A 230,686-nucleotide genomic window follows, 5' to 3' on the forward strand; every position below is an offset into this window, starting at 1 on the left:
TCACGGAGGCTTCGACCATAACCACGTAGGAGTGGTCAAAGGTGAATTTCTTCCGAACTGCAACATCGCCGTCGGAGTACTCGAAGGAGAGGGAGACCGGGGCCTCCTGCGGGCCGGCCGCGCTGGCGACGTAGAGCGCCGAGCTGAGCTTCTCGCGTAGAGCGGCATCGTACGTCCACAGGGAGAGCGGGTAGCCGAACTTGGCGGCGGCAACGGAGTTGACCAGGTCGAGCGGCTTGCCACCGGGCTGGTCCAGATACCTTTTCAGGATCCAGGACTTCACCTGCGCACCGCGGTTGCTGAAGGTGATGCGGTAGAGATCGTTCTCGATGACGGTCTCGGATTCCGCGGGAGCTTGCCTGGCCTTAACGACGGCGGGCGCGGGCGCAGCGGCGGGCTGCGCTGAAGCGGTGGCGGGCGCCGCGGCCGGGGCGGGCTGCTGCTGTTGCTGTTGTTGCTCCGCCGGCTTGGCCTCCGGCTGGGGACCGTACTTCTTTAGTAGCGGCTGCATCAGCATGATGACCGCGAAGGTCAGTACGAACGCGATGAGCAGACGCTTCTGCGTCCCGGGGTCTTGTTGCGGATTTTGAAAATCTTGCAAATTATTTTCCGTGCGAATGGGTGCGTGTTGAAGAAGAAGTACTCAGTACTCGGTACCCAGTACTCAGAACAGGATCGTATCCACCCTTGGCGAAGGGATGGCACCGAAGAAGTCTCCAAATCGCCATGCCAGAACCACGAACCGTGCCGTGGCGCTCGATAGCTTCCATGGCGAACTCGGAACAGCTGGGGACGTAGCGGCACGACGGCGGCAGCGCGGGAGAGATCCAGCGCTTGTAGAAACGGAGCGCGAGTTGGAGAAGCGTCTTCATTCTGCAGCGTTCCCCGGCTGACGACCGGCGACGGACGGCGGACGGCTGATCTTTTCGAAGGCGCGTGCGACTTCGCGGTCGAGTTCGGCGAAATCCGCCGTAAGCACCGACTTCTTCGGGTTGATGACCACGTCCACCGGAGCGGCGAGCCCGGCGAGGTGTCGCCGCACCGCCTCGCGCAAGCGGCGCTTGATGCGGTTGCGGTCCACCGCGCCGCCGAGGACGCGGCCGACGGTGAATCCGACGCGGGGCCCACCGGAGCTACGCCGCAAGTAAAAGACGGTCATGTGCCCGGAAAAATGTCGCTTGCCGCTCTGGTACACGTGGTCAAAATCTGCGTGCTTGAGGAGCCGTACGGACCTGGGAAAACGGGCTCCAGCAGAAGGCATTGCAGACCAGGCGATTACTCGCGGAAGCCAGGCTTCACGGAGACGCGCTTGCGTCCCTTGGCACGGCGGCGCGAGAGCACAGCGCGGCCGCTCTTGGTCTTCATGCGGCTGCGAAATCCGTGCGTCTTCGAGCGACGACGGCGGTTGGGCTGGAATGTCCGCTTGGGCATTGAAAACAGTGCGCTCCTAAGATGAAATTTCGGGGGTGACCAAACGGTAAGTATAAATGAAGGGGAGGAGGGCGGCAAACGCGCAGCAGGAAGCAGCAGACAGGATGCGGGAGGTGTTGCGTCGGGGAAGACCGCTCGAAGAAGTTGCACCATGCGCGCGACATTAACTGACTAACTACTTGACACGAAATCGAAGTGCGCGTTTCCTGCCACATCACCTGAGAAGGCCGCGGGAAGAATTGCACACGCAAAAAAATATTCGTGCTAGTATGCGGTTCGGCCGTAACGCAAATCGTTTGTTGACTCTGCACCAGCTCCGTGGCATTCGTCACGGGCATAGCCTGATAAGAATTCCGGCCTGACCCGCGCGAGAAAGGATCGCGCCGGCGGGGAAGATATTTTTCGTCATGATCCCGGCCATCGGTACGATGGCGACTTTTTGAATAGATCAATGTCCCTCTCCTCGACCGCTACCGCAGCCGCGAATCCCTGGATGCGAATCCTTGGGGCCCTGGAAAAAAAGATCAATCGGCACTCTTACGACACCTGGCTGAAACCCACGCGATACAGCCACGCGCAGGGCAGCGTGCTGTTCATCCGCGTGCCCACGCCGGAGTTCCGGCACGTGGGAGAGAAATACGCGGACCTGATCCACGAAGCGATGGACGTGCTGAAGCTGGAGTTCGACGAGGTGAAGTTCGTCACCGCCGAGGAGGACCCCACGGCGACGCCGGTGCGGCATGACGGGGGGTTCGCCGCGGTCGGGACGCAGTCGGCGCCGGCGACGGCGGGCGCGCGGGGGGGACCCCAGGCGAAGTTCGACTGGGATTCGGCGGCGCAGCTCAACCCGCGGTACACCTTCGAGGGGTTCGTCATCGGCTCCAGCAACCAGTTCGCGCACGCGGCCGCGCTGGCGGTGGCGGAGCGTCCGGCCAAGGCCTACAACCCGCTCTTCCTGTACGGGGGCGTGGGCATGGGCAAAACGCACCTGATGCAGGCCATCGGGCACGAGGTCAAGAAACGCCAGCCCCAGTCGCAGGTCTTGTACCTGTCGGCGGAGAAGTTCACCAACGAGATGATCAACTCGTTGCGCTACGACAAGATGACCTCGTTCCGCGACAAGTACCGCAACAACATCGACGTGCTGCTGGTGGACGACATCCAGTTCCTGGCGCAGAAGGAGCGCACCCAGGAGGAGTTCTTCCACACCTTCAACACCCTGCACGAATCGCAGAAGCAGGTGGTGATCGCCAGCGACCGCCCGCCGAAGGAGCTGGCGGAGATCGAAGACCGGCTGCGCTCGCGCTTCGAGTGGGGGCTGATCGCCGACATCCAGCCACCCGACCTGGAAACGAAGGTCGCCATCCTGCAAAAGAAGTCCGAGTCGGAGCACGTGACGGTGCCGAGCGACGTGGCGCTGTTCATCGCCTCCAACATCCGCTCGAACGTGCGCGAGCTGGAAGGAGCGCTGATCCGGCTGATCGCGTACGCTTCGCTGACCGGCGCCGAGGTGAACCTGCTGAACGCGCAGCAGGTGCTGAAGAACTTCATCGACGCGCAGCAACGCAAGGTCACAATCGACCAGATCCAGAAGGTGGTGGCCGAGCAGTTCGGCTTGCGGGTGGCGGAGATCAAGGCGAAGAACAACTCGCGGGCCATCGTGTACCCGCGGCAGATCGCCATGTACCTGGCCAAGCACCTGACGGAAGCGTCGCTGCCGGAGATCGGAAGGCAGTTCGGCGGCAAGCACCACACGACCGTGATGCACTCCATCGACAAGATCGAGGAAGTACGCAAGTCGGACAAGGATTTGAACAGGCTGCTCAATAAATTGACCGAGACGTTGAGTGGTTAGGCGCGGTTTGGCGCTCGATTTCCACGGTGCGGCCACCTATTCCTACGAGCATGGTGTGGACAGGCTGTGGAAGCTGTGCAGGAAGAAGTCAGAATCCAGGTTCGGTCCCGGCAATACACTCCAGCCCACCGCCGGCAGGCTAGGAAAGCACCACGGAAATCGCTTCAGAGACGCACGTGTGGCGGTTTGGGCAGCGATTCCCACATTTCCTGAGCGCCTATGATTACTGCTGTTTTTAGTGATTTTGATTTGGTATAAGGAAGTTCGTAATAGTCCTAAAGGGAAGAGTCATATGGAGATCAGCGTCAACAAGTCCGATCTGCTCAAGGAACTGACGGCGACGCAGGGCGTGGTGGAGAGAAAGACCACGATCCCGATCCTGTCGAACTTCCTTTTCGAGGCGGCGGGGGACAGGCTCTCCATCACGGCGACGGACCTGGACCTGTCATTGCGAACGTCGTGCGCGGCGAAAGTGAAGAAGGACGGCGCGTGCACGATCCCAGCCCGCAAACTCTATGACTATGTGAAGCTGCTGCCGGACGGGGAGATCACCATCAAACTGTTGGAGAACCACTGGGTGCAGATCCGCTCGGGGCGATCCAATACGAAGATGGTGGGCATGGCGCGGGCGAATTTCCCGTCAATCGCGGCCTTTCCGGCGGCCGGGGTGATCAAGATCCCGGTGGATGTGCTGCGAACCATGATCGCGAAGACCATCTTCGCCATCTCGAACGAAGAGTCGCGGTACACGCTGAACGGGGCGCTGATGGTGCTGAAGCCGGAGTCGGTGACCATGGTGGCGACCGACGGGCACCGGCTGGCGCACATCGAGAACAGCCACGCCAAGATCGAAGGCGTGAGCGGCGGCGAGATGAAGATCCTCATCCCCAAGAAGGCGATGAGTGAGCTCAAGATGCTGCTGGATCAGGGCGAAGCGGAAATGGTGGAATTTGCGCGCGACGAGTCCACGCTGTTCTTCCGTGTGGGCGGGCGGGTGCTGACCTCGCGGCAACTGACCGGGCAGTTCCCCAACTATGAGGCGGTGCTGCCGCGGGACAACAACAAGATCGTGACCGTAAAGTGCGAGGACATCGCCTCGGCCATCCAGCGCGTGGCCCAGTTCGCAGACGAACGCTCGGGAGCCATCCGGCTACGGCTGGACAATAATGAGATCAAGATCTCGTCGTCGTCCACGGAGACAGGCGAGTCGGAAGACTCGATCGAGACCACCTACCAGGCCGAGGCGCTGACTATCGGGTTCAACTCGCAATACCTGCTCGACTTCCTGAAAGCCTCGACCACGGGCGAGGTGCGGCTGGAGTTCAAAGACCCGCAGTCGGCAGGGCAGATGCGTCCCAACGAGAACGGGGACGACTACAAGTACCGCTACATCATCATGCCGATGAGGATCTGAGAAGAGGACAGAGATTCGTGTGAAGGAAGGCCGGGCGGGGACGCCCGGCCTACTTGTTTTTGCGGACGGGTAGCGGTCCTTCGACTCGGCCGCAAAGCGGCCTCGCTCAGAATGACACCTCCCAGCTTAGTGTCGGCTGAGTGAGGCTGCTGTCCCACACCAGACAATAAAGCCCGCTCGGGGGCGAGCGGGCTAGAAATTCGTTAAGGAAAACTTACGGCTTCGGAGGGGGCGGAGGCGCCTGGCCGGGAGGTGGCGGAGGATAGCCTTCCATCCCGGAACCCATGCCGGACCCGGGGCCCTTACCGCGGCCCATGCCCATGCCTTTGCCATGGCCCGGGCCGTGGTGCTGCATGGCATCCATCATGTGGCTCATGTGGCCGAGGATCACTTCCCAAGCGTCAATATTGGCCTGCCAGCGGTCCCTCTCGGCCTGATTCTTCTCGCTGGCGATGCTGGCCTTCATCTTATCGAGGGAGGCTTTGAGCTTGTCGAGGTCGGCCTTCATGGCCTCCATGTGCTGCTGCCTCATGTGCTGCATGTGGTCGCGGCGCTGGGAGCGCATCATGGAGCGGCCGCCGGGAGCGCCCGTCTGGCCGCTGGCGCCGGGGCCGGGGGGCGGAGGCGGGGGCTGCTGGCCGGACGAACCGGCCTGGGCAAAGCCAAGCGACGAACAGGCAAACAAAACGGCGACGAGAGCAAATCGGAGCTTCATCACATTTCCTTTCTCACAATAAGGTGCCGCATAAGTATAGATGCTGGGGGCGTGGCCGCCAGCAGGCAACGGCCCTCTCCCTTAGCCGTAACCCCTGAAGGGGGCAGTTGTTGCGGGAACCGCCCGCATTTCCGAACAAAGAAAGCCGGCAGGGATGCCGGCTTTGGAACAGCGGAAAGCGCTGTTACTTCTTGGGAGCGATGGTGTCCTTCACGGCCTTGGCCACGCGGAACTTCACAACGGTCTTGGCCGGGATCTTGATGGGCTCGCCCGTCTGGGGGTTGCGGCCGATGCGGGCTTTGCGGTTCGACTTCACCAGGCGTCCGAGGCCGGGGATGACGAACACGCCGCTCTTCTTCGTCTCTTTGATGGCGGTATTGGCCAGCGCCTCGAGGAACGCGGCCGCGGTCTTGTTGTTCGTCTCGAGCTCGCCGGCCAGGTGGCGGACAAGCTGAGTCTTGGTCATGCCAGAAGCCATTTGGAACTCCTCCTTCAGAGTGTCAAACGAGTGCTACGGGGTAACTCGGGAACCCTTATACCACAGCGCCCGGAAAAAAAGCACGTTTCAGGCAGATTTTATGCGGGTTTTCAACAGGTGGGAGTTTGCACAGCGGATAGGGCAATCCGGCGGGATCGCGAAATACTCGGCGAAGCTGGTAGTCTGAGGGCAAAGGGGATGTCTCCCAAGCGAGGCAGGGGTCCTTCGACTCGCGCCGCGAGACGCGGCGCTCGCTCAGGATGACGTCACAAGATTCATGGAGTTGTGCCATTGAGTTGCGCGATCTGTGACACGAGGAAAGAGAAACGGTTCTGCCCGGCGGTGCACGGCAAGATCTGCCCGGTGTGCTGCGGGACGGAGCGCGAGGTGACGCTCGACTGCCCCAGCACGTGCCCCTACCTGCAAGAGGCGCGCAAGCACGAGAAGCCGCGGGAGCTGAGCGAGGCCGAGCGCGACGCGCTGTTCCCCAAGGTCGAAGTGAAGCAGGCGTTCGTGTACGAGCGCGAGCCGCTGGTGGTGGGGATGACGTACGCCATCGCCAAGACGGCGCGGGCAGAGCGTAGCCTCAACGACCGCGACGCCATCGCCGCCGTGACCGCTTTGGCGAAGAAGTACGAGACGCTGGTCGGATCGGGGCTGGTGTACGAGAACGCGACCGCCAACATCGTGCAGCAGCGCATGGCGGACGAGATGGAGACGATGGTCCGCGAATATCGGGAGATGGAGCAGAAACACCTGGGGTACAACTCGCTGCGCGACTCCGAGGTCCTGCGGGCGCTGGTGTTCGTGGTACGCATGGCGCATGGGAAAACGTCGGGGAGGCCGAAATCACGGGCGTTCCTGGAATTTGTTTTGGAGCGCTTCCCGGAGAAAGAACCCGGGGTGGCAGCGCCGCAGGGATCGAGCATCATCGTGCCTTAGGAAAAATCCACCACAGAGTCACGGAGAACACGGAGAAGAAGTGGTATAAAGAACTCATCCCCGCCTGAAGTCGTACCCTCCCACCAAGCAGTTGCCGGTTTTCCAGTTTCTTCTCCCCAACCTTGTGCCCTCCCAGGGTGCAGCCCGGCTGCAAGGCCGAGGAGTTCCGGCGTTCTCTGTCCAGCTGATCCCCGACAGCGGGAGACCGGATGAGGAGGAGCGATGAACTCGGAGCAAGTCAATACGCCAAGAGTGCAAGTCAACGTGAAGCGATTCGGGCCGGTGATCCTGTGGACGCTATTCGGGTTGCTGGTCGTGATGATCCTGGCGGCGATCGCCACGCCAAACCTGCTGCGGTCGCGGATGGCGGCCAACCAGGCGGCGCAGTTTGCGCGAGCGGGTGGGCCGGAAATGATGGCTGAGCAAGAGGCGGCGTACGCCTCGGGGGGCGCACTGGCGACGAAAGACGCGCGCTATGCGGTGGGCGGCGCGAAAACGATCCAAGATCTGCGAAAGATCGCCAAGACGGCGACCATGGACCTGGAGGTCGCGGACGTGGCGAAGGCGGTGTCGCAAGCGGTCGAGGTGGCGCGGAAGTTCGGCGGGTACGTGGAGCAGTCGCGCGTATCCGGCTCGACGGGCGCCACGCTGACCCTGCGGGTGCCGGCGGAGAACTTCGACGACGCCCGCGCCTCGCTAGCGGGCTCCGCCAAACGGGTGAACAGCGAACAGGTCAACGCGGCGGACGTCACGGCGCAGTACGTGGACATCGAGTCGCAGCTGCGCAATGCCCACGCGGAAGAAGCGCAATACCTTGACATCATGCGCCGGTCGGGGACGATCAAGGACACGGTCACGGTCGCCGAGCGGCTGGCCGAGGTGCGCGGGCGCATCGAGCGCATGCAGGGGCAGATCAACCTGCTGTCGCACCAGGTGGAGATGGCGACCATCTCGCTGTCGATCCGGACGGTGGCCACGCCGGTCGAGCGCGCGCTGCAATGGCATCCGGTGAAGCAGGCGAGAGAGTCGTTCCTGGACGGCGCGCAGGCGCTGGCCGACTACGCCAACACGATGATCGCTCTGGCGCTGTACCTGCCGGTGGTGCTGGCCTGGTGCGGGACCATCGTGTTCGGGTCCCTGATCGGATGGAAGGTGGTGCGCTGGATGTGGAAGCGGTGGTTCGTGACGGCGCCGGCGCAGGCGTAAGAGGTGGGCGGGTCGAAGACCCGCTCCTACCTGAAAGTTTCAGGCAGGGATGGCGTGGGCGCGGGCGGGCGGGCGCTTGCGGAAGATGACGCGCAGCTCCTCGCGCCAGTTCTCGTGGATGCCGAGCAGGCTGTAGTCGATCTGCGGTGACAGGTAGTGCAGGAGCGTGTCGGTCGCTGGGTGGACATGCAGTGCGGGCGCGACCAGGAAGAGCAGCGGCGCTGCTGAGCTGAGTTCCGCGCCCGCGAAATACCCGAACCGCTGGAACTCGCCGCGCTGGTGGTGCCAGAGGACGCGCGCCCAGTAGTCGAGGCCTTGCAGCGGGAGGTGGATGTCCTCGTCGGCCTTCAACTCGACCACGGCGAGGCGGCGGTCGCGGGTGGTGGCCAGCACGTCGATCATGGCGCGGTCGGAGGCGGAGAAGGCCGGCACCTGGGAATAGACGAAGAGCGGGTCGAGCTGCGGGTCGATGACGGTGATGTCGCGTAGCACCAGCGATTCGAGCCAACGCTCCGACTGCACGCGGAAGATGGGATTGTCGCGCGGGCCGCCGGGGCGGCGGGTCTCTTCGATGGTGTTGGCGAAGTTGCTGAAGTCCTGGAGGTTGGCGTCGGTGACCGCGGTCTCGCAGCCGGCGACGCCGAACACCAGTTGCTCGGCGGTGCGGAACGAGCCGGCCTCGGGGGCAAGGCGAGCGCGGGCGAATTCCAGGCCGCGCAGGCGGAAGCAGACTTCGCTGGCCGACAGTACGGCGACCTCGCAATCGGGTGAAAGGTTGCGGACACGCTGCACAGAGGCGTCGAAGCGGCGGAGCGTGGCGTCGTGGTCGGGGCAATGGCCTAGGCGGGTGGCGATGTTGCCGAGGTCGGCGGGATCGACCTCGCTGGCCGAGAGGTCGCGCTCGTCGAGCTCATAGAGCTGGAACTTGGCCGCGGCGTGGTCCAGGTGGGCAAGGCGGGCGCGGGTCACCGCGGTCGTGCCCGGCGGCAGAAAGAGCTTCACGCCCTCGACCAGGCCTCGGGCGGTGTTACGGCAGTCGTCGAGCCAGAGCAGGGCGAAGGTCAAGGCGGCGTCGATCGAGGGCTGGGTCTCTTGTGCATTGACGCCGAGGACGGCGAACATGGTGTTGCCGCGCGCGATCACGCCTCGCGTGTAGATGGGGCCGAAGCTGCGCTCGAGGTCGGCGGCGGAGGACATGCGCTCGATGGTCCAGCCGGGGAAGCTGCGCTCCAACACGCGGCGAAGCAAGCTCTGGTAAGCGTCGCGGGAGTGCTTGCGGGCGGAGGGCGTGCGCCGGTCGCGGTCGCGGCAGATCTCGAGCTTGGCGGGCTTGGTCTGGCCGAAGCGCTGGACAGAGAGATGGAGGACGTCGTGCTTTATCTCGGCGTCCAGCACGCGGCGCACGATGTTGCGCTCCTCGGACCAGAGATGGAGGACGCAGCGGCCGTGGTCGTCGGAGACGGAGAAGCGCGCGGAGGAGAGGTCGAAGAGGTGCTCGCCGGATTCGAGCACGACCGCGTCGCGAGCTTCCGCCAGGAAGCCCTGCAGGGTGCGCGTAAGCGCGTCGGGCGTCATGGCGGGAGGATTATAACGCTGTAAGAGCTGAGTTTGCGGAGACGAGTACCTCGGAAGGGTTAGGGGTCCTTCGACTCGGCCGCGGAGCGGCCTCGCTCAGGATGACACCTGCAAGTAATTGTTCCAGTTCAGCCGAGGGCGTCCGGGCCACATGATCTCTGGTCTGTGAAATAATCGAGCGATTGGTTGCGAAGGTGGGTCGAAACGGCGGCCTTCGCATCCAATCCTGAGGCCCATGACACAGACGCAATCCTTCTTTCAAAAGTACGGTGTGACGGAGCGCGACCTTGAGAAGTACCTGGGGGCGGCGCTTTCGGCCGGCGGAGATTACGCCGACATCTACTTCGAATACCTTTTCTCCACATCCATTTCGGTGGACGAGTCGCTGGTGAAATCGGCCAGCCAGGGGATCTCCGCGGGCGCAGGCGTGCGCGTCATCTCCGGGGAGCGCACGGGATACGCCTACACCGACGACCTGTCGCCGGAGCGGATCGTGCACGCGGCGCGCACCGCGGCGCTGATCGCCAGCGGGCCGGCCAAGGAGCCGGTGGTCGGCTTCAAGCGCGGCGAAGCTCGGAATCTGTACTCGGTGACGCCGACCGTGGATGCGGAGATGGCGCAGAAGCTGGAGCTGGTAATGCGCGCGGACCGCGCGGCGAGGGCCTACGATCCGCGCATCTTCCAGGTGCGGGCCGGCTACGCGGACGAGATCCGGCGCATCCTGGTCTGCGGCTCCGACGGCAGCTTCGCCGAGGACACGCAGCCACTGTCGCGCATGAGCGTGTTCTGCATCGCCAAGTCCGATGGGAATTCCGCCCGGGGCTCGTCGGGTGGCGGCGGGCGCGTCAATTTCGACTGCTTCCTGACGGAAAAGACGCCGGAGCACTTTGCGAAGGAAGCGGCCCGGCAGGCCATCATCCAGCTCGACGCGCGTCCGGCGCCGGCGGGCGAGATGGAAGTGGTGCTCGGCCCCGGTTGGCCGGGAATCCTGCTGCACGAGGCCATCGGACACGGCCTGGAAGCCGATTTCAACCGCAAGAAGACGTCGGCGTTCGCGGGGCTGATCGGGAAACGCGTGGCTAGCGAGAAGTGCACCGTGGTAGACAACGGCACCATGCCGTCGCGTCGCGGCTCGCTGAACGTGGACGACGAGGGCATGCCGACGCAAAACACGGTGCTGATCGAGAAAGGCATTCTGAAGGGCTACATGAGCGACAAGCTGTCGGCGCGGCTGATGGGCATCCACGACACGGGCAACGGGCGCCGCGAGAGCTACGAGCACATCCCCATGCCGCGCATGACCAACACCTACATGCTGGCGGGCCAGGACGATCCCCAGGACATCCTCCGCTCGGTGAAGAAGGGTGTATTCGCGGTGAACTTCGGCGGGGGCCAGGTGGACATCACCAACGGCAAGTTCGTGTTCTCGGCCTCCGAGGCCTACATGATCGAGGACGGCCAGGTCACCGCGCCGCTGAAGAATTGCACGCTGATCGGCAATGGGCCCGATGTGCTCACAAAGGTGTCCATGGTCGGGAACGATCTGCAGCTCGACGAAGGCATCGGGACGTGCGGCAAGGACGGACAATCGGTGCCGGTGGGCGTGGGCATCCCGACTATCAAGGTGGACCGGCTGACGGTGGGCGGGACGGGAGAAGAATAGATCCATCGCCGCGGATTCACGCGGATCGCTGGAACAGATAGAGGTCCTTCGACTCGGTGCGGCAAGGACAGCCGCACCTCGCTCAGGATGACACCAGCAAAGCGAATTCATGGGAACGACCGGACTAGAAACGAGAAACTCGAAACTCGAAACAGATCTGCGCGAGCTGGCGCAGGACGTGGTGCGGCGGGCGATGCAGGGCGGCGCGACCTCGGCCGAGTGCGTGGTGCGCGAAGGCTCGGAGTTCTCGACCGTCGTGCGGCTCGGGCAGGTGGAGACGCTGAAAGAGTCGGGCGCGAAGGCCATGGGCCTGCGCGTGTTTTTCGGACAGCGCGCGGCATCCACCCACACCAGCGATTTCACGCCGCAGGGCCTCGACACGCTCATCAAGGGCGCGCTGGAGCTGGCCAGGATCACCTCGGAAGATCCGCACGCCGGGTTGCCGGAGCGCGAGCAGTTGGGACAGATCGCAGGCGATCTCGACCTCTACTACGAAGACGTCTATTCGCTTCCGGGCGAAGAGCGGATCGCGTACGCGCGGCGGGCGGAAGAAGCGGCGATGAAGGCCGACGCGCGCATCAAGAATTCCGAGGGCGGCTCATTCGACGCGGCGACCGGACACAAGGTGCTGGCGAACTCGCTGGGGTTCGTGGGCGAGTACTCGCGGTCGTACTGCTCGGTGGCGGCGGTGCCGGTAGCGCAGGACGAGGACGGCGCGATGCAGCGCGACTACTGGTACTCGGTAGCGCGCAGCCTGGGGCGACTGGGATCGCCGGAAGAGGTCGGCCGCATCGCCGCCGAACGCACGGTGCGGCGGCTGGGCGCACGCAAGGTGAAGACGGCGAAAGTGCCCATCGTGCTCGATCAGCAGGTATCCCGGTCCATCCTGGAAAATATCTTCGAAGGCGTGAACGGCGACTCGATCTACCGGCAGGCTTCGTTCCTGGCGGGCAAGCTGGGCGAACAAGTGGCGGGCGAGAACGTCACCGTGGTCGACGACGGCACCATGCGCGGCGGCTTCGGCACCAGCCCCTTCGACGGAGAAGGTGTTCCCACCCAGCGCACCACCGTGATCGACCGCGGGGTGCTCAAGTCGTATCTGCTGAACACCTACACGGCGAAGAAGCTCGGGCTCAAGACCACCGGCAACGCATCGCGCGGCCTGGCAGGGAACCCGGGCATCGGCGTGGGGAATCTCTTTCTCCAGCCGGGGACGAAGACCGCCAAGCAGATCATCGGGGAGATCAAGGACGGGCTGTACGTGACCGAGTTTCTGGGATTCGGGGTGAACCTGGTGACCGGCGACTTCTCGCGCGGCGCAAGCGGGCTCTGGATCGTCAATGGCGAGCTGGCGTACCCAGTGGAGGAGATCACCGTCGCGGGGAACCTGAAAGACATGCTGAGGAACATCAGCGAGATCGGCAGCGACCTGGAATTCCGCGGCTCGGTAGCGGCGCCCACCCTCCGCCTGGACGGACTGACGGTCGCGGGCGAGTAACAGATCGGGTCCTCCGGCCATCGGGTCACCGGGCGAAGTCTCCGGAGATGCTGATGGCCGGGTTGCGTTTGGGCCAGGAGTAAAATCGTGGCCATGGCGGAGCTGGAACCGCTGCAAACGAAGCCGGAGCAAGAGAGCGAAACCGCGTGGGTGGCGATCGGCGTCGGGATTGCGATCATGGCCATCGTGGTGGGGGCGCTGGTGCTGTTGAGCCGCTCCAAGCCCGCGGGAACGGCAACCGTCGATCCCTACGCCGCCAAGCTCCAGGTCTCCGAGGTGAAGATGAGCGCGGCGGAGAACTTCGTCGGCGGGACCGTGAGCTATCTCGAGGGCAAGATCAGCAACACCGGCGACAAAGCGGTGGCAGATGCCGTCCTGGAAGTCACCTTCCGGAACTCGCTGGGCGAGGTGGTGCAGAAAGAGGCAATGCCGGTGCGCGCCTTGCAGCCCCACTCGGTCACGGGCACGGCGGAGATGTTCGATCTCCACATGGCGCCGCTCCAGCCGGGCAAGACCATCGATTTCCGGCTCACCTTCGAACACATCTCGAACGACTGGAACCACGAGTACCCGCAGCTAAAATGGGTGAGGGTGGCGACCAAGTAAGAAGTCAGATCGTGCCATCCGGCCAGCGGACCTGGCTCGATGGCCAGATTCCGATAGAATCCATTCCATGACAGACGTGAAAACGGTCCGCCTGACGGAAGCGGTGAAGGCGGCGGGTTGAGCGTCCAAGCTGAGTCCGGCGGTGCTGGACGCGGTGCTTGGGAAATTAGCCCGGCAACAGGACGAGCGGGTGCTGGTCGGCTTCGACAAAGCCGACGACGCCGGGGTGTATCAACTCGACGAAGACACGGCGCTGGTGCAGACGGTGGATTTCTTCACCCCCATCGTGGACGATCCGTACACCTTCGGGCAGATCGCCGCGGTGAATGCGCTGAGCGACGTTTACGCGATGGGAGGCCGGCCCATGAGCGCGTTGGCCATGGTGTGCTTCCCGGAGAAGGGCGACGTGGCGGTGCTGGAGCAGATCCTGGCAGGCGGCCTGTCGAAGATGGTCGAAGCCCAGTGCACGGTGATCGGCGGGCACAGCATCCGCGATGAGGAGATCAAGTTCGGTTACGCGGTGACGGGGACGATCCACCCGCAGCGCGTCCTGACCAACTCGGGTGCGGAGGCCGGCGACGAGCTGATCCTGACCAAGGCGCTAGGAACGGGCGTGATCTCGACCGCCATCAAGCGCGGGAAAGCGGAGCCGGGGTGGGTGGAAGCGGCCACCCGTTCCATGATCACGCTGAACCGGGTTGCGGCGGATGTGGTGCGCGAGAGCTACGCCGGGGTGCACGCCATGACCGACATCACTGGGTTCGGGCTGATCGGGCACGCGCGCGAGATGGCGCTGGGCAGCGGCGTCGGCTTGCGCATCCATTCCTCGGCGGTACCGCTGCTCACCGGGGCGCTGGAGTGCGTGCGCGCGGGGTTCGTGCCGGGCGGGCTGAAGGCCAACCGCGAGTTCGCGGAGTGTTTGGTGGGGTATGCCGGCGGGGTCAGCGACGAGCGCAGGACTATCCTCCACGATCCGCAGACGTCGGGCGGGCTGCTGATCTCGGTGGCGGCGGGCGACTGCAAGGGTTTGCTGGACAAACTACGCCACCAGGGCGTGGAAGCCGCGGAGATCGGAGAAGTGGTTGCGCAGGCGCAGCCGCTGATCAGCGTAGATTGAGGTACACCGGTTCGCCGGCCAAGCCCAGGACATCGAGCAGGCGCCGTAAAAGGGATCCAAGCCCGAGTTTGCGCGCGATCCAGAACGCCAGGAATAACAAGGATCTATACCTCAGAAAAAGCAAATCGCCCTTGCAGGCGAAAGCGCGATTTTAGCCTGCCGGACGACCTTACTGTCAAGAGGATAGAAGCCGCGACGGCCGATTCGGGAACCACCCGCCCGGCGAGATTCTGGTAACGATTCGGCTCAAAGTGCATCTTTACAGATAGGGCGTCACCCGCCGGATCGGCCGCCGACGTATTCCTAGCGGAGCCCCAGCAGGTACAATTAAGAGTTCATGTCCAGTCTTCCACTTCCCATAGCAGCGTTCATAGCCGGGCTGCTGTCGTTCCTTTCGCCGTGCGTGTTACCGCTGGTGCCGGGCTACGTGTCGCTGATCTCCGGGGTAGGGGTCGAGGAGCTCAAGGAGACCGATGCGAAAACCCTGCGGACCGTGATGCTGCACTCCGTGATGTTCATCCTGGGGTTTTCGCTGGTGTTTATCGTGCTGGGAGCGGCGGCGACGGGCCTCGGTCAGGTCATGCAGCAGTACAAGCGCTACCTGACCTACCTGGCCGGGATCATCATCATCATTTTCGGGCTGCACCTGACCGGCATTTTCAAGATCACGGCGCTGTATGCGGACAAGCGCATGCACGCGGTGAAGGGGGGAGGCACGCCGTGGGGCGCCTTTGCCGTCGGCTTCGCCTTCGCGTTCGGGTGGACGCCTTGCATCGGGCCGATCCTGACCGTGATCCTGACCTTTGCGGCGTCGGAGGAGAAGGTGATGCAGGGCGTGCTGCTGCTGGCCATCTACTCGGCGGGGCTGGCGGTGCCCTTCCTGCTGACCTCGCTGGGGGTCGACCGGTTCCTGGCATTCTACGGCCGCTTCCGGCGGCACTTGCACACGGTGGAGGTGGTCAGCGGCGTGCTGCTGATCGCCATCGGGGCGCTGATCCTGACGCGGCATTTCACCATGCTGTCGGGCTATCTCGCGTTCCTCAATCGATTCGCACTCTAAGGATGGGCTCAGATTGAAACGTAACATCTTCATTCTTCTGATCGTGATCTTCACGGTCACGCTGATGCTGGTGGTGGGGCGCCGCGCGGCGCAGAACCGTGGCGACTCCGGGCAACTGATGTCGGGCCGCAACCCGCGGGGTTCCATGGCCCCGGACTTCGAACTGAAGAGCACGGAGGGCAAGACGGTCCGGCTTTCGGATTACCGCGGCAAGGCGGTGCTGCTGAATTTCTGGGCAACCTGGTGCCCGCCGTGCAAGATCGAGATGCCGTGGTTCGTGGACCTGCAAAAACAGTACGGCACGCAGGGGTTGCAGGTGATCGGCGTGGCCATGGACGACGATGCCGACAAAGAGTCAGCCAAGATCGGCGAGTTCGCCCACCGCATGAACCTGAATTACATCGTGCTGCTGGGCAACGAGCGGGTCGGTGATTCCTACGGCGGCGTGGAGGGCTTGCCGACCACGTTCTATATCGGGCGCGACGGGAAGATCGTGGCCGCGGTGAGCGGCCTGGTGAGCCACTCCGAGATCGAAGACAACATCAAGAAGGCGCTGGCCGAGAGCCCGGCGGTGGCCAATGCCGGCAGCCAGGGGCGATGAAGCGAGCAGTCATCGGAGTGCTGGCGTGGTGCATGACGGCGCTGGCCGCAGCGGCCGCGCCGGACATCACGGGAGTGCCCGAGCATGTCGTTTTCCTCGGCCCGACCGCCCCGGTGAGGGTCTCGGCGGGACACTCGAGCAAAGTGGCGCTCGAGTTTCGTGTGAGCCCCACCTTCCACATCAATTCCAACACGCCCAAGTCCGAGCTGCTGATCCCCACCCAACTGCTGCTCTCGCCGCCCAGTGATACGGCCATCGGACAGATCCGGTATCCGCCCGGGGTCGATGCGAACTTTGCTTTCGCACCCACGGAGACGTTGAGTGTGTACGCGGGACGGTTCGTCATCACCGCCGTAGTCAGCGCCGCGCGGACCGCGGTCCCCGGCAAGTACCGCGTGCATGGGACCTTGAAATACCAGGCCTGCGACAACCGGGCCTGCTACCCGCCCAGACAGTTGCCGGTGGAGTTCGATGTGAATATCCAGAAGTCGTCGCTGTCGGCCCCTCGGCCGAGCAAACCAAAAGGCACTCATCCACAGTAGGAACCAGCGGCCGGCGCGTTCTCACTCCGTCTTGATCTGCATGGTCTCGTCGATGCTGATGCGCCTGGGGGCGCCGGTGTCGGGCGGCCCGTTGTAGGTGGCGACGATGCGGAAGCTCGTGCCGCCACTGACCTCGGCGCTGTAGGTGTACGGTGGGCGGCTGGTGCGCGACCTGCTGATGGAACCCTTCGAGACCAGTTCGTCCAGGGTGGCGTACTTGCCCTCCAGGGCCAACTGACCACGTTCGGCGTTGGCCAGCACCAGCAGGTCGCTCTTCACCCCGGCGATGTCGATCGTGGTTCTGGTGACACCGGCTCCCTGCTCCGGCCCGCCACCCTGATGGGTGTAGAGGTAGGCGCCGACCCCCAGGGCAATCAGGATCCCGATCATTCCCACCGCTCTCCCCATGCTTCCTCCTTACTTGCGCTTGGTGGATCTCTTCTTCGGCTTCGTCTTCGGCGGCTCCCAGAGCTCGATCCGGTTTCCCTCCGGGTCCATGATCCAGGCGAAGCGGCCGTAGGGGTACTCCCGGACCTTGGCCACGGGGATGCCCTCGGCGCGCAGGGTCTTCACCAGGGCGCGCAGGTCGGCGACGCGGTAATTGAGCATGAAGGGCGCGTGGCTGGGTTCGAAGTACTCCGTGTAGTTGGGGAAGAGGGACCACAGGGTCATGCCGACGTCACCGCTCTTCGCATCCCGCCAGCCGAAGACCACGGCGCCCTGCTTGCGGCGCCGCTTGAGTCCGAGATGGCGCTCGTACCAGGCGTAGAGCTTCTCCGGATCGCGCGCCTTGAAGAAAACACCGCCCAGACCAGTCACACGTTTCATGTGTTCTGTATCCTTGACATCCAATCCGGCGGGAGAGCAGGATGCGCCCGCCGTCCCTGGTGGCAACAATTATAGGCACCCCGGGGCGCTGAAGGAGACGGCAATGCCCGACCCGTGGCCGACTGATTACCTCCCTCATATGGCCAGTCCGGCCCAGCTGTTCAAACCAGGAGGACCGAAAATGATGAAAGAGTTCAAGGAATTCGCGCTGCGCGGCAACGTGCTCGATATGGCCATCGGGATCATCCTCGGGGTGGCCTTCGGGCGGATCGTGACCTCGTTCGTCGAGGACATCCTGATGCCGCCGCTGGGGCTACTGCTGGGGAAGGTGGATTTCTCCAACCTGTTCTTCAGCCTGACGGGGCGGCACTTCGACACGCTGGCAGCCGCCAAGGCCGCGGGCGCGCCCACGATCAACTACGGGATGTTCGTCAACCACGTGTTCAACTTCGTGATCGTGGCGTTCGCCATCTTCCTGCTGGTGCGGCAGGTGAACCGCCTGAAGCGGCAACCGGCGGCGGCGCCGACGACGCGCGAGTGCCCGTTATGCCTGTCGCAAATCCCCATTAAGGCGGTGAAGTGCGCACACTGCACCTCAGAGGTGAAGCCGGCGGCTGCGGGCGCTTAGGTCAACGCAATCGCCCGGCCGGCGGGCGACTCGCACTATATAATGCGCGCCACCATGCCGATCGCAGTGGGGACGAAGCTGGGGCCGTACGAAGTCCAGGGTATTGCAGGCAGCGGGGGGATGGGCGAGGTGTACCGCGCCCGGGATTCGCGGCTCGACCGCACCGTCGCGGTCAAAGTCCTGCCCGACGCGGTGGCGGCCGACGAAGACCGCCTGCGGCGCTTCGAGCAGGAAGCGCGCTCCATCGCCGCCCTGAATCATCCCAACATCCTTTCCATCCACGACACCGGCGCCCTCGACGGCACGCGCTACATCGTCACCGAGTTGTTGGAGGGGGACACGCTTCGGGAGCGCCTCGCCAGCGGCGCGTTGCCGGTCCGCAAGGCCGTGGACTACGCGTTGCAGATCTGCCGCGGCCTTTCCGCTGCTCACGAGAAGGGCATCACCCATCGCGATATCAAGCCGGAGAACATCTTCATCACCCGCGATGGGCGGGTGAAGATCCTCGATTTTGGGCTGGCCAAGCAGGAGGGAGCTGCAGCCGCAGCGGCGGCGACGGTGACGCACAGCCGCCCGGTGGACACCTCGCCCGGCACGGTGATGGGTACGGCCGGCTACATGTCGCCGGAGCAGGTGCGCGGCAAACCCGTGGACCAGCGCACGGATATCTTCGCGCTGGGCGCGGTGCTGTACGAGATGATCTCCGGCAAGCGCGCCTTCCACAGCGACACCGCCGCGGACACGATGAGCGCCATCCTCAAGGAAGACCCGCCGGACCTTACCGAGACCAACCGCAACCTGCCGCCGGGACTGGAGCGGATCGTCCGCCACTGCCTGGAGAAGAACCCCGAGGAGCGCTTCCAGTCGGCGCATGACATCGCGTTTGCGCTCGATGCGCTGACCGGAGTAGGCAGCTCCAGCGGCGCTGCGGCGAAGGTGGACCTGGGCCCGCGGGTAAAGGTGCGGATGGTAGCGGCGGTGATCGCCGTCGCGATCGCGCTGGCATTGGGGATCGCCATGGGAAAGGGGGCTATGCGCACGACTCCGCCCAGCTTCCATCCGGTGACCTTCCGCCTGGGCTGGATGGGGGATGCTCGCTTCACGCCCGACGGCGACATGGTCTACTCCGCCGCGTGGGATGGGAAGCAGCGGGAGCTGTATGTGGGCCGTCAGGGAAGCCCCGGGGAGCGCTCGCTTGGCATCCCTGACGCAGAGGTGCTCGCGGTCTCGAAGAACGGCGAGCTGGCGGTGCTGCTCCACCCCGTGCTCATCTCCGGCCAAGCCAACTTCGGCACTCTGGCGCGCGTTCCACTGAGCGGCGGTGCACCACGTGCGGTGCTGGAGAACGTTCAGTTTGCCGAGTTCTCGCCGGACGGCAGCCAACTGGCCATCGTCCGCTACATCCCGGCCACCGGCGCCTACCGTCTGGAGTACCCCGTGGGAACAACGCTGTATGAGACAAAAGGATGGCTCAGCCACCCGAAGATCTCGCCCAGCGGCGACCGGATCGCCTTCATGGACCACCCCGCCCCTCAAGGGGACGATCGCGGAGAAGTCGCGGTCACCGATCTCAAAGGCCACAAAACCACGCTCTCGAGCGAGTGGGCGAGCGTACAGGGACTGGTGTGGCACGGCGACGAGATATGGTTCGCTGCAAGCCGCGCCGGCATCAGCCGACAGCTGTACGCGGTGACGTTGTCAGGCAAGCAGCGCCTGTTGATCTCCGCTCCCGCCAACCTGCTGGTCGAGGACCTCAATAGCAAAGGCCAGCTCCTGGTGCGGTCGGAGAAGCCTCGCTTGGGTGTGCTCGGACTCGCGCCTGGCGAGACTCGCGAGCGGGAACTGGCGTGGTTCAACTTCAGCATCGTCCAGGACATAACCCCCGACGGCAAGACCATCCTTCTCGACGAGCAGGGAGATGCGGGAGGATCCAATTACCTGATCTACCTGCGCGCTACAGACGGCTCACCGGCCGTGCGGCTGAGCGAAGGAGAAGCCATCAAGGTCTCCCCGGATGGAAAGTGGGTGCTCAGCACCCTGCCTGGTAGCGGTCAGCCGTTGCGTTTGATCCCGGCGGGAGCGGGAGAGCCACGCGACATCACCCACGACAGGATGGATGATCATGGCGACCCCGTCTGGCTCCCCGACGGCAAGCGTGTGCTGTTCGTCGGAATCGAGGCCGGGCACGGTCCCAGGAATTACCTGCTGGATGTCGACACTGGACAGGCAAGAGCCGTCACTCCAGAGGGCACGCGCGGGACGGTGCTCTCTCCCGACGGAAAGGTCGCGGCAGTGCTGACGGCGGACGGTAATCAGGCGCTCTGGGCGCTCGAGGGCGGCGAGATGCGTCCCATCAAAGGCATCGACAGCAAGGAATGGGCCTTCGCCTGGACGTCAGACGGGAAGTCGCTGTATGTCACGCCCAGCTCCGGTCCGGACGCTCTCCCGCGCAAGGTATTCATCTTAGACCCGGTCAGCGGCCAGCGGCGGCTGTGGAAGGCCCTCGCACCGTCGGATCTGACGGGCATCAAGTCGGTGTACCCACCTGCCATCGCGCGCGATGGCGCTGCCTATGCCTACACCTACACCAAGTCGGTGGGAGACTTGTACATCATCGAAGGCGTGAAGTAGCTCAGCCGCGCTTCTCGATCTTCGCCCAGGTGTCTTTCAGCGTGATGGTGCGGTTAAAGACCAGCCGTCCGGGCGCGGAGTCCGGATCCACACAGAAGTAGCCCAGGCGCTCGAACTGGTAGCGTGCGCCGGGTTTCGCGCTGGCCAAGCTGGGCTCCAGCTTGCAGGCGGTGAGGATCTCCAGCGAATCCGGGTTCAGGTTCGCTGTGAACTCCTGTCCTGCTTCGACCTGGTTGGGATCGGGCTTGCTGAACAGCTTGTCGTAGAGCCGCGCCTCGGCGTCGATGGCGTGCTGGGCGGAGACCCAGTGGATTGTCGCTTTCACCTTGCGTCCGTCCGGGGGATTGTTGCCGCCGCGCGTCGCGGGATCGTAGGTGCAGTGAACCTCGACCACCTCGCCCGCCGCATCCTTCACCACGCTGGTGCAGGTGACGAAGTAGCCGTAGCGCAGACGCACCTCGCGTCCCGGAGACAGGCGGAAGTATCCCTTGGGCGGCTCTTCGCGGAAATCGTCTTGCTCGATGTACAGCACCTTCGAAAACTGGACTTTGCGCGTTCCGGCATTCGCATCCTCGGGATTGTTGACCGCCTCCATCTCCTCGACCTGGCCTTCGGGATAGTTGTCGATGACCAGCTTCAGCGGCCGCAGCACGGCCATGGTACGCGGCGCGCGCTTGTTCAGGTCCTCGCGCACGAAGTGCTCCAGCATGGCGATGTCGGTGGTGCCGTTGGTGCGCGAGACGCCGGCGGACGTAACGAAGTTGCGGATCGCCTCGGCGGTGTAGCCGCGGCGCCGGATGCCGCAAAGCGTGGGCATCCGCGGGTCGTCCCAGCCGTTGACCCGCTTCTCGTTGACCAGTTGCAGCAGCTTGCGCTTGCTGAGCAGCGTGTACGTCAGGTTGAGCCGGTCGAACTCGATCTGCTGTGAGGGGAAGATGCCGAGGTTCTCGATGTACCAGCGGTAGAGCGGCTGGTGGTCGGCGAACTCCAGCGTGCACATGGAATGCGTGACCCGCTCCAGCGAGTCCGATTGCCCGTGCGCGTAGTCGTACATCGGGTAGATGCACCACTTGTCGCCGGTGCGATGGTGCTCGGCTTGCAGGATGCGGTACATCACGGGGTCGCGCATGTTGATGTTGGGCGAGTTCATGTCGATCTTCGCCCGCAGCACCTTGGCGCCGTCGGGGAATTCGCCTTTGCGCATGCGTTCGAACAGGTCGAGGTTCTCGTCTACTGAGCGGTCGCGATAGGGGCTGTTCTTTCCCGGCTCGGTCAGCGTGCCACGATAGACGCGCGTCTCGTCTGCGGAGAGATCGTCCACGTACGCCTTGCCCGCCTTGACGAGCTGCACCGCCCATTCATAGAGCTGATCGAAGTAGTCGGAGGCGTAGTACAGGCCGTCCCACTCGAAGCCCAGCCACTTGACGTCCGCCATGATGGAATCGACGTACTCGGTCTCTTCCTTCTCCGGGTTGGTGTCGTCGAAGCGCAGGTTGGTGCGGCCGCCGAATTCGTCCGCCAGTCCGAAGTCGAGGCAGATGGCCTTGGCGTGCCCGATGTGCAGGTATCCGTTGGGCTCGGGAGGGAAGCGCGTCTGCACCACCGCGTCGCCGAACTTCTTGGCCTTGAGATCTTCGACGATGATGTCGCGGAGGAAATTGGACGGGCGCGGCTCGGGTGCGGTTGAGGCCCCGGGTTCAGCCGCAGGTTGTCGTGTGGCAGTCATTAGTCTGCTTATCCTATTGCATCCCCTGTAGCGCATGCTCGATCCGCGCCAGCGTCGTTTCCCGCCCCAGCACCATCAGCGTTTCGAACAACGGCGGCGCGGCCGTGCGCCCCGTCACCGCCACGCGGATCGGCGTGAACATCAGTCCCGCCTTGAGTCCCAGCTCTTTGGCGGCGCCGCGCAGCGCCTGGTCGAGGGCGTCGTGGTTGAACTCGGTCTTGGCCAGCACCTCGCGGGCGCGCTCCAGCACCTTGCGCGCCATGGCCGCGTCGCCCTTCTGCGGGATGAGTTGCGCGGTGTCGTAGGGCGGCAGGTCTTTCCGGAAGAAAAAATCGGCGACGGTCAGCACGTCGTTCAGCAGGCGGATGCGCTCCCGGATCAGGGGCGCGATCGCCTTCATCTTCTCCAGGTCCACCTCGTACCCGGCCCCGCGCACGATGGGCAGCAGCCGTCCGCCCAGCTCGTCCACCGGCATACTGTAGATGTACTGCGAGTTGAGCCAGATGGCCTTGGGATCAAACGTCTCCTCCGGGGTCGCGGCCGGCTCTTTGAAATTGACCACGGCGTTGGCGCGGTTGATGTTCTCCAGGGAGAACGCTGCGACGATCTCGTCCAGCGGCATGAACTCGCGGTCGTCCTTGGGCGACCACCCGAGCAGGCAGAGGAAATTGATGAAGGCCTGCGGCAGGAACCCGGCGTCGCGGTAGGTGGTCACGCTGACCACTGGGCCGTGCTTGCGCTTCGACAGCTTGGCGCCGTCGGGCGCGACCAGCAGCGGCAGGTGCGCGAATTGCGGCGGCTCCGCTCCTGCCGCGCGGAAGATCAGGACGTGCTTGAACGTATTGGGTAAGTGGTCCTGCCCGCGGATGATGTGCGAGATGCGCAGGTCCACGTCGTCGGCGCAAGACGCCATGTGGTACGTGGGCAGGCCATCGGAGCGCAGCAGGGCGAAGTCTTCGATGTCGGCGGTGGACTTGGCCTGCTCGCCGTACACGGCATCGGTGAACCGGATCTGCTCCTCAGTGTCGCGGGGCACGCGGAAGCGCAGCGCGAACGGCTCCCCGGTGGCAGCGCGGCGGTCGCTCTCCGCGCGCGACATCTCTCGCATCTCGAGACTGAAGAGCCACGGGCCCTCGGTGCGATCCCGTTCGCCGACGCTGGGTGGCGTGAAGTCGCGATAGGCCAGGCCTTTGTCGAAGATCGCCCGCGCCATCTGCTGATGCAGCGCCAGGCGCTCCGATTGCCGGTACTCCTCCTGCCAGTCCAGGCCGAGCCAGCGCAGGCCGTCGAAGATCGAAGTCTCGCTGGCATCGGTATTGCGCTCGACGTCGGTATCGTCCAGCCGCAGGATCATGGTGCCGCCGGTGTGGCGGGCAAACAGCCAGTTAAAGATGAACGTGCGCGCGCTGCCGACGTGCAGGAACCCGGTCGGAGAAGGCGCAAAACGGACGCGGATGTTGGCGGTATCAGCCATCAATATTCTTGGGCCCCTAAACCTGCGATGTTACCAGACGTCCGACCCGTGACGCAGCGCACCGACAGGCGTGCAGTGCGCGTGGCACCCTTTGGCAGGATGACGCAGTACGTGCGAAGCCGCTCCGATTTCGAAGCCGCATACGTTGGGCTGTGGCGGTCCGGGGAGCTGCGGAAACGCGCGGAGACAGCCCTCGCACAACTGGCCGAGTGCAGGCTCTGCCCGCGCCAGTGCGCCATCGACCGCCGTACCCAGCCGGGCACAGTGTGCCGGACGGCGCGCCACGCCGTCGTCAGCTCACACTTCGCGCACTCCGGCGAAGAGGACTGCCTGCGCGGCACCCGAGGTTCGGGCACCATCTTCTTCACCCACTGCAACCTGAGGTGCGTCTTCTGCCAGAACTACGAGACCAGCCACCTGGGCGACGGCCGCCCGGTCTTGGCCGAGGAACTGGCGAGCATGATGCTCGAACTCCAGGCCCAGGGCTGCCACAACATCAACCTGGTGACGCCCTCGCATGTCGTGGCGCAATTCCTGGAAGCGCTGGTGATCGCCGTCGAGTCCGGTCTGCGCCTCCCCATCGTCTTCAACACCAGCGGCTACGACCGGGTGGAGACGCTTCGACTGCTCGACGGTGTGGTGGACATTTACATGCCGGACTTCAAGTGGTGGAGCGATCAGGCGGCGGAGCGCTACGCCGACGCGCCGGACTATCCGGAGGTGGCGCGGGCGGCGATCCGCGAGATGCATCGCCAGGTCGGGCCGCTGGTGATGGACGACGAGGGCGTCGCCCTGCGCGGGCTGCTGCTGCGCCACCTGGTCATGCCGGAGGGCGTGGCGGGCAGCCCCGAGGTGCTGAAGTGGATCGCGCGCGAGCTGGGCCCCGACACCTTCGTCAACCTCATGGCGCAGTACTGTCCCGCGGGGCAGGTGACGCCGGAACGATTCGGCGAGATTGCTCGCTGCATCCGGGCGGGAGAGTTCGTCCAAGCGCAGGCGGAGGCCCGTGCCGCGGGGCTCTGGCGCCTGGACCAGCGGCGGCCAGCAAGAGGCCTGTTCTGAGCGGCCTGGAAGAATCCGCTCCCCCGTCCATGTGTCCCCCTGTGCCTTCAGAATCAATACTTTAGTCACATCCCAAAGGCGCCGAACCGGTTGAGTGACCCAGCCCCGTGCGGTATATTTAGACACCCGCGTACGGGCCGTAAGACGGGTGTGAATTCACCCGGTAGCAGGCTGTAAGACGGCTCTCTCCCTGTGCTGAGAACCAGCCGCTGAAAGAGGCGAATGGTGGACGGCGTTTTTGTCGGAATCATCCTCGTACCCAGCATCGCGGCGATCGTACTTTTCGCACTCTTCACCTACCTCTACCAGCAGACCCAGGAGACGTACTTCCGCGCTTGGCAACTGGGCTGGGCCGCCTATGTGCTGTACTTCGGGCTGGTCAGCTGGAACATCTTCGGGCAGATGACGATGCTGTCGCGCTGGGCGGCAAAGCTGTGCTTCGTCGTTACCGGGCTGGCCATCTTTGTGTCGGTGCGCCTGGTGAAGCTGCCGCTCCATTTTCACTGGTATGACGCCGCGCTGGCTCTGACCGGCGCTGTGTGGTCCTACCTGAACGTGCGCTCCGCCGCCACCCGCGCGCCGCTGCTCGTGATCGGACAGCTGGAGATCCCTTACCTGGAGATCGAGGTCGGGATTGCCGTTCTGCTGGCCTGCTGCGGCTACCGCTTCTTTCAGTTGGGACGGCAGCGCGACTCCATGGGATACCGCTTGCTGGGGATTTCGCTGGGGTTCTGGAGCGTGTTGCTGTTCTCGCACCAGTTCCACGACGTTTTCGAGAAGTTTGTCGGCCGCATGGGGCATGTCTTCGGACCGATCCCGCAGATGCTGCTGGGTATCTCCATGGTGATGGTGCTGTACGAGAACGAGCGGCGCAGCGTGCAGGAGAACCTGCTGGCCTTCTCCAGCCTGGACGTGGAGTCTACCAAGCTGATGTCGGCGCCCGAGCTCGCGCCCAGCCTGCACAAGATCCTCGACCGGCTGATGACGGCGCTGAAGGTGGAGCGCGCCGCCATCTGTATCCACAGTCATTGGCGAGAGATCCTGCCCTCCGTACAGCAGGGATTTTCTCCTGAGTTCCTCTCCAGGATGACGGACGGTGACCTCTCCGACTCCATCAGCACTTTCGTCTTCCGCCGCGGGGGCTGGACGGTGTTCCGGGACCTGAAGGAAGACCTGGCGCATCTCCCCCTTACCGGCGATGACCGCGTGCTGCGGCTGCGCGCCATCTTCGAGCGGGAGCGAGTGGAGGCCATGACCTGCATCAGCCTGCAGACCCGCGACCGCGCCTTCGGTGTCATCCTGCTGCCCCACAAGGTCGTCAAAAAGAACTTCGGGTCGTCGCACATCCGCCTGCTGCTGGGCCTGGCCATGCAGATCGGCATGACCCTGGAGAACTACGTGCTCATGCACAAGGCGCAGCGGCGCACCAAGGAGTACGAGCTGCTGACCCAGATCGGGCAGGTGGTCAGCTCGCGCCTGGATTCCGACGAGGTGCTGCGCACCGTGCACAAGGAGCTCGGCCTACTGTTCGACACCGATACCTTCTATGTCGCCTTCATGGATGGCGATGAGATCCGCTTTGAGTACGAGTTCGACGACGGGCAGCTCATGCCCAAGCGGACGCGCCGCGTGGCCAACGGCCTGACCGAGCACATCGTCAGCAGCGGCCAGCCCATCCTGTGCCGGTCGAACATGGAGGAATTGCGCCGACAGTTGGGCGTCAGGCCGATGGGCCGGCCGGCGAAGTCCTTCCTGGGTGTCCCCATCTACCGCTACAACCAGGCGATCGGCGTGATGGCGGCGATGAACTACGAGCGCGAAAACGTCTACGACCAGCGCGACCTCGAGGTCATGGAGACCTCGGCGGGCCAGGTGGCCGTGGCCATGGAGAACGCGCGGCTGTTCGCCGATGAGCAGCGCCGGGCGCGCTTCCTCGCCTTCCTCAATAACGTCTCCAAGACCGCCATCTCCAGCCAGGACGCGGACCAGATGCTGGCCGAGATCGTCAGCGAGATCCAGAAGAACTTCAGCTACGACCATTTCGGCATCGGCCTGCTGGATTACGCCACCAAGGACATCGAGATCAAGGCCGAGGCAGGCACCACGGCCAAGGCGCAGGGCAAGCGCGTGCCCCTGGGCGTAGGCATTCTGGGGCGCGTGGCCCGCACCAACGAGACCGCCCTGGTGCAGAACACCAGCGAGAGCGGGCACCTGATGGGGATCCTGCCGGACGCGCGCTCGGTGCTCTGCATCCCCCTCACCTACGCCGAAACCTTGATGGGCGTGCTGAACGTGGAGAGCAAGCACGAGAACGCCTTCGCCCAACAGGACGTGCTCATTCTGCGCACGCTTGCCGACCTCCTCGCCACCGCCCTGCACAACGCCTTCGTCTTCCAGAAGATGCAGCAGCAGTCCATCACCGACGGACTCACCGGCATCAAGACGCGGCGCTTCTTCCTGGAAGCGGTGCAGGCGGAAGGCAAACGCGCCTCCCGCTCCGGGCGTCCGTATTCGGTGGTCATGATCGACCTGGACAAGTTCAAGGAGGTCAACGACACCCTCGGCCACCTGGAGGGCGACCTGGTGCTGGCCCGGGTGGGACGTCTGCTGGAACAGAAATGCCGGCAATCGAACGTGGTCGCGCGCTACGGCGGTGACGAATTCGTCATCCTGATGCCGGAAACCGGCGTGGAGCAGGCGCAGATCCTTTCGGAACGCCTGCGGCTGTGGCTGGCGACCGACCCCATGCTCAACGAGCGGCGCATCACCGGCAGCTTCGGCGTGGCCAGCTTTCCGGTGCACGGTTCGACGGTCGAGGACATTGTGCGCGTGGCCGACGCCGGCATGTACGTCTCCAAGAAGGGCGGCGGCAATCGCGTCTCTACGGCGGAGGAGTTCGCCGAGGGTGAGACCTCACTGCAGCAGCGGCAGCTCATCGCCTCCTACGTGGAGGGGTTCCTGCAGCGCGAGCACACCGGGCCGGAGTCCGCGGACGAGCTGGTCACCACCCTGCGCAAGCTGGGCAGCTCGGTGAAGGATGGCAGTGCCGCTGAGGTGCTGATGGACGCGGTGCGCACGCTCAACCGCGCCGCCGAGGCGCGCGAGGTCGCCGCCGGCCACGGGGAGGCCGTGGCCCGCTACTCCGATATCATCGCCCATGAGCTGGCACTCTCGGACGAGGAGGCCAGCGACCTGGTCTTCGCCGCGCGCGTGCACGACGTCGGCAAGATCATCGTCCCCGAGCAGATCCTCAATAAGCCCTCCTCGCTGACGGAGGACGAATACCACCTGGTCAAGACGCACACTATCGTCGGCGCGCAGATCATCGCCACCATCCCCGGAAGCCAGCGCATGTGCCAGTTCGTGCGCCACCACCACGAGCGTTTCGACGGGGCAGGATATCCGGATGGACTGAAGGGCGAGCAGGTCCCGCTGGGCGCCAGGATCATCGCGGTGGCGGAATCCTACGTGGACATGATGACCGACCGTCCGTATGCCCCGGCACGCCCGCAGAACGAAGCCATCGCGGAACTGGAATCGCTGGCCGGACTGCAGTTTGACGGCATGGTGGTCCGCATCCTGGTGCGCCAGCTCCGCGGCGAGCGCATTGCCCGCGCCGGCACCAGCGACTAGCACCCATTCCGCAAATGTCGGCGAGCCGGTCTCCGGCAAGCGCATCCCGCTCTGACTGGAGGGCGCCGAGCACCGCTCTTTCCCCGGGCCTGGTGAGCAGCAGCGACCGTACCTCCGCGTCACGCTCCAGTCGTCTGTCGCGCACGCTCGAACGTGAGCCCCGTCACCGCATGCCGTCGCGCGCAGTGGTATTCAGCAAGAAGGCAAATTGTGTCTGAATGCCGCCGAGGAGGTTCAGGTGCCCATCATCACTATTTCCAGAGGGTCCTTTAGTGGGGGCAAAATGCTGGCCGAGGGCCTCGCCAAGAGGCTGGGCTACCGCTGCATCGATCGCGAGGAGATCATCCAGAAGGCCGCGATATGGGGCGTATCGCAGGATGACCTCAGGACCGCGATCGAAAAGCCGCCAAGCTTTCTGGGACAGTCCCAGCACACAAAATACATTTACCTCGCCTTCATCCAGGCGGCGCTGACCGAGGAAGTCAGGACCGGGAACACGATCTACCACGGCCTTGCGGGCCACCTGCTGCTGGGCACTGGGCCTCATCTCCTGCGCACCCGCATCATCGCTCCCATGGAGTTTCGCATCGGCAAGGTGCAGGACCGGCTGAAGTGCACTCGCAAGGAAGCCATTGCGTACATCGAAAAGATGGATGAGGACCGGCGCAAATGGACCCAGTTCCTCTACGGAGTCGATTGGAGAGATGCTTCCCTCTACGACCTTGTGCTCAACCTGGAGCAGATGGACCTGGCAGAAGCGTGCGACGTTATCTGTACCGTTTCGCGGCTGAAGTGCTTCGAGTTCACTCCCGAGAGTCAAAGAGCGATGGACGATCTCGCCCAGGCCAGCCGCGTCAAAGCGAACCTGGCGATGGATCGGGCTACCTCGGACCTTCAGTTCGAGGTGATCGCGCAAGGCGGATCGGTGTCCATCAAGGGGGAAATCGTGAGTCCCGATCAGGCTAAGAAGGTCGCCGGCATCGTCCGGGCGGTACCTGGCGTCACGGAGGTCCACCTGAACGAACTGGCGCTGGCGACTCGATTCTGAAGCACTACGACTGGTGCAGGCCGCTCCAGTCCTCCGCCACCACGATGGAGTCCCCCGGGTTTTGCGGATCGTACTTCACCGAGGTCGGGATCCCGAGCTTGCAGGAGTGCAGGTCCACGCGGTGGCGCAGGTAGGTGACGTCCTGGGAGCACTCGTACTGCACGCCCGCGACGTCGTACTGGTAGATGAGCAACTGCATGCCGGCATGGCCGTTGGAAGCGGCCTCGTTGACGTCCAGCACGGTGCCGTCGGTGATGCGCCCGAACGTGTTCAGGCGCGCGCGGCGTTCCTGCTCGATCTGTTGCGGCGTCCGGCGCTGGCGCAGCGCCCAGTACATGATTCCCGCGACGATGGCGGCCGCCCCGCCAAAAAGGTAGGAGTAGAGACGAAGTGAAGTCATGCCCACCCGATCACTCTGATGGAAAGAATGTACTACGAAGGGAAGAGCGAACGCATCCGCAGGCAACCCTGGAACAAAGGCAGATTGCAGAAGTCCGATCGAAGAAGTAACTTCTGCGATCCGACTTCCTACTTCTGACTTTTTTTGGGCAGCTTCTCCCAATCCTTCAGGAAGTTCGCCAGTCCGATGTCGGTCAGGGGGTGCTTGAACATCTGGTCGAGCACCTTGGCGGGCATGGTGGCGACGTGCGCGCCGGCCAGCGCGGCGTCGATCACGTGCAGCGGATGGCGCAGCGAAGCCGCCAGCACCTGCGTCTTGTAGTCGTAGTTCTTGTAGATGGTCAGCAGTTGCCGCACCAGGTCCATACCCACGTGGCCGATGTCATCCAGGCGCCCCAGGAAGGGGCTCACATAGGTGGCGCCCGCCTTGGCCACCAGCAAGCCCTGGTTGGCTGAGAAGCAGAGCGTCAGGTTGGTGCGGATGCCCTGCTCGGAGAGGCACTTGCACGCCTTCAGCCCCTCGCGCGTGGTGGGCAGCTTGACCACGATGTTCTTGTGCCAGGTGGCATAGTCCTGCGCTTCCTTGCACATGGTGCCGGCATCGGTCGCGATCACCTCGGCATTCACCGGCCCGTTCACGATCTTGCAGATGTCCAGGATCTGCTCTTTGAACGGCTTGCCTTCCTTGGCCACCAGCGACGGATTGGTGGTGACGCCGTCCAGGATGCCCAGCGCGGCGGCTTCGCGGATCTCGTTCAGATTGGCGGTATCCAAAAAGAATTTCATCGTAGACCAGCCCAGTCGTCGAGGATTGGTGATTTGTGAATTGTAATTTGTAAAGTGGCCTAAATATCCGGAAATTACAATTTACAAATTACAAATCACACATCCAACTTTTCATCCACCACCGGATTTGCAAGCGACCCGATCCCTTCCACCCTGACTTCGACCGTGTCCCCGGCCTGCAACTGTCCCACGCCGGCGGGAGTGCCGGTGGGAATAAGGTCTCCCGGGAACAGCGTCATGACCCGCGTGATGTAGCGCAGGATCTCTTCGATGGAGAAGATGAACTGTCGCGTGTTGGCGTCTTGCCGAAGCTGGTCGTTGACGCGCGTCTGCACCTGCACGCCCGCCCAGGGATCGATCTCGTCGGTGACGATGGGCCCCACCGGGCAGAAGGTGTCGAAGCCCTTGCCGCGGGTCCACTGGGTGTCTTTCTTCTGGATGTCGCGCGCGGTGACGTCGTTGGCGCAGGTGAAGCCCCGGATGTATGGGCGCACGTCGTCGTCGCGGCGCAGGTTGCGGCACGTCTTGCCGATCACGATGGCCAGCTCGCCCTCGTGGTCCACGCGTTGCGACATGCTGGGCCGCACGATGCGCTCTCCTGGCCCGATCACAGTTGAGGGCGGCTTCAGGAACGTGAGCAGCTCTTCCGGTACGGGATTGCCCAGCTCCTTGGCGTGCTCGCGGTAGTTGCGTCCCACACAGACGATCTTCGATGGGCGGACTGGCGGGAGAAGCCTGAGCTCCTGTAGGGATCGAGGTTCCGTGAGTGACAACGCCCAATGCTCTTCCGGAGGGCCATAGCCAAAGGGAAACACCGTCTCGTGGCCGGCCTTCGTTTCCACAAACCCGTAGTGAATGCCATTCGGTTCCAGAAATCGACAATAGCGCATGGGGCGATCAGTCTAACCCGGACGACTGAGTACTGGGTATTAAGTACTGGGTACTTCTATTGCGGCACGGTCTCGTGCGCCTCTTCCGACCGGCCGCTTTCGTTGCCCCGTAAGTCTACCGCTGAAACGGCGTAGTAGGAGGTGGTTCCGGCCGCGACGTCGGCATCGCGGAACGCGGGCGTCTTCACCAGTTCCGAGTTGGCTTTCCCTGGCGCTGCGCCTCCTACATGCCGATAGACGTTGTAGCCCGCCAGATCGGATTCCGTGTTCGGCGCCCACGTCAGGTCGATGAACCGCTGTTGCTCCAGCCCGGAGAACACGGCTTGCAGGCCGGTCGGAGCGGCCGGCGGGAACGAATCGTGGACCAAAACCTTTAGTGGCGGCGAGTCGTCGCCTTCTACCTCAGCGACGACCTCGCTTCCGTGGGTCACGGTGGTCACCACCGTGAGGCGATACAGGTACGTCTTCTCCCACTCGAAGTTCCGGTCGGGCATGGCAACCGCGGGCTGGTTGCGCAGCCTGACCTCGCCCAGGACCGCGTCCGTCTCCGTGCCCTCGAGGCGCCGGTACACGCGGAAGAAGTGGCCGAGATCGGGGCTCTCGTGCTCGTGGAGTTGCCCCGTCCACATCAGGACAGGCCCGTCGGGGGTGACCTGTGCGCGGAAATCGGCGGGCGGCGCGAGCGTCGGTGCGACCGTGACGCGCACCTGGTTCGAGAGGCCGGCGCTGCGGCCACGGTCGTTGACGGTTTCCACGGCATACGTGGCGAAGGCGGTCGGGTTTTCTCGCTGCAGCTGCCGGGCCAGCGCATCGCTATATGCGACCTTGGCCGATACCGGCGTTTGGGAAGCTTGGAGCACGCCAATGGGCTGCGGGCACTCGTTGATGACCGGCTCGCCGACGCTGCGGCAGACCCGCGTCGGGCCAAGACGCTTGAGATTGGCCTTGTCAGTGGTCTCGCGCGGGACGGTCCAGGTCAGAGACACCTGGTCGCCCTTGCGCGCCGCCTTCAGGTCGGAGACCGGCTGGGGGAGATACAGCGAAGGCGGCATGGGCGCGCCCGGCGAGCCGCAGGACACCAACCCCAGCAGCGCCATCGCGACAAGAAGGATTTGTGCCGATCTCATGAAACGCGCAACAGCGTATCAGCAACCCCTCGCTGGTCGCTAGTCGTTCCTCGCCGGACACCGATCTCGGCCTTGCACAAAGGTACTAACTGCCATGCACCATCGGCATCTACGAAGACGCCGGTCGTTGCGGTATGAGTAGTCTTTGCACTCTTACGTGCCAGGAGACCGGTCATGAGCCGCACGCTGATGAACATCATCGGACGCTGTTCGCACGAATTTTCCTGGCCACGCCGCTGGTCCGACGGCATGTATTACCAGGTGTGCCTGCTGTGCGGCGACGAGTGGAGCTACGATTGGAAGAAGATGCGGCGGACGGAACGCATCACCGCCAGCCGCTTCGCCGAGCGCGTGATGGAGGGCATCCGCAAAGGGCCCGCCCGGCAATCACATGCGAGCAAGAAACCCACGTGGTCGCCACGGGCCCGGCGGCTGAAGCTGGAGAACCGCGAGATGAAGTTCCGCGAGCGCGGCAGCAGCGAATGGCTCCCCGGCGAGGTCGAGAACATCAGCAACTCGGGCGTGTTCTTCCGCACCGACAACCCGGTGCGGGAGAATGCCGCCGTCGAATTGATCCTGGAAATGCCCAAGGAGATCACCGGGCAGGAGCACAGCACGGTCTTGTGTTCGTGCACCGTGGTCCGCACCGAGGCACCCGAAGAAGAAGGCAAGCCGAAGGCCTACGGAGCGGTGCTGTGGGATTATCGCTTCCTGCACGAACATCGCGACCGCAGGCACTCCGTCCTGGCCTGTGATGGCAATCACTGACATCCGTTCCTGATGGCGCGAAGCTACCTCCAGAGGTGAGGTATGCCCATCCTCGTCATGGGGATCGTCGCGTTCATCACGTTTGTGATCATCGTGGGTCTGTGCGTGGCGGCGGCGCTGGAAGAGCCCAGCGCGCCGGAGGCGACCAAGCCCGAGGAAGTGAAGGGGAAGCCCTTCAAGCGCGCAGCGTAGCGTGGCCAGGATTCAGAGGATGTAGCGCGACAGGTCCTGGTCCTTCACGATGTCGGCGACCATCTTGCGCACGTAATCGCCATCCACCTTCACATCCTTCTCTTTGAGGTCCGGTGCGCCGAAGCTGATCTCGTCGAGCACCCGTTCCATGATGGTGTGCAGGCGGCGGGCGCCGATGTTCTCCGTCCCCTCGTTCACCCGGAAGGCGAAGCGCGCGATCTCTTCCAGCGCCTCGCGCGAGAACTCCAGCTTCAGCCCCTCGGTCTCGAGCAGCGCGGTGTACTGCTTGACCAGCGACGACTTGGGCTCGGTGAGGATCTTGATGAAGTCCTCGATGGTCAGCGATTGCAGCTCGACGCGGATGGGGAAGCGCCCCTGCAACTCGGGGATCAGGTCGCTGGGCTTGGAGACGTGGAACGCCCCCGCGGCGATGAACAGGATGTGATCGGTGCGCACCATGCCGTAGCGCGAGTTCACCGTGGTTCCTTCGACGATGGGCAGGATGTCGCGCTGCACCCCTTCGCGCGAGACGTCGGGCCCGTGGCCGCTCTCACGCCCGGCGATCTTGTCGATCTCGTCCAGGAAGATGATGCCGGACTGCTCCACGCGCTCCACCGCTGTGCGCGTGACCTGGTCCATGTCGATGAGGCGGTGCTCCTCTTCCTGGATCAGGTAATCGAAGGCCTCGCTGACCTTCATCTTCCGCTTCTTGGTGCGCTGGCCGAAGATGTTGGGCAGCATGTCCTTGATGTTGACGTCCATCTCCTCCACGCCCTGGTTGGTGATGATCTCGAAGGCGGGGAAGGACTTCTCGCGGACGTCGAGCTCGACCACGCGGTCGTCGAGCTTGCCCTCGCGGAGCTGCTGGCGGAGCTTTTCGCGCGAACGCGTGTAGGACTCGCCGGTGCCGCTCTCCAGCACGAACCCGGCGCCGCCGGCATGGCTGGGGGCGGGGGCGGGCGGGGGGAGCAGCAGGTCCAGCAGGCGCTCCTCGGCGTTGAGCTCGGCTTTATCGGCGACGTCGTCGAGCTTCTCCTCGCGCACCATGTCGATGGCGATCTCCACCAGGTCGCGGATCATCGACTCCACGTCGCGGCCCACGTAGCCCACCTCGGTGAACTTGGACGCCTCGATCTTCAGGAAGGGCGAGCCGGCCAGCTTGGCCAGGCGGCGCGCGATCTCCGTCTTGCCCACACCCGTGGGGCCGATCATGATGATGTTCTTGGGCAGGATCTCTTCCGCGAGGTCCGGCGGGAGCTTCTGCCGGCGCATGCGGTTGCGCAGGGCGATGGCCACGGAGCGCTTGGCGTTCTTCTGGCCCACCACGTACTTGTCGAGCTCGGCGACGATCTCGCGCGGGGTCAGCTCGTCCAGCGAGAGGGTCTCTTCTTCAGCGGTTCCGGGTAAGTAGATGGCCATAAGAGAAGTACTCAGTACTTAGTACTCGGTACTCAGTTCACCCCGAGTAGTCCCCCACATTCATTAGACGCCCAAAAGCTCGTTTCGCTGCAGGACGTTCCGCCCTGCATCGCCGCCGACCGACGACTGACGACTAGAGTTCCTCGATCGTCACCTTGTCGTTGGTGAAGATGCAGATCTTGGCCGCGATCTTCATGGCCTCCTCGACGATCTTGCGCGCGGGAAGCTGGGTGTTTTCGAACAGGGCCCGCGCTGCGGCCAGGGCGTACGGTCCGCCGCTGCCGATGGCCGCGATGCCATCGTCGGGCTCGATCACGTCGCCGGCGCCGGAGATGAGGAAGGTCTGCGTGCCGTCGGCGACAAGCAGCAGGGCCTCCAGGTGCCGCAGGGCCTTGTCGGTGCGCCATTCCTTGGCCAGCTCCACCGCGGCCCGGCCCAGGTTGCCGTGATACTGCTCCAGCTTGGCTTCAAAGCGCGAGAACAGGGAAAAGGCGTCGGCGGTGGAGCCGGCGAACCCCGCGAGGATCTTGTCCTCGTAGAGGCGGCGGATCTTGCGGGCGGTGTGCTTGACCACACCTTCGCCCATGGTGACCTGTCCGTCGCCGGCCATGACAACTTTCCCGTCACGACGGACGGCCAGCACGGTCGTCGAACGCACTGGTGGTTTCTTTCTCATGAGGACAATCTCTGATTATAGCAGCGGGGCAACAGGAGGCAGGGAGCAGAAGGCAGCGGCAGCAGCAGGTCCGCGCCGGCATCCTGCCTCCTGCACGCTGGTCTAGTCTCCGCCCGGGGCGTCGTTGGACATGGCGATCTCGATGGAGTCGAGCTGCTGAGTGAGCTCGTCGATCTTGGACTGGAGCAGATTGCGGATAGAGAGGATGCCCAGCAGCACACCGTTCTCGTCCACGATCGGCAGATGGCGGTAGTGGGTATTGATCATGGCGGCGAAAGCCTCGCCGGGCGAAGTCTTGAGTGTGGCCATGTCGAGGTTGGAGGTCATGTAGTCGCGGACCATGACCTTCTTGGGGTCGAGGCCGCTGAGGGCCAGCTTGCGCAGGACGTCGCGCTCGGTGAAGATGCCGGCCGGCTTGCCGTCGCCGTCCACCACGCAGACCGCGCCCACGCGGCGGTCGACCATGGCCTGGATGGCTTCGGCGCAGGTTGCACCCAGAGGCACCTTGGCCACGGGCTGATCGCACAGGTTGAGGATGCTCATGATGTCCTTCCCCCAAAGACCACAGGGAGATTTGGGCATTATGCGTATGTAGACGCAAGAGTCAAGGGCTCTGGCTACAAATTAATCTGCTGTTATCCATCCATCTGGCGGAGGCCGGCCGACCGTGCCGAGCAAAAGCAAGTAAAAAGGCAGAAGTCAAATTGCAGATGCGAGGCACTCGCGAGCGCAGTGGTACTTCTGCAGTCTTCGTTCTCACTTCTGCGATGCCTTGGTCGTCGCCGCGAAAGCGCCTATCTCGCACCCGCCAATTCGTTCTTGAATACCTTCCCGTCCTTCATGACGAAGCGCACGTCCTTGAGCACGCTGACGTCGTGCAGCGGGTCACCTTGGACGGCGATGATGTCGGCGTAAGCGCCGGGGGCGATGACCCCGAGTTGTCCCTGCATGTCGAGCAGCTCGGCGGCGCGTGCGGTGGCCGACTGGATGGCCTGCATCGGGGTCATGCCGAACTTCACCATGTAGCCGAACTCCTGGGCCATGGACTCAGTCCACAAGAAGCCCCCGACATCGGTGCCAAACGCGATCTTCACGCCTGCCTTCAGCGCGCGGTTGAACGACGGCCCGTGGAGCTCGACGCGCAGGCGGTCGCGCTTGCCCTCGGGAGTGTTCTCGGGAGCGTTGTGATAGTAGTAGGCGCTCAAGGTGGGGACGAGCCAGGTCCCTTGTTTGACCATCTGTGCGATCGCGGGGTCGTCGAGATCGAGTCCGTGCTCGATGGAGTCGCAGCCGCCGTCGAGTGCGCGGTGCAGGCCGACGCCGCCGTAAGCGTGGCAGGCGACCTTGTGGCCGTTGGCGTGCGCCTCGTCGGTGATGGCCTTGATCTCGTCCAGGGTGAGCGTGGGCTGTACGCCGAGCTTGCCGTCGGGTGTGGCCCAGGAGCGGTGCGTCATGTACACCTTGATCCAGTCGGCGCCCAGCTCGAGCTGCTCGCGCACCGCCTTGCGCGCTTCGACGGGGCCGTCGATAAGCTGCGCGCCCTTGGGGATGGTGAACTCGATCTCCGGGGCGTAGCCCTCCAGCGGATAGCCGTAGGTGGTGGAGATGGCGCGGGTGGTGGCGAAGATGCGCGGGCCGGGAATGTATCCGCCGTCGACCGCCTGCTTGATGCCGACGTCGCCGGCGCCGGCGCCCTCGGTTTCGACGTCGCGGATGGTGGTGAAGCCCTGCTCCAGGCAGCGGCGCGCGGCGACTGTGGCGCGCGCGGCTCGGAAGGCCAGACCGTGCTTCAGGAGCTGCGCGTCGTAGCCGCCCTCGGATGGCTCCTCGCCTTGCAGGAAGATGTGCGTGTGCGTGTCGATGAGGCCGGGCAGGACGACGGCGTTGCCCAGGTCAATCACCTTTGCCCCGGCGGGCGCGGCGCCGCCCACGCTCACAATGCGGTTGTCCTTGATGACGATGACCTGGTTGTGCAGCGGCTGGGCGGACTTGCCGTCGATCAGAGTGCCGGCGCGGAGGACGGTGATGCCGTCAGTTTGGGCGTATGCGGCGAGTGAGAACAGAAGAACAGCGAATACGATCTTGCGCATCTCGGGGCTTCTCCTGGTTCAAGAGGGGTAAAGGAATACGCCGAGCCGCGACATTTATCAATAGAGTAGGGGTCCTTCGACTCGGCGCCGCCAGCTCCAGGCGGCGCCTCGCTCAGGATGACGCCATCAAGATCCCTTTCTAATCCGCAATATCGGCGTCGATCAGCGCCGATAAAGTTGGCCCGGAGCTAGGACGACACCACTGCGTCCACCTCGATCTCGACCAGCATGTCGGGATCGACCAGGCGGGTAACGGCGACCAGGGTGGCGGCGGGCCGGACGTCGCGGAAAATGGTGCCGTGCGCCTTGCCGACTTTCTCCCAGTCATTAATGTTGGTGACGAACATGCGCGTGCGCACCACGTCGTGCAGGCTGGAACCGGCCTTCTCCAGCGCCGTCTGGATGTTCTTGAAGATCTGCATGGCTTGGACATAGGCGTCGCGCTTGCCCACGATCTTGCCCTCCGGCCCGACGGCGGTAGTGCCGGCGACGAAGACCTGATTGCCGATCCGCACAGCACGAGAGTAACCAACCACCGGTTCCCATGGTGTGCCTGAGGAGATGTTCTGTCGTTGCATGCTGGTCATACCTCATTCAGGATGAGCGAGATTGTCGCATTTGACGCGGTTTCTTGGCAGCAGTCGGCAGGCGAGAGTGCGAAAACGACGGGGAAGGAAACCGGGATGATGCTTTCGGCTTCTAACCGAGCAAGAGTCCCCGCGGGGGAATAGCCGCCAGGGGTGCGGTGTCCGAAAGATACTTGCGTCTGCCGGGGAACTGCGTTAAGTAACGCGCAAAGCACCGCGAATCGGAGTGGGGAGGACAGGATCTGAACATGGTCCCGGAATCACATCCGCTGAACCAGTTGTTCCTGGAGCTGGTACGCCGCAACTTCGAGGAGTTTGTGGGCTTGCGCGACCCCGAAGTGGGCGCGTACATCGCGAACCTGCTGGGCGAGTTCTGCCAGACGGAGCAGCTGTACAGGATCCGCGATGCGGCGGGACGCCCGCTGCACGACGTGGGCGAGATGCTGTTGGAGTCCAACCCCATCTATGGGCCGGCGCCGTCGTTCGACCGTGAGCGCCAGGTGCGCAAGCACATCGGCGACTACTCCCTGTTCTTCACCGGGATGTTCCCGGAGAGCATCAACCGGTGGCGTCTGCGCCGGCAGCGCCTGGAGAACTTCATCGACTTCATGCGAGCGGGCAAAGAGAGCTACTTTATTGTCTCGAAGTTCGAATACTTCGAGTACGCGAAAGTCGCGCCGCTGTTCAAGAAGCTGTCGCACGAATTCGAGCGCTGCGTCGTGGGGCTGAACATGGTGAAAGCGGAGCTCGACGTGATGCAGCACCCCATCGCGAGGCAGGCAAGAGAAATCATCATGTGACGCCGCTTGGCGGGGCGTCTGAGCCCCGCCGGCGTCATCCTGAGCCGAAGGCGAAGGATCTCACGGCACGGCTGAGGTCGCCCGTCGCTACACAATCCTGTAGAAGCTGAGCACGGCGTCGCCCTGCTTGAGCGTGCGGGTGCGCTGGAGGGAACCGAAGCGGTCGCCGGGATCGAAATGTTTGTCGTGTTCCGCGATCACAAGCGACGAAGGCAAAAGCAGGCGCGAGGTGGAGAGGAAGCCGAGGGTGCGGGCGTAGGCCTGGTGCATGCGATAGGGCGGATCGAGGAAAAGAAAATCGCAGGCGACGGCCTGTGACTCGAGCAGACGGAGGGCGGGCTCGGCCCCACGTTCGATGACCTCGAATCCTTCAGCGACGCCAAGCGAGGCCAGGTTTTCGCGGATCAGAGCGGCGGCCGATCTCGCTGCCTCTACGAAGTAGACGTGGCGCGCGCCGCGGCTCAAGGCCTCGATGCCGACGGCGCCGGTACCCGCGAACACGTCGATCCATAGCGATCCCGCAAGGCTGGCCGCCACCACGTCGAACAGGGTCTCGCGCAGGCGGTCGGAGGTGGGACGCAAGTCCGTGCCCGGCAGGGACTTGAGACGGCGGCTGCGGAATCGGCCGGCGATGATGCGCATGGGAAAAATCTCACCACAGAGACACACAGCGCGCAGCGGATCCGTTTGGAACTGCCGTTTCTGGCGCGGCGTCTAATCAGTTATACAATCGAGAAGGGAGAGAAACGCAGCCAAGCATGAGAAGTTGGTCCATTCCGGCGGGACAGCTTTTCGGAGTCGAGATCCGCATCCACCTCACGTTCTTTTTCCTGCTTTTCTTCGTGTGGATGACGGAGTCGGTGACCAAGGGCGGGCCTGGGCCGATACGCGGCCTGGCGCTGGTGGGGATCATCTTCGGGTCGGTGATCGCGCACGAACTGGCACACGCGCTGGTGGCGATGCGCAGCGGGATACCGGTGCGTGCCATCACGCTGCTGCCCATCGGCGGGGTGACACAAATGGACGAATCGGCGGGGCCGCGCGGGCTCGATCCGGCGCGCGAGATACGCATCTCGCTGGCGGGGCCGCTGATGAACCTGCTGCTGGCGGCGGGAGCGGCGACCTTCGTCCTTGCCTTGTATCCGCAGGCCAAGCTTCTGGGATCCCCCCTGGTGCACTCCTCGAATCTGCTGCGCAGCCTGGTGTGGGGGAACGTGTTCCTGGCCGGGTTCAACCTGCTGCCGGCGTATCCCATGGACGGCGGGCACGTGCTGCGAGCGGTCCTGGCGCGCCACATGGATTACCTGCAGGCGACGCGGCGCTCGGTATTCATCGGCCAGGGATTCGCCATGGTCTTCATGTTCCTGGGATTCGTGTGGAACGTGTGGTTCACGCTGACCGGCTTCTTCCTGTTCGTGGCGGCGCAATTGGAAGAGCGCAGCATGGTCTTCCAGTCGATCCTGGAAAACGTGCGCATGGAAGACGTGATGCTGACCGACTTCGCCACGCTCTCGCCGGCGGACACGCTGGAGGACGCGCTGGCCAAGGCGGTGCACACCCTGCAGGACGACTTTCCCGTGATCCGCGGCAGCGACATGGTGGGCGTGGTCTCGAAACAGAAGATGCTGGAGGCCCTGCGGGGCAGTGGTAACGGCTACGTGCAGTCGGTGATGAACCGCGCCTTCGAGGTGGCCCAGCGGAACGAGACGCTGGCCTCGGCTTTCCGGAAGATCACGCAAAAGGGGATGACGCTGATCCCAGTGGTGGAGAACGACCACCTGGTCGGGATCGTGACGTTGCAGAACCTGATGCACAGCATGGGCTTGCTGGCGGAGACCAAGAAGCTCCGCTCAGCAGCCCAGCAGCGCGATTAGAAGATGTCGTTCACCATAGTGGCGATGTTCTTCGCCAGGTTAAGGGTCACGCGCAGGTTCTCGCCCAGGAAGTGCAGGTTTCCCGCGACGTCCTTCTCCAACAACGTGCTGCCGTTCTGGTCCTTTAGCTGCACGTGGACGTGGATAGAGCTGGCGCCAGACACGGTGGTCACCTGGCGCTGCCGCGCACTGCCTTCCTTGAACTGGTAGATGACAGGCTCCAGGATCACCAGGTCCGAAACGCTGTCGGCCCGCGTGTCGCCGTCGCGGTACACCTCCTTGAAGCGGCCGGTCTGCCGGATCTGCTCGATGGTGTTCTCGTACATGGCCATCTGGAACTGGGCCGGGACCTGGATGTCCTTGGGCTTGAAATCCTTGACCAGGATGGCCGACGCCCGGATCTTGATCTTGGTTTTGGCATTGGCGGGCGGCTTGGAGGACGACGAGCTCTTCGCATCGGCCGCGGTCTTGGGATCTGTCTTTTTTGCGGAATCCGCAGCCGGTTGCTGGGACTGCGCGGCGACGATCAGAGCGGCGAGCATCAGTGCGGCAAGGAAGAATGCGTGTTTCATTACTTGTCCTCCTTCTTGTCGGCGGCGGGCTCCATCTTCTGGTCGGACTTGTCCTTGGCTTCAGCGGGCTTGGGCTGTTCCAGGGGAGTGGTGCTCTTGGCGCCGGCTGCCAGCAGAGCCTTCTTCACCGGGGCAGCGTTGCCGGGCGCCATGCTGAAGATGGCTCCATGGAGGCCGCCGTTCTCGTCGCGGAAAGTGATCGTCAGGACGTCGAGCTTTTCACGGAAGAGGCTGAGGAAGCGGCCGCTGCCGTAAGGCGCCAGCATGGTCATGGTGCCAACCGGCCCGCCGAAGGTGCGCTTGCTGTCGGCGCCGATGGAGATGTCCTGGATCAAGCTGGCCTGGACCTCGGCGGTGGTGCCAGAAGACGAGGTGAACTGTAGCTTGCCGTCCTTTACGGACAGGGAGCCTTTGACATTGTGCTTGAGGTCTCCCATTCCAAGCACTTGGAGGACTTGCGTGGGTTTGGCTGCCTCCTGGGCGAACGCAACGCCGAGCCAGGCGCAAACGCAGAGTAGCAACGTCCATCGGAGTTGCCGATACATGTAGGTGCTCCTCATGTTGCTGGATTCAGGGGACGAAGTATGCCCGGTCAGAAGCGATTGGTCAAAGCAATTCGCGCGCTACAGCCGTATGGCCCTGGCCAGGGTGATGGCCTCGATCTTGCGCAGAGCGGCCAGCACGTTCTCCGGGACCCTGCTGTCCACATGGACCACGGACACCGCCTCGGGCGGGCGGCCGTGCTCGCGGCGGCCGAGCGAGAAGTTGGCGATGTTGATCTCGTGCTTGCCCAGGATGGTGCCGATCTTGCCGATGACGCCGGGCACGTCGCGGTTGCGCAGGTAGATGAGATTGCGCTCCAGCGGCGCCTCGATGTCGATGCCGTCGATGCCCAGCAGGCGCGGCGAGCGGCCGTGCAGCACGGCGCCGCTGGCCAGATGCTCCTCGTGCGTGCTGCGCAACAGGATGGAGAGCACGTTGCTCGCGCCCCCGTCGGGCACTTTTGCCTTCTTGACCTCGCCCCAGGCGATGCCGCGTTCGGTGGCGATGGAGGCAGCGTTCACCAGGTTCGCCGTCTCCGAGAGCATCTGGTTGAGGATGCCCTTTAGGCCCGCGTTGCGAATGAGATCGGTCTTCCACTCCGCGATGGGGCCGTTGTAGCGGATGGACACCTCCAGAAGATTGCCCTCGGTGGCCTGCGCCAGGAACGAGCCCAGACGCTCGGCGAGCACGATGTAGGGCTGCATCTGCGCGTACTCTTCCTCGGTGACCGAGGGCACGTTGACCGCGTTCTGGATGACTCCGTGCTTGAGGTACTCCTTCACCTGGACGGCGATCTGGTAGCCGACGGCGTCCTGGGCTTCGCGGGTCGAGCCGCCGATATGGGGCGTGGCGATCACGTTCTGGAGAGCGAGCAGGGGCGAATTCTTCGGAGGTTCCTCGGCGAAGACGTCGATGCCGAGGCCGGCGACGTGGCCGGACTTCAGCGCGTCGGCCAGCGCGGCCTCGTCCACCAGCTCGCCGCGGGCGCAGTTGACGATACGCACACCCTGCTTCATTTTCCTGATCGTCTTGGCGTCGATCATGTGGTTCGACTGCGGGGTGAGGGCGAGGTGGAGCGTGATGTAGTCCGCCGCCGCATAGAGTTCGTCGAGCGAGGCGAGGGTGGCGCCGGCGTCGTGCGCGATGGTGGTGGAGACGTAGGGGTCGTGGGCGAGGATTTTCATGTCGAAGGAGGCAGCGCGCTTCGCCACCTCGACACCGATCCGGCCCAGCCCGACGATGCCCAGGGTCTTGCCCCGGAGTTCGGTCCCTTGCAGCGATTTTTTCTCCCACTTCCCGGCGCGGGTCAGGGAGTCGGCGCGCGGCAGGTGGCGGGCGAGGGCCAGCATCATGCCCAGGGTGTGTTCGGCGACGGCCACGGCGTTGGCGCCGGGCGTGTTCATCACCGCGATGCCCTTCTTGGTGGCGGCCTCGAGGTCGATGTTGTCCACGCCCACCCCGGCGCGGCCGATCACGCGCAGTTGTTTGGCGTGGGAGAGCAGGGCGGCGTTGGCGTGCACAGCGGAGCGGACGATGAGGGCATCGGCGGTCTCCAGTTCCTGCGCCAGCCGTCCCTCGAGCTGGTCGTGCGTGACCACCGTCCAGCGCGACTCTTCCTTAAACAGGTCGACGGCCGCGGGAGCGATCTTCTCGGCGATGATGATCTTCATGGGAGGGGGAGATTGTAGCGCGAGTGCCGGGTCACCGAGCAGACGGACAATCACAGAGGCATGTGATGGCAGTTGCTCGACGGGCCAGTGCCGTGAGGGAGCCCGGCCGAGGGCGGCCGGGCTACAACTGCATTGGAATCGGCGCGACTTCTGCGGTTACCGGCTGGCGACCAGCGACTGCGGAGAGGCCGTGCGGATGTACACCTCCTGCGCAGCGCGCAGGCCGGCGCCCAATTCGAAGTGTTTCGGCGAGATGACCTTGGCCAGCACGTGTTCCAAGGCGCCAATGATGCCGATGGTGTCGAGGTAGTCGTAGAAGCCGAGGTGGGCGATGCGGAAGATCTTGCCCTTCATCTCCCCCTGCCCGTTGGCGACCACGGCGCCGAAGCGCTCCTTGAACTCCTTCACGATCGCGCCGGAATCGATATTGGCCGGGGGAACGATGGCGGTAAGGGCGTTGGAAGGAGCGTCGGCGGCGAACAGTTGCAGCTTCAGGGCGCGGGCGGCGGCGCGGGTCATCTCGGCGGCGACGTCGGCATTGTGGATGAGCGCGTCGCGTCCGGCGGCGAGGTCGCCGTTTCCGGCGGCGCGGATGTAGTCGAGGGCGGCGCCCAGCGCGGCCACCAGCGAAATGGCCGGCGTAAAGGCGGACTCGCCTTTTTCCCCGGCGGCGCGTTCCTTGCGCAGGTCAAAGTAGTAGCGCGGGTTCTTACTGGTCTCCATGGCCTTCCAGGCGCGGTCGCTGACGGCGCAGTAGGCCAGCCCGGGAGGGATCATGACCGCTTTCTGCGAGCCGCCGATGATGACGTCAATGCCCCAACCATCCACGTCGAACTCGGTGGTACCGAGGCCGGTGATGGCGTCCACCACGAGCAGGGCGCCGGCCTCGCGAACCAGGCGGGCGACCTGGGCTACGGGATGGCGCACGCCGGTGGAGCTTTCCGTGGCCTGCATGAAGACGACGCGGATGCCGGGTTCCAGCTTCGCGCGCACGGCTTCCAGAGAGATGGATTGCCCGTACTCGGCGGTGACGCGCTGCACGTCGCAGCCGTAAGCCTTGCCCAAGTCCCGCCAGCGTTCTCCGAACTTGCCCGCGGTCAGCACCAGCACCTTGTCCCCGGGCGAGGTCAGGTTGGCGACCGACGCCTCCATGGCGCCGGTGCCCGAGGAGGCCATGAGCACGACCGGATTGCGGGTCCCGATAAATATCTGGAGATCGGCGAGCACGCGCTGGTACAGAGTGCGGAAGTCCGCGGTGCGATGGTGCACGTCGGCTGCGGCCATGGCTTGGACGGCAGCCGGGAGCAAAGGCGTGGGGCCTGGAGTAAAAAGACGGGATTTACGAAGCATAAAGAGTCCTTCTAGTATCTGGCGCGAATCATATCTCTCCGATGGGTGGGAGGCAATCAAATCGGCCGCTGAGTACCGGCCGCTGCGTACCGGCATCTATAATCCCCGCCATGCCTATCCCCGAACAAGTGCAGAAAGACATGGTCGAGGCCATGAAGGGCAAGGAGGAGCTGAGGCTCTCTACCTTGCGCATGGTCAAGGCAGCGCTGAAGAACAGAGAGATCGATAAGCGCGCGCCGCTGAACGACCAGGAAGCCATGGCCGTGCTGAACACCCTCATCAAGCAGCGCAAGGACTCGATCGAACAGTTCACCAAGGGCGGGCGGCAGGAACTGGCCGACAAGGAGGCCGCCGAGATCAAGATCATCGAGGGCTACCTGCCCAAGGCCGTCGGCGAGGAAGAGATCGCCTCGACGGTGCGCGCGGTAATCGCCGAGATGGGTTCGCCCAGCCTGAAAGACACGGGCACGGTCATGAAGAACGTGATGGCGAAGTTCGCCCAGTCGGGCGCGCGGGTGGACGGCAAGACTGTCAGCGAAACGGTCAAGAAGGAACTTTCCAAGTAGCCGCGGCATGAAGAGTGTGACCATCACCACCGACGGGGCCTGCATCGGCAACCCGGGTCCCGGGGGCTGGGCCTGCGTGCTCCGGTCCGGCGGCGTGACCGGCGAGATGTACGGCTGTGAGCCGCACACCACCAACAACCGCATGGAGCTGACCGCCGTCATTCGCGCGCTGGAAACCCTGACCGAGCCCTGCGCGGTCACCCTCAATACCGATTCCGAATACGTCCAGAAAGGCATTACGCAGTGGCTGCGCGGCTGGAAAGCGCACGACTGGACCCGCAAAGAAGGTTCGCGGCGCGTCCCCATCGCCAATCGGGAGCTCTGGCAGGAGCTGGACAATCTGATCGGCACGCATGAGATCGCGTGGAAGTGGGTCCGCGGCCACGCGAGCCACGCCGACAATATCCGCTGCGACCGGTTGGCCAACAAGGCGGGGCGGGAGCAGATCTCCTCGGGCGGGATGCATCACCTGAAACCCAGGAAAAGCGCGAACTAGCGGCCGTCGGCCAGGCGGGTGGCGAGGCGGTCGGGAAGCTTGGCGGCGAGGATGCGCTGCTGTGCGCCCTCGATGTTGTAGGGCACGCGGTGGAATGTGAAAGAGAAGCTCTCGGTGTCGAAGACGGCGAAACCGGCGCGGCGGTCGCCGTCGCGGGGCTGTCCCACCGAACCCGGATTCACCAGATATTTCATGCCGCGCTCGAGCTTCACCTCGTAAGTGTCGCGGGCGTCCTTGGAGCGGTACATGGGGCGCATCATCTCGAGCTGGTTCTCCTTTACCGAGAAGATGCACTGGATATGAGTGTGACCAAAGAAGGTAAGCGGGACGGTCGTGCGCATGAGCGGCTCGATGGCGTCGCGCAACACGATGATGTACTCATCCTCTTCGATAGGAGAGCCGTGGACAAGCTGCACCGCGGCGATGCCGTCCAATGGGATCGGTCCCCGGGGCAGGTTCTTGAGGAACTCGAGGTTTTCGGGGGAGAGCGCCTGCTTGGTCCAGAGGGCGGCGAGACCGGCGATGGGGTTGAAGCTCTCCACACCCATCACGCCGGTGCAGGCCTTGTCGTGATTGCCGCGGACGAACAGCCCGCCGAGCTTGCGCGAGCGGTCGGTGACTTCGTTGGGGCTGGCGCCGTAGCCGACGATGTCCCCCAGGTTCACCACTTTGTCGCAACTGGGCGCCACCTCCAGGCACGCTTCCAGGCCCTCGAGGTTCGAATGTATGTCGCTCAGCAGGAGTACACGCATTGATTTAGGGGTCGGCCCTCAGCCTTCGGGGTTTCGCCGGGGGAGGCGAGAAACGGAATGATAGACGAACGCCCGGAATTTCGCGACTGACCTTTGTGCCTAGCGGGATCGGGCTTTCTTGAGAGCCGACGGCTGCTGACTGATGACCACCGGGCAGCGGGCGTAGTGGCTGGGACCGACCTCCACCAGTGGCGGAAGTGCGTGGGCGCATTGCCGCTCGGCGAACTCGCAGCGCGGCACGAAGGGGCAGCCGGGCGGGAGCGCGGCGGGAGAGGGCACCACCCCCTCGATGGTGCGCAAGGGGACGGAGCGGTCGGTGCGCAGGGTGGGGACCGCGCCCAGCATGCCTCGAGTGTAGGGATGAACGGCGTGACGGAAGATGTCGCGTACCGAGCCTCTTTCCACGATCGAGCCGGCGTACATCACCGCGACCCGGTTCACCAGCTGCGATACCAGGCCGAGATCGTGCGAGATGAAGAGCAGCGACAGGTTAAACCTCTGGCGCAGCGCATTGAGCAGCCCGACGATCTGGGCCTGGACGGTCACGTCCAGCGCGGTGGTGGGCTCGTCCGCGATGAGCAGCTGCGGGCGGTTCACGATGGCCATCGCGATCATCACGCGCTGGCGCTGACCGCCGGAGAGCTGGTGCGGGTAGGCGCGGGCGCGGAGCTGGGGATCGCGGAAGCCGACGTCGCGCAACGCCTCCAGAGCCCGATCCCAGGCCACGGCCTTCTCCAGCGAGCGCCGGCCGAAGGTGGATGAACCGTGAGTCAGAACGGCCTCGGCCACCTGCTCACCCACGCGCATCACCGGATTGAGCGCGGTCATGGGCTCCTGGAAGATCATGCTGATCCGCTCCCCGCGAAAGGTGCGCATCTCATGTTCGGGAAGAGATAAGAGCGCGGTGTGGTCGAAGAGGATCTCGCCCGAAGTGCGAGCCTGGCGGGGCAACAGGCGCATGATGGCCAGCGCCGTGACGGATTTCCCGGAGCCGGACTCACCCACCAGGGCCAGGGATTCGCCCCGGCCGATATCGAACGAGACGTCGCGCACCGCAGGCAGAGCACCATTCCGTGCGACGAAATCGACGCTCAGGTTCTTGAGCCGGAGAAGGTCGGGCACGGCATTATCCTAGCAGCCGTGAGTGGCGGTCCGTGAGCGCGAGACGAAGAGAAAAAGCCCGGCCGCAGAGCGGTCGGGCCGGTTGTACCGTCGGTGTCACGCGAGTCCGAGAACCTTGCGGACACCGTACCAGGGGCAATCCGGGCGGTGCTGCTCGAGATCGTGGGGATCGCTGGACTCGATGCGGGCATTGCAGAAGCGACAGAGACCCATCTCGAAGTCCACTGCTCTGCGGTCATCGGAAACCAGTTCCATGACCAGGTCCATGACTTTTTCATCTGCCAAAGTTGCCATTAGCTGACTCCCGAGATTGCAGCTAAGCTGCGGTAAAGAATTGGAATGGAATGCGGTGGATACCGCGTGCAACGGAGTCGATTGGCCGTGGGGTCTAGCGGATCAGCGCGCACTCAAGCTCGAACAGCGGAACACCCGAGGTGAGGGCGTGGGTCACCTCATGCCTGAGCGCGGCAAACACGATACCTGCCGGCGGGCTGGCCAACGCAAAAAGCGCAGCCACGGGCACCAGCAGTTCGATGAGCGGGAGGTCCTGGAGGTCCTGCAAGTCCCATGCGGTCCCGTTCACCGCCGCATAGATAGCGATGGTGGACGGCAACAGGAACACCGCAACCGTGGCAATAACCATCAGCCCTGAGAGGACGCGCACGAACTGCCCCCTGAACTCCAGAGGTAGGAGACCCTAACTCCGGGGGAAAGCAAAGTCAACGGCTGTTCTGCGGTTGCTTAGGCGCTGACCAGCTTTTCCTGATTGCCGGTGAGGCGCTCAATCATGGCCAGAGTCCGGGCGAAGTCCGAAATCGGCAAGTTGACGAATTCCAGCCCCATCCTTTTGCCGTGGGTGTGGCGAACCACGGCGCGCAGGCTCAAAAGATCGGTTTTCGAATTGCGCGAACGGAAGCGGAGTACCAACTCCGTTCCCGCGGGGTATGCGGTCTCGCCGACGATCCCGATGCCGCCGGCACTAACGTCCACCAACTCGCCGGTGATGAGTTCGTCGTTGGTTCCGTAGCGAAGGGCGAGGTTTACCGGAATGCGCGGATTGGAGCGGCGGTCGGAGAGTGGTGAATTATCGCTCATGGCAATTCGTTAACACTAGAACAGTCCGAGTCATCCCGCAAATGACGTAAGTAACTGCAGTGGGTGGACTTACGGCGACCCGCATGGGGAAAGCGGTGCCATGCTTGGGAGCCCACGTGGTGAAGAGGCTGGGCGTGGCGGAAGTGTCGGGGCCCACGCAACAAGGCAATCGCCGGAGCCGCGCAAAGTGCGGTTTTGAATGCGATTTGCACAATCGGAAAATGCGCCAAGCCGCGTCAGCAGCGGCTCCCCATCGCTGTTGAAAACTGCTGCTGCACCACGGCAGTTGCATACGGCTGTGAATGAGCTGCACTCGATTGAAAACAAAGCAGATACAGTCCTACGAAAATCGTTGACTTAAGAATACAGGAGCGTAAAAGGACACTCGTTCTTTGACATTTCTTAAGTTTCTCCGGTTGGTGGTGAGTCCGGGGCTGAAGCCACAGTCACCGTCCACGCTCTCGAGGCGGATGGGACGGAGGGCAGGCGACGGTCTATAGCGAGCTGCTGGTCGAGGGGAACGAGAAACACGTCGAAGGCAAGATAGAGTCCCGAGGCGTTACCCGGTTTTTCCGGTTGGTGGTAAGCCCGGAGCCCGAGCTGAGGCGCAAGCTTCTTAATGATCGCGCCAGCGCGACCCGCAAGGAAGTGCTGGAGGCAGGTCGGCAAGGGTCTACAAGCGAGCTGCTGGTCGAGAGGAACAGGGTAACAGCACCTCGGGACTCTTAATTTGTTGACCTCCTACCTACGCGTACGATTCCCGAAATAGGCCCATAGCCGGGCGCCCAGCCGGTCTATAATCTGCGCCACACTCGGGGGCGACTCAGTCCTACCGCACCACGGCAACCAAGGAAGAATGGCACTCACAGCGGGCGCACGTCTGGGACCGTACGAGATTCAGGGCTCTATTGGCGCGGGGGGCATGGGCGAGGTGTACCGCGCCCTGGACACGCGGTTGAGCCGCGCCGTCGCGATCAAGATCCTTCCCTCCGATTTCTCCGCCGACGCCAGCCGCCTACAACGCTTTGCGCAGGAAGCGCAGCTGCTGAGCACGCTGAACCACCCCAACATCATGGCCGTGTACGACGTCGGCGAGCAGGACGGCATCCCCTACCTCGTCTCGGAACTGCTCGAAGGCGAAACCCTCCGGGAACGGATGGAGCGAGCGCCGCTTCCCCTGCGCAAGGCGGCCGAGTACGCAGTCCAGATGGCGCACGGGTTGGCGGCTGCGCACGAGAAGGGGATCATCCATCGCGACCTGAAACCGGAGAATGTCTTCATCACCACGGACGGAAGGATCAAGGTCCTGGATTTCGGTTTGGCGAAGGGGACGCGGCATGGGGCCGCCGCGGCCGGAGATGCGACCCAGGCCACGGTCGCAAGCCAACCGGGCCTGGTCCTGGGTACCGTCGGGTACATGTCCCCGGAGCAGGTTCGGGGCAAGCCCGCCGACGCGCGGTCAGACCTCTTCAGCTTCGGCACGGTGTTGTACGAAATGATTTGCGGGCAGCGCGCCTTTCACGGCGATTCCTCGGTCGAGGTGATGAATTCGATCCTGAAAGAGGACCCGCCCGAACTGGCGACCGCGGAACGGAAGGTGCCTCCGGCGCTGGAACGGATCATCCGTCGCTGCCTGGAAAAAAACCCGGAGGAGCGCTTTCAGTCGGCGCGCGACGTGGCCTTCGCGTTGGAAGCGATCTCGGGCACGAGTGAATCGAGTTCGGCGCAGCCTGCGCTGACGGCCGTGGTCCCAGGCCGTTGGCGAAAATTTGCCATGGTGTCAGCCCTTTTGGCCATTGCGTGCGCGCTCTCCTACGTCGTGGGATCGCGGACGAGTTCCACACCAGTCGCGGAAAACGTCACCTTTCGGCTGTTGACCTTCCGGCCGCAGGCGATCTTCCGGGTCGCGTTCGCCCCCGACAAGAAAGCGATCATCTTCAGCTCGGCGACCATGGGGAATGTGCCGGAGATCTTCACCCTGAGTCCGGAGTACCCGGAACCGCACTCGCTGGGACTGCACGATGTTCAGCTCCTGTCGGTGTCGTCGAAGGGAGAGATCGCACTGCTCACCAAGGCGCGCTACGTCGGGCATCGTCTGTTCAGCGGGACGTTGGCCCGGATGCCGATCGGCGGCGGCGCGCCGCGGGAGATATTAGAGGGTGTGCGAGAGGCGGATTTTGCTCCAGACGGAAGCGACTTGGCCATCATCCGCGACGTAGGCGGAAAGGACCGCCTCGAGTATCCCATCAGCCACGTCCTGGTCGAATACGGGGGCTACTTGAGCGACCTGCGCTTTTCGCCAAAGGGAGACAAGATCGCGTACATGCTGCATCCGTTCCGGTATGACGATCGGGGCGGCGTGGCGGTCGTCGATCTGGCCGGCAACGCGAAAGTGCTCTCCGACGGCTACTGGGGCGTCGAGGGCCTTGCGTGGTCGCGTTCGGGCGACGAGGTACTTTTCTCGGGCGGACGATCGTACAGCTCGTTCGTGGTACGCGGGGTCACGCTCTCCGGCAAGACACGCGTTGTCCGGGACAGTGCCGGCGGCTTGACGATTCACGACATCTCTGATGACGGGCGCTGGCTGGTGACGCGCGACGACATCCACCGCGAAGTGTTCGGCAATGGGCCGGACGTGAAGGGCGAGATCTCGCTGGCATTCCTGGATTACACCCAGCCGATTGCTCTGACACCCGATGGCCGCACCCTATTAATGACAGAGGAGAGCGGGATCTTCGGCGACTTCTACAGCGTGTGCATCCGTCAAACGGATGGCTCGCCTGTGGTGCGGCTGGGCGAGGGCTGGGCGGCAGATTTGTCCCCCGACGGAAAATGGGCACTCGCTCTGATCGCTCGCTCCCCGGATGAATTGTTCCTATATCCCACCGGGGCAGGCCTGGCGAAGAAGCTGTCACTGGGGGCGGTGAAAGACGTCAGCACGGCGTACTGGTTCGCCGACGGCCAGCGCATTCTGCTCTGCGGCACAGAAGCTGGACACGGTTCGCGATGCTACGTCCATGACCTCACAGCAGGTCCGCCACGCGCCGTCACTCCCGAAACCACGACCGATGGGATCCCGTCGAAAGATGGCAAGCTGGTGTTGGCGCAGGATTCAGATGGACGGTGGATTGAGTTGCCCGTCGCTGGAGGTCAGCCGCATCCGGTGACCTCGCTAAAGGCCGGTGACGGGGTGCTCCGCTGGCCCGGCACGCAATGGGTGTTGGTACGCGGACCAAAGTCGGATCTTCCGGTGCGGGTCGAGCGCGTGGACCTCGAAACCGGGAACCGGACTTTGGTACGCCAATTCGCTCCGGCAGACCTCACGGGCACAATGTCGAGCCAGTCGGTCGCCATCACGGATGACGCCAAGTGGTATGCGTACTCGATTCTGAAGCAAAACTCGACGCTGTTCGTGATCGAGCCAACCAAGTAACCGAAGCTATAATTGCGCGCACAGCCGCTCGGGGGGAGCGGGGATGGCACTCACATCAGGCACCAAGCTCGGGCCATACGAGATCGTCGGCGCATTGGGCGCGGGCGGCATGGGTGAAGTGTATCGCGCTCGCGACACGCGGCTGGACCGCTCGGTCGCGATCAAGGTCCTGCCGTCCCACCTGTCCGGTGATCCCGAGCTGCGGCAGCGCTTCGACCGGGAAGCGCGCACGATCTCCAGCCTCTCCCATCCGAACATTTGCACGTTGCACGACGTCGGCCACCAGGGTGGCGTGGACTTCCTGGTCATGGAGTACCTGGAAGGCGAGACGCTGGAGAAACGGCTGGAGCGGGGCGCCTTGCCGCCGGAGCAGACACTGAAGATCGCCATCGAAGTGGCAGAGGCGCTGGACAAGGCGCACCGTCAGGGCGTCATCCATCGCGACCTGAAGCCGGGAAATGTCATGCTAACGAAGTCGGGGGCGAAGCTGATGGACTTCGGGCTGGCCAAGCTGCGCCGGGAGCCGGTACCGGCGGTGGCGGCGCTGACAGAGATGACGGCGGCGGGGAACAAGAACCTGACCACGGAAGGCATGATCGTGGGCACCTTCCAGTACATGGCGCCGGAGCAGCTGGAGGGGCAGGAAGCGGACGTGCGCAGCGACCTGTTCGCGCTCGGTGCGGTGATTTATGAGATGGCGACTGGACGTCCAGCGTTCAGCGGCAAGACGAAGGCGAGCCTGATCGCGGCCATCCTGTCGTCGCAGCCAAAGCCGATCAGTGAGTTGCAGACGATGACACCACCGGCGCTGGACCGGGTAGTGCGCACTTGCCTGGCGAAAGACCCGGACGAGCGCTGGCAGAGCGCGCATGACATCAAGCTGCAACTGGAAGGCATCCGCGACGGTGCAGAAGTTGCGGCAGGGAAGGCACGGGCGGCCGGGCCCCTGTGGCGCTGGGCATTGCTCGCTGCGCTGCTCGCGGGGCTGGTCGGATATGCGGGCGGACGGTGGGGACGAAGCGAGCCCGCCAAAGCCCCGGTCTACCGCACAGCGCTCACGCCGCCTACGGGGCATTCTTACGTCGCCTATGATTTCGCGATCTCTCCCGACAGCACTCGACTTGCATTCACGGCCACCAGCGCCGATGGAGTGACCACATTGTGGGTGAAATCGCTGGCCACCAGCTCCGACCAGGAGGTATCCGGGACGCAGGGCGCAGCGTTTCCCTTCTGGTCCCCCGATTCCCACCAGATCGGTTTCTTCGCGGAACGAAAGTTGAAGAAGGTCGACCTGGGGACAGCTGGCGTGCAGACGATCTGCGATGCAACCCTGGGTCGTGGCGGGACATGGAACCGCGAGGGCACAATCGTCTTCGCACCTTACATTGGGGCGGTCCTGCTTAGCGTGCCGGCCGATGGAGGGGTCCCCGTCCCAGCCACCAAACTCCACCAGAGCGTGGGCGAGAGCCACCGCTGGCCCACGTTCCTCCCGGACGGGCGCCATTTTCTCTACTTCGTTGACTGGTCGGTGGGCCGCGACGGCCTTTACATCGGAAACCTCGACGCGAATGAAGGAGTACTGCTGTCCGCCGACATCCGCGGCAACACTGCCTTTGCCGCCGGGCACCTGCTGTTCGTGCGCGACGGGACCCTGTTCGCACAGCCGTTCGACACCAGGAAACTGCGTTTCACCGGTAATCCAGTGGCGATCGTGAACCAGGAAATGGAGCAGGAACTCGGATTCAGTAGATCGGGGTTTTCGGTGGCCGAGTCGGGCGCACTCGTCTACCAGTCGCGGCACACCTACAGTTCCCGCCTGGTCTGGTTTGACCGCTCCGGCAAGGAATTGGGAACGGTCGGAGATGCAGCATCGTACGAGCCGAAGCTTTCGCCCGACGAGCACGAACTCGCCGTGACGTTGGATCAGGCGACCAATGGCCACGCACGGGTATTCGTGATCGATATGACACGTGGCACCTCCTATCCCCTCACGGCGGAGACCGACCGCAACCTAACGCCGGCTTGGTCGCCCGATTCGAGGATGCTGGCCTATACCTCACAGGGAACCACGATCCAGCGCAGGGCGGCGGACGGTTCGGGCGCGCCCGAGACGTTGGTCGAAGGAACGCGACTCATGCTCAATGACTGGTCGCGCGACGGCCGGTACCTCGCATACATGAATTTTCTGGAGGGCAGGCCGGAGGTCTGGGTCTACGATCTCGCGGAAAGAAAATCTTCGCGGTTCTGTGGATCGAGTTGCGCCGAGGCGCGGTTCTCACCGGACGGGCACTGGATCTCCCATACCAGCGGCGCCCGAGGCGGTACGCCGGCGGTCATCGTGGAAGCTTTCCCTGGCCCCGGGTCGCAGGTCCAGCTCTCCTCGGCATCGGGCGGGACCCAAGGCCAGTGGAGAGCTGATGGGAAAGAGCTGTTCTACGTAGACTCCGACAAGCGGCTGATGGCGGTGCCCATCAAACTGGGCCCGAATAAGATCGAAGCGGGCACGCCCCACGCGTTGTTTCAGACGCGCATGCACGGCGCGAAATTCGCCTTGTTCCAATATGCGGTTTCGCGGGATGGCCAGCGGTTCCTGATCAATTCTCTGCCGCGCGAAGATGCGGCTGCACCCATGATGCTGCTCACCGATTGGACGGCGGTGCTAAAGAAATGAGCATTGCGACTGGAACGAAACTCGGGCCATACGAGATCGTCGGCGCATTGGGCGCGGGCGGCATGGGCGAGGTGTATCGCGCGCGCGACAGCAAGCTGGACCGCCCGGTCGCCATCAAGGTCCTGAGCGCGCAGTTCTCCAGCGACCAGGAACGTCTGCAGCGCTTCGAGCAGGAAGCGCGCGCCGCCTCCGCGCTCAATCACCCCAATATCGTGACTATCCACGACGTCGGGCGGCAGAACGGCACGTCGTACCTGGCGATGGAATTCGTGGACGGCAAGAACCTGCGCGAAATGCTCGACGCCGGCGGCCTGACGATGAAGAAGACGCTGGCGATCGCGGCGCAGGTGGCGGACGGACTGGCCAAAGCGCATGCGGCCGGGATCGTCCACCGCGACCTCAAGCCGGAGAACATCATGATCACCGGCGACGGGCTGGTGAAGATCCTGGACTTCGGGCTGGCCAAGCTGGTCCCCGGGGTTGCGGTGGGGTCGGACGCGGCCGCGACCGCAGTCGTGCCGGCAACCCATCCCGGGATGGTGCTGGGCACGGTCGGCTACATGTCGCCCGAGCAGGCGCGTGGCGCGACGGTGGACTTCCGCAGCGACCAGTTTTCCCTGGGCACAGTGCTGTACGAAATGCTCACCGGCAAGCGGCCGTTCCAGCGCGAGAGCTCGGCGCAGACCATGGCCGCGATCATCGAGGACGAGCCACAGCCAGTGACCGAGCTGAACCCGAAGACGCCCCCGCCGGTGCGCTGGATCGTGGAGCGCTGCCTGGCCAAGGAACCGGATGAGCGCTACGCCTCCACCCGCGACCTGGCGCGCGACCTGCAACGGGTGCGCGACCACCTGTCGGAGGCGAGCAGCGGCTCGGTGCTGGGCTTGGCGGCCACGGCTGCGAGTCCCGCGCGGAAGCGCTGGGGCCCGATGGCGGCCGGCATGACCGTCGCGCTCGGGCTGGGATTGTTGCTGGGCGCCGTGGTGTTCCACACCCGTCCGGCGGAGCCGCCGGTAATGCAGAACCTGACTTTCTCCGGCGCCGACTGGGACCCGGCCGCCGCACCGGATGGACGTTCGGTCGTATTCGGTTCGGGGCGCGACGGCAAGGACCGCATCTGGTTGAAGCAGCTGGGCAGCGGGGGCGAAGTGCCCATTACCCAAGGTCCGGACGGTTCTGCGCGATTGTCGCCGGACGGCTCCATGATCGTATTCACTCACACGGAAGGTGGAAAGGCCTGGATCTGCCGCGCGGCTGTAGTGGGCGGAGAACTGCGCCGGCTGGCGGAAGGCCGGGCCCCGGACTGGTCCCCCGACGGAAAGCAGATCGCCTTCGTCCGCGGAAGCTCGATCTGGGCGGTTTCGCCCGACGGCAGTGGGGCGCACGAGCTCCACCACATGGAATCGCCGGATACGGCCGTGCGCGCGCTGCGCTGGTCGCCCAACGCCCAGTGGATCGCAGTCGAGTCCATCGCCGGAGGAATCACCTCGGAGAACGTTACCTTCTCGCTGTTGAGTCCGGATGGCAAGCAATTCGTCGACGTGAAACCCGCATTTCCCGGCGGGGATATCTCCTCGGTGACGTGGATCGCCAATGATGAAGTGATCTACGCGCGCAGTGTATCGGTGAGCAGCATCGGCCCGGTGAACACCGGCGCCAGCCGTCTGATCCGCCAGAAGGTGCCCACCGGCCCTGCGAGCGTGCTGCTGTGGCTGCCGGGAGGGACAAGCATCGTGGAACCGCTGGGCCCGGGGCGGTTGGTGCTGGACAACATTATGAGCCGCGAGAATGTGCGGGAAGTCTCGCTAGAGAAAGGGGCAAAGAAGACGGAGTCGGAGCGCTGGCTGACCCATGGCAGCAGCGTCGATCGCCAGCCCTTCTACTCGCCGGACAGCGCCTGGGTGGTGTTCACTTCCAACCGCAGCGGCAACCTGGACATCTGGGAGGTCTCCACGCACGATGGAACCGTGCGGCGACTGACCGATGATCCCGCCGACGATTGGGACCCGACGTTCACGCCCGACGGCAAATTGCTGTGGACCTCGCACCGCAGCGGCAATTTTGAGATCTGGATGGCGGAAGCCGACGGCAGCGGCGCACACCAGGTGAGCCACGACGGAGTGGATGCCGAAAATCCCACGGCGACCGTGGATGGATGGGTCATCTACAACTCCGGGAACCCCAAACAACGTGGATTGTGGAAGGCGCGTGCGGACGGCAGCCAGGCGAGACGGCTGGTCCCGGGAATCACGAACTGGCCGGAGGCCTCGCCCGACGGCCGCTATGTCCTTGCGACAACGGGCAATACATCGATCGGGGTGTATCGCGTCGCGGATGGATCGGAGGTCGCCAAGATCGCGATCAATAGCGTTGATCCAAGGCCGGTGGGTAACGGCCGTGCCAAGTGGATGCCCGACGGCAAGACCGTCCTTTTCGTGACTAGCGGCGCCAACGCGGCGACCGTTATCTACGCCCAGGACTTCATCCCGGGGCAGGACACCTCAAGCAGCCGCCGGCTGGTGCTGAGCGACCCCGACCGTGCTCCGGAGACCTTCGCCATCTCTCGCGACGGCAAGCGGCTGGTGTTCGGTGTGATCGACGTCCAATCGAACCTTCTCACCCTGAGCGGTGTAGCGGGAATCACGAAGTAGGTATCCATGGCACTGACTGCTGGAAATAAGCTCGGGCCCTACGAGATCCAGTCCGCGGTGGGCGCGGGCGGGATGGGCGAGGTGTACCGCGCCCGCGACACGCGGCTGGATCGCACGGTGGCCATCAAGATCCTGACCGCGGGACATGCGGCTGGCGCGGAGATGCGCGAACGATTCGAGCGCGAGGCGCGCACCATCTCCAACTTGTCCCACACAAATATCTGCACGCTCTATGACGTGGGGCGGCACGAGGGCACCGACTTCCTGGTGATGGAGTACCTGGAAGGCGAGACGCTGGAAAAGCGGCTGGAGCGCGGGCCGCTGCCCAGCGAGGCGGCGCTGAAGATTGCCATCGAGATCGCGGACGCGCTGGACAAGGCGCACCGACAGGGCGTCATTCATCGCGACCTAAAGCCGGGAAATATCATGCTCACGAAAGCAGGCGCGAAGCTCATGGACTTCGGGCTGGCCAAGCTACGCAACGATCCCGTGCCCGCAGTCTCTGCCCTCACCGAGATGGCCGCGACCATGGCGACCAAGAAACTGACCGCCGAGGGCATGATTGTGGGCACATTCCAGTACATGGCGCCGGAGCAGCTCGAAGGCAACGAGGCGGACGCGCGCAGTGACATCTTCGCCCTCGGCGAGGTGATCTACGAGATGGCGACGGGCCGGGCGGCGTTCACCGGCAAGACCAAGGCGAGCCTGATCGCCGCCATCCTTTCGTCGGAGCCAAAGCCGATCAGCGAGATGCAGCCCATGACCCCGCCGGCGCTGGACCGCGTCATAAGAACCTGCTTGGCAAAAGATCCCGAAGAGCGTTGGCAGACGGCCCACGATCTCAAGCTGCAGTTGCAGTGGATCGCGGAGGCGGGCTCGAAAGCCGGGGTGCCGGCGCCGCTCATCGCCAAGCGAAAGAACCGCGAGCGCCTGCTCGGCATCGTGGCAGCGCTCGCTGTGGTGATAGCGATCGTGCTTGCAGTAGCGTACTGGAAGGCGGCACGGACCCCGAGTGTGGTGCGCGCGGAACTCGTCGCACCGGAGGGCGGGCACTTCAACTTTGTGGGAGACAACAGCGGCCCTCCCGTGCTCTCGCCCGACGGAAGCCGCCTGGTGATGTCGGTGATGGCGGAGGGGAAAACCCGCCTCTATGTACGGGCGCTCAACAGCACTGGTGGACAGCCAATCGCCGGGAGCGAGAACGCGACCTTCCCCTTTTGGTCGCCGGACAGCCAATGGGTGGGATTCTTCGCGGAAGGAAGACTGAGGAAGGTGAGCATCAACGGCGGGGCGCCCATCACGCTGGCAGAGGCGCCGGATCCGCGGGGCGGATCGTGGGGGAAGGACGGCACGATCCTCTTCGCACCTCGCTTCCGGGGCGGGTTGAGCCGCGTCTCCGCCGACGGGGGCGCGATCGCGACTCTGACCAAAAGCGACGATGGGAAATACACGACCCACCGCTGGCCGCTGTTCCTTCCCGACGGCAAACACTTCCTCTACTTCGCGGGCGATCACAACAACCCCGCATCGGAAAATGCCGGAGTGTTCCTGGCCTCGCTGGACGGGAAGGAAAACCGGCGTGTCCTCCACACTCTCGCCAACGTGGTGTACGCGCAGGGTCAGCTTCTGTTTCTCTCCGAGAGCTCGCTCATGGCGCAAGCGTTCGATGCCTCGACCGGCGCGCTGAGCGGACAGCCGCGTGCGATCGCCGACGGCGTGGCCTATGACTCGGGCGTGTGGCACATCACGGCCACCGCTTCCGACACCGGAGCGCTGGTTTTCCAGACGGGGTCGAGCGACGCGGGCCGGCAACTCGTCTGGTATGACCGGAGCGGCAAGGCGTTGGGCACCGTCGGCGGCCGCGACCAGTATCTGGAAGTGGCGCTGTCGCCCGACGGCAAGAAGCTGGCCTCCATCATCGGCGATCCCCAGAGCGCGATCTGGATCTACGACTTGCAGCGCAATACCAAGACCCGCTTGACCTTCCTCTCCGGCGGGATCCGGGGCTTTGCCTGGTCCCCGGATGGCAAACGGATCGCGTTTTCCCTCTCCAGCGGGACCGGCCACTTCCAGATGTACGTGCAACCCTCCGATGGATCGGGGACGGCCCAGCCTCTGCTGGACGCGAACCAGGACCGGTTCGTCTGCCATTGGTCCCCGGATGGCCGCTATCTCCTCTATGTCGAGGGAGCGGCCGGCACCCAGAAACTCTGGGTGTTGCCCATGAACGGAGACGGAAAGCCGTTCCCTGCCATCCAGAATCCTGGCTTGGACTACGATGGCCAGTTTTCCCCGGACGGGCGCTGGCTGGCCTACGCTTCCTGGGTTGTCAGGAACGCGGAAGTGTTCGTGTCGCCGTTCCCCCCGACCGGAGCGAAATGGCAGATCTCGCAGAACTCCGGTTCCCGTCCGCGATGGAGAGGCGATGGGAAAGAACTCTTCTACACCCCTCCGGGAGACAACCAGTTCTACGCTGTTGAAGTGGACGGTTCGGGCAACAGCTTCCAGATCGGACGGACTGAGCCCTTGTTCCGCACCAACCTGATCGGCGCCGGGTCGCTCTTCGACGTGAGCGCGGACGGGAAGAAGTTCGTCGCCGAGGTCGCTGCCGAGCAGAGCGACCGCCCCCTCACGCTGGTCGTGAACTGGACCGAAGAGCTGAAAAAGAAATAGGACAGCCGTGGCGGCTGTCCTATCTTGCTCAGAACTTCTTGTACTCAGCGGCGCTCATCGGTTTGTGCCCGACGGCCTGCGGTATGCTGATGTTGCCCGTGGGGATCCCATCCTTCATCTCGAAGCTGTAGATCAATCCATCCGTGTTGGCCACCAGGTCGGCGACTTCCTTGGCTTTGTCGGGCGGCAGGTCGTGCACCTGGACGCGGCCGCTGGCGATCTCAATGGCGTGGTCGTGCCAGTTCTTGTTCCAGGTGGCGAGCGGGACCGCGGGCCGGGTCAGCTTCTTGGCCCAGATCCATTCCACCTGCGTCAGCATCGTGCCCGGCTTGGTGTCGTCAAAGATCAGGCAAACGATGGTCGGATCGCTGGAGTACACCTTGCAATAGTGATGGAAAGGTTCCATGACTTTGCCGTGGACCAGGTGCGGAGCGGAAACGTGGATGGTGAAATCGTCGGCCGGGGTCTTGTTCGCCGAGGCAGCCTGCGGAGCGGGCGCTCCGTGGCTCCCCACAACCGCCAGGGCGAACAAGGTACAGGCCATCGCAAAGATCCCCAAAGCGCCGAGTGTGCGCATCATGAGCTTCTCCTGACTTGAATTTGGATCCCCAGGGAGGAAAGTGCGGCGGAAGGGTAATGGAACGCCGCCTGGCAGTCAACAATCAAGAAATGGAGAAATTGTGTGGGCACGGGCGTCCTCGCCCGTGTCGGCCAGCACGCTGCGGTCGACACTGCAACAGGGCGGCGTTACCATCCGCATATGAACGGACTATATCGTTGGCTAATCTTCCTTTGTCTGGTAAGCGCCTTCCAGTACCCCGCTTCGGCACAGAACTGCGGCTCAGAGGCTATCGAGAAGGAGGCAGAAGCGCTTAGCGGCCAGAGCGTCGAGGCGATGAAACAGCGAGCGGAGAGCGGTGACACACATGCACAGGCCGTAATAGGCCATTACTTCATCGCCAAACGCGACTACGCGCAAGGTGTGAAGTGGTTGGATAAGGCAGCGGCACAGAATGATGCGGATGCGCAGTTCATGCTCGCGGGAGGCTACAAGATGGGTTGGTACGGCCTCACCGCGGACGACGCGAAAGCCATAGCACTGACCAAACGGGCCGCTGAACAGGGCCATTGCGTTGCGCAACTGAATCTGGGGTCCGCGTACCAACTTGGTATGGGCGGCATCGCGAAGGATTCAGTGAAAGCGGCGGAGTGGTTCCGCAAGTCTGCGGAGCAGGGCTTCCCGCCTGCAGAACTTATGCTCGGCATGGCTTACTACCGCGGCGATGGCATGCACAAAGATGAGGCGCTAGCGGAATTCTGGGTCCGCAAGGCTGCTAATCACGGGATTTCGCCAGCGCAGGTGATGCTCGCGCAGATGCAGCAACAAGGATCAGAACAGGTCCCCACCAATCCGGCAGAAGCCGAGACGCTCAACAAGCTTGCGGCGGAGCAGGGCTCTGCACCTGCGCAGTTCAAGCTGGGAGTGTTGTATCGCAAGGGACTTGCCGGTCCTCCAGATCCCGTAAGGGCGGCCCAGTGGTTCGAAAAGGCCCTCAACCAGGGCTTTACTCCCGCTGCCTATGAACTCGGGACGATGAGCGAAGTCGGGGAAGGCGTGCCACAAAGCGATGAGAAGGCGTTCCAACTCTACCTGGTGGCGGCGGAGCTCGGAGTCTCCAGGGCCCAGGTGAAAGCGGCCCAGATGTTGCATGTCGGCCGAGGTACTGCACTCGACTTGATCGCCTCTTACAAGTGGCTCGACATTGCGACCCGTTTGGACAACACGGAGGCTAAGAGTCTGCTAACGGTACTGGCGCGGGAGATGAAACAAGAACAGATTGCGAGAGCCAAGGCACTCGCCGAGGATTGGGCTGCTGATAACGCGGACGTGATAGAGACCAAGGGATACCAATTCCACGAAAAGTTCGAAGTACCACCGGCTAAGTCTGAATAGCGGCTAGCCGGCCCTACAGCGGGATGTTCCCGTGCTTCTTGGGCGGGTTTTTGTCGCGCTTGTTCTCCAGCATATCCAGGGCTTCGATCAGCTTCTTGCGCGTCTCGCGGGGCTGGATGACGGCGTCCACGTAGCCTCGCTCGGCGACGACATAGGGGTTGGCGAAGCGGTCACGGAACTGCTCGATCAACTGCTGCCGCTCCTCTTCTTTGTTCTTGGCCTTGGCCAGCTCGCGCTTGTACACGATGTCCACCGCGCCCTCCGGGCCCATCACCGCGACCTCGGCGGTGGGCCAGGCGTAGTTCACGTCGCAGCGGATGTGCTTGCTGGCCATAACGCAGTACGCGCCACCGTAAGCCTTGCGGGTGATGACGGTAATCTTGGGAACGGTGGCTTCGGCGAAGGCATAGAGCAGCTTGGCGCCATGCTTGATGATCCCGCCGTATTCCTGCTTGGTGCCGGGCAGGAAGCCGGGGACGTCCTCGAAGGTCACCAGCGGGATGTTGAAGGCGTCGCAGAAGCGCACGAAGCGCGCGCCTTTGACCGAGGCATCGATGTCGAGGCATCCGGCCAGGATCGCGGGCTGGTTGGCCACCACGCCCACGCTGCGCCCGTTCAACCGCGCGAATCCCACCACGATGTTCCTGGCGTAGTGCTCGTGCACCTCGAAGAAGTAGCCGTCGTCCACCACCGCGTTGATCACGTCCTTGATGTCGTAGGGCTTGTTCGATTCCGTCGGGACGATGGTGTCGAGCTTGGCGTCAGCGCGGTCGATGGGGTCGGTGCAGGGCTTACGCGGCGGGTCCTCGAGATTGTTCGACGGCATGAAGCTGAACAGCTCGCGGATCATGGAGAGGCACTCGGCGTCGTCGTGGGCGCGGAAGTGGGCCACGCCCGAGACCTCGTTGTGCGTCTCGGCGCCGCCCAGCTTCTCTTTCGTCACGTCTTCGTGAGTCACCGACTTGATGACGTCCGGCCCGGTGATGAACATGTACGCGGTCTTGTCCACCATCAGGATGAAGTCGGTGATGGCGGGCGAATAGACGGCGCCGCCGGCGCACGGGCCCAGGATGGCCGAGATCTGCGGGATGACGCCCGAGGCCAGCGTGTTGCGCAGGAAGATGTCGGCGTAGCCGGCCAGCGACATCACGCCTTCCTGGATGCGCGCGCCGCCGGAGTCGTTCAGCCCTATGACGGGCGCGCCCACGCGCATGGCCGTGTCCATGACCTTCACGATCTTCGAGGCGTTTGACTCCGATAGCGACCCGCCGAAGACGGTGAAGTCTTGAGCGAAGACGAACACCAGCCGGCCTTCGATCTTGCCGTAGCCGGTGACGAAGCCGTCGCCGTAGGTCTTCTGCTCCTGCATGCCGAAGTCGGTACAGCGGTGCGTGACCAGCTTGTCGGTCTCCTCGAAAGTGCCTTCGTCGAGCAGGAAGGCGATGCGCTCGCGGGCCGACATCTTGCCTTCCTTGTGCTGCTTCTGGCGGCGCTCCTCGCCTCCGCCGGCTTCGGCCAGGGCATCGCGCTTCTTCAGCTCTTCGAGTTTTTGTTCCAGCTTCATAGGCAGGGAATTATAGATGGGCGTACGTCAAATCGGCGTGTGATGGGCGTCACATTCATGAAAAGGGGTAGGAGGTGGGAAGCAGCGGCCCACCGCCTCCTGCTGCCGGCAAGCTATCGTTTATAGCCAATCTTGCGCAGGAATTCTTTTCGGGCAGCGACGTCGCTCGCGCCCTCCACGCCCTTGGGTGACGAGCCGTCGATCACGCCCATCACGCCGCGTCCCTGCGGGCTTTTGGCGACGATCACCTCCAGCGGATTCGCGGTGGCGCAGAAGATATGGCAGACCTCGGGCACATTGCGCAGCGCGGGCAGCAGGTTGATCGGGTACGCATGGCGCACCACCACGACGAAGATATGCCCGGCGGCAATGGCCTGGGCGCTGCGGATGGCGACCTGCTTGAGCTCGTCGTCGTTGCCGTCGGCTCGCACCAGGCACGGCCCCGACGCCTCGTTGAAGGCCACGCCGAACTTGCCTTGCGGCACCGTGCAGGTCACCGCCTCGTAGATGTCCTCCACCGTCTTGATGAAGTGCGTCTGGCCGATGACGATGTTGGCGTCGGCGGGGTACTCGATGCGGACCGATTCGAATTCGACCATGATGCCCTCCCCGAGCAAGGACACATGATAGGCCGCAGGCAGGGCGATCGGGTAATCGGGGAATCGCTGACGACGGACGAGGGGCGGCTGCTGAGTGACTATTGCCCCGGAGAGCCTTCCTGCCACTTCCACTTCTTGCCGTCCCAGTACAGGTTCGAGACCAGGCCTTCTCCCTCGACCAGACTGAGTGCGGGGATGATCACATTCTTCTTGCGCGCCACCTTGGTGAGGTTCAGGGAATCAAAAGGCGCGTTGACGATCACGAACTTGGCCTTGGGCTCGCTGGCGCGCCAGGCATCCTTGCCAGCGCCGTGAATGATGAGGAGCAGGTTCTGGTGGTTGGGGTCGGCAGCGTTGAACTGCGCGGTGACGCGTGGGTCACCGTAGCCGTAGTTCGAAAAATACGGGTCGACGACCCTGTACTGGTATCCGCCGGCGTCCGCCATGGGCGCCTTACAGCGGGCGACGATGACCGCGTCCTCGACGCCGTCGCCGTCCAGGTCGGCGGCCAGGAACGGCACCCACTTCGGCCCGGCTTCCGGATGGAGATATTTCACGCCGACGGTGGAACGCTCGAACGCCACTTCGAAACAATTCCCGAACTGCTGTTTGACCAGTTCGTCGAGCCCCGCTGGAATCGAAGCCGGCGCGGGATGCGCTGGCTTCGTCTCCTGCGCCAGCGCGCGCAGCACGCCCAGGATCGTCAGGGCATAGAGGAGGACGAGGAGACAGGCGGTGAGGCGGAGCAACCAGGGCGTGCCGCAGCGTCCGCTGCCGGCGAACTGAAAGTCGCGCATGGGGCTACTTTACTCCCATTCGGCCCGCATGCGACCGGCGGAACCGAGTTCAACACTAGCCGAGAGGTTCGGCCTCCCGCCTACAGGGCGGAAGCCTTGTCGGCGATCAGCATGCGGATGTGAGCCATGAAAGCCGTCGTCGGCATGTCCTCGGTCTTCTCTTTGCCGCGGGTGCGGACGTTGACGCGCGCGGACTCCGCCTCCTTGTCGCCGACCACAAGGATGAACGGCACTTTCTGCATCGCATGCTCGCGGATCTTGGCGTTCATCTTCTCGTTGCGGGCGTCCACTTCGACCCGCACGCCGGCCTTGGTAAGCAAGTCGCCGACCCCCTTGGCGTATTCGGCGTGCCGTTCGCTGATGGGCACGATGACGGTCTGCACCGGCGACAGCCAGACAGGGAACGCTCCAGCGTAGTGCTCGATGAGCACGCCGAAGAAGCGCTCGACCGACCCGTACAGCGCGCGGTGGACCATGAGCGGCTGGTGGCGCTGGCCGTCTTCGCCCACGTACTCCAACTGGAAGCGCTCGGGCAGCGTGAAATCGAACTGGATGGTCGAGAGCTGCCACAGGCGGCCGATGGCGTCCACCAGCTTGACGTCGATCTTCGGGCCGTAGAATGCGGCCTCGCCGGAGATCAGCTTGTATTCGATATCGCGGCGCTTCAGCGCGCGCTCCAGCGAGCGCTGTCCCAGCTCCCACTGCTCGTCGGTGCCCGCATAGGTCTTGCGGTCCTTCGGGTCCCAGGTCGAAAGCTCGACCTGGAACTGGTCGAAGCCGAAGGTCTTGAGCACGGCCAGGGCGAAGTCCATGCAGCCGACGATCTCGTCCTCGATCTGCTCCGGGGTGCAGAAAATGTGGGCGTCGTCCTGGGTGAAGCCGCGGACGCGCAACAGCCCGTGCATCACGCCCGAGCGCTCGTAGCGGTAAACGGTGCCGAGTTCGCCCAGGCGCACAGGGAGGTCGCGGTAGGAGCGCAGCGTGTCCTTGTAAATAAGGATGTGGAAGGGGCAATTCATGGGCTTGATGCGGTATTCCGCATCGTCGAGCTCCATGACGTCGAACATGTTCTGCGCGTAGTAGCCCTCATGGCCGGAGGTCTGCCAGAGCTGCCGCCGCGCCACGTGCGGGGTGTAGACCAGGGCGTAGCCTCGCTTCAGGTACTCGTCGCGCAGCCAGTCCTCCATGACCTTGCGCATGATGCCGCCCTTGGGATGCCAGAAGATCAGGCCCGGCCCCGCCAGCTCCTGGATGGAGAACAGGTCGAGCTGCTTGCCCAGCACCCGGTGGTCGCGCTTCTTGGCTTCCTCGATCTTGTGCAGGAAATCGTCGAGTTCCTTCTTCGAGTAAAACGAGGTCCCATAGATGCGCTGCAATTGCGGGTTCTTCTCGTCGCCCAGCCAGTAGGCCCCGGCGATGTTCAGGAGCTTGAACGCCTTGATCCTGCCGGTCGAGGGCACGTGTGGCCCGCGGCAGAAGTCCACGAATTTTCCCGTGCGGTAGAGCGAGATCTTTTCATCGGGCGCGGTGAATTGCTCGATGAAGTGACACTTCATGAAGTCGCCCTCGCCTTTGAACTTCTCCAGGCCCTCCTTGCGCGGCAGGAAGTCCTGCGCGTAGGGGATGTCCTGCTGTACCAGCTCCGCCATCTTCTTCTCGATCTTCTCCAGGTCCTCCGGAGTGAAGGGCTTCTCGCGGTAGAAGTCGTAGAAGAAGCCGCTGTCGGTGGCGGGGCCGTGGCCGAGCTTGGTCTCGGGGAACAGCTCCAGCACCGCGGCGGCCAGCAGGTGCGCCGAGGAATGACGGAACACCTCCAGCGATTCCGGGTCCTTCTCGGTGAGGATGCGGAGTTCCACGTCCTGCTCCAGCGGGCGGGTCAGGTCCACCAGGCGATCGCCGTTCGAGGAAGACAGCGGCTTGATCTTGGCGACGATCGCCGCCTGTGCCAGGCGCGGGCTGATGGATCTCGCGACCTCGAGCGCGGTGGTGCCCTTGGGACTCTCCTTCTCGCTGCCGTCGGGAAACTTGATCTTGATCATGTCTGCCATAAGAGGACCTGTGTGGGACAGCCGCCTCGGCTGTCGGTACGAAAAACATTGAGTGTAATGCTCTTAGAGAGAGGGAATCAAACCGGGCGTGTTCGCTCGTCTTCGTGCGCCAGGCCCTTGCGGAAGTATTCGAAAGCCATGGAGCCGACCCAGGCGCCGAATATGACGCCGCAGGGAGCCGCGACGTAGATCTGGGCGCGGTTCACGTGGCCGCCGAGCAGGATGAAGAAGAATCCGAGAAAGAACCACAGCGGCACAGCGAGAAAGGCCGCCGACACTACGCCGAAGACAACGGCGATCACCGCCGCCTTGGCCGAATTGGCCGCTGCGCTCATGTGCTTTAATTCTAACCGCAGATCGGCGATTGGGGTATCGCTCTTGCTTGTGACTCTTTGGTCTCGGCTTAGGCCGCGGTCGTCTCGGTGTCCCAGCCAACAGCTAAGGACCAAAAGCCCAGGGCGACCTCCGGTAGAATCGACTGCCGCATGTCAATCGAATTCCGCATCGAGGCGCGCGCCGGCGCCGCGCGCGCCGGCCGGCTGATCACCCCGCACGGAGAGGTGGAGACGCCTGTCTTCATGCCCGTGGGCACACTGGCCACGGTGAAGGCCGTGCCCCAGCACATGCTGGAAGAGCTCGGCGTGACGATCCTGCTCAGCAACACCTACCATCTCTTTCTGCGGCCGGGCACACCGCAGGTGCGCAAGCTGGGCGGGCTGCATCGCTTCATGTCCTGGGAGCGGGCGATCCTGACCGACTCGGGCGGCTTCCAGGTCTTCTCGCTCTCCGACCTGCGCAAGGTGACGGAAGAGGGCGTCTCTTTCCGCTCGCACCTGGACGGGTCGTCTCTGTTCCTCTCACCGGAGACGGCTACTCAGGCGCAAATCGATCTGGGCGCCGACATCATCATGGCCTTTGACGAGTGCACCGAGCACCCGGTGTCCAAAGAGCGTGCCCGGGATTCCATGGAGATGACGCTGCGCTGGGCCAAGCGGTCGAAGGACTACTTCGAAGCGCACAAGCACGAGGTGCCATGGAAAGAGTCGCCGGTCCCTTCGCCCCGCTCAGGGCAGGCTAAGAACAGTCGTCGGTCGTCGGCAAGAGCACACACACAGTCGCTGTTTGGAATCGTTCAGGGCAATATGTACGCCGACCTCCGGAAGGAATCGGCCAAGCGGACGGTCGAAGTCGGCTTCCCGGGATACGCCATCGGCGGACTGAGCGTCGGCGAGACCCGCGCCCGGACCGCGGAGATGGTCGAAACCACGGTCCCGCACCTGCCCGACGACAAGCCGCGCTACCTGATGGGCGTGGGCACGCCCGAGGAGATCGTGCAGTACGCCGCCATGGGCGTGGACATGATGGACTGCGTGCTGCCGACGCGGGCGGCACGCCACGGGCTGCTGTACAGCTCGGAGGGAAAGGTCAACATCAAGCAGGCGCGCTACGCCGACGACCAGGGGCCCCTCGATCCGGCCTGCGCGTGCCGCGTCTGCGCCCGATATTCCCGCGCCTATCTGCGGCATCTCTATGCCTCGAACGAGGTGCTGGCCGCGGTGCTGAACAGCGTGCACAATCTCGCCTTCTACCTTGACACTATGCGGGCGGTGCGGCATTCTATACAGCTTGGGGACTTAGCTGGATTTCTTTCTGGCGTCCGATCGCGCAGCCTGAACTCCCCGGATTAAACCCCAAGGGGACGCCGGCCAAGCAGATCAATTCCCGCAGCAGGTCACTTCGAAAGGATAGTTGCGTCAACGGACTTACCAGCGACGCAGCATTAGTTAGGCGGATGGATTTAGTCGGCTTCCTCATCCAGGGACAAAGCGGGCAAGGCGGCGGTTTTCTGGTATGGCTGCCGCTGGTTTTCATTTTTGCCATTTTCTATTTCCTCCTCATCATGCCGCAGCAGAAGCGCCAGAAGCGCTGGCAGGCGATGATCAACGAGCTGAAGGCGGGAGACTTCGTCACCACCAGCGGCGGCATCCAGGGCCGCATTTTCTCGGTGGGAGACGATTTCGTCCAGCTGCGCGTCCCCCCGGACAACCTGCGCATCCAGGTAGCGAAGTCGGCGGTGATGTCGGTCGGGCCGGAGGAACAGGCGACAAAGTAAGGAGCACGGCCGGCACGGTCGTGCCACACGAGTACTGGCAGGTTAAACGGGTTCCATGCAGAAGAATCTCGCGCTCAAAGCAGTCTTCATCATCGCCGTGATGCTGGTGTTCCTCTTCGGCATCCTTGGCGTTCCCAAGAGCTATTCCGGACCGGGCCTGGCGGCTGCGGTGCAGGACCGCATCCACCTGGGGCTGGACCTGAAGGGCGGCACGCACCTGATCCTGCAGGTGGTGGTCAATGACGCCGTCAATGCGGACTCCGACCACGCCATCGAGCGCCTGAAGGAAGAGATGCGGGCGCGCAACATCAGCTACAACGACGTCAGCAAGCCGGACGTGGCCAGCCAGCCCGACCGCATCCAGATCAAGGGCGTTCCCCCGGAGTCGAGCGCCGACCTGCGCAGCATCGTGCAGGACCGCCTGCCGGAGTACGACCTGGTCTCGGGCGTGGAGAACTCGTGGACGCTGAGCATGAAGCCCGGCCAGCTCACCGAGCTGAAGAAACGCGCCGTCAGCCAGGCCATTGAGACCATCCGCAATCGTATCGACCAGCTCGGTGTCTCCGAGCCGGTGATCCAGGAGCACGGGCTGGGCGAATACCAGATCCTGGTGCAGCTGCCCGGCGTGGACGACCCGGCGCGCGTGAAAGAGATCATGCAGTCCACGGCCATGCTGGAGATCCGGCAGTCGTTTGGCGGGCCGTATGCCAGCGAGCAGGAAGCGCTCCAGGCCAACAACGGCGTGCTGCCCCCGGACACGGTGCTGCTGAAGGGCCGGAGCATCGGTGCGCGGAGCGGCGAGACTGCTCCGACCGAGCAGTACTATCTGGTTTCCCGCAGCTCTGCAGTGACCGGGCGCGACCTGCGGACCGCCGAGCCCAGCCGCGATGAGAACGGGCGGCCCGACGTACGCTTTCTCCTGACCGGCGAAGGCGGCCGCCGCTTCGCCAACTTCACCGGCGCACACGTGGGCGACAACCTTGCCGTCGTGCTCGACAACAAAGTGCAGGAGGTGGCCCGCATCGAGAGCCAGATCCACGATGAGGGCCGCATCACCGGCGCCTTCACCGACCAGCAGGCCAAGGACCTGGGCATGATCCTGCGTTCGGGCGCGCTGCCGGCTTCCATCCGCTACCTCGAGGAGCGCACGGTTGGCCCGTCGCTCGGCCTGGATTCGATCCGCCACGGCATCATGGCCGCCATCATCGGCATGGGCGCGGTCATGGTCTTCATGCTGATCTACTACCGGGGCGCGGGCATCAACGCCGATCTGGCCCTGTTCATGAACCTGGTGATCCTGGTCGGGTTCCTGGGTTTCAGCGGCGCTACGCTCACGCTGCCGGGTATCGCGGGCGTGATCCTGACCATCGGCATGGGCGTGGACTCGAACGTGCTGATCTTCGAGCGCATCCGCGAGGAGTTGCGCAACGGCAAGACGCCGCCGTCGGCGGTGGACCAGGGCTTCGGGCGCGCCTGGCTCACGATCATCGACACGCACGTCACCACTATCGTTTCGGCGTTCATCCTGTTCATCTTCGGTACCGGCCCGGTGCGCGGGTTCGCGGTCACGCTGACCTTCGGTCTGCTGGCCAACCTGTTCACCGCCGTGTTCGTCTCGCGCGTGATCTTCGACTGGGTGGTGGGACGGCACCAGCGCGGGGAAGCGCTCAGCATCTAGGTTTGCAGAGGCTCTAAGTGGAATTCTTTCGCAACACGAACATCGATTTCCTGGGGAAGAAGTGGTATTTCCTCGGATTCTCGCTGATCTTCAGCATCGCCGGCATCCTGTCCATGGTGTTCTGGCATGGAATGCCGCTGGGCGTGGACTTCCGCGGCGGGACTCTGGTGTACGTGAAGTTCACCCAGAATCCGAACCCGGACGATATCCGCGCCACGCTCGACAAGTCGGGGCTGAAGAACGCCCGCATCCAGCGCTATGGCGTGCCCGCGAACAACGAAGTCCTGATCTCGCTGGAGCTCAAAGAGACCAGCGAGCAGGTGCTCGACAAGGGGAAGAACGACATCATCAAGGCCCTGGAGACGGAGACGCCGGCGGGCAAGCAGGACCTGAACAACACCGGTCTTAGCTCGCTCACCCAGTACCTGCTCTCCAAGGACCCGCTGCGCGCCGGCACCGACGCCGAAAAGCGCTACGCCACAGTGGCCCAGGCTATCGTGACTTATCGCGACAAGGACCGGGGCGGCGCCATTGCCTCCCTGGACGAGCTGCGCGGCAAGACGGACCCGGCGGTGCTGACGGCCCTCCAGCAGGATTTCTACGTCTCCAGCTTCGCCGTGCGCAACGTGGAGATCGTGGGACCCCAGGTCGGCAAGCAGCTGCAGAAGCAGGCGGTGCTGGCCACCCTCTACTCGCTGGCCGGAATGTTGGTGTACCTGTGGTTCCGCTTTGAATGGATCTATGGCGCTGGGGCGGTGGTCGCCTGCTTCCACGACACGCTCATCACCGTGGGCGCTTTCTCCTTGCTAAATAAGGAGATAACACTTACTGTTATCGCCGCGATTTTGACCCTGGTGGGCTATTCGATGAACGACACCATCGTCATCTACGATCGCATCCGGGAGAATGTGAAGCTGCTCCGGCGTGAGCGGCTGCCGGACATCGTCAACAAGAGCATCAACCAGACCCTCAGCCGGACCATTCTGACCTCCGGTCTGACGTTTTTGACGGTGCTCTCCTTGTACGTGTTCGGGGGAGAGGTCCTGCACGGATTCTCCTTTGCCCTGGTCGTCGGAATCTTGATCGGTACGTACTCTTCGATCGCGGTGGCTGCCCCGATGGTGGTGGCGTACCAGGAGTGGCGGTCGGCCCGGAGCGGTCGCGGTCCGGTGGTGGTTTCGAACGAGGGCAGCCGGCGCGAGAAGGTCCGAGTCAAGGCATAGGCCATCATTTTGCGTTCGGGGCCCCTGTTCCCCGTTAGGGTGGTCTCGAAATGAAACAGCCCTCTCCGGCCGCGGCCGGATGGGATAGCGCGGGAGCAAAATCGGCCCCTGCGGTGTCTAAATGATTGGGAATTAACCCCACGGGAGAAGGCTATGTTTGAAGACAGCCTTATAGAGTCTGGCGGCAGATTAAAGACCGGCCGCGGATGGACGACCGCCGTGTCGTTCGTGGTGCAGGTGATGCTGATCGGCGTGATGATCCTCATCCCGCTGATCTACACTGAGGCGCTGCCCAAGCAGCAGTTGATGACCTTCCTGGTGGCGCCGCCGCCGCCGCCCCCGCCGCCGCCGCCGGCGGCGATACCGATCAAGGCGGTGAAGGTGGTGCAGACCGACCTGGTGGACGGACAGCTCCGCACTCCCACCAAAATCCCCCAGAAAGTCGCCATGATCAAGGAAGAAGAGGCGCCTCCGGTGGTGAGCGGGATGGGTGGCGTGGTGGGTGGCGTCCCGGGCGGCGTGCCCGGCGGCCAGATGGGCGGCGTGATCGGCGGCATCATCAGCTCCACTCCGATAGCGGTTCCCAAGGTTGCGACCCCGCAGCGCGTGCGTGTCTCATCCGGCGTGCAGCAGGGCAACCTGATCAACAAGGTGACGCCGGTCTACCCGCCGATCGCCAAGAACGCCCGCATCTCGGGCACGGTGATGCTGCAGGCGGTCATCAGCAAGGCTGGAGTGGTGGAAAATCTGCGTGCCATCAGCGGCCATCCCATGCTGATCCCGGCTGCTGTCGAAGCGGTCAAGCAGTGGCGGTACAAGCCCTACTATCTGAACGGAGAGCCCGTCGAAGTGGAAACCACCGTGAGTGTGATCTTCAGCCTAGGTGGATGAACCGGAGGACAGGCGGCCGCCCCGCACGGAGCGACTGCCCAGCCCCGCTCGCAGCAACAACGGTCTGAAATCTCGAGGTTCTGATTCGCGCAAACAAGTTTCGGATGTTCTGAGGAGGAAAGGATCAACCCATGCTTTTGACTAGCCTATCAGCTGTAGCACTTGCCAACTTCCCCACCTTCGCGCTCTGGATGTTCCAGGAGGCGCAGGTGGGCTGGGACCCGGTCTCGCTTTGGAAGCAGATGGGATGGATGGCCAGGATCGTGGTCATCATCCTGTTCATCATGTCGGCCTGGTCCATCGGGGTGATGATCGACCGCTGGATCGCCTTTGGCGCGGCCCGCAAGCAGTCGCGTGCGTTCGCCCCGGCCGTGGCCGGCGCCCTGCGCGAGGGCAAGATCGACGAAGCCATCCGCGTGGCCGAGCGCAACAAGAAGAGCCACCTGGCCAAGGTCGTCACCGCGGGCTTGCAGGAGTTCAAGGCGCACTCCGAGTCCAATGAGATCCCGGGCGAGGACATCGAAGCCAGCCGTCGCGCCTTGGAACGCGCTGAGGCCATCGTGCACGCCGAACTCAGGCGTGGCCTGGGCGGCTTGGCCACCATCGGGTCCACGGCTCCGTTCGTGGGGCTGCTGGGTACCGTGGTCGGCATCATCAACGCCTTCCAGGGGATTCAGGCGCAGAAGGCGACCGGTCTGGGCGCCGTCGCCGGTGGCATCTCGGAAGCGCTGGTGACCACGGCCATCGGTCTGTTCGTCGCCATCCCGGCCGTGATGATGTTCAACTACTTCACCAATAAGGTGGAGGCGTTCGACGTCGAGATGGACAACAGCTCCAGCGAGCTGATCGATTACTTCCTGAAGCGCCGGAACGCGATCCGCCGGTAACACCGGCCCTTCGCGCGACACAGGCTTGAAGGCACGGGCGCGAGCCGCCCGTGCCGCATGGGTTGCGCGGCGGCTTCGCAGGAGTCAAGACTCTTATGGCATTGGCAAAACGAGACGAAGGCAGCAAGATCAATTCCAACATCAACGTCACCCCCATGGTGGACGTGATGCTGGTGCTACTGATCATCTTCATGGTGATCACGCCCATGTTGCAGAAGGGCGTCAGCGTGGACCTTGCGCGCACCAATAACCCGATCCAGATGCAGGATGCGGACAAGGAAGACGCACTGCTGGTCGCGATCCAGCGCGACGGCACGGTCTTCTTCGGTTCCGACAAGATCTCGCCCGACCAGCTCACCAACAAGATGAAGGAGCGGCTGGCGAACCGTACCGACAAACGCGTGTTCATTAAGGCGGACGCACGCGTCCGCTATGGCAACGTGGTGGAAGTGGTGGATAACGTCCGCTCCGCGGGCGTGGACCAACTCGGCCTGCTCACCGAACAGCGCAAGTCGGGCTCCTTCGCCCCGCCGCCCGGCGTTCCGGCCGCTGGCGGCACTTCGGGCGACGCCACGAAGAAATGACGAGGTTAATGCAATGGGAATGACAGCAGGAGGAGGGAAGGGCGGTCCCTCGGCGGACATCAACGTGACGCCGCTCATCGACGTGCTGCTGGTGCTGCTGATCATCTTCATGGTGATCACGCCGCTGACGCCCAAGGGCCTGGAGGCCCTGGTGCCGCAGCCGCCGCCGCCTAACGCCCCCAAGAGCGAACCAACGGATCGCACCGTCGTGGTGCAGGTGATCCATTTGCCCGGTGGGGAGCGTCCTGCGCTGAAGATCAACCAGGATGACGCCACCTGGGACAATCTCCAGACACGTCTCGAGGACATTTATAAGACCCGCGCCGAGAAGGTGATGTTCGTCAAGGGCGATACCGAACTGCAGTTCGCCGACGTGGCGCAGGTCATCGACATCGCCCACGCCGCCGGTGTGGACAAGGTCGGCCTGATCACGGCCAAGATCGAGCAGGGCCAATAGGGCTCGCGAGGTCTGGCGCACGCGCACGGGAGAGGCATAGGTCCCGTGCGCATCGTTGCGCATACGGGTTTCATACCGCCAGGAGGAGCTGAGGGCCGGCCGTTCGCAACGGACCGGCTGTCAGCCCGGATTTTCTGGCAAGGAGATGCAAGCACTCATGAACAGAAGCGAGAGAAAGCACCTGGCATGGTGGGCCGCAAAGCTGATCGCGGTGCTGGCCATGTCGGCAGCGCTGCTGGCCGTCACCGGTTGTAACAAGCTGAAGGCCCGCGACCAGCTCAACAAGGGCGTACAGGCGTACAAGAACGCCCGTTTCGAAGAGGCGATCGAGAGATTCAAGAACGCCGTCGCGCTCGATCCTAACCTGAACGTCGCCCGCCTGTACCTGGCGACCGCCTACGCCCAGCAGTACATCCCCGGTGCTGACACGCCCGAGAACAACCGCCTGGCAGAGCAGGCTATCGAGGAGTTCAAGAAGGTCCTGGAAAAGGACCGGAAGAGCGTCAACAGCGTCAAGGGCATCGCGGCCCTGTACTTCCAAATGAAGAAGTTCGACCAGGCCAAGGAGTACCACAACAAGGCCAAGCAGCTTGACCCCAACGATCCCGAGGCCTACTACGCCATCGGTGTCATCGATTGGACGCAGTCTTACGCGCCCCGCATGGAGGAGCGCGCCAAGATCGGCCTCAAGCCAGACGAGCAGCTCAAAGACAAGAAGGTCTGCGCCGCGCTGAAGGACAAGAACTGGAACGTCATCATGGACGGCATCGACAACCTGAAAAAGGCGCTCGAACTCCGCCCGGACTATGACGACGCCATGGCGTACATGAACCTGCTGTTCCGCGAGAAGGCGGACCTGGAGTGCGAAGATCTGGATCAGCGGCAGGCCGACCTGAAGACGGCCGACGACTGGGTCGCCAAAACCATGATCACCAAGAAACAGAAAGCGGAGAAGGCGGCCCAGCCCGGCGGCATCACGCTGGAGCAGCCGTCGAAGTAGTTCCGCTGTCACCGCCGTTCGCGGTGCAGGATCCTTCCCTCAGAGCGCGAGAGCCTTCCCCCCCGGGAGGCTCTCGCATTTGTTCACCTGACACGTGGGGATGTGCGCTGCGTCACACGCTGGGGGAGCGATTGCAGTACAATTTTCGTTTCGCCGGACGGGCCCCCATGTTCCAGAAGATCCTCATCGCGAACCGCGGCGAGATCGCCGTGCGCGTGATCCGCGCCTGCCGCGAGCTGGGCATCCAGTCGGTGGCCGTCTATTCCGACGTGGACCGCGCCGCGCTGCACGTGCGCAAGGCGGACGAGGCCTACCACATCGGGCCCGCACCCGCCGCCCAGTCCTACCTGAACATCGACAAGCTGCTCGCGGTCGCCAAGAACAGCGGCGCGCAGGCCATCCATCCCGGCTACGGTTTCCTCTCCGAGAATGCGGAATTCGCGCAGGCGTGCCGCGACGCCAAGCTGGTGTTCATCGGGCCCTCCCCCCAATCCATGCGCCTGATGGGCTCCAAGACCCGCGCGCGCGTAGCCATGGAGCAGGCTGGAGTGCCGTTCGTCCCGGGTTCGGCCAAGGGCCTGCCCACGTTCGGCGACGCGCTGCATGTGGCGCGCGAGGTCGGATATCCGGTCATGATCAAGGCCGCAGCCGGAGGCGGCGGCAAAGGCATGCGCCGCGTCTTCAGCGAGCCCGAGCTGCGCTCCGCCTACGACGCGGCCCGCAGCGAGGCCCTGCGCTCCTTCAAGGACGACGAGGTCTACATCGAGAAGCTCTTCGAGAACCCGCGCCACATCGAGATCCAGATCATCGGCGACGAGCACGGCAACCTGATCTATCTCGGCGAGCGCGAGTGCTCGGTACAGCGCCGCCATCAGAAGGTCGTGGAAGAGGCGCCGTCCTCGATCGTGGACGCTGACATGCGCCGCCGCATGGGCGAGACCGCGGTCAAGGTGGGCAAGGCCGCCGGCTACAGCAATGCCGGCACCGTCGAGTTCCTGGTAGACAGGGACAAGCGCTTCTACTTCCTGGAGATGAATACGCGTCTCCAGGTGGAGCACCCGGTCACGGAGTTCGTCACCGGACTCGACCTCGTCCACCTCCAGCTCCACATCGCCAGCGGCGAAAAGCTGGCGCTGAAGCAGGACGACATCACCATCCGCGGGCACGCCATCGAGTGCCGCGTGTACGCCGAGGACCCGGACAACAACTTCATGCCCTCACCGGGGAAAATCACGCGCCTGCTCCAGCCCTCGGGACCGGGAATCCGGCGCGACAGCGGCATGTACGAGGGCATCGTCGTCCCGGTGGACTACGACCCGCTGCTGGCCAAGGTGATCGCTTACGCCCCGACGCGGATGGAGTGCATCGGCCGGCTGCAGCGCGCGCTGCAGGAATACTTCGTGGGCGGCATCAAGACCAATCTGGGGCTGTTCCGCCGCATCCTGCAGGAGCCGGATTTTATCGCCGGCAACATCGACACCGGCTTCCTCGACCGGTTGCTGAATGGCGACAAGGAGGCGCGAGCGGTGCACACTGCGCGCGACGGCGACCCCGGGATCGCCGCCATTGCCGCCGCCTTGTTCACTTTCACCGACCCGGCGGCCGACGGCGCCGGCACGAATGGTTCAGCGTCCAACTCCAGCCGTACGCCGGAATGGAAGCGCGCCGCGCGCCAGGAAGCGCTGCGAGGGAGCTGATGACCTACGAAGTCATGGTCGACGGCAAGCCGCACAAGGTCGAGATCACGCGTGGGGACGGCCGCCTGGACTGCAAGCTGGACGGCAAGCCGGTTGACATCGACGCGCAGATGACCGCGCGTGACGTGCTCTCGCTCCTGATCGACGGCAGATCCTACGAGATCAAGCGCGCCATCGGGCCCAGCGATACCCACATGGTTGTTGGGCTGGCGCGCTACGAGACGGAGGTGCGCGACCCACGCTCCTTCCGCGCCCGCAAGGCGGCTGCCAGCGATGCCTCCGGCCCCCGCAAGCTGGTCTCCCCCATGCCCGGCAAGGTGGTCCGCGTGCTGGTGCAGGAGGGCGAGGAGGTCGAAGCCGGCCAGGGCGTGGTGGTGGTCGAGGCGATGAAGATGCAGAACGAGATCAAGTCGCCAAAGAAGGGCGTGGTGCAGCAGATACTGGCCGCCGAAGGCGCCGCCGTGAACGCCGGCGAAGCCCTGGTCATCGTGGAATAAGAGGGATACAGCACAGGGGGGCCTCTGTGCTCTTTGTGTCTCGGTGAAAAGTGAGATCCTTCCGCCTGCGGCCCCGGGATGGGCGCTGCGGGCTCGAACGCCCGCAATCGGCGATCACTTCCCGGCGCTCTTCAGGATTTCGTCCGCGTAGTAGTTCTCGATCTTGGCCTCATCGCGGACGCTCTCATAATACGCGGCCTTCAGGAGCTGCTCGCGGCGGCCGCGGAGCTGCTCGCGGATGGCCTGTTGCACCCGCGGGTCGCTGAGATCGCGCTGCCCCGCCGGCTCCTTGGCCACCAGCTTGATGACGCGGTAGCCCATCACCTTGCGCGACGAGTCATACACCGGCTGCACCCCGCTGATCTGCCCAGCCTTGAGCTTGCCGATGAACTCCTTGGCCTGCGAGTCGCGGTTGACGCTGGACTCGGGAATGAAGCCGACATCGCCTCCGTTCCCCGCAGTATTGGGGTCTTCCGAGTAGCGCATGGCGACCGATCCGAAGTCCTCGCCGCTCTCCAGGCGATTGAGGATCATCTGGATCTTCTTGCGCGCGTCGGCGTCGTTGGTGGCCTTGTTCTCGCCGGTTGCGTCCGGTGTCGGCTGGTTGAACACCGTGATCTGGGCCAGATGGTACTGCGGCTCGATCAGGTTGAACTCGGCTTTGTGCTCGTTGTAGTACTTGCTGACGTCGGCATCGGAGATGGAGATCTTCGACTTGATCTCCTTGTTCAGGACCTTGTCCACGGTCAGGCTGCGCCGCAACTCGCGCTTGAAGTCGTCCACCGTGATAGCGCGCTCCTTCAACCGGCGCTCGAACTCTTCCTGGGTGTAGGGCGCTTTGAGCTCGGCCAGCTTGCTGTCCACTTCCTCGTCGGTGGCCAGCAGGCCCAGCTTCTGCGCGCGCTGCAGCATGATCTCGTCCTCGATCAGGCTCTTCAGGATGTTGAGGTGAAGGATGGTGGCCTGCTCGCCGGTGAGCGGCTGGTTGGACCCGGCGGTCTGGTTCTTGTAGTACTTCTCGACTTCCTCGCGCGTGATCTTCTTGCCGTTGACCTTGGCCATGATGTCGGCGCCGGTCTCCTTGGAACGGCAGCCCCCGGCCAGCGCCAGAATGAGCGCCAGCGCCAGCCACACCAAAGCCTTCGGGCCGTACGATCTCAAACGATGAGTCCTCCGTTCGCGGGACAGGCGGCCGCCGCGCATCGCAGCGGGCGCGCCAATCGCGAACAAGTGATTGTAGCGAACCACGCGTGCGGAGCGCATCACTTATTCGTTGCGGCTCCCTCCGGCATGGCCGGAGGAATCGCCTGCGGAGCGGGTGTGATGTGCACCGAGGGAACCGGAGGGGCCGCGGGGGCGGGCTGCCCGGCATCGCGCAACGCCTCATTCAGTGTCGCACGCAGCTCCGAAGCGTCCAGCGCGCCTTCCAGGCGCCGCCCGTTGATGAACAACGTGGGAGTCGCGTAGACATCCAGCGCCTCGGCCTCCTTCACGGAGTCCCGCATGGTCTTGTCCGATTGCGCCTTGATGCAGGCCTGGAGCCAGCCGGAGTCCAGGCCGTGCCGTTTGCCCAGGTCGAAGGCCAGCAGGTCGAGAGCGGCCATCTGTTCCGGTAGGCCGCGCTTCTTCTCGCCCGTGCCCACGATCTGCTGCGGATTCAGGTGCACGGCGTCGGCGAAATCCCAGAACGCGTCGTTGTTCAGCTCCGCCAAGCAGTTGGCGTCGTTGGCGGCGCGACCGGCCCAGGGATGGATCTCGAACAGCGGGTAATCCTTGTAGATGACGTGCATGCGGTTCTGGTAGTCCTTGAACACTTCGCGGAACAGCGTCTGGTGCATACGCGAGCAGAAGGGGCACTGGTAATCGTCGAAGACGACCACCGCAACCTTCGAATCGCGCGCTCCGCGCAACGGCCGGCCCGCCGTCGTGAGCTTCTTCATCACTTCCTCGTACGGGTCAGAGGTCAGATCGAGCTTCGTCATGCGGACCAGCGTCTTGCTGTCCTGCGAGATCAGGAACTCGTTCGGCGTCTTGCGCGAGCCCTGGACATAGATCACCTCGAGCTTATCGTAGCCGGGAAACTCGCTGGGCTTGCGGCTCCCCACGGTGATGGCCACTTCGGAGGGGATGTTGTAATGCTCACGCACTTGGCGCGCAATTCGCTTGTCGAGGTCGGCGGGGGCGTTTTGGGCCGGCTGGGCCGAACATCCGAGACAGAACAGCAGAACCAGCGACAGGGGCCGCTTGCGCAGGATCACAGGGAAAACCGCCTTCCTTCGGCCAAAAGCCAATTATCGCATGCGCGCCATTTCTTGCGGATTACGGAGGTCAGGTCGAGCGGGGGTCACGGTTTGGAGTTGAGCGCGCGCAGCGGCAGTACAGCGTTCAGCGACCCCGAGCGGAAACCTTCCAGGTCGAGCGTGACGTATGTGTACCCCAGCATCTTGAAGATCCGGGTGAACGCCGCCGCCATTTCGGGCGTGAGCGCGCGCGCCATCTCCTCAGGTGCGATCTCCAGGCGCACGGTCTCCCCGTGGTGCCGCACGCGGAACTGGCGGAAACCGAGCGCGCGCAGTTCGTCCTCGCCCTGTTCCACCGTCGCCAGCACCTCGCGCGTGACCTCGCGGCCATACTCGACGCGAGACGACAGGCAGGCCGACGCCGGCTTGTCCCAGACGCGCAGCGTGGCCTGGCGGGCCAGCTCGCGGATCTCGGCCTTGGTCAACCCGGCCTCGAGCAGCGGCGCGGCCACGCGGTGTTGCTGCGCGGCCTGCTGCCCTGGCCGGAAGTCACCCTGGTCGTCCACGTTGACGCCGTACGCGATCGTGTCGAAGCCATGCGCCTCGCGGTACCGCTCCATCACCGTAAAGAGCTCGTCCTTGCAGAAATAGCAGCGGGCAGCGTCGTTGCGCGCATATTCCTGCCGGTCCACTTCCTGGGTGCTGACGACCTCGAGGAGGATTTCGTGTTCCCCGGCGAAAGCGATGGCGTCCTGCAGGTGCGTGCGGGCCAGCGACGGAGAGTCGGCGATGATGGCGCGCATGTCCTTGCCGATCGCCTGGTGCGCCGCCCATGCCAGGAAAGCCGAATCCACGCCTCCGGAGTAAGCGACGAGCACGCGCCCAAGGGAGCGCAATCGTCGGTCCAGCAGCGCGCGTTTGTCTTCCACAGTCATTCGTCCGATTGTAACGAAGAAATACTCGGTACTCAGTACCCGGTACTCAGAAAAACCGCAGTCGACTGAGTACTGGGTACCGAGTACTGCGTACTGATTCAGAAGATTCGTTCCTGTCGTTTCAGGTTCCCGAACGTCCCCACATTCGCCAGCGTGAAGGCGAAGCGGAACTGGTTCTCGTTGCGCACCGAACCCAGCGCGAAGCGGCGATACTCCATCGAGAGCCCGCAGCAATCCCAGTTGTAGCTGGTCTGGAAGGCTGAGTACTGGAGGAAGTTGAAATTGGCGTCGAAGCCTACGTTGCCCGCCGCGCTGAAGCCCCGCTTCGACGGGTTCCCGTAGCCGGTGATGATGCGGAACTGGTTGAACTTGTCGGGCGCCGGCAGCGGCGTCGGGATGGGCGATGAAAAGATCTCGCCGGGCGCGAGCAGATAAGCGTGACTGCCGCCGAGGAAGAAGTCTCCGATACGGTAGTTCACGAACGCGGTGCTGGCGTTCACGCGCCCCAGCACGGTGTCGTAATCGAGTTCCCACTGCACGTCGGTGTTGCTGGTAGTGCGAACCCGCAGCCGCGAGACCAGCGGCGAGAAGCGCCGCGGTTCGGTGAGGAAAGCGATCCCCGTGAAGCCGGCGGTGGTGGTGAACACGTTGCGCTTCCCGTCCACCACGGCTCCGCCGAAGGTGGGGTCGAAGAAATACTTCTGCGCCACCTCCCAGGTGACGATCTCGCGCGCGCCGGTGGCGCAACCGCCCTGTGGTTCGGCCACGGTGCGGCCCTTCGCGGACCGTTCCAGGCTCGCCTGCGACGGGGTCACTGTGCGCTGCGCGGAGGCCGCCGGAGCACAATCCTCGCCCGAAACCCGCTTCGCATACAGCCGCTGCAGGATGCCGTACTCAATCTCGTTGGTGTCGCTCAGGATGTCTCGCGAGTCGAAGCGGATGATGAAGGGGAAATTATCCACTCCCGTCGTGTAGCGATAGACGATCCGGGGCTCGATGGTGTGCTTCACCTGGCGTCCCCAGACGGGCTTGTCGAAGATCCGGCCCAGAGTGGGAGGTCGCAGCTCGAACGAGGTTTCCAGCGCCCGCCGGTTGATGTCGTTCGGGATGGGCACGCCGGGCCCGCCCGGCACCGGCTGGAGCTGCTCCGAGTAATAGGTATCGCGCAATGCGATCTCCGGACGCACCGTCCAGCCGCCGAGGAACAGGGGGAGCGAAGCGCGTGGGTGGATGTCGAGCCGGCCCACGAAATCGGCGGTCACGAAGCCCGGTTCCTTGCGCGAGAGGCCTTCCGCAGCGGCGTCGAAGCCCCAGTACAGCGGCGTCGAAGAAAGCTTGCGGTCCACCGTCCCCACGTCAAACGTGGGCACGTGCAGGATGCTGACGTAGTCGCCGTTCTCGGTGCTCTGGAAGTTCTGGTAGCGCGCGGTCAGCAGGTTGAATGAGTAGCCGTTGTAGGTCTTGGAGAGGAACGCTGCCGACTTCACCTCGGAGTTCACCGTCTCGCTGAAAGTCTCGGTAAATGCCAGGCGGAAGACGAACGAGCTCAGATACTCCACCGACGCCACTCCCCGGAATCCGCCCGGGAACTGGCCCTCGGCGTTCAAGTGGACGTCCTCGCCTCCCTGGTCCTGGACGGTCACGCCGTTGAAGAAGCCGCGGTCCAGCACGCCGAAGTAATGCAGGTTCACGAACGACGTATCGCTAGGCCGGGCGCGGAAATCGCCGCTCTGCGACCAACCCCGGCTGCTGTAGTACTCGGCGCCGATGGTGGCATCCGCGCTGCGGTTGATCGCCCAGTAGAACGAGTCGCCCAGGACCAGGCCCTTGCGCGACGAGGTGCCAAAGGTCGGGATCATGAACCCGGTCTGCCGTCCCAGCCGGTCCACCGGATGCTCGGCGAACGGAAGATACAAAATGGGCACTTTCTTCACCCGAAAATTGGCGTTGTAGAGCTTGGCCGTGCCACCCACGTCCACGATGACCTTCTCCGCGTTGAACGTCCACTTGGGATTCGGCAGTTCGCACGAGGTCACCGATCCGTGGTGCAGGATGTAACGGTCGGGCGAAACCTTCTCCACCATCCTGCCGGTGAAGGCGAACGGGTTCGACGAAGTCAGGGTGACGTTCTTACCGCGGAAGCGCGCCCCCGTGCTCCCCACCACGTCCCAGAACCGGCCCGTCTGCTTCCGCACGTTGTACTCGCCGCGGCTGGCCTCGATGTGATCGTCGTGGGGGCCGCCGTCCAGCACCAGGTGTCCGGTGGCGGTCAGTTCGCCGCTTTTGGAGTCGTAGGTGATCTCGTCGGCGTGGAAGACCAGCTCGCGGAATTCGATCTCCACGTCGCCGCGCAGCTTGAAGACGTCGCCCTCTTTCTCCTGCTCTCGTGCCTTGATGGTGACCGGCTCGCCGGGGCGATTGGAGGTGGACTCGGCCGCGGGCAGGGACTGCTGCGGCGCATCCGCCGCGTCGGGCGCGGGATTCGATGCCACCGGCGGCAACTGGCTAGTAACTACCGGTGTCGCCAGAAGCACATGACAAAAGATAAGTGCCGTGATACTTAACCAATTGCGGGAGAACATGGGGAGCGGTCGAAGTTAGCACGCCGCACCCTCTGTCGCAAAGAATGTTTGCGCTCCCGCTGCTCTGGCCGTCTCACAACCGAACGATGGCTTGTCCCCTGTGCGGAGAGAGCTGCACCTGCTCGTACGCTGACCGGGCCCCTGACGCTGCTGCGTCGTCGGCGGCCGGCAGTCATGTCGCTGTCCTCATCGATCCGGAGCATTTCCAGGATTCCGAACAGCAGTTCCTGGCCAGCCTCGATGCGCCGCCGGAATCAACGCGGCTCCCGGACTCACAAGCGGATTTCTATCGCAGCGATTCCGTGTGGCGCGAGGAAGTCGCCTCGCGCGTGGACGCCTACCGCACGCGTCGCGGGCGCCGCCGACCGGACCCCAGTGCGCTGCTGAGCTTCGATTTTGACAGGGCACAGCCGGACCTGTCCGCCGTCGTCGCCGCCGGCGCAACCTGGCAAGCGCCGAGCGCGGTGATCGAGCTACCGCCGCCGGCGATCGCCGAGCCCAAGGTCATCGAGTTCCCGCGCTCGGCCGAAGTGATCGCCGAAGAGCTGGCCGAGCCGGTCATCGAGACGCCGCGCATCCTCGAGGCGCCGCCCGAAGACATCGCGCCGCCCGAGTTCGGCGGCGTGTCGCTCGCTCCCATCACCCTGGAAGAGCACTCGATCGAGGTCGAGCGGGAGCCCGAGCAACTCCGCGTGGCCGCGCGCGGCCTGCGCATCTTCTCCGCCGTGGTGGATACGTGCGTGGTCCTGGCCGGCGCCGCCCTATTCGCGATGATCTTCGTGCAGATGACCGACGCCATGCCACGCACCCGCCTGTCGCTGGCGTTGGAGATCGCCATCCCCGCGTTCTTCTGGGCGGTGTACCACTACATTTTCCTGGTCCACGGGGCAACCACGCCGGGCATGCGCTTGGCCGACCTGCGCCTGAGCACCTTCGAGGGCGGACGCGTAGGTCCCGAGCAGCGCCGCTGGCGCGCGCTGGCCATGGTCGTCTCCTGCATCTCCGTCGGCTTCGGCTTCGCCTGGGCCCTGCTCGATCCCGACGGGCTCTGCTGGCACGACAAGATCACGCGCACCTACCTGACACAGCGCAGCTACTAGCCATAGGTCAATCGCCGGGTCCAGCCCTCTGCGGCGAAAGACTGACGATTAACGACTGCCGACTGGTTTCGTTTACACTTCCGTTCGCAATCCCACGGAGTTCTGCCATGAAAGCTCCTGTGCATTTTTCCTATGAAAACGCGATGAGCACGGCCGTCGGCGCCGACGGCCTGTCTTCCGGAGATCTTGACCGCTCTGCCGCCCTGGCGGCGCTCGGCGCCTTTCGCGCCCGCGTGGATTCGGGCGAGATCGGCTTCCCGAACCTGCCTGACGACCGCACCACCGCGCGTGCCATCTCGGAATTCGCCGATGACATGCGCGGCGAAGTCGATGACGTAGTGGTCGTCGGCATTGGCGGGTCGGCTCTCGGTTCCTACGCTCTCGACGTTGCGCTGCGCGGCCCGCATCCGGTGCAGACCCGCCTCGGCGGCCGATCCAACGGCAAGACGCGGGAGCCGCGTCCGCGGCTGGCGGTGCTGGACAACGTGGACCCGGGCTTCATCGCTGCGGCGCTGGAACGCGTGGATCCCAAGCGCGCGGTCGCGTGTGTGATCGCCAAGTCCGGCTCCACCGCCGAGACGCTCTCCACCTTCCTGATCGTTCGCGAGTGGATGGTCAACGCGCTGGGCAAGCGCGCTCGCTCCCGCATCGTGGCCGTGACCGACGCTCACAAAGGCGACCTGCTGGGCATCGCCAAGCAGGAGCAGTATCCGCTGTTCTTCGTTCCCGGCAACGTCGGCGGCCGCTTCAGCGTGTTCACTCCGGTCGGCCTGCTGCCCGCGGCGCTGATCGGCCTGGACATCGGCAAGATCATGCGCGGGGCCAGGGACGCGAACCAACTCGCTTGGTCGCGTGACCTGGAGCAGAACCACGCGCTGGCGTCTGCGCTCGTGCATCACGGACTCAATACGAAGAAAAGGAAAACGATCGAGGTCGTCTACGCTTACTCGTCGTTTCTGTGGGGCGCTGCCTTCTGGTACCGGCAGCTCTGGGCCGAAAGCCTGGGCAAGCGCGTGGACCGCAAGGGCGCGGTGGTGGAGACCGGACAGACGCCCGTGGCCGCACTGGGCGTCACCGACCAGCATTCCCAGTCGCAGCTCTATATGGAGGGCCCGCGCGACAAGATGATCACCTTCTGGGAGGTGGCGAAGCCGCGCGCCGACCTGCGCATTCCGCGTGATTTCAAAGAGTACGAGTCGTGCGGGTATCTGGGCGGCAAGAAGATGTCGCAGCTCTTCCACGCCGAGATGCGCGCCACTCAGGCCGCGCTCACCGAGGCTGGGCGGCCCAACTGCCGCTGGACCCTGCCCCAGGTCGATGAGTACACCATCGGAGCGTTTTTCCAGACGCTGGAGTTCCAGACCGCCTTCGCCGGCGAACTCTACGGCGTGGACGCCTTTGACCAGCCCGGGGTCGAGCTAAGCAAGAAGCTGACTTACGGCTTGCTGGGCCGCAAAGGGTACGAGGAGTTTGCGAAGAGAGTCAGATAGAAGTTGATTCCCGTCAGCTAATCCGATTCATGGGGCGGCGCGTCGCCGGTTCGACGCATCTGCTCCCGGAGCATGGCCAGCAGCTCCTCGCGACGCGGCCCGTCGATCTCCTGCTCGAGTTCACGCAGTGCAAGCGAGAGCACGTCGAAGTGATGCAGCCGGGCGAATTTGGGGTCGCGCGTGATCTCCAGCCATAGTTTGTGCAGGAGCTCGATGTCTTCCGGGCGCAAGCGCGGCGTGTGCGGCCCCAACAGGTAGGTCCTGAGCGCACCGCCGGGGGCCGCCACTTCAAGGGTGACGCGCGGCCTGGGCTCCGGCAGACGTTCCCAGGCGTCGCCGGTGTATTTGCCCTGCTCGTCGGCGGTCAGCTTGTTCGACTGCCCGCAGACGACGGTGGAGGATTCCAGCCTCTGGGCCGTGACCATGATGCTGTCGAAGACGCTGGTGCCGGGCACGACCAGCAGGGACACCGGCTTCCCCTCTTTTTCGGCGACCGATACCACCTTCGAAAACAGCTCCTGCTCGTACTCGTTGAAAACATCCTTGGCGTCGTACTCGCGGCTGCCGCTGAACGCGGGTCCGCGGTACAGCCGCGTGGTCATGACCACGACGTCGCGGCGTGCGGTATCGGTGCGATGCAGGGCGTCGCGCAGGTAGCTGAGGTTGTGCGGGTCGCGGACGGTGACCAGCACGTTGCCGGGCCGCACGCGCAGAGCCTCGGAGTTCAGCTCCGGCTCACCGGAGACGCGGAACTGCTCCATACCAGCGGCCCCGCCCTGGGCCAGGCGGCGGCGATGCGTGATGCGCTCCGAGATGGCAAACATGGCGAAGAACACCATGCTGAAGCCGACGCCGGCAATGGTCGCTTCCTTCTTGGTGAAAAGGTTGGCGACAGCCACGAGAAAGAGAACGACGGTGATGAGGCCCAGGCCGAACGGGATCTCCTGTCCGAAAAGATGGAGATTCCCGGGCACCTTCCATTCGCGGTTGGCGGGTTCAGTGAATCGCAGCACCAGCACGGCAAGGGCCTTGAAGGCGAAGCTCCACACCACGCCGAACGCGTAGAGCGCCGCCAGCAGGTGCACGTCGCCGCGGCTGAGGATGATGGCCGCCAGTTGCATCCCCACGATGAGGTTCAACAGGCGAAACGTAGTGCCATACCGCCGCTGGGGTTTCTGGAACCACGAGGTCAGAACGCCGTCTTCGGCGATGCGGTTCAGTACGCCGTTAGCGCCGACGATCGCCGTGTTGGCCGCTCCCGAAAGGATCAGCACACCCACCAGCACCACGAATCCGTGGAAGACTAGCCGCATCGTCTCCGGCCCGGAGAGATACATGGACAGCCCGCCGATGAGGTTTTCGGTGAAATGCGAGCGGGCGGTGTCCGGAATGATCATGACCGCGAAGAACGAGACCAAAGAGGTGAACACCATGCTGTAGATGAAGATCACCAGGCCGGTGCGTTCCAGGTTCTTGAGCTTGGGACTCTCGATCTCGCGATTCACCTGCGCCAGGGTCTCTTCGCCGCTCATCGCCAGTACGGAGTGGCCGAAGCCGACCAGCAGCATGACCAGCGTGAGTTGGCTCAGCCAGGTGCCATGCAGCCATCCGAGCGACGTCTCGTCGAGCTTCATGGCGGCGTGGCTGGGCAGCGGCGGCAGGTGCGCGCCCTTGACGGCCAGCGTGTACAGGCACCAGAGGATTAGGAGAACGACCATCACGGTCGTGATCTTCATGATCTTCATCGCCTTGTCGCTGGATTCGTGGATGCCCTGGATGTTCTTCCACCAGAAATAGGCGATCACGATCACCGCCACGACGGCGGCGAAATGATTGTCGTTGATTTCGAGCTTGTAGCCGAGATATCCGCCCACGTCGCGCACGAAGCCGGCCAGGTATTGCCCGGCCGACACGGCGCTGATGGGGCCGGTCAGCACGTAGTCGAAGAGCAGAGCGGCGACGGAGAACTTGGCCAGCGTGCCGCCCATGGCTTCCTTCACCACGCGGTACACGCCACCGCGCACGAACATGCTGCTGGATTCGATATACAGGGCGCGGACGGCGTAACTGAACAGCATCACCGACAGGATGAACCAGGGCGCGCTCTTCCCGATGACCTGCTCGGCTTCACCACCGGCGTAATACGCGGAGGACGCCAGGTCGGAGAGGACGATGGCAGCGGCCCGCCAGAAGGAGATGAAGGTCAGCATCACCGTGGTGGCGACGAAGACCGAAACGGCGGGCCGCTTCAGATTCGGAGTGGTGGTGGACATACCTGGGCCGCGGCCCAGTGACGGATTCTACGCCTGCACGTGCGCCTCAAGGAACCACAAGTCCTTGTCCAGTTCGCGGGAGATCTCGGTGAACACGTCGGCCGTTGACTTGTCACCCAGTTCGTCGGCGCGGTCGATGGCGGCGCGGACGTTCGCGCCCAATTTGGCCAGGCGCTGCACCAGGGCGCGCACGTGCTCCTCGCCTTTGGTGGCGTCGAGGTCGTACTCCGGGATGGCAGAGTTAGCGGCCGCCATGCGCGCCGTGCCCATCGCGACGCCGCCTAGCGCGGTCGCCCGCTCGGCGATGATGTCGGAATGAGCCTCCAAATGGGCCGCGATCTGGTCGAACAGCTCATGCAATTGGAAGAACTCGCGGCCTTTGACGTTCCAGTGGGCCTGCTTGGCCTGGGTCTTCAGGTCGAGGGTATCGGCCAGGCGCGCGTTCAGCAGCCGGACGATCTCCTGGCGCTTGTTTTCCGGAATATCGATGCTAGTGGGGAAAGTAGCGTCTCGAACAGCGATAGCCATATGCGTATCTCCTGATTTTCTTGGATAGGGCGCTCAAGGTGACGGATTCAGGATATTCATCCGGCTGGCATTCGGTAGGGCTCACGTCACCTCTGGAAGTGACAGGACCCACCCCGTAACCCAGAGTGCAGGGCAGTGGTTGAAGCTTTGGTGGCACGGGGACGTCCGCCGGACGTTGGCTCCGTCCCACTTCATTGACTACCAAAGGTAAGTTGCTGTAACTTCTGCCCCACAGGAACTTCCGCGCGTCCAGTGGGCGACGCGTTTCTCAAGACCCTCTCCCCCAACATAGGGCCCGGGAGCGTAGCGCAGGATATGGCCATTCCGTCACCAACGTCGCCGCAGAGCATTGGCCGGTACGAGATCCTGGGTGAGCTGGGCAAGGGCGCCATGGGGGTCGTGTACAAGGCACGCGACCCCAACATCGGACGCCTGGTGGCGCTCAAGACCATGCGCCTGGACGTCCACGGCATGGAAGCGGAAGAGATGCTGCTCCGCTTCAAGAACGAGGCTCGTGCCGCCGGCGTCCTCAATCACTCCAACATCGTCACCATTTACGACGCCGGTGAACACGAAGGCCTGTTCTACATCGCCATGGAGTTCATCGAGGGCGTCACCCTGCAAAAGGTTCTGAACGCGGAGTCGATGCTGCCCATCGAGCAAGTGCTCGATCTTTCGCGCCAGATCTGCGCCGGTCTGGACTATGCCCACTCCCATCGCATCATCCACCGCGACGTGAAGCCGGCCAACATCATGATCGAGCCCGACGGTCGGGTGAAGATCATGGATTTTGGTATCGCCAAGGCTGAGGGCGCCCATCTCACCTCTGCCGGCCAGGTATTGGGGACTCCCAACTACATGTCGCCAGAGCAGGTGAAAGGCCGCCCACTCGACGGCCGTTCCGACCTGTGGAGTTTCGGTGTGCTCCTCTACGAGATGGTCACCGGCGAGAAGCCCTTCACCGGGCAGAACGTGACCACGATCATCTACAAGATCGTGAACGAGAATCCGATTCCTCCGAAGGAACTGGATTCCAGCATCCATCCCGGCCTCAGCGCCGTCATCCAGCGGGCGCTAGCCAAGCACCCGGACCAGAGATATCAGAAGGGCGCCGACCTGGTTCACCACCTGGTCAACTACAAGAGCATCGGGGTGGAGACCGCTGCGCTGCCGGCCGACGCGGGCGCCGCACACGTTCCCAAGGCTGCGCCTGCCGCAGCGCCTGCGGTATCCGCGCCGGCCAAACCTGCTGCCGCACCTGCATCGGCGGCAGCGCCGGCAAAGCCGGCACCCGCCGTGGCGCCGCCGGCCGCGCCCAAGACGCCGCCCGCCACTGCCGCCCCCGCGCTGGCCAAGACCGTGCCCAAGCCACCCGCGCCGCAAGCAGCACCGCCGAAGCCCGTGCCCAAGCCACCCGCGCCGCAAGCCGCGCCGCCGAAGTCCGTGCCCAAGCCGCCCGCGCCGCAAGCCGCGCCGCCGAAGCCCGCGCCGGTTCCGGCAGCCAAAGCCGCGCCACCCAAACCGGCGGCGCCACCAGCGGCATCCGATGCCGAGGACACGCTGGTCGCCGGATCACAGGAAGCGCCCAAGATCGCGACTGCTGTCGCCAGCGCCAAAGCGGCGATACCCAAACTTTCGGCCAACCAGTGGCTGCTGGTGGCGGCGGGCGTGCTGGCAGTAGTGATGCTGGTTGTAGCCTTCGGCGTCTATAGCAGCGAAAAATCCAAGCCGTCCGCGCCGGCGACCACGGCCGAGCCGGGGACGCAGACTCCGCAAGGGACGCAAAGCCCCGCGCCCACCCCCTCGGCCGAGCCGGCGAGCGGATCACCGGCCGAGCAGCCTGGGGAGCCGGGCAGGCCCGCCGCCAAAACGAAATCGCAGACGCCCGCCAAATCGTTGACCGCGGCCGCAACTCCGGCCCCCGTGCCGGCACAGCCCGCGGCGGCGGCTCCCATCAATGGGACGCTGCGCCTGATCTCGAATCCTGCGGGCGCCAAAGTGGAGATCGACGGCTGGTCGGAGCCCACCTGGCTCACCCCCTTCAACTCGCCCAACCTGAGCACGGGGCAGCACAAAGTCGTGTTCACGAAGGCGGGGTACGCCACCGAGACGCGGATGGTGGAGGTCACCGGGGGGAACCAGTCGGTGGTGAACGCAGCGCTCCGGACCGCCGTAGCCCCATCGCGCATCGAGGTGATCAGCGATCCCGCGGGCGCGGCCATCGTCATCGACGGCAAGGAAACCGGCAAGCACACGCCTGCCACCCTGGACGTTTCCAAAGGCGAGCACGCGGTCGTACTGCGCAAGCTCGGCTACCGGGACGTGGCCGTGGCCGCCAAGGTGGGCGAAGGCGAAACCTTTCACGTCTCGCAAGTGCTGAAGAGCGGTACCGGCGGCGCCAGCCCGTTCGGGAAGATCTTCGGCGGCGGCATCCCCGAAGGCATGGGCGCGCTCCAGGTGAAGACCAAGCCGAAAGGCGCGACGGTGAAAGTGAACGGAGAAACCGCGCCTAAGACCACGCCCTTCAAGCTCCCCGTCGACCCCGGTGCCTACAAGGTCGTCGTCTCGATGGACGGCTACCAGGCATCCAGCCAGTCCGTGACCGTGGAGAAGGGAAAGACGGCGACGGTGGACGTCGAGCTGAAGAAATAGCTGTTAGCGATCGGCAATTAGCGCTTAGCCAGCCACCACTCTCGTGAAGTGCTAAACGCTATTTGCTACTCGCCAACCGCTTCTTAGGCGCGTTTCGTCTTCTCGTTGGAGGGCTTCTCTTCCCAGGGGCGCTTGGGGCGCTCGGTCTCGGGCAGGTCGCGGTCCTTCACGCGGTCGTAGACATACTTGTCGCTGACGGTGCCCAGCGATTCGTTGTAGAGGCTGACCCCGCCGACGGCCTCTTTCAGTTCCTCGGTGAAGTCATGGATCGCCTTCAGGTGGTCGGCGGTGGCGGGGGTCTCGGACTTGGTGGTCATGAGGAACTTCTGGTAGCCGCGGTCGATCAGCTTGGAGATCTCGCCGCCGATCAGATATCCCGGGCGGGCGAAGATCCTCACCCCGCCGTGCTCGTCCTTCTCGACGGCGGCGGAGACGTTGTGCTTCTTCAGAAAGACGCGGTTGTTGGTTCCAGGGGCTTCCAGGAGGTCAAAGCCGTGGTCGCGCAACCACGCGACCGCGTCCTCGTAGCTCCGTTGCTGTAGTGTATTAGCCATAGGTTGACGTTTCCGAACCGGTGCTGGACGCCGATTGCAGTCGCAGCAGTTCTCGGTCCTGCCGCCATACGATACATCGATTAGATGGCTCCGTTGCCCGTCGGGAACCGGCTTTTATAAACTAATTGCATCGAATCCGTCGAATTCCCTCTCTATAGAGCTTTGTTTCGAGCAAGTTAGAGTGGGGTGACGAACTTGGCTCTGCCGGCGCAATCGAAAGACCGCGGCCCTCGTCCGGTGGTAACCCGGGACGCTGAGGGTTTGTTGCGTCCGCCGGCGAATGTGCTGGAGATGGTCGGCAACACACCTCTGCTGCGGCTGGAACGTATCGGGCGCGACCTTCCCGGCGTAGAGATCCTGGCCAAGGCCGAGTGGTTCAATCCAGGCGGCTCGGTGAAAGACCGGGCAGCGTCGAACATCGTCCGCGAGGCCGAACGCGCGGGAAAGCTGGCCAAGGGGAAGATCCTGCTCGACTCCACCAGCGGCAATACCGGGATCGCCTACGCCATGATCGGCGCCGCCCGCGGGTTCGGGGTCACACTGTGCATGCCGTCGAATGCTTCACAGGAACGGAAACGGATCCTGAACGCGTATGGCGCGACCATCGTGTTCACCGACCCCGGCGAAGGCTCCGATGGCGCCATCCGCAAAGCGCGCGAGATGGTCGCCGCCCAGCAGGACAAGTATTTCTACGCCGACCAGTATTCGAACGACGCCAACTGGCGCGCCCACTACACCGGCACCGCGCCGGAGATCTGGGAGCAGACGCAAGGCCGCATCACCCATTTCGTCGCCACGCTGGGGACCAGCGGGACATTCATCGGCACATCGCGCCGGCTGAAAGAACTGAACCCGAAGATTCGGTGCATCTCGCTCCAGCCCGACTCGGCCTTCCACGGGCTCGAAGGCCTGAAGCACATGGCAACGGCCATCGTGCCTAAGATCTACGATCCAAACCTGGCCGACCGCGACCTGGGCGTGGGAACGGAAGAGAGCTACGCCATGGTCCGCCGCCTGGCGCGCGAAGAGGGCCTGCTGGCCGGCATCTCGTGCGGCGCAGCGCTGGTGGGCACGCTCCAGGTCGCGAAAGAACTTGCGGAGAAGGGCGAGCGCGCCGTCATCGTGACTGTGTTCCCCGATGCCGGCGACAAGTACCTGAGCGAAGACCGCGTGTGGAAGAAAGAATGAACGCAGACATCCAGAATCAACGAAGAACGCAGAACGAAGATTGCAGAAGTCGAGCCGGTTTACTTCTGCAATCTAACTTCTTCGTTCTGACTTTCTCCGTGTCTCCGTGTCTCCGTGGTGGATTTTGATTCTCATGTTAAAGATCGCCCATTCGTGTTATCACGCGCTGCGCCGCCACGGCGAGGAAACGTATCCGCACGAGTGCTGCGGGGTGCTGCTGGGCACGGTGGACGGCGACGAGCGCACCGTGCTGGAGGTCGTACGCGCGGGCAACACCCGCCTCGACTCGCTGCATAACCGCTACAATATCGACCCTCGGGAGCTGGTCCGCATCCAGCGCCAGGCGCGGGAGCGCGAACTGGACATCGTGGGGTTCTACCATTCGCATCCCGACCATCCCGCGCGCTGGTCGCCGACTGACTTCGCCGAGGCGCACTGGATCGGCTGCTCCTACCTGATCACGGCGGTGGAGAAGGGAGTCGCCTGCCAGACCAATTCCTTTGCGCTGCTCGGGGATTCCGAGGAGACCAAGCGCTTCGAGGACGAGAAGATCGAAGTGGAAGCCGAGGACCGTGCCGTCCGCGCCTATCAGCCCTCGGAGTGAATCCTTAGTACGCTCTTATGAATCTCTAGTGGGGAGAACAAGCGACATGAAGATCCTGATCCCAACACCGCTCCGCCAGTACGCCGACAAGCAGACGGCTGTCGAGATCGGCGGAAACACGGTCGGCGAGGCCCTGGGCAACCTGACCTCGCGCTACGGCGACCTGCGCAAGCACCTCTACACCGACGAGGGAAAGCTGCGCGCCTTCGTCAACGTGTACCTGAACGACGAGGACATCCGCTATCTCCAGAAGGAGCAGACGCCGTTGAAGCAGGGCGACACCATCTCGATCGTGCCCTCGATAGCGGGAGGGGCAAGTGAAATTTGCGATTTGTAATTCGTAAAGTAAAGGGACTCGAGCCGCTCGAAATTACAAATCACAAATTACCAATTACAAATTTATGGCTATCGCAGTTGAAAACACCGTTACGCTCTCGAACGAAGAGGTCCTGCGCTACTCGCGCCACCTGATCATGCCCGAGGTGGGCATGGAAGGGCAGCTCAAGCTCAAGACCGCGAAGGTGCTGACCGTGGGCGCAGGCGGGCTGGGCTCGCCGCTGGCGATGTACCTGGCCGCCGCCGGCGTGGGCACCATCGGCATCGTGGATTTCGACGTCGTGGACTTCACCAATCTCCAGCGCCAGATCATCCACGGCACCAGCGACGTGGGTCGCAAGAAGCTCGACTCCGCCGCCGAGACGCTCAAAGAGATCAATCCCTTCGTCGAAGTGCGCAAGTTTGAGACGCGCCTGTCCAGCGACAACGCGCTCGCCATCTTCCGCGAGTTCGACATCGTGGTGGACGGCACCGACAATTTCCCCACGCGCTACCTCATCAACGACGCCTGCGTGCTCACCGGCAAGCCCAACGTCTACGGCTCCATCTTCCGCTTCGAGGGACAGGCCAGCGTGCTGGCCACTCCCCAAGGCCCGTGCTACCGCTGCTGGTATCCCGAGCCTCCGCCGCCTGGGCTGGTCCCGTCTTGCGCCGAGGGTGGCGTGCTCGGCATCCTGCCGGGGCTGGTGGGAGTGATCCAGGCGACCGAGACCATCAAGCTCATCCTCGGCAAGGGGGACCCGCTGATCGGCCGCGTGCTGCTGGTGGATGCGCTGGGCATGCGCTTCCGCGAGCTCAAGCTGCGCAAGAACCCCGAGTGCCCCATCTGCGGCCCCAACCGCACCATCACTAAGCTGATCGACTACCAGCAGTTCTGCGGCATCCGCGGAGAGGACGCGCCGGTCTCCACCACCGTGCCCGAGATGACCGTCGAAGAATTGAAGCGCCGCCTGAACGCCAAGGAAGATCTCTTCGTGCTCGACGTGCGCGAGCCGCACGAATATCAGATCTGCAACATCCAGGGCCACCTGATCCCGCTGGGCGACCTGCCCAAGCGCGTGCACGAGCTGGATTCGAGCCGCGAGATCGTCGCCCATTGCCGCTCCGGCGTGCGCAGCGCTAAGGCCGTGGACTTCCTCCGCCAGGCCGGCTTCAAGAAAGTGAAGAACCTGCAAGGCGGGATCCTCGCCTGGGCCGACAAGATCGACCCCAAGATGCCCAAGTACTGAGACCTGAAAGCGTAGTAACGGATGAGCCGCGTTCATGCTGCGGCTCTTTACTTTTTCGTTTCGATGCCTCGGGCTCCTCCACAAGAGTTCCTCATGTGCAAGTCGCGAATCGAACCACTGATTTCCGTTGACTTGCGGCGCGGAGGGGCATAATTTCGGCACGTTCTCGCCCCCGTATTTACCATCCCTGGAGATTTCCATGCCGAAGAAGTCTTTTTCAGTCCTGCTCGTCATTCTGTTCGCTCTTGAAACGGCCGCATGGGGCGGATTAGGTAACAATAAGACGATGTATGTGGGCGGCACGATCAACGACATTAAAGAAAAAACCGAAGGTGTTTCCTCCACTGCGGACGAGAAAATCTTCGTCTTCGACTACAAAGGCGGCAAGCTCACCATCCCGTACTCGCAGATCGATAGCCTGGAGTACGGGCAAAAAGCAGGGCGACGGGTTGGCGCTGCGATTGCTATCAGCCCATTGTTTCTTCTTTCCAAGAAGCGGCGCCATTACCTGACGATCAGCTTCACCGATGGCAACAAGAAGCAGCAGGCCGCAGTACTGGAGATCGGGAAGGATGCGATCAAGCCTACTCTTGCTGCGCTGGAGACGAAAACCGGCAAGAAGATCGAGTATCAGGATGAAGAAGCGCGCAAGACCGCGACCGGCAAGTAGGGAGGAGCCATGAAGAAAGCTGTCGCACTATCGTTGGCATGCCTGTTTGTATTCGAGGCGCTCGCCTGGGCCGGTCTGGACAGCAAGAAGGCAATGTATGTAGGTGGCACCGTCAACAGCATCAAGGAAGGCACGGAAGGCGCGTCCTCCGCGAAAGATGAAAAGGTGTTTACCTTCACATACTCCGGAGGGAAGCTGGAGATTCCCTATGAGAAAGTCAACAGCCTGGAGTACGGGCAAAAAGCCGGACGCCGCGTCGGTGTTGCCATCGCCGTGACCTGGATCGCACTGTTCTCAAAGAAGCGGAAACACTACCTCACCATCGGCTACAAGGATGCCCAGGACAAGCAGCAGGCCGCCGTGTTCGAGCTCGGCAAGGACATAGTGCGCGTGACTCTCGCTTCCTTGGAGGCCCGGACCGGCCAGAAAGTCGAATATCAGGACGAAGAGGCCCGCAACAGCGGCAGGGGCAATTAGGAGGACGAGAAATGATCGCACCGTTATCCGTCGCGCTGGCCGCTCTCCTGTCCCTGCAGAACCCGGCCGCGCCGCAGGAGAAAAAAGCGGAGGGCCCGCCGGCAAGCGCAGGTGCGGCGGAAACTCCGGTCCGCCCACAAGTCGATGCTCCCATTGAGAAGGAACTCGCGCAGCGTTTGCTCAAGGTCCGGCGCATCTACGTCGACAGCTTCGGGGATGATCCCGTTGCCAGGCAAATGCAGGGCTTCGTTATCACCGCGCTTGCATCGAGCAAACGATTCATCGTGACCGAGAACAAGGACAAGGCGGACGCCATTCTCCGTGGCAGTGGTCTGGAGAAGACTTCGCAAGAGTTCCATGCCCACAGAGAAGGGACTGCGGTAGGAGGGGCTGCGGGCGGGCACTCAGGTTCGGTCGCTGGAAGCTGGTCCGGCGGAACAGGTTCCGTCTCCGGTAGCAGTTCGGGAGGGTTCGTCGCCCATTCAGCTGCCATCGACGACGCCAACGCATCCACGGAGACCATCAACGATGCGCGGCTGGCGTTGCGGCTTGTTGACCGCGACGGCGATGTTATTTGGACGGCATCGCAGGAGAGCAAGAACGCGAAATACAAGAGCTCCAGCGCGGACGTCGCCGAAAGGATCGTCAAGCAACTTTTGCGCGATCTCGACAAGCTGGAAAAACCCGAGACGACCCCGACCACAAAGTAGCGCGAAATTACGATGTGGCTGGGGTTAAGAGTTTCGCCCTCGCTTTGGCCGCCAAACCATCGGCGTGGACGAATCTCTCTAACCCCGTGCCACTCCGTATCTGCCCCACGGGAGAGTGGAGCGTCCCACACATGCCAAGTACGCCGGCGGCCCGGATTTTGTTCCCTGGAGGACCGCTACTTCCCTGGCACGTAGCTGATTGGACGATGCCAGCGGCCAAGAGTTAGCCGCGGCTTGATCGCGAAGCATACGGTGCGCCACGCGCTCAGGCGGGCACATCCACGGCGGCGGGTTCTCCCGCCAGTTCCGTGTGCGCATGCGACCCGTAGAAGGCCACCTCCGCCGCCCACGAAGCCAGCCGGAACATCCAGCGGAAGCACATCAGCACCTGCGCCACCACGAACCACACGAAGACGGTGCCTGCCGAAGACTGCGGGAAGTAGAGCGCGAACAGGCTGTAGACCACGACCGCCACCCCTCCGAGCGCGCCCAGGCCCAGGTAGATGGTGAGCGCTCTGCCGAAGTGCGAGAAGACGAATCCTGCGCCGTGGCCCAGGGCGGCCAGCGCCGACGCATGGTCGTCGCGCACCATGTCGGCCTTGGCGTACTCGATCACCATGCTGACCACAACTACCGAGAACACGAGCAGCGCCCAGCGCAACCAGTCGAGGTAGAAATGCGGCGCCTCGTGCACGCTGTCGCGGAACGCCCAGTCGAGCCCGCGCCCTCCCAGGTCCTGGAAGATCCAGAAGCACAGGAAGTAGTACACCGACGCGATCACCATCAGGCGGAAGAAGCGCAGGAAGTACTTGCCGACGCCCCGTCCGAAGGCGTGCAGCTTCGCGCCTTCGCCGCGGGTAAACACCTCGAATGCTCCCGCGGAAAGGACCGTATGCAGCAGCAGGAAGAGCACGCCCGCGTACACGATGGCGATGGAGAATCCCCGCAGGAAGCCCTGGTACGCGATCTGGAATTCGAGCAGCCACGCCGAGCTGAAGCCGTGCGCCAGTTCGTTCCCCACGGCGCTCTTGCCGATGTGCTCCACCAGCGCCGTGTACATGGGCGCAGCCACCGCCGCGGCGATCACCAGCTGGCACGCCAGGAAGATGACCACCAGCCACTTCGCCCGCCACGCCGCGCTCAGTCCTGTCGAGATCGCTTCCGCTGCACGCATTTCAAACCCTCTTACCGCAGAGATCGCCGAGAACGCAGAGAAGACGTATGCAAGGATCCTCTGCGATCTCCGCGTTCTCTGCGGTTGAATCTCTCACGAAAAGAACGAGAACCCCATGAGCACGTTCTGGATCCAGACCACCCAGCGCAGGTACCACTTCTCCGGCGCCAGTTTCTCCGGCTGCCGGCGCACGCTGTTGTCAGTGCGCATGACCTCCAGCTTCCACTGGTGGCCGGGATCGACCTCCGCCAGTGCGATCCGCGGCTTGTTGACGTACTTGAACTTCTGCCAGCGGTACTGGCCGTCCCAGTGCTCCAGCACTTCGGAGCCATCTTCGAACTTCACGCGCACGGTGACAGGGAAGACCATCTCGCCCAGCCGCCGCACCAGCACCTCCGACTCGAAGGGCCCTCGCTCCTCATCCTCTTGCTCTTTCTTGTCTTGCTTGAACAGGGTGAGCTTGCCGTTCTCTGCGAAGTAGCCGTCTTTCCTGGGCGCGGGGCCGGTGGTGAACGACACCGCGTAGTCGAGATGTCCGGTTCCGTACAGCGTCTGATCGAAGAACCATTTCATATCGCGCCCGGAGACCTCGTTGACCGTGTTCATGAAGTCCGTGGCGTCGGGGTGCTTGAAGCGGTAGCGCAGCTGATAGGTGCGGATCACCTTCGGCCAGGCGTCGCCCAGCAAACCTTCGAGCGTGCGCAGGGTCAGCTCTGGCTTGTCGTACGCCTGCACGCCATAGCTGGGGCGATGGAGGTCAAGCCACGCGTAGCGCTCCATGGCATCGGTCTCGGCCTGCTCCCAGTAGCGCTGCGTCGGCTGCCAGTGGTAGTTGGGGACGTATTCCAGATACTGTCCTATGGGGATGTTTCCAACCCCCTTCCACGGATACCGCGGGATGGGCAGCATCGCCCAGCGCACCGCTGGAACCGGCGCGCCGAACACCGGCTCGTAGAAGTAATTCGGGCCGTAAGCTTTCTCCAGGACCTTCCCCGTCGAGTAGGTGTTGAAGCCTTCGTCGAGCCAGGCCTCTTCGAACTCGTTGTTGCCCACCAGCCCGTACCAGAACTGGTGTCCGAACTCGTGCACGATGACCCCTTCCGGGCTGAGCTTGCGCGCGGCTGGCCAGTAGCTGGTCCCTGCGGTGAAGAAGGTCGGATACTCCATGCCGCCCGCGCCCAAGCCCCCGTAGGGCGGATCGACGAAGCTGAGCACGTCATACGGATACTTCCCGTACCAGATCCCGTACCACTTCAGCGCCGCGAATACCGCCTTGAAGTGCCGCTCGATCTGGGCGGAGTGTTCGCGCTGGATGAACAGCGTGACTTTGACGTCCTGGAGCCGCACTTCCTCCGCCGGCACGCCTTCCTTGCGCGACCACTCCGCGATCTCCGAGGGTGTCACCTGTTCGTCGGCCTTGAACATTCGGACCAGCTTCAGCACCTGCGATCTCGGTTGCGTGGTCCAGGCGAAGTCGTGGATGTCCTCCTGGTAGAACTCGTGGGTGGTGGAGCCGTCGCCGTTGTCCTTGGTGCTGCGCTCCTCGCCGCTGGCGGCGATCTCGAAATCCGCGGGCACGGTCAGGTTCACGTCGAAGGCGCCGTAGTCGGCGAAGAACTCGGTCGAGGTGTGGAACTGGTGGCAGTTCCAGCCGCCCGTGGCGCGGTGACGATCGCCGGCTCCTTCGTAGACGCCCGGCTTGGGGAACCACTGCGCCACCAGGAAGAAATTGTCGTGGAACCCAGTGCGGGCTAATACGTGCGGCAGCTTCGACGTCCACTCGATCTCGATCGTGACTCGCCCATTCGCCGGGATCGCCTTCGTCAGCGGCACGCGCATGACCGTCTGGTCTTCGGGATTGCCGTCGTCGGGCTGGATGTACTGCATCTTCGACGTCAGGTCCTCGCCGTCCACCTTGATAGAGTGGACCGTGACATAGCCCCACGCGTCCGCCTCGTCGCGGAACTTCACCCGGCGGCTGTCCGCGCCTCCTTCGCGGAAGAAAGTGCTGAGGTTGTTCTTGAAGGCGTTGAGATATAGGTGGAATTGCAGATCGGGAATGTTGTCCGTCGTGTGGTTGCGCCACTGGATGACTTCATGGCCCTTGATGGTCTTGGCCTTGGCGTCCAGACGCGCGTCGATCTTGTACTGCACGATGGGGTCGGGAATGAACTTCGCTTGCGCCGCGATCGCCGCGAATAGCAGCGTTAGCACCAACATCTTTCGCATTCCCGACCTCACAATCTAACCGCAGAGATCGCAGAGCAGACGAGAATGAATTCCTCTGCGATCCCTGCGTTCTCTGCGGTGAAATTCTTATGCCGTCAATACAACCTTTCCGTAATTCTTCCGCTCCAGCAGCAGGCGCACGCCGTCCGCGGCTTGCTCGAGCGGCAGCGTGTGGCCGACGACCGGCCGGATGCGCCCTTTCGACGCCCATCCGAAAAGGTCCTGCACGGCCATCTGCATCAGCTCCGGTTCCGACGCCAACGGCGTGAGCCACAGATTATGCACGCTGGCGTTTTTCGAGAACAGAGTCAGGAAATCGTAGATCGGCAGCTTTCCAGTCGCGCTGCCGTAGATCACGATGTGTCCAAGATGTGCCAGGCAACGCGCACTCTTCACGGTGTGCTCTCCGCCCAGCATCTCGAAGACGATGTTCACGCCCCTGCCGCCCGTCTGCTCAGCGATCGCCTGCTCGTAATCGCTGTTCTTGTAATTGATCGGGTGGTCGAGCCCGAGCTCCCGCACGCGCGCCAGCTTCTCGTCCGACGATGCGGTGCCCCACATCTCGACTTCAAAGACTTTGCCCAGTTGTACCGCCGCCGTGCCCACTCCGCCTGCGGCGGCGTGGATCAGGACGCGGTCGTCAGGTTTTGCGTCGGCCATCCAATACGCGAAGTACGCGGTGAAGAAGTTGACCGGGAACGCAGCGGCCTCGGCGGCGGACCAATTTGCGGGAATATCGAGCAACGAGTGTCCCGGGACCGCGATCCGTTCGGCGAACGCGCCGCCCGCGCCGGCAAAACCCATCACGCGGCGGCCTGTGCCCTCGACCGTACCCGCGAATTCCAGTCCCGGGACGAAGGGCGGCTGCGGCCCGCCGGGATAGAGGCCCATCGCCATCATGCTGTCGGCGAAGTTGACCCCGATCGCCTCGATCTTGACCAGCACCTCGCCCGCGCGGGGTTGCGGGTCGGGGACTTCCTGCATCTGCATGACCTCGGGACCGCCCGGCCGCGTTACCACGATCGCTTTCATGCGCGCTCCTCGAAACCGGAGATTCTATACCCTGGGCGGGGAAAAGAGACTTCATCGCGGAGAATGCAACGATCGCAAAGAAGGAAATTTCGATATCGAGAGGCGCAGCAACTGAGTACCAAAAGTACTGAAACAAAAAAACCGGCGCGTTCTCCCCCGAGAATTTTTGCGCCGGTCTTTCTGGTCCCCTGTCAGGCAAGAGACCAATGGCCGCTCATCTCCCCTTAACGGGTTCGGCCCAACTTCGCCGGCGCCGGATTGCCGCGCCAGGCTTGCAGGGGCGCTTGCGCGCTCCCTTGTCACAATGCGTCCTGGTGTTGCCCTGGTCAACAGCAAATCTCGGTCGTGTGTTGATATATCGGATAACCGGCAAACCCGTGCGCCGGCCCCCGGCTGGTATATACTTCCGGCTGTTCCTGGTTGATGAGTCCCTCAGGGACGGTTTTTCCCTGCCGGACTGCGGAGCATCCCCTGTCATCACCTCATACGCTCCGCGATAAAGGTTAGATAGCTGTGCGGGACCGTTCCGCCACCAGTGTCGGTGGTGGACTCAGGAGGCCCCATGGATCTGGTTTTCATACGCATTTTTTTTGTCGCGATAGTGGTTGTAGCGTGCGCGGTGCTCCAGCCGTTCGGACTGCACCGCCTTCTGGCCGCGATTGCCGGCGCCGCCATCGGCTTGGCGGTGGTACTGTTCGAGTTCCGGCTTCGCTCGGTCAGCCTCAAACGCCTGATCGGCGCCGCCATCGGCAGCATTCTCGGCATCTTCGGCGCCTACCTGTTCAGCCTGGTGATCGGCAGCAGCATCGAGCGCGGGCCCACCCAGGCCTTTCTCCAGCTCATGGTCATGCTCCTGATGGCTTACGTCGGGCTGGTCGTGGGCGCTTCGAAGGGTGAGCTGCTGAACCTGGCCGCGCTGGGCGGCATTTTCGGCGGCGAAAAGCAGACCAAGAAGCAGTTCAAGATCCTGGACACCTCGGTCATCATCGACGGCCGCATCGCCGACATCGCCGAAACCGGCTTCCTCGACGGCGTGTTGGTCATCCCCCAGTTCGTCCTCCGCGAGCTCCAACTGGTGGCCGATTCCGCCGACTCGCTGAAGCGCAACCGCGGGCGGCGCGGCCTCGACATCCTGGCGCGCATCCAGAAGATCGCCACCCTCGACGTCTCCATCGTGGAAGACGATTTTCCCGCCGTGCGCGAAGTGGACATGAAGCTGATCGAGCTGGCCAAGGTCTACGACGGCAAGATCGTCACCAACGACTTCAATCTGAACAAGGTGGCCCAGCTCCACGGCGTGCCCGTGCTCAACATCAACGAGCTGGCCAACTCCCTGAAGCCGATCGTGCTGCCCGGCGAGATCATGCGCGTCTTCATCCTCAAGGAAGGCAAGGAGTACAACCAGGGCGTCGCCTACCTGGACGACGGGACCATGGTGGTGGTGGATAATGCGCGCAAGATGATCGGCAAGAACGTGGACATCGCCGTCACCTCGGTCCTGCAGACCACCGCGGGCAAGATGATCTTCGGCAAGTTCGACGACCGCTCCATGGCCACGGCTACTTCCCGGGACGCCGCGCCGCCGCGCGCCGAAAGTGGGCCGTCGCGTCGGCCGCAGTCCATCGTCGCCGAGCCTCCACGCCCGCAGCCGGCTGCACCCGCTGCGGCAACGACTCCCACTCCCGGCTCCAGCCACGAGTGATCTTCGACCCGGGGCAGGCTCGGGCGCCTGCCCCCTAAGCTCCTGCCGCCTGCCTCCTGCTGTTATACTTTCCGCCCCCGTATGAAGGTCGTCGTCATCATTCCGGCCGCGGGCCTCGGTACCCGGATGACCAGCGCTGCCAAGGGCAAGCGGCTGGCGCCCTCCAAGCAGTTCACCGAGATCAACGGTGTGCCCATCCTGGTGCACACCGTACGAAAGTTCGTCGCGATTCCCCAGGTCACCGACATCTACGTCGCCCTGCGCCAGCCCGAGATGGCGCAAACGGAGGAGCGGCTGAAGAAAGAAGTGGCCGGCAAGCGCCTGCACGTGGTCGAAGGCGGCGAACACCGCCAGGAATCGGTGGCCAACGCTCTGCGCGCGGTGGCGGCCGCCCCCGACGACATCGTCCTCGTGCACGACGCGGTCCGCCCGTTCGTGGACGCCGACATCATCGGAAGCGTGATCGCCGCCGCCCAGAAGTACGGCGCCGCCATCGCCGGCCTGCCCGCCACCGACACGGTCAAGCAGGTGGAGCGCACCGCCGAGGGGGCCATTGTCACTTCCACCATCCCGCGCGAGCGCGTGGTTATGGCCCAGACCCCGCAGGGCTTTCGCTACGAGGTGCTCAAGAAGGTATTTGACGAGGCCCAGGCCGACGGCTTCACCGGTACCGACGAGGCCTCGCTGGCCGAACGCGCCGGCCGCGAAGTCGCCGTGGTCATGGGCTCGGCCCGCAATATCAAGATCACCACTCCGGCCGACATGGAACTCGCCGAACTCTTCATGTCCCAGGACTCACGGCGAAAGGCGCTCACAGGCTGAAGTACGATTTGTGATTTGTAATTTGTAAAGTACGTACGCAGCGCATCAGCCCTGCACAACTTTGCAAATTTCAAATTACAAATTACCAATCATGCGTATCGGTTACGGCTTCGACTCTCACGAATTCGAGAAGGACCTGCCGCTGAAGATCGGCGGTGTGCTGCTGCCGCACCACAGCGGCCTCGCCGGCCACTCCGACGGCGACGTGCTCCTCCACGCGCTGACCGACGCGCTGTTGGGCGCGATCTCTGCCGGCGACATCGGGGGCTATTTCCCGCCCAACGATCCCAAGTGGAAGGGCGCGGACTCGGTGGTGTTCGTCCAGGAAACGGTGAAACGTGTCGAGCGCGCCGGCTACATGATCTCCAACGTCGACTCCACGTTGATCCTCCAGGAGCCGAAGATCGGGCCCTACGTGCCGCGCCTGAAGATGCGCTTGTCCTCCCTGCTGAACACAGCTCCGGACAACATCAGCGTCAAAGCCAAGACCCCCGAGGGCCTGGGCACCCAGAACGCGGCCATCGCCCACGTGGTGGTGCTCTTGCAGCGGCGCGAGCAGCGTTCCGGACGCAAGCGGCTCAAGGCCGCCGCCCGCCGCCCCCGCTCCCGCGCCAAGCCCGTTAAGCGCTGAACGGGTGGCGCAGCCGCCCTGGGTTGCGTGCGATCGCCCAAGAACTAAGGGCGACCGTTCAGGTCGCCCTCTGATAACTGACAACTGGCAACTGCCAACTACGCCGGACTCGGCCTCTCGCCCGGCACGATGCCCGGCTGCCGAGTGCCTTCCGGCTTGAGCACCTGCTGCGTTGCTTCGTCACTCGGCGCCGGAGCGGTCGGCTTCGACGGCAGGTCCTTGCCCTCGATGATCAGCTTGATCTCGTGGGCATCCAGCACCTCGCGCTCCAACAGCGTCTCCGCGATCTTCTCGAGGGTCTGGCGGTGGCTGGAGATGATGTCGGTCGCTTGCCGGTAGCCCCCATCCACCAGGCGGCGGACCTCCTGGTCGATCTTGACCGCGGTGGCTTCGCTGAAGTCGCGGTGCTGCGCAATCTCCCGGCCGAGGAAGATCTGCTCTTCCTTCTTGCCGAAGGTCAACGGCCCCATGTCGCTCATGCCCCACTCGCAGACCATCCGCCGCGCCAGCTCGGTGGCTTTCTCGATGTCGTTGCCGGCGCCCGTGGTCATCTGGTGCAGGAATAGCTCCTCGGCCACGCGCCCGCCCATCAGGATGGCCAGCTCCGTCTCCAGGTAGTCCTTGGTGTAGGTGTGCTTGTCGTCCAGCGGCAGCTGCATGGTCACGCCCAGCGCCATGCCCCGCGGGATGATGGTCACCTTGTGCAGCGGGTCGGAATGCGGCATCATCGCCGCCACCAGCGCGTGTCCCGCTTCGTGGTACGCCGTGTTCTTCTTCTCTTCGTCGGACAGGATCATGGACTTGCGCTCGGCCCCCATGAGCACCTTGTCCTTGGCCAGCTCGAAGTCGTACATGGTCACGGTCTTGCGGTTCTGCCGGGCCGCGTTCAGAGCGGCTTCGTTGACCAGGTTGGCCAGGTCGGCGCCGGAGAAGCCCGGCGTCCCGCGGGCCAGGACGGAAAGATCGACGTCGTCGTTCAGCGGGATCTTGCGGGTGTGCACGCGCAGGATCTCTTCGCGCCCGCGTACGTCGGGCCGCGACACCACCACGCGCCGGTCGAAGCGGCCGGGACGCAGCAGCGCCGGATCGAGCACATCCGGACGGTTGGTCGCCGCGATCAGGATCACGCCTTCGTTGGACTCGAAACCGTCCATCTCCACCAGCAACTGATTCAGCGTCTGCTCGCGCTCGTCGTGACCGCCGCCCAGGCCGGCGCCGCGATGGCGCCCGACCGCGTCGATCTCGTCGATGAAGATGATGCAGGGAGCGTTCTTCTTGCCCTGCTCGAACAGGTCGCGCACCCGGCTTGCGCCCACGCCCACGAACATCTCCACGAAGTCCGAGCCGGAGATGGAGAAGAACGGCACGTTGGCCTCACCGGCCACGGCCCGGGCCAGCAGGGTCTTGCCCGTTCCCGGAGGCCCGACCAGCAGCACCCCCTTGGGGATGCGCCCGCCCAGCTTCTGGAACTTCTGCGCCTCGCGCAGGAACTCGATGATCTCGCGCAGCTCTTCCTTGGCCTCATCCACGCCCGCCACGTCCTTGAACGTGACCTTCTTCTGCTGCATGGAGAGCAGCCGCGCCCGGCTCTTGCCGAACGACAGCGCCTTCGATCCGCCCGTCTGCATCTGGCGGATCATGATGAACCACAGCGCGCCGAACAGGATCAGGGGAGAGAGGTTGAGCAGCCACGTCGGCCAGCTTCCCGCCGACACGTCCTTCACGGTGATGTTGACGCCCTTGTCGCGCAGCGCCTTGATCAGGTCCGGATCGTTCTGCGGGAGGGTGGTATGGAACGTGCCTTTGTCGTTGCGGTTCTTGCCCCGCACATCCACATTCTGGATCGTGACCTCGGCGACGTTCCCCTGGTCCACCCGGGACCGGAACTCCGAGTAGGTGATCTCCGATTCCTTGGCGCCGCCGCCGCCGCTCTTCACCACCTGCCACAGCAGCACGCACGACAGGACGATCACCAGCCAGAACACGATCGTCTTTACGGTTGAATTCACTGTCTCACCTCTGATTCCCTGCCCACCCCAAAGATCCCCTGGGCCCGTTTAGATGCCCTCATGCCGGGCGATTCTTCTTTATAAATTGTAAACCCTTTTCTTGCGGAAAGGTTCCGGCTGAAGGGGCCCGAAAGCGGCTACGATCGGGTCGAGGCGGCCAGCGAAGGCCGTTGCGCGGTCGACGCGATATAAGGCAGGTTCCGCCCCACCTGGGGCGCCCCCAGCCCGTAGCCCACCACGTACGATTCGTCGATCAGGAACCCGAAATAATCCGGCTGCAGCGACACCCTCCGCTCCGACTGCTTGTCCAGGAAGGTCACCAGCTTCACCGACGCCGCTCCCCGGCCCAGCAGGTTCCGCATCAGGAACTCGCTGGTCACCCCCGACTGCACCAGCGCCTCGATCAGGATCACGTGCTGCCCCTTCACGTCCAGTTCCGGCGTAAAGAAGATCGACACGGTGTTCCCCTGCTCGTTGTGCTCCGGCTTGATGAACAGGCACACCACCGGCAGGTCGATGGCGCGCACCAGGTCGGCGGTGAACATGAATCCGTTCTCCAGCACCGACACGGCGTGGATGGTCTTGCCCTTGTAGTCCTCGGTGATTTGCCGCGCCAGCTCCTTCACGCGCTTCTGGATCTGCTCCGTGGTGACCAGGATCTTCAGGCCACTCCGGATGTCCTCGGGTTCGCTGCCTTGGGGCGTCATGGTTTGTCCTGCCCGCCTGCAATCTCCTCGATGACCACCATCTTCCTGCAATCCGGCTCGGCCAAGCACTCACGGCCCGGCGGGAACCCCCGCACCCACACGATCCTCTCCCTGCTCACTGCGACCGGCCACCGGCTCCGCTCCGCTGTCGGCACACGTCTTTCCTGCAGCAGCTCTTTCAGCTTTTTTTCGGACTTCGAATGCGCCGGCCAGAATCGGTCTCCGGCACGCCAGTTCCGGACCACCAGTTCCGCTGCGAGTTTTTTCGGGTCCCAAGCTTTGGCTGGATTATACCCCGACCCCTTGGCCTCACTTGCCACGAAATACGCCTTGACCACCGTGCCTAATTCGGGAACCCTTACCTCGCCGGGCACGGGGAGCGAATGCTCGAATCGGCATGCTTTCGCTTCGCCGGCTCGCTCGAAGCGAAGTCCCTCTGGTCCATGACGGACACGCCAGGCCTCCCCGACTTCCAGCTCTTTCCCGGAGGGCCCGCTCGCCAGCTTCCTGACCCGCTCGACATCCGGAAACTCCAGCCGCGCGCCGGCCTCTTCGGCGACCGCGCGATAGACGCGACGCTGCATGGCCAGCGGCCAGGTCGCCAGGACATTCAGGACCTGGCGCGCCACCGCACCCTTGCCCAGATACCCGTGTTCCTTGGCCTCGGCCAGCCATTCGCTCACCAGCCAGTCCCAATATTCTTCCTCGCCGCGCGCGATCTCCGCGACGTCCGCGAGGACGTCGACCACGCCCGGATTGAAGTCACGTTCCAGCAGCGGTAGCAAGCTGTGACGGATCCGGTTGCGCAGATGCCGCTGGTCGCGATTGCTAGCATCCTCCCGCCAATCCTGTCCCAGCGTCTGTAAGTACGCTTCGACCTCCCGCCGCCGCACTCCGAGCATCGGCCGCACGATGGCGCGGGTTCCTTCGTGTTCCTTTGTGTCTGCCTTCGTGTTGAGTCCTTTCTCCGCCCACTGGATAGGATGGATCCCGGCCAGCCCTTTTGTCCCAGCTCCCCGGATCAGCCGCATCAGCACCGTCTCCGCCTGGTCGTCGGCCGTGTGCGCGGTCGCAACCTTGTCTGCCTCGCCCGACTCCAGCAGCGACCGGAAGTACCCGTACCGTAGCTCCCGTCCCGCCGCCTCCAGGCTCATGTTTTCCGACTCCGCGTACTGCGGGACGTCTCCCGACGAGCGCAGGAACTGGAGCCCGTACCTGTGCGCCAGCGCCCCCACGAAATCCTCGTCTCTCTGGGCTTCCGTGCCCCGGATCTTGTGGTTGAAGTGCGCCACCGAGAGCACGATTCCTAACTCATCCTTGAGCTCCAGCAGGACGCGCAGCAGGGCCACCGAGTCCGCGCCTCCCGACACCGCCACCACCACGCGGTCTCCCGCACGCATCAACTCATGCTCTCGGATGTATTGGATAACCTTATCCTTCACCTGAAGTGCTCCCAGCCTCCCGCCTCCAATTCGCGCTTCCGCCCGGCCGCATCCACCAGCGACATCTTTCTGCCCCCCACCACTTCGCCCACCAGCGTCACCTTGACTCCAGCGACCCGCTCCGGGACCGGCTTGGCCGAGGTGAATAGCAACTCGTAATCCTCCCCGCCGTGCAGCGCCAGGTCCAGCGTCGCCCCGCGTGCCACCGGCACCGCCTCGGCCTCGACCACCGCTCCCACACGGCTCTCCTCGCAGATGTGGCTCAGGTCGGTCGAAAGCCCGTCACTCACGTCAATGCACGCCGACGCGATTTCCCGCAGAGCCTGCCCCACCTTGATTCTGGGCTCCGGCAGAGAAGTCTTAAAGCCCCCTTGCGTCGGCCGAGCGCGCAGCCCGCGAATCTCCACCGCCGCCCCTCCCAACTCCCCCGTCACGTAGATTCCGTCTTCCGCCGTTGCCCCAGACCGCATCAGCGCCTCGCCCTTCGGCACCTGCCCAACCACCACGATGTCTGCCATGACTCCCTTTGGCGACTGCGCCACGTCTCCGCCCGCCAACGACACTCCATGCCGCCGCGCCAGTTTGAGCAGGCCATTGAAAAATTCATCGACCCATCGCTGCGGAATGTTCTTCGGCAGTGCCAACGACAGGAACGCCGCTAGCGGCTCCCCACCCATGGCCGCGACATCGCTCAACCCTCGCACCAGGCAGCGGTGTCCGATCACAGAAGCAGGTTGCCACTCCCGCCGAAAGTGAATCCCCTCCAGGCTGAAGTCCGTGGTGACCAGAATCTCGTGCCCCGGACGCACCCCCAGCACGGCGCAGTCGTCACCGATCCCGGCGACTACCCGGCACCCTGGCTTGCCTGGTTTTGGCGAGCCAGGGTGCCCGGCCATCTTGCGAATCTTCGCGATCAGTTCTCGTTCCTTCAGCGGCACGCGCAATACCCTACCAGTTTCGAGGGCAAAGGTCTGTGTTACCTGGTCCGAACGTCATTCCGAGCGAGCGCCGCGCCGCGGCTACCGTCAAGGGACCTGCATTTCGATCCCAGCGATCTCGGCGATTACCCTGGTCCCCGTCCGTACGTTGCCTTTGGTACAACCCAAAAGCCTAACCCCAGTTACCCTTCCGGCATCTACCCCGATTGCGGGACGTGCCACTACTCTGGTTGACATGGATGGCGGGGTTTGTTAGGGTTCCCCGTTCTCATCCTGGCTCTCTGGCCTTGGGCCCTACGGTGGAAGATCGCACCTCGGGCGGGAATGTCAGACCTCGCAACTGACCTTCCCGAGTCCGACAGAACGACGGGCCAAATCGCAGGCAAGTAACCTGGGCGTAGTTTCCCGGGTGACTGGAGATTACCTTTGCGAAAACGTTATTACATCATGCTGGTTGCCCGCGACGGAGAGGGACAACTACGCAAGATCCCCATCCCCCTCCATTATCTGTATGTTTTCCTCTCCGGCGCCGTCATTGGGATGCTGACCATCACCGGCATGGCGGGTTCCTACGCCCGCATGCTGTGGAAGGTCTCGCATTTCAACCAGCTCCGCTCCCAGACCGTCGCTCTGAAGACCCAGTACAACAATCTGGAGAAGGTGGCGCAGGAGAAAGAGATCCAGGTCGCCTCGCTGGGCTCGCTGGCCAATGAAGTTTCCGCCATGTATGGCCTGAAGTCAGACCCCACCTTGAGCATGGCCTCGGCCCATAGCGAATTCACCGGTGAGCAGGTGGCCAACTCCATCGGCCAGCTTCACGCGCTGAAGTCCTCCGCGATGAACGGCGTGGCCACCATTGGCATTGCCTTCGGCTCGCGCAACGCCAGCGTGGCGGACTGGGTACGCATGGCCAAGGCCCCGACCCTGTGGCCCGTCGAGGGCATGATCACGGGCGCGTTCGGCGAGCGCATCGATCCCTTCAACGGGGAAGGCGCCTTCCACAGCGGCGTGGACATCTCCAGCACCTACGGCCACCCCGTGATTGCTCCGGCCGACGGCGTCGTGACCTTCGCCGACATCATGGCCGGTTACGGGCGCATGGTCGTGGTCGAGCACGGCAACGGCATCTCCACCCGCTACGGCCACCTGTCGGGTTGCGCCGTCACGGTCGGACAGACCATTCAGCGCGGCGACACCATCGGCTACGTGGGCCTGAGTGGACGCAGCACCGGCCCCCACCTCCATTACGAAGTCCGCATCCACGACGCCCCCGTCAACCCCCACAAGTACCTGCGCACGACCTTCGCCTCCGTGCACACTTACGCCGGCGGCTCGTAACCTAACGTTCGACAACGTAGCCCGCGCGCCCTCGCGCGGGCTTTTTCGTGTCCGCGAAACTTTACATCCCGTCGGGACCCAGCGGTGTAGCCGCCGCGAATGTACCGGGGTCCCCAGCGCGCCCGGCAGCGCTCACGTGCCGGGTTGCACGATGGCGATGCGTGTCTCCTGTCCGGTGCTGCCGATGGCGATGACCTTGGACGCACCCGGGCGGTCCACCGCGAGGATCTGCTGGCCGTTGATCTCCGTCAACGTCGCATCAGGGTACCGTTCCCGGTAGTAGCGGACCACCGCTGAAACAGGATCGGTGGTGGTGTAAACCTCTCGGGTAACGGGAATGCCGATGTCAGGAATGTTGGCGTCCTCAACGTTGACCGGCTGCGACCCGGGATAGCGGTCGGAACCGGACGGGACTGCCGATGGCGCTGGCGTATTGCCCGGGCCACCGTGCTGCGTCATCTGCGCCAATGCTTTCTGCACTTGTTCCAGGTCGATGCCGCCCGCGGGCGCGTTGCTCGTTGGGTTGCCTGTGCTGGGAACGCTTGCCTGGGGCGGTGGCTGCGGTTGAGGACCGGAAGCCAGAGGGCTGGTTGGCTGGTCGGGCGGGTTCTGGGCCGCGGGTGGCTGCGCGGGGGCCGCTTGCGGCTGCCCTTGCGGGGCAGCGGCGGTCGCGCCACTCACTCGCGAGCTTTCCGAGGCTCTTCTTGCCGACAGCACACTGCTCAGCAGCACCCCCACGGCTATTGCCAGGACCAACCCGCCCAGCACCACCAGGAGGCGCATCTCCTTGTGCTGGCGACGCATTTTGGCGTCCATGGCCGCGGCCGCGTCGGGGGCGACGGGCGCGCCGCAGGCCGCGCAGAAGCGCATCCCATCCGTCACTTGCTTTCCGCAGTGGGCACAAAACGGCACTGCGGCCAAGTATACCCCCACGTTTATTGCCGAAGGCGCCTGGCCCGCACCTGGGCGGTCCCGGCATTGCTAGCGAGAAGGGGATTAACCGATCTACCCAAACTTCCCCACCAGGTCTGCAGAAGAGAAGAGCAAGGACGAAAGAACAGTCAAACGGCGTACCTGAGAACCTGGGTTGAGAAATGGTCTTCCACGACCGCGGGATTTACCAGGACAGGCACGCGCGGAACTCATCATGGCCCGGAGATCTTCTCCACAAAGAGGCCGGATACATTTGCGCAGACTGAATTTCTTCCTTCAACGTTCACTCTTGCACTCGCGCGGCGGACCATACATTCTCAACAGTTACAGGTGGCGCAGAACCGCCCTGCCATCGACACTGGTGCCCGTCGTCAGGGTTGATCGGTGCGCCGTCCAGCCGCCCGATCGAGCAGGTCCGCGACGAGCGAAAGCGCATTACGCTGCTGCTCGGTGAGTCCCTTCCGCTCTGCAGCGATCTTCCGGAGAAGGCCAGTGTCGCGGGATGCCAGCGCCGCCTCGATACTGCTCTGGCCTGGCTTGTCGGGGGAGTCAATCACGTCGCTGCATTGTAATCGAGGATGACAGGTGTGATAGCTGCGGCGGGGGTGGAGCGCGCCAAAGGGAAAGCGATTGCTGGAAAACACATGGATGGACTGGAATTAGGCCGCAAGCCGCAGGGCTGGTCGTGCTTCCAATCAAGACCCGCAGTTCGCGGTGCCACCGCACAAACGGGTTTCGTTATCTGTTCTCGAAACACCGTGCCTTTCGGCCTAATTTCAGCGTGGATGTCGTCGCAATTCGGTGGCCAATCCTGCACGGTGGAGGTAAGTTGCGGCAGTGCTGAATGTTGCGAGATCTTTTGCTTAACACGGCTTCTGGCACCCGCAGGCAAATTGTGCAAAGGATTGCATCCCTGGGCGTGGCAATTTCCCCCATGACCGGATAGTCGGTGAGAAGGGGATTTCTCGCCAGCTATCGAATTTGGTTGGTTCAACTCGGAACCCAAGCGACTATGCTCTTACCCATGACCAGATACACGACAAAACAAGTTGCGAAGGCGGTTGGAGTCGGCTACCAGACATTGCTTCGATGGCTATATGCGAAGAGAATTCCGGAACCGCAACGCATTATTTATGGCGGACAGAAGCTTCGGCTTTGGGCCAAGCAAGACATTGCCATAGCCCGAAAGTTCAAGGCGGCACACTACCAGGCCCATCGCAGCAGGAAGCACAAGCCGAAGCGGAAGACGCTCTAACATCGTCAATGCCAGAGCAGGGCATGGCCAAAGAACGGCTGTAAGGGCCTCGGAATCCATGACGCATTACACGGGCGAAACGTGAATCAACTTGAGACAACTGGCGAGAAGGGGATTTCACGACAACTAATGCTCTCCAATAACTCAGCCGGCCTCCGCTGATCGGAGCGTTGCGGACATTGGCGAGAAAAGGGTTTCTCACAACTCTCGGCCTGAAATCAGCGTATCGCGCCGCAGACTGATGCCATGCCGACTTATCAACACGCAGATTCGGTTGCCGCATCGCTTGTACGTGGCAGGCGACCTCTCGGCCTAAAGATTGAGAAAGAAAACGGGTGCAAGTGCTGCGAGCGCGGCACCGGCTTGCAGCGCAAGTATGTGCAGCGCCTGTCTTGGCGTCCGCGGTAGCCACTTGATCGCGAAGAACGCCACGATCGGCACCTGTGCAATCATGAGCAGCTGAAAGATATGGGCAGCAGTGCCCTCATCAGCCTCACGGACAGCCACGAACATAGCAACGTGACCAAGCACCGTGGCTAGGGCGGCGAACGACATTGCCACTGGAAGCCAGGCGCTGGGCTGTTTCAATGGTGTTGCAGTGTTCATTCGACAGCCTCCACAATGGCTTCGGGTCCCGCCTCACGAGTAGGCGCAGATATTTTTCGATTGCAAAGAACGTTGCCGTGTAGAGCATGTCAGAAACGCGGCCGCTTTGCTAGGGTCCTACGTTTTCTGGAAGGGGTGATGACTGGCGAGAACAGGCCTTCTCACCTGTTACGCCCCAACCCCGTATCGCTGGTAAGAAGGGGATTTTCCAATAGTTATCGCGGAGTGGCGTTGGCACACGGGCTATTCAGGGGATGACACTCCAGCTATAGATTTGCCGATCCCGGAAGATCGCCACGCTGAGCCCGTTCATAGCGCACGCTATTCTGACGTCCGGCGCTAACCACCGACTCGAACGATATCCAGCGTGCCGCCGGTCAGGTACCGCTGGTCACACAGCACGGCCCCGTCGAGGCCACCGCAAGTGGTGAGGTAGACGAGGGCGCCGCTGAACTCGTAATGCCCTGGTTTCTTCGGCGGGGCCGAAAGATCCCCGATCAGGCGCTGCAATACTATCGTTACGCCCAACTTCGTCATCCCCGGACAATTGAGATAAATATGCAACCGGCTCGCGGCATAGATCTGGGGTTTGGGATCCTTGGGAAACCCGACTCTGCATGGGTTTGAAAGGATCTCCACATCGGCCAAGGGGACGCCGCTGTCCTCGGTGGCGATGGCCGGAACGGTGAAGTGGAAACTCGCCGTTTTCATCACCTCGGGAATCTCTTTCCACACGACGGTGTACTGGTAACCCTTGGCGGGAGGCGCGGCCTGTGTCGGGGACGAGATGCACAGCAAGAGTAGAGCGGAAGTGATCCAAGCCATCTTGTGTTTCACGCAATCCTCCGGGGAACTCGCGCGTCGCTCCAGCATTCCACTGAACGAACTGCACGCCGTAATATAACGCGGAAAAACATAGGCCCGAACCGGCTTACTGTTGAGAACAGCCCTTCTCACCAGTTACGCGCGAATTCTCGACAACCCAGAGTGGGATCACAGCTCCCGCTCGTTCATGTAACGAAACGGGCTGTGCTGCAAACATCGCACTCTTTCATTGGCAGCTCGGGAGTATGAGGTCCGGATTAGTGTTGAGCAGAAACGAAGTGAGAATCCAATCTTGCTCGGCTCGGTAAACCAAGAACTTGGCAAAAACTGGGCCCTTCTCAAAGTTGATGTTTAAGTAAATAACCCGAGTGTTTGATGAAAGGTTTTTTGACCGGATCAACTGGAAGCCCTTGAATGGCCCGTAGAAATCTTGAATTTGCCGCAAGACGTTAGCCTGGCTGAGTACCTCCTTGCTTCCCTCAATGGGGCTGCCTTTAATCCAAGCCTTGACCGCTGCCTCCGGCCCTTCGGCTTTGTACGCTGCAATGCCAGAAAGAATGATTTTCGGAAGCTCGTCAGCGCCAGTCTCAGGGGAGGCCGCTCGTAGCAATGGGACGAACGTGACGAGCAACAATCCTATCGTTACAAGGTATTTGTCTCTTACTGGGTCCATCATGGTCAATCCTCCAGTCGAATGCGCGCAATTCGCATCTGAATCATATCCGTGCATCAAATGCAAAGCCAACACATGCTTTTCGTAGCGGGTCCGACGGACCGGCCTTTCGGGCACCGTCCCAAAGAGACGAGGTTAACTGTTGAGAACAACCCTTCTCACCAGTTACGCAATCTACTTCCGTCTCTTCTTCTTCGGCGCGGGTGGCGGTGCGGGTGCCGGGACCGGCGCGGTCATCTGCTCCGTCGGCGGCTCGGTCAACACCTTCTTGACGAAGCCGGGCGGCAACGTGGCGGTCAGGATGACGCGGTCGTCATGCTGCGCGACCTGGATGCTGTCAAAGAAGGCCTTGACGTCGGGGTCGCTCCCGCTCGGCTTCACGCTCGATTCGGCCCCGGTGAACATCGCCAGCAGGATCTGAAGATTGGCTGCGATGTTCTTCGCCTGCTGCTCGCTGGCGGCGAACGCTTCCATCTTTAGGCGGGCCGATCCCGTGTAGCGCACCGACGCCACCACCGTGGATCCGCCGACAAGGCCCCCGATCATGGGGATGTCGAGGCCCTTCGAGGGCAATTGCCCCAGGCCGCTGCTGCCCACGTTCCCGATGAACCATGCCAGGCTGCCGAAAAGCACGTCGTGGTAGTGCTCCCGTACCAGAGCCGGGCCGCCGCGCGGCACCGCCGACGACCGGTAGTGGTCGATGATCTCGTGGATCGCCGCCGGGTTTTCCAGATTCGAGACCGCCACCTGGTCCAGCCCCAGGATCGCCACCCGAACCGTGCGGCCCTCGTGCGGGATGGAGTAGATCGTGGTTTCGCGGTAATTCTCCACGCCCTGGGCCAGCTTCTTGAAGTACGCTTCGGCCCGGCTGCCATCGAACCGCCCCACCAGGATTTCGGAGTAGCGCGTCTGCCCGCCTGCGGCCCCCGGGCCGTGCACCGCGAATGCCGCCTGGTCCAGGTCGCGCTCGAACTCGAAGCCGGTCTCGCGCACGAACTGCTCGTACTCCGGCTCCCGCGGCGTGGTCGTCTTTTTCAGCACGCCCGCCATGCGCAGCGGCTTCAGATTGAGGTACAGGACGCCGTCTTCGACCTCGGGCAGCAGCCGCACCGCATCCGGCGGTGCGTGCTTGCGCAGCCAGATGGCCACCCCGATGGCCGCCCCGATCAGCAGCACGATGACCGCGATCAGCAACTTCCGTCGCCGTCTCAGCATGCGGTCCTCCGGCGGGTTCCATCCCTTGGGTGGGGCGAGCTTAGCTCAGCGGGTCGGTCGAGGGGCATGCAGATTCCAGCAAAAGAATGCTCCCGCCGGCAAGAAATCGGGTACAATTTCATTCTGGCAGCGGAATCATAGCATCCCGCCCGGGCTAGCTCGGGCGGACGCCATTCCGTAAGAATTACCACCGACCATCCGAAGGAATTCGTGTGCGGCAGCTTGCACGTTAGTTGCCGTTCGTGCTAACTTTTATACTTTGCTTCGGCTTAGCCGGAGCTTCCCGGGCGTGGGAGTGCGCGTTCGGGGCGGGAGCGGCGCGGGGTCTCCAGCGCGAGTATCTTTTCCGCGATGGGGTGCTGGCCAAAAGGTTTTGCTGGCGTAGCTCAGCTGGTAGAGCATCTGATTTGTAATCAGAGGGTCAGGGGTTCGAATCCCTTCGCCAGCTCCAACAGAACGGGCTCCGGAGCGGCGGTCCGGAGCAGCCACGGTAGCAGCGACAACTCGTCACGAGGTTTCACTCCACTCGATCTCCGATGGCTTTACCTGTGCGCGAGTGTGCGCGTGCGGTGGTTCGAGACTGTCGCTACTTTGTACCGCGGCCGATTGACAACTGGTAGGCACTGGGCGCGATCGAGTCGAGCAAGCTCGGTTCAATGTGGACAGGTGGCCGAGCGGTTAATGGCAGCAGACTGTAAATCTGCCGCTCCTTGGAGCTACGGAGGTTCGAATCCTCCCCTGTCCACCAGAGTTTTTCATGGGTACTCATAAGCTGTACGTCGCGCTGGTCGCGTTTGCTGTGCTTGGATTGCTGGCGTGGCAAACGCTGCCGGACGAGCGCATCCGCTGGGTGGCGTGGGCGGTCTTGGGGCTGTTCACGGTCCGCACCTTGGTCCACTGGCGGCGCGAACAGCAGGCAGTGCACAAGAGCGATTCGGAGTTTCAGTAGCCGATGTAGCTCAGTTGGTAGAGCACTCCCTTGGTAAGCGTCGCCGCAGCCGCGAAGCGGCGTTGCGGCGACACAGAAACAAAGACGTCACCAGTTCTGGTGACCGGGAGTGAGCAGGGTTGCGAAGCCGATGTAGCTCAGTTGGTAGAGCACTCCCTTGGTAAGGGAGAGGTCACCAGTTCAATCCTGGTCATCGGCTCCAGGGTTTTGGCGAGTAGCTCAGTTGGTAGAGCACTCCTTTGGTAAGCGTCGCCGCAGCCGCGAAGCGGCGTTGCGGCGACAAGGAAAAGAGCGGTCACCAGTTCATGTTTTTGTCCTGGTCATCGGCTCCAGAGATTTGGGCGGTGGAGAGAGGGCGGGAGTAACTCGAGGCGTCTAGCGGGCGTGAGCGAGGCGGAGCCGAGCGGGAGCCCGCTGCCGAGATCCTGAGGCCGAAGGCCGAAGGATCTCTAGCAGGGAAGAGCGGGAGTAACTCAGTGGTAGAGTCACAGCCTTCCAAGCTGTTGGTCGCGGGTTCGATTCCCGTCTCCCGCTCCAGAGATCGGAAATAGCGAAAGAAGTGGCGAAATAGGCGAAGGCGGCGCGGCGAAACAGGGCATGGCTCAGGCGACATTCCAGCAGGCCGGCATACCCATCGAAAAGGGAGCCGAGTTCGAGGAGCTGAAGTCCGGCATCCAGCGGGTTTTTTCGCCCGCGGTGGTCGAGCAGTTCTTCAGGAAACTGGAGAGCAAGGGCATCCGTATCCGGGAGTTCGAGAAGGTTCTCGACAAGAAGCTCCTGGAACAGTTCGATTCGCAGCTCAAGCAGAAGGGCGCGCGCAAGCTGTACGACGTGCTCAGCGTCGGGGACCAGGGCCAGATGCGCGAGCTGTACCTCCGCACGCTGGAGCAGGTAGACGACGGGCTCCGCACGAAGTTTTACAAGATCTACGTCATGTACTGAGGAACGGCACTTATGGCGAAAGAGAAATTTGACCGCAGCAAGCCGCACGTGAACGTAGGGACGATCGGGCACATCGATCACGGCAAGACGACGTTGACGGCGGCGATCACGAAGGTATTGGGCAAGGCGAACCCGAAGGTGAAGTTCCGCTCCTTCGATTCCATCGACAACGCGCCAGAGGAGAAGGCGCGGGGGATCACCATCGCCACGGCGCACGTGGAGTACGAGACGGCGAACCGGCACTACGCGCACGTGGACTGCCCCGGTCACGCCGACTACATCAAGAACATGATCACGGGGGCGGCGCAGATGGACGGAGCCATCCTGGTGGTGGCGGCGACCGACGGACCGATGCCGCAGACCCGGGAGCACGTGCTGCTGGCGCGCCAGGTGGGCGTGCCCTATGTGCTGGTGTTCCTGAACAAGTGCGACGCGGTGGACGACCCGGAACTGCTGGACCTGGTGGAGCTGGAGGTGCGCGACCTGCTGAAGGGCTACGGCTTCCCGGGCGACGACCTGCCGGTGATCCGGGGGTCGGCCTTGGGCGCGCTGAACGGGGAAGAGAAGTGGGAGAAGCAGATCGGCGCGCTGATGGAGGCGGTGGACAAGTACGTGCCGCTGCCGCTGCGCGAGGTGGACAAGCCCTTCCTGATGCCCATCGAGGACATCTTCTCGATCTCGGGGCGCGGCACGGTGGTCACCGGGCGCATCGAGCGGGGCAAGGTGAAGGTGGGCGAAGAAGTGGAGATCGTGGGCTTCCGCGAGACCCGCAAGACGGTGGTGACGGGCGTGGAGATGTTCAAGAAGCAGCTGGACGAGGGCATGGCGGGAGACAACGCCGGCCTGCTGCTCAGGGGCATCGGCAAGGACGAAGTGGAGCGCGGCATGGTGATCGCCAAGCCGGGCTCGATCACGCCGCACACCAAGTTCAAGGCCGAGGTCTACGTTCTGAGCAAGGAAGAGGGCGGGCGGCACACGCCGTTCTTCAAAGGCTACCGGCCGCAGTTCTACTTCCGGACCACGGACGTGACGGGAGTGGCGGAGCTGCCGAGTGGGACGGAGATGGTGATGCCGGGGGACAACGTGGCGCTGGTGGTGGAGCTGATCACGCCGGTGGCCATGGAGAAGGGATTGCGGTTCGCGATCCGCGAGGGCGGACGCACGGTCGGCGCCGGCACCATCGCCGAGATCATCCAGTAGAGGAAGCAGGGAGTCATGCGAGAGATCGTCACGTTGCAGTGCGCGGAGTGCAAGAACCGGAACTACTCGACGACCAAGAACAAGAAGACCACGCCGGACCGTCTCGAGTTCTCCAAGTTCTGCCGCAAGTGCCGCAAGCACACGCCGCACAAGGAAGTGAAGTGAGCAGGGGACAGGGGCGTAAGCTCAACGGTTAAACTGCCGGTCTCCAAAACCGGACTTGGGGGTTCGAATCCCTCCGCCCCTGCCAGGATCAGCGGTCAGGAGTCGGGAGTGAGGAGTCAGTGAAGGAATGGCGAAGTCAATAACGGCACAGATGACAGAGAACGGGATCGGCGCAAGCATCAAGTCGTGGCCGCAGCGGATCAAGGGCTTTTACACCGACGTTCGCATGGAGATGAAGAAGGTCACGACGCCCTCGTTGAAAGAGGTGCGCGCGACCAGCATCGTGGTGATCGTGGCGGTGTTCCTGTTCGGCCTGTACTTCTTCCTGATCGACAACGGGATCAGTTTCGTGATCAACCGGATCATCAGGTACGGGCAGACGCTGGTCCGCTAACGGAGCCGAGAAACGAGTTTATGGATACGGAAGAGAGAAAAGAAGCCGCGGCCCCCGAGAACGGGGCGCCTCCCGCCGGCGCCGAGGGCGCAGGCGAAGGCGCTGCAGCCGCACCGGGCGAAGGGGCGCAGGCCCCGCCCGTGAACCCGAACATGAAGTGGTACATCATCCACACCTATTCGGGGTTCGAGCGGAAGGTGCGGGAGTCGCTGGAGTCGCGCATCCAGGCGTTCGGCCTGCAGGAGAAGATCGGGCGGGTGCTCATCCCCACCGAGCCGGTGACCGAGGTGCGCGGAGGCAAGAAGTACACCACCGAACGGATGTTCTATCCCGGTTACGTGCTGGTAGAGATGGACCTGACGGGCTTCCGGAGCGGCGGCGAGGGCGACCAGGTGTGGCACGTGGTGAAATCGACGCCGCGCGTCACCGGCTTCGTGGGGACGGCGAACGACCCGACCCCGCTGAGCGACGAAGAAGTCAACCACATCGTCTACCGCGTCAACATCGGCAAGGACAAGCCCAAGCTCAAGGTCAAGTTCGAGAAGAACGAATCGGTACGGATCACCGAGGGCCCGTTCGCGACGTTCACCGGAGTGGTGGACGAGGTGAACGAGGACCGCGAGACGCTGAAGGTGATGGTGACGATCTTCGGGCGGAGCACCCCGGTGGAGCTGGAATTCGGGCAGGTGGAGAAGGTTGCTTAAGAGTAGTCAGTAGCCGGCAGCTAGTAGCTAGGCAAGAAAACAGTCCCGAAAAGCCGAGACCGAAAATCCTAGGCTCGGGATCGGGACGGGGAAAGCAGGTCCCTCACCGCTAAGGCGGTTCGGGATGACACAAAGGAAAAGGTAAACAGGAATGGCGAAGAAGGTAACAGGGCAGGTGAAGTTGCAGATCGCGGCGGGGAAGGCGACCCCGGCGCCGCCCGTGGGCCCAGCCCTGGGCCAGGCGCAGATCAATATCATGGAGTTCTGCAAGCAGTTCAACGCCCGGACCAACGCGCGCGAGCTGGATGGGCTGATCATCCCGGTGGTGGTGTCGGTCTATAGCGACCGGTCGTTCACCTTCATCACGAAGACGCCGCCGGCATCGATCCTGCTGAAGCGCGCGGCCGGCATCGCCAAGGGGTCGGGAGCGCCCAACAAAGAGAAGGTGGGCAAGGTCACCGAGAAGCAGGTCGAGGAGATCGCCAAGCAGAAGATGCCGGACCTGAATGCGGCGTCGTTAGATGCAGCCGTGAAGAGCGTGAAGGGAACGGCGCGGTCGATGGGCATCGAGGTGACGGCGTAAGGAAAGCAGGTCCCTCACGGCTGAAAGCCGTTCGGGATGACACTGCTGAAGGGTTTGGAAGCAAGTCGAGATGACCACGGCACGCGGAATAATGCGGGGCGGTGGGAGACGGAGAGCAAGAAATGAGAAAAGCGGGGAAGAACATCACGAAGGCGAGGCAGGCGGTGGAGAGGCGGCCGTACGTGCTCAGCGAAGCCGTGCCTCTGCTACAGAAGGTCAAGTTCGCGAAGTTCGACGAGACGGTGGAAGTGACGCTGCGTCTGGGTGTCGATCCGAAACACGCGGACCAGATGGTGCGGGGCACGGTGGTGCTGCCGCACGGGCTGGGCAAGTCGAAGAAAGTCCTGGTCATCTGCGGAGCCGACAAAGCGAAGGAAGCCGAGGCGGCGGGCGCCGACATCGTGGGCGGGGAAGATATGGTGGAGAAGATCCAGAAGGAGAACTGGACCGACTACGACGCCGTGGTGGCCACCCCCGACATGATGAAGTCGGTGGGCAAGCTGGGCAAAGTGCTGGGCCCGCGAGGCCTGATGCCCAACCCGAAGACGGGGACGGTGACCTTCGACGTGGCGCGCGCGGTGCAGGAAGTGAAGGCGGGCAAGGTCGAGTTCCGCACCGACAAGACGGCGCTGGTGCACGTGCCGGTGGGCAAGATGTCGTTCGCCGCGGAGAAGTTGATCGAGAACGCGATGACGGTGATCACGAGCATCATCAAGGCGAAGCCGGTAGCGGCCAAGGGCAAGTACATCAAGGGGGCGACACTCTCCTCGAGCATGGGTCCCGGGATCCAGATCGATGTGGCGCCGGTCGAGGCAGCGGCCAAGGCGTAAGAATCGCCGGGATCGGGTGATCGCCGGGAGCGCCGGGATCGCCGAAAGGAATTGAACGGCGGCGGGACGCCGCCGACACAAAGGAACTGACAATGGCGGTCACGAAAGCGAAGAAGATCGAGCAGGCAGAGGAGTTGGGCAAGGAGCTCAGCGGCGCCGAGACAGCAGTACTGGCGACGTTCTCGAAGCTGAAGGCGGCGCAGGCCGAGGAGCTGCGCAAGACCATCCGAGGCGCGGGTGCGAAGTACCGCGTGGTGAAGAACACGCTGGCCACGCGCGCGGCCAAAGGCACCAAGGTGGAGGAGGCGCTGAAGGGTCTGAAGGGCGTGACCTCGATCGCCTACACCTCGGGCGACCCGGTGGCGCTGGCCAAGGCGCTGCAGAAGTACGCCAAGGACAATCCGGAGGTCAGCTTCAAGGCGGTGGTGCTGGAAGGCAAGGTGATGCCGCCGAAGACGCTGGACAACTTGGCCACCATGCCGTCGCGCGAAGAAGTCTTCTCCAAGCTGCTCTTCCTGATCAACGCTCCGGCGCAGCGGCTGGTGACGGTGATGAACGCCGTTGGGCGCGACGTGGCCGTCGTGATCAACCAGGGAGTGAAGGAGAAAAAGTTCAAGGAGGCGGCGGAAGCCGCGTCCGCGTAGTACTCGGTACTCAGTACTCAGTCAGGTTCAGCCAGTTTGCGGGTGCGGTGAGCTGGCGAAGGGTTCGGTTATCGGTTGGCACGTGTTCCGCGGCCTATTGTCTGGTAGGCGGTGGACTGGAAACGGCGTCAGCAGATAACGATTCAGCACAATCGATAACGAAGGATTAGGAGAACAGACAATGGCGGATCTGCAGCAGTTGGAAGAACAGATTGTAGGGCTGAGCCTGTTGGACGCGGCGCAGCTCGTGAAGAAGCTCGAGGAGCGTCTCGGCGTCTCGGCAGCGGCGGCGGCCCCGGTGATGGTGGCGGGCGGCGGCGCGGCAGCGGCAGCGGCCCCGGCGGAAGAGAAGACCGAGTTCGCGGTCGTCCTGAAGGAAGTGGGCGCAAACAAGATCAACGTGATCAAGGCCGTCCGCGAAGTCACCAGCCTGGGCCTGAAGGAAGCCAAGGACCTGGTGGATGGCGCCCCCAAGACAGTGAAAGAGGGCGTCTCCAAGGATGAGGCCGAGACGATCAAGAAGAAGTTCACGGAAGCTGGAGCGACGGTCGAGGTGAAGTGACCGCGTTGGGCGGGCGTTTGAGCCCGCCGCGGTCATCCTGGGCGCCTTTGGCGCGAAGGATCGCACAGCAGGCGAACTCTGAATCCGTGGAGGTGGCGAGGACGTCTAATCCTTACCGCCTTCACACAAGATTTTTCGTGCCGGCCTCACCGCCGGCAAGGGCAGGCCAGCACACACGGCGCGGAAACACACAATTGAATCAAGGCTGAGCGCCTGGAACGGCGCCTACGGGGAGATATGTCTCCGCAGGCGCGAGTGCTTTTTCCTGTAGTTTCACCGGGCTGCGACGGCCGGTTCGTCCTGGCGAGAGACAGGACCTGGTCCCGCAAGGGGACACAACTTAGGAGTAAGGAATGCCGAACAAAAGCAACGTCTTCCGCAAGCGGCTCGATTTTTCCAAGATCCCGGCGACCATCCAGATCCCGAACCTGATCGAGGTGCAAAAGCGCTCCTACGATCACTTTCTGCAGATGGATCGGCTGCCCAGCGAGCGCGACGATGCGGGATTGCAGGCGGTCTTCCAGTCCGTTTTCCCCATCGAGGATTTCCGCAAGGTGTCGGAACTCCAGTTCGTGGACTATGCCATCGGGAACTGGGAGTGCAAGTGCGGCCACCTGAAGGGGCTGCACCACCTGCGCACCACCTGCCGGAACTGCGGCTCGACGGTGATCACCGACCCGTTCCACCCGGGCGAGGTGCTGTGCACCAAGTGCGGGACCTACAACGCCAACACACCGGACTTCTGCAACAAGTGCGGCGACCCGGTGGGCCTGCAACTGAAGTACGACGTGACCGAGTGCGAAGAGCGCGGCATGACCTACTCCGCGCCGCTGAAGGTCACCATCCGCCTGACCATCTTCGAAAAGGACCCGGAGACCGGCAACAAGTCGATCCGCGACATCAAGGAGCAGGAAGTCTTCTTCGGCGACATCCCGCTGATGACGCAGAACGGCACGTTCATCATCAACGGCACGGAGCGCGTGATCGTCAGCCAGTTGCACCGCTCGCCGGGAGTGTTCTTCGAGACCGCCAACAACCGGACTTACTTCCTGGGCAAGATCATCCCCTACCGCGGGAGCTGGGTGGAATTCGAGTACGACCAGAAGAACATCCTGTACGTTCGCATCGACCGCAAGCGGAAGTTCCTGGGCACCATCTTCCTGCGCGCGCTGGGGCTGCGCTCGGATGAGGACATCCTGCGCACGTTCTACACGGTGGACAAGATCGCGCTGAAGGAAAAGAAGCTCTATTGGACGCTGGAGCCGGGCGTGGAGCGGGCGACGAACCTGCTGGGGCTGAAGCTGGCGCACAGCATCAAGTCGAAGTCGGGCGAGGAGATCGCGCACTCTGGCCGCAAGATCACGCCCGCCATCCTGAAAGAGATCCAGAAGGCGAAGCTCACCGAGGTCGAGGTGGACGCGACCGACCTGGAAGGCGCGTACACCGCGGCCGACATCGTGGACACGAACACGGGCGAGGTCCTGCTGGAGTCGAATTCGGAGATCACGGCCGACAAGCTGGCCAAGCTGATGGACGCCGGCATCGCCGAGATCCACGTGTTCTTCCCCGAGCGCGACGACGTGGGCACGGTGCTGTCGGCGACCCTGCGCCGCGACAACGTCAAGACGCCGCAGGAAGCGCTGATCGAGATCTACCGCAAGCTGCGGCCGGGCGACCCGCCAACGCTGGACACCGCGACCTCGCTCTTCCACGGCATGTTCTTCGATCCGCGGAAGTACGACTTCTCTCGCGTGGGCCGGCTGAAGTTCAACATCAAGCTGTTCGAGAAGAACGACGCCACGAACCTGGACAACCGCACGCTGGAGCCCGAGGACTTTTACGGGACGATCCGCTACCTGCTGAAGCTGCGCAAGAGCATCGGCACCGTGGACGACATCGATCACCTGGGCAACCGCCGCGTGCGCGCGGTGGGCGAGCTGCTGGAGAACCAGTTCCGCATCGGCCTGGTGCGCATGGAACGCGCCATCAAGGAAAAGATGAGCGTGTACCAGGAGATGTCGACGGCCATGCCGCACGACCTGGTGAACGCCAAGCCGGTGATGGCGGCGATCCGCGAGTTCTTCGGGAGCTCGCAGCTCTCGCAGTTCATGGACCAGACCAACCCGCTGTCGGAGATCACGCACAAGCGGCGCCTCTCCGCGCTGGGTCCGGGCGGGTTGAGCCGCGAGCGCGCGGGATTCGAGGTGCGAGACGTGCACCCGACGCACTACGGGCGCATCTGCCCCATCGAGACGCCGGAAGGCCCGAACATCGGCCTGATCTCGTCGCTGTCGTGCTACGCGCGGATCAATGACTACGGGTTCATCGAGTCGCCGTACCGGCGGGTGAAGTCCGGACGCGTGCTCGACTTCGTGACCGTCGTGAACGCGGGCGACAGCGATCACCGCGTGGGCGACCACATCGAGAAGCACGACGTGCAGAAGTCCAACGCCGACCTGAAGGAACGGCGGCGCCGGCAGATCGATTTCGAGCCGTACTCCTTCTACCTTTCCGCGTGGGAGGAGGACCGGCACGTGATCGCGCAGGCGAACGTGGAGCTGGACGACAAGGGCAAGGTGGTCGCCGAGCTGGTGAACGCGCGCAAGGCAGGCAACTTCGTGCTGGTGCCGCGGGACGAGGTGGACTACATCGACGTCAGCCCGAAGCAACTGGTGAGCGTGGCGGCGTCGCTGGTGCCGTTCCTGGAGCATGACGACGCGAACCGCGCATTGATGGGCGCGAACATGCAGCGCCAGTCGGTGCCGCTGCTGCGGGCGGAAGCGCCGCTGGTGGGCACGGGCATGGAAGGCGTAACGGCGCGCGATTCGGGCGCGGTGGTGCTGGCGCGGCGCGCCGGCATCGTGGATTCGGTGGACTCCGAGCGCGTGATCGTGCGCGTCGAGGGCGAGCACCATCCGGGGCAGCTCTCCCGCGAGGTGGGCAGCGACATCTACACGCTGACCAAGTTCAAGCGCTCCAACCAGAACACCTGCATCAACCAGAAGCCGATCGTGAAGAAAGGTCAGCGCGTGGCCAAGGGACACGTGGTGGCCGACGGCCCGTGCACCGATCACGGAGAGCTGGCGCTGGGCCGCAACGTGCTGGTCGCCTTCATGCCGTGGCGCGGCTACAACTTCGAGGACGCGATCCTGGTCTCGGAAAAACTGGTGAAAGAGGACTACTACACTTCGATCCACATCGAAGAGTTCGAGATCGAGGCGCGCGACACGAAGCTGGGACCGGAAGAGATCACGCGCGACATCCCGAACGTGAGCGAGTCGGCGCTGCGCGACCTGGACGAGAGCGGCATCATCCGCATCGGCGCGACGGTGAAGGCGGGCGACATCCTGGTGGGCAAGGTCACGCCCAAGGGCGAGACCCAGCTCACGCCGGAAGAGAAGCTGCTGCGCGCCATCTTCGGCGAGAAGGCCGGGGACGTGCGCGACGCGTCGCTGACCTGCCCGCCGGGCATCGAGGGCACGATCGTGGACGTGAAGATCTTCTCCCGCAAGGGGCAGGAGAAGGACGAGCGCGCCAAGTCGATCGAGGCGATGCAGGTCGAGAAGCTGGAGAAGAACCTCTCGGACGAGATCCGGATCCTGACCGACGAGCGGTTGAAGCGCCTGGAAGCGATCCTGGGCAACAAGGAAGTGCAGGCCGACCTGCACGACGAGCGCACCAACAAGCGCCTGCTGACCAAGGGGACGGTGCTGGACCGGGAGACCATCGAGCGCATCTCGACGCGCAACCTGAAGCGCATCAAGTTCGCGGACAAAGACCCGCGGGTCAACGAGCAGATCGACGAGATCGAGGAGATGACCTCGCGGCAGATCGACGTGCTGCGCAAGATCGTCAACGAGAAGATCGCGAAGCTGCAAAAGGGCGATGAGTTGCCGCCGGGCGTCATCAAGCTGGTGAAGGTGTACATCGCCATGAAGCGCAAGCTGAGCGTGGGCGACAAGATGGCGGGCCGTCACGGGAACAAGGGCGTGATCGCGCGCATCCTGCCGGACGAGGACATGCCGTACCTGTCGGACGGCACGCCGGTGGAGATCGTGCTGAACCCGCTGGGCGTCCCCAGCCGCATGAACGTGGGACAGATCCTGGAAACGCATCTGGGTTGGGCGGGCCACGAGCTGGGCGCGCGCATCAGCCGTCTGATGAAGGAGAACTCGCGCGCGGAGATGATCCGGCGCGAACTGAAGAACATCTTCAAGGGCACGCCGTTCGTGGACGAACTCGCCGACTTGGACGACGACCAGGTGGAATCCATCGGCAAGGGCATGGAGAAGGGCGCCTACTTCGCATCGCCGGTGTTCGACGGCGCGAAAGAGCACGAGATCAAGGCGCTGCTGGAAGAGGCGGGGCTGCCGACGTCGGGCAAGACGGACCTCTACGACGGCATGACGGGCGAGAAGTTCGAACAGCCGGTCACCGTGGGCTACATCTACATGCTCAAGCTGTCGCACCTGGTGGACGACAAGATCCACGCCCGGTCCATCGGCCCGTACTCGCTGATCACGCAGCAGCCGCTGGGCGGCAAGGCGCAGTTCGGCGGACAGCGCTTCGGGGAAATGGAAGTCTGGGCGCTGGAAGCCTACGGCGCGGCGTACATCCTGCAAGAGCTGCTGACCGCCAAGTCCGACGACGTGTATGGCCGCACGAAGATCTACGAGGCCATCGTCAAGGGCGAGGCGGCGATCGAGCCGGGTGTGCCGGAGTCGTTCAACGTGCTCATCCGCGAGCTGCAGTCGCTGTGCCTGGACGTGGAGCTGATCATCACGCAGAAGAAACCGGCGGCGCCGGCAGCGGCGGATTAGCCGAGGGTCGCCCGTCGGCAGCGACGGACGACCCGGACAGAATTTTGAATTCGCAGCGCCCGTTGTTCTGGCTCCTCAACGACGGGCGGCAGGATCTGAGTGCTGAGTATTAAGCACTTCTTGATGGAGCCGCTGGCGGCGCGCGTAGGCGTCGCAAACGGAGGACACCTTGTACCGCACGAGCCCGTTCGATCTGGGGAATACCATCACGGACTTCGACTCGATCCGCATCAGCCTGGCGTCGCCGGAGAAGATCCGGAGCTGGTCCCACGGAGAAGTGACGAAGCCGGAAACGATCAACTACCGCACCTTCAAGCCGGAGCGGGACGGCCTGTTCTGCGCCCGCATCTTCGGTCCGGTCACGGACTGGGAGTGCCTGTGCGGAAAGTACAAGCGGATGAAGCACCGCGGGGTGATCTGCGACAAGTGCGGCGTCGAGGTCACGCTGTCGAAGGTGCGGCGCGAGCGGCTGGGACACATCGAGCTGGCCTCGCCGTGCTCGCACGTGTGGTTCTTCAAGGGCCTACCGAGCCGCATCGGGCACCTGCTCGACATCTCGCTGCGGGACCTGGAGTCGGTGCTGTACTTTGAGGCCTACGTAACGGTGGAGCCGGGCGATGCGCCGGTGAAAGACCGCGAGATCATCAAGGAAGAGGCGCGCTTCCGCGAGCTCGATCAGCAGTACCGGCCCACGGGCTTCAAGGCCATGATGGGCGCCGAGGCGATCAAAGAGCTGCTCAAGCGGGTCGAGGTCGAGACCCTCTCCGCCGAACTGCGGGAGAAGATGAAGCACGAGACCTCGGTGCAGAAGCGGTTGAAGTACGCCAAGCGCTTGAAGGTGGTCGAGGCCTTCCGCAAGAGCGGGAACAAGCCGCAGTGGATGATCCTGGACGTGATCCCGGTGATCCCGCCGGAGCTGCGTCCCCTGGTGCCTCTGGATGGCGGGCGGTTCGCCACCAGCGACCTGAACGACCTGTACCGGAGGGTGATCAACCGCAATAACCGGCTGAAGAAGCTGATGGACCTGCACGCGCCCGAAGTCATCGTGCGCAACGAGAAGCGCATGCTGCAAGAGGCGGTGGACGCGCTGTTCGATAACGGCCGGCGCGGCCGGGTGCTGCGCGGGGCCAACAACCGACCGCTCAAGTCGCTTTCCGACACGCTCAAGGGCAAGCAGGGCCGCTTCCGCCAGAACCTGCTGGGCAAGCGCGTGGATTACTCGGGCCGCTCGGTCATCGTGGTCGGCCCCGAGCTGAAGCTGCACCAGTGCGGCCTGCCCAAGAAGATGGCGCTGGAGCTGTTCAAGCCGTTCATCTACCACCGGCTGGAACAGACCGGCCAGTGCACCACCATCAAGCAGGCGAAGGAGATGGTGGAACAGCAGGTGCCGGTGGTCTGGGACATCCTGGAAGAGGTCATCAAGGACCACCCGGTGCTGCTGAACCGCGCTCCCACGCTGCACCGGCTGGGCATCCAGGCCTTCGAGCCGGTGCTGGTGGAAGGCAAGGCGATCAAGATCCACCCGCTGGTGTGCACGGCATTCAACGCCGACTTCGACGGCGACCAGATGGCGGTCCACATTCCGCTGTCGCCGGAGGCGCAGATCGAGGCCAGCGTGCTCATGCTGAGCTCGCACAACATCCTGTCGCCGGCGTCCGGGCAGCCCATCACGGTGCCCACGCAGGACATGGTGCTCGGCCTCTACTACCTGACCAAGTCCAAGCAGGGCGCCAAGGGTGAAGGCCGCGCCTTTGCCAACATCGACGAGGTGCTGCTGGCGCTGGAAGCGAAGGAGGTCGAGACGCTGACGCCGGTCCGTCTTCGTTACACGGGCGAGGTCATCGACCTCACGACCGCGTACGACGACCAGGACGTGCTGCACACCGAGCCGGTCAAATTCGAGCGCAACTTCATCAACACCACGGTCGGGCGCGTGATCCTGAACGATCACCTGCCGGAAGGCTTCCCGTACATCAACGGCCTGCTGAAGAAGAAGGGTATCGGAGCGCTGGTGAACTACTGCTACCTGCGCTTCGGGCTGGAGACCACGGTGAAGATGCTGGATGGCATCAAGGACCTGGGCTTCCAGTTCGCGACGCGGGCGGGCCTGTCGATCGGCATCGACGACATGCTCATCCCCAAGGACAAAGTGGACCTGGTGAAGAACGCCGAGAAGCAGGTGATCGCCGTGCAGCAGCAGTACCTGGACGGCGCCATCACCAACGGCGAGCGCTACAACAAAGTGATCGAGATCTGGTCGAACGTCACCGAGCTGGTGGCGGACGAGATGTTCAGCGTGATGCAAGACCAGGACAAGACGGGGCAGATCAACCCCATCTACGTCATGGCGGACTCGGGCGCCCGCGGATCGAAACAGCAGATTCGCCAGCTCTCGGGTATGCGCGGCCTGATGGCCAAGCCGTCGGGCGAGATCATCGAACACCCCATCACGGCAAACTTCCGCGAGGGGCTGACGGTGCTGGAGTACTTCATCTCGACCCACGGCGCGCGCAAGGGCCTGGCTGACACGGCGCTGAAGACGGCGGACTCGGGCTACTTGACCCGCCGCCTGGTGGACGTGGCCCAGGACGTGATCGTGAGCGAGGGCGACTGCGGCACGCTGGACGGCATCTACGTCGGCAGTATCGTCGAGTCCGGCGAGATCATCGAGCCGCTGCGCGACCGCATCGTAGGCCGCGTGTCGCTGGAGAAGATCAAGGACTACGAAGGCAACGTCATCGTGGACGTGAACCAGGAGGTCACCGAAGACCTGGCGGGAGCGATCCAGGATGCCGGCATCGAGCGGGTGAAGATCCGTTCGGTACTGACCTGCGAATCGAAACGCGGGGTGTGCGTGGCCTGCTACGGACGCAACCTGGCGTCCGGGCGCCTGGTCGAACTGGGCGAGGCTACCGGCGTCATTGCGGCGCAGTCCATCGGCGAACCGGGCACGCAGCTCACCATGCGCACCTTCCACATCGGTGGAACGGCGTCGCGGGTGAGCGAGCAGTCGCGCCTGGAGGCCAAGAACAATGGCACGGTGCGCTTCGTCAACATGCAGACGGTGCGCGCCAAGGAAGGCCACCTGGTGGTGATGAACCGCAACGGTTCCATCACCGTGCTGGACGACAAGTTGCGCGAGAAGGAGCGCTACTCGGTGGTGTACGGCGCCAAGGTCAAGGTCGAAGAAGGAGCGCAGGTCGCCATGGGCCAGGTGCTGGTTGAATGGGACCCGTACACGTTCTCGATCCTGACCGAGATCGGGGGCACGGCGACCTTCAAGGACCTGCAGGAAGGCATCACGCTGCACGAAGAAGTGGACGAGGTCACGGGCCTGTCGCGGCACGTGGTCGCGGAATCACCGGATGAGAAGCGCCAGCCGGCCATCGTGGTGAAGGGCAAGACCAACAAGCGGTACCTGATGCCGTCACGCGCCCACCTCATGGTGCAGGACGGCGACACGGTGTATCCGGGCGACGTGCTGGCCAAGATCCCGCGCGAAACCACCAAGACCAAGGACATCACGGGCGGCCTGCCGCGCGTGGTGGAGCTGTTCGAGGCGCGCAAGCCGCGCGAAACCGCGGTCATCAGCGAGATCGACGGCGCGGTCAAGTTCGGCGAGATCACCAAAGGCTACCGCAAGATCCACGTGGTGGCTGACAACGGCACGGAGAAGGAGTACCAGGTGCCGCGTGGCGTGCACGTGAACGTGCAGGAAGGCGAGCGCGTGCGCGCGGGCGAGCCGCTGATGGACGGGCCGCTCAACCCGCACGACATCCTGGCGGTGCTGGGCGAGAAGGAACTCCAGTCCTACCTGGTGAACGAGATCCAGGAGGTCTACCGGCTGCAGGGCGTGAACATCTCGGACAAGCATATCGAGGTGATCGTGCGCCAGATGATGCGCTGGGTGAAGGTGGAGGACGTGGGCGACACCCAGTTCCTGCTGGAGCAACAGGTGGACAAATTCCGCTTCCGCGAGGAGAACGAACGGGTGATCGCACAGGGCAGCAAGCCGGCCACGGGCCGTCCGCTGCTGCTGGGCATCACCAAGGCGTCGCTTTCGACGGATTCGTTCATCTCCGCGGCCTCGTTCCAGGAGACGACGCGCGTGCTGACCGAGGCGTCGATCCAGGGCGCGGTGGACCACCTGCGCGGCCTGAAGGAAAACGTGATCGTCGGACGCCTGATCCCGGCGGGCACGGGCATGGAGTACTACCGCAACGTGCGCCTGTCGCCCGAGCTCGAGGAGCAGGCGGCCAAGGTGCAGGAGCAGGTCTCGCGCGAATACGAGGAAGCCGAGCGCGCGCTGGAGCTGCTGCGGCACGAAGGCGAAACGGAAGAAATGGCGGCCGAATAGTCGTCGGCCGGCAGTTCCTTCGCTTCGCTCAGGACAAGCTAGAAACAGTCGTCAGCGCGGGGGCGAAAGCCCCCGCGTCGCGTTGTGAGGCTCGAAGACGGTAACTGACAAAGGGGCAAGGGTTCCGATACCCTAGTTCGGCCTATGGTGCGAATCCTACGGCCACTGCGAATGGCGCTATGGAAGTCGCTGCAGCACGACGTGTTTGCCATCGCCAAGGCAGCGGCGTACTCGTCGATCCTGACGCTGTTCCCGGCGCTGCTGGTGGTGGCCTCCATTGCGGCGGCGACGGAAGGGACGGGCGAGTACGTCCTCCAGGTGTCGTACGCCATCGGCCAGATCCTGCCCTCCGGCGGGGGCACGGCGATGCGCTACTTCGAGACTGCGCAGCACCGCCCGCTGGGCACGCTGATCCCCACCTCGCTGATCACACTGTGGACGGCCTCCGGCATCTTCATCTCGTGGATGGAGGGATTCCGCAAGGCTTTCGGGTTGCCCAAGACGTGGGGGCTGGTGAAAGAGAGGTTGGTCGCATTCTTCCTCGTCTTCTTGACATTCGTTCCCATGCTGTTCGCGACCGTGCTGGTGGTCTTCGGGAACCAGATCGAGACCTGGATGGTGTTCCACGGCGGCCATGAGTTTGGCTTCTACATCCTGGCGCTGTGGACGTTCGGACGATGGCTGATCGCGGTAGCGACCAGCGTGGCGGTGCTGCAGCTCATTTATCACTGGGCGATCCCGCGGACCGACCCGTGGCATAACGCGTTGCCGGGCGCAGGACTGGCGACGGCGCTGTGGTTCCCGGCGACCTACCTGTTCGGCTGGTACCTGCGGCACTTCTCGACTTACAGCATCATCTACGGGTCGCTGGCGACCAGCATCGCGCTGCTGGTGTGGATGTACATCATCGCGGTGATCGTCCTGCTGGGGGCGGAGTTCAACGCGCAAGTGTTCCCCAAGACAGTGCTGTCCAACGGGGATCCTCCGGTACAAGAGCAGGAACTTCAGGTACGCTAGTCAGACACTGATGAGACTGAATGGAACCCAGGAACAGGCCAGAGGTGCGGGGGCGGGGAACACGCAGCCGCGCTCCTGGCGCAAGGCAAAGATCGTTTGCACCATCGGGCCGTCGAGCAGCTCGGAGGCGATGCTGCGCGAGCTGATGCGGTTGGGCATGGACGTGGCGCGCCTGAACTTCTCGCACGGGACGCACGAGGAGCACGCGCGGGTGATCGAGCGAGTACGGAAGGCGGCGGAAAAAGAAGGCCGGCCGATCTGCATCCTGCAAGACCTGCAAGGGCCGAAGATCCGCACCGGACGGCTGAAGCAACGCACGCCAGTGGCGCTGAAGGCGGGGTCGCACGTCACCATCACGCCGCGCGACATCGCGGGCACGGCGACGCTGCTCGCGACCACGTATCCGAACCTGGCACGGGATGTGGAGCCGGGGTCGCGGATCCTGCTGGCGGACGGACTCATCGAACTGCGGGTGAGAGCGGTGCGCGGCGCCGACGTCGCCTGCGAGGTGGTGAACGGCGGGATGCTGGGCGAGCACAAGGGCATCAACCTGCCGGGCACCGCGATGAGCGTACCCTCGCTCTCGGAAAAGGACATGGTGGACCTGGCCTTCGGGCTGAAGCACGATGTGGACGCGGTGGCGGTGTCCTTCATCCGCACGGCGGACGACGTGCTGGCGGCCAAGAAGTACATCGCCGCGAAGGGCGGAAGCGTCCCGGTGATCGCGAAGCTGGAAAAGCCCCAGGCCATCGAGCACCTGGAAGAGATCTTTGACGCCGCCGATGGGGTGATGGTGGCGCGCGGCGACCTGGGTGTGGAGGTGCCGGCGGAGAAGGTGCCGGTGATGCAAAAGCACATCATCCGCCGGGCGTCGGAGTGGCGGAAGCCGGTGATCACGGCGACGCAGATGCTGGAGTCCATGGTGGAGAATCCGCGGCCGACACGCGCCGAAGCCAGCGATGTGGCGAACGCGATCTTCGACGGGTCGGATGCGGTGATGCTGTCGGCGGAGTCCGCCAGCGGGAAATATCCCCGCGAGGCCGTGGCCATGATGGCGAGGATCATCGCCGAGTCGGAAAGCCACATCCTGGAGCAGATCCCGCACCGCAGGCTGAGCAACGTGCGGCGGCTCTCCATCCAGGAGACGATCTGCGAATCGGTGGCGCATGCGGCGCAGGACCTGGAGATGCGGGCCATCGCCGTGTTCACGGAGACAGGCACGACAGCGCGGCTAATCTCGAAATTCCGGCCCAAAGCGCACATCTTCGCTTTCACCGCGAACCAGGCAGTGTGCAACCGGATGACCATGTTGTGGGGCGTGCAACCGACGTTGTGCGAGCACGCACCTTCGGCCGAAGACATGTTGCGGGTGGCCGAAAACGAGCTGTTGGGGATCGGCGCGGTGCATCCCGGGGACGTGATGGGGATCGTAGCCGGCACGCAGCGATCGTCCGGCTCGACGAATTTCATGCGGCTGCACGTGGTGGGCGCAGCGGACACCGGGCCGCCGGACCGGCGCCGCGTTCCGCGGCTGCGACCGCTGCCCGAGCGGAAAAAGCACTAACGGAGAGAACAAATGGATATCCTGGCCATGGCCATTTTTGTGGCCCATGAAGGGAAGGAAGACGAGCTCCTCGCGACCGTGCGAGAGTTCTATTCCATGCTACGGCGAAAGAATTACAGCCGCGACCTGCTGTACCGAGACCGAAAGAATCCGCGTCGCTTTATCCACCTGCGGTACTGGAAGTCGGAGCAGACACGGAGCGAAGCGCACGAGGATCCCGATGTCCATCGCTGCTGGCAGCGGATGGGGCTGCTCTGCGATATGGAATCGGTGACCGAGCGGATGGACGAACTCCAGTGGGACGCCACGCCTGCGCCCTAGCGAAATGATAGCAAGGGCCCGCTTGCGGCAGACTGCGTTTCAGAGCAAAATGCGCGCTACATGAGCACGGAAACCGTACCCAAAGCGAAGAAGGTGCTGATCGCCGAGGACGACGTCACGCTGGCGACGGCGCTGGCCAAGCTGGTAGACCAGGCCGGGTTCCAGGCGGCCACGGCGTTCAACGGCCGGGAAGCGCTGGATGAACTGGAACGCCGGCACTACGACCTGCTGATTCTCGACATCCGCATGCCCATCATGGACGGCTTCGAGGTGATGGAGAGGCTGCAGAAGACGTCGCACAAGCCGAAGGTCATCGTGATCACCGCGGACACGGCGCAGGAGACGGTGCTGCAAGCGATGCGGGAGCAGGTGTACCAGTTCGTGCCCAAGCCGTTCTCGCTGCGGGCGCTGGTACAGATGGTGGGGAACGCGCTGAACGAGAACGTCCCTCCGATCGAGGTGATCTCAGCCAAGCCGCACTGGGTGGAACTCCTGGTGCCCTGCCACCGCCCGACGGCGGAGCGCATCACGACGTTCATGAGCCAGGTAAGGGGCGACCTGCCGGAGGAAGTGCGCGACTCGGTCGGCCAGGCGTTCCGCGAGATGCTGCTCAACGCCGTGGAGTGGGGTGGGCGGTTCGACCCCACACGCAAGGTGCGGATCGCCTACCTGCGCGCGAACAAAATGCTGATGTACCGCATCGCAGATCCGGGTGCAGGGTTCACGTTCAAGCACCTGGAGCACGCCGCTGTGGCCCATCCCGGCGACCCCACGGCGCATATGAAGGTGCGCGAAGAGAAAGGGCTGCGTCCGGGTGGGTTCGGCATCCTGCTGGCCAGCAGCATCGTGGATGAGCTGATCTACAACGAGAGGCACAACGAAGTGGTTCTGATCAAATACCTGTAGAGTTCCTTCGCAGCTAAAGCCGCTCAGGATGATTGCGGGCTCCCGCTCGCCAAGCGCAATCAATTGACCCATGGCCCGCGGTGCTCGCCGTCGCCCTTGTCGGAGTCCTTGTCGTTCCCCGGACCGATGTAATTGCCGTACTCGTCGAAGTAAACGGTGCGGTCGTGCTTGCGCATGTAGACCTCGAACTTGCGGGTGGCGCGGCGGCGCTTCCAGCGGTAATACCAGTTGCGCAGGCCGAAATACTTCTCCGACGCGGAGCCCACAGGAGCGCGCCGGGGGAACAGCTTTACGAATCCGTAGCCGAAGAAGATGCCGCCCAGGTGCGCGACATAGGCGATGTCGCCGCCGCCGCTCAGCGACCCAAGCAGCGCGATCAGGATCCAGATAGCGGCCATGTACTTGGCCTTGATGTGGAAGGGAAGCGGGAACATCCAGAATTCCATCTCGCCCATGAGGACGGCGACGCCGATCAGCAGGGCATAGATGGCGCCGGATGCGCCGACGGTCGCAGTGTCGGGCCGGAGGCGCAGAAACCCTATATAAGCGAGCGCGATGGTGGTGAGCGCTGCGCCAATCACGCCCACGAAGTAGAGCTGGAGGAACCAGCGCGTTCCACGGTCCGACTCGAGCAGCGCGCCGATGAACCACAGCGTCAGCATGTTGAAGAAGATGTGCCCAAGACCGCTGTGAAGAAACGAGTAGGTCAGAAGCTGGTAAACATGACCGTGGACGACGGCCGCCGGAACTAGCTCGCCATAATCCAAATAGGCGGCTACCCCCGGCATCACAGCCCGAAGAAACTTGGCAAGAACGAAAATGGCGGTGTTGATGAGGATGAGCCATTTGACCGCCTTGGTGAACGGGGGAAAGCTCAGCGGCATGCTGCCGCCACTGCGAAAACGGGTTGGACGTATGGGCATTCTCTTCCTAAAGGGCGAATCCCAGCGGCTAAAGCCGCATTCTCGTTACGATCGTTACAGCACGGCTAAAGCCGTGCCCTGACACAGCGTCCCTGGTTCACCGCTCCGGCTCTGGGACCACGGGCAAGCTGCGGTGACCCTGCTTATCGGCCGACCGGACGGCGAAAAAGACGTTGTCCTTGGAGCGGGGCAGCGCGGCATGGGTCACGTTGCCGACCGGTTCCACGTTCTCCCACTCCGGTGCGGTGGTCGGCCGCCACAGGACCTCGTAGCCAGTCGCGGCCGGCGACGCCTCCCACTCGATGGTGGAATCGTTTTCCAGATTCCTGGTCAGAAGCCGGACCTTGCCCGGCGCTGCGGGCGCCGAAGCCAGGGAAGCCAGCACAGCCGCGTTCAGCCGGGCCACATTGGCCACATAGTCGAAGTCCACGAACTTCGGCAGGTCTCCATATTCGATGCCGTTTTCGGTGCGAAGGTTCTGATGTTGATGATTGTGATCTTCGCGGTATTCCGTAAAGCGGACGGCGGCATAGCCGGCCTCGTTAAATGAGATGTGATCCCCGCCTCGGAGGTAGCGGTCGCGCCGCAAGACCATTTTGGGGCCAAAACGGCCAGGGAGATACTTCCTGGCGGTCTCGCGGACGTAGCGAGCCAGCTGGCGCGAGGGGGAATCGTTCTCGCCGCCCAAGGCACGGATGAGGCGGAGATCCTTCTCGTTCGCGGCGGTGGGAACGCCCTCGGAAAACACGCGCACGATGTTCGGGTCCTGGCCCTTGTTCCTGTCGCCGCCCACGATGTCGTTGTTGAGGACGGCGTCGATCTTCCAGCCTTTGGACATGGCCGTTTGGGCGAAGTGACGGCTACCGTACAGGCCCTGCTCCTCTCCGGCGACGGTGAGAAAGATGATGGTCGCAGGGAATTTGCGCTTGCTGAGCACGCGGGCACATTCGATCGATACGGCTGTACCACTGCCGTCGTCGTTGGCGCCGGGGGCGGGGGCGTGGATGTCGAGGGTGTCGCTGTTGCGCGAGTCGTAGTGACCGGAGACGACGTAGATGCGGTCCGGATCGGAGGTACCCCGCAGCACCGCATAGACGTTCGAGATCTCGGTGGGCTTGGGGATGCGGTCGGCAGGGTCGTTCACAAAAGTGTCCAACTGGACATCCAGGCACCCGCCGCATTCCTTCGAATAACGCTCGAATTCGGCGCGGATCCAGTCGCGCGCGGCAACCACGCCCTTTCCCTTCTGAGCGAGGGCGGGGTCGTTCGAGGAGAGCGTGTTGCGGTTGCCGAAGCTGACGAGTTTCTCGATGTTGGCGCGGATGTGGGCAGCGGAAACGTCTTTCAAGGCCGCGGTGATCTGCGCGTCCAAGTCGGCCTTCGGTGTGGGACGCCCCGCACGCTGAGCAACCGAAGCGGCGCAGCATCCCATCACAAGCGCAGCCACGACGACAATCGATCGAATCCTCATGCGATCCCTTATCCGGGGTATTGACGCTGGCAGGAAGAGATTCTAAATATAGTTTGACGATTTTGCCGGAAATCCACCGGCTTTGCCGAGCGAACCTATCAGGAGGATACGGAGGCGGTCATGGTCCTTTGTCCCGAATGCGAGAGTAACCTGGACATCGAAGCAGACGAGGTCGATGAAGGCGAAATCGTCGCCTGCCCGGAGTGTGGCACCGAGTTCGAGGTCATCACAACGGATCCGCTGGAACTGACCCGCGTCCAGGAGGAAGAGGAAGAAGAAGAGGAAGTCGAAGAGGAGGAGGAAGAGTGACGCGGCGCGGTTCCGCCTGGACTGCGATCGCCCTGCTCGGCGCTCTGCTGGCTGCCGGGGCAGCCTTGGCACAGAGACCGGCGGCCAAAGAAACGCCCTACGCGCTGATCTTCGGGACGGCCTACGGACCAGACGACCGGCCCGTGTATGGCGCCCGCGTGCACGTGCGCCGCATCGACGGCAAGAAGGTGAGAGGGGGCGAGGACCTGGTTTCGGATCACCAGGGTGAATTCGCCTTGCGGGTTCCCGCCGAGAAGGCCGAATACACTGTCCGGGCCGAGCTGAAGTACGGCAAACGCAAGCTGGCCGCGGAGACCAAGGTCCACGTCAATTTCGACGAGCGTGTGGACATTGGGCTGCATCTAAACGAATAGAAACCCAACCGTTGCGGTCTAGGCCGCGGAGGTCATGCGTGAGGAAGACTGTTTATCTCGTGTTGGCTGGGCTGCTGGCTGCGTCAGCAATGGCAGCACAGACCGGCGTCTCCGGCCATGGCCGCGAGCCGCAGGTGAAGACGGTGAAGGGGCAGGTGCTGGACGGCGCCGGCCAACCGTTGCCCAACGCCATCGTGTATCTGAAGAATATGAAGACCCTGGCGGTGAAGACCTTCATTGCGCAGAGCGACGGAAGCTACCAGTTCTACGGGCTCTCGCCGAACGTGGACTACGACCTGTATGCCGAGCACAAAGGGCAGCGCAGCGACAACAAAACCATCAGCCAGTTCGACAGCCGGTCGAACCTCACCGTCCACCTCAAGGTTCCCGTCAATCGCAAGTAGCACTAGCCGCGAAGCAGGATGCCGTGTACCGGTGCTGTGGATGATCGCAGCCGCGAGGCGGTGAGGTAGGGGTCCTTCGACTCGGTGCCTTCGGCACCTCGCTCAGGATGACACCTTCAAAAGTAATGTGTGGAACAAGAAGGCCGCCCTTTCGAGCGGCCTTTGTTTTTCCTGCGGACTGAAGGCGGACGGCTACTTACTGGTCGTTGCCGGCGCGCTTCCAGTTCATGATCTCGCCCAGGGTCGCGCTGCCCGGTGACGAAGACGAAGACGATGACGAAGCCGGGTGCTTGTAGGACTCAACTTCCTGTCGGCTGGCTTCCTCGCCCACGGCGCGGATGGAGAGGCCGACCTTCTTCTCATCGGGATTCATCTTGATGATCTTGAAGTCGAACTCCTGTCCGGGTTCGAGGTGGATGGCAGTGCCGCTGGCGTCCACCGCCTCGGAGTTGTGGCACAGGCCCTCGACGCCGTCGGCGATCTCGACGAAGGCGCCGAACGTGGCCACGCGCAGGACCTTGCCCTTGAGCACGTCCCCGATGCGGTGTTGCGCGAAGAAGGTCTCCCAGACGTCGGGCTGGAGCTGCTTGATGCCCAGCGAGAGGCGGCGCTGCTCGGGCTCGATGCCCAGCACGATCGCCTTCACTTTGTCGCCTTTCTTGATGACCTCGGAGGGGTGCTTCACGCGCTTGGTCCAGCTCAGGTTGCTGACGTGGACCAGGCCGTCAATGCCGTCCTCGATCTCGATGAAGGCGCCAAAGTCGGTGAGGTTGCGCACGCGGCCCTCGACCGTGGAACCTATGGGATACTTCTCGTGCAGCGTCTCCCATGGGTTGGTCTCGAGCTGCTTCATGCCCAGAGAGATGCGGCGGTCGGCGGGGTTCACGTTCAGGACCACGCACTCGACCTCGCGGCCGACGCTGACGATCTTCGAGGGGTGTTTCATGCGCTTGGACCAGGTCATTTCGCTGACGTGGACCAGGCCCTCGATGCCCTGCTCGAGCTCGACGAAGGCGCCGTAGTCGGTCACGCTGATGACCCGGCCCTTGACGTGGGCGCTCACCGGATAGCGCTGCGCGGCGTCGGTCCACGGGTCGGGGGTGAGCTGCTTGAATCCCAGCGAGACGCGCTGCTTCTCCTTGTCGTATTTCAGGACCTTGACGTGGATCTCGTCCCCGACCTGCACCAGGTCGCGCGGGTGCGTCAGGCGGCCCCAGGACATGTCGGTGATGTGCAGCAGGCCGTCGATGCCGCCCAGATCCACGAAGGCGCCGTAGTCGGTCAGGTTCTTGACGATGCCGGTCAGGACCGCGTCCTCGTGCAGGTGCTCGAGGGTCTTGGAGCGCTTCTCGGCGGTCTCCTCTTCGAGGATGGCCTTGCGCGAGACCACGATGTTGCCGCGCTTCTTGTTCAGCTTGATGACGCGGACTTCGATCTCGGTGCCCTTCATGCCGTCGAGGTTGCGGACCGACTTCAGGTCCACCTGCGAGCCGGGAAGGAAGGCGCGCGCTCCGATGTCGACCGAGAGGCCTCCCTTGACGCGCTCGACCACGCGTCCCTTGATGGGGGTCTTGCCGTTATAAGCCTTCTCAATATCGTCCCAGACCTTAAGGCGCTTGGCGCGTTCGTGCGAGAGGACGATGTAGCCCTCCTCGCGCTCGCCGTGCTGGATCATGACGTCGATCTCGTCGCCCGGCTTTACGGTGACGTTGCCCTCGTGGTCCTTGACCTCGTCGATGCGGACGATGCCTTCGGTCTTGGAGCCGATGTCCACCATAAGGTGGTTCGGCGTGATGGAGATAACAGTGCCTTTATGAATGCGGTTGTCGTGCTCGAGAGCTTCGGTCTCGGCTTCAAAGGTTTCCAGTGCGGTTGCGAAGTCTTCCATGGTCTCTTTTTCTTTCCGAGTAGGACCCTCGGTGGGCCGCTCGGAGGTTTGGATTTTGGGCGTGCTCGGAGATTGCTGCTGGGTCTGCGTTTCGGACGGCTCGGTGGTAGCGGTCGGGGGGTTATTGTTGATGTCTTCGTTCACGGTTGCCATTGCTGTTCAGTCCACCCGCACCTGATCCGTGCGGGAACTTGACTCCCTGGGCGGACTGATGGCGGCGCAGATCTTCTGGAGTGAAAGTCCGTTACAGCGGGCTTGATACACCAGAGGCCGGATCTTGACGCGAGTCCGCGCCAAAGACTCTTCGACTATAACAACCGCCTCCGAAGAGTGTCAAACGCGAAGAAGGGTTTTTTCTGAACGGGGCGGCTCGTCCCGGCAACCCGCGCTGGATCTGGAGCACCGGGGTGGCGCCCTCCAGCCCAAGCCGATGGAATTCAGGGGGAAATCTGGTAGGCTGCGCGGCATGGACTACCTCTGGACGCCGTGGCGGTACGCCTACGTCACCACGATCGATAAGACGCCGGGCTGCATCTTCTGCGTGCAGCAGAAGAAGAACGACCGCGAGGCCTGGATCGTGCATCGCGCGCCCCACAATTTCATCATTGTCAACGCGTTCCCCTATACCTCCGGGCACGTGATGATCGTTCCCTACGAGCACGTGGACGAGCTGCAGAAACTGCCGCCGGAAACCGCAGCGGAGATGATGGAACTCTGCCGGCGGATGGAGGGTGTTCTGCGGGAAGTTTATCGCCCGGAGGGCATCAACCTGGGGATGAACATCGGGAAGGCGGCGGGAGCGGGGGTGGCGGGCCACGTCCACATGCACATGCTGCCCCGCTGGACCGCCGACTCCAACTTCATGGGTACGGTGGGCGAGGCCCGCGTCCTGCCGGAAGCCCTGGCGACGACGTACGAGAGGTTGAAGGCGAAGTTCTGAGGGCGGAAAGCCCTGCCCCGAAGGCCGAAGCACGAGTCGGCACTCGCGACGCGCAATTCTCCCAGGTGGTCACTGTCCGCTGGTAACGCGCCTCGTACATCGTCCTTCGTTACTTTCCGCACAAGTCATTCGGAGATAGCCTGTTGTGCACGAACGAGGTGCCACCGTGCACTCCCCGCAAGGATTTGTCGACAACCGGATAGCCGCGGCGCGCGCTTTTGCGCGCAGCCTGAACATTCTGCTGAAGTGTGTCCGCCTCTATGGCGCGGACCACAAGCTCACCGCTGGCCAGTTCACCACCGCGTGGAACGAGCTGCGGGCCGCCCTGCCCACGGACCCGGAAGCCGGGTTTCTTCTGGGCGTGTCCGGCCACAAGCTGCTGGTCGATGGCGTACCGCTGGAATGCGGGCCGGCGGAGCGCGGATTCGCGCAATTGCTCTCCGCCGCGGGCGTGGCCAGCCTGTACTTCAGCGGCAAGATGAAGGAAGGCGAGTTCCTGGCCGTAGTGGACGCCTTTGCCAAGGGCGGCAGCAAGCCGTCGGCCGTCGCGGAACAGCTCAAGAGGACGCTTTCGGACCCCAGGGGCGGCATCCGCGTGAACGAGATCCGCTACGTCGCCCAGGACGCGAACAATGAGACGCTGGCAACGGCGCTCACCGCACGGGTGCTCGGGGCGGACGCCGACAAAGTGAAAGATTGGCTGAACGATCCTCAGAAGCTGCTGCAGCTCATCGCGGCGGCGCAGGGTTCGAAGCAAGGGACAGGCGGCGATGGGACCGGGACAGCCGGCCCAGGCGCAGGCCCTGGAATGGGACCCGGAGCAGGAGGAGCGGGTTATGGTGGGGGATCTGGCTCCGGCACCGGCGCGCCGCTGCAGGAATCGGACTACGAGAAGGTGGTGCGCCTGCTGGCGCAGATCGGGGACAGGAAGTCCGCGAGAGGAGCGGTTCCCTCCGCTGCTGTGCGGGAGGGGATGAAGTCCGTCTCCGGCTCGGCGCAGGCAGCGCTGCAACAGGTGCTGGCGGATCTTTCCGCCTCGCGGGATGCCGCGGACACGGATTCCACGCTGCTCGTCAAGGCGGCTGAGCACCTGGCGATCCGGTTCGCGCTGGACCAGTACGCGCGCGGCGATGTGAAGGTGAACGCGGTGCGCGAGATGCTGGACCGCATGGGCAAGGAGATCGAGTCGCTGCGCAAGGTCATCGGCTCGCACGAAGAGAAGCTGGGCAAGGCCGGGATCATGGTCGAATCGCACGCCGACATCCTCGACCGGGCGTTTTGGGCCCAGGTGCCGGAGCATGGCAAACGCACCGTGCTGCTGTCGGAAGACGCATGGTGCATCCCGCCCCGCAATCTCCGGTCGTACCTGGAAGACCTGCTCGTCCAGCGGAACGACGTAGCGCTGATCACTTCGATCCTGCGCAATTACTCGCGCGGGATAAAGAACGCGGACGCGGAAGCGCGCCGCAAGACCGCCATGGGCGTGAGCGACCTGGCGGACATGTACGGGCGGATCGGGCAGGACTTGCTGGCAGAGGCCGTGCGGTTGTGCGGAGAGCAGTTGCAGGTGGAGTCCACGCTGGATCTGCAGACGCTACTGGGTGCGGCGCTGGTGCGTCTGGCGCAGGAAGCGGGCACGCGGCCGGACTTCCCGGCACTGCGGCAGGCCATGGCGTGTGTGGAGAAGATCGAGTCCGGGCGTCCCTCGATAGCGCGCGACATCCGCCGGCGCATCGCCGTGGAGAGCCGGCTGCGCAAGTTCATCGTGGACGCGGCGCATGCTCCCAGCGTGTCCCCCGAGCTCTTGGAATTGCTGCAACAGAACCGCCGGGCCGCCGCCGAGGAGATGGCGGTGCTCTACTCCCGGAGCTCGCGGCGCAACGAAAGCGAGCGGCTGGTGGAAATGGCCCGGCATCTGGGACCGGAAGCGATCGGCCGCCTGCGCGAGCTGCTGCGGGCACGCCCCGCGCACGAAGCCATCGCCACCCTGGGACTGCTGGCGCATCTGGACGCGACCGCGCTCCTGGAGTGGCTGCCCCGGCGCCTGCCGGAGTGGTCCCGCTCGCAGCACGACGCGGTGGTGCGGCAGATCGCGGCCAGCGGCGTCGCCGACCGCGCGCGCGTGCTGGTGACGCTCCTTGACCAGCTCGACCCGGCCGTCGTTCCCGAGGTCATTGACGAGATCGGCATGAGTGGCGATCTGTCCGCCGGCGCTCCTTTGCAGAAGATAGCGCAGGGCGACCTGCCGTCGAGCGCCTCGCCGTATTTGCAGGTGAAGGCCATCGAAGCACTGGCCCGCCTGCGCGACATGGACTCGCTGCCGCTGTTGCGCATCCTGCTGCAGTCGCGCAGCCTGTTCGGATGGAAGCAGCCGCGGGAGATCCGCGCGGTCGCGGCCCAGGCTCTGGCCAAGCTCGATCCGGAATTCCTGAAGGGCTACCTGCCGCAGAGCGGCCTGTCTCCCGCCGAACTCGATGTCGCGCCGCTCGACCCGCAGCCGGAGACGGCCTGGGTACGGCAGCGGCGCTACCCGCGCATCGTGCCGGGGATCAACCTGAACGCCACCGCCCTGACGCAGCGCGGGCGCTACCCCCTGCAGATCAAGACCCTGAGCCTGGGTGGAGGCATGGGAACGCGCGACGGGCGCAGCTCGCTGGGGATGGAGGCGGTGCTTGACCTGCAATTGGGCCTGCGCCACCTCAGGTCCCAGGTGTGGATGCGCGAAGTGGATGCGCTGAACGTCGGCTTCGAGATCGTCAATATCGACCTCGACGACCGCGCCAAGCTGCGCAAACTGCTCGCGGAGCAGATGCAGCGAGTGCCGAGCGGCGTGCTGATGCGGGCCCAGGCACCGGCCGCAGCGAATTCTGCAATTCGCGTCTCATAAGAGCAACCGCGGATCTCCATGGACGACACGGATGAAATGAATCCGTGTAGATCCGTGAGAATCCGCGGTTTGCTCTTACAATCTGGACGTGGATACTCCCGCGCCCGTTGCGGCGCCTCCCGACGAGGAAGACGCACCCCGGTTCACGCTGCGCCAGCGCCTGTCGCTGTGGCTGGTGACGTGGGCGGGGTACCTGGCCATCCAGCTGATCGGGCCGACGCTGCGTGTCACGGTTTCGATCGAGGACGGCGGCCCGCCCGAGTTCTTCATCCGGCCCGCGGTCTATGCCTTCTGGCATCGCTGCGTGTTCATGGCCACCTGGTGGTACCGCAAGCGCGAGGTCGCGGTCATGACCAGCCGCAGCTTCGACGGCGAGTACATCGCGCGCATCATCTCGAAGTTCGGATACCGCCCGGTGCGCGGGTCGAGCTCGCGCGGGGCCGTGGCGGCGCTGATCGGCATGCGCAAGGAGCTCGACGAGGGACGCACCGCGGCCTTCACCATCGATGGACCGCGCGGACCGAAGTACGTCGCCAAGCCCGGGCCGGTGCTGCTGGCCCAAAAATCAGGCTTGCCCATCGCCACCGTCCACTTCGCGCCGGAGCGCGCCTGGGTCCTGCAAAGCTGGGACGAATTCATAATCCCCAAGCCGTTCTCGCGCGTGCTGCTGCGCGTGGGCAATCTGATCCGCGTTCCGCCCGATGCCGATGAAGCAGCCCAGCAGCGCTATCACGCCGAGATGCAGGCGACGCTCGACCGCATCCGCATCTATGCCGAAGAGCACGTCTCAGCCCTGCGCAGCTGATCAACCATCAACCATCGACAATGAACGATTGACAGGCGACACATGAGGCCGTAGATTCGCTCTTCGGATTCGCTCTTTATCAACCTGGGTTCGCGCGTCCGCGGCGCACGTCGCGGACTGGGAAGCGGGTGAAAATCCCGCGCTGCCGCGCAACTGTAAGGCGAGAGTAGATGGCGCCGGTCACTGCCCCACGGGTGGGAAGGCCGCACGCAACAGATCGCCAAGCCAGGAGACCGGCGTGAACCTCACACAACACCCCTTTCGCGTGCAAAGGAGGAGTGCCCGTGCAGTTCCGTCGTATCCTTCTCGTCCTGCTCTTGGCTGCGAATTGCGCAGCCGCCGATCTCAACGTCCAGGTTACGGATCCGCGCTCCGCGGCGGTCGCCGGCGCGCGCGTCGAGCTCTATCCCGCCAGCAGCGCGGCGGCGGCGGCCATCCGGAACACTTCGGCCGAGGGCACGGTGCGTTTCTCGGACCTGCCGGCCGGCGAGTATCGCGTCGAGGTGCGCGCGCCGGGATTCGCGCCGGCCTCGGCGACCGCCCGCGTCCCTGCCGAAGGTTCGCTCAAGATGCAGCTCTCGGTGGCGGGGCCCTCGCAGACCGTCGTGGTCAGCGCGACCCGCATGCCAGTACCCGTCGAGGAGAGCGGCGCGCGCGTCGAACTGCTGGACCAGCGCGAGCTCCAGAACATGCAGCCGATCGCGGCCAGCGACGCGTTGCGCTACGTCTCGGGCGCTGTCGTCAACCAGGCGGGCCAGCGCGGCGGGCAGGCATCGCTGTTCGTGCGTGGCGGCGAGTCGCGCTACAACAAGGTCATCATCGACGGCGTGCCGGTGAACGAACCCGGCGGCACGTTCGATTTCGGCGTGGTCCCACTCGCGCAAATCGAACGCATGGAGTTCGTCCGCGGCGCGGAAAGCGTGCTCTACGGCTCGGACGCGATGACGAGCGTCGTCCAACTCTGGTCGGCGGCCGGCCGCACCGCGGTCCCGGAAGCTCGCTTCGGCGCCGATGGCGGGACGTTCGGCACGGCGCGCGGCTACGCCTCCCTCGCCGGTGCGCGCGGCCGTCTCGATTACAACCTCTTCGCCCAGCAGGACGCGACCGACGGGCAGGGCCTCAACGATCAGTACTCGAATGCGCTCCAGGGCGGCAACATCGGCGTGATGCTTTCGCCCAAGGCGTTCCTACGCATCCGCGCGCGCCACGCTAACTCACGCAGCGGCGTGCAGGGTCAGTGGGTATTCGAGGGCCAGCCGCTGCTCCTGCCGGACATCGACCAGTACGCGCGGCAAAACAACTATCTGGGCAGCGCGGAGCTGACCGTGACCGGGCCGAATCATTGGCAGCACCGACTCACCGGCTACGAGTACAACCACAAGGGCACCAACGCCGACAGCGTGCCCAATGGCCCGTCCGACCGCGGCTGCAACGTAGTGGTGTTCAATTTCTTCGACTGCTTCTTCTCGTCGCCTTTCAAGGTCAATCGCGCCGGCTTCAATTACCAGGCCGACTATTCACCAAGGAGTTGGGCGCGTACTACGTTCGGATACGAGTTCGACGACGAGAACGGCGTCTTCGACTCCAGCTTCGCCACGCTGCCGATCGACCCCATTACTCACAAGCCTTCGATCGGTATCTCAGATAGCCACGGGCTGCGGCGGAACCACGCCCTGTTTGCCCAGGAGGCGATCACGCGCGGACGCATCACCGCCCGCGCCGGCTTCCGCTACGTCCACAACGAAAATTTCGGCAACAAGGTCGTGCCGCAGGCCGCGCTATCCCTCGTGGCGCGCCGCGGCGGCCAGTCCGTTGGCGCGACCCGTTTCACCGTCTCCTATGCCGAGGGCATCAAAGAGCCGCGCTTCGAGGAGACGTTCGGCATCACCGGCACATTCCCGTCGAATCCGAGCCCCGATCTGTTGCCAGAGCAAAACCGCGCGCTCGAGGCAGGCGTGACCCAGAGCTTTGCAGGCGGCAAGCACACGCTTTCGGCTACATACTTCAACAACCTTTTCCGCGACCAGATCCAGTTCGACTTCGTGAGCAACCAGTACTTCAACGTGGCCAAGAGCATAGCGCACGGCGCCGAGCTGGAGTGGCACAGCCGCTTGACCTCCAACCTGGCGCTGAATGCGAGCTACGTCTACACGTCCACACAGATTTTGTCGAACCCCGGAGGCGTGCCGCCATTCGCGACGGGCGATCCCCTCCTGCGGCGTCCCCGGCACCTGGGCTCGCTGCTGCTCAACCATTCCGGGAAGCGCTGGGGCGGCGACGTCGGCGGCAGCTTCGTCGGCCGGCGGCCTGACTCGGATTTTCTCTTCGGCGTCGTGCCCGCGCAGGATCACACGCCCGGCTACGCGCGCGTGGACCTGGGCGCCTGGTATGCCGTCAATTCGCACCTTACGGCATACGCAAACGTGGAGAACGTGCTTGACAAGCGCTACGAGGAAGTCGCGGGATATCCGGCGCTCAAAGCCAACTTCCGCGCAGGGATGCGGTTTCGCTTTGGAGGAGAATAAGAAAGTCTCACCGCCCGCAACACCGCGTTCTCTGCGGTCAAATCTCTTCGTGGACTTCGATCGTGTCGATGACGCCGACGATCGACATATCAATGGGCGAGTTGGGGCGATTGACCGCGGCCATGGCGGCGTAGCCCTCCTGCACCACCAGGACGCGGTCGCCGACGCCGGCGTCCACGCCGTCGAGCGCCAGGATGACCTCGCCGCGGTCGCTGCCGTCCGGATGGATGGGCTGCACCATGAGGATCTTCCGCCGCTCGTGAGAGGGGTGCTTGCGGGTGGCGACGACTTCGCCCTGGACGCGCCCGAGGATCATCTCCGGCCTCGCTTGCTGCTTTTGGGGGTTTCCTGCGCGGCCGGCTTCTGATGGGCAGTGATCGAATCCACGATGCCGACCACCGAGGCATCGGTGGGAACCTCGGCGCCGTCGAAGGCGAGCGACGCTTCCTTGCCCCGGCACCAGTACACAGTCTCGCGGTAACCAGCGCCGACGGCATCCACGGCCACCAGCGGCCGGCCGCGGTCCTGCCCATCGCGCCCGATGGGCTGGATGAGCAGCAGCGTGCGGCCCTCCAGCGCGGCGTGCTTCGCGGTCGCGACTACGTTGCCGATCACACGCGCCAGCATCATCTACTTCTTCCCCTTGGCGGCGACTGCGTGCTCTTCCTCCGCGTCGGTGCGGACCGTGTCCACGATGCCGATGATGGCACTGTCCAGCGGCGTTTCCTTCCCGGCAGCCATGCGCGCCGACGAACCGGTGACCAGCAGGACGGTCTCATGGAAGCCCGCGCCGACGGTATCGACCGCCACCACGTGGCTGCCTTCGAATTCTCCGTACGGGGTTACCGGGCGGCAAAGAAGGAGCTTGCGGCCTTCCAGCCGCTCGTCCTTGCGCGTAGCCACCACCGTGCCCACAACTCGGGCCAGGATCATAAACACCTCTCGATCTGGCCATCGAGCCATCCGGCCAAATTCAGCCGATGACCCGATCGCCCGATGACCCGATCCGCTTACGCGTTCGCCTTCGCGGCCTTGCCGATAGGCAGCACGTCTTCCAGGCTGGCGTGCGGGCGCGGGATGACGTGAACGGCAATCAGCTCGCCCACGCGGCGCGCGGCAGCGGCGCCGGCGTCGGTGGCGGCCTTCACCGCGGCCACGTCGCCGCGCACGATGGCGGTCACGTAGCCGGAGCCGATCTTCTCCCAGCCCACCAGCGTCACCTTCGCCGCTTTGACCATCGCGTCGGAGGCCTCGATCATGGCCACCAGGCCGCGCGTCTCGATCATTCCAAGAGCTTCACCCATGTTTCCTCCAAGAAACCAGTCGTGGCTCGCGGGTCGTGGGTCGTGGGCCCACACACGCGGACGTCACGCTCAGTCCAACAGCAGATCTCTCGCTACCACCTTCTCTTCGTATGCCTCATTGCGTCTTCCACGATTGACGCCAATTCCTCGCGCGTGACCAGGAGGCGGTCGCCGCTCGCGACCGGCACTGCAGAAGTCTTGGCGCACGCGGCCGGCGGTTCACTGCCCGTGATCGGACATCCGGGCGCGCGCGGCGCGGCCGAGGTCACCCCTTCGTACTTTTCCCGCGCCACCATCAGCTTGCTCACGTCCGCATCGCTCAGGAGCTGCGGCCGGCCGAGCAGGTGCGATACCAGCGCGATCTTGGCGAAATGCTCGACCGTCTCCATCTTCATGTAGGCGCGGGTCAGGTCTTCGCCGTAAGTCACCACGCCATGGTTGGCCATCAGGATGGCATCGTACTGCGGGATGAGCGGCTCGAGCGCAGTCGTCAGCTCCGGAGTCCCCGGCGTGCCGTATTTTGCGACCGGGATGCAGCCGAGAGCGAGCACGATCTCCGAGACCAGCGCTTGGTTCAGGGGCAGTCCGCAGGCGGCGTAGCCGGTCGCGGTCGGCGGATGCGCGTGCACGATGCCCTTCACGTCCGGTCGCAGCCAGTAGATCTGAAGGTGCATGGCAATCTCGCTGGAGACGTTGCGGCGCCCCATGACCTTCTTGCCCTGCATGTCGACCACGACCAGGTCCTCCGGCTCCATCATGCCCTTGCTCATGCCGGTGGGAGTGGAAAGGACGGTGTCGTGGTCCAGGCGGACGGAGAGATTGCCGTCGGTAGCCGCCACGAAGCCCTTGCCGTGGATCATGCGGCCGAAGCGGACGATGTCTTCGCGGTGCTGGCGCTCGCTCTTCATTTACTACACACGTAGTAATACCGGGACCTTTGGAATCCGCGTATGGTACTGCAGCGCAAGCGGATAGGCAATGAAGTCAGAGACTAGAATCGGTACGTGCTGGTCTCGGACTTCGATTACCACCTGCCGGAAGAAAGGATCGCCCAGGAGCCACTGGAGGACCGAGCGGCCTCGCGCATGCTCCACCTGACCCGCGCGACGGGAGAGATGTTCGACACGGCTTTTCGCGAGTTCCCGGAGCTGCTTCGGTCCGACGACCTGGTGGTGCTGAACAACACGCGAGTGTTTGCGGCCCGGCTCTTCGGGCGTCGCAGCGGCAAGCGGGCGCAGCCGGTGAGTCCGCGCAATCCCGCCTCGCGCGAGTTCCTGCACGGCAAGGTCGAGGTCTTACTTACCAAGCAAGTTGGACCGAACGAATGGGAAGCCCTGGTCCGTCCGGGGCGGAAGATCGGCGTTGGGGAGCGCCTCTTCTTCGGAGAGCACGACGAGCTCCAGGCCGAAGTCGTCGGGCGCGGCGAGTTCGGCGAGCGCACCTTGCGGTTCTCGCCGCTCGAGGACTTCTTCGGGATCGTCGAGCGGATCGGGCACGTGCCGCTGCCGCCCTATATCGCGCGGGATGACCGTCCCGGCGACCGCGAGCGCTACCAGACGGTTTACGCGCGGCAACCCGGGTCGGTGGCGGCGCCGACCGCCGGCCTGCACTTCACCCCCGCGATCCTGGCGCGCCTGCACGAGCGCGGTGTCGAAACCGCCGAGATCACTCTGCATGTCGGCCTCGGCACATTTCAGCCGGTGCACGTCGAAGTCGTCGAGGAGCACAAGCTCCATCGCGAATGGTTCCGAGTTCCGGAAGACGCGGCCAGCAAGATCAACAACGCCCTGAACGACCATCGGCGCGTGATCGCGGTCGGTACCACCAGCGTCCGATCGTTGGAATACTGCGCGCTGGGCAATGGACGCGTCCGTGCCGGGGAGGGCGAGGCCGACTTGTTCATCTATCCGGGGTTTCAGTTCCGGGTGGTGGGGGCTCTACTCACGAACTTTCATCTGCCGAAGTCCACGCTGCTGATGCTGGTCGCCGCGTTCGCCGGACGGGAAAAGGTGCTGGACGCCTATCGCCACGCAGTCGAGCAGACATACCGGTTCTACTCCTACGGTGACTGCATGTTCATTGAATGATGGGCGGGCGGGGATGCGCGGCCAAGGGGGCCGCGCTACGCAGTCTACTTCTCGCCGCCCTCAGGACCATAGAAGAGGACCCAGACGAAGAAGTCGTCGCTGAAATCCTCGAAGCGGTGCTCGACCCCGGCGGGCGCGAAGAGAAAATCTCCGGGTTCGAAGGGATGGCGCTCGCCGGCGTAGAAGTAGGTCCCTCGACCCTGAGCCACAAGATAAACCTCGTCGCGCGTGTGCGGAGTCTGCGGATCTGTTTTCCGGGGTGCGTACATTTTCACTTCCAGAGAGCCATGGCGGAAGACTGACACCGACTGTTTGGCCTCGGGGGTGAACAGAGACGTGATAGCTTCAGTGAAAGCGACCTTGCAGATAGCCATGGCACTCGATGATGCCCGAGGCACTCGCAGATTGCAATCGGCGCCGGTCGGCAGCCCCATTGTTCCAACGCCTTGTTAAACTGAACTGTTGTCCCCCAAGCCGCCCAACTCGCAGAAGCCCGCTGTCTACCTGATTGACGCCATGGCGTTCATCTTCCGCGCTTATCACGCCATGGCGCGGCAGCGGCCCATGTCGACCAAGTCGGGCGTTCCCACCGCCGCGACCTACGTTTTCGTGAACATGCTCCGCAAACTGCGCGACGACTTTTCGCCTGAGTACCTGGCGGCGGTCTTCGACGTCGCGGCGCCGACATTTCGCGACCAGCAAGCCGCACAGATGACCACCGTCCGCAAGTTCGACATCAAGACGCAGACGTTCCAGGAGGTGGAGTACAAAGGCTACAAGGCGAACCGGGCGGAGATGCCCGGCGACCTGGCGCAGCAGTTGCCCTACATCCGGCGCGCGCTGGAGGCGTACCGCATTCCCATCCTCGAGATGCCGGGCTACGAGGCCGACGACGTGATCGGCACGCTGGCGCGCAAGCTAGCCGAGCGATCGCATCCGGTATTCGTTGTCTCCAGCGACAAGGACATGCTGCAGCTGGTCAACGACAAGATTCGCGTGCTGAACCCTCCCAAGGACAACCTGATCTGCGATGCCGCCAAGGTAGAGGAGATCCTGGGCGTGCCTCCGGAGCAGGTGGTGGAGGTGATGGCGCTGCGCGGCGACGCGATCGACAACATTCCGGGCGCGCCGGGGATCGGAGACAAGGGATCGGTCGAGATCATCAAGCAGTTCGGCTCTGTGGAGGCGGCCCTGGAGCGCGCCGCCGAGGTGCAGAAGAAGACTTACCGTGAGTCGCTGCAGAACAACCGCGAGGCCATCATAATCTCGAAGGAGCTGGCGACCATCGACACCAACGTGACCATCGACCTCGACCTCGAGGCCATGAGGGCACAGGAGCCCGACGCCGATGCCGCACGCGCGCTCTTCACGGAACTGGAGTTCACCACGCTGGCCAAGGATTACGCGCCAACGGTCAAGCTGGAGGAGACGGAGTACGCCGAGGCAAAGTCGGCGGCAGACATCGAGAAGGCGGTCAAGTCGTTGAAGAAGGGCGCCGCGCTGGCCGTAGCGCTCGCGCTGCCGGAGGCCGCAGCTCCGGCAGAGCAAGAAGACGAAGAGGACGACGCCAAGCCGGCGCTGCCACTCGGACTGGCAGCGCCCGATCTCCACACTCCCCTGGCGGCAGCGATCTCGGCTGCGCCGGCCAAGGCCCTGGCGGTCACGCTCGACCACAACAAAGCGGCCGAGGCGCTGAGAAAAGTCCTTTCCGACCTGAAGGTCCCGAAGGCGATCCACGATTACAAGTCGGCGATCCACGCCCTGGAGCCGCGCGGCGTGCACATCGAGGGCGTGCGCGACGAGCCCATGCTGCTCTCGTATCTGCTGGATCCGACCTATTCGGCGCACGGGCTGGCTGATGTTGCGCTGCGCCGCTTCAACCTGAGGCTTTCGGGTTCCGTGACGGAGGCGGCCGACGTTGCTGGCCGGCTGGCGCCCATCCTGCGCCAGGAAGTGGAAGAAGCCGGATTGCTCAAGGTGTACGACGACATCGACCTGCCGCTCGTCCCGGTGTTGGCGCGCATGGAAGCCGCGGGCGTGAACATCGACTGCGACGTGCTGGCGAAGATGTCGAAGCGGCTGGACAGGGACGTCGCCGCCAAGGCGCGGGAGATCTACGAGCTTTCCGGTTCGGAATTCAATATCAATTCGCCCAAGCAACTCGGCGACGTGCTCTACAACCGGCTGAACCTGCCCAAGCCGGTCAAGTATGGAAAGGGCAAAACGCTCTCGACCGCACAGGATATCCTCGACGAGCTGGCGCTGACCCACGACGTGCCACGCCTGGTGCTCGAGTACCGCCAGCTCTCCAAGCTCAAATCCACCTACGTGGACGCGCTGCCGCAGCTTTGCCGCGCTGAGACCGGCCGCCTGCATACCACCTTCGGCCAGACCAACACGGCGACGGGGCGGCTATCGTCCATCAACCCGAACCTGCAGAACATCCCCATCCGCACCGAGCTCGGGCGCGAGATCCGCGCCGCGTTCACCGCCACTAAAGGTTGCGTGCTGCTCTCGGCGGACTACTCGCAGATCGAGCTGCGCCTGCTGGCACATTTCAGCGAAGACCCGCTGCTGATCGAGGCCTACCAGCGCGGGGACGACATCCACACCCTCACCGCGTCCAAGGTCTTCGGCGTGCCGCCGCTGATGATCGACGCCGAGCACCGCCGCCGCGCCAAGGCGGTGAACTTCGGCATCGTCTACGGCCTCTCGCCCTTCGGGCTCTCGCAGCAGATCGGCATCGAGCAGGGCGAGGCCAAGAGGTTCATCGCCAACTATTTCGAAACGTACAAGGGCGTGCGCAGGTTCATCGACCGTACCCTCAACGAATGCCGCCGCGAGAAAAAGGTCCGGACGCTGTTCGGGCGGGTGCGGCCCATCGGCGACATCGACAGCAAGAACCCGAACATGCGAGGCTTCGCCGAGCGCACCGCGGTGAACACGCCGCTGCAGGGCACCGCCGCCGACCTCATCAAGGTCGCCATGATCCGCATCGACGAGGAGATGCGCAGCCGCCAGCTCAAGTCACGCATGACCCTCCAGGTGCACGACGAGCTCGTCTTCGAGGTTCCCAAGGACGAAGTCGAGACCATGCGCAAGCTGGTGAAGGAGGGGATGGAGAATGCCCACAAGCTCAAGGTACCGCTGGTGGCAGACGTGGGGGTTGGGCCCAACTGGCGCGACCTGGAATAGGTTCCTGATTCGGGACGGGTTGCATTTTGGGAGCCGATGTCCTTGACGAGCGTCCCAAGACAGGAATAAAAGGCGAGTTATAAGGACTCATACGAGCCCTGCTCGCCTCATGACGCGTGGCGCGCCGGGGACGAGGTACAAAGATGCGCCGCAGCCGCCTTGGTGCTGCGGCGCATCGCTATTCCTCGTCGTACTTCTCCTGGTCCGCCTTGCGTTCCGCCGCCTCCCGCATGAGCCGGTTCATCTGTATCTGGCGGATGTGGCGCACCCGATAGAGGCGGCGGAAGACCAGGTGCCACAGAAACCAGAGCAGCGTGGCTATCACTCCAAGGAGGAGTAGAGTGTCGCCGATCTGTGCCAGTGACCGCAGCACGATTCAGGCCCCAAAGAGTTTCGGCAGCAATTCGCCCGAAGGACCCAGGAAGACTTCGTCGAAAAACGGGCTGTTCGCCGGCTCTTCCGCGCCGATGTAGTAGGAGCGCGCCCCTCGTGACTTGGCCGCCTGCGCGAAGGCGGCTGCCGGATAAACGACCCCCGACGTGCCGACGGCCATGAAGAGGGTCGCGCGGTCGAGCTGGGCGAAGATGTGGTCCATCTCGAAGGGCGTCTCGCCGAACCAGCAGATGTGCGGGCGGATCCTGCCGCCGCAATCGCAGCGCGGGATGTCGGCGCCAGGCTCGAGGGTCCAGTCGTCGTCGAACGGAGGCCGGCCGCAGTCGTCCTCGCAGCGGCTCTGGAAGATCTTGCCGTGCATGTGCGCCACGCGGCGTGAGCCCGCCATTTCGTGCAGGTGGTCCACGTTCTGCGTGCACAGGAAGAAGCGCTCGCCCAGCCGCTGCTCCAGCTCCGCCAGCGCGCGATGTCCGGGATTGGGCTGCACCTCGCGGTGCTTGCGCCGCCGCTCGGAATAGAACTCCCAGACGAGCTTGGGATCGCGCGCCCAGGCGATGGGCGAGGCGACATCTTCGACGCGGTACTTGCGCCACACGCCGTTCATCCCGCGAAAGGTCGGAAGGCCACTTTCCGCACTGATGCCCGCGCCGGTGAGGATAAAAAGGTAGTCGGTGGGAGAGATGGGGATCAAAGCTACACCCCGAGTGCCTTCTGGATCGCAGCCGCGATGGCGTCGGCGTGCTTGTGCATGAGGTCAGCGCTTTCGGCTTCGATCATGACCCGCGCCAGGGCCTCCGTACCGGAGTAGCGAACCACCACGCGGCCGTTGCCGTCGAGTTCCTGCTCTGCCGCGCGGATCGCGTCGGCGACCGCGGCAATCCCCACCAGAGGCTTCTTCTCGCGCACGCGAACATTCTTGATGGTTTGCGGGAACACCTTGAGGTCGGCGACCAGCTCATGGAGCGGTTTGCCGCTGCGGCCGACGATCTCCAGCACGCGCAGCGCGGTAAGCAGTCCATCGCCGGTGGTGGCCTCGCCATCGCGGAAGATGATGTGCCCGGACTGCTCGCCGCCGAGGGCCGCGCCGGTTCTCTGCATCTCCTCCAGCACGTACTTGTCGCCGACGGCCGCGCGCAGCATGTGGATGCCGGATCGTTTGAGCGCCGCCTCCAGTCCCATGTTCGACATGGTCGTGGCCACGACGGTGTCGCCGGTGAGCGCGCCGCGGGCCGTCATTTCGCGCGCCGCCAGTAGCAGCACCGCATCGCCGTTCACGATCTTGCCCCTGGAGCAGGAGAACAGGGCACGGTCGGCGTCGCCGTCGAAGGTGATGCCGACATCGGCCCGCGCGGCCAGAGTCGCGTTGGCGACGACTTCCGGATGCAGCGCGCCGCAGTTCTCGTTGATGTTCTGCCCGTCGGGCGAGTCCTCGATGAAGTGCGCCTCAACACCGGCGGCGGCAAAGACGTCGTGCGCCAGCTCACTGGCGGCGCCATTGGCGCAATCCACTTCCACGCTCAGGCCGCGCAGCTTCGCGGTATCCACGTTCGAGACCACCCACTGCGCGTAGGCGCGGCGCAGCGCCGCTTCGCCCGGCAGCATGGACCGCACCGGTTCGGTCGGCTCTACGTCGCTGCTGCGGTCGGTCTCCGAGAGCAGCTTGAATATCTCGTGCTCGACCGCCAGCTCCACCGCATCGCCGAGCTTGTAGCCGTCGCCCCCGAAGACCTTGATGCCGTTGTCCGTCCAAGGATTGTGCGAGGCGGAAATGACGATCCCGGCGGAGAGCCTTTGCGAGCGCGCCAGGTAGGCGATCCCCGGCGTGGTGATGACACCCGCGCTGCGCACTTGCGCGCCGGCAGACAGAAGGCCGGCCGCCACCTCGTTGGCGATCCAGTGGCTCGATTCGCGCGTGTCCTGGCCGATGATGACGCGGGCGTCCTGCCCCAGGTGGTGGCCGAGCGCGCGTCCGATGGCGAACACTGTCTCCTCATCGAGCGGAAATGCGCCGGCGACGCCGCGGATCCCGTCGGTGCCGAAAAGCTTCCGTTCCTTGCCGGGCTGCATCTGGGTTCCTGTGCTCATTGTGCCTTGGAGGTCTTCCCCGTGACGACGGTGACGCGGAGGGGCGTGGGCCGCAGTTCGCGCACCAGCGGGTCCGCGACGTACGCATTGGCGGTGAAGGTGGCGCGGCCAACCACGCCAGTAGCGTCGATGGGATCGGTCAGGGCGGCCTCGACGGCAGCTACGCGGCGCTCAGGTCCAACGATGGCGATCTCCGCCGGGTCTGCCGTGATGCCGGTGATGCCGAATCCGGTGGCGAACGTCCCGGTTACGCGCGGGTGCACCGGCACCACCTTGTTGCCCCGGCGGTCGAAGGTCAGGCGGATATGCGCGGGGATGACCTGCATCACCTCGACGTCGTAAGGAACCTTCACCTGCGTCGCGGTCAGGTCGAAAGTGCGCTCGCCGGGCCGGATGTTGCCCAGGTCCACGATCGTGTGGACGTCAGCGGCGCTCAGCTCCCGCACGCGGCGCGAGGGCCCGCGCAGGCGGACTTGCGCCTGCGGCACGACCTCGGTGGTGATCTCCAGGTCTTCCGGGACCTGGTGGAACTCTATGGGCACGTTGAAGCCGATCTCGATCACCGGTTCGCGCGACACCGCCGACCACAGCAGCACCGCGCTGATCAGAGCAATGAGCTTGAGGGAGAGGTTGTGGAGCACCCAGCGCTGGAACCAGGCGATCATCGCTCGCCCTCCGGGTGCGCGGGGTGGGGACGCGCGGCGCCGTTGGCAGCCTCCAGCTCGCTGGCGCTGACGATGGGCGTGGGCAAGGTGGCTGCGGGCACGTAGGCTTGCAGCAGTTCGCTCAGGCGCTCGCGCAGGTACTCGACGGTGATATCGCGCTCGATCTGCCCGGAGACCGCCAGGCTGACGGAGCCCGTCTCTTCGGAGACGATCACAGCCACCGCGTCCGTCTCTTCGGTGATGCCGATCCCGGCGCGATGCCGCGTCCCCAGCTGGGTCGAGAGCACCGGATTCATGGAGAGCGGGAGGAAACAGGCTGCGGCCGCTACGCGGTCTTTCTGGATGATGACCGCGCCGTCGTGCAGAGGCGCGCTGGGGCGGAACAGCGTCGCCAGCAGATCGTAGCTGAGGCGCGCCTCCAGCGGCACGCCGCTCTCGATGTAGGTGCGTAGCCCGATATCGCGCTCGATGACCACCAGGGCGCCGGTCTGGTTCTGCGCGAACAAGTTGGCGGCGAGGACAATATCTTCGTATGAGCTTCCCGACGCCCGCCCGCCTGCGCGAGCAAATGTGAGCTTCCGGCCGACCTTGGCCAGAGCCTGGCGGATCTCAGCCTGGAAGACGACGATCAGCGCGAAGATGGCGTAGGGAAGTGAGGTCGAGATCAGCCAGTTGAGGGTCCGGAGTTCACCGAACCGCGCCAGGTAAAAAGCGATGATCAGCACGCCCACCCCGACCAGCATCTGGAACGCGCGAGTCCCCTTGATCAGTACCAGGAACTCGTAAATCAGCAGGGCGACGATGACGATGTCGAGGATCGACATCGCCGACACCTGTATCGTCCGCCCCCAGATGTGCGTGGTCAAAAAATGGTCCTTTCGGTCAGAACTGCTGCGAACCGGCCGCCCAGGCCAATATTGTAAAGCACCTGCGAGCGCCGCAGGAGTGGCGCTGACTGCCCCTCTTATCTCTTCTGGGACCGCTTCACGGTCGCGGAGATCACGCCGCGGGCCACTCGGGCGCTGATCTCATCCCCGGGTTTGACCCGGGCAGCGTCCTTTACCAGGTTTCCCGAGGCATCGAAGACCAGCGCGTAGCCGCGCTCAAGGATCTTGACCGGCGAGAGTTCGTCCAGACGCGCTGTGACCTGCCCCAGCCGGACGCGATGCTGGAGGAAGTATCGCTGCGCAGCCGCGCCCAGGGTCCCGACCCGCGCTACGACGTCGCGGCGCATGGAGGCCAACTGGCGGCGCAGGTCGAAGTGGCGCACGCGCGCCGCAGCCACATCGAGCCGCGAGCGGTATCGTTGCAACAGCCCCCGCTGCACCTCCGCCATGCGGAACACGAGTTCGTCCACCCGCTGCTGGCGCCGTGCGATCAGCTCGTGCATGCGCGCCATGGCGCCGTGCTGCGCAAGCTCGGTGAGCGCCTGGCGCGCGACCAGAAGCCGGTACCGCGCCGCGTGCTCCAGGCGCCGGTGGAGAGAGCCGAGCGTCTCATCAAGATCGTGCTTGGATTGGATCACCAGCTCGGCGGCCGCGGACGGGGTGGGCGCGCGCAGGTCGGCGACGAAGTCCGCGATGGTGAAATCCGTCTCGTGCCCGACGGCCGATATCACAGGCACTTTCGAGCCGGCTATGATTCGCGCCAGAGCCTCGTCGTTGAATGCCGCCAGGTCTTCCACCGATCCCCCGCCGCGGGCTGCGATGATGACGTCCACGTTCTGCGCCTGGCTGAAGTACTCGATTCCGGCGGCGACCTCAGCGGGCGCGGCTTCGCCCTGCACCTGTGCCGGGAAGATGAGGATGTTCACCGTCTCGTGGCGGCGGCGCAGGATGTTGAGGATGTCCTGGATGGCGGCGCCGCGCGGCGAAGTCACGACGCCGATGCACCGCGGCAGTCTGGGGATGGGCCGCTTGCGCGCCGGATCGAATAGCCCTTCCGCCTGCAGCTTGGCCTTGAGCTGCTCGAACGCGACCTGGAGCGCGCCTGCGCCCTTGGGCTCCAGGTACTCGGCCATCAGTTGCAGTTCGCCGCGCTGCTCGTATACGGTGACGCGCCCGCGCGCGATCACCTGCATGCCGTTGTCGGGGCGGAAGCGCAGCAGCCGCGCCGACGACTTGAACATCACGATGCGGAGCTGGGCGTCACCGTCCTTCAGCGTGAAGTAGAGGTGGCCGGAGTCGGCCGGCCGGTAGTTCGAGATCTCCCCCTCGACCCAGACGTCGGTGTACTCGCGCTCCAGCGCGGTACGCACGGCGCTGATGAGGTCGCGCACCGCCCAAACGCGGCGCGCCTGGGCGATCTCGAAACCCAGCCCGAGCTGCTCTCGGTCGTCCACGAGCGCAGTGTAACAGGGAACATTACGGCGTAGAGACGCCCATCAGGGCATCACTACCGGAGAAGGATGGAGACCGCTTCGCCGGCGGCCAGGCGGTCGCGGTCCGGCGGGACGACGAGGTAGCAGTTGGCGCGCGCATTAGCGGCGACGTCGCCCGAACCCTGCCAGCGCACCGGCTCGACCTCCGCGCGCTCGAACTCGCCCTCCAGCCGCGCCGGCAGGAAGCGCGTCAGCCCGGTCTTGGTCCGGAACTCCGCCTTAAGCCTGGCCTGCACGTACACCAGCGGCGCGACCGGTGCGCCCGAAAGGGCGTCGAGCATCGGGCGGACGAACAGGTCGAAGGTGACCATCGTCGAGATGGGATTTCCCGGAAGCCCAAAGAAGTACTTGTCCCGCGCCTTGCCGAACACGACCGGCCTCCCCGGCTGGATCTGCGCGCCCGTGAAAAAGAATTCCGCGCGCAATTCGCCCAGCACCTGCTCGACGAGGTCGTACTTGCCCATGGAGACGCCGCCGGTGAGCAGCAACAGGTCCGACTGGAGCCCTTCCTCGATGATTTCGCGCAGGCGCCGGGGTTCGTCAGGGGCGATGGGCAGCCGCACCGGTTCGGCGACCGCGGCCAGGAGCTGCGCCGACAGCGAATACGCGTTGGAATTGCGGATCTGGCTGGCCTCGGGCGCGCGGCCGATCTCCACCACCTCATCTCCCGTCGTGAGCACGGCGACGTGCGCCCGCCGATAGACGTTGACCCACGACTTGCCTGCCGCGGCTGCCACTGCGACTTGAGGGAACGCGATGCGCGTCCCGGCCGCGACGAGCTCCTCCCCGGCACGCGCCTCGCTGCCTGAGGCGACGATGTTTTCGCCCGCCGCCACGCTGCGCTGGATCTCAACGCTATCGCCGGAGCGCGCCGTGTACTCCACCATGACGACCGCATCGGCGCCAGACGGCGCGGGCGCTCCGGTCATAATCTCGGCGCATTCGCCGGGGCCAATGGCGCGTTCAGCAATGGCGCCTGCCTTGAGCTCGGCAACGACTTTCAGACGTGCCGGGACTTTCGCCACGTCGGCCGCGTGCACGGCGAACCCGTCGCGCGTGGCGCGCGCGAAGGGCGGGAAGTCCCGGTCGGCCACTATCGGTTCTGCCAGCACACGCCCTGTCGCTTCGATCAACGGCAGCGCTTCAGTCCCGCCGGGCCTTAGCGCACGCGCATGCTCCTCGACCGCATGGCGGGCGTCCGCGAAGGAGACCACGCGGCCGGGTTGGGCGGGCGACGACATCGCGGGGAAGGATAACAGCCGGCACTCGGCGGTCGCCAGTCGCCGGAGCAAAGCGAAACGGGCGGCCAAAGCCGCCCGCGTTACACGTTCGATCCGGCTATTTCTTTTTTTCGCTTCTCTTCTTGTAAGTGGTCTCGACCTTGGACCCAAGCGCCGTCAAGTTCTGCTTGGCGATCTCTGCGTAACGCCCCGTGGGCGCTGTCGCGAGGTAATTCTGGAAGGCCTCGGCCGTGCCCTCGGGGAAGATCATTGCGCCGTCCTTGCCAAGAGTGACCTGATTCAGCAGGTTGGTGCCGAGTTGGTAGTATGCCTCGCCGTCGTTGTACTTCGGGTCCGCGGCGATGGACTTGCGAAACATCTCGTTCGCTTCTCCCAGCTTCTTGCGCTGTTCGTCGGTTCCGGGCGCGGCCTTCATGGCTTCATTCGTCAGAATGGCACCGGCATTGAAGCAGTAGCGGGCCGCGCCAATCGGATCGGCCTTAGCCGCCTGCGTGAACTCCTTCAGCGCGTCTTCGGACTTCCCGGCACGCGCGTATGCCTGGCCAAGATTGTTGTGATAGCCCGCCTCGGTGGGCTTGATGCTGATGGCCTTCTGGAAGGCTTCCATGGACTTCGTCGCCAGCTGGGTTGCCTGCGTTTTGTCAGATGTCTTGTTCAACTTGCCAAGATACGCCCCTCCGAGGTTTGCCCAGAGCAGGTCTCTCGTCGGATCGATCTTGACCGCGTCCTCGAAGATGCCGATGGCGCCGTCGTAATCGCCGGTGGTCTCCATCTGCGTGGCCTGGGCTAGCATGACATTAAGATTCTTGATCTTGGCGTGCTCGGCCTCCTGCTTCTTTCGCTGGGCCTCCGCCTCCTCGTCCATCTTCTTTATCTGCTCGGCGCTCATCTTCGAGACGGCAACGGCGGCCGCCATGTCTATGGTCAATGGGTTATCCTGGTCGGCGGTGACCACGAATCCCTGAACCGACCACCGGAGAGTGCGTCCGATCAACATTTCGACCTTGTATTGCCCGGCCGGGACGCCGGTCTTCACGAATTCGCCTTGCTTGTCCGTCTTGCCCTCTGTCTTCTTCCCGTCGGCACTGGTAAGGCGGACGGTCGCGCCGACGATCAGATTGCCCTTCTCGTCCAGCGCCTTGCCTTTGACGGTACCGGTGTTCCCTTGCGCGAACGCTGGTGCCGCAGCCAGGGCCACGAGCGTTGCCAGCAGCACAATAAGTATGCGTTTTGTCATGTATGTCATCCCTCCCGGGCTATGAATGTTTCGTAGTATTGCGGCCGCTGGCGTACGCGACGGGATCCGGATGGCCGGCGGCCTCAAAGGCCCGCAGGCGCAGGATGCAACTGTCGCAGACTCCGCAGGCGACGTCCTCGCGGCTGTAACAACTCCATGTTAAATCGAAGGGCGCGCCCAGTTCCAGACCGAGGCGCACGATCTGCGCCTTGCGCATGCCGATCAGCGGCGCCACGATATAGATCTTGCCCTCCTTGGTCCCGGCCCGCACCACATCGTTGTAGGCGCGATAGTACTCGGGACGGCAATCCGGATAGCCCGAGCTGTCCTGCTCCACGGCGCCGATGAATACCTTCTCGGCGCCCAGCACCTCGGCCCAGCTCACCGCGACCGCAAGGAAGTGCGCGTTGCGAAAGGGCACGTAGGTGACCGGGATCTGATGCCCGATCGGCGCTCCGGTTTCGGGGACCGCAATCCGATGGTCGGTCAGGGCCGAGCCCCCGATGGCGCGCAACGCTTCGTTCCGCACCACCAGCCGCTCGCGGATGCGGAGCCTGTCGCAGATTCCCTCGAACGCGCAACGCTCGCGCTCCTCCGTCCTCTGGCCGTAGCTCACGTGCACTGCCGCCACGTCGTAGTCGCGAGCCGCCAGCGCGGCGCAGACGCATGAGTCCATGCCTCCGCTCATCAGGACCACCGCACGGCGGCGTCCGCCTGCCTTCTGCGTCATTTCCTGTGCTTACCTATTAAGATGTCGAAGCAAGCTGAACTGCTGCCCCAGAAAAATCAGTTCATTCACTCATCGGACCAATCGTCACTGAATCAACCCGGCAATCGCCAATCGCTACACTCCCCTGGTCTCGGGCTGCCAGATGAACTTGTGGATCTGGATCCCGAGCCGGACGTCGAGCTGGTCCGCCAGGATCCACTGCGCCAGCTCCTGCGGGTCCAGCAGGCAGTGCGAGGCGTCGCGCGCGTCCGAGGCTTCTTTCTTAAAGGCCGGCGAGAAGATCACGTTCGCCACGCGCCCGGTGAGGCCGTGCTGGCGCGTGAAGTCGCGCGCAAACTCGTAGTCGCGCCGGTCGGCAACCACGAACTTCACCTCATCGCGCGGCATCAGCGCATCCAGGTTTTCAATGCGGAACGAGGCGCCCTCGCCCGAGCCCGGGCATTTCACGTCCATGATCTTCAGCACACCTGCAGGCACGCCGGCCAGGGGACGCTCGCCGTTGGTCTCCAGCAGCACCCGGTACCCGAGGTCGAGCAATCGCTGCATGAAGGGGACCACTTCCTTCTCCTGCAGCATGGGCTCGCCGCCGGTGATCTCGACTAGGCCGCCGTCGGGCGCGAGCCGCCGCACCTCCGACTCGGCCTCCTCTGCGGTCATCTTCTTTCCGCCGGTGAAGGTAAATTCCGAATCGCACCAGGTGCAGCGCAGGTTGCACGCGGTCAGGCGCACAAAGACGCACGGCAGCCCCGCGCAGCTCGATTCGCCCTGGATCGACTTGTAGATTTCGGTGATCTGCACGGTCAAATCGCCGCGATGTCGGCGATCATTCGAAGTATGTTGCCGTGGTCGTATCCGTCTCGTACACCTTGACGTCCTTCACGTGCACGCGCCCGTTCGTGGTCTTCTTCAGTTTCGCGTTGGTCTCTTGGTAAAAGTATTTTGCGATGTTTTCTGCCGACGGATTCAACTTGGTAAAGGGCTCGATGTCGTTGATCATCTGGTGGTCGAGGCGGTCGATGACGTGCTTCATCACGTCCTTCAAGTCCTTGAAGTCGACCAGCAGGCCGGCTTTGTCGAGGTCCTGCCCTTCGAGTGTGACCCGGACCTTGTAGTTGTGGCCGTGCGGGTTCTCGCACTTGCCCTTGTAATTGCGCAAGTAGTGTCCTGCGGCGAATGTGTCTTCGACGGTGACTTGGAACATAACTTTCAGCCGTCAGCCATCAGCCGCCAGGGCCTACAGCGAGGACGGTGGGCAGGACGGGAAACACCCATTGTAGCGCGAGGGGCAGGAAAAACGCGGCTCCGCAGCTACCGAATGCCGAAGAAGGCTTCTACATCCGCGATGTCGGTGGCTTGCCGGTACGGCGGGAGGCTTTCCAGGAACACCCGCCCGTATTGCTTCTTCAGGATGCGATTGTCGAGCAGACACAGCAGGCCGCGGTCTTGCAGCGAGCGGATCAGCCGCCCGAAGCCCTGCTTCAGTGTGATGACCGCCGAGGGCACCTGGTACTGAAAGAAAGCGTTGCCACCTTCCTCGTCGATGGCTTTGACGCGCGCCGCAACCACAGGGTCGGTCGGCACCGCGAAGGGCAGGCGGTCGATAATGACGCAACTGAGCTGCTCGCCCTGCACGTCCACCCCCTGCCAGAACGACGCCGTCGCGAACAGCACCGCATTGGGCGTCAGGCGAAACTCCTCCAGAAGCGCGTTCTTCGGCGCCGAGCCCTGCAGCAGCATGGGGTATTCCAGCTCGCCCTCCAGACGGTTGAAGATCTCGTGCATCTGGTTGTAGCTGGTGAACAGGCAGAAGGCCCGGCCGCGCGTGATCTCCAGCAGCCGGCGGATGGTCTCTGCCGCGCGGCGAGTGAACTCAGGCGTGCGCGGGTCGGGCAGGCTGGGCGGCACGTAGAGGATGGCCTGGTTCGCATAATCGAAGTGCGAAGGTACGAGCAGCTCGCGCGCGTGCTCCACCCCCAGCCGCTGGCGGATGTACTCGTAACCGCCGGAGACGGCCAGCGTCGCCGAGGTCAGCACCGCAGTCTCGACGCCGTCGAACAGCGCTTGCTTCAGGATCGCCGAGACGTCGATGGGAGTGGCTTGCAGGAACACGTGCTGCGACGAGCGCCCGCGCCGCTTCTCCCCGCGCCGTTCGATCCAGAACACCGTGTTGCGGTTCTCGGCCTCCATCACGAAGCCGAGTTGCACCTTCAGCTCTTCGCAGCGGCGGATGAAGGTGTGGACCTCTTCCGGTTTTTCCCGGATCGCCTGCAGTTCGCTGGCGAGCCTCCCGATGGCGTTCATCAGGCCCATATACTCGTCGCCGTTCTCTTCCAGGAACTCGCGGCGGTTCTCGAAGGCGAAGCGTCCCTCGCCCGGCGGGATAAGGGCGAAGAAGAACTGCGCCCGCTCGCGCAGACTGCCCGCGGCGCCTTGTACGCTTGCGTTGAGCACGCCTTTTGGGCGTAGGGTGCGTTCCAGATCGCGCACCAGCTCGTCGAAGCGCAGGTCCGAGACCGAGACGCCGAAGTAGATCGAGGCCACGTCCTCGAGTTCATGTGCCTCGTCGAAGATGACCGCCGCGAACTCCGGCAGCACACCCGCATCCGGCGCGCCATCCGACGCCTGCTTGATGGCCAGGTCGGCAAAGAACAGGTGGTGGTTGACGATGACGATGTCCGACTCCTGCGCCCGCCGCCGCATCTCGGTGATGAAGCAACGGTCCCATTGCTGACATTTCTGCCCGGTGCAGGCGTCGGCGCGCGCGTCCAGCTTGTGCCAGAGCTGGCTCGACTCGGGGATCGACACCAGCTCGGCGCGGTCGCCGTTCTCAGTCGACTTCTCCCACTCCTCGATGATGCGGAAGTGCTCGACCTCGTCCAGCCCGTTCAAAATCGGCGCGGTCTTCAGGTCGTACACCTTCTGCCGGCAGAGATAGTTGTTGCGGCCCTTCATGTAACAGACCCTTAGCTTGCTTTCGCCGTTGGGATACAGGGCACGCTCCAGAAAGGGAACGTCTTTGTAGAAGAGCTGCTCTTGCAGCGTTTTGGTACCCGTGGAGATGATGACCCGCTTGCCCGAGCGCAGCACCGGCAGCAGGTAGGCCAGAGTTTTGCCGGTTCCGGTACCCGCTTCGACGATCAGGTGACGCTTGTCGGCGAGCGCCTGGTCGACCGCTTCCGCCATCTGGAGCTGTCCGCGGCGGAACTCGTACGCCGGATGCGTCCGCGACAGCACCCCGCCCGGCCCGAAGAAGGCATAGAGTGAGCTGTGTGTCGAAGTCGCGGGCTGAGAGGTAGGGGTCACTGCGTTCCTTATAATAGCTACGATTCTTCGGAATCACACGTCTTGGGCACAACAGTACTGAAAACGGGGCAGGCGACCATCGCCATCGTCGGACGGCCGAACGTGGGCAAGTCCACGCTCTTCAACCGCCTGATCGGGCGGCGGCGCGCCATTGTGGGCGACGAGCCCGGTATCACCCGCGACCGCCTCTACGGGCAGCTCGAGTGGGGCGGGCGGCACGTGCGCGTCGTCGACACCGGCGGCATCATCCCAGAGGACAAGGAGCACATCCCGGTTGAGATCTTTCGCCAGGCGCGCGTGGCGCTGGAGGAGGCCGATGCGATCGTCATGGTGGTGGATGCGCGCACCGAACTGGCCGCGCCCGACTTCGAGCTCTCGCGCCTCCTCATGCGTATGGGCAAGCCGCTCTTCCTGGCCGTGAACAAGGTGGATTCCGACAAGCAGGAGGCCGAGGCCGAGAACTTCCGCCAGATCGGGATCGAGAACGTCTTCCCCCTTGCGGCCGAAAGCGGGCGCGGCATCCCGGAGCTGCTGGATGCCGTGTTCGAGGTGCTGCCGAAAGAAGACTTGACCGCAGAGAGCGCAGAGGAAGAAGAAACCGAGACAGCGAAACCTCACGAGATCAAGGTCGCCATCATCGGGCGGCCGAATGTGGGCAAGAGCACGCTACTGAACCAGCTCACCGGGACCTCGCGCGCCATCGTCTCGCCCATCCCGGGCACCACGCGCGACGCGGTGGACGAGCTCGTTGAGCGTGACGGCAAGACTTACCGCTTCATCGACACTGCTGGTATCCGGCGCAAAGGCAAGACAAAACTCATGGCGGAGAAGCTCTCGGTCGTCATGGCGCGCAAGCACCTCGAGGCGGCCGACGTCGCCATCATGCTTATCGATGCGACCGAGGGAGTCACCGCGATCGACGCCACCATCGCCGGCTACGCCCACGAGAGCGGCCGCTCCGTGATCATCGTCATCAACAAGTGGGATTTGGTCACCGGGTATCACGCCGACGGCAAGAAGCCCGCGGACCGTGCGGTTTTCGAGCAGAACGCCCGCGACCAATTGAAGTTCCTCAGCTATGCGCCGATGGTGTTCATCTCCGCGGTGAAGGGTAAGAACGTGGACAAGCTCTTCGAGATCGTGGAAGAGGTCGCGAAAGAGCGCCGCAAGCGCATCCCCACCGGCGAGATGAACCGCTTCCTGAAGACGGTGGACTTCGAGCGCGCCTCCGTGCCCGCTTCGAAACGGGTCAGGATCTACTACCTGACGCAAGCCGCGGTCGCCCCGCCCACCTTCATCCTCTTCACCGACCGCCCGGTGAAGCTGCACTTCTCCTACGAGCGCTTCCTGGAGAACCAGATCCGCCGCGCCTTCGGCTTCGTCGGCACGCCCATCTGGATCAAGAACCGGGCGCGATAGTCGTCAGCCGTCGGTCGGCAGCCGTCAGCCAGCTTTCGAGTTTCAGCAGCGCTTCGTCGCACACCATCTTGTGCCGAAGCTTCTTGTCTCGCACACGGCGTCGGGTTTCCTCGTCGACTGCAGGCAGCAGGTCGAAGGTGATGTTGGCGGGTTGGAAATCCTTCGCATCCGCGTGCGTGATGTAGTGCGTCAGCGAGCCCAGTGCCGTCTCTCGCGGGACGGCGACGGGCTCACTCCCTGCTACGATTGCCGCCGCGTATGCCCCAGCCAGCATCCCGGTCGCGATCGACTCCACGTAACCCTCAACTCCCGAGATTTGTCCCGCGAACAGGACGCGCGGGTGCTGCTTCATCTGTAGCGTCTCGGTGAGCAGCGTGGGCGCGTTGATGTAGGTGTTGCGGTGGATCTGGCCGAAGCGCAGGACCTTCGCGTTCTCCAGCCCGGGAATGAGCCGCAGCACGCGCGCCTGGTCGCCCCATTTCATGTGGTTCTGGAAGCCAACGATGTTGTACGAGTCGTTGCGCAGGTTCTCCTGTCGCAGCTGCACCACCGCATACGGCCGTTTGCCCGTGCGCGGGTCCTTCAGCCCGACCGGCTTCATGGGTCCGAAGCGCAGTGTGTCGCGTCCGCGCCGCGCGATCTCCTCGATGGGCAGGCAGCCCTCGAAGTAATTCAGCTTCTCCCACTCCTTGGCCTCGACCGACTCGGCCGCCACCAGCGCATCGTAAAAACGGTCGTACTCTTCCCGGGTGAACGGGCAATTGATGTAGTCGGCGGTGCCCTTGTCGTAGCGCGCCGCCATGTAAACCTTGGAGCGGTCGATGGAGTCGGCCTCGACGATCGGGCTGATCGAATCGAAGAAGAAAAGCTGTCCGGTGCCGGAGAGACGTGCGACCTCCGCCGTCAGCGCGTCCGACGTTAGCGGCCCAGTCGCGAGAATGGTCAGATCGTTCTGCTCGTCCACGTGAGTGACTTCCTCTCGCCGCACGGTGATCAGCGGCTCCCGCGAGATGGCTTCGGTGACCAGGCGCGCGAATTCCGCCCGGTCCACCGCCAGCGCATGGCCTGCCGGAACGGCGGATTGGCCCGCTATCTCCATCAGCAGCGATCCGACCCGCCGCATCTCTTCCTTCAGCAGCCAGGGAGCTGTGTTCTCGCTGTCGGACTTGAGGGAATTGGAGCAGACCAGCTCGGCGAAATCGGCGGTCTGGTGCGCGGGCGTCGTCCGCAGCGGCCGCATCTCGTAGAGTTGGACCGCGACACCGCGCCGCGCCAGTTGCCACGCAGCTTCCGTCCCCGCCAATCCCGCCCCGATGATTTTGACTTTTGTCGCCATCGAACAAAGTACTCAGCCGTCACCCGCGTGGATTCGCGGCCGCAGAAGTCTTTGCCAGCCGCTCCAGCGCCTCGCCCTCGATCCGCATGGTGATCCACTCCGTCAGCTTCTTAGCCCCGAGCGCCTCGTAGAAATCGAAGGCCGGCTGGTTCCAATCGAGCACCTGCCAGACGAAGCGCCCGCAATTCTCCCGCACCGCGATCTGCGCCAGGTGCACCAGCAACGACTTGCCGATGCCCTTGCCGCGGAACTCCGGCCGCACGAACAGGTCCTCGAGGTACAGCCCCGGACGCCCCTGCCATGTCGAGTAGTTGTAGAAGAAGAGCGCGAACCCGGCGGGTCTGTTGTCCCACTCTGCGATCACGACGCGGAACTTGGGCTCCGGCCCCCATCCGTCGCGTCGCAAATCTTCCGGACGTGCGACCGCCTGTTCCGGGGCGCGCTCGTACGTGGCCAGGTCGCGGATGAACTCGAGGATCAGCGGGATGTCGGCTTGCCCAGCAGGTCGTATGCGCAGCATGGAATCCGTGTATTATACGGGGCCGCAGAGGAGGTGAGATGGCTCGCGTCGGCTACATCGAACCGCAGAATGCGTCCCCGGACGTCAGGAAGATCTACGACGAGAAGCTCAAGGGGAAACCAGGCAACATCCAGAAGGCGCTGGCGCATCAGCCCAAGCTGCTCGATGCCTTCCTCAATTTCTACGGCAGCGTGGGACGCTCGCTCGAACGCCGGCTGTTCGAGATGGTGTACATCCGCGTCTCGATCATCAATGGCTGCCAGTATTGACTCCAGCACCATCTCGCTTCGTCGAAGCGAGCCGGGCTGACCCCAGAAGACTGGCAGCTGCTCAAGAAAGGCGACTACTCGAAGTTTTCCGCCGAGCAACAGGCGGCGCTGCGTTATGCGGAAAAGATGACCAAGGGTCCCACCAACAGCGCGTCGGCCGAAGCCGATGCGCTCAAGAAAGTTTTCTCGGACGTGGAGATCGTGGATCTGGTTGCCGAGGTCGCGCTCGCCAACCTCACCAATCGCATCACCGACGGACTTGGGCTGGAATTCGAGACGGCTCCGGAAAAGATCTAAGAACCAACGAAGAATGCAGAACGAAGATTGCAGAAGTGCTCACACTTCTGCGATCTTACTTCTTCGATCTGACTTGTCTTTCGTGAGACTCTGCCTAGAGGATGATCCTCTCGTCTCCTACTCTCCGCGTCACCCGCTCGCGGTCCAGCCACTCCAGCAGCGGCACGGCGTACTTGCGCGTCAGGCCGATCATCTCTTTGAATTGCCCGACATCGATCTTCGGCGACTTAGCCTTGTACTGCGCCACGTCGCGCTTCAACTGCTCCAGCGCCGTGTGATGGAAGACCAGGTCTTCCGAGATCTTTACCAGCACCTTGTCGCGCAACAGCAGGGTGACGATCTTCTGCGCGCGCGCCTTGTCCACCTTGACCCCTGCGAGCACATCCTTCAGCAGCGGTACCTTCAGCCCGGCCGACGCGAAGGCCTGCTCGATGATCTGCTTGGCCTCGGCCTCTTCGTCCTTCATGACCACGGACCGGCCCGCCAAGCGTAGTTGTTCGCCCGCTACCTCGATCTCCTTTTCGTGCACGAGAGCATCCAGAACGCCCTCGAAGAGTTCGGGGCCGATGTCGAGCCTCTCCCGCAACTCCTGCTTGCTCAGGCCGGCGACGAGCGGATTCGCTTCGTGGAATGCCTTCATGAGGCGGACGATGATCTTGGCTACCGAATCGAACGCGGTTTCTGCGACGAACAAGCCTCCCAACCGGATGACGCGAAGCGCTTCGAGCCCCGTGGCAACTCCTTCTCTCGCCTTGGAGGCGGCATCGCGGCGGGAATGTTCAGGGGTAACCAGGCGGCTGGCGACAATTTCTTCGATTTGGCCGCGGGTCCAGCCGGTTTCCGCGATCGCATCACCCATCGGAAGCCCCCGCGTGTCCCGCCTCGCGATCCGCATGATCAGTTGCTCCTCAGGGCTGCGTGTCAGCGCTTGTATGCGCCCGACAATGGAATGGGCATCCCGCTTCTTCTCTTCCTTCGATGGGGGAAGTGGCGCCGGGTCCACGACGACTCCTCCGCCGATTGTTACCACCGGGGAGAACTGCCGTAGGATGAAGCGATCGCCGGGAAGCAGCAGCAGCGGCTCGTCGGTCCGCAGTTGCGCGAAGCTCTCCTTGCCAGGCGCAATCTGCTTTTCTCCGTACAAGACAACCTCGGCGATGGTTTCGGCCGTGTACGAGTGGAAATGTACGCGCGCGCGGTCTTTGAGCGCCTTAGCCGACGGCAGGATCGAAAGCGACACGTCCACACGCTTCGTGGTGCGAAAGACGCCCGGCGCAGCCAGCATCATCCCTCGCGCCAGCTCCTCCGTCGAAACTCCGGCCAGGTTCAGCGCGGTCCTCTGACCGGCGATGGCTTTTTCTTCGCTATGTCCGTGCACCTGCACTCCGCGCACCCGCACCCGCCGCGACGCGGGAAAGACCTCAACGTCTTCTTCTTTCTTGACCGACCCCGATATCAGGGTGCCCGTCACCACCGTGCCAAAGCCCTTCATCGTGAATACGCGGTCGATGGGAAGGCGAAAGAGTGCGGTCGAGTCCTTGGCCGGCACCTCGGCGGCGATCTTCGCCAACTCGTGTTTCAGCTCATCCAGCCCCGCGCCCGTGATCGAACTGACCGGCACGATGGGCGCACCGTCGAGGAACGATCCGCGCAGAAACTCCTCCACCTCCAGTCGCACCACGTCCAGGGTGTCGCTCGGTACGAGGTCGGACTTGGTCAGGACCGTCAGGCCGCGCCGCACCTGGAGCAGGCGGCAGATGTCGAAGTGTTCGCGTGTCTGCGGCTTGATGCCCTCATCGGCGGAGATGACCAGCATCACCACGTCGATCCCGCCTACCCCGGCCAGCATGTTGCGCACGAAGCGCTCGTGCCCGGGCACATCCACGAAGCCGATCTTCAGCGTGACGCCGCCCGGCGCCGGCAGTTCCAGGTGCGCGAAGCCGATATCGATGGTGATGCCTCGCCGCTTTTCCTCCTCGAGGCGGTCGGCGTCGATGCCGGTCAGCGCTTTGACCAGCGCGGTTTTCCCGTGATCGATGTGCCCCGCGGTGCCGACGATGACGGATTTCATCGCCCACAGTGTAAAGGAGTCAGGAGGCACGATGCAGGACGCAGCAAGAACCCGCCGCCTACCTCCTTGACTTCCGCCGCGCCGCCCTCTATCAATGCCACGTGGCACAGCACCTGGTCACCATCGCCACCTACCGCGAGCTCTCCGACGCCCTGCTCGCCAAGGGCAAGCTCGACGCTGCCGGGATCCACTGCGTCCTCAGCACCCCGGCGCAAGGGGAGGGAGCGCGCCCGCCCGCCGTCCTCAACGGATCCCCCGGCTTGGACAGCCTCCGCGCCAAGGCATTCGACGACGTGCACCTCCAGGTCAGCGAAGACGACGCCGAGACCGCCACCGAGATCCTGACCGGCGCCGCGGAAGACGAGGACCTCGACGACCTCCTCGATCAGCCCCTCTGTCCGACCTGCGGCTCCATGGACCTGCACTACCACGATGGGAAGCACTGGAGGCCCTGGGTCGGCGTGTTCGTCGCCGGTGAGGCTACCGTGGCCTCCCACAAGCGCGAATGGCGCTGCGACGAATGCGGCGCGACCTGGGTGGAAGAGCAGCCCGGCGCCGAAACCGTGAACTGAGGGCGGGGCTTCGCCACACGTCTCCCAGCGTTGCATCGCCACCCGCAAAATCCGCGCCTTGTGTGCGAAAATGGAAATTCCCCCATGTCAGATAAGACCGCTATCACTCCCGACGTCGTCCGAGAGCACGGCATCACCTCGGATGAGTACAAGAAGATCCTGAAGTGGCTGGGGCGCGAGCCCTCCATGACCGAGCTCGGGATCTTCAGCGTGATGTGGAGCGAGCACTGCTCCTACAAGTCGTCGCGCGTGCACCTCAAGCGCCTGCCGACGCGCTCCCGCCGCGTGGTGCAGGGGCCTGGCGAGAATGCCGGCATCATCGACATCGGTGACGGCTGGGCCTGCGCCTTCAAGATCGAGAGCCACAACCATCCTTCGTTCATCGAGCCCTTCCAGGGGGCAGCGACCGGCGTGGGCGGCATCCTGCGCGACATCTTCACCATGGGCGCGCGGCCCATCGCGGTCATGGACTCGCTGCGCTTCGGGCCGATTACTCAGAGGAACGGAGAACCAGACCAGCAGACCATCCACCGCAACCATTCCATTCTTGAGGGCGTGGTCAGCGGCATCGCCAGCTACGGCAACTGTTTCGGCGTGCCCAACCTGGGCGGCGAGACCAAGTTCGAGCCCTGCTACTCGCAGAACCCCCTGGTGAACGCCTTCGCTCTGGGCATCGTGCGCCGCGACCAAATCTTCTACGCGCGCGCCGCCGGCGAGGGCAACCCGGTCATCTACGTCGGCGCCAAGACCGGGCGCGATGGAATCCACGGCGCCACCATGGCCAGCGAGGAGTTCAGCGAGGAGTCGGAGGCCAAGCGCCCCAACGTGCAGGTCGGTGACCCATTCCTGGAAAAGCTCCTGCTCGAAGCCTGCCTCGAAGCCATGCAGACCGGCGCGGTCGTCGGCATCCAGGACATGGGCGCTGCCGGCCTGACGTGCTCCACCTGCGAGATGGGTGGCCGCGGCGGCGTGGGCCTGGAGATCGAGCTCGACAACGTCCCCCAGCGCGAGACCGCCATGACCCCCTACGAGATCATGCTCAGCGAGTCGCAGGAGCGCATGCTGCTGGTCGCGGAAAAAGGCCGCGAAGAAGAGGTCCTGCGCGTTTTCGCCAAGTGGGGCTTGGATGCGGTGGTCATCGGCCGCGTCATCCACGAGAGCAAGATGCGCGTCCTCCAGCACGGCAAGGTCGTCGCCGAGATTCCCAACGAAGCACTCACCGACGACGCGCCTCTGTACAAGCGCCCCATGGAGCGCTTCGAGCCCAGCATCGCGCGCGAAAAGCCTGACCACATCCAGCTGGGAGTTAAGAACGACCTGACTGAAGACTTCAAACGTCTGCTCGGCTCGGCCAACATCTGCTCCAAGCGCTGGGTGCACGAGCAGTACGACTCCATGGTCCAGACCAACACCGTCGAAGGCCCCGGACGCGAAGCCGGTGTGGTACGCGTGAAGGGCACGAACCGCGGCCTGGCTATGGCGCTCGACGGCAACGGACGCTGGTGCTGGCTTGATCCCAAGCTGGGGGCCGAGCACGCCGTCGCCGAGGCCGCGCGCAACGTCGCCTGTACCGGCGCCACGCCCGTCGCAGCCACCAACTGCCTGAACTTCGGCAATCCCGAGAAGCCCGCCATCATGTGGCAGTTCTCCCAGGTCATCGACGGCTTGACCCGCGCCTGCGAGGAGCTGGAGACGCCCATCACCGGTGGCAACGTCAGCTTCTATAACGAGACCCTGGGCGAGGGCATCTACCCCACCCCGACCGTGGGCGTGGTGGGCATCATCGAAAACCTCGATAAGGCCGCCAGCTACGAGTTTCGCGGACCCGGTCGCGCGCTGCTCCTTCTGCACGGCTCTGAGCCCGGCGACGCCACCGATGCCGAGGTCGAGCTGGGGTCCTCCGAATACGCCAAGGAAGTGCTGGGCGCGGTCTGGGGCTTCCCGCCGTCGCTGGAGTTGGAGAAGGAAGCCGCGGTGCAGAAGTGCATCATCGAATTGATCGGTCTGGAGCTGGTCGAATCGGCCCACGACTGCTCCGAGGGCGGTCTGGCGGTGGCTCTGGCCGAGTCCGGCTTCCCCAACGGCATCGGCGTCAGGGTGGAGCTTAAGGACGACAATTTGCCCCCCGAATGCACCATTTTTGGTGAAGACGCCAGCCGCATTCTCACATCTTGCGACGCAATTAGCTTGGGGCGAATCCAACAAGTAGCGCTAAAATACGGCGTAGCAGTGGATTCCATCGGGCAAACCGTACCAGAAAAGTTTGAAATGTTCGTCAACGGCCGGCCAGTCGTGTCGGCGGCCGTGTCGGAACTGAAGGGCGTTTGGGAGCACGCGCTGGAGCGTGCCCTGCACGTAGAGACCGTGGATGAACTGGTGCCGTCGGGGCTCGACCGGAGCTAGGGGTGAAGGTTCGTGATGTCATCCGCAACCTGGAAGACAATGGGTGGTATCACGAGAGGACGAGCGGCAGCCACCGGCAGTTTCGGCATTCTACGAAAAGCGGGACGGTCACTGTAGCGGGTCATCCTGGTGATGAGGTGCCGAAAGGAACATTGAACAGCATCCTTAAGCAAGCCGGATTGAAAAAATGAACTACACGGTCATCTTCGAAAAAGGAAAGACCGGCTTCGGGGCTTATGTCCCGGACCTTCCCGGCTGCGTTGCCGTTGGAAAGACGATGAGGCAAGTGAAGAAATTGATCCGCGAGGCGATCGAGCTCCATATCGAAAGCCTGAAAGCGCATGGTGAACCGGTTCCAGAGCCGACAACCTTGGCCGAGCAGGTGAGTGTATCGGCATAACGCGAGGGCGATGATCGTGCCATTCGACAAGCTGCGTGAAGAGTGCGGGGTCGTGGCCGTGTATGCGAACCCCGAAGCGTCCACGCTCGCCTACCTCGGACTGCACGCGCTGCAGCACCGCGGCCAGGAGTCGGCGGGCATCGTGTCGTCGGACGGCGTTACCATGCACCAGCACAAGGCCATGGGCCTGGTGGCCGACATCTTCACCGAGCCCGTGCTGGAGAAGCTCAAGGGTTCCAGCGCCATCGGCCACACCCGCTATTCCACCACCGGCGATTCGGCGTTGCAGAACGCGCAGCCCATCATGGTGGACTGCAACAAGGGACTCATCGCCCTGGCCCACAACGGCAATTTGGTCAACGCCCACGAGGTTCGCTCCAAACTGGAAAAGCAGGGCTCCATCTTCCAGACCACCAGCGATACCGAGGTCATCGTCCACCTGATCGCGCAGTCCAAGGAAGAGACTCTGCCGGAAGCGATCGCCGACTCGCTGCGCCGCATCGAGGGCGCATTCTCACTGGTCATCATGACCCGCGACCGCGTCTTCGCGGTGCGCGATCCCCGAGGCTTCCGCCCGCTCTCCATGGGACGCATCCGCAACCCCGGCGGCCAGCGCGACGACACTATCGTGTTCGCCTCCGAGACCAACGCCTTCGACCTGATCGGCGCCACCTTTGAGCGCGACGTCAAGCCGGGCGAGATGGTCGTGGTCGGCCCCGAGGGCATGTACTCGCGCTTCTACTCGCCCCAGATGCCGCAGTCGTCGTGCATCTTCGAGCACGTCTACTTCTCCCGCCCGGATTCGGTCGTCTTCGAGCGCCCGGTACAGGAGAGCCGCGAAGCGCTGGGCCGGCAACTCGCGCGCGAGGCGCCGGCGGATGCCGACATCGTCGTGCCCGTGCCTGACTCCGGCGTCACCGCCGCCATGGGCTACTCCGCGGAGAGCGGCATCCCCTTCCGCTTCGGCCTGATCCGCAACCACTACGTCGGCCGCACCTTCATCGAGCCGGAACAGCGTGTGCGCGACTTCGGGGTGCGCCTCAAGCTGAACCCGGTGAAGGCCATCCTGAACGGCAAGCGCGTGGTGCTGATCGACGATTCCATCGTGCGCGGCACCACCAGCCGCAAGCTGGTGCGCATGCTACGCAATGCCGGCGCCACCGAAGTGCACATGCGCATCTCCTGCCCCCCGACCATCTCGCCGTGCTTCTACGGCGTGGACACCCCCAGCAAGAAGCAGCTCATCGCCGCCAACAAGAGCATCGAGGAGATCCGCGACTACATCGGCGCCGACTCGCTCGCGTACCTGTCGCTCGATGGCATGAAGCAGGCCTGCGGCGACGGCGAGAAGACTACCTACTGCACCGCCTGCTACACCGGCAAGTACCCGACCAACTGGGTGGACGTCGACGAGATCCAGCCACTCAAGACCGAGATGTAGACGGGGGCGATCTCCACAGCACTGGGAGCCACTTGGCTCCCGATTGCATTTGTCCCTCCTGGAACATAACTCCGGGTTACCACAAAGAGTATGTTGCTGATAATACGGCACTTACTCGTTGAGGTACGTCCCACCCACGATTGAGTCGCGGTGCATTGAGGTACCAGGCGAGGCGCGCCATAGTGCGGGCGAGGTGACGATATGCCCGCACGAAATCTGTACTTCGAGTACAGCGACCTGGGCGGCGCGGCGGCGGCACAGCTCAGCGACTCCGATCGCAAGGAGCTGGGCTTCAAGACCGCCGACCGGATGCATGAGGCTATCACGGCGCGCGTCGAGAAGCGGGCCCTCGTGTGGATGGCCGCGCACATGCCCGCCCGCATCAACTCTGACCATCTGACCGCGCTGGGCTTCGTGGCCCAGTTTCTGGCGGGCGCGACGTATGCGCTGGCGCGCTTCAGCCCGCGCTGGCTGATCGCGACCAATTTTTTCATCGCCCTGAACTGGCTCGGCGACAGCCTGGACGGCACTCTGGCTCGCGTGCGCAACCAGCAGCGTCCGCGCTACGGCTTCTACGTGGACCACGTGATCGACACCTTCGGCGCCGCTTTCCTGATGGGCGGTCTGGCCCTCTCCGGCTACCTTCACTGGGCGGTCGCGCTGGCCATGCTGGTCGCGTTCCTGATGCTCTCGGTCGAGGTCTACCTAACGACCTACACGTTGGGGCAGTTCAAGCTCTCGTATGGGAAGTTCGGGCCGACCGAGATCCGCATCGCCCTCTGCGTCGGCAATATCGCGCTGATGTACCGGCCATGGGCGCACCTGTTCGGATTCGAGGTCCGGCTGTTCGATGTGGGCGGCGCAATAGCCACAGCGGCGATGCTGGGGATCATGGTTGTCTCAACCATCCAGCACGCCAAGCGGCTCTACCGGGAAGAGAGGCTGGGGTGAGCGGGGTCACGACCGTAAGGCGGGCGTGCAGGTTCTACCTGGTCGGGGCGCTGGGCATCGCGGTGCAGCTCGCGAGCCTGGCGGCGCTCACCCATGCGGGGGTGAACTATGTGGTCGCGACGGCACTCGCGGTGGAGGCTGCGGTCGTGCACAACTTCCTCTGGCACGAGCGCTACACCTGGAGCGATCGGCGCAGCCACAGCCCCTGGGCCGAAGTCATGCGCCTGTTGAAGTTCAACGCCACGACGGGGATCGTGTCCATCGCGGGCAACGTCATTTTGATGTGGTTGTTGGTAGGGGAAGCGGAGTTTCGTCCCGTGGTGGCAAACGTCGTCTCCATCGCTTCGTGTTCGTTATTGAATTTTGTGGTCAGCGATCGCGCCGTGTTTCGACCGTTGCCGTTATTGGGCTTCAACGGCAGCAACTAACAGAAGCGCAGAGAGGAGGTCAGGCCGCAGACGGATTCGGCGGGACGCGAGTCCCGCCGATTTGTCTCTCGTCCCGGATGGAAGCGCCGGGTGCCAGCCAGCTCAACGGGCGCGAACATGGCGTCTGCCGCGGCGCAGTGACCGAAGCAATTGCAGCCCTTCGGGCCACGGGCCGTACCCGGCATCACTGTTGATGTGCCCGGCATCACCGATGCACACATACCGGCTCCCCCACGCGTCCGCGAACTGCTTCGCCCTCTCGATGGAGACGTACGGGTCATTCGAACTTGCCACCACGAGGGTGGGGAAGGCGATCGCATCGAGCGGCATGGGGGCGAATCCGTGCGTCACGGGCGGGTACGACGGCGATTCGGTATCGCTTGGCGCAACCAGCAGCGCTCCTCCTACCCTACGTTTGTACGTGCGCGCCCATAACGCGATCGTGCAGCACGCCAGGCTGTGACCCGCGAGCAATACGTCCGGCCCGCTGGCCACCACCGCCCGGTCGAGCTCCGCGATCCAGTCCTCCGCTCTTGGCGTCTCCCAGTCCTTCTGGTGCACGCGACGGAAGCGCGCATCCTGCCGCTCCCAGTGGCTCTGCCAGTGCTCCGGCCCGGAGTTGTAAAGCCCGGGAACGGTGAGGACCTCTAGGTTTGGCACTGCGGTTTGCCTCCTGATGATCTCAGAACTCAGATTGCAGAGTTCAGATCGAAGATTCTGCACTCGCTGCCGTGATATCTGCAATCAGCGATCTGAAGTCCTCAATCTGAGATCGCCTTTCTTCCCGCCGCCACCCGCGGAATCCCTTGCAGGTCCGCTGTGACACGGACTTCGGCCCATCGCGCGAGCAGTTCCCGTATTTGCTCCTCCTGCGAGAACCCGATCTCCATCACCAACCAGCCGCCGGGCTTCAAAGCTTCCTTCGCCTGCGGGATCAGTCGGCGGTAGATGTCGAGTCCGTGCGGGCCGCCAAAGACCGCCGCTGTAGGCTCGAATTTCCGCACTTCGCGCTGCACCTTGTCGCGCTCCTCTTCGGACACGTACGGCGGATTGGAGACGACATAATCGAAAGTCCCAGGTGGAACTCCCTCAAGCAAGTCGGCCTGGCGAAAAGTCAGGCGAGACTCGAGTTGCAGTCGCGCCGCGTTGGCCCGCGCCACTTCGAGCGCTTCGGCCGAGATGTCGGTCGCGGTGATCTCCGCCTTCGGCAATTCCCTGGCCAGCGCCAGTGCGATGCAGCCTGAGCCGGTACCGACGTCCAAAATATTCTTTGCAGGAAACGTGCGCGCGAGTTCCACGACGGTCTCGATGACGTGCTCGGTCTCGGGGCGGGGAATCAGAACCGCGGGCGTCACGATGAGGTCCAATCCCCAGAACTCCTGGTGCCCGGTGATGTACTGCGCGGGCTTTCCGGTAGCGCGCTCACGCAGCGCTTCGTCATAGCGCGCCTGTTCTTCCGCGCTGAGTTCACGCTCCGGATGGGCATAGAGGTAGGCTCGGTCCACGCCCAGCACGAACATCAGCAGCACCTCGGCGTTCATGCGCGGAGAGCCGATACGCCGCTCGTCGAGATACTCGAACGCGGCGCGCAGTGCTTCCCCTAAGCGCATCACTGGCTGGCCGGGAGCTGGGGCCCTAGCCGCGCCACGGCTCCGCGAGCTTCCTCGGCCCACCGCTCGGGACCGGCGAGTTTCTCCGCCGCCTTGTAGTGTTCCATCGCCTGCGCGAGCTTGTTCAATTTTTCGAAGACACGCCCCAACCGGACATGGATGGCGGGATCTCCGGGTTTTTGCTCCACCGCGTCCTCGTAGCGGAGCAACGCGCCGCGGTAGTTCTTTTCTTCGAAGGAAAAATCGCCGACTTCGACGTTGTGGGCGGCATCCAGCGCCATCTCCATCGCTTCATCGCATTTGTCCACTGGAGGCTTGCTCGAGGTGACTTTACCGGCGCCGGGCGTTTCCGCACGTGGAGCGGGCTGCGGAACGGTTGGGGGCGTTCTTGCGGCTTCGCGGCACCACCCCCAGATGCAAATGGTCTGCGGGAGCGGGTTCTTATTGCGGGAGCTCTTCTTGGATTTCTGCTTGTTCAGTTCGGCGATAATCTCGTCGACCGGACGATCGGCGGGACACGGGGGAGACTGCCCAGCCATGCCCGCACTCAGAACCAGGACGGCGATCATGCACCGGACGAGCACGGGAGCATTGTAGCGCGCTCGCGCAGCGCTTCGTCGTAGCGCGCTTGTTCTTCCCCGGTGAGTTCCCGCTCCGGATGTGCATAGAGGTAGGCCCCGTCCACGCCCAGCACTAACATCGTCAGCACCTCGGCGTTCATGCGCGGCGAGGGGGACCTGGTCATCGGTGAGGGATTGGATCGCGAATTAGAGGGCGTCGCCGAGTCGCACTTTTGATCTTCGATCGGTGATTTCGCGAATAGGCCTTCGCCAATCACAAATCACGAATCACAAATCGTCAATCGCGGATTACGCCACTCCGATCGTGTCGTCCTTGAGCTTCTCCGCGTTGTAGTGCGTGACCAACGCGTCAATGAACGGCTGGAGCTTGCCGTCCATGATGTCGCTCAATTGATGGATGGTCAGCCCGATGCGATGGTCGGTGACGCGGTTCTGCGGGAAGTTGTAGGTGCGGATCTTCTCGCTGCGGTCCCCCGAGCCCACCTGCGACTTCCGTTCTCTGGCTAACGCTGCCTGCTGCTTCTCCAGTTCCATCTCGTACAGCCGGGTCCGCAGCACGCGCATCGCCTTCTCGCGGTTCTTGATCTGCGATTTCTCGTCCTGGCAGGAGACCACCGTGTTGGTCGGCAGATGCGTGATGCGGACGGCGGAATAAGTCGTATTCACCGACTGTCCGCCGGGGCCCGACGAGCAGAACGTATCGATGCGGATGTCCTTGGCCTCGATCTTGATGTCTACATCCTCGGCTTCAGGAAGCACCGCTACGGTCACCGCGGAGGTATGGACGCGTCCCTGCTGCTCGGTCTTAGGCACACGCTGCACCCGGTGGACGCCCGACTCGTACTTCAGCCGTGAATAGACGCGGTCGCCTTCGATGGAGGCGATGATCTCTTTCAGCCCGCCCACGCCCGACTCCGAGGTGTTCAGCACGTCCACTTTCCAGCGCTGGGTCTCGGCGTAGCGCGAGTACATGCGGAACATCTCCGCCGCGAACAGCGTGGCTTCGTCGCCGCCTGTCCCGGCGCGGATCTCCAGGATGACGTTTTTCTCGTCGTTCGGGTCCTTGGGGATCAGCAGCGTCTTCAGCTCTTGCTCGACAGCGGCAAAGCGCTCCTCCAGCCGCTCCAATTCCTCCGCCGCGTAGGCGCGCATTTCCGCGTCGCTCTCATCGGCGACGAGCTGCTTGCTCTCGGCGATGCCTTTCCTCAGGTCCTTGAACTCGCGGTACTTCTCGACCACGGGCGCGATCTCGCTGTGCGCCTTGGCGGTCTTCTGGTATTTCGACGAGTCGGTCACCACCTGCGGCGAGGCCAGTGCCTGCGTCAGCTCCTCGTATTTGGCTTCGATTTGGTCGAGTTTCTCGAACACGGTGTCGGTTGCCAGTTGTCAGTTGCCAGACTGGCGCTGGGCAGGCTTTTCTCTGATTGTAGCTGGTAGAGAGGGAAAGGCAGGGTTCGCGGGGAGCCCCGCTAGGCAATCACCAGTTCGCCGCCGCGTTGCTTCTCCAGTTCCATGGCCTGGTTCAGCGCGTGGATGGCGCACTCGACCTGGTCGTTCGACGGCGGCTGGGTCGTGATGCGCTGCATCCACAACCCCGGCAGCGTCATCAGCGCGAACAGCGACGAGCGTCGCTTGGCGGCGAAGCGGATGATCTCGTAGGACACTGCCGCGATCACCGGCAGCAGCGCGATGCGCGCCCCGAACCGCGCCCAGAACGTCGTGTACGGCACCAGGGCATAGATCCCGATCGAGATCAGCATCACCGTCATCAGGAAGCTGGTCCCGCAACGCGGGTGGAAGGTCGAGTATTTCTGCACGGAGTCCATGCCCAGCGCGTCTTTGGCCTCGAAGGCGAAGACCGTCTTGTGCTCGGCGCCGTGGTACTGGTACACCCGCCGGATGTCCTTCCACAGCGAGATCCCCCAGATGAACAGCAGGAACAGCAGCATGCGGATGACGCCGTCCGCCAGGTTGAAGAGGATGTTGTTGTTCAGCGCCGCGATCCGGGTCTTCAGCTCCGTGGCCGCCACCAGCGGCACGAACTTGTAGAAGAAGATGAAGAATCCCACCGAGATCACGATATTGACCGCCGCCAGCCACCCGCTGAACTCGATCTTCTTCTGATGTTCTTCGCGCGGGACCTCGTCCAGCGCCACATTGGCCGAGAAGCGCAGGGCGCGGAAGCCCAGCGACATGGCCTGTCCCAGCGTCGCCAGCCCGCGGAGGAACGGCCAACCCAGCCACGGACGCTTCTCCGACGGCCGGTCGATCGCCTCCGAATGCGACGCGATCTCCCCCGACGGCTTGCGCACGGCAATGCCCCAGGCATGCGGCGAGCGCATCATCACGCCCTCCAGCACCGCCTGCCCGCCGACCAGCGTCTCCTCACCGCTTTCCAGCGCGGGGAGCAGTTGCGACGCGGCCAGCAGCCGCCCGAATTGGCGCAGAAAATCCATGGTGACTATTTGATGATACCTCAGGACAAATTGATTCTCGCGGGGGATACAAGCAGCCTACCGTGCCCTGTCTACCGTGTCAAACAGGTGACTACCGTAACTCAGGAAGGCAGCCTTGCTGTGGTATGGTGCGGCTGTGGACACGCTGATCCCAAAAGTGCAGCGGGTCGCCAAGGAACTTGACGAGATCCGCGACGAGCTTCACCACAAGGGGGGTCCCTCCGGCACCGCCTTGCCGGTGGACATCGAGCTTCTGAACTCCTTCAAGACCTCGGTGGACCACATGCGCCACGTCCTTTGGGCCTACATCGAGGCCATGAGCAAGAGCGACGACGTCGACCGCACCCTCCAGCAGTACCGGCTCCAGCGGGCGACCGAGATGCTCCGCCAGCTCCGCGAGCACGGCCCGCTTCACCCGGAGAATCCCCAAGCCAACTCCTTCTTGCGCGAGATCCAGGCCATCGCCGATGGCGCCCTGGATCGTTACGCCCACCCCAAAGACAAGGATTGACGCCCGGCCGGAAATTGCCTCGCTCCTGACTACGTCATACAATCGTTCTTCACGGGATTCCCGCGTCGCCGAGGACGATTGGACCACCGCATCGCCATCTACCCGGGCTCGTTCGACCCGCTGACCAACGGGCACCTGGACCTCATCGAGCGCGGCAGCTCCATCTTCGAGCACCTCATCGTCGCCGTCCTGCGCAATGCCGAGAAAGACCCTCTGTTCACTCTCTCCGAGCGCTGCCACATGCTGGAAGCGATGACCGCGCGCTACAAGAACGTGACCGTCGAAGCTTTCGGCGGCCTGTTGGTGGAGTATGCGCGGGAGAAGAAGGCCCGGGTCATCCTGCGCGGCATTCGCGCTATCAGCGACTACGAATACGAGCTCCAGATGGCCCTCATGAACCGCAAGCTCGACCCGAAGCTCGAGACGGTCTTCATGATGCCCGCCGAGAAGTACTCCTACCTCAGCTCGCGCCTTATCAAGGAAATCTTCCGGCTGGGCGGGTCGGTACGCGGCCTGGTGCCCGACATCGTCGAGCAGCACCTGCACGAGAAAGTCAACGGTGGGCGCCCGCACATCGCAGCGCTCAACTCGAAAGTGAAGAGGAAAAAATAATGGCCACCCCGGCGGCAGTGAAACCCACGCTTCTCACCGAGCGTATCAACCGCATCGAGATCTCGGCCACCCTCGCCGTCGTCAACGAGGCCGAAAAGCTCCGCGCCCAGGGCGTGGACCTGGTGGACTTCGGCGCCGGCGAGCCCCACTTCGCCACCCCCTCGCACATCAAGGACGCGGCCATCGCCGCCATCCACGCCAATTTCACCAAGTACACGGCGGTGGGCGGCACCGCCGAGCTGCGCGACGCCATCGTCCACCGCCACACCGTGGACTTCGATTCCGACTACCGCCGTGAGGAGTGCATCGCTTCGGTCGGCGGCAAGCACGCCCTGTTCAACACGATACAAGTCATGGTGGACCACGGCGACGAAGTCATCATCCCCGTGCCCTACTGGGTGTCGTTCAAGGACATCGTGCGCTATGCCGGCGGCGTGCCCGTCTACGTCGAGACCGACGAACAGCAGGACTTCCGCCTGACCCCGCAGATGATCGAGCGCGCCATCACCCCGCGCACCAAGGTCATCATCCTGAACTCGCCCTCGAACCCTTCCGGCGCGGTGATGAGCCCCGAGGACATGACCGCCATCGTTCGCCTGGCGCATGACCGCGGCATCTGGGTCATCTCCGATGAGTGCTATGTCTATCTGAATTTCACCGGCCGGCGCTTCTCGGTGGGTTCGCTGCGCGAGTATCGCGACCGCACCGTCATCATCGGTTCGCTCTCCAAGACCTACGCCATGACCGGATGGCGCCTGGGGTACGCTCTCGCGCCCGCCCCCCTCGTCTCCGCCATGATGAAATTGCAGAGCCAGTCCACCTCCAACCCGACCTCGATCGTGCAGAAGGCGGGCGTGGCCGCGCTCAACAGCGATCAGAAGTGCGTGGACGACATGCTCGCCGAGTGGATCCGCCTGCGCGACCACGTGGTCGCCGGCCTCAAGAGGATTCCCGGCGTCACCTGCGCCCGGCCCGAGGGTGCGTTCTACGTCTACCCCAACCTCTCGAAGTTGTTCGGCAAGAGCGTGAACTCCGCCTCCGACATGGCTGGGAAGCTTCTGCGCGAGGCGCACGTGGTGGTTGTCCCCGGCGAGGGCTTCGGCACCCGCGAGCACATCCGCATCTCCTACGCCACCTCGCAGAAGGAGATGGATCGCGGCCTGGAGCGCATGGCCAAGCTATTCGCCGCCCTCTAAGGTGGAAGCCCCCGCCTTCAGGCGGGGGTTCATTGGCCTCTTAGAGGCATCGGCTTTAGCCGCGGTGGAACCGGCAACGTCCCCGAAAAAGCTCTAAACTACTTGAGCCGTTGTCCGTCCCCTGGCGAATGTCAGACCTTTACCCATTTCTGCTCGAGCCCGAATTCAAGGAGCGCCCCTGGGGCGCGCGCGATCTCTCGCCCATCTACGACAGGAAGGCCGAGGCCAGCCCCATCGGCGAAGTCTGGCTCACCGCCGACACCTGCAAGGTCGCGAACGGTCCGCTGAAAGGCCGCACCCTCCAGGATCTTTGCCGCGAGTACGGCAAGGCTTTTCTCGGCGAGAACTGCCCCGACACCTCCCGCTTTCCCCTGCTGATCAAGTTCCTTTTCCCGCACGAGAAGCTGAGCGTCCAGGTCCACCCCGACGACGAGGGCGCGCGCCGCATCGGACAGCCCTGCGGCAAGACCGAGTGCTGGTACGTGCTCGACGCCAAGCCCGGCGCCCAGGTCGGCCTCGGACTCAAGCCCAGCATCACCAAGCAGCAGCTCGCCGAGGCCATCGAGAAAAAGCGCGCCGAGTTCCTGCTGAACTGGGTCCCTATCCACAAGGGCGAGCTGATTTACGTTCCTGCGGGCACGGTCCACACCATCGGCCCGGGCTCCATTCTGGTCGAGACCCAGCAAAACTCCGACACCACCTACCGCCTCTATGACTACGGCCGCCCCCGCGAGCTGCACATCGAGCAGGGCCTGGCGGCAACGAAAGAAAAGACGCATGCCGGCAAGGTGAAGCCAGAGCGCGCGGGCGAGAACGAGGTGTTAGTGTTTTCGCGGTGTTTCGCCATAAGCAAACATCAGCTCGGAAGCACCTCATTCTTCGCAGGCCTTAACACCACACCGAACGGTGGGACATTCAGCATTCTTGTGTGTATCGGCGGCGGTGGCGTGGTGCAAGCCGACGACTGTCCCCCGCTGACATTCAGTCGCGGCGAAGTTGTGGTGGTCCCTGCCTCCTGCAGACACTTTAAGGTCACGGGACAGTGGGATGTCGAGTTCCTCGATGTCGTGCTCCCGCCTGCGGGTACGCTTGAAGAACCCGAAACCTCGCTCTCCGGCTTCGAGGCCACCGCCGCCGAACCATGACTCCTTCGTGCGCCTTCGTGTACCTTTGTGTCCTTGGTGTCGAGGTTTCTTGAATTTGGACAAGAACCACTTCTATCCCGTGATCCTGGCCGGCGGCCGCGGCACGCGTTTCTGGCCGCGCAGCCGCCGCCGCTCCGCCAAGCAGGTGCTGGCCCTCGACGGGAACCGGACCATGATCCAGCAGACGGTCCAGCGCTTGCTTCCAATTGCCCCCGCGAAGAATTTCTGGATCATTAGCAACGGCGACTTGCGCGACGTCATCGCCCGCCAGCTTTCCAAAATCAAGAAAGACCGGATCCTCGCCGAGCCCGTGGGCCGCAACACCGCGCCCGCCATCGGGTTGACCGCCTTCATTCTCGAGCGGCTTGCCCCCGACGCCGTCATCGGCATGTTTCCCGCCGACCACGTCATCGGCGACGAGCGGCTCTTCCGCAAGTCCGTGGAGCAGGCGGCGGAGATCGCCGCCGCGGGCGACAACATCGTGGTCATGGGCATCCGGCCCACACGCCCCGAGACCGGCTACGGCTACATCGAAGCCGGCGAACAGCGGGACGGCGTCCTTCGCGTCCGCCGCTTCACCGAGAAGCCCAACCTCGAGAAGGCCGAAGAGTTCCTCGCCGCCGGCAATTATTTCTGGAACAGCGGCATGTTCATCTGGCGGGCGCGCACCCTCGCCGACGCTTTGCGCGAGCACCTCTCCGAGACCGCGCCTTACCTGGAAGAGATCGCCGACGCCTACGGTACCCGCGCGTTCGCCGCCAGGTTCAAGAAGCTGTATCCCCGGTGCGAGAACATTAGCGTGGACTACGCCGTGCTTGAGCCTCGTTCCGCCAAGGGCGAGCACGCGTCGAACCTGTACTGCATCCCGGCCGACTTCGGCTGGAGCGACCTTGGTTCATGGGCCGCGCTTTACGAGCATCACGCGCATATCCGTGGAAAGGCCGACGAGGATGCCAACGTGATTGAGGGGCTGGATGCCGTCGCTCTCGACGCCAAGGGCAATTACATCTACGCGCCGAAGAAGTTTGTCGCCGCCGTCGGAGTCGAGGATCTCGTGGTCGTCGAGACCGACGACGCCCTGCTCATCACCACCCGTGACCGCGCCCAGGACGTGGGCAAAGTCGTGAAGCACCTGGACACCAAGAAACTGACGAAGCTGTTGTGATGGAGAGGATTTAACCGCCGAAAACGCAGAGCGCGCAAAGGACTTGAGAGATCCCTTCACTGCGTTCTCTGCGGTTAACAAGGTTTCGATGGTAGCGGAGATAAAGTTCGGCACCGACGGATGGCGGGGCGTCATCGCCGACGATTTCACCTTCGACAACGTGCGCCGCGTCGCTGCCGCCATCGCAGCCTACGTCAAGAGGAACGAAGACGCGAAGAGAGGCCTGGTCATCGGCTACGACACTCGCTTCGCCTCCCGGCAGACCGCCCGCGCTGCCGCCGAAGTCATCGCCGCCGCCGGCTTGCCCGTCCGTCTCTCCAACGATTACATCCCCACGCCTGCGCTCTCCTATGCCGTGAAGCATCTTCATGCCGCCGGAGGCGTGGTCGTCACCTCCAGTCACAATCCTTGGGATTGGAACGGAGTGAAGTACAAGGCGGGCTACGGCGGCTCGGCGACTCCCGCCATCATGCAGAAGATTGAGGCCGAGTTGAAGCCCGAGCCACCCACCGTTCGGTCCGGCGGCGCGCTCACTGAGACCGACTTCAAGACGCCCTACATCGAAGCCATCACCCGCTTCGCCGACCTCGACCGCATCGCCCGCGCCGGCTTTCGACTGGCCGTGGATGCGATGTACGGCTCCGGCCGCGGGGTGCTCAGCGGCATCTTCTCCGCCCGCGGCATCGATCACGTGGCCATCCGCCAGGAACTCGACCCGCTCTTTCCCGGCATCAATCCCGAGCCCATCGAGCCGCACATCCAGGCGCTGCGCGACGCGGTCCTGCGCGAAAAATGCCACGCGGGATTTGCCACCGACGGCGACGCCGACCGCATCGGCGCCATCGCCGAGGACGGCAGCTTCGTGGACGCGCACAAATGTTTCGCCGTCATTCTGCAATGGCTGCTGGAGCGCCGTCCGCAGTGGGCCGGCGACGTAGTGCGCGCCTTCAACACCACCAGCATGCTCGATCGCATCGCCGCCCGCTATGGTCGCAGGCTGCACGAGTGCGGTATCGGCTTCAAGTACATCTGCGACCTGATGCTCGCCGGCGACATCCTGGTCGGCGGCGAGGAATCCGGCGGCATCGGCATCACCCGGCACCTGCCCGAGCGCGACGGCATCCTCAACTCACTCCTGCTCGCCAACATCATGGCCGAGGAAGGCAAAACGCTCGCCCAGCTCGTCGCGCGCCTGCAGAAGGATTACGGGCCGCACTATTTCGGACGCCGCGACCTGCACATCCCCGACGACCTCAAGCAGAGCGCCATCCAGCGCGCTTCTTCGGACTCGACTTTGCCCCGCGTCGGCGGCTATCGCGTTGTCCGCCGCCAGGATCTCGACGGCATCAAGGTGTTCCTCGACGCGCCGCGCAACGGCAACGGAGCCGAGGCCTGGGTCCTGCTGCGCGCTTCCGGCACCGAGCCCCTGTTACGCTTGTACTCCGAGGCCTCCTCGCCCGCCCTCGTGGACGAGATCCTCGCCGCCGCCGAGGATTTCGTTCGCGATAAAGCTACAGCGGCGTAAGCGTGTGTGCACTGCCGCCCGGCTGTGCGCGCAAACCCAGGTATCTGCGCAGCCAATTGCCGATTTCAAATTACAAATTACCAATTGACAGTGGTTACAATCATTCCTACAAGGGGGCTTCATCTCTCTCCCAGTCGCAAGTAACCCGCCATCCCAGGACACGCCGGACACGCGTCGCTACAATCGCATCCGCCGCCTCCTCGGCATTTCCGACGCCCTTCTCGGCTTCGTCCTGCTGGTCGTCCTTCTCTCCACCGGCTGGACCGCCAAGCTCCGCGACTGGTCGTACACAGGCGCCCGCCAGCACTACGCCCTCGCCGTCTTCTTTTATGTCGGCATGCTCTCGGTGCTGGGTAAGCTCCTCGGCCTCGGCTTCGACGTCTTCGGCTTCCGTCTCGAGCACCAGTACCGCCTTTCCAACCAGAAGCTCCGTTCGTGGGCCTGGGACGAGGTGAAGGGCTGGCTGGTCGGCCTGGTGATCGCAACCATCCTGGTCGAGCTGGTGTACTTCACCATCCGCATGTCGCCCCAGCACTGGTGGCTGATCGCCTGGGCCGTCTTCGTCGCGCTCTTCGTCTTCTTTGCCCAGATCGCGCCCGTGGTGCTGTTCCCGCTCTTCTACAAGTTCAAGCCGCTGGAGAACGAGGACCTGAAACAGCGCCTGCTGCGGCTGAGCGAGCGCGCGGGCACGCGCGTCCGCGGCGTCTATGAGTGGAAGCTATCGGAGAAGAGCAAGAAGGCCAATGCGGCGCTCACCGGCCTGGGCCGGACCCGGCGCATCATCCTCGCCGACACCCTGCTCGAGAACTACACCCCCGACGAGATCGAAGCCATCCTCGCCCACGAGCTTGGCCACCACGTGCACCGCCACATCCTGAAGTCCATTGTGGTGCAGGCCGGGATCACCTTCGCCGGATTCTGGATCGCCAGCGCCGTCCTGCGCTACTCCGTCGAGCACATCGCCATGTTCGACGGTCGGCTCGACGACTTCGCCAATTTTCCCCTGCTGGCTCTGGTCTCGACCGTGCTTTCATTCCTGCTCATGCCCGCGCTGAACGCCTACTCGCGCTTCAATGAGCGTCAGGCCGACCAGTACGCCTGGAAGTCGATCCCCGACGTCGCCCCATTCGTCACTTCCATGAACAAGCTCGCCGACCAGAACCTCGCCGAGCGTGATCCCTCGCGCTTCGTCGAGTGGTTTTTCCACTCCCACCCGGCGATCTCCAAGCGCATCGCCGCCGCCCAATCCTGGACCGCAAAGCAGACCTAGAAGCGCACTACCGCGGAAAACTGCATGACCCTCGGATCGAGCGCGCCCGTCGGCGTGCCAAAGGCTGCGGCGCCTGTGATCTGTGGCGCAAGGCAGGGAATAGCGGCGGGGGCGCAGGTAGCGGGCGTGGTCGATCTCGCCAGCAACGTGGTTCGCACGCTGTTGAAATTGGCGCGGTTGAACAGGTTGAACGCGTCCCAATTCACCTGCAATGTCACACGCTCGTTGAGGCGTTGTGTTCGGGTCACGCGTGAATCCAAGGTGATGACACTGGGCAGAACGAAGGTGTTTCGCGCCAATCCCGGCGGCCGGTCGGTTGCTGCGTTGCCATCGTTATTGAGGTCGAAGTTCACCAGGCCGGAGTAGGGCTCGCCCGATGCGGCCAGGAAGATGCCGCTGAGCTGCCATCCTCCCAGCAGCACCCTCGCGGCGCGAGGAAGGCCGCTGCCGTACTTCAGCTCCCAAAGTCCGTACAGCACCAGCCGGTGCCGCTGGTCGGCGTCGGAGAGTCCCCGATCCAGCGAGGTATCGCCCGAGTCCGACAATAATCCGCCGTCTCCCGGCCCCGGGTTGAGGGCGCCGATCGTAGGGTTGTCGTCGATCGTCTCGGAATACGTGTAAGCCGCCTGGAACTGGAAGTGCCGCGAGAAGCGCTTGCTCGCTTGCACGGCCAGTGCGTGGTAAACCGAGTTCCCGTTGGTCTGGAGCAGTAACACCCGGTCGAACCCGACAATCGGTCGCGGCTGGGTATAGGCGCGGTAGCTAAGCAACGTGCTGGTCCCCGCCAGGCCGATGGTGGCCAGGGTTGCCGCCGGCAGATTGGCATCCTGCCAGTGCTGCAGGTGGACGCCCTTCGTCCCTAGGTACGTGACCGACACGGCAAAATCGCCGGCCACCTGGTACTCGATGCTGACGTTGTCCTGTTGCACCACGCTCTGCCGGTAGCCGGCGGGGAAAGCCATCAGGATGTCGGGGGCGGTGGCCGGGGCGGGGCAATTGGGCGCGTTTCCGGACGGAGGCCCGCACACATTGTTGGGATAGGCCGGGATCAGCGCCGCTGTCGGCGTCCCCCCTGCGAACGTGCGCGTCTGCGTCGTGATGCCATTCTGGAAGTAGGCGCGCGCGGCGGTCGCGCCCACCAGCCTCGGGAAATAGAGCCCGTATCCCGCGCGCATCACCAGCCGGTTGCTGCGCAGCGGGCTCCACGCGATCCCCACCCGCGGAGCGAGATTGTTCCTGTCCGTGGGAATGTAGCCGGTGTCGATGCCCGCCTGCGCCAGCGCCGCGGCCGGATTGTGCAACGCCACTTCCGTCATGACCTGCACGTCGTAGCGGAGCCCGGCAGTCAATGTCAGGCTCGGCCGGATCCGCCATTCGTCCTGCGCGAATGCAGCCACCTCCACGTAGTTCGGATTCACGCTGATTGGCGGCTGGCCTATGCCGGAGAAGGCCTGCACGTACCTGTCCCCCGCCTGCGGCACGGGCGTTCCCGACAGGCTTCGCCCGAAACTGGCCAGCGTATTGAACCGGTAGCTCGCAAAAAAATTCAGCGCGCTGAAGAAGCGTCCCCGGTCGAGCAGGATGTTGACCCCGAACTTCGGCGCATGCCGCCCCCGGCTCAGCGACAAGGTCTCCGACCACTCGGCGCGTTTTACGTCGTTGCTGACGGGAAGGCGCGCCGCACCGCCCACCAGCAGAACCTGCTGCCCGCCTTCCAGGACGGTCGCTTCCGGGTTCGTGCTGTTGGAAGGTTGCGGCTCCGCGCTGCTCACGTAACTGAAGCTGGCGACGTTCACCGCGTTGGGCGAGATGGTGGAGTTCAGCCACACGGCGGCACTATCCACGATCTGCTCCGTCGCCCCCGTATGTTCCAGCGATTGCTGCGGCCCCACATTGGCGAGATTGTCCGCGAGAAGCCGGTGGCGGTCCCATCGTGCGCTGAACGTGTTAGCCGGGTTGACGATCCAGTCCAGCCGGGCCAGTCCTACGTTCTGATTGAAAGTGCGGACGTAGGGGCTGGCCCGGGCCTCCAGGTAATCGAGCGCCACTTGCTGGAAGTGCGCCGTTGCTGGGTTTGGCGACAGGCTGAATCCGGAAGGAAGGTTCAACATGGTCAGGTTCTGCTCGCTCCGCCGTTGCCCGTCATAGCTGCCGTAGAAAAAGAGCCGGTCCTTCCGTACCGGACCGCCCAAGGCCCCGCCGAACTGGTGGGCATGGAAGGGTCCCTTCGGATCTCCGTTCATTTTGTTGATCGGGCTGTTGGCGTTCAGTCCTCGGTCTCGGAAGTACCAGAAGAGGGCCCCATGGAAGTCGTTTGTGCCCGACTTGGTGATCACGTTCACCACCGCGGTCCCCGCCCGCCCGAACTCCGCCGAGTACGAATTGGTGTTGACCTGGAATTCCTGGATCGATTCCTGGCTGAACAGGTACCGGTTGGGCGTGGCGGTCCCGACCGGGGCCGCCTGGAACCCGTTCTGGTCCGCCCCGTCCACCACCAGCGAGCTGAACTGGAGTTGTCCAGCGAAGTTGTAGCCGGCTTGGCTGCCCGGCGCATCCGAAACCCCCGGCGTCAGTGCCACGAAATTCAGGAAGTTCCGGCCATTCAGCGGAAGGTTGGCCACGGAACGCGCGTTCACCGTGGTACTGAACTGGCTGCGCGTGGTCTCCACCAGGGGCGCTTCGCTGTTCACCACCACCGAGTCGGCGTGCGCTCCGATGGCGAGCCGCACGGGTAGGTCCACTTTGGCTCCCACTCCGATTTCGATGTTGTGCTGGATGAACCGGCGGAATCCCGGAGATTCCACGCTGACCTCATAGGAACCGGGCGCCAGAACGGGGAACCGGAATAACCCGTGGGCGTCACTGCTCGTGGTGTGGACCGACGACGTGCCCATGCGGGTCGCTCGCACCACCGCGCCCGGAACCGCCGCGCTGGTAGGGTCCGTCACCGTCCCTTCCAGTGAGCCTTCGCTGCCGCTCTGCGCTGCCGCAGCCACGCACAGCAGGAGCCACACCGGCGCCAGCTTCCAGCTCATCATGGGACCCTTGCTTCCGTTGCTTTCGCGGTATCGGCGGATGCGCTGTTTTGAGGAAATCGTGCCCAGGGATTGCCGGTGCGATGGATCAGTTCCTGGAACCGCGGATCGGCCTTGATCTCGTCCGACAACATCGGGCTCAGCCACTGGCGCGGCAGTTGCGGGTCGTGCGACTCGTAGGCTTGGGTCAGAATGCCTAACGCGCGCTCGCGGTCTCCCAGCGCATCGTAGATGTGTGCCGCCGCGATAGACGCGCCTTCGGCGCGTTTGGTCTCGATCCTGCGGGCGATCTCCAGCGCCTCGGCGCGCCGCCCTCCGGCGGCATAGACCCACCCGCAGCTGTCCACCACCGCGGCCTCTGGCTGTTTCTGTTGCAGCCTGGCTAGGGCGGTCTCGCACTCTTCGATCGCCTCGGAAAACATCCGCTTTTTCGTGTAGGCCCACGCCATTTCGTAGTGGGCGTGATGAATCGCAGGATCCAGCCGCTCGGTCCTCTGGAGCTGGGCGATGGCTTCGTCGTAATGTCCGGCCATGAAATACGTCCACCCGGCCGACAATTGCACGCTGTAATTCAGAGGATCGCGTGCCGCCGTCTTGCGCGCTACCAGCACCGATTGCTCTTTTTGTCCCGTTGCCGACAGGAACATCTCCGGCCCCGGCCAGTTCGGATCTATCTCCGATGCCCGCTGAAACTCGCGCGCCGCGCCCTCCCAGTCCCACGCCGCCAGTTTCAATCGCCCGAGCGCCTGGTGTGGTTCTCGGAGCATCGGGTCGAGGGCCACTGCCTTCTCCAAGGCCTCCTTGGCCTGCGCAACAGTGTCCTCGTGTGCCTGTGCCGCCAGCCGCTCATAACATTGGCCCAGCGCAGCCCAGGCGGGCGCGTAGCTGGGATCTGCATCGAGCGCTTCGTGAAAATACCCGATCGCCTTCCACATCTGCTCCTTCGTCGTCTTGCTCGCGTAATAGTGGCCCTTGAAATAAGCCTTCGACACCGCTGGATCCACGCCCTTGGCGTTGTCCAGCAGGAGCCGCTCTTGCTCGGTCAATTCGATGTGCAGTTTCCTGGCCAGCGTCCAGGCGATCAGGCCGGGCAGCCGGGAAGCTTCCCGCGGATCGCTGTCGTAGCTCTGGGCCCACAGATGGCGATCGTCCTTTGCCGAGATGAGCTGTACCGTCATCCGGATGCGGTCGCCGCCCACTCGGACTGTGCCTTCCAGGATCCCGTCGACTCCCAATTCACGCGCGACCTCCGGCAGCGGCTTTTTCTGTTGCTTGTAACGCAGCACGGAAGTGCGCGAAATCACTTTCAGTGCGCTGATCTGGGCCAATTCCGTGATCAGTTCATCGTGCAGCCCGTCCACGAAGTATTCCTGCTCGGGGTCCCCGGTCAGGTTCTGTAGCGGGAGCACCGCCAGCGAGGTGATCTCCGGCGTCCGATTCCTGGTCAACCACGCGCTTCCCCACACCAGGGCTAAGCCGACGACGACGACGGCCGCCAGCACTCCCAGGCGATACCGCTGCATCCAAGCGACGGCGGTCGCGCTTCCGACTGGCTCGATCGGATATATGAAGCGGTAGCCGCGGCGGGGAAGCGTCTCGATGAACCGCGGGCTGTCGGCCGAGTCTCCCAGGGCCTGACGCAGCCTCTTGACCGCGGCGTTGATGCTGACTTCGAAATCGACGAACGTGTCGGCCGGCCAGAGCCTCTGCTTGACTTCTTCGCGCGTGATCAATTCCCCGGGCCGGTCCAGCAGCAGTGCCAGTACCTGCATGGGCTGGCCCTCGAGTCGGATCTTCAGCCCCTTCTTGCGCAGTTCTCCGGTTTGGAGGTTCACTTCGAAGGCCCCGAAGCGGACCGTGGATTTCGGCGGGATAGGCGAGTCGGACAAGGGCCCCCTCGTGATCAGGCCCCTCCGCCGAAACCGATTCTACGACATCAGCCCCTCGGCCCCAATCAAAATGAGTATCACAGAGGCGTGCAAGTCTTTGACTGGCTGGGGCTTACCGTGTCCTCCATATTTCCCTTGCAGGTCCCACTCCTGCCATTGCAGTTCGCCCCGCAAGCGCGCAACAAATGAGCCTCCGCGGCGGACCCAGTCCGCTTTCGCACATGCATGGAGGGAATATGCTTCGCAGACGATTTTTCTTCTGGATGCTACTGGCCCTGGCGGCCTCACCCGCCGGTGCGCAACATTTCTCGGATTGGTCCGCTCCGGTCCACCTTGCCGATCCCAATTCAGTCGGTACTGAGACCGAGCCCTACGTCTCCAAGGACGGGCGCAGCCTTTATTTCGCCTGTAGCGACTGCCCGGGCGGTCTAGGCGGCAACGACCTGTACGTCTCCCGGCGCGCCAGTGTCGCTGAGCCGTGGGGTCCTCCGGAAAACCTCGGACCGACGGTGAACAGCGCCTACGCCGAAGGCAATCCCACGCTCTCCATCGACGGACATTCCCTGTACTTCACCAGCAACCGCCCCGACGGTTACGGCGGCAACGACATCTACGTTTCCCGTCGTCACAACAAGCGCGACGATTTCGGCTGGCGCCTGCCCGAAAATCTCGGTCCCGGCATCAATACGTCGGCCAATGAGGCGGAGGTATCGCTGTTCGAGGATGATGAAGACAGCGGCACAACCGTTCTCTACTTTGCGTCCAATCGTCCCGGCGGCCTCGGCGGCGACGATATCTATGTCAGTACGCTTCAGCCCGACGAGACCTTCGGCCCCGCCGTGCTGGTTCCCGAATTGAGCAGCCCCAAAGACGATCGCGGCCCCAACCTCCGCCGCGATGGCCGGGAGATCTTCTTCACCTCCAACCGCGCCGGATCTCTCCTCAATCTGCAGGGTCTGCCCAGCTACGACATCTGGACCGCCACCCGTCCCTCGACCGCGGATCCCTGGTCCACGCCAGTCAGTGTCGATCCACTGGGCTCGATCGGCATCAATACCGGCAAGCACGACGGCGGTCCCGCGCTTTCATTTGACGCGAAGACCATGTATTTCCAGGCCGCGCAGCGTCCCGGCAATCTCGGGGTCGGCTGCCCCAACGCAGCCACCTGCTTCTTCGATATCTGGGTGAGCACCCGGACGAAACTCCACCCAAGGCCGGAGAAAGATGGCGACGACGGCGAGATGCAGCACGCTCACCATCACGCCGATCGCGGCTCCGCCCCTGGGGACGCTGAATGATCTGGTGGGATCGGCTGGCAGATGGCCCACCCAAGCCCGCAATGGGCTTGGGTGGGGAATGCTTAGTGTCTTCTCAGGATCTCTTCTACCCGCCGCCGGTCCTCTTCCGTATCCACCCCGATGGTGTCGTAGGGCGTCTCCGCTACCCGGATGGCGATCCCATTCTCCAGGAACCGCAACTGCTCCAACCGCTCGCTGCGCTCCAGCGACGACTCGGGAAGAGAGCAGAATCTGTCGAGTGCGGTCTTCTTGTACGCGTAGAAGCCCAAATGTTTGAAGTAACGAGGCCCACTCCCGTCGCGATCGAAGGGGATCGTGGCCCGTGAAAAATAGAGAGCATTCCCGGCTAGGTCGGTCACCACCTTCACCGCGTTCGGATTGTTCACGTCCTCGGGCTTGGCCGGCGTCTTCACCGTCGAGACCTGCACCGACGCATCCTGGAAGCACGCAAGCAGCGCCTCGATGTGCTCCGCCCGCGCCATCGGCTCGTCCCCTTGCACGTTGATATAAACGTCCGCCGCCACCGCGAGGGCGATCTCGTGTACTCGGTCCGTCCCGCTGCGATGCTCGCTGGAGGTCAGCCGGGCGTTGAAGCCCTTGTCGAAGCAGAAGTCGAGGATTTCCGCCGAATCGGTCGCTACGATGACGTCGTCTAGTAATGAAGAGGACCGCGTGGCCTCGTACACCCACGCCAGCATGGGGCGCCCCGCGATCTCGCGCAACGGCTTGCGCGGCAGCCGGGTCGAAGCCAGTCGCGCCGGGATGACCGCTATCGCTCGCATCCGCGCCATTGTACTTCGGAGCCGGTTTGACACTCTTCCGAAGCGCCTCTTAGAATCGATTGAGGTCGCTCTCCTGTAACTCTCCCATTCATTGGCGGCGTAGCTCAGGTGGCTAGAGCGAGGGTCTCATAATCCCTAGGTCGTTGGTTCGAGTCCAACCGCCGCCACCAATGTTCTTGACTGGTTCGGACAGAAGCGCCTCTCCCTCTTCCCCGCGTGGTTGCGCCGGGGTTGCATTGCGTTGCGGACCTCGTCCAGCGTCCAGGCGGTCAATGCAAGCCAGGTTCGCGCCGGGGATGAGATGTCCGCAGATGTCGACGGTTACCTGAAACGAGCTGTGGCCCATCTGCTCTATCACGTAGGGTAACGGGGCGCCGGCCTGGATCAGCAAGTACTCAAACGTGTGGCGCAGGTGGTGGAAGCGGATACGTCGCGGGCCCGCCTTCTCGAGAACGGGTAGGAAATACCGGTCGTACAGGTTGTCGGGGTCGAGGACGCCGCCCGCGGATCCGGGGAGAACCAAGTCCTCAATGATGAAGGACGTAGCGGTTCCGATCGTCCTCCGAGTCCTCGAACTGAATGTCGCCCCGCGGAAGCTGGTCTCCGCCGTTGGCCGGCACTCACACGTGGATGTGACCGTGGTCACTGAAGGGTGTGCGGCGCTACGCGGAGAATGCGACCGTGCCGGCGATCTCCCGCTGCCTCGGACGATGGTCCGTCCTTCGCCGGCTGCGATGGGGGTCGCATGAGCGGCAATGCAACCGAGCGGCGATGGCTGTGGGCGACGCTGACGCTCTCCTGCATCACCATGGTGGCGGTGGTGTTTGCGGTCTGGGAACTGGTCGAGTACCGCTACTTCCGCGACGCCGATTACCTCACCTTGCATTACCTCTACATCACCCGCGGCATGGGATCGTCGCTGCTGCTGGCATTTTGGGCAGCCTGGTATGTCCTCCGACAACGCAAAGCCAGCGAGGAGGCGCTGAGACGATCGCAAGAATGGTACCGGGGCATGTTGGAAGTCTCGCCGGGTGCGGTGGCCCTGTACGATGCCGGGCTGTGCGTGGCCGAATGGAACGCCGCAGCGGAGCGGCTGTATGGGTTCTCCAAGAAGGAAGCGGTCGGCGCCGTTCTGCCGACCGTGCCGCCGGAAAACATGGCGGAGCTGCAAGACTTCATATCCAGCGTGCAGCAACAGCGTACTGTGCTGGACGCGGAAACCCGCCGTAGCGGGAAGGACGGCAAGAGCTTCGAGGTCCAGCTTAGTCTGATCCCGTTTCGAGGCCTTTCGGGAGAGCCGTGTTTCCTGGAGATCACCTACGACATCCGCGAACGGGTACGGCTGCGGCAAACGTTACTGGAGCTGGAGAAGCTGACCACCATGGGCCAGATGGCGGCGGGGACGGCGCACCACCTGAACACGCCCTTGGCAGCAATGCTTCTTCGCGTACAGATGATGCGGGAGCGATCTGCCGGCAATGGGTTGAGCGGGGAACTGGAGGAGATGGAGGCCAGCATCGGTTTTTGCCATCAGTTCGTACAACGCCTTCTTACCTTCAGCCGCCGTCCCCAACCGAGCAAACAGGTGGAGCAAGTCAAGCCTCTGATCGAGTCCGTGGCCAGCTTCTTATCGCCGCAATTGCTGGCCAAGCACGCGCGTCTGGAGCTGCAAATGCAAGAAGGCACTGCGGACACCGTATTCGGGGATCGCAACGAACTGGAGGCCCTATTCCTGATCCTGGTGAGTAACTCTCTCGACGCAATCAACGGCGCCGGCACCATCCGCATCCGCTGCCGCAACACGGAGGCGAGCCGTTTGCGGATCGAGATCGCCGACAACGGCTGTGGCATGGAGCGCGAGACCCTGGCGCACATCTTCGAGCCATTCTTTACGACCAAGGCCCCCGGATGTGGCACCGGGCTGGGGCTGGCAATCGCCGCCAACATCTTGCGCGACCACGGGGGATCGATCGGGTTCGAAAGCACCCCCAAACAAGGCACGACGGCAATCGTCGAACTGCCGGTGTGCGAGTACGCGGCGGTAGAAGAGCGGGGCCAGCGATGAACGAGGGAATCAGAAATTACGCGATCCTGGTCGTCGATGACGACGTGATCCTGGCCCACGTGTTACGCGACTACCTGGAGCGGCTGGGCTACAGCGTGGAGGTGGCGCATTCGGCCGCCGAAGCGCTCGAAGTGCAGCATACCAACGGGAGGATCTCGCTGGCGCTTCTCGACCTGATGATGCCAGGAACGGACGGGCTTACTGTCATGGCGCAGCTCCGCGAGCACAACCCGGAACTTGCCGTCGTGATCATGACCGGCTTCGGAACGATCGAGAACGCGGTGGAATCGATGAGGCGCGGCGCCGAGGACTACATCACAAAGCCATTCGATCGCGAAGCGGTGCGCAAGAAGATCGGGAGACTCATGGAAGTGTTCGAGCTCCGCGCACGGGTGGCGCGACTTGAGGCGAACCTGCAGAACAGCGGTGCGGCATTCGAATCGCTGGTGTACGTCTCACCCCAGATGCATCGAGTGATCGAGCACGCACGGGCTGCCGGGGCGACCGACGCGTCCGTACTGCTGGTCGGCGAAACCGGGACCGGCAAAGAGATGCTGGCGAGAGCCATCCACGGCGCCGGGCGACGCGCCCTGTCGCCGTTCCTGCCGGTGAACTGCGGAGCCCTGCCGCGGGAACTGGTGGAAAGCGAACTGTTCGGCCACCGCAAGGGATCGTTCACCGGCGCGGTCGCCGACATGCCGGGGGTGTTCCCCAGCGCGAACGGCGGGACCGTTTTTCTGGACGAGATTACGGAGATGCCGAAAGACGTCCAAGTGAAGCTGTTGCGCGTACTGCAGGACAAGGAGGTGCGCCCGGTCGGAAGCGCGAAGGCGATCGGATTGGATGTGCGCATCATCGCGGCGACCAATCGGCCACTCGCGGCAGTCCGCACCGAGTTCCTGCGCGACGACCTGTATTTCAGGCTCGCTACCGTCGTACTGGAGATCCCGCCGCTGCGAGCCCGCCCCGAAGACGTTCTGGTACTGGCTCAGCACTTCTCGGAACGTGTATCGGAGCGCTACGACCGTCAAGTGGGGCTCAGCCGGTCGGCCATCGAACTGCTGCTCCGCTATAGCTTTCCCGGAAACGTGCGCGAACTGGAGAACATCATCGAGAGTGCCGCGGCGTTGTCGCGGGCGGATCCGCAGGTCATCGCCGAAAAAGAGATCCAGCCGCTGCTCAGCCGGAGTGCGCCGGTCGCTACCCCGTCCCAAGAGCCGCTGGCGATGGATGACTTGGAGAGAATAGCGATCGAGCGGGCGTTGCGGCGGGCCGATGGAAATCGCACCCGGGCCGCGGCGCTCCTGGGCATTTCCCGCGACACCCTCTACCGCAAGCTGCGCGAGGCGAAAGCAGAAGCCATGCGGGACAAATGAAGCTGTCCCCGTGCGGGGCTGAGGCCGTCCGCAGCCAGCCCGCAGCTGCTCCAGTTGTTCCATCCGACGTGTCCCACGGTGCGTACGCCGGTCCCACTGGGCTGATGTCCTGACTGTCTGTCCGATTCTCGTACACATTTTGACTTTTTCTGACGGCTGGCGGCGAACCGCCGCTCCGCCGGGAGAGGCGTGTCCGTAGATTTCGCGTTGCAATCCACTGAGTGGAAGCAAGTTGCGGCTACGGAGACCGGTCCGCACCGGGTTTGGCGAGTGACGTGCGCTGGTAGGTCTACAAAGGCATTCTTCCGCGAGGTGACGATGAAACTGAAGCAGATCCTGCTGGGGCTTGCGATGGTGGGCAGCTTGCCCTTGTTCGCGCAGGCACAGTACATCGGCAGCGGCCGCTGCCGGCCGTGTCACCTGCAGGAGGCAAAAAGCTGGCAGCAAACCAAGATGGCATCCGGCTTCGACCTGCTGAAAGCCGGGGTTGCAGCCGAAGTGAAGAAATCGAAGAAGCTGGATCCGAACAAGGACTACACCCACGATGCCGAGTGTCTCGTATGTCACACGACCGGCTACGGCAAGCCGGGTGGGTTCGAGAGCATCGAGAAGACCCCTGCGCTCGCCGGCGTGCAATGTGAAGCGTGTCACGGGGCCGGCGGCAATTATGCGAAGCCCAACGTCATGAGCTTCCAGAACAAGGAGTTCAAGCGCGCGGAAGTGGTTGCCGCAGGGCTTGTCCTCCCGGACGCGAAAGCATGCCAGGGCTGTCACAACTCGAAGAGTGAGTTCTATAAGCCGTTCGATTTCGAGTCGCGGCAGGCAAAAGGCGTCCATCAGCGTTTCCCACTGAAATACCAGCATTGAGTGAGGGAGCCGCCATGGCCTCTCGACGACAACTCGCGTTCTGGATCGTAGCGGCGGTGAGCGCATTGACACTGCTGATCGCGATGGTGGTCTGGCTCCAGGCACATGCCCCGCGGCGGGTGGCCACCACTTTCCTGATGGGCGACCCCAAGCTAGGCGCGACACTGTTCGAGCGCAAAGGCTGCGGCCGATGTCACGCGGTGAACGGCTGGGGTGGCCACATCGCCCCCGATCTTGGCGCGACGCCTACCGGCAGCGCCGACCTGAACCAACTCGTTCCTGCCATGTGGAACCACGCGCCCGAAATGTGGAAGCGCATGGAAATGGAGAAAGTTGCGCCTGCGCCGATCAGCGAAAGCGACATGGCGGACCTATTCGCCTACCTGTACGTCGCCCGATACCTCGATGAACCCGGCGATCTGGGACGGGGCGAACGGATGTTCCGCACGAAAGGATGTATCCGCTGTCACTCGGTGGACGGCGCGGGTGGCACCGCCGGGCCCAACCTGGCGAAGATCTCCGGCGTAGATACGCCCATCGAGTGGACGCAAACCATGTGGAACCACGCCCCGGTGATGGAAGAAGGGATGCAGGCGGCAGGGCTTTCGTGGCCAAACTTTTCCGGCAAAGAAATGAACGACCTGCTGGCATACATCCGCGGGAAATCCGGAGCACAACGCACGGAGCACAAGTTGTTGCCGGCCAGTCCGAATGAAGGCTGGAAAGTGTTCCAACAGAAGGGCTGCATCGTCTGCCATTCGGTCAAGGGCGAGGGCGGCACCATCGGACCGGAGCTGGGGACACGCCAGTATCTGCCGTCCAGCATGGTCGAGTTTGCGGGCGTGATGTGGAACCACTCTCCCGGAATGTTTCGGACCATGAAGGAGCGCAACCTCGAAAGGCCGAAGTTCGAGGGCCAGGAAATGGCGGACCTGATGGCCTTCCTTGCGGGTCTCAGGTACTTCGAGCCGAGTGGCGCGGCAAAAGGAGGCGCCAGCTTGTTTGTCCAGCGCGGTTGCGCCAATTGCCATGGACCGAACGGCGAAGGCACGAGCAAAGGCCCCAGGCTTCGCGGCAAGGGCCGCGGCTTTGGGACCATCTCTCTGGCGACCGCGCTCTGGAGCCATGGTCCCGAGATGTACCAACGCACGAAAGCCGTCGGACTGCCGTGGCCCAAGCTCGGCGAGGATGACCTGGGAGACCTGATCGCATTCCTCAACTCTCCGGCCGAGGGAAAACGATGATGCGGCCCTTCGGTGGGTTCCTCTCGCGCATTGCCAACAGCACACGTTCCAGAGTGCTTCTGGCCTTCGTGGTCTGCTTCCTCCTGACGGACCTGCTGGCCATCGTAGTCGGGGCGGGCAGGACAGTGCGGCAGCCGATCGCTTTCAACCACTCGAAGCACGTTGAAAGCGGCGCTGCCTGCCCCGACTGTCATACTGGGGTGCAGACGAAGGCACATGCCACGTTGCCCGATCTAGCCGTCTGCATGGGTTGTCATGAGACGCCGCTGTCGCAGAGCCCGGAAGAAGCAAAGATCCGGACCATCGCGGCAGCGGGCCAGAAAGTGGCCTGGACTCAACTGACGCGGGTACCCGCACACGTGTACTTCTCGCATCGGCGCCACGTGCAAATCGCGCAACTAGATTGTACCGAGTGTCACGGGCCGGTCGCCAAATCGACCACGCCGCCGACTGCCGAATTCCGCCCTGCCACGATGGACAACTGCCTCGCTTGCCACGCCAAGCGCGGTGTGCAGACCGACTGCAATGACTGCCACCGATAACCGCCTGCGACCGCCATTGCGGCAGTGCCGCGCCATCCTGCTGCTGTGTGCGGCGGTGGTGATCTCGATCGCTCCCGGCGTGCGCGCGCAAACGAGCGCCGGCGGCTACTTCATTCCGGGCGATCCCAAAGCCGGCATGAAGAGCTTCTTCGAGAAGGGCTGCGGGCGCTGCCACTCAGTCCTGGGTGAGGGCGGACGCACCGCGCCGGACTTGGCACGGGCTCCGGCCGGATACCTGAGTTCGGCGGAAATGCTGGCGGCGATGTGGAATCACGCCCCCGCCATGTGGGAAAAGATGCGCGTGGAACACGTTCCCCCTCCGCACTTCAGCGAAGCGGAGATGGCGAACCTGTTCGCCTTTCTCTCCTCCGTCCGCTCTCTGGACGAGCCGGGGGACCCGCAACGAGGGAAACAATTACTGTCGGAGAAGAAATGCCTGGAGTGTCATTCGGTCGCGGGCCGCGGCGGGCATGTTGGTCCGGACCTAAGAAATTGGGCGAGCTATCGCAATCCCGTGAGTTGGATCCAGGCGATGTGGAACCACGCACCCGCCATGCAGGGGGCGCTGGCGGCCCGGGGCTACGCCTGGCCGCGGTTCGAAGGCAACGATGTCGCCGACCTGATCGCGTACATCCGCACCCTGGCACCGAACTCCAGGAAGAAGATCTATGTCCGTGCAGCGGACGCCGAGGCCGGGGCGAGGATCTTCCAACAGAAGGGATGCCTGAATTGCCACGCTGTGGGCGGCAAAGGCGGCGGCCGCGCCCCCGACCTGGGCACCCGCACGTTCCCTCGCACGTTGGGCCAGTTTGCCGGGTTGATGTGGAACCATGCGCCGCGGATGCGCGCCAGCATGCAGGCGCAGCAAGTCTCCCGTCCCGAGTTTTCGAACAAGGAAATGGCGGACCTGATCTCCTACCTGTTCGTACAGCGTTATTTCGAAGTGTCAGGGAATGCGGCGCGGGGACGCCGCGTGTACTTGGAAAAGGGCTGCGGTGCGTGCCACACGCTGGGGTCGGGAACCGGCAAGGGGCCCGACTTGACGCGCAGCGGAACCGGCGCTGCGCCCATCTCCATCGCCACAGCTCTGTGGAACCACGGCCCCATGATGCTGGAGACCATGCACCAGGAGCAAGTGGCCTGGCCGCGCTTTCAACCGGGCGAAATCGTCGATCTTCTTGAATTTCTGAACCGCGCACGCAGCGCGCCATTGCAGGCAGGAGTGAGACGGTGACCCAGGACTTCGACCGCCGCAACTTCCTCAAGGTGGCCACGGCCGGCGCCGTGGGCGTCGCCACATCCGGGCTGACGCTGCGCGCGCTCAGCCAGGTCAATTCCGTGCTCGCCAGTGAAGAGGTCCCGGTGCCGTCCGGGCCAGAAAGCCTTGTTCCGAGCATCTGCTCCCTGTGCCCGGCGGGCTGCGGGCTGCGGGTGCGCAAGGTGGGTGAACGCGCCGTACACGTGCAAGGCAATCCTCTCCATCCGGTCAACCACGGAGGTATCTGCCCGAAAGGGGCTGCTGCTCTGCAGGAGCTGTATCACCCGGACCGTTTGCGCAAGCCGCTGCGCAACACCGGAACCCGGCAGAGGCCGCAGTGGAATGAGATTTCCTGGGAGAGCGCGATCGAGGAGCTCGCTGCCCGCTTGAGAACGCTGCGGGATGCCGGACATGCGCCATCGGTCGTCTTCGTTGACCGGGGGCAAAGGAACCTCTCGGCCCAATTGATCCGCACGTTTCTCCGGGCCTATGGTTCGCCGCATTACGTGCCGCAACCGTCCGGCCTGGATGCGCTGCAGGCGGCGGTCTACCTGCAGCAGGGAATCACCGATCCTGTCGCCTACGACTTCGAGAACACGCGGTACCTGCTGAGCTTTGGAGTCAACCTCCTCGAAGGATGGGGGTCGCCCGCTACGATGATGCGGGCGTTCGGGATGTGGCGCGACTCCGCCTCCGGCCGGCGGACGAAGTTCGTGCAGGTCGAATCCCGGCTTTCGGTGACCGCCGCGCGTGCTGATGAATGGGTCCCGCTGCGGCCGGGGACCGAAGCGACGTTGGCTCTCGGCATCGCTTACGTCCTCATCACCGAGGGCCTGTACGACGCTACCTTCGTGCGCGACCGTTGCTTCGGGTTTGACGATTGGCGGGACGCCGATGGCCGGCAGCATATGGGCTTCCGCTCCCTGGTGCTGCGGGATTACCGGTTGAACGACGCTGCGGCTTTCACCGCGGTTCCGCCCGAGACCATCCTGCGTATCGCCCGCGAATTAGGACACAATCGTCCGGCCATCGTGCTCGGCGACCACCAGACCAGCACCCTACCCGGCAATCCGTATGCCGCCATGGCCGCACACAGCCTGAACGCGCTGCTGGGCAGCCTGGAGGTGCCCGGCGGCGTCCTTGCCCAGCAACCGACGCCGGCGGCAGAGGGCGAGCAAGCGGCGTCGGAGCCGGTCACGCCGGCGAGCGCTTCAGCAACGCGCGCTCTCTCGGATAACACCCTCTACCGGCTGCCGGACGCGATCCTCTCGCGCAAGCCGCAGCCGGTGGAGTTGCTCATCCTGAACCAGGTCGATCCCGTGTTCGAACAACCCGACGGCGACTCCTTCCGCCGGGCGTTTGAGGCAGTGCCATTCATCGTCAGCTTAACCGCATTCGTGAATGAAAGCTCCGCGCTCGCGGACATGGTGCTTCCGGTGCCGGTCGGGTTGGAGCGATGGCAGGAGAGCGGGACTCCCCCGACCGTCCCCTATGCCATGCACTCGATCTCGGCGCCGGTCGTGAAGTCGCGCTTCGATGCGCGCGACTGCGGCGACATTATGCTGGCGGTGGCGCGCAAACTCGGTGGGCCGGTTGCAGCCAAGCTCCCTCTCGACAGTTTCGAGCAATATCTTCGCGCCCACTCCGATCGCCTGTTTGCCCGGCAAACCGGCGCAGTGTTCGCTTCCAGCCTGGAAGAGAGATGGGACCGTCTGTTGGAACGCTCTGGCTGGTGGGCGCCGAACTACGCCACGGCCGATGAACTGTGGTCGCAAATCCAGGAACGGGGCGGTTGGTGGGAGCCAGCCTACTACTTCGGCGAGTGGGACCGGGTGTTGCAGACGCCATCGGGACGGTTTGAGTTCTATTCGCAGCTTCTGAAGCGACGGGCGGACGAGGACCCCGGATTCGTCCGCGCGAACGGGCTCGAAGCGGGGGACGATCGGCTGTGCCTGCCCCACCAGCCGCGCCTCGCCGAACTTGCGCACGAGTTTCCGCTGCAGCTCGTCCCGCATGAGGTCTTGCCGCTAGCCGGTGGCAGCGGCGCTCACTTGCCGTACCTGCAACAGATCGCTGGGCTGCATCTCTTCGAGCACTGGGAGAGTTGGGTCGAGATCCATCCGGAAACCGCTCGCCAGCACGGAATCGCGGACGGGGACATGGTGTGGGTCGAGTCCAAGCGGGGCCGGGTACAGGCGCGCGCGAGGCTGTATGCCGGTGTCCGCCCCAACGTCATCCATATGCCTCTGGGCTATGGCAGACGGGAGGGCGGCGATTGGGCGTGCCGCGGCGCCAATCCGTTTTCCATCGTAGAGACAGAGTACGAGCCCGTCGCCGGTCTGCCGCAGACCGACAGAACACAGGTCAAGCTGTACCGGAGCTGATTGCGTATGCCGCGTTGGGGAATGGTCATCGATCTGGCCAAGTGCACCGCATGCCAGGCCTGTACCGTCGCCTGTCAGAGCGAGAACAACGTTACCTGTGTGCCGCCTGCCGAGGCGGCACGCGGACGGATCCTTTCCTGGATCAGTGTGCTGCCCGAGGTCGAAGGCGAGTACCCACGCATCGGCATGCGCCTGATGCCGGTTCCGTGTGTCCACTGCGACAGTCCGCCGTGTATCCGCGTCTGCCCAGTCGGCGCCACGAACATCAACCCGGAAGGCACCGTGCGACAGATCTTCGCCCGCTGCATCGGCTGCCGGTACTGCACCAATGCCTGCCCGTATACGCGGCGCATGTTCAATTGGTACAAGCCCGAGTTCCCGGGCGAACTGGGCGAAGCGCTGAATCCCGATGTGTCCGTGCGGCCCAAAGGAGTGGTGGAGAAGTGCACGCTGTGCCACCACCGCCTTCAAAAAGCGCGCGAGGAAGCCAAGGCCGCTCACCGGCCGTTGGCCGAAGGCGACTACGTGCCCGCCTGCGTGGAGGTCTGTCCCTCCGGCGCGATGTATTTCGGCGACTTAGAGGATGGCAACAGCAGCGTCGCCCAGTTGGCCCACAGCCCGCGCGCATTTCGTCTGCTCGAAGAGTTGGGGACCAAACCCAAGGTCATCTATCTCGCGGAAGGGGAGTGGAGTGGCGGAAACGGCAATGCAAGCAAAACATGAGTTGCTCGATCGCGTCCTGTTGCAGCCCATTGTCGCGACGCGCAGTTCGTTTTACCGCCTGGCAGTGGTGCTGCTCGGCTTCACGACGGTGGCGTTCTTCGCCTGGCTGCGGCAGTTAAGCCGGGGACTGGGAGTCACCGGCCTGAACGTGCCCGTGTACTGGGGCTTCTACATCACCAATTTTGTCTTCTTCATCGGCATCAGCCATGCGGGGACGCTGATCTCGGCGATCCTGCGGCTCTGCCACGCGGAGTGGCGGCGCTCCATCACCCGCGCTGCCGAGGTGATCACGGTCCTGGTCCTGTTTTTTGGGGTCGGCAGCGTGATCATGGATCTGGGGCGGCCCGACCGGATGCTGAACGTCTTGCGCCATCCCAACTTCCGCTCTCCGCTGTTATGGGACGTATGCAGCATCAGCGTGTACCTGACCGCCAGCTCGATCTACCTCTTCTTGCCGCTCATCCCCGACCTCGCCATCCTGCGCGACCATGGCGGCAAGTACATCGGGTTCTACCGCCTGCTGGCGCTGGGCTGGCGGGGCACCGAGCGCCAGAAGCGCATCCTGAATCGTGCCATCGCGGTGATGGCCGTTCTCGTCATACCCATCGCCGTATCGGTGCACACGGTCGTGTCCTGGGTGTTCGCGATGACCGTGCAGCCCATGTGGCACTCGGCCATTTTCGGACCGTATTTCGTCGTGGGCGCGATCTTTTCCGGCATCGCCTCGCTGATGATCGCCATGGCGTTGATCCGCCGGATCTACTTCCTCCAGGACTATCTCAAGCCGGTGCATTTCAACAATCTCGGCCTGCTGCTGCTGGTGATGGCACTGCTTTGGTTCTACTTCACCTTTGCCGAGTACATAACGACCTTCTACGGAAATGACCCCGTCCATCTGGTCGTCTTCTATTCCAAACTGACCGGCCGCTACGCGCTGCCGTTCTGGGTGATGTTCGTGACCTGCTTTGTCATACCGGTCGGCATCTTGGCACGACGGCAGACCAGGACGGTCACCGGCACAGTGATCGCGTCCGTTTCCGTGAACATCGGCATGTGGCTGGAACGGTTCACGATCGTGGTGCCGACTTTGTCGCAACCGCGCCTGCCATGGGGGAAAAGCAGCTACTCACCCACCTGGGTGGAGGTCGCGATCACGCTGGGTTTCGGCGCGACTTTCATATTCCTCTACATGGTGTTCACCAAGTTCTTTCCCATTGTCTCCATCTGGGAGGTACAGGAGGGGCGTGAGTGCGCACTGTCGGAGACCGCCGAGCGGATCCAGTCGTACCTGCCGGGCGAGGTCGTGGTCGCGCAAGAGGTGGGCGACTGATGCCGCATCGCGAGGGTACCCAGCGATGCGAAGGCAGCAGGGAATTAAAGAAGCAAACAAGTAAGGGAACCCTGCAGTTCATAAATCAGGAGGTCTTAAGACCATACGGTGACGGCGGTCATCAGCCCGTCGAACCCGGGGTTCCACACGGCGGCCTGCCTCTCCTGCCATGACGGCAACCAGACGCAGGTCGTGGGCATGACCGGCGCCGGCGTGGAGTCGGTGGACGGTGTGCACACGGCGCCGTCTCGCTTCTTCGTCCGCAGCTGGTACGATTCGGCCAAGCCGGCGGGCAACTCGGCGGCGCAGTTCTGCCGTTCTTGCCACTACAGCAAGTCCAACGAGTACGTTGGGCAAACCGTTCCAACCACCTAAACGGCTCTGGTCCAGGGGGAGGATCGGGATCTTCCCCCCAGGCGTTCTCGTCTGCAGGTGCGTCCAGGTTGGCCGGCCCGCTTGCCTCGCTCCACGCGGCAGATGGTAGTAGGAGACCCCCGTGGACCAAGTGAACTCTCCCTGCCGCTTCATGCAGCCACCGAAATCGAACGTGGTGTCGGCTTGCCCAAGGCCAGGGGTCTTGAAGTCGGAGACTTCGCCCAGGAATTCCAGGCGCCCCGTTGCCTGGCGCCCGCCCGGGGCCGAGCCCGCGCAATCGCTGGAGCATCGTGGAACGACAGGGTGGGCCGGGCCGGCGGACATGGCCCCGGCAGAACGAGGCAAAAGCAGCGCCAGCAGCGGGTCTCAGCCCGCCCGCGCGGGACGTCTTCCCATCGCGGGAAGTGTGACGCGCATCACAGAATAACGTGCGTGGCATCACTACGCCGTGTGCATACCGGGAGTAGAATCCCGAAGAGCTTCGGGGGAAGGTTGGTCGCCTCATTCCCGCAGCGGTCGGCCAACAGCGGGCTAATAGCTTGAGAGATTCGAGGAGGCGCGCATGCGCGTGACAGTTAGGAAGCAGTCACTGATGACCCTGGGAATCTTCGTTCTCATCATCTCCGCAGCATTCTTGTTGCCGGAGAAAGGGCAGGCGATCCCCGCCTTCGCCCGCCAGTACCAGACCTCCTGCACCACCTGCCACACCGACTTCCCGAAGCTGAACGACTTCGGCAAGGCGTTCAAGGATGCAGGATTCAAATTCCCCAGCGACGATGAGACTTTCATCAAGGTCCCGCAGACCATGCTGGGCGCCGAATCGCAGAAACAATTGTGGCCCAAGGTGGTTTGGCCGGGGAGCATCCCCGGGCTGCCGCCCATCGGGTTGCGTATGAACACTTTTTTCCAAGTATTGGGCAAGAGACGCGGGGCCTTCGATGTATTGACGACCCCTCCGGGTGCGGTACCAGGATCCTACGTGCCACGCACCGATTTCCAGACCGGGCTATTCAGCATCTTCACTGGTGGGAATTTCGGCAGCGATATCGCATTCTGGGTGGATGAAGATTTCAGCGTGCTGGGCGACAACACAGCCGGTGGCCTGGGCGACGGCTATCTGAAGTTCGTCAACATCGGGCGCTTCCTGCACCTGCCCAAGGACGCGCTCAGCCTGCGGGTGGGCCAGTTCGAGCTCGATCTGCCGTTCTCGCCGGCGCGCAGCTACAACGTCAGCGGCTGGGACATCTACGACCAGGCCAACTTCGGCTCGGTGCACGCGCTGTTTCCGCAGCAGTTCGTGAACAACTCGTTCGCCTTCGCTGGCGCAGGACAGGGCATCGAGATCAGCGGCGGCCACCAGTACGGGGGCTACCACTACTCGCTCGCGATCATCAACCAGAACACGGGCGGGACCCCCGATGCGGGCACCTTCGTTCCTTCCGCCACCGGCGTGGGCTTCATGTCCGACTCCAATTTCAAGGACATATACGCGCGCCTCTCCTACCGCTTCAATCTGGAGCGCGACAGCGAGAGCCGCAAAGCGGTGCAGGCGGCGGGCGCAACCGGTCCGCGCGACCACACCTATCTCACCCTGGGCACTTACTACTTCTACGGCCGCTCGGTGCAAAGGATCTCGGGTGTCGACGCCGGGGGGATCAACCCCGTTGTGCTGACGGCGCGCGAGCCGTTCTATCGCGTGGGCGGCGACTTCAATTTCAACTACCGCAACTTCAACATCTACGGGCTCTACATGTTCGGGCACGACATGAACCTGTTCCCGGTGGATGCGCTTGGCAATCCGGTGCTACCGCCGATGGTCTTGGTGCCTCCACCGAACGGCACTGCGGTGCAGTTCGCGCGCGGGCTTCCGGCGACTTTCAGCGGTGGGTTCATCCAGGCAGATTATCTGGTCTATCCCTGGATGATGCTGATCATGCGGTACGACGGCGTGAATTCGAACGCGGACCGCTTGAATGGAGAGTCACTGTCACCGGCCGCGTTCCCCAACCCATTTGCCGCCACCCGGAACCGTGTTACCCCGGGTGTGCAGTTCCTGATCCATTCCAACATCAAGGCTTCGTTCGAATACCAGATCCGTCCGCAGCAGACGGTGACCTACGATCCGGTCACGCAGTTGCCGACGAATCCATTCCGGACGAATGCCGCAACCGTCGCCCTCGAGTGGGTGTACTGACAATGTGGGGAGCTTCGACTCACCCTATCTCTGGAGGCTTAATGATGAATCGCACTTGGACATTGGTAGTGATAGCAGTATTAGCGGCCAGCACGCTGGTTTCGGCGGGCTCGATCAACGGCAAGGTCAGCGGGGTCACCGGCCCCTCGGTCGTGTACGTGGATACCATCGCCGGCAAGACGTTCCCAGCGCCGGAGAAGCATTTCCTGATGGACCAGAAGGGACTGCTCTTCCAGCCGCACATTCTGGTCGTACCGCTGGGCGCGACCGTGGATTTCCTGAACAGCGACAACGTGGCGCACAACGTCTTCTGGCCGTCGGTGGGCGGGGACAAGAAGGCGGGCCACAACCTGGGCACCTGGCCAAAGGGCGAGAAAAAGTCGTGGAAGTTCGACCATCCGGGGGCCGCGTCGCTATTCTGCAACGTTCACCCCGAGATGTCGGGTGCGGTCGTGGTATCCCCCACGCCGTACTACGCGGAGACCGACAAGTCCGGCAACTACAAGATCGAGAACGTTCCCGATGGCCAGTACAACGTCGTGGCCTGGCATGAAGGGGCAAAACAGCAAACCAAACCAGTCACGGTGAAGGGCGACACCAAGGCCGACTTCACTCTGTCGAAGTAACCACGTAGGGAGCGGCCTTTCCTCCTGAGGCCGCTCCCGATCATTTGGACCGGTGGGGACCAGATGCTGAAGAGATTCGTCAACAAGCGGGTCGATCCCGATTGGCTGAACACAAATTTCCCCTGCATGATGGCGTGCCCGGCGCACACCAACGCGGGGCGCTACGTGGCGCTCATCGCCGAAGGCCGATTCGAGGAGGCCTACCGCATTGCGCGCGCTCCCAATCCCCTGGCCAGCATCTGCGGGCGAGTGTGTGCGCATCCCTGCGAGACGGCGTGCCGCCGGGGCGAGATCGACAAGCCGATCGCCATCCGCGCACTCAAGAGGTTTCTCACCGAGCGGTACGGACCGGAGGCGAAGGGCGGCGGCCTGCCCCGTCCGCAACCGTCGGAGAAGCTTCCTTACAAGGTCGCGATCGTCGGCGCAGGGCCAGTTGGACTCTCGGCCGCGCACGACCTGGCGCTGATGGGTTACTCGGTCACGCTGTTCGAGGCCGCGCCGGTGGCGGGCGGCATGCTCTACCTCGGCATCCCCGAGTACCGGCTGCCGCGCGACGTGGTGGAGGCGCAAGTGCGCGAGATCCTGGAAACCGGCGACATCACCCTTAAGCTGAACCACTCCGCCGGCCGCGACTTCACCGTCGCCGAGCTGCGGCGCGACTTCAACGCGGTGCTCATCGCAGTGGGCGCGCACAAGAGCCGCGACCTCTCCATTCCCGGTGTGGACCTCGACGGCGTACACAAAGGAATCGATTTCCTGCTCAACGTGAACCTCGGCTACAAGTTCACCATCGGCAAGAAGGTAGTGGTGATCGGCGGCGGCAACGTCGCCATGGACGTGGCCCGGTCGGCGGCGCGCGAGGTGCTCAAGCAGCACGAGCCGGAGATCGAGCCGGATGCGGAGAATGTCGCCGCGGTGGCAATGAAAGAGATGGTGGACGTCTCGCTCTCGGCGCTGCGCATGGGCGCGCGCGAGGTGAACATCGTCTGCCTGGAGCGGCGCTTCGAGATGCCCGCCGCGCTGGAGGAGATCGAGGAGGCCGAGACCGAAGGCATCATCATGCATCCCGGCTTCGGGCCCAAGCGCATTGTCGGAGAAAACGGCAGAGTCACCGCGCTGGAGACGCTCGACACCAAGTGGGTCTTTGACGAGAACAAGCGCTTCAACCCCGCTTTTTACGAGGGCAGCGAGAAGCTGATCGAGTGCGACACCGTCATCATGGCCATCGGGCAGGCGCCGAAGCTCGATTTCATCCGTCCTGACGACGGCGTGCAGATCTCTCCGCGTGGCCTGATCACGGTGAACCGCGAGAACCTGATGACCACGGCGCCGGGTATCTTCGCCGGCGGCGACTGCGTGTTCGGGCCACGGCTGATCATCGACAGCGTGGGCGACGGCAAGCGCGCCGCGGTGGGCATCGACGAATACCTGCGCGGCCGCAAGCACGCCGATCCGAGCATCGAGGTCGAAGTGCTCCCGCGCCATGGCATGTTCCTGAACTACATGGATTTCGAACGGCCGCCGATCCCCATGCTACCGCTGGAACGGCGCACCGGCATGACCGAGGTGGAGATCGGATATAGCGAAAACGAGGCGATGGCGGAAGCGCGCCGCTGCCTGCGCTGTTATATCAACACCGTATTCGAAGGCAACGAGGCCGATGGCAGCGAATGCGTGCTGTGCGGAGGCTGTGTGGACGTCTGCCCCGAGCAGTGTCTGACGCTGGTGTCGCTGGACCGCATGGACCTGTCCGCGATGGCGGAGGCCGCGCGCGCCAACCCGGACCAGTTCGGTGTCGAGTTGACCGACGTCGCGCCCGGCGAACTGGGCGCCGTCAGCGGCTCCGCCATGATCAAGGACGAGACCCGCTGCATCCGCTGCGGACTTTGCGCCATGCGCTGCCCGGTGAACACCATCACCATGGAAGCATTCCACCTGATCTCCGCCGAACCCACCGGGCTCATCCCCTTGCAGTCGATGGACCTGGTGCAGATCGCCCCGGCGAAATGAGGCCGTATGTCTGACGAAGAGAACAAACACCGGCAGGAACTCGATGACGCGACCCGGCGCAACTTCCTGGTGAAGTTGGGGCTGGGATCGGTGGCGGTGGCCGGGCTGGGCACGACCGTCTTCGCCTACCAGTACCTGTCGCCCAACGTACTGTACGAGCCGTCGCCGACCGTGAATGCGGGCAAGCCGGACCAGTATCCGCTGGACTCCGTGACGCTCGATCCGCAGACCGGCATCTTCGTGGTGCACGCGGCGGAGGGTTTCTACGCGCTGAGTGCGACCTGCACGCACCTGGGCTGCCTGACGGCGTACAAGCCGGAGCTGGGCATCATCGCCTGCCCCTGCCACGGCAGCAAGTTCCACAAGGACGGCACCAAGATCGAGGGCCCGGCGCCCAAGCCGCTGCCCTGGCTGCGCATGTGGCTCAGTGAAGACGGCGAGCTGATGGTGGACCGCTCCACGCAGATCGCCTCGCGCCAGATGGTGAGGGTCTAGTATGCGGATCTTCCCCGAAACCTACGTCCGGCAAGTGGCCGAGAGCCGGGTGTGGAAGTCGGTGTTCCGCAGCGGCACCGGCTTCAGCAACCTGAAGCGCGCGCGCTTCGTGCAGCAGAACGTTTTCCTGCACCTGTTCTCGGTGAAAGCGCGGCAGCGCGTCCTGGACTTCAGCGTGACCTGGTACCTGGGGGCGCTGAGCTTCGCCACCTTCGGCATCCTAGTCATCACCGGCATCCTCCTCATGCTGTACTACCACCCGTCGGTGCCGCAGGCGTACGCGGACATGAAGGACCTGGAGTTCGTGGTGTCGTCGGGGGTGTTCCTGCGCAACCTGCACCGCTGGTCGGCGCACGCCATGGTGTTTCTGGTGTTCGCGCACATGTTCAAGGTGTTCTACCGGGGGGCGTACAAGCCTCCGCGCGAGTTCAACTGGGTGATCGGCGTGGTGCTGCTGCTGCTGACGCTGTTCCTTAGCTACACCGGCTACCTGCTGCCCTGGGACCAGCTGGCGTTCTGGGCGATCACGGTGGGCAGCAACATCGCCTCGGCGGTGCCGGTGCTGGGCGGCAAGATCCGCTTCCTGATGCTGGGCGGCAACCAGGTGAACGCCAACGCGCTGCTGCGCTTCTACGTGCTGCACTGCATGATCCTGCCGTTGGTCGCGATCTTCTTCATCGCGGTCCACTTCTGGCGGATCCGCAAGGACGGCGGCCTGTACACGGGCGTTCCCACGACCGAGGGAGAAGAGAAGCGATGAGCGACGGAAAAGATTTCATCGCGGAAGCCAATTCCAACGCGCGGCAGGCGCCCGTGCGGGTGGCGTTCGTTACGCGGCGGACGTCACCCGCGGTGAAAACCCGCGACGAAGACCTGGTGATGACCTATCCCGAAGTCTTCTTCCGTGCGGCGGTGGCCGTGATGAGCGTGGCCATCGCGCTGGTGTGGATCTCGCTGCTGTTCAACGCGCCGCTGGAGGGCCTGGCGGACCCGATGCACACCCCCAATCCGGCCAAGGCGCCGTGGTACTTCCTGGGGTTGCAGGAGCTGCTGCACTACTTCCCGCCGGTCTTCGCGGGCGTGCTCATCCCGGGAATGGTGGTGATGGCGCTCATCGTCGTTCCGTACTTCAACATCAACATCCAGGCCGAAGGGCTGTGGCTGCGCGACCGGAAGCGGCGGCTGCGGATCTTCGGTGCGGTGGTGGCGGTATTGGTCGTATTCCTCGCCGTCTTCGAGGTGTGGGTGGCGCTGGCGCCGACGGTGGTGATCGCCGCCTTGATGCTGTGGGCGGCTTACTCTGCGGCGCACCCGGAGACGAAGCGGCGCATCCCGGCCAAGCCGCTCTCGTTCTGGATCATGACCTGGTTCCTGGCGGAGGCGGCCGTGCTCACCGCGGTGGGCACGTTCTTCCGCGGGCCCGGGTGGTCGTGGGTCTGGCCCTGGAGGCAATAGGTGGCACTGGGAGACAGAATCAAGTCGGTCTGGCGCGCGCTGTTCGGCGACAGCATGCGCGCCTTCGGCAGCATGGCATTCATCCTGCTGGTTTCGCTGGCCATCGCTCCGGCGAAGGATTATTTCAGCGAGTGGCGCCACTACCAGAAGCAGTACCTGGACACCATCCGGCACCGCTCGGACGCAGTCACGCTGGAGCGCCACTTCGAGCGCGGCCTGCACCAGACCTGGATCCCCGAGATGGGCGTGGTGGACCGCTGCACCACCTGTCATAGCGGACTCAAAGAAGCCAGCCTGAAGGACGTCGCCACGCAGCCGTTCCGGCCGCATCCGCCGATCCCCCATACGCTGACGCAGTTCGGGTGCGTCACTTGCCACCGCGGGCAGGGCGCCGCGACCACGGTCGAGGAAGCGCACCACAGCACGCTGGCGTGGGAGCAGCCGATCCTGCTGGCGAAGTATCAGGAGTCAGGCTGCGGGCAATGCCATCTGAAGGCGCTCGCGGGCACGCCCACGCTGAACCAGGGCCGCACCCTGCTGGCGCGCGAAGGATGTGTACGCTGCCATTCCGTCAAGCTCGGTGACGGCACCGCGCTGACCGCGACCGACGACCCCCCCGATCTCAGACACATCGCGGACAAGTCCACGCGGGAGTGGATCTTCGCCTGGATCAAGAATCCGCAAGGGTACTCGGCAGTGGCCACGATGCCGAACTTCCAGTTCAGCGACAACGACGCGCGCGACGTCTCGGCATTCCTGATGGCGCAGAGCACGCCGCTGGCGCAAGTTTCTGCTGCGCCGCCGGCCGCGACGGACGCCGGCACAGCGGGGGCCAGCCTGTATGGCGAGTCGTTCTGCGCCAGTTGCCACTCCATGCAAAACGCGGCCGGGAACCTGGTCGGCGGAGACGTGGGGCCGGAGCTCACAAAGGTAGGAAACAAGGTGAGGCCGCAGTGGCTCGCTGCATGGCTGCGGGACCCGAATCACTACGATCCCGACACCAAAATGCCGCGCTACCGCTTCGACGAGAAGCAGGTCGCGCTGCTCACCGGCTTTCTGCAAAGCAAGACGGATAGCGACCTGCTGGCGAACGTCCACCTGAGCGATGCGACGCCGGAGCAGATCCAACACGGCAAGCAGTTGGTCACCGAGTACGGATGCGCGGCGTGCCACGCGATCAACGGCATCAAGAATGCGGAAAACTTCGCGCCCGACCTGACGCGCGTGGGCAGCCGATCGCTCTCGCAGCTGGCGTTCGCGGAGGGCGTGGCGCACACGCTGCCTGACTACATCACGGCCAAGGTGCGCAACCCGCGGGCGTTCGGGCCGGGGCTGAAGATGCCGCAATTCTCGCTTACGGCGCAGCAGGTGGATGCCCTGACCACCGCGCTGCTGGCGCAGACCGAGCGCTCGCAGACGCAGCCGCCGTCGCTGCGCATCGCCTCCGTGCATGAGTCGAATTACCAGCCGGCAGGGAAAGCGGCGAAGCTGATCGAAGACCTGCGCTGCTTCAGTTGCCACGCCATCAATGGCCGCGGCGGGGACATGGCGCCCGACCTGAGCTGGGAAGGCAGTTCGGTGCAGCGCAAGTGGCTCGAAGATTTCCTCAAGAACCCGAACACGCTGCGGCCAGCCCTCATCCGGCGCATGCCGAAGTTCAACCTGACGCAAGGGGAGATCGCCACGCTGACCGACTTCATCATGACCGTCTACCAGAGCCCGGCCATCGACCGCGATGCAACCATGAACTTCACGCCGGCCGAGGTCGAGCAGGGGCGGCAGATTTTCTATTCGAAGTACAACTGCCAGTCGTGCCACATCGCCGACTACCAGAAAGACAAGGGCTACATCGGTCCGGCGCTGACGCAGGTGGGGACGCGGCTGACCGCGCCCTGGATCTTTGCCTGGATGAAGAACCCGCAGGCGCTGCGTCCGGGCGCCATCGAGCCCAACCAGCACATTAGCGACGGAGATGCCCGGGCCTTGACCGCTTTCCTCATGAGCTTGAAATCCAGCGGAAAGCAGGTGGCGAAGAAATGAGACAGACAGCCATCTTGATGATGCTCACGCTCGGACTGGCGGGCTGCTCGCAGCAGCCGGCAAAGAACGCCGGTCCGCAAGCGAAAGCCTTCGGCACGGCCATCGTGGTCTCGAGCGGCGACAAGCAGGTCGCGGCCAGCGGCATGGCGCTCGACCAGGCCGTGGTCGTGCAAGTGAACGACGCGCAGGGAAGCGCCGTTGCGGGTGCAGCGGTCACATTGGCCGGCCCGTCGGGCGCGAGCTTTCAGCCAGCGTCGGGACTCACCGACGCCAGCGGGCAGTTCACTGCGGCGATCTCTCTGGGAAGTTCCGGGCGCTACCAATTGACTGCCAGCACACCGGACAAGAGCGGCAAAGCGGTGTCAGTCAACATAACGGCAGTTTCGCTGGGCTACGAGCAGACGCTGGGGCGGCAGCTCAGCACGCAGTACTGCACCCGCTGCCACGATCCCGAGTCCACGCCCGAGCGGGTGTCGAATTTCGACAACCTCGACCCCAAGCCGCACGCCTTCACCGAGGGCGAGACGCTCAACAAGCTCGCGGACACCGACCTGACGGCGATCATCGGTCACGGCGGCCCGGCGCTGAGCAAGTCGCCCAGCATGCCGCCATACGGATACACGCTTTCCAGCGCCGAGATCCGCGCGCTGGTGGCGTACATACGCGCGGTCCAGGACCCTCCCTATCGCACACCCGGGGTGGTGTATGCGCAGAAGTAGTGCCATGGCCGGCCTGGCAGTCGTCCTGCTTGCGGCGATCGCAGCCGGCCAGGTGACCTCCCCCATGGACATCAACGAGCCGGGCCCGCAAGTCCTCCAGTCGAAGTACATGGCGCAGCTGCAGAAGCTCGCCACCAGCGTGCGCCTGCAAAAGTACCCGTACGCCTTCTATTTCAGCCGCAAGCTGGACATCGACGAAGCGCAGCAGAAGACGCTGGCGCAATCCGGGATCCGCTTCGAGAGGTTCGACGACAAGATGGTGCTGGCGGTGACGGGCAATTACTACGCCTCGTATTCCGCGGAACTGGTGGACCGTTCGCACCGCGTCCGGCAGACCTTCAACGACGTGATCCTGCCCATCCTGCGCGCGGCGGTCGGCGCGTTCGGGAGCGACGAGCCGTTCCGCACCTACGGCTTCGAGATCTCGCATCACGTGCGCACGAAGGTGCTGGGGGTGAGCACGGAAGCGGCGGAAAACGTAGTCATCCTGCTGCCGCGGGAGGTGGCGCACAAGCTGGTTGCGGCCACCACGCCGGAGCAGCAGCAAGCCGCGGTGCTCGATGCCGAGGTGTACCTGGGCAGCAAGCCGATGGTGCTGTGGCTGACCGGCGACGAGCCGCAGGTGGCGCCCAAAGGCATGGAGCGCAGCGCCCGCAAGCAAAAATCGGCGGGCACCGGGGCGACGACGCAGTCACCCGTTGGCTTCGACCTGACCACGTCCGACACGCCGCTGGTCTCGCAACGGCTGGTCAGCGCGCCGGCAGCGCCGGTGCGGCTCGTCACGCCGGACACCCTGCGCAGCCTCTACCTCGCGAACCAGGACACCATCGCGCGCATGGTGCGCGAACTGGACCCCCAGGCGCACTTCGTTCCCTACGTCCTGCCCAGCTTCATCGCCTTCCGCCAAGGCGCGTACCTCCAGGTGCCCATGACGACCGAGCTTCCCGCTGGCACGGAGGGATCGCAGTACCGCCTGGCGGCCATGGCCTTCGACCAGCACATCGCCCACCTGGTGCGTCCGGCGCTGACCTACTTCGCCGACAGTTCTACGTTCGACGGCATCGACTTCAGCACCACGGTAAAGGTCCCGGGCAGCAAAACGGTGCAGTCGGTGGAGTACATCCTCGGCTTCCAGGCCATGCAGTGCTTCGCGAAGTATGACTGCACGGGACAGCAGATGCTGAACGCCGGCGCGGTGCTCATCAATGGCGAGCGCGCGGCCGTCGACCTGCAAAAAGCGCAGTAGGGCGGGATCCCGCGTTTTTTCTTCGGGACATCCGGAATTCATTTGGCGAATCCGCGCCAGACGTGTATGATAGGGGTGCGTTTGAAGTGAAGCGGTTGTGAGCAAGTTTCTCTCGCGAGTTTCCTGCCCTGCAGTACCTTCCGATTCAGTGTCAACGTAAATCAAAAAGAGAAAAGAGTTACAAACAAATGGAACAAGGAACAGTGAAGTGGTTTAACGACGCCAAGGGCTTCGGCTTTATCAGCCGCGAGACCGGCGAAGACGTGTTCGTGCATTTCTCGGCCATCCAGGCAAGCGGTTTCCGCAGCCTGCGTGAAGGCCAGGCGGTGCAGTTCACCGTGACCAAGGGACCGAAAGGGCTCCAGGCAGAGAACGTCCAGCCGCTGTAAATAGCAGCGCGGAAAGTTCAAGAAGGCGGCTTAGCAGCCGCCTTTTGCATTTGGGGGCACGACCTAGTAACAGTCTGTCGAGCGATTTGCGGGGGAACCTCCGCAAACAGCGTATACTCAAGACACCACTTGACCCCGAAGACACATCGCTATCCCACCTTGCGCCTTCGCGATTGAGAAGATCCGTCCCGCAGAAGAAGCCCATTCCTCCTGCGCGGCGCCACACAGGTCCAGGCCGTCACCATTCGGGAAACGAGGATCTCATGATGAAGATGCAAGAAGCACTCGCCGAGCCCCTGCCAGTGGCAGACCCCGTTCACGTCGACAACAACCGCGTGCTGCTCGTAGACACCGACCCGGGGAAGCGCAAGCTGCGCCTGGCGAGCCTGACGCGGATGGGGATCAATGTGTGTTGCGCGACGGACGCCGCCCAGGCGCGGCTGCTGCTGCGAGAGTCGCCCTACGACCTGGTGCTGATCAATCTGCCTCGCGATCGTCAGGCAGCGCTGAAGCTTCACGCGGACATGAAAGAAGAAAGGCCGGAGCAGTCCATCCGCTTCTTCGTGGGCAAGCCATCGTACCTGGCCTCGAAGCCGCTCCCGGAACATGAGTCGGGGAACGACGGGGCGGCCGATCCTGCGAAAAAACTCCACGCGCTGATCGAGAGGACCTGCGACGGACTTCCCGGGCGGGGACGATTGCTGGAAGCCGCCTGGCGGATGACATTCCTGCGCCGCGGGCGCGGCGTGCCCCCGCCGATTCCCACCAACGGCGGATCCGCGCAGCATTCCTTTGGCGAGGCAGTGCGCCAGGCGGAAAAAGACAGCCCGCGTGAGTAAGCAGCTCGCGCCCACCATCCTGCTGGTGGACGACAATGAGAACACGCGAACGCTTCGTGCCCTCATGCTGGCCACGCAGGGCTACGCCGTCGATACGATCAGCACTCTGGCGGGCCTGCAATACCCGTGGGAAAACGCCAGGTATCGCCTGGTGCTGCTCAGCATGGGTTCGGGGATGAGAGGTGAGATGGGGTCCTGGAAACGCATTCAGCGGGACCATCCCACCCAGGAATTCATGTTCCTATTGAACTCCTCCGAGCGGCTGTGCCCGCTATTCCTTGATGACGACCAGATCCGGGACGAGGAATTATCGGACTCGTTCTTGCAGCGGGTCGAGTCGGCGCTGGCGTCCTCTAGGTAGAGGCCCAGTTGCGGCGCTCGATGATGGTGGGCGGTTCGTAAGTCACTCCCGCCGCCAGTCTCTTCTCCTCGCGCTTGTGGGCCCAGAGCAGGATGGGGCCGATCACGGCCGCCAGGAAGCGCGTGCGCAGCACTCCAAACTCCTTCGACAGGTCGCGGCGCAGGGAATGGATCTGCTCGCTGACGGAGCGATTGCTCTTCTTCAAGCGCTTCTCCATCGCCCATAGCAGCCACGCGTAGGTCGCCTTCAGGTCCCTGACCTCCCACTCGAATCGCCGGCGGACGCGCGCGTCGGGATGGTCCTTGTAGCGCTTCCAGCCCTCGAGCATGGTCTTGCATACGCGAAAGAGGCTGGGACCGTTGCGCTCGAAGTCGCGCAGGAACGCCCAGTCGAGGAAGCGCTTGGAATCATCGCGCGAGATGGAGGCGTGCCGGAAGTTGAATTTGAATTGGCCGTGGATATCGGCCGGGTCCATGTCCTCGAGCAGCCGGCCTTCTTCCTTCATCTGCTGGTGGAGAGGCGTACCCGGGATGGGCGTGTAGAGCATGAACTGGTGGAAGTCGGTGTCGTGGGAGACGGCGTACTCGATCTCGTCGCGGATGTTCTCCGGCGTGTGGTGCTCCATGCCGACGATGGTCGAGCCGAGAACTTTTATGCCGTGCGCGTGCAGTTCACGGGCCAGCGCCATGGTGTCAGTGCCGTTCAGCTTGGAGTAGCCGGAGCGCGGCGATTCCAGCCCCAGCCAGATCCAGGAGACCCCCAACTCGACCAGTTCCTGCATGGAGTACTTGCGGATGGCGTTGGCGGAGGAGAAGACATAGAAGACCCACGCTTTGCCGTGCTCCTTCATCCGGCGCAGCAACTCGAGCGCGCGTGTCCGGTTGAGCAGGAAGTTCTCGTCCATGACGAAGAACGACTGCACGTGGAGCGCCGATTCGATCTCGCACAACACGTGAAAGAGCTCGTCGCCGGTCTCGTAGAAATCCACGGACTTGCCCTTGCCGCCGAAGAATGCCGACGTGGTGCAGAAATTGCAGCCCATGGGGCAGCCGACCGAGGGGATGAAAGTGGCGGCGGTCCGCCCCGGCCGCGGGCGATCGGGCAGGCCCATCACGCGCACCCCGAAGGCGGAGACGATGTGCGGATGGCGGATGGGGGCACGCGGGTCCTCGCCGAGGTATTCGCGCATCCAGGCGATGCCTTCGCCTTTCACGATGTGGTCGGCGTCGATCATGCGCTCCAGGCCGGGGATGGCGGCCACGTGGCCGCCGACCAGGATGGTGGTGCCCGGCGAGAGTTCGCGCACCATGCGGCACATCTCCCGCACCTTCCACACGTTCATGATGATGGAGCTGATGCCGACAACGTCGTACTGCTCGCGCTTCAGCTCCTCGGCGAACCGCTCGCGCGTGGGGAAATCCAGAACCGTGCAGGGGGCGGAGATGTTCTCCTGGATCATCATGATCCCCCAGGAGCGGTGGAACATGCGCAGGGAGAAGGCGCCTTGGGCGCGCGTCACCTGGTTCTGGAAGAGCTCCATCGGGTTGATGGTGCGGCTGCCGAATTCGTCGTCGCGGGCATAAGGCCCGAACACGCCGGAAAGAAGAATGCGGGCTTTCGTGCCCTTGGGATGAGGTTCCATAGTCTCTCGGAGGTGCTGCGAGGAGAGGAGCAGCGCACCGTGCCTGCAATGCTAAGTGGCACTCGACACACCTGGCTGTGACGAGTGACCAGGATTACAAAAAGATTACAAATGCGGAACATGGTGGATAGGACGTTTCGGACTTAGCGCGGAGTCACTCGTACCGCAGGCACACGATGGGGTCGAGGTTGGCGGCGCGGTTCGCCGGATAGGAGCCGAAGAAGAGCCCGACTCCCACCGACATCGCCACTCCGGCGACCACCCAGAACAGGGAGACGGTGGCGGGCACGGAAGCGAAGGCGTTACGCACGACGGTGGCGACCAGGATCCCGAGTACGATCCCCAGCGCCCCGCCGGTGCCGGTCAGCAGCACGGATTCCAGCAGGAATTGCACGCGGATGTCGGACTTGCGCGCGCCGATGGCGCGGCGCACGCCGATCTCCCGGGTGCGCTCGGTCACCGAGATCAGCATGATGTTCATCACGCCAATGCCGCCGACCAGCAGCCCCACCGAGCTGATGATGCCGGTCAGGATCACCAGCGCGCCCGTGAGCTGGTTCCAGAGCTGGGTGAGGAAGTCGGAGGAAATCACCTCGAAGTCATTCTCCTGGCCGTGATGCAGGCGGCGCAGGCGGCGCATGGCTTCTGTCACCTCGTCCGCGGCATGCTGCGGGTCGCCGCCCTTGCGGACGGTGAATGCGATGAGCAACTCTTTCGACTCGGGATAGTTCTTGCGGAAATTGGAGAGCGGGATCACCGCGAACATGTCCACGCCCGGGCCTCCGAACAGGCCGGGGTCCTTTTCAAAGACCCCGATGACGTCGTACTGGCGGCCGTTGAGGTGAACGGTTTTGCCCACGGGGTCGGTGTGGGGGAAGAGAGAATCTGCCATGCCGGCCCCCAGGACCACGACATCGCGCGAGTGCTCTTCGTCAAAGCGGGAGAGGAACCGGCCCTCGTTGACGGCGAACAGTGGGATGGCGTCCACGTATTCGGGCTCGGCGCCGCGCAAGATGACACGCTCCACGCGGTTATTGCCCACGTGCAGTTCGTTCACCACGGGCTGCCCGAAGAAGAACGCGCGCGTGGTGAAGGGAGTCGCGATCTCGATCGACGGGCACGACTCGCGCAGGTACGGCGCGTATTCGTATTCGAGATACTTGCGGGAACGCAAACGCTCTGGTAGCCGGTTGAAGGGCTGGCCGAAGGGGAAACGCGAGATGAAGTACGTGCGAGAGCCGAACGATTCGACTCGCTGCTGGATGTAGAGATTCAGTCCCTGGATGATGGCGGCCACCGAGATCACCGAGGTCACGCCGATGACGATGCCCAGCACGGTCAGGCCGGAGCGCACCTTGTGCCCGCGCAGCGTGGCCAGTGCGTTCAGCAGGTTCTCCTTGAGTTCCGCGCGCGTCATCGCTATTCAGCCCTCAAGGCTTCGACGGGGTCGAGCCGTGCGGCGCGGGTCGCCGGGTAGATGCCGAAAAACAGCCCGATCGCCGAGCTGAGGAACAGCCCCAGCAGCGCCACCCAAGTCTGCACCGAGGCCGGGAAGGAGGTGAAATTGCGCAGCGCGACGGCGCACACGAAGCCGCCCACGATGCCGGCCGCGCCGCCGATCATGCATTGCAGCACGCTCTCCAGCAGGAACTGCCGGCGGATGTCGCGCTGGGTAGCGCCCATGGCGCGGCGCACGCCGATCTCCTTGGTGCGCTCGGTCACGCTCACCAGCATGACGTTCATGATTACGATGCCGCCGACCACCGCCGAGATCGAGCTCACCATCACGAACACGGCGAAAAAGGCGCCGCTGATGGACTTCCACAGAGAGATGTAGCTCTCCTTGGTGCCGATGAAGAAGTCTTCCGGCTGCTCGGGCTGGAGGTGGCGGCGTCCGCGCAGCACCAGCCGCGCCTCGTCCATGGCCTGGTCGAACGCCGCCCCGGAGCCGGCGGTCTTCACGTTGATGGTGAGGCTGGAACGCGTTCCCAGCTGCCGCAGATAGGTGCGCAGCGGCACGATGAGGAAGTTGTCCTGTTCCTGGCCCAGCACCGAGCCGATCCGCTCCATGGTCCCGATGACGCGGAATTCCTCGTTGCCCACGCGCAGCGTCTGCCCGATCGGGTTCATCCCGGGGAAGAACTCGTCCACCAGCGACTGGCCGATGATGCACACGCTGGTCATTTGCCGGTCCTCCGAGTCGCTGAAATAGCGCCCCAGCTCCAGCGTGCGCGTGTCGATGGAGGCCATATTGGCGGTGTGGCCGATCATGTTGATGTCCTGCAGTTCTTTGCCCCTGTAGCGAACATGGAGCGAGGTGCTGGCGGAGGCGCCGACCAGGAGACAGGTATGGCAGCGCTCGCTGACGGCGCGCAGGTCGTCCACCTCCATGCGCTTGTAGCGCAGCGCCTTGATCACCTGCTCGAAGTCGGTGACCACGAAGGGGGTGCGCGCCATCTGGAAGACGTCGGTGCCGAGGTTGGCAATCTTGCTCTCGACGTACACGTTGGCGCCCTGGACGATGGTCATGACCGTGATCAGCGTGGCCACGCCCATCATCAGGCCGAGGATGGTCAGTGAGGCGCGCAGTTTGTGCGCCCGCAACGCTTCCACGCTCTGCCCCAGGATGTCCTCAAGCCGGGACACGGGCGGACCTCGCGCTCGGCTTGGACTTTTTCAGGGCCATGTCCCCAAAGGGATACTTCCCTCATCTTAGCCGGGCCGGTTCAACCGTGCACGAGAGCGTGGTCTGAGGGCCGAACCGCCCCACGGCGCCGAAGTCCCCCGAAAAAATGAATGCAACGCATCGGCCCCCCGGGGCGTCTATAAGAACACGTCCGGAGCGACCGGGCAGCGGGTTATAATCGTGGTACCAGGGGACCACCCTCGAAAGATCATTTCCCGATGTCAAGAAGCCTGAAGATCACAATCCTAAGCGTTTCGGTAGCCGTCGTGTTGTTCGCCATCTGGGGAGGGCTGGGTGCGAAGGCCTCGACCAACGATGGCGCATACCGCCAGCTCGGCGTATACAGCGAAGTGCTTTCCCGCGTCCGCACCGAGTACGTCGAGGACCCCGACATCCCCAAGGTCACCGACGGCGCCCTGCACGGGCTGCTGGAGTCGCTGGACGCCAACTCCAGCTACCTGAACCCCGCCCAGTACAAGGATTACAAAGAGCACAGAGCGGACGGGAAGGGGACCATCGGCGCGGCCGTCTCCAAGCGCTACGGCTACGCGGCGGTGATCTCGACCATCCCCGGCGGGCCGGCCGACAAGGCGGGGGTCGAGAAAGCCGACATCATCGAGGCCATCGAGGGCCGCAGCACGCGCGAGATGTCCCTGGCGGAGATCCATACGCTGCTCACCGGCCAGCCGGGCTCCAACGTGAACCTTTCCATCGTGCGCACGCGCAAAGTGGAGCCGCAGAAGATCACCATCACGCGCAGTATCGTGACCGTCCCGCCCGCCACCGACAAGATGCTCGAGGACGGTATCGGTTACATCAAAGTGAACGCCCTGAACAAGGGCAAGGCGCAGGAGATCGCCTCCAGGATCAAAGAACTGGAGAAGGGTGGCGCGAAGAGGCTCATCCTCGACCTGCGCAACGTGGCCATGGGCGAGGAGGACGAGGGCATCGCCACCGCCAACCTGTTCCTGAACCACGGGGTCATCACCTACATCCAGGGGCAGAAGTATCCGCGGAAGACCTTCGACGCGGATCCGGCCAAGGCCATCACCAACCTGCCGACCTTGCCGCTGGCGGTGCTGGTGAACCGCGGGACCGCCGGCCCGGCGGAGATCGTGGCTGCCGCGGTTCTGGAGAACGCTCGCGGCGACGTGGTCGGCGACAAGACCTTTGGCGTCGGCTCGGTGCAGAACCTGATCAACCTGCCCGACGGCTCGGCGCTTATCCTATCGATCGCCAAGTACTACAGCCCCAACGGCAAGGCCATCCAGGACACCGCGGTGACACCCAACGTCCTGGTCGCCGACCAGGACGACGACGCTGTCCTGCCCGACGACACGGAGACGGAGCCGAATCCGTCCGAAGAACGCAAGACGAACAAGGAAGACGAACAGCTCCACCGTGCCATCGAACTGCTGAAGACCAAGCAGGTGAAAGCCTAAAGAAGTACTCAGTACTCGGTACTCAGTACCAAGTGAGGCCGCGGGTGACTGCGGCCTTCTCTATTGTGT

General features: G+C 63.7%; 209 protein-coding genes, 6 tRNA genes and 1 riboswitch (1 of these 216 running past the window's edge). Of the genes, 124 read left to right on the plus strand and 91 right to left on the minus strand.

The features are described from left to right. The 4 genes in view from yidC to rpmH are tightly spaced (at most 14 nt apart) and all read right to left on the minus strand, a layout consistent with a single transcriptional unit that may run on beyond the window. A protein-coding gene (gene yidC, locus LAN37_12180; GenBank protein ID MBZ5647968.1) for a membrane protein insertase YidC crosses the window boundary here: on the minus strand, positions 1-601 show its start. The gene continues 1,193 nt to the left of window position 1, outside the view; the window shows 601 of its 1,794 coding nt (coding positions 1-601); the start codon lies at positions 599-601; its stop codon lies off the left edge, out of view. A 1-nt stretch (position 602) separates the two neighbouring features. Then, complete coding sequence (yidD, locus tag LAN37_12185; protein ID MBZ5647969.1) at positions 603-872, minus strand: membrane protein insertion efficiency factor YidD; 270 nt, start codon at positions 870-872, stop codon at positions 603-605. Continuing rightward, positions 869-1,261 carry a ribonuclease P protein component gene (rnpA, locus tag LAN37_12190; protein MBZ5647970.1) on the minus strand — a complete coding sequence of 131 codons (393 nt, stop codon included), beginning with the start codon at positions 1,259-1,261 and terminating at the stop codon, positions 869-871. Before rnpA ends, yidD begins: the two co-directional genes overlap by 4 nt. A gap of 14 nt (positions 1,262-1,275) precedes the next feature. Next, positions 1,276-1,431 (minus strand): 50S ribosomal protein L34, encoded by a 156-nt coding sequence (rpmH, locus tag LAN37_12195; protein ID MBZ5647971.1) that lies wholly within the window; start codon positions 1,429-1,431, stop codon positions 1,276-1,278. A gap of 451 nt (positions 1,432-1,882) precedes the next feature. On the opposite strand from rpmH, the gene dnaA reads away from it, so the two are divergent. After that, on the plus strand, positions 1,883-3,286 hold the full coding sequence (dnaA, locus tag LAN37_12200) for a chromosomal replication initiator protein DnaA (protein ID MBZ5647972.1): 1,404 nt from the start codon (positions 1,883-1,885) through the stop codon (positions 3,284-3,286). Between the two features lie 292 nt (positions 3,287-3,578). Further along, the gene (gene dnaN, locus LAN37_12205; GenBank protein MBZ5647973.1) at positions 3,579-4,700 is read left to right on the plus strand and encodes a DNA polymerase III subunit beta; all 1,122 of its coding nucleotides are present in this window, start codon (positions 3,579-3,581) and stop codon (positions 4,698-4,700) included. 214 nt (positions 4,701-4,914) lie between these two features. On the opposite strand, the gene LAN37_12210 is transcribed toward dnaN, so the two are convergent. Both LAN37_12210 and LAN37_12215 read right to left on the minus strand, forming a co-directional pair. Next, a complete protein-coding gene (locus tag LAN37_12210; protein ID MBZ5647974.1) occupies positions 4,915-5,415 on the minus strand; it encodes a hypothetical protein in 501 nt (166 codons plus the stop codon). A 184-nt stretch (positions 5,416-5,599) separates the two neighbouring features. Continuing rightward, the gene (locus LAN37_12215) at positions 5,600-5,893 is read right to left on the minus strand and encodes an HU family DNA-binding protein (protein MBZ5647975.1); all 294 of its coding nucleotides are present in this window, start codon (positions 5,891-5,893) and stop codon (positions 5,600-5,602) included. 291 nt (positions 5,894-6,184) lie between these two features. Between LAN37_12215 and LAN37_12220 the strand changes: the two genes are divergently transcribed. Both LAN37_12220 and LAN37_12225 read left to right on the plus strand, forming a co-directional pair. Next, complete coding sequence (locus LAN37_12220) at positions 6,185-6,835, plus strand: hypothetical protein (protein MBZ5647976.1); 651 nt, start codon at positions 6,185-6,187, stop codon at positions 6,833-6,835. Positions 6,836-7,057: 222 nt separating this feature from the next. Beyond that, positions 7,058-8,041, plus strand: coding sequence for a DUF4349 domain-containing protein (locus LAN37_12225; GenBank protein MBZ5647977.1), 984 nt, complete (start codon positions 7,058-7,060; stop codon positions 8,039-8,041). 39 nt (positions 8,042-8,080) lie between these two features. On the opposite strand, the gene LAN37_12230 is transcribed toward LAN37_12225, so the two are convergent. After that, positions 8,081-9,616, minus strand: a complete 1,536-nt coding sequence (locus LAN37_12230) for a hypothetical protein (protein ID MBZ5647978.1) — start codon at positions 9,614-9,616, stop codon at positions 8,081-8,083. A 235-nt stretch (positions 9,617-9,851) separates the two neighbouring features. On the opposite strand from LAN37_12230, the gene tldD reads away from it, so the two are divergent. From tldD to LAN37_12265, 7 genes are all read left to right on the plus strand, one after another. After that, complete coding sequence (tldD, locus tag LAN37_12235) at positions 9,852-11,279, plus strand: metalloprotease TldD (GenBank protein ID MBZ5647979.1); 1,428 nt, start codon at positions 9,852-9,854, stop codon at positions 11,277-11,279. A 109-nt stretch (positions 11,280-11,388) separates the two neighbouring features. Then, entirely contained in the window at positions 11,389-12,777 is a 1,389-nt protein-coding gene (locus LAN37_12240; protein MBZ5647980.1) for a TldD/PmbA family protein, read from the plus strand. Between the two features lie 93 nt (positions 12,778-12,870). Further along, complete coding sequence (locus LAN37_12245) at positions 12,871-13,383, plus strand: DUF2393 domain-containing protein (protein ID MBZ5647981.1); 513 nt, start codon at positions 12,871-12,873, stop codon at positions 13,381-13,383. A gap of 67 nt (positions 13,384-13,450) precedes the next feature. After that, a complete protein-coding gene (selD, locus tag LAN37_12250) occupies positions 13,451-14,500 on the plus strand; it encodes a selenide, water dikinase SelD (GenBank protein MBZ5647982.1) in 1,050 nt (349 codons plus the stop codon). Between the two features lie 337 nt (positions 14,501-14,837). Continuing rightward, positions 14,838-15,560: a cytochrome c biogenesis protein CcdA gene (locus LAN37_12255; protein ID MBZ5647983.1), complete on the plus strand. Its 723-nt coding sequence runs from the start codon at positions 14,838-14,840 to the stop codon at positions 15,558-15,560. Positions 15,561-15,573: 13 nt separating this feature from the next. After that, positions 15,574-16,161, plus strand: a complete 588-nt coding sequence (locus LAN37_12260; GenBank protein MBZ5647984.1) for a TlpA family protein disulfide reductase — start codon at positions 15,574-15,576, stop codon at positions 16,159-16,161. Further along, positions 16,158-16,703, plus strand: a complete 546-nt coding sequence (locus LAN37_12265) for a disulfide bond formation protein DsbC (protein MBZ5647985.1) — start codon at positions 16,158-16,160, stop codon at positions 16,701-16,703. Before LAN37_12260 ends, LAN37_12265 begins: the two co-directional genes overlap by 4 nt. A gap of 21 nt (positions 16,704-16,724) precedes the next feature. On the opposite strand, the gene LAN37_12270 is transcribed toward LAN37_12265, so the two are convergent. Further along, positions 16,725-17,111, minus strand: coding sequence for a hypothetical protein (locus LAN37_12270; GenBank protein ID MBZ5647986.1), 387 nt, complete (start codon positions 17,109-17,111; stop codon positions 16,725-16,727). A 9-nt stretch (positions 17,112-17,120) separates the two neighbouring features. Next, the gene (locus LAN37_12275) at positions 17,121-17,531 is read right to left on the minus strand and encodes a VOC family protein (protein MBZ5647987.1); all 411 of its coding nucleotides are present in this window, start codon (positions 17,529-17,531) and stop codon (positions 17,121-17,123) included. A 181-nt stretch (positions 17,532-17,712) separates the two neighbouring features. Here LAN37_12275 and mscL point away from each other — a divergent pair, with 181 nt between their 5' ends. Beyond that, positions 17,713-18,159: a large-conductance mechanosensitive channel protein MscL gene (mscL, locus tag LAN37_12280; GenBank protein ID MBZ5647988.1), complete on the plus strand. Its 447-nt coding sequence runs from the start codon at positions 17,713-17,715 to the stop codon at positions 18,157-18,159. A 54-nt stretch (positions 18,160-18,213) separates the two neighbouring features. Then, a complete protein-coding gene (locus LAN37_12285) occupies positions 18,214-20,790 on the plus strand; it encodes a protein kinase (protein ID MBZ5647989.1) in 2,577 nt (858 codons plus the stop codon). A gap of 1 nt (position 20,791) precedes the next feature. Here LAN37_12285 and LAN37_12290 read toward each other — a convergent pair whose 3' ends face one another. Beyond that, positions 20,792-22,516, minus strand: a complete 1,725-nt coding sequence (locus LAN37_12290) for a glutamine--tRNA ligase/YqeY domain fusion protein (GenBank protein ID MBZ5647990.1) — start codon at positions 22,514-22,516, stop codon at positions 20,792-20,794. 13 nt (positions 22,517-22,529) lie between these two features. Continuing rightward, complete coding sequence (gene gltX / locus LAN37_12295) at positions 22,530-23,990, minus strand: glutamate--tRNA ligase (protein MBZ5647991.1); 1,461 nt, start codon at positions 23,988-23,990, stop codon at positions 22,530-22,532. A gap of 99 nt (positions 23,991-24,089) precedes the next feature. Between gltX and LAN37_12300 the strand changes: the two genes are divergently transcribed. From LAN37_12300 to LAN37_12310, 3 genes are all read left to right on the plus strand, one after another. Continuing rightward, entirely contained in the window at positions 24,090-25,052 is a 963-nt protein-coding gene (locus LAN37_12300) for a radical SAM protein (GenBank protein ID MBZ5647992.1), read from the plus strand. Between the two features lie 222 nt (positions 25,053-25,274). Next, on the plus strand, positions 25,275-28,685 hold the full coding sequence (locus tag LAN37_12305) for a diguanylate cyclase (GenBank protein MBZ5647993.1): 3,411 nt from the start codon (positions 25,275-25,277) through the stop codon (positions 28,683-28,685). Between the two features lie 283 nt (positions 28,686-28,968). Further along, positions 28,969-29,733, plus strand: coding sequence for a cytidylate kinase family protein (locus tag LAN37_12310; GenBank protein MBZ5647994.1), 765 nt, complete (start codon positions 28,969-28,971; stop codon positions 29,731-29,733). Between the two features lie 4 nt (positions 29,734-29,737). Here the strand turns inward: LAN37_12310 and LAN37_12315 are convergent, their stop codons facing one another. From LAN37_12315 to LAN37_12330, 4 genes are all read right to left on the minus strand, one after another. Next, complete coding sequence (locus tag LAN37_12315) at positions 29,738-30,133, minus strand: hypothetical protein (protein ID MBZ5647995.1); 396 nt, start codon at positions 30,131-30,133, stop codon at positions 29,738-29,740. A 128-nt stretch (positions 30,134-30,261) separates the two neighbouring features. Further along, a complete protein-coding gene (gene fsa / locus LAN37_12320) occupies positions 30,262-30,918 on the minus strand; it encodes a fructose-6-phosphate aldolase (GenBank protein ID MBZ5647996.1) in 657 nt (218 codons plus the stop codon). Positions 30,919-31,013: 95 nt separating this feature from the next. Beyond that, on the minus strand, positions 31,014-31,808 hold the full coding sequence (locus tag LAN37_12325; protein ID MBZ5647997.1) for a fumarylacetoacetate hydrolase family protein: 795 nt from the start codon (positions 31,806-31,808) through the stop codon (positions 31,014-31,016). 56 nt (positions 31,809-31,864) lie between these two features. Then, positions 31,865-32,935, minus strand: a complete 1,071-nt coding sequence (locus LAN37_12330) for a hypothetical protein (protein ID MBZ5647998.1) — start codon at positions 32,933-32,935, stop codon at positions 31,865-31,867. 174 nt (positions 32,936-33,109) lie between these two features. On the opposite strand from LAN37_12330, the gene LAN37_12335 reads away from it, so the two are divergent. Next, complete coding sequence (locus LAN37_12335; GenBank protein ID MBZ5647999.1) at positions 33,110-33,703, plus strand: PilZ domain-containing protein; 594 nt, start codon at positions 33,110-33,112, stop codon at positions 33,701-33,703. A gap of 42 nt (positions 33,704-33,745) precedes the next feature. After that, positions 33,746-33,895, plus strand: a complete 150-nt coding sequence (locus LAN37_12340) for a hypothetical protein (protein ID MBZ5648000.1) — start codon at positions 33,746-33,748, stop codon at positions 33,893-33,895. A 12-nt stretch (positions 33,896-33,907) separates the two neighbouring features. Here LAN37_12340 and hslU read toward each other — a convergent pair whose 3' ends face one another. The 5 genes from hslU to LAN37_12365 all read right to left on the minus strand — a co-directional run bounded on the left by hslU (position 33,908) and on the right by LAN37_12365 (position 38,658). Next, on the minus strand, positions 33,908-35,314 hold the full coding sequence (gene hslU / locus LAN37_12345; protein ID MBZ5648001.1) for an ATP-dependent protease ATPase subunit HslU: 1,407 nt from the start codon (positions 35,312-35,314) through the stop codon (positions 33,908-33,910). Between the two features lie 133 nt (positions 35,315-35,447). Then, positions 35,448-35,990, minus strand: a complete 543-nt coding sequence (gene hslV / locus LAN37_12350; GenBank protein MBZ5648002.1) for an ATP-dependent protease subunit HslV — start codon at positions 35,988-35,990, stop codon at positions 35,448-35,450. Between the two features lie 102 nt (positions 35,991-36,092). Continuing rightward, positions 36,093-36,533 (minus strand): CBS domain-containing protein, encoded by a 441-nt coding sequence (locus LAN37_12355; protein ID MBZ5648003.1) that lies wholly within the window; start codon positions 36,531-36,533, stop codon positions 36,093-36,095. Between the two features lie 251 nt (positions 36,534-36,784). Beyond that, entirely contained in the window at positions 36,785-38,080 is a 1,296-nt protein-coding gene (locus LAN37_12360; GenBank protein MBZ5648004.1) for an amidohydrolase family protein, read from the minus strand. A 188-nt stretch (positions 38,081-38,268) separates the two neighbouring features. Continuing rightward, positions 38,269-38,658, minus strand: a complete 390-nt coding sequence (locus LAN37_12365) for a RidA family protein (GenBank protein ID MBZ5648005.1) — start codon at positions 38,656-38,658, stop codon at positions 38,269-38,271. A gap of 257 nt (positions 38,659-38,915) precedes the next feature. Here LAN37_12365 and LAN37_12370 point away from each other — a divergent pair, with 257 nt between their 5' ends. Further along, a complete protein-coding gene (locus tag LAN37_12370; GenBank protein MBZ5648006.1) occupies positions 38,916-39,467 on the plus strand; it encodes a hypothetical protein in 552 nt (183 codons plus the stop codon). Between the two features lie 87 nt (positions 39,468-39,554). Here the strand turns inward: LAN37_12370 and rsmD are convergent, their stop codons facing one another. After that, the gene (gene rsmD, locus LAN37_12375; GenBank protein ID MBZ5648007.1) at positions 39,555-40,109 is read right to left on the minus strand and encodes a 16S rRNA (guanine(966)-N(2))-methyltransferase RsmD; all 555 of its coding nucleotides are present in this window, start codon (positions 40,107-40,109) and stop codon (positions 39,555-39,557) included. A gap of 116 nt (positions 40,110-40,225) precedes the next feature. On the opposite strand from rsmD, the gene LAN37_12380 reads away from it, so the two are divergent. Next, on the plus strand, positions 40,226-41,341 hold the full coding sequence (locus tag LAN37_12380; protein ID MBZ5648008.1) for a site-2 protease family protein: 1,116 nt from the start codon (positions 40,226-40,228) through the stop codon (positions 41,339-41,341). Here LAN37_12380 and LAN37_12385 read toward each other — a convergent pair. From LAN37_12385 to LAN37_12400, 4 genes are all read right to left on the minus strand, one after another. Further along, the gene (locus LAN37_12385; GenBank protein ID MBZ5648009.1) at positions 41,338-41,913 is read right to left on the minus strand and encodes a hypothetical protein; all 576 of its coding nucleotides are present in this window, start codon (positions 41,911-41,913) and stop codon (positions 41,338-41,340) included. The two genes, LAN37_12380 and LAN37_12385, sit on opposite strands and share 4 nt — an antisense overlap. After that, positions 41,913-42,458 carry a hypothetical protein gene (locus LAN37_12390; GenBank protein MBZ5648010.1) on the minus strand — a complete coding sequence of 182 codons (546 nt, stop codon included), beginning with the start codon at positions 42,456-42,458 and terminating at the stop codon, positions 41,913-41,915. The genes LAN37_12385 and LAN37_12390 overlap by 1 nt, the downstream gene beginning before the upstream one ends. A gap of 78 nt (positions 42,459-42,536) precedes the next feature. Beyond that, positions 42,537-44,126 carry a phosphoglycerate dehydrogenase gene (gene serA, locus LAN37_12395; protein ID MBZ5648011.1) on the minus strand — a complete coding sequence of 530 codons (1,590 nt, stop codon included), beginning with the start codon at positions 44,124-44,126 and terminating at the stop codon, positions 42,537-42,539. A gap of 156 nt (positions 44,127-44,282) precedes the next feature. Then, positions 44,283-45,476 carry an alanine--glyoxylate aminotransferase family protein gene (locus LAN37_12400; GenBank protein ID MBZ5648012.1) on the minus strand — a complete coding sequence of 398 codons (1,194 nt, stop codon included), beginning with the start codon at positions 45,474-45,476 and terminating at the stop codon, positions 44,283-44,285. A 110-nt stretch (positions 45,477-45,586) separates the two neighbouring features. On the opposite strand from LAN37_12400, the gene LAN37_12405 reads away from it, so the two are divergent. Together LAN37_12405 and rnhA are read left to right on the plus strand one after the other, a co-directional pair. Continuing rightward, positions 45,587-46,042 (plus strand): GatB/YqeY domain-containing protein, encoded by a 456-nt coding sequence (locus LAN37_12405; GenBank protein MBZ5648013.1) that lies wholly within the window; start codon positions 45,587-45,589, stop codon positions 46,040-46,042. Positions 46,043-46,049: 7 nt separating this feature from the next. Beyond that, the gene (rnhA, locus tag LAN37_12410) at positions 46,050-46,538 is read left to right on the plus strand and encodes a ribonuclease HI (GenBank protein ID MBZ5648014.1); all 489 of its coding nucleotides are present in this window, start codon (positions 46,050-46,052) and stop codon (positions 46,536-46,538) included. Here rnhA and LAN37_12415 read toward each other — a convergent pair. The 5 genes from LAN37_12415 to LAN37_12435 form a co-directional block, all read right to left on the minus strand. Beyond that, positions 46,535-47,290, minus strand: a complete 756-nt coding sequence (locus tag LAN37_12415) for a metallophosphatase family protein (protein MBZ5648015.1) — start codon at positions 47,288-47,290, stop codon at positions 46,535-46,537. The genes rnhA and LAN37_12415 overlap by 4 nt on opposite strands. A gap of 99 nt (positions 47,291-47,389) precedes the next feature. Then, positions 47,390-48,412, minus strand: a complete 1,023-nt coding sequence (locus LAN37_12420) for an ABC transporter ATP-binding protein (protein ID MBZ5648016.1) — start codon at positions 48,410-48,412, stop codon at positions 47,390-47,392. A 96-nt stretch (positions 48,413-48,508) separates the two neighbouring features. Beyond that, positions 48,509-48,706 carry a hypothetical protein gene (locus LAN37_12425; protein MBZ5648017.1) on the minus strand — a complete coding sequence of 66 codons (198 nt, stop codon included), beginning with the start codon at positions 48,704-48,706 and terminating at the stop codon, positions 48,509-48,511. A gap of 94 nt (positions 48,707-48,800) precedes the next feature. After that, entirely contained in the window at positions 48,801-49,076 is a 276-nt protein-coding gene (locus tag LAN37_12430) for a hypothetical protein (GenBank protein ID MBZ5648018.1), read from the minus strand. A 77-nt stretch (positions 49,077-49,153) separates the two neighbouring features. Beyond that, complete coding sequence (locus LAN37_12435; protein ID MBZ5648019.1) at positions 49,154-49,507, minus strand: PilZ domain-containing protein; 354 nt, start codon at positions 49,505-49,507, stop codon at positions 49,154-49,156. A gap of 856 nt (positions 49,508-50,363) precedes the next feature. Between LAN37_12435 and LAN37_12440 the strand changes: the two genes are divergently transcribed. Genes LAN37_12440 through LAN37_12455 form a run of 4 tightly spaced genes read left to right on the plus strand, consistent with a single transcriptional unit; the run spans position 50,364 to position 60,935 of the window. Next, positions 50,364-52,940, plus strand: a complete 2,577-nt coding sequence (locus LAN37_12440) for a protein kinase (GenBank protein ID MBZ5648020.1) — start codon at positions 50,364-50,366, stop codon at positions 52,938-52,940. 43 nt (positions 52,941-52,983) lie between these two features. Continuing rightward, a complete protein-coding gene (locus LAN37_12445) occupies positions 52,984-55,611 on the plus strand; it encodes a serine/threonine-protein kinase (protein MBZ5648021.1) in 2,628 nt (875 codons plus the stop codon). Further along, the gene (locus LAN37_12450) at positions 55,608-58,262 is read left to right on the plus strand and encodes a protein kinase (protein ID MBZ5648022.1); all 2,655 of its coding nucleotides are present in this window, start codon (positions 55,608-55,610) and stop codon (positions 58,260-58,262) included. Before LAN37_12445 ends, LAN37_12450 begins: the two co-directional genes overlap by 4 nt. Positions 58,263-58,268: 6 nt before the next feature. Continuing rightward, complete coding sequence (locus LAN37_12455; protein MBZ5648023.1) at positions 58,269-60,935, plus strand: serine/threonine-protein kinase; 2,667 nt, start codon at positions 58,269-58,271, stop codon at positions 60,933-60,935. 28 nt (positions 60,936-60,963) lie between these two features. Here the strand turns inward: LAN37_12455 and LAN37_12460 are convergent, their stop codons facing one another. Continuing rightward, positions 60,964-61,515 (minus strand): DUF1264 domain-containing protein, encoded by a 552-nt coding sequence (locus tag LAN37_12460; protein ID MBZ5648024.1) that lies wholly within the window; start codon positions 61,513-61,515, stop codon positions 60,964-60,966. Positions 61,516-61,617: 102 nt separating this feature from the next. Here LAN37_12460 and LAN37_12465 point away from each other — a divergent pair, with 102 nt between their 5' ends. Next, positions 61,618-62,889, plus strand: coding sequence for a sel1 repeat family protein (locus tag LAN37_12465; protein MBZ5648025.1), 1,272 nt, complete (start codon positions 61,618-61,620; stop codon positions 62,887-62,889). Positions 62,890-62,902: 13 nt separating this feature from the next. Here the strand turns inward: LAN37_12465 and LAN37_12470 are convergent, their stop codons facing one another. The 5 genes from LAN37_12470 to LAN37_12490 all read right to left on the minus strand — a co-directional run bounded on the left by LAN37_12470 (position 62,903) and on the right by LAN37_12490 (position 68,232). Then, the gene (locus tag LAN37_12470) at positions 62,903-64,453 is read right to left on the minus strand and encodes an acyl-CoA carboxylase subunit beta (protein MBZ5648026.1); all 1,551 of its coding nucleotides are present in this window, start codon (positions 64,451-64,453) and stop codon (positions 62,903-62,905) included. Between the two features lie 113 nt (positions 64,454-64,566). Then, a complete protein-coding gene (locus tag LAN37_12475) occupies positions 64,567-65,052 on the minus strand; it encodes an adenosine-specific kinase (GenBank protein MBZ5648027.1) in 486 nt (161 codons plus the stop codon). A gap of 98 nt (positions 65,053-65,150) precedes the next feature. Then, positions 65,151-65,849 (minus strand): hypothetical protein, encoded by a 699-nt coding sequence (locus LAN37_12480; GenBank protein ID MBZ5648028.1) that lies wholly within the window; start codon positions 65,847-65,849, stop codon positions 65,151-65,153. A gap of 80 nt (positions 65,850-65,929) precedes the next feature. Continuing rightward, positions 65,930-67,897 (minus strand): threonine--tRNA ligase, encoded by a 1,968-nt coding sequence (gene thrS, locus LAN37_12485; GenBank protein MBZ5648029.1) that lies wholly within the window; start codon positions 67,895-67,897, stop codon positions 65,930-65,932. A gap of 77 nt (positions 67,898-67,974) precedes the next feature. Then, on the minus strand, positions 67,975-68,232 hold the full coding sequence (locus tag LAN37_12490) for a hypothetical protein (protein MBZ5648030.1): 258 nt from the start codon (positions 68,230-68,232) through the stop codon (positions 67,975-67,977). A 150-nt stretch (positions 68,233-68,382) separates the two neighbouring features. On the opposite strand from LAN37_12490, the gene LAN37_12495 reads away from it, so the two are divergent. The 11 genes from LAN37_12495 to LAN37_12545 all read left to right on the plus strand — a co-directional run bounded on the left by LAN37_12495 (position 68,383) and on the right by LAN37_12545 (position 78,924). Then, positions 68,383-69,585 carry a tRNA guanosine(34) transglycosylase Tgt gene (locus LAN37_12495; GenBank protein MBZ5648031.1) on the plus strand — a complete coding sequence of 401 codons (1,203 nt, stop codon included), beginning with the start codon at positions 68,383-68,385 and terminating at the stop codon, positions 69,583-69,585. 104 nt (positions 69,586-69,689) lie between these two features. Further along, entirely contained in the window at positions 69,690-70,010 is a 321-nt protein-coding gene (gene yajC / locus LAN37_12500) for a preprotein translocase subunit YajC (protein ID MBZ5648032.1), read from the plus strand. A 55-nt stretch (positions 70,011-70,065) separates the two neighbouring features. Then, the gene (gene secD, locus LAN37_12505; protein MBZ5648033.1) at positions 70,066-71,688 is read left to right on the plus strand and encodes a protein translocase subunit SecD; all 1,623 of its coding nucleotides are present in this window, start codon (positions 70,066-70,068) and stop codon (positions 71,686-71,688) included. Positions 71,689-71,705: 17 nt separating this feature from the next. Continuing rightward, positions 71,706-72,911, plus strand: coding sequence for a protein translocase subunit SecF (secF, locus tag LAN37_12510; protein MBZ5648034.1), 1,206 nt, complete (start codon positions 71,706-71,708; stop codon positions 72,909-72,911). Between the two features lie 153 nt (positions 72,912-73,064). Further along, positions 73,065-73,802: an energy transducer TonB gene (locus LAN37_12515; GenBank protein ID MBZ5648035.1), complete on the plus strand. Its 738-nt coding sequence runs from the start codon at positions 73,065-73,067 to the stop codon at positions 73,800-73,802. Between the two features lie 131 nt (positions 73,803-73,933). Further along, entirely contained in the window at positions 73,934-74,689 is a 756-nt protein-coding gene (locus LAN37_12520; protein ID MBZ5648036.1) for a MotA/TolQ/ExbB proton channel family protein, read from the plus strand. Between the two features lie 95 nt (positions 74,690-74,784). Next, complete coding sequence (locus tag LAN37_12525; protein MBZ5648037.1) at positions 74,785-75,273, plus strand: biopolymer transporter ExbD; 489 nt, start codon at positions 74,785-74,787, stop codon at positions 75,271-75,273. A gap of 13 nt (positions 75,274-75,286) precedes the next feature. Further along, positions 75,287-75,730 carry a biopolymer transporter ExbD gene (locus LAN37_12530; GenBank protein ID MBZ5648038.1) on the plus strand — a complete coding sequence of 148 codons (444 nt, stop codon included), beginning with the start codon at positions 75,287-75,289 and terminating at the stop codon, positions 75,728-75,730. A 157-nt stretch (positions 75,731-75,887) separates the two neighbouring features. After that, positions 75,888-76,730, plus strand: a complete 843-nt coding sequence (locus LAN37_12535) for a tetratricopeptide repeat protein (GenBank protein ID MBZ5648039.1) — start codon at positions 75,888-75,890, stop codon at positions 76,728-76,730. Between the two features lie 167 nt (positions 76,731-76,897). Further along, the gene (gene accC / locus LAN37_12540) at positions 76,898-78,427 is read left to right on the plus strand and encodes an acetyl-CoA carboxylase biotin carboxylase subunit (GenBank protein MBZ5648040.1); all 1,530 of its coding nucleotides are present in this window, start codon (positions 76,898-76,900) and stop codon (positions 78,425-78,427) included. Then, entirely contained in the window at positions 78,385-78,924 is a 540-nt protein-coding gene (locus LAN37_12545; GenBank protein ID MBZ5648041.1) for an acetyl-CoA carboxylase biotin carboxyl carrier protein subunit, read from the plus strand. Before accC ends, LAN37_12545 begins: the two co-directional genes overlap by 43 nt. A gap of 114 nt (positions 78,925-79,038) precedes the next feature. Here LAN37_12545 and LAN37_12550 read toward each other — a convergent pair whose 3' ends face one another. From LAN37_12550 to lptD, 4 genes are all read right to left on the minus strand, one after another. Next, positions 79,039-80,127: a SurA N-terminal domain-containing protein gene (locus LAN37_12550; GenBank protein ID MBZ5648042.1), complete on the minus strand. Its 1,089-nt coding sequence runs from the start codon at positions 80,125-80,127 to the stop codon at positions 79,039-79,041. 59 nt (positions 80,128-80,186) lie between these two features. Continuing rightward, a complete protein-coding gene (locus tag LAN37_12555) occupies positions 80,187-81,182 on the minus strand; it encodes a DsbA family protein (GenBank protein ID MBZ5648043.1) in 996 nt (331 codons plus the stop codon). Between the two features lie 86 nt (positions 81,183-81,268). Then, on the minus strand, positions 81,269-82,099 hold the full coding sequence (gene larE / locus LAN37_12560) for an ATP-dependent sacrificial sulfur transferase LarE (GenBank protein MBZ5648044.1): 831 nt from the start codon (positions 82,097-82,099) through the stop codon (positions 81,269-81,271). Positions 82,100-82,197: 98 nt separating this feature from the next. Then, complete coding sequence (gene lptD, locus LAN37_12565; protein MBZ5648045.1) at positions 82,198-84,591, minus strand: LPS assembly protein LptD; 2,394 nt, start codon at positions 84,589-84,591, stop codon at positions 82,198-82,200. Positions 84,592-84,767: 176 nt separating this feature from the next. Between lptD and LAN37_12570 the strand changes: the two genes are divergently transcribed. Together LAN37_12570 and LAN37_12575 are read left to right on the plus strand one after the other, a co-directional pair. Then, the gene (locus LAN37_12570; GenBank protein MBZ5648046.1) at positions 84,768-85,781 is read left to right on the plus strand and encodes an RDD family protein; all 1,014 of its coding nucleotides are present in this window, start codon (positions 84,768-84,770) and stop codon (positions 85,779-85,781) included. Between the two features lie 143 nt (positions 85,782-85,924). Beyond that, positions 85,925-87,271 (plus strand): glucose-6-phosphate isomerase, encoded by a 1,347-nt coding sequence (locus LAN37_12575; GenBank protein ID MBZ5648047.1) that lies wholly within the window; start codon positions 85,925-85,927, stop codon positions 87,269-87,271. Between the two features lie 17 nt (positions 87,272-87,288). On the opposite strand, the gene LAN37_12580 is transcribed toward LAN37_12575, so the two are convergent. Together LAN37_12580 and dps are read right to left on the minus strand one after the other, a co-directional pair. After that, the gene (locus LAN37_12580; protein MBZ5648048.1) at positions 87,289-89,544 is read right to left on the minus strand and encodes an APC family permease; all 2,256 of its coding nucleotides are present in this window, start codon (positions 89,542-89,544) and stop codon (positions 87,289-87,291) included. A gap of 27 nt (positions 89,545-89,571) precedes the next feature. Further along, the gene (gene dps / locus LAN37_12585) at positions 89,572-90,072 is read right to left on the minus strand and encodes a DNA starvation/stationary phase protection protein Dps (protein MBZ5648049.1); all 501 of its coding nucleotides are present in this window, start codon (positions 90,070-90,072) and stop codon (positions 89,572-89,574) included. A 315-nt stretch (positions 90,073-90,387) separates the two neighbouring features. Here dps and LAN37_12590 point away from each other — a divergent pair, with 315 nt between their 5' ends. After that, positions 90,388-92,724 carry a protein kinase gene (locus LAN37_12590; GenBank protein ID MBZ5648050.1) on the plus strand — a complete coding sequence of 779 codons (2,337 nt, stop codon included), beginning with the start codon at positions 90,388-90,390 and terminating at the stop codon, positions 92,722-92,724. Positions 92,725-92,807: 83 nt separating this feature from the next. Here the strand turns inward: LAN37_12590 and LAN37_12595 are convergent, their stop codons facing one another. Then, a complete protein-coding gene (locus LAN37_12595; GenBank protein MBZ5648051.1) occupies positions 92,808-93,278 on the minus strand; it encodes a hypothetical protein in 471 nt (156 codons plus the stop codon). Positions 93,279-93,569: 291 nt separating this feature from the next. Between LAN37_12595 and LAN37_12600 the strand changes: the two genes are divergently transcribed. The 7 genes from LAN37_12600 to LAN37_12630 all read left to right on the plus strand — a co-directional run bounded on the left by LAN37_12600 (position 93,570) and on the right by LAN37_12630 (position 98,492). Further along, the gene (locus tag LAN37_12600) at positions 93,570-94,466 is read left to right on the plus strand and encodes a cysteine synthase family protein (protein ID MBZ5648052.1); all 897 of its coding nucleotides are present in this window, start codon (positions 93,570-93,572) and stop codon (positions 94,464-94,466) included. Positions 94,467-94,599: 133 nt separating this feature from the next. Further along, positions 94,600-95,070: a M67 family metallopeptidase gene (locus LAN37_12605; protein MBZ5648053.1), complete on the plus strand. Its 471-nt coding sequence runs from the start codon at positions 94,600-94,602 to the stop codon at positions 95,068-95,070. Positions 95,071-95,116: 46 nt separating this feature from the next. Continuing rightward, on the plus strand, positions 95,117-95,407 hold the full coding sequence (locus LAN37_12610; GenBank protein MBZ5648054.1) for a MoaD/ThiS family protein: 291 nt from the start codon (positions 95,117-95,119) through the stop codon (positions 95,405-95,407). Positions 95,408-95,471: 64 nt separating this feature from the next. Next, a complete protein-coding gene (gene moeB, locus LAN37_12615) occupies positions 95,472-96,635 on the plus strand; it encodes a molybdopterin-synthase adenylyltransferase MoeB (GenBank protein MBZ5648055.1) in 1,164 nt (387 codons plus the stop codon). Positions 96,636-96,834: 199 nt separating this feature from the next. Next, positions 96,835-97,305, plus strand: coding sequence for a hypothetical protein (locus tag LAN37_12620; protein MBZ5648056.1), 471 nt, complete (start codon positions 96,835-96,837; stop codon positions 97,303-97,305). A 9-nt stretch (positions 97,306-97,314) separates the two neighbouring features. Continuing rightward, positions 97,315-97,782 carry a hypothetical protein gene (locus LAN37_12625; protein ID MBZ5648057.1) on the plus strand — a complete coding sequence of 156 codons (468 nt, stop codon included), beginning with the start codon at positions 97,315-97,317 and terminating at the stop codon, positions 97,780-97,782. Positions 97,783-97,793: 11 nt separating this feature from the next. After that, entirely contained in the window at positions 97,794-98,492 is a 699-nt protein-coding gene (locus LAN37_12630; protein MBZ5648058.1) for a hypothetical protein, read from the plus strand. Between the two features lie 265 nt (positions 98,493-98,757). Here LAN37_12630 and LAN37_12635 read toward each other — a convergent pair whose 3' ends face one another. The 3 genes from LAN37_12635 to LAN37_12645 form a co-directional block, all read right to left on the minus strand. Then, the gene (locus tag LAN37_12635) at positions 98,758-99,666 is read right to left on the minus strand and encodes a hypothetical protein (GenBank protein ID MBZ5648059.1); all 909 of its coding nucleotides are present in this window, start codon (positions 99,664-99,666) and stop codon (positions 98,758-98,760) included. A 93-nt stretch (positions 99,667-99,759) separates the two neighbouring features. Further along, entirely contained in the window at positions 99,760-101,895 is a 2,136-nt protein-coding gene (locus LAN37_12640) for a M1 family metallopeptidase (protein ID MBZ5648060.1), read from the minus strand. Between the two features lie 87 nt (positions 101,896-101,982). Then, on the minus strand, positions 101,983-102,927 hold the full coding sequence (locus LAN37_12645) for an NADPH:quinone oxidoreductase family protein (protein ID MBZ5648061.1): 945 nt from the start codon (positions 102,925-102,927) through the stop codon (positions 101,983-101,985). Between the two features lie 562 nt (positions 102,928-103,489). On the opposite strand from LAN37_12645, the gene LAN37_12650 reads away from it, so the two are divergent. The 3 genes from LAN37_12650 to ispF all read left to right on the plus strand — a co-directional run bounded on the left by LAN37_12650 (position 103,490) and on the right by ispF (position 106,082). Continuing rightward, positions 103,490-104,629: a TRAM domain-containing protein gene (locus tag LAN37_12650; protein ID MBZ5648062.1), complete on the plus strand. Its 1,140-nt coding sequence runs from the start codon at positions 103,490-103,492 to the stop codon at positions 104,627-104,629. Between the two features lie 81 nt (positions 104,630-104,710). Continuing rightward, positions 104,711-105,451 carry a 2-C-methyl-D-erythritol 4-phosphate cytidylyltransferase gene (ispD, locus tag LAN37_12655; protein MBZ5648063.1) on the plus strand — a complete coding sequence of 247 codons (741 nt, stop codon included), beginning with the start codon at positions 104,711-104,713 and terminating at the stop codon, positions 105,449-105,451. Between the two features lie 88 nt (positions 105,452-105,539). Then, positions 105,540-106,082 (plus strand): 2-C-methyl-D-erythritol 2,4-cyclodiphosphate synthase, encoded by a 543-nt coding sequence (gene ispF, locus LAN37_12660; protein MBZ5648064.1) that lies wholly within the window; start codon positions 105,540-105,542, stop codon positions 106,080-106,082. Between the two features lie 98 nt (positions 106,083-106,180). Here ispF and ftsH read toward each other — a convergent pair whose 3' ends face one another. The 4 genes from ftsH to thiL all read right to left on the minus strand — a co-directional run bounded on the left by ftsH (position 106,181) and on the right by thiL (position 111,178). Continuing rightward, positions 106,181-108,091: an ATP-dependent zinc metalloprotease FtsH gene (ftsH, locus tag LAN37_12665; protein ID MBZ5648065.1), complete on the minus strand. Its 1,911-nt coding sequence runs from the start codon at positions 108,089-108,091 to the stop codon at positions 106,181-106,183. A 137-nt stretch (positions 108,092-108,228) separates the two neighbouring features. Further along, positions 108,229-108,798, minus strand: a complete 570-nt coding sequence (locus tag LAN37_12670) for a hypoxanthine phosphoribosyltransferase (GenBank protein MBZ5648066.1) — start codon at positions 108,796-108,798, stop codon at positions 108,229-108,231. Further along, positions 108,795-110,240, minus strand: a complete 1,446-nt coding sequence (gene tilS, locus LAN37_12675) for a tRNA lysidine(34) synthetase TilS (protein MBZ5648067.1) — start codon at positions 110,238-110,240, stop codon at positions 108,795-108,797. Before tilS ends, LAN37_12670 begins: the two co-directional genes overlap by 4 nt. Then, entirely contained in the window at positions 110,237-111,178 is a 942-nt protein-coding gene (thiL, locus tag LAN37_12680; GenBank protein MBZ5648068.1) for a thiamine-phosphate kinase, read from the minus strand. The genes tilS and thiL overlap by 4 nt, the downstream gene beginning before the upstream one ends. A gap of 426 nt (positions 111,179-111,604) precedes the next feature. Between thiL and LAN37_12685 the strand changes: the two genes are divergently transcribed. Beyond that, positions 111,605-112,516, plus strand: a complete 912-nt coding sequence (locus LAN37_12685; GenBank protein MBZ5648069.1) for a M23 family metallopeptidase — start codon at positions 111,605-111,607, stop codon at positions 112,514-112,516. Positions 112,517-112,648: 132 nt separating this feature from the next. Here LAN37_12685 and LAN37_12690 read toward each other — a convergent pair whose 3' ends face one another. From LAN37_12690 to LAN37_12710, 5 genes are all read right to left on the minus strand, one after another. Further along, positions 112,649-113,398 carry a hypothetical protein gene (locus tag LAN37_12690; protein ID MBZ5648070.1) on the minus strand — a complete coding sequence of 250 codons (750 nt, stop codon included), beginning with the start codon at positions 113,396-113,398 and terminating at the stop codon, positions 112,649-112,651. Between the two features lie 1,618 nt (positions 113,399-115,016). After that, positions 115,017-115,310: a hypothetical protein gene (locus tag LAN37_12695; GenBank protein ID MBZ5648071.1), complete on the minus strand. Its 294-nt coding sequence runs from the start codon at positions 115,308-115,310 to the stop codon at positions 115,017-115,019. A 339-nt stretch (positions 115,311-115,649) separates the two neighbouring features. Beyond that, the gene (locus tag LAN37_12700; protein ID MBZ5648072.1) at positions 115,650-116,147 is read right to left on the minus strand and encodes a hypothetical protein; all 498 of its coding nucleotides are present in this window, start codon (positions 116,145-116,147) and stop codon (positions 115,650-115,652) included. 214 nt (positions 116,148-116,361) lie between these two features. Beyond that, positions 116,362-116,811 (minus strand): hypothetical protein, encoded by a 450-nt coding sequence (locus LAN37_12705; GenBank protein MBZ5648073.1) that lies wholly within the window; start codon positions 116,809-116,811, stop codon positions 116,362-116,364. A 171-nt stretch (positions 116,812-116,982) separates the two neighbouring features. Next, positions 116,983-118,023 (minus strand): DUF3352 domain-containing protein, encoded by a 1,041-nt coding sequence (locus LAN37_12710; GenBank protein MBZ5648074.1) that lies wholly within the window; start codon positions 118,021-118,023, stop codon positions 116,983-116,985. 375 nt (positions 118,024-118,398) lie between these two features. On the opposite strand from LAN37_12710, the gene LAN37_12715 reads away from it, so the two are divergent. From LAN37_12715 to LAN37_12815, 21 genes are all read left to right on the plus strand, one after another. Continuing rightward, positions 118,399-118,474, plus strand: a tRNA-Thr gene (locus LAN37_12715). A gap of 209 nt (positions 118,475-118,683) precedes the next feature. Beyond that, a tRNA-Tyr gene (locus LAN37_12720) sits at positions 118,684-118,771 on the plus strand. A gap of 9 nt (positions 118,772-118,780) precedes the next feature. After that, complete coding sequence (locus tag LAN37_12725) at positions 118,781-118,972, plus strand: hypothetical protein (protein ID MBZ5648075.1); 192 nt, start codon at positions 118,781-118,783, stop codon at positions 118,970-118,972. A 126-nt stretch (positions 118,973-119,098) separates the two neighbouring features. Then, positions 119,099-119,174, plus strand: a tRNA-Thr gene (locus tag LAN37_12730). 260 nt (positions 119,175-119,434) lie between these two features. After that, positions 119,435-119,509 (plus strand) — tRNA-Gly (locus tag LAN37_12735). 60 nt (positions 119,510-119,569) lie between these two features. Then, a complete protein-coding gene (locus tag LAN37_12740) occupies positions 119,570-119,914 on the plus strand; it encodes a hypothetical protein (GenBank protein ID MBZ5648076.1) in 345 nt (114 codons plus the stop codon). A 12-nt stretch (positions 119,915-119,926) separates the two neighbouring features. After that, positions 119,927-121,114 carry an elongation factor Tu gene (gene tuf / locus LAN37_12745; GenBank protein ID MBZ5648077.1) on the plus strand — a complete coding sequence of 396 codons (1,188 nt, stop codon included), beginning with the start codon at positions 119,927-119,929 and terminating at the stop codon, positions 121,112-121,114. A gap of 15 nt (positions 121,115-121,129) precedes the next feature. Then, on the plus strand, positions 121,130-121,279 hold the full coding sequence (gene rpmG / locus LAN37_12750; protein MBZ5648078.1) for a 50S ribosomal protein L33: 150 nt from the start codon (positions 121,130-121,132) through the stop codon (positions 121,277-121,279). A gap of 9 nt (positions 121,280-121,288) precedes the next feature. Then, positions 121,289-121,364 (plus strand) — tRNA-Trp (locus LAN37_12755). A gap of 42 nt (positions 121,365-121,406) precedes the next feature. Then, positions 121,407-121,673, plus strand: a complete 267-nt coding sequence (gene secE, locus LAN37_12760; protein ID MBZ5648079.1) for a preprotein translocase subunit SecE — start codon at positions 121,407-121,409, stop codon at positions 121,671-121,673. Positions 121,674-121,693: 20 nt separating this feature from the next. Then, a complete protein-coding gene (gene nusG, locus LAN37_12765) occupies positions 121,694-122,377 on the plus strand; it encodes a transcription termination/antitermination protein NusG (GenBank protein ID MBZ5648080.1) in 684 nt (227 codons plus the stop codon). Between the two features lie 151 nt (positions 122,378-122,528). Further along, a complete protein-coding gene (gene rplK, locus LAN37_12770; protein MBZ5648081.1) occupies positions 122,529-122,960 on the plus strand; it encodes a 50S ribosomal protein L11 in 432 nt (143 codons plus the stop codon). A gap of 122 nt (positions 122,961-123,082) precedes the next feature. Continuing rightward, on the plus strand, positions 123,083-123,790 hold the full coding sequence (rplA, locus tag LAN37_12775; GenBank protein MBZ5648082.1) for a 50S ribosomal protein L1: 708 nt from the start codon (positions 123,083-123,085) through the stop codon (positions 123,788-123,790). A gap of 92 nt (positions 123,791-123,882) precedes the next feature. Next, positions 123,883-124,434: a 50S ribosomal protein L10 gene (gene rplJ / locus LAN37_12780; protein ID MBZ5648083.1), complete on the plus strand. Its 552-nt coding sequence runs from the start codon at positions 123,883-123,885 to the stop codon at positions 124,432-124,434. 181 nt (positions 124,435-124,615) lie between these two features. Continuing rightward, positions 124,616-124,996 carry a 50S ribosomal protein L7/L12 gene (gene rplL, locus LAN37_12785; GenBank protein ID MBZ5648084.1) on the plus strand — a complete coding sequence of 127 codons (381 nt, stop codon included), beginning with the start codon at positions 124,616-124,618 and terminating at the stop codon, positions 124,994-124,996. A gap of 353 nt (positions 124,997-125,349) precedes the next feature. After that, positions 125,350-129,816, plus strand: coding sequence for a DNA-directed RNA polymerase subunit beta (gene rpoB / locus LAN37_12790; GenBank protein ID MBZ5648085.1), 4,467 nt, complete (start codon positions 125,350-125,352; stop codon positions 129,814-129,816). Positions 129,817-129,985: 169 nt separating this feature from the next. After that, positions 129,986-134,173 carry a DNA-directed RNA polymerase subunit beta' gene (gene rpoC / locus LAN37_12795; GenBank protein MBZ5648086.1) on the plus strand — a complete coding sequence of 1,396 codons (4,188 nt, stop codon included), beginning with the start codon at positions 129,986-129,988 and terminating at the stop codon, positions 134,171-134,173. A gap of 144 nt (positions 134,174-134,317) precedes the next feature. Then, a complete protein-coding gene (locus LAN37_12800; GenBank protein ID MBZ5648087.1) occupies positions 134,318-135,190 on the plus strand; it encodes a YihY/virulence factor BrkB family protein in 873 nt (290 codons plus the stop codon). A 10-nt stretch (positions 135,191-135,200) separates the two neighbouring features. Further along, the gene (gene pyk / locus LAN37_12805) at positions 135,201-136,754 is read left to right on the plus strand and encodes a pyruvate kinase (GenBank protein MBZ5648088.1); all 1,554 of its coding nucleotides are present in this window, start codon (positions 135,201-135,203) and stop codon (positions 136,752-136,754) included. 12 nt (positions 136,755-136,766) lie between these two features. After that, entirely contained in the window at positions 136,767-137,075 is a 309-nt protein-coding gene (locus LAN37_12810) for an antibiotic biosynthesis monooxygenase (protein MBZ5648089.1), read from the plus strand. A gap of 60 nt (positions 137,076-137,135) precedes the next feature. Then, a complete protein-coding gene (locus tag LAN37_12815; protein ID MBZ5648090.1) occupies positions 137,136-137,981 on the plus strand; it encodes a response regulator in 846 nt (281 codons plus the stop codon). A 59-nt stretch (positions 137,982-138,040) separates the two neighbouring features. On the opposite strand, the gene LAN37_12820 is transcribed toward LAN37_12815, so the two are convergent. After that, positions 138,041-138,904: a rhomboid family intramembrane serine protease gene (locus tag LAN37_12820; protein ID MBZ5648091.1), complete on the minus strand. Its 864-nt coding sequence runs from the start codon at positions 138,902-138,904 to the stop codon at positions 138,041-138,043. Positions 138,905-139,001: 97 nt separating this feature from the next. Beyond that, positions 139,002-140,375, minus strand: a complete 1,374-nt coding sequence (locus LAN37_12825; protein ID MBZ5648092.1) for a M20/M25/M40 family metallo-hydrolase — start codon at positions 140,373-140,375, stop codon at positions 139,002-139,004. Positions 140,376-140,495: 120 nt separating this feature from the next. Here LAN37_12825 and LAN37_12830 point away from each other — a divergent pair, with 120 nt between their 5' ends. From LAN37_12830 to LAN37_12840, 3 genes are read left to right on the plus strand one after another with little or no spacing between them, the layout of a single operon-like run. Continuing rightward, the gene (locus LAN37_12830; GenBank protein MBZ5648093.1) at positions 140,496-140,684 is read left to right on the plus strand and encodes a hypothetical protein; all 189 of its coding nucleotides are present in this window, start codon (positions 140,496-140,498) and stop codon (positions 140,682-140,684) included. Continuing rightward, positions 140,681-141,058, plus strand: a complete 378-nt coding sequence (locus LAN37_12835) for a carboxypeptidase-like regulatory domain-containing protein (GenBank protein ID MBZ5648094.1) — start codon at positions 140,681-140,683, stop codon at positions 141,056-141,058. The genes LAN37_12830 and LAN37_12835 overlap by 4 nt, the downstream gene beginning before the upstream one ends. Before the next feature lie 38 nt (positions 141,059-141,096). Next, on the plus strand, positions 141,097-141,462 hold the full coding sequence (locus tag LAN37_12840; protein MBZ5648095.1) for a carboxypeptidase-like regulatory domain-containing protein: 366 nt from the start codon (positions 141,097-141,099) through the stop codon (positions 141,460-141,462). 196 nt (positions 141,463-141,658) lie between these two features. Here the strand turns inward: LAN37_12840 and LAN37_12845 are convergent, their stop codons facing one another. After that, positions 141,659-143,503 (minus strand): 30S ribosomal protein S1, encoded by a 1,845-nt coding sequence (locus LAN37_12845; protein ID MBZ5648096.1) that lies wholly within the window; start codon positions 143,501-143,503, stop codon positions 141,659-141,661. Positions 143,504-143,816: 313 nt separating this feature from the next. Between LAN37_12845 and LAN37_12850 the strand changes: the two genes are divergently transcribed. The 4 genes from LAN37_12850 (at position 143,817) to LAN37_12865 (ending at position 150,507) form a co-directional block, all read left to right on the plus strand. Then, a complete protein-coding gene (locus LAN37_12850; protein MBZ5648097.1) occupies positions 143,817-144,290 on the plus strand; it encodes an HIT domain-containing protein in 474 nt (157 codons plus the stop codon). A 166-nt stretch (positions 144,291-144,456) separates the two neighbouring features. Next, positions 144,457-147,177 carry a hypothetical protein gene (locus tag LAN37_12855; GenBank protein ID MBZ5648098.1) on the plus strand — a complete coding sequence of 907 codons (2,721 nt, stop codon included), beginning with the start codon at positions 144,457-144,459 and terminating at the stop codon, positions 147,175-147,177. Positions 147,178-147,265: 88 nt separating this feature from the next. After that, positions 147,266-147,982: a lysophospholipid acyltransferase family protein gene (locus LAN37_12860; GenBank protein ID MBZ5648099.1), complete on the plus strand. Its 717-nt coding sequence runs from the start codon at positions 147,266-147,268 to the stop codon at positions 147,980-147,982. Between the two features lie 75 nt (positions 147,983-148,057). Then, positions 148,058-148,239, plus strand: a riboswitch (cobalamin riboswitch). Between the two features lie 27 nt (positions 148,240-148,266). Then, on the plus strand, positions 148,267-150,507 hold the full coding sequence (locus LAN37_12865; GenBank protein ID MBZ5648100.1) for a TonB-dependent receptor: 2,241 nt from the start codon (positions 148,267-148,269) through the stop codon (positions 150,505-150,507). Between the two features lie 37 nt (positions 150,508-150,544). Here the strand turns inward: LAN37_12865 and LAN37_12870 are convergent, their stop codons facing one another. The 5 genes from LAN37_12870 to LAN37_12890 all read right to left on the minus strand — a co-directional run bounded on the left by LAN37_12870 (position 150,545) and on the right by LAN37_12890 (position 152,719). After that, positions 150,545-150,823, minus strand: coding sequence for a EutN/CcmL family microcompartment protein (locus tag LAN37_12870; protein ID MBZ5648101.1), 279 nt, complete (start codon positions 150,821-150,823; stop codon positions 150,545-150,547). Beyond that, complete coding sequence (locus LAN37_12875) at positions 150,820-151,137, minus strand: EutN/CcmL family microcompartment protein (protein MBZ5648102.1); 318 nt, start codon at positions 151,135-151,137, stop codon at positions 150,820-150,822. Before LAN37_12875 ends, LAN37_12870 begins: the two co-directional genes overlap by 4 nt. Then, positions 151,138-151,440 carry a EutN/CcmL family microcompartment protein gene (locus LAN37_12880; GenBank protein MBZ5648103.1) on the minus strand — a complete coding sequence of 101 codons (303 nt, stop codon included), beginning with the start codon at positions 151,438-151,440 and terminating at the stop codon, positions 151,138-151,140. It abuts the gene before it with no gap. 77 nt (positions 151,441-151,517) lie between these two features. Further along, a complete protein-coding gene (gene eutM / locus LAN37_12885; GenBank protein ID MBZ5648104.1) occupies positions 151,518-151,811 on the minus strand; it encodes an ethanolamine utilization microcompartment protein EutM in 294 nt (97 codons plus the stop codon). Positions 151,812-151,903: 92 nt separating this feature from the next. Beyond that, positions 151,904-152,719, minus strand: coding sequence for a class II aldolase/adducin family protein (locus LAN37_12890; protein MBZ5648105.1), 816 nt, complete (start codon positions 152,717-152,719; stop codon positions 151,904-151,906). A 96-nt stretch (positions 152,720-152,815) separates the two neighbouring features. On the opposite strand from LAN37_12890, the gene queA reads away from it, so the two are divergent. Then, on the plus strand, positions 152,816-153,898 hold the full coding sequence (queA, locus tag LAN37_12895) for a tRNA preQ1(34) S-adenosylmethionine ribosyltransferase-isomerase QueA (GenBank protein ID MBZ5648106.1): 1,083 nt from the start codon (positions 152,816-152,818) through the stop codon (positions 153,896-153,898). Positions 153,899-153,942: 44 nt separating this feature from the next. On the opposite strand, the gene LAN37_12900 is transcribed toward queA, so the two are convergent. Then, entirely contained in the window at positions 153,943-154,272 is a 330-nt protein-coding gene (locus LAN37_12900) for a cupin domain-containing protein (GenBank protein ID MBZ5648107.1), read from the minus strand. 142 nt (positions 154,273-154,414) lie between these two features. Between LAN37_12900 and polA the strand changes: the two genes are divergently transcribed. Further along, positions 154,415-157,093 (plus strand): DNA polymerase I, encoded by a 2,679-nt coding sequence (gene polA, locus LAN37_12905; protein MBZ5648108.1) that lies wholly within the window; start codon positions 154,415-154,417, stop codon positions 157,091-157,093. Between the two features lie 178 nt (positions 157,094-157,271). On the opposite strand, the gene LAN37_12910 is transcribed toward polA, so the two are convergent. The 12 genes from LAN37_12910 to LAN37_12965 all read right to left on the minus strand — a co-directional run bounded on the left by LAN37_12910 (position 157,272) and on the right by LAN37_12965 (position 169,007). Beyond that, entirely contained in the window at positions 157,272-157,466 is a 195-nt protein-coding gene (locus LAN37_12910; GenBank protein ID MBZ5648109.1) for a hypothetical protein, read from the minus strand. Between the two features lie 3 nt (positions 157,467-157,469). After that, positions 157,470-158,174, minus strand: a complete 705-nt coding sequence (locus LAN37_12915) for an NAD-dependent deacylase (GenBank protein MBZ5648110.1) — start codon at positions 158,172-158,174, stop codon at positions 157,470-157,472. Positions 158,175-158,179: 5 nt separating this feature from the next. Continuing rightward, positions 158,180-159,571 carry a phosphoglucosamine mutase gene (gene glmM / locus LAN37_12920; protein ID MBZ5648111.1) on the minus strand — a complete coding sequence of 464 codons (1,392 nt, stop codon included), beginning with the start codon at positions 159,569-159,571 and terminating at the stop codon, positions 158,180-158,182. Beyond that, positions 159,568-160,236 (minus strand): hypothetical protein, encoded by a 669-nt coding sequence (locus LAN37_12925; protein MBZ5648112.1) that lies wholly within the window; start codon positions 160,234-160,236, stop codon positions 159,568-159,570. The genes glmM and LAN37_12925 overlap by 4 nt, the downstream gene beginning before the upstream one ends. Beyond that, positions 160,233-161,060 carry a diadenylate cyclase CdaA gene (gene cdaA, locus LAN37_12930; GenBank protein MBZ5648113.1) on the minus strand — a complete coding sequence of 276 codons (828 nt, stop codon included), beginning with the start codon at positions 161,058-161,060 and terminating at the stop codon, positions 160,233-160,235. Before cdaA ends, LAN37_12925 begins: the two co-directional genes overlap by 4 nt. A gap of 140 nt (positions 161,061-161,200) precedes the next feature. Then, positions 161,201-162,577 (minus strand): exodeoxyribonuclease VII large subunit, encoded by a 1,377-nt coding sequence (gene xseA, locus LAN37_12935; protein MBZ5648114.1) that lies wholly within the window; start codon positions 162,575-162,577, stop codon positions 161,201-161,203. Between the two features lie 53 nt (positions 162,578-162,630). Further along, complete coding sequence (locus LAN37_12940) at positions 162,631-163,857, minus strand: molybdopterin molybdotransferase MoeA (GenBank protein ID MBZ5648115.1); 1,227 nt, start codon at positions 163,855-163,857, stop codon at positions 162,631-162,633. A gap of 97 nt (positions 163,858-163,954) precedes the next feature. Then, entirely contained in the window at positions 163,955-165,094 is a 1,140-nt protein-coding gene (locus tag LAN37_12945) for a tetratricopeptide repeat protein (protein MBZ5648116.1), read from the minus strand. A 19-nt stretch (positions 165,095-165,113) separates the two neighbouring features. Beyond that, a complete protein-coding gene (gene queC, locus LAN37_12950) occupies positions 165,114-165,824 on the minus strand; it encodes a 7-cyano-7-deazaguanine synthase QueC (protein ID MBZ5648117.1) in 711 nt (236 codons plus the stop codon). Positions 165,825-165,938: 114 nt separating this feature from the next. Continuing rightward, positions 165,939-166,622 carry a radical SAM protein gene (locus tag LAN37_12955; GenBank protein MBZ5648118.1) on the minus strand — a complete coding sequence of 228 codons (684 nt, stop codon included), beginning with the start codon at positions 166,620-166,622 and terminating at the stop codon, positions 165,939-165,941. A gap of 25 nt (positions 166,623-166,647) precedes the next feature. Next, positions 166,648-167,025, minus strand: coding sequence for a 6-carboxytetrahydropterin synthase QueD (gene queD, locus LAN37_12960; protein MBZ5648119.1), 378 nt, complete (start codon positions 167,023-167,025; stop codon positions 166,648-166,650). A gap of 107 nt (positions 167,026-167,132) precedes the next feature. After that, positions 167,133-169,007 (minus strand): ATP-dependent DNA helicase, encoded by a 1,875-nt coding sequence (locus LAN37_12965; protein ID MBZ5648120.1) that lies wholly within the window; start codon positions 169,005-169,007, stop codon positions 167,133-167,135. Positions 169,008-169,091: 84 nt separating this feature from the next. Between LAN37_12965 and der the strand changes: the two genes are divergently transcribed. After that, a complete protein-coding gene (der, locus tag LAN37_12970; GenBank protein MBZ5648121.1) occupies positions 169,092-170,546 on the plus strand; it encodes a ribosome biogenesis GTPase Der in 1,455 nt (484 codons plus the stop codon). Here der and trmFO read toward each other — a convergent pair. Next, a complete protein-coding gene (gene trmFO / locus LAN37_12975; GenBank protein ID MBZ5648122.1) occupies positions 170,527-171,882 on the minus strand; it encodes a methylenetetrahydrofolate--tRNA-(uracil(54)-C(5))-methyltransferase (FADH(2)-oxidizing) TrmFO in 1,356 nt (451 codons plus the stop codon). The genes der and trmFO overlap by 20 nt on opposite strands. Before the next feature lie 19 nt (positions 171,883-171,901). Then, on the minus strand, positions 171,902-172,402 hold the full coding sequence (locus LAN37_12980) for a GNAT family N-acetyltransferase (GenBank protein MBZ5648123.1): 501 nt from the start codon (positions 172,400-172,402) through the stop codon (positions 171,902-171,904). Positions 172,403-172,440: 38 nt separating this feature from the next. On the opposite strand from LAN37_12980, the gene LAN37_12985 reads away from it, so the two are divergent. Together LAN37_12985 and LAN37_12990 are read left to right on the plus strand one after the other, a co-directional pair. Further along, complete coding sequence (locus LAN37_12985; protein ID MBZ5648124.1) at positions 172,441-172,671, plus strand: carboxymuconolactone decarboxylase family protein; 231 nt, start codon at positions 172,441-172,443, stop codon at positions 172,669-172,671. Positions 172,672-172,797: 126 nt separating this feature from the next. Next, positions 172,798-172,968, plus strand: a complete 171-nt coding sequence (locus LAN37_12990; protein MBZ5648125.1) for a hypothetical protein — start codon at positions 172,798-172,800, stop codon at positions 172,966-172,968. A gap of 94 nt (positions 172,969-173,062) precedes the next feature. Here the strand turns inward: LAN37_12990 and selB are convergent, their stop codons facing one another. Next, a complete protein-coding gene (selB, locus tag LAN37_12995) occupies positions 173,063-175,039 on the minus strand; it encodes a selenocysteine-specific translation elongation factor (GenBank protein MBZ5648126.1) in 1,977 nt (658 codons plus the stop codon). Positions 175,040-175,140: 101 nt separating this feature from the next. Here selB and LAN37_13000 point away from each other — a divergent pair, with 101 nt between their 5' ends. The 7 genes from LAN37_13000 (at position 175,141) to LAN37_13030 (ending at position 181,234) form a co-directional block, all read left to right on the plus strand. Then, positions 175,141-175,611 (plus strand): hypothetical protein, encoded by a 471-nt coding sequence (locus tag LAN37_13000; protein ID MBZ5648127.1) that lies wholly within the window; start codon positions 175,141-175,143, stop codon positions 175,609-175,611. Between the two features lie 84 nt (positions 175,612-175,695). Next, positions 175,696-178,014 (plus strand): phosphoribosylformylglycinamidine synthase subunit PurL, encoded by a 2,319-nt coding sequence (gene purL, locus LAN37_13005; protein ID MBZ5648128.1) that lies wholly within the window; start codon positions 175,696-175,698, stop codon positions 178,012-178,014. 2 nt (positions 178,015-178,016) lie between these two features. Next, positions 178,017-178,205 (plus strand): type II toxin-antitoxin system HicA family toxin, encoded by a 189-nt coding sequence (locus LAN37_13010; protein MBZ5648129.1) that lies wholly within the window; start codon positions 178,017-178,019, stop codon positions 178,203-178,205. After that, positions 178,202-178,414 carry a type II toxin-antitoxin system HicB family antitoxin gene (locus LAN37_13015; GenBank protein MBZ5648130.1) on the plus strand — a complete coding sequence of 71 codons (213 nt, stop codon included), beginning with the start codon at positions 178,202-178,204 and terminating at the stop codon, positions 178,412-178,414. The genes LAN37_13010 and LAN37_13015 overlap by 4 nt, the downstream gene beginning before the upstream one ends. Positions 178,415-178,424: 10 nt before the next feature. After that, the gene (purF, locus tag LAN37_13020; GenBank protein ID MBZ5648131.1) at positions 178,425-179,855 is read left to right on the plus strand and encodes an amidophosphoribosyltransferase; all 1,431 of its coding nucleotides are present in this window, start codon (positions 178,425-178,427) and stop codon (positions 179,853-179,855) included. Positions 179,856-180,056: 201 nt separating this feature from the next. Then, a complete protein-coding gene (locus LAN37_13025) occupies positions 180,057-180,806 on the plus strand; it encodes a CDP-alcohol phosphatidyltransferase family protein (protein MBZ5648132.1) in 750 nt (249 codons plus the stop codon). Beyond that, positions 180,803-181,234, plus strand: coding sequence for a GtrA family protein (locus tag LAN37_13030; GenBank protein MBZ5648133.1), 432 nt, complete (start codon positions 180,803-180,805; stop codon positions 181,232-181,234). The genes LAN37_13025 and LAN37_13030 overlap by 4 nt, the downstream gene beginning before the upstream one ends. 102 nt (positions 181,235-181,336) lie before the next feature. Here LAN37_13030 and LAN37_13035 read toward each other — a convergent pair whose 3' ends face one another. The 6 genes from LAN37_13035 to LAN37_13060 form a co-directional block, all read right to left on the minus strand. After that, positions 181,337-181,915 carry an alpha/beta hydrolase gene (locus tag LAN37_13035; protein ID MBZ5648134.1) on the minus strand — a complete coding sequence of 193 codons (579 nt, stop codon included), beginning with the start codon at positions 181,913-181,915 and terminating at the stop codon, positions 181,337-181,339. Positions 181,916-181,995: 80 nt separating this feature from the next. Next, positions 181,996-182,844 (minus strand): peptide chain release factor N(5)-glutamine methyltransferase, encoded by an 849-nt coding sequence (gene prmC, locus LAN37_13040; protein ID MBZ5648135.1) that lies wholly within the window; start codon positions 182,842-182,844, stop codon positions 181,996-181,998. Continuing rightward, positions 182,844-183,383 (minus strand): tetratricopeptide repeat protein, encoded by a 540-nt coding sequence (locus LAN37_13045; GenBank protein ID MBZ5648136.1) that lies wholly within the window; start codon positions 183,381-183,383, stop codon positions 182,844-182,846. The genes prmC and LAN37_13045 overlap by 1 nt, the downstream gene beginning before the upstream one ends. Positions 183,384-183,409: 26 nt before the next feature. After that, positions 183,410-183,589, minus strand: coding sequence for a hypothetical protein (locus LAN37_13050; GenBank protein MBZ5648137.1), 180 nt, complete (start codon positions 183,587-183,589; stop codon positions 183,410-183,412). A gap of 124 nt (positions 183,590-183,713) precedes the next feature. Beyond that, positions 183,714-184,793, minus strand: a complete 1,080-nt coding sequence (gene prfA, locus LAN37_13055; GenBank protein ID MBZ5648138.1) for a peptide chain release factor 1 — start codon at positions 184,791-184,793, stop codon at positions 183,714-183,716. 101 nt (positions 184,794-184,894) lie between these two features. Next, a complete protein-coding gene (locus tag LAN37_13060; GenBank protein ID MBZ5648139.1) occupies positions 184,895-185,881 on the minus strand; it encodes a DUF1385 domain-containing protein in 987 nt (328 codons plus the stop codon). A 115-nt stretch (positions 185,882-185,996) separates the two neighbouring features. Between LAN37_13060 and LAN37_13065 the strand changes: the two genes are divergently transcribed. The 7 genes from LAN37_13065 (at position 185,997) to LAN37_13095 (ending at position 193,305) form a co-directional block, all read left to right on the plus strand. Then, entirely contained in the window at positions 185,997-186,392 is a 396-nt protein-coding gene (locus tag LAN37_13065; protein MBZ5648140.1) for a hypothetical protein, read from the plus strand. Positions 186,393-186,470: 78 nt separating this feature from the next. Beyond that, positions 186,471-187,004 carry a pantetheine-phosphate adenylyltransferase gene (coaD, locus tag LAN37_13070; protein ID MBZ5648141.1) on the plus strand — a complete coding sequence of 178 codons (534 nt, stop codon included), beginning with the start codon at positions 186,471-186,473 and terminating at the stop codon, positions 187,002-187,004. Then, a complete protein-coding gene (locus LAN37_13075) occupies positions 187,004-188,200 on the plus strand; it encodes a pyridoxal phosphate-dependent aminotransferase (GenBank protein ID MBZ5648142.1) in 1,197 nt (398 codons plus the stop codon). The genes coaD and LAN37_13075 overlap by 1 nt, the downstream gene beginning before the upstream one ends. Before the next feature lie 128 nt (positions 188,201-188,328). After that, positions 188,329-189,345, plus strand: a complete 1,017-nt coding sequence (locus tag LAN37_13080) for a class I mannose-6-phosphate isomerase (protein MBZ5648143.1) — start codon at positions 188,329-188,331, stop codon at positions 189,343-189,345. Beyond that, the gene (locus LAN37_13085) at positions 189,263-190,510 is read left to right on the plus strand and encodes an NTP transferase domain-containing protein (GenBank protein MBZ5648144.1); all 1,248 of its coding nucleotides are present in this window, start codon (positions 189,263-189,265) and stop codon (positions 190,508-190,510) included. Before LAN37_13080 ends, LAN37_13085 begins: the two co-directional genes overlap by 83 nt. A gap of 88 nt (positions 190,511-190,598) precedes the next feature. Then, positions 190,599-192,035, plus strand: coding sequence for a phosphoglucomutase/phosphomannomutase family protein (locus tag LAN37_13090; protein ID MBZ5648145.1), 1,437 nt, complete (start codon positions 190,599-190,601; stop codon positions 192,033-192,035). Between the two features lie 346 nt (positions 192,036-192,381). Beyond that, complete coding sequence (locus tag LAN37_13095) at positions 192,382-193,305, plus strand: M48 family metallopeptidase (GenBank protein MBZ5648146.1); 924 nt, start codon at positions 192,382-192,384, stop codon at positions 193,303-193,305. Here the strand turns inward: LAN37_13095 and LAN37_13100 are convergent. Both LAN37_13100 and LAN37_13105 read right to left on the minus strand, forming a co-directional pair. After that, entirely contained in the window at positions 193,302-196,343 is a 3,042-nt protein-coding gene (locus LAN37_13100; protein ID MBZ5648147.1) for a carboxypeptidase regulatory-like domain-containing protein, read from the minus strand. The genes LAN37_13095 and LAN37_13100 overlap by 4 nt on opposite strands. After that, complete coding sequence (locus tag LAN37_13105; GenBank protein ID MBZ5648148.1) at positions 196,340-198,229, minus strand: winged helix-turn-helix domain-containing protein; 1,890 nt, start codon at positions 198,227-198,229, stop codon at positions 196,340-196,342. The genes LAN37_13100 and LAN37_13105 overlap by 4 nt, the downstream gene beginning before the upstream one ends. A gap of 236 nt (positions 198,230-198,465) precedes the next feature. Between LAN37_13105 and LAN37_13110 the strand changes: the two genes are divergently transcribed. After that, positions 198,466-199,527: a hypothetical protein gene (locus LAN37_13110; GenBank protein MBZ5648149.1), complete on the plus strand. Its 1,062-nt coding sequence runs from the start codon at positions 198,466-198,468 to the stop codon at positions 199,525-199,527. A 62-nt stretch (positions 199,528-199,589) separates the two neighbouring features. Here the strand turns inward: LAN37_13110 and kdsB are convergent, their stop codons facing one another. After that, the gene (gene kdsB / locus LAN37_13115) at positions 199,590-200,318 is read right to left on the minus strand and encodes a 3-deoxy-manno-octulosonate cytidylyltransferase (protein MBZ5648150.1); all 729 of its coding nucleotides are present in this window, start codon (positions 200,316-200,318) and stop codon (positions 199,590-199,592) included. 84 nt (positions 200,319-200,402) lie between these two features. On the opposite strand from kdsB, the gene LAN37_13120 reads away from it, so the two are divergent. From LAN37_13120 to LAN37_13230, 23 genes are all read left to right on the plus strand, one after another. Next, positions 200,403-200,479: transfer RNA gene (locus LAN37_13120), tRNA-Met, on the plus strand. Positions 200,480-201,054: 575 nt separating this feature from the next. Next, on the plus strand, positions 201,055-202,374 hold the full coding sequence (locus tag LAN37_13125; GenBank protein ID MBZ5648151.1) for a PAS domain S-box protein: 1,320 nt from the start codon (positions 201,055-201,057) through the stop codon (positions 202,372-202,374). Continuing rightward, positions 202,371-203,750: a sigma-54 dependent transcriptional regulator gene (locus LAN37_13130; protein ID MBZ5648152.1), complete on the plus strand. Its 1,380-nt coding sequence runs from the start codon at positions 202,371-202,373 to the stop codon at positions 203,748-203,750. The genes LAN37_13125 and LAN37_13130 overlap by 4 nt, the downstream gene beginning before the upstream one ends. Before the next feature lie 318 nt (positions 203,751-204,068). Next, positions 204,069-204,617, plus strand: coding sequence for a cytochrome c family protein (locus tag LAN37_13135; GenBank protein MBZ5648153.1), 549 nt, complete (start codon positions 204,069-204,071; stop codon positions 204,615-204,617). 14 nt (positions 204,618-204,631) lie between these two features. After that, a complete protein-coding gene (locus LAN37_13140) occupies positions 204,632-205,861 on the plus strand; it encodes a cytochrome c (protein MBZ5648154.1) in 1,230 nt (409 codons plus the stop codon). Beyond that, positions 205,858-206,403, plus strand: a complete 546-nt coding sequence (locus LAN37_13145) for a cytochrome c family protein (protein ID MBZ5648155.1) — start codon at positions 205,858-205,860, stop codon at positions 206,401-206,403. Before LAN37_13140 ends, LAN37_13145 begins: the two co-directional genes overlap by 4 nt. Further along, positions 206,387-207,637, plus strand: a complete 1,251-nt coding sequence (locus LAN37_13150; protein MBZ5648156.1) for a cytochrome c — start codon at positions 206,387-206,389, stop codon at positions 207,635-207,637. Before LAN37_13145 ends, LAN37_13150 begins: the two co-directional genes overlap by 17 nt. Beyond that, on the plus strand, positions 207,634-210,045 hold the full coding sequence (locus tag LAN37_13155) for a molybdopterin-dependent oxidoreductase (protein ID MBZ5648157.1): 2,412 nt from the start codon (positions 207,634-207,636) through the stop codon (positions 210,043-210,045). Before LAN37_13150 ends, LAN37_13155 begins: the two co-directional genes overlap by 4 nt. Positions 210,046-210,051: 6 nt before the next feature. Further along, entirely contained in the window at positions 210,052-210,768 is a 717-nt protein-coding gene (locus tag LAN37_13160) for a 4Fe-4S dicluster domain-containing protein (GenBank protein ID MBZ5648158.1), read from the plus strand. Beyond that, the gene (gene nrfD / locus LAN37_13165) at positions 210,752-212,098 is read left to right on the plus strand and encodes a polysulfide reductase NrfD (GenBank protein MBZ5648159.1); all 1,347 of its coding nucleotides are present in this window, start codon (positions 210,752-210,754) and stop codon (positions 212,096-212,098) included. The genes LAN37_13160 and nrfD overlap by 17 nt, the downstream gene beginning before the upstream one ends. Before the next feature lie 108 nt (positions 212,099-212,206). After that, on the plus strand, positions 212,207-212,473 hold the full coding sequence (locus LAN37_13170; GenBank protein MBZ5648160.1) for a hypothetical protein: 267 nt from the start codon (positions 212,207-212,209) through the stop codon (positions 212,471-212,473). 562 nt (positions 212,474-213,035) lie between these two features. Next, the gene (locus tag LAN37_13175; GenBank protein ID MBZ5648161.1) at positions 213,036-214,667 is read left to right on the plus strand and encodes a hypothetical protein; all 1,632 of its coding nucleotides are present in this window, start codon (positions 213,036-213,038) and stop codon (positions 214,665-214,667) included. 41 nt (positions 214,668-214,708) lie between these two features. After that, positions 214,709-215,293: a carboxypeptidase regulatory-like domain-containing protein gene (locus LAN37_13180; GenBank protein MBZ5648162.1), complete on the plus strand. Its 585-nt coding sequence runs from the start codon at positions 214,709-214,711 to the stop codon at positions 215,291-215,293. Positions 215,294-215,356: 63 nt separating this feature from the next. Further along, entirely contained in the window at positions 215,357-217,303 is a 1,947-nt protein-coding gene (locus LAN37_13185) for an FAD-dependent oxidoreductase (protein ID MBZ5648163.1), read from the plus strand. Between the two features lie 6 nt (positions 217,304-217,309). Further along, a complete protein-coding gene (locus LAN37_13190) occupies positions 217,310-217,798 on the plus strand; it encodes a ubiquinol-cytochrome c reductase iron-sulfur subunit (protein ID MBZ5648164.1) in 489 nt (162 codons plus the stop codon). Between the two features lies 1 nt (position 217,799). Continuing rightward, positions 217,800-218,558, plus strand: coding sequence for a cytochrome b N-terminal domain-containing protein (locus LAN37_13195; protein MBZ5648165.1), 759 nt, complete (start codon positions 217,800-217,802; stop codon positions 218,556-218,558). Then, positions 218,555-219,253 (plus strand): hypothetical protein, encoded by a 699-nt coding sequence (locus LAN37_13200; protein ID MBZ5648166.1) that lies wholly within the window; start codon positions 218,555-218,557, stop codon positions 219,251-219,253. The genes LAN37_13195 and LAN37_13200 overlap by 4 nt, the downstream gene beginning before the upstream one ends. Further along, positions 219,254-221,293: a c-type cytochrome gene (locus LAN37_13205; GenBank protein MBZ5648167.1), complete on the plus strand. Its 2,040-nt coding sequence runs from the start codon at positions 219,254-219,256 to the stop codon at positions 221,291-221,293. Further along, the gene (locus tag LAN37_13210; protein MBZ5648168.1) at positions 221,290-222,012 is read left to right on the plus strand and encodes an Ig-like domain-containing protein; all 723 of its coding nucleotides are present in this window, start codon (positions 221,290-221,292) and stop codon (positions 222,010-222,012) included. The genes LAN37_13205 and LAN37_13210 overlap by 4 nt, the downstream gene beginning before the upstream one ends. Positions 222,013-222,016: 4 nt before the next feature. Then, complete coding sequence (locus LAN37_13215; protein MBZ5648169.1) at positions 222,017-223,258, plus strand: hypothetical protein; 1,242 nt, start codon at positions 222,017-222,019, stop codon at positions 223,256-223,258. Positions 223,259-223,446: 188 nt separating this feature from the next. Then, positions 223,447-223,647, plus strand: coding sequence for a cold-shock protein (locus tag LAN37_13220; protein MBZ5648170.1), 201 nt, complete (start codon positions 223,447-223,449; stop codon positions 223,645-223,647). Between the two features lie 263 nt (positions 223,648-223,910). Then, positions 223,911-224,486: a hypothetical protein gene (locus LAN37_13225; protein ID MBZ5648171.1), complete on the plus strand. Its 576-nt coding sequence runs from the start codon at positions 223,911-223,913 to the stop codon at positions 224,484-224,486. Beyond that, the gene (locus tag LAN37_13230) at positions 224,479-224,847 is read left to right on the plus strand and encodes a hypothetical protein (protein ID MBZ5648172.1); all 369 of its coding nucleotides are present in this window, start codon (positions 224,479-224,481) and stop codon (positions 224,845-224,847) included. The genes LAN37_13225 and LAN37_13230 overlap by 8 nt, the downstream gene beginning before the upstream one ends. Here the strand turns inward: LAN37_13230 and LAN37_13235 are convergent. The 3 genes from LAN37_13235 to LAN37_13245 form a co-directional block, all read right to left on the minus strand. Continuing rightward, a complete protein-coding gene (locus LAN37_13235) occupies positions 224,840-226,489 on the minus strand; it encodes a cobalamin-dependent protein (protein ID MBZ5648173.1) in 1,650 nt (549 codons plus the stop codon). The genes LAN37_13230 and LAN37_13235 overlap by 8 nt on opposite strands. A 154-nt stretch (positions 226,490-226,643) precedes the next feature. Continuing rightward, complete coding sequence (locus tag LAN37_13240) at positions 226,644-227,906, minus strand: ABC transporter permease (GenBank protein ID MBZ5648174.1); 1,263 nt, start codon at positions 227,904-227,906, stop codon at positions 226,644-226,646. Positions 227,907-227,908: 2 nt separating this feature from the next. Continuing rightward, a complete protein-coding gene (locus LAN37_13245) occupies positions 227,909-229,135 on the minus strand; it encodes an ABC transporter permease (protein MBZ5648175.1) in 1,227 nt (408 codons plus the stop codon). A 258-nt stretch (positions 229,136-229,393) separates the two neighbouring features. On the opposite strand from LAN37_13245, the gene LAN37_13250 reads away from it, so the two are divergent. Then, positions 229,394-230,617, plus strand: a complete 1,224-nt coding sequence (locus tag LAN37_13250; GenBank protein MBZ5648176.1) for a S41 family peptidase — start codon at positions 229,394-229,396, stop codon at positions 230,615-230,617. Positions 230,618-230,686 lie beyond the last annotated feature (69 nt).

The organism is Terriglobia bacterium (genome assembly GCA_020073495.1).
Lineage (GTDB): Bacteria > Acidobacteriota > Terriglobia > Terriglobales > Acidobacteriaceae > JAIQFD01.

Bases quoted from the DNA above. Each gene is read 5' to 3' on its own strand.
- moeB (MBZ5648055.1), top strand. From the start codon at position 95,472: ATGGCTATCGCAGTTGAAAACACCGTTACGCTCTCGAACGAAGAGGTC.
- LAN37_13125 (MBZ5648151.1), top strand. From the start codon at position 201,055: ATGAGCGGCAATGCAACCGAGCGGCGATGGCTGTGGGCGACGCTGACG.
- LAN37_12550 (MBZ5648042.1), bottom strand. From the start codon at position 80,127: ATGCGCGGCGGCCGCCTGTCCCGCGAACGGAGGACTCATCGTTTGAGA.
- LAN37_13080 (MBZ5648143.1), top strand. From the start codon at position 188,329: ATGTCAGACCTTTACCCATTTCTGCTCGAGCCCGAATTCAAGGAGCGC.
- LAN37_12515 (MBZ5648035.1), top strand. From the start codon at position 73,065: ATGTTTGAAGACAGCCTTATAGAGTCTGGCGGCAGATTAAAGACCGGC.
- LAN37_12415 (MBZ5648015.1), bottom strand. From the start codon at position 47,290: ATGCGTGTACTCCTGCTGAGCGACATACATTCGAACCTCGAGGGCCTG.
- mscL (MBZ5647988.1), top strand. From the start codon at position 17,713: ATGATGAAAGAGTTCAAGGAATTCGCGCTGCGCGGCAACGTGCTCGAT.
- LAN37_13200 (MBZ5648166.1), top strand. From the start codon at position 218,555: ATGAGCGACGGAAAAGATTTCATCGCGGAAGCCAATTCCAACGCGCGG.
- LAN37_12645 (MBZ5648061.1), bottom strand. From the start codon at position 102,927: ATGAAAGCGATCGTGGTAACGCGGCCGGGCGGTCCCGAGGTCATGCAG.
- yajC (MBZ5648032.1), top strand. From the start codon at position 69,690: ATGGATTTAGTCGGCTTCCTCATCCAGGGACAAAGCGGGCAAGGCGGC.
- LAN37_13150 (MBZ5648156.1), top strand. From the start codon at position 206,387: ATGACTGCCACCGATAACCGCCTGCGACCGCCATTGCGGCAGTGCCGC.
- LAN37_12870 (MBZ5648101.1), bottom strand. From the start codon at position 150,823: ATGATCCTCGGGCGCGTCCAGGGCGAAGTCGTCGCCACCCGCAAGCAC.
- yidD (MBZ5647969.1), bottom strand. From the start codon at position 872: ATGAAGACGCTTCTCCAACTCGCGCTCCGTTTCTACAAGCGCTGGATC.
- LAN37_12490 (MBZ5648030.1), bottom strand. From the start codon at position 68,232: ATGAGCGCAGCGGCCAATTCGGCCAAGGCGGCGGTGATCGCCGTTGTC.
- LAN37_12880 (MBZ5648103.1), bottom strand. From the start codon at position 151,440: ATGATCCTGGCCCGAGTTGTGGGCACGGTGGTGGCTACGCGCAAGGAC.
- rplA (MBZ5648082.1), top strand. From the start codon at position 123,083: ATGAGAAAAGCGGGGAAGAACATCACGAAGGCGAGGCAGGCGGTGGAG.
- LAN37_12400 (MBZ5648012.1), bottom strand. From the start codon at position 45,476: ATGCTTCGTAAATCCCGTCTTTTTACTCCAGGCCCCACGCCTTTGCTC.
- LAN37_12340 (MBZ5648000.1), top strand. From the start codon at position 33,746: ATGCCCATCCTCGTCATGGGGATCGTCGCGTTCATCACGTTTGTGATC.
- LAN37_13225 (MBZ5648171.1), top strand. From the start codon at position 223,911: ATGATGAAGATGCAAGAAGCACTCGCCGAGCCCCTGCCAGTGGCAGAC.
- LAN37_13195 (MBZ5648165.1), top strand. From the start codon at position 217,800: ATGCGGATCTTCCCCGAAACCTACGTCCGGCAAGTGGCCGAGAGCCGG.
- LAN37_12405 (MBZ5648013.1), top strand. From the start codon at position 45,587: ATGCCTATCCCCGAACAAGTGCAGAAAGACATGGTCGAGGCCATGAAG.
- ispD (MBZ5648063.1), top strand. From the start codon at position 104,711: ATGAAGGTCGTCGTCATCATTCCGGCCGCGGGCCTCGGTACCCGGATG.
- LAN37_12850 (MBZ5648097.1), top strand. From the start codon at position 143,817: ATGGACTACCTCTGGACGCCGTGGCGGTACGCCTACGTCACCACGATC.
- LAN37_13025 (MBZ5648132.1), top strand. From the start codon at position 180,057: ATGCCCGCACGAAATCTGTACTTCGAGTACAGCGACCTGGGCGGCGCG.
- LAN37_13045 (MBZ5648136.1), bottom strand. From the start codon at position 183,383: ATGGCTGGGCAGTCTCCCCCGTGTCCCGCCGATCGTCCGGTCGACGAG.
- hslU (MBZ5648001.1), bottom strand. From the start codon at position 35,314: ATGGCCATCTACTTACCCGGAACCGCTGAAGAAGAGACCCTCTCGCTG.
- cdaA (MBZ5648113.1), bottom strand. From the start codon at position 161,060: ATGTCGATCCTCGACATCGTCATCGTCGCCCTGCTGATTTACGAGTTC.
- rnpA (MBZ5647970.1), bottom strand. From the start codon at position 1,261: ATGCCTTCTGCTGGAGCCCGTTTTCCCAGGTCCGTACGGCTCCTCAAG.
- secD (MBZ5648033.1), top strand. From the start codon at position 70,066: ATGCAGAAGAATCTCGCGCTCAAAGCAGTCTTCATCATCGCCGTGATG.
- LAN37_13130 (MBZ5648152.1), top strand. From the start codon at position 202,371: ATGAACGAGGGAATCAGAAATTACGCGATCCTGGTCGTCGATGACGAC.
- LAN37_12825 (MBZ5648092.1), bottom strand. From the start codon at position 140,375: ATGAGGATTCGATCGATTGTCGTCGTGGCTGCGCTTGTGATGGGATGC.
- LAN37_12620 (MBZ5648056.1), top strand. From the start codon at position 96,835: ATGCCGAAGAAGTCTTTTTCAGTCCTGCTCGTCATTCTGTTCGCTCTT.
- LAN37_12800 (MBZ5648087.1), top strand. From the start codon at position 134,318: ATGGTGCGAATCCTACGGCCACTGCGAATGGCGCTATGGAAGTCGCTG.
- LAN37_12440 (MBZ5648020.1), top strand. From the start codon at position 50,364: ATGGCACTCACAGCGGGCGCACGTCTGGGACCGTACGAGATTCAGGGC.
- rplK (MBZ5648081.1), top strand. From the start codon at position 122,529: ATGGCGAAGAAGGTAACAGGGCAGGTGAAGTTGCAGATCGCGGCGGGG.
- LAN37_12330 (MBZ5647998.1), bottom strand. From the start codon at position 32,935: ATGAGATCGGCACAAATCCTTCTTGTCGCGATGGCGCTGCTGGGGTTG.
- LAN37_12670 (MBZ5648066.1), bottom strand. From the start codon at position 108,798: ATGACGCCCCAAGGCAGCGAACCCGAGGACATCCGGAGTGGCCTGAAG.
- LAN37_13160 (MBZ5648158.1), top strand. From the start codon at position 210,052: ATGCCGCGTTGGGGAATGGTCATCGATCTGGCCAAGTGCACCGCATGC.
- larE (MBZ5648044.1), bottom strand. From the start codon at position 82,099: ATGACTGTGGAAGACAAACGCGCGCTGCTGGACCGACGATTGCGCTCC.
- LAN37_13185 (MBZ5648163.1), top strand. From the start codon at position 215,357: ATGCTGAAGAGATTCGTCAACAAGCGGGTCGATCCCGATTGGCTGAAC.
- LAN37_12710 (MBZ5648074.1), bottom strand. From the start codon at position 118,023: ATGCTGAGACGGCGACGGAAGTTGCTGATCGCGGTCATCGTGCTGCTG.
- LAN37_12725 (MBZ5648075.1), top strand. From the start codon at position 118,781: ATGGGTACTCATAAGCTGTACGTCGCGCTGGTCGCGTTTGCTGTGCTT.
- LAN37_12240 (MBZ5647980.1), top strand. From the start codon at position 11,389: ATGGGAACGACCGGACTAGAAACGAGAAACTCGAAACTCGAAACAGAT.
- secE (MBZ5648079.1), top strand. From the start codon at position 121,407: ATGGCGAAGTCAATAACGGCACAGATGACAGAGAACGGGATCGGCGCA.
- polA (MBZ5648108.1), top strand. From the start codon at position 154,415: ATGGCGTTCATCTTCCGCGCTTATCACGCCATGGCGCGGCAGCGGCCC.
- LAN37_12275 (MBZ5647987.1), bottom strand. From the start codon at position 17,531: ATGAAACGTGTGACTGGTCTGGGCGGTGTTTTCTTCAAGGCGCGCGAT.
- LAN37_12335 (MBZ5647999.1), top strand. From the start codon at position 33,110: ATGAGCCGCACGCTGATGAACATCATCGGACGCTGTTCGCACGAATTT.
- LAN37_12890 (MBZ5648105.1), bottom strand. From the start codon at position 152,719: ATGAAGAGCGAGCGCCAGCACCGCGAAGACATCGTCCGCTTCGGCCGC.
- LAN37_12570 (MBZ5648046.1), top strand. From the start codon at position 84,768: ATGGCTTGTCCCCTGTGCGGAGAGAGCTGCACCTGCTCGTACGCTGAC.
- LAN37_12365 (MBZ5648005.1), bottom strand. From the start codon at position 38,658: ATGCAACGACAGAACATCTCCTCAGGCACACCATGGGAACCGGTGGTT.
- LAN37_12965 (MBZ5648120.1), bottom strand. From the start codon at position 169,007: ATGGCGGAAGCGGTCGACCAGGCGCTCGCCGACAAGCGTCACCTGATC.
- LAN37_12990 (MBZ5648125.1), top strand. From the start codon at position 172,798: ATGACCAAGGGTCCCACCAACAGCGCGTCGGCCGAAGCCGATGCGCTC.
- LAN37_13135 (MBZ5648153.1), top strand. From the start codon at position 204,069: ATGAAACTGAAGCAGATCCTGCTGGGGCTTGCGATGGTGGGCAGCTTG.
- gltX (MBZ5647991.1), bottom strand. From the start codon at position 23,990: ATGGCTGATACCGCCAACATCCGCGTCCGTTTTGCGCCTTCTCCGACC.
- LAN37_12245 (MBZ5647981.1), top strand. From the start codon at position 12,871: ATGGCGGAGCTGGAACCGCTGCAAACGAAGCCGGAGCAAGAGAGCGAA.
- LAN37_13060 (MBZ5648139.1), bottom strand. From the start codon at position 185,881: ATGGATTTTCTGCGCCAATTCGGGCGGCTGCTGGCCGCGTCGCAACTG.
- dnaA (MBZ5647972.1), top strand. From the start codon at position 1,883: ATGTCCCTCTCCTCGACCGCTACCGCAGCCGCGAATCCCTGGATGCGA.
- LAN37_12630 (MBZ5648058.1), top strand. From the start codon at position 97,794: ATGATCGCACCGTTATCCGTCGCGCTGGCCGCTCTCCTGTCCCTGCAG.
- LAN37_13145 (MBZ5648155.1), top strand. From the start codon at position 205,858: ATGATGCGGCCCTTCGGTGGGTTCCTCTCGCGCATTGCCAACAGCACA.
- LAN37_12210 (MBZ5647974.1), bottom strand. From the start codon at position 5,415: ATGAAGCTCCGATTTGCTCTCGTCGCCGTTTTGTTTGCCTGTTCGTCG.
- LAN37_12520 (MBZ5648036.1), top strand. From the start codon at position 73,934: ATGCTTTTGACTAGCCTATCAGCTGTAGCACTTGCCAACTTCCCCACC.
- LAN37_12325 (MBZ5647997.1), bottom strand. From the start codon at position 31,808: ATGCGCTATTGTCGATTTCTGGAACCGAATGGCATTCACTACGGGTTT.
- LAN37_12625 (MBZ5648057.1), top strand. From the start codon at position 97,315: ATGAAGAAAGCTGTCGCACTATCGTTGGCATGCCTGTTTGTATTCGAG.
- LAN37_12315 (MBZ5647995.1), bottom strand. From the start codon at position 30,133: ATGACTTCACTTCGTCTCTACTCCTACCTTTTTGGCGGGGCGGCCGCC.
- LAN37_12460 (MBZ5648024.1), bottom strand. From the start codon at position 61,515: ATGATGCGCACACTCGGCGCTTTGGGGATCTTTGCGATGGCCTGTACC.
- serA (MBZ5648011.1), bottom strand. From the start codon at position 44,126: ATGAAGATCATCATCGCCGAGAAGATCGCTCCCGCGGCCGTCGACCTG.
- LAN37_12425 (MBZ5648017.1), bottom strand. From the start codon at position 48,706: ATGGCAACTTTGGCAGATGAAAAAGTCATGGACCTGGTCATGGAACTG.
- LAN37_12610 (MBZ5648054.1), top strand. From the start codon at position 95,117: ATGAAGATCCTGATCCCAACACCGCTCCGCCAGTACGCCGACAAGCAG.
- LAN37_12845 (MBZ5648096.1), bottom strand. From the start codon at position 143,503: ATGGCAACCGTGAACGAAGACATCAACAATAACCCCCCGACCGCTACC.
- LAN37_12480 (MBZ5648028.1), bottom strand. From the start codon at position 65,849: ATGCGCGACTTTCAGTTCGCCGGCAGCGGACGCTGCGGCACGCCCTGG.
- eutM (MBZ5648104.1), bottom strand. From the start codon at position 151,811: ATGGGTGAAGCTCTTGGAATGATCGAGACGCGCGGCCTGGTGGCCATG.
- LAN37_12290 (MBZ5647990.1), bottom strand. From the start codon at position 22,516: ATGACTGCCACACGACAACCTGCGGCTGAACCCGGGGCCTCAACCGCA.
- LAN37_12980 (MBZ5648123.1), bottom strand. From the start codon at position 172,402: ATGCTGCGCATACGACCTGCTGGGCAAGCCGACATCCCGCTGATCCTC.
- LAN37_12380 (MBZ5648008.1), top strand. From the start codon at position 40,226: ATGAGAAGTTGGTCCATTCCGGCGGGACAGCTTTTCGGAGTCGAGATC.
- LAN37_12215 (MBZ5647975.1), bottom strand. From the start codon at position 5,893: ATGGCTTCTGGCATGACCAAGACTCAGCTTGTCCGCCACCTGGCCGGC.
- purF (MBZ5648131.1), top strand. From the start codon at position 178,425: ATGATCGTGCCATTCGACAAGCTGCGTGAAGAGTGCGGGGTCGTGGCC.
- LAN37_12285 (MBZ5647989.1), top strand. From the start codon at position 18,214: ATGCCGATCGCAGTGGGGACGAAGCTGGGGCCGTACGAAGTCCAGGGT.
- LAN37_12445 (MBZ5648021.1), top strand. From the start codon at position 52,984: ATGGCACTCACATCAGGCACCAAGCTCGGGCCATACGAGATCGTCGGC.
- rplL (MBZ5648084.1), top strand. From the start codon at position 124,616: ATGGCGGATCTGCAGCAGTTGGAAGAACAGATTGTAGGGCTGAGCCTG.
- dnaN (MBZ5647973.1), top strand. From the start codon at position 3,579: ATGGAGATCAGCGTCAACAAGTCCGATCTGCTCAAGGAACTGACGGCG.
- LAN37_12470 (MBZ5648026.1), bottom strand. From the start codon at position 64,453: ATGAAGCTGGAACAAAAACTCGAAGAGCTGAAGAAGCGCGATGCCCTG.
- LAN37_12385 (MBZ5648009.1), bottom strand. From the start codon at position 41,913: ATGAAACACGCATTCTTCCTTGCCGCACTGATGCTCGCCGCTCTGATC.
- glmM (MBZ5648111.1), bottom strand. From the start codon at position 159,571: ATGAGCACAGGAACCCAGATGCAGCCCGGCAAGGAACGGAAGCTTTTC.
- LAN37_12900 (MBZ5648107.1), bottom strand. From the start codon at position 154,272: ATGGCTATCTGCAAGGTCGCTTTCACTGAAGCTATCACGTCTCTGTTC.
- LAN37_12370 (MBZ5648006.1), top strand. From the start codon at position 38,916: ATGGTCCCGGAATCACATCCGCTGAACCAGTTGTTCCTGGAGCTGGTA.
- LAN37_12815 (MBZ5648090.1), top strand. From the start codon at position 137,136: ATGAGCACGGAAACCGTACCCAAAGCGAAGAAGGTGCTGATCGCCGAG.
- LAN37_12525 (MBZ5648037.1), top strand. From the start codon at position 74,785: ATGGCATTGGCAAAACGAGACGAAGGCAGCAAGATCAATTCCAACATC.
- LAN37_12985 (MBZ5648124.1), top strand. From the start codon at position 172,441: ATGGCTCGCGTCGGCTACATCGAACCGCAGAATGCGTCCCCGGACGTC.
- dps (MBZ5648049.1), bottom strand. From the start codon at position 90,072: ATGGCTATCGCTGTTCGAGACGCTACTTTCCCCACTAGCATCGATATT.
- thrS (MBZ5648029.1), bottom strand. From the start codon at position 67,897: ATGGCAGACATGATCAAGATCAAGTTTCCCGACGGCAGCGAGAAGGAG.
- pyk (MBZ5648088.1), top strand. From the start codon at position 135,201: ATGAGACTGAATGGAACCCAGGAACAGGCCAGAGGTGCGGGGGCGGGG.
- LAN37_13190 (MBZ5648164.1), top strand. From the start codon at position 217,310: ATGTCTGACGAAGAGAACAAACACCGGCAGGAACTCGATGACGCGACC.
- LAN37_12545 (MBZ5648041.1), top strand. From the start codon at position 78,385: ATGGAAGCGCGCCGCGCGCCAGGAAGCGCTGCGAGGGAGCTGATGACC.
- LAN37_12300 (MBZ5647992.1), top strand. From the start codon at position 24,090: ATGACGCAGTACGTGCGAAGCCGCTCCGATTTCGAAGCCGCATACGTT.
- LAN37_12945 (MBZ5648116.1), bottom strand. From the start codon at position 165,094: ATGACAAAACGCATACTTATTGTGCTGCTGGCAACGCTCGTGGCCCTG.
- kdsB (MBZ5648150.1), bottom strand. From the start codon at position 200,318: ATGGCGCGGATGCGAGCGATAGCGGTCATCCCGGCGCGACTGGCTTCG.
- tuf (MBZ5648077.1), top strand. From the start codon at position 119,927: ATGGCGAAAGAGAAATTTGACCGCAGCAAGCCGCACGTGAACGTAGGG.
- LAN37_12225 (MBZ5647977.1), top strand. From the start codon at position 7,058: ATGAACTCGGAGCAAGTCAATACGCCAAGAGTGCAAGTCAACGTGAAG.
- LAN37_13090 (MBZ5648145.1), top strand. From the start codon at position 190,599: ATGGTAGCGGAGATAAAGTTCGGCACCGACGGATGGCGGGGCGTCATC.
- fsa (MBZ5647996.1), bottom strand. From the start codon at position 30,918: ATGAAATTCTTTTTGGATACCGCCAATCTGAACGAGATCCGCGAAGCC.
- LAN37_12925 (MBZ5648112.1), bottom strand. From the start codon at position 160,236: ATGATCGCCTGGTTCCAGCGCTGGGTGCTCCACAACCTCTCCCTCAAG.
- LAN37_12820 (MBZ5648091.1), bottom strand. From the start codon at position 138,904: ATGCCCATACGTCCAACCCGTTTTCGCAGTGGCGGCAGCATGCCGCTG.
- LAN37_13240 (MBZ5648174.1), bottom strand. From the start codon at position 227,906: ATGACGCGCGCGGAACTCAAGGAGAACCTGCTGAACGCACTGGCCACG.
- LAN37_12695 (MBZ5648071.1), bottom strand. From the start codon at position 115,310: ATGAACACTGCAACACCATTGAAACAGCCCAGCGCCTGGCTTCCAGTG.
- rplJ (MBZ5648083.1), top strand. From the start codon at position 123,883: ATGGCGGTCACGAAAGCGAAGAAGATCGAGCAGGCAGAGGAGTTGGGC.
- LAN37_12230 (MBZ5647978.1), bottom strand. From the start codon at position 9,616: ATGACGCCCGACGCGCTTACGCGCACCCTGCAGGGCTTCCTGGCGGAA.
- LAN37_12305 (MBZ5647993.1), top strand. From the start codon at position 25,275: ATGGTGGACGGCGTTTTTGTCGGAATCATCCTCGTACCCAGCATCGCG.
- LAN37_13050 (MBZ5648137.1), bottom strand. From the start codon at position 183,589: ATGACCAGGTCCCCCTCGCCGCGCATGAACGCCGAGGTGCTGACGATG.
- LAN37_13100 (MBZ5648147.1), bottom strand. From the start codon at position 196,343: ATGATGAGCTGGAAGCTGGCGCCGGTGTGGCTCCTGCTGTGCGTGGCT.
- LAN37_12390 (MBZ5648010.1), bottom strand. From the start codon at position 42,458: ATGTATCGGCAACTCCGATGGACGTTGCTACTCTGCGTTTGCGCCTGG.
- LAN37_13140 (MBZ5648154.1), top strand. From the start codon at position 204,632: ATGGCCTCTCGACGACAACTCGCGTTCTGGATCGTAGCGGCGGTGAGC.
- rpoB (MBZ5648085.1), top strand. From the start codon at position 125,350: ATGCCGAACAAAAGCAACGTCTTCCGCAAGCGGCTCGATTTTTCCAAG.
- accC (MBZ5648040.1), top strand. From the start codon at position 76,898: ATGTTCCAGAAGATCCTCATCGCGAACCGCGGCGAGATCGCCGTGCGC.
- LAN37_12810 (MBZ5648089.1), top strand. From the start codon at position 136,767: ATGGATATCCTGGCCATGGCCATTTTTGTGGCCCATGAAGGGAAGGAA.
- LAN37_12535 (MBZ5648039.1), top strand. From the start codon at position 75,888: ATGAACAGAAGCGAGAGAAAGCACCTGGCATGGTGGGCCGCAAAGCTG.
- LAN37_12830 (MBZ5648093.1), top strand. From the start codon at position 140,496: ATGGTCCTTTGTCCCGAATGCGAGAGTAACCTGGACATCGAAGCAGAC.
- selB (MBZ5648126.1), bottom strand. From the start codon at position 175,039: ATGAAATCCGTCATCGTCGGCACCGCGGGGCACATCGATCACGGGAAA.
- LAN37_12265 (MBZ5647985.1), top strand. From the start codon at position 16,158: ATGAAGCGAGCAGTCATCGGAGTGCTGGCGTGGTGCATGACGGCGCTG.
- LAN37_12255 (MBZ5647983.1), top strand. From the start codon at position 14,838: ATGTCCAGTCTTCCACTTCCCATAGCAGCGTTCATAGCCGGGCTGCTG.
- LAN37_13210 (MBZ5648168.1), top strand. From the start codon at position 221,290: ATGAGACAGACAGCCATCTTGATGATGCTCACGCTCGGACTGGCGGGC.
- LAN37_12640 (MBZ5648060.1), bottom strand. From the start codon at position 101,895: ATGCGAAAGATGTTGGTGCTAACGCTGCTATTCGCGGCGATCGCGGCG.
- LAN37_12590 (MBZ5648050.1), top strand. From the start codon at position 90,388: ATGGCCATTCCGTCACCAACGTCGCCGCAGAGCATTGGCCGGTACGAG.
- LAN37_13220 (MBZ5648170.1), top strand. From the start codon at position 223,447: ATGGAACAAGGAACAGTGAAGTGGTTTAACGACGCCAAGGGCTTCGGC.
- trmFO (MBZ5648122.1), bottom strand. From the start codon at position 171,882: ATGGCGACAAAAGTCAAAATCATCGGGGCGGGATTGGCGGGGACGGAA.
- LAN37_12530 (MBZ5648038.1), top strand. From the start codon at position 75,287: ATGGGAATGACAGCAGGAGGAGGGAAGGGCGGTCCCTCGGCGGACATC.
- LAN37_12310 (MBZ5647994.1), top strand. From the start codon at position 28,969: ATGCTGGCCGAGGGCCTCGCCAAGAGGCTGGGCTACCGCTGCATCGAT.
- purL (MBZ5648128.1), top strand. From the start codon at position 175,696: ATGTCAGATAAGACCGCTATCACTCCCGACGTCGTCCGAGAGCACGGC.
- nrfD (MBZ5648159.1), top strand. From the start codon at position 210,752: ATGCAAGCAAAACATGAGTTGCTCGATCGCGTCCTGTTGCAGCCCATT.
- LAN37_12360 (MBZ5648004.1), bottom strand. From the start codon at position 38,080: ATGCGCAAGATCGTATTCGCTGTTCTTCTGTTCTCACTCGCCGCATAC.
- rpmG (MBZ5648078.1), top strand. From the start codon at position 121,130: ATGCGAGAGATCGTCACGTTGCAGTGCGCGGAGTGCAAGAACCGGAAC.
- LAN37_12475 (MBZ5648027.1), bottom strand. From the start codon at position 65,052: ATGGTCGAATTCGAATCGGTCCGCATCGAGTACCCCGCCGACGCCAAC.
- rsmD (MBZ5648007.1), bottom strand. From the start codon at position 40,109: ATGCGCATCATCGCCGGCCGATTCCGCAGCCGCCGTCTCAAGTCCCTG.
- LAN37_12600 (MBZ5648052.1), top strand. From the start codon at position 93,570: ATGGTCGGCAACACACCTCTGCTGCGGCTGGAACGTATCGGGCGCGAC.
- LAN37_12450 (MBZ5648022.1), top strand. From the start codon at position 55,608: ATGAGCATTGCGACTGGAACGAAACTCGGGCCATACGAGATCGTCGGC.
- LAN37_12605 (MBZ5648053.1), top strand. From the start codon at position 94,600: ATGTTAAAGATCGCCCATTCGTGTTATCACGCGCTGCGCCGCCACGGC.
- LAN37_12355 (MBZ5648003.1), bottom strand. From the start codon at position 36,533: ATGAGCATCCTCAACCTGTGCGATCAGCCCGTGGCCAAGGTGCCTCTG.
- LAN37_12435 (MBZ5648019.1), bottom strand. From the start codon at position 49,507: ATGAGCGATAATTCACCACTCTCCGACCGCCGCTCCAATCCGCGCATT.
- LAN37_12875 (MBZ5648102.1), bottom strand. From the start codon at position 151,137: ATGATGCTGGCGCGTGTGATCGGCAACGTAGTCGCGACCGCGAAGCAC.
- LAN37_12495 (MBZ5648031.1), top strand. From the start codon at position 68,383: ATGTCAATCGAATTCCGCATCGAGGCGCGCGCCGGCGCCGCGCGCGCC.
- LAN37_12455 (MBZ5648023.1), top strand. From the start codon at position 58,269: ATGGCACTGACTGCTGGAAATAAGCTCGGGCCCTACGAGATCCAGTCC.
- LAN37_13085 (MBZ5648144.1), top strand. From the start codon at position 189,263: ATGTCGTGCTCCCGCCTGCGGGTACGCTTGAAGAACCCGAAACCTCGC.
- LAN37_12650 (MBZ5648062.1), top strand. From the start codon at position 103,490: ATGGATCTGGTTTTCATACGCATTTTTTTTGTCGCGATAGTGGTTGTA.
- LAN37_12270 (MBZ5647986.1), bottom strand. From the start codon at position 17,111: ATGGGGAGAGCGGTGGGAATGATCGGGATCCTGATTGCCCTGGGGGTC.
- prmC (MBZ5648135.1), bottom strand. From the start codon at position 182,844: ATGCGCTTAGGGGAAGCACTGCGCGCCGCGTTCGAGTATCTCGACGAG.
- LAN37_12705 (MBZ5648073.1), bottom strand. From the start codon at position 116,811: ATGATGGACCCAGTAAGAGACAAATACCTTGTAACGATAGGATTGTTG.
- LAN37_13180 (MBZ5648162.1), top strand. From the start codon at position 214,709: ATGATGAATCGCACTTGGACATTGGTAGTGATAGCAGTATTAGCGGCC.
- rpmH (MBZ5647971.1), bottom strand. From the start codon at position 1,431: ATGCCCAAGCGGACATTCCAGCCCAACCGCCGTCGTCGCTCGAAGACG.
- LAN37_13215 (MBZ5648169.1), top strand. From the start codon at position 222,017: ATGGCCGGCCTGGCAGTCGTCCTGCTTGCGGCGATCGCAGCCGGCCAG.
- LAN37_12740 (MBZ5648076.1), top strand. From the start codon at position 119,570: ATGGCTCAGGCGACATTCCAGCAGGCCGGCATACCCATCGAAAAGGGA.
- LAN37_12635 (MBZ5648059.1), bottom strand. From the start codon at position 99,666: ATGCGTGCAGCGGAAGCGATCTCGACAGGACTGAGCGCGGCGTGGCGG.
- LAN37_13235 (MBZ5648173.1), bottom strand. From the start codon at position 226,489: ATGGAACCTCATCCCAAGGGCACGAAAGCCCGCATTCTTCTTTCCGGC.
- nusG (MBZ5648080.1), top strand. From the start codon at position 121,694: ATGGATACGGAAGAGAGAAAAGAAGCCGCGGCCCCCGAGAACGGGGCG.
- LAN37_12575 (MBZ5648047.1), top strand. From the start codon at position 85,925: ATGAGCACGGCCGTCGGCGCCGACGGCCTGTCTTCCGGAGATCTTGAC.
- hslV (MBZ5648002.1), bottom strand. From the start codon at position 35,990: ATGAGAAAGAAACCACCAGTGCGTTCGACGACCGTGCTGGCCGTCCGT.
- LAN37_13015 (MBZ5648130.1), top strand. From the start codon at position 178,202: ATGAACTACACGGTCATCTTCGAAAAAGGAAAGACCGGCTTCGGGGCT.
- queC (MBZ5648117.1), bottom strand. From the start codon at position 165,824: ATGACGCAGAAGGCAGGCGGACGCCGCCGTGCGGTGGTCCTGATGAGC.
- rnhA (MBZ5648014.1), top strand. From the start codon at position 46,050: ATGAAGAGTGTGACCATCACCACCGACGGGGCCTGCATCGGCAACCCG.
- LAN37_12940 (MBZ5648115.1), bottom strand. From the start codon at position 163,857: ATGTCGTCGCCCGCCCAACCCGGCCGCGTGGTCTCCTTCGCGGACGCC.
- LAN37_13075 (MBZ5648142.1), top strand. From the start codon at position 187,004: ATGGCCACCCCGGCGGCAGTGAAACCCACGCTTCTCACCGAGCGTATC.
- LAN37_12595 (MBZ5648051.1), bottom strand. From the start codon at position 93,278: ATGGCTAATACACTACAGCAACGGAGCTACGAGGACGCGGTCGCGTGG.
- LAN37_13175 (MBZ5648161.1), top strand. From the start codon at position 213,036: ATGCGCGTGACAGTTAGGAAGCAGTCACTGATGACCCTGGGAATCTTC.
- tldD (MBZ5647979.1), top strand. From the start codon at position 9,852: ATGACACAGACGCAATCCTTCTTTCAAAAGTACGGTGTGACGGAGCGC.
- LAN37_13250 (MBZ5648176.1), top strand. From the start codon at position 229,394: ATGTCAAGAAGCCTGAAGATCACAATCCTAAGCGTTTCGGTAGCCGTC.
- queD (MBZ5648119.1), bottom strand. From the start codon at position 167,025: ATGTTCCAAGTCACCGTCGAAGACACATTCGCCGCAGGACACTACTTG.
- LAN37_12580 (MBZ5648048.1), bottom strand. From the start codon at position 89,544: ATGTCCACCACCACTCCGAATCTGAAGCGGCCCGCCGTTTCGGTCTTC.
- LAN37_13110 (MBZ5648149.1), top strand. From the start codon at position 198,466: ATGCTTCGCAGACGATTTTTCTTCTGGATGCTACTGGCCCTGGCGGCC.